This is a genomic window from Kribbella endophytica (assembly GCF_054781295.1).
In genome coordinates, this window is record NZ_BAAGUR010000001.1 from 2,647,302 (window position 1) to 2,871,781 (window position 224,480).

General features: G+C 69.5%; 217 protein-coding genes and 1 riboswitch (2 of these 218 cut by a window edge). Of the genes, 110 read left to right on the forward strand and 107 right to left on the reverse strand.

The features are described from left to right. A protein-coding gene (locus tag ACYVIO_RS12640; RefSeq protein WP_460650896.1) for an AfsR/SARP family transcriptional regulator crosses the window boundary here: on the reverse strand, positions 1-1,590 show its 5' portion. The gene continues 1,203 nt to the left of window position 1, outside the view; 1,590 of the gene's 2,793 nt are visible here — the first part of the coding sequence; the start codon lies at positions 1,588-1,590; its stop codon lies beyond the left edge, outside the window. Positions 1,591-1,693: 103 nt separating this feature from the next. Between ACYVIO_RS12640 and ACYVIO_RS12645 the strand changes: the two genes are divergently transcribed. Then, on the forward strand, positions 1,694-2,488 hold the full coding sequence (locus ACYVIO_RS12645; RefSeq protein ID WP_460650897.1) for a TrmH family RNA methyltransferase: 795 nt from the start codon (positions 1,694-1,696) through the stop codon (positions 2,486-2,488). Between the two features lie 468 nt (positions 2,489-2,956). On the opposite strand, the gene ACYVIO_RS12650 is transcribed toward ACYVIO_RS12645, so the two are convergent. Beyond that, positions 2,957-3,760 carry an alpha/beta fold hydrolase gene (locus ACYVIO_RS12650; protein ID WP_460650898.1) on the reverse strand — a complete coding sequence of 268 codons (804 nt, stop codon included), beginning with the start codon at positions 3,758-3,760 and terminating at the stop codon, positions 2,957-2,959. Positions 3,761-3,867: 107 nt separating this feature from the next. On the opposite strand from ACYVIO_RS12650, the gene ACYVIO_RS12655 reads away from it, so the two are divergent. From ACYVIO_RS12655 to ACYVIO_RS12665, 3 genes are all read left to right on the forward strand, one after another. After that, the gene (locus ACYVIO_RS12655) at positions 3,868-4,806 is read left to right on the forward strand and encodes a LysR family transcriptional regulator (RefSeq protein ID WP_460650899.1); all 939 of its coding nucleotides are present in this window, start codon (positions 3,868-3,870) and stop codon (positions 4,804-4,806) included. After that, positions 4,799-5,374, forward strand: a complete 576-nt coding sequence (locus tag ACYVIO_RS12660) for a molybdenum cofactor biosysynthesis protein (protein ID WP_460650900.1) — start codon at positions 4,799-4,801, stop codon at positions 5,372-5,374. Before ACYVIO_RS12655 ends, ACYVIO_RS12660 begins: the two co-directional genes overlap by 8 nt. Positions 5,375-5,647: 273 nt before the next feature. Next, entirely contained in the window at positions 5,648-6,106 is a 459-nt protein-coding gene (locus ACYVIO_RS12665; RefSeq protein ID WP_460650901.1) for a class E sortase, read from the forward strand. Here ACYVIO_RS12665 and ACYVIO_RS12670 read toward each other — a convergent pair. Together ACYVIO_RS12670 and ACYVIO_RS12675 are read right to left on the reverse strand one after the other, a co-directional pair. Next, entirely contained in the window at positions 6,103-6,525 is a 423-nt protein-coding gene (locus ACYVIO_RS12670; protein WP_460650902.1) for a hypothetical protein, read from the reverse strand. The genes ACYVIO_RS12665 and ACYVIO_RS12670 overlap by 4 nt on opposite strands. Then, on the reverse strand, positions 6,522-7,256 hold the full coding sequence (locus tag ACYVIO_RS12675) for an SAM-dependent methyltransferase (protein WP_460650903.1): 735 nt from the start codon (positions 7,254-7,256) through the stop codon (positions 6,522-6,524). The genes ACYVIO_RS12670 and ACYVIO_RS12675 overlap by 4 nt, the downstream gene beginning before the upstream one ends. A gap of 85 nt (positions 7,257-7,341) precedes the next feature. On the opposite strand from ACYVIO_RS12675, the gene ACYVIO_RS12680 reads away from it, so the two are divergent. Together ACYVIO_RS12680 and ACYVIO_RS12685 are read left to right on the forward strand one after the other, a co-directional pair. Continuing rightward, positions 7,342-7,794 carry a GNAT family N-acetyltransferase gene (locus tag ACYVIO_RS12680; RefSeq protein WP_460650904.1) on the forward strand — a complete coding sequence of 151 codons (453 nt, stop codon included), beginning with the start codon at positions 7,342-7,344 and terminating at the stop codon, positions 7,792-7,794. Positions 7,795-7,821: 27 nt separating this feature from the next. Continuing rightward, positions 7,822-8,634: a class I SAM-dependent methyltransferase gene (locus ACYVIO_RS12685; protein WP_460650905.1), complete on the forward strand. Its 813-nt coding sequence runs from the start codon at positions 7,822-7,824 to the stop codon at positions 8,632-8,634. Here ACYVIO_RS12685 and ACYVIO_RS12690 read toward each other — a convergent pair. Further along, complete coding sequence (locus ACYVIO_RS12690; protein WP_460650906.1) at positions 8,596-9,363, reverse strand: SDR family NAD(P)-dependent oxidoreductase; 768 nt, start codon at positions 9,361-9,363, stop codon at positions 8,596-8,598. The genes ACYVIO_RS12685 and ACYVIO_RS12690 overlap by 39 nt on opposite strands. Positions 9,364-9,989: 626 nt before the next feature. Between ACYVIO_RS12690 and ACYVIO_RS12695 the strand changes: the two genes are divergently transcribed. Together ACYVIO_RS12695 and ACYVIO_RS12700 are read left to right on the forward strand one after the other, a co-directional pair. Beyond that, a complete protein-coding gene (locus ACYVIO_RS12695) occupies positions 9,990-10,949 on the forward strand; it encodes a neutral zinc metallopeptidase (RefSeq protein ID WP_460650907.1) in 960 nt (319 codons plus the stop codon). 330 nt (positions 10,950-11,279) lie between these two features. Further along, on the forward strand, positions 11,280-12,368 hold the full coding sequence (locus ACYVIO_RS12700; RefSeq protein WP_460650908.1) for a neutral zinc metallopeptidase: 1,089 nt from the start codon (positions 11,280-11,282) through the stop codon (positions 12,366-12,368). 115 nt (positions 12,369-12,483) lie between these two features. On the opposite strand, the gene ACYVIO_RS12705 is transcribed toward ACYVIO_RS12700, so the two are convergent. Then, entirely contained in the window at positions 12,484-12,936 is a 453-nt protein-coding gene (locus ACYVIO_RS12705) for a GNAT family N-acetyltransferase (protein ID WP_460650909.1), read from the reverse strand. Between the two features lie 226 nt (positions 12,937-13,162). On the opposite strand from ACYVIO_RS12705, the gene ACYVIO_RS12710 reads away from it, so the two are divergent. Further along, positions 13,163-14,080 carry a membrane protein gene (locus tag ACYVIO_RS12710; RefSeq protein WP_460650910.1) on the forward strand — a complete coding sequence of 306 codons (918 nt, stop codon included), beginning with the start codon at positions 13,163-13,165 and terminating at the stop codon, positions 14,078-14,080. A 164-nt stretch (positions 14,081-14,244) separates the two neighbouring features. Here ACYVIO_RS12710 and ACYVIO_RS12715 read toward each other — a convergent pair whose 3' ends face one another. From ACYVIO_RS12715 to ACYVIO_RS12745, 7 genes are all read right to left on the reverse strand, one after another. After that, entirely contained in the window at positions 14,245-14,769 is a 525-nt protein-coding gene (locus tag ACYVIO_RS12715; RefSeq protein WP_460650911.1) for a hypothetical protein, read from the reverse strand. 105 nt (positions 14,770-14,874) lie between these two features. Continuing rightward, a complete protein-coding gene (locus ACYVIO_RS12720; protein WP_460650912.1) occupies positions 14,875-15,993 on the reverse strand; it encodes an N-acetylglucosamine kinase in 1,119 nt (372 codons plus the stop codon). 2 nt (positions 15,994-15,995) lie between these two features. Next, entirely contained in the window at positions 15,996-17,249 is a 1,254-nt protein-coding gene (locus ACYVIO_RS12725) for a 6-phospho-beta-glucosidase (protein WP_460650913.1), read from the reverse strand. Continuing rightward, positions 17,246-18,136: a carbohydrate ABC transporter permease gene (locus tag ACYVIO_RS12730; protein WP_460650914.1), complete on the reverse strand. Its 891-nt coding sequence runs from the start codon at positions 18,134-18,136 to the stop codon at positions 17,246-17,248. Before ACYVIO_RS12730 ends, ACYVIO_RS12725 begins: the two co-directional genes overlap by 4 nt. 16 nt (positions 18,137-18,152) lie before the next feature. Then, entirely contained in the window at positions 18,153-19,118 is a 966-nt protein-coding gene (locus ACYVIO_RS12735; RefSeq protein WP_460650915.1) for a carbohydrate ABC transporter permease, read from the reverse strand. After that, a complete protein-coding gene (locus ACYVIO_RS12740) occupies positions 19,118-20,458 on the reverse strand; it encodes an ABC transporter substrate-binding protein (RefSeq protein ID WP_460650916.1) in 1,341 nt (446 codons plus the stop codon). The genes ACYVIO_RS12735 and ACYVIO_RS12740 overlap by 1 nt, the downstream gene beginning before the upstream one ends. An 87-nt stretch (positions 20,459-20,545) precedes the next feature. Beyond that, positions 20,546-21,745 (reverse strand): ROK family transcriptional regulator, encoded by a 1,200-nt coding sequence (locus tag ACYVIO_RS12745; protein ID WP_460650917.1) that lies wholly within the window; start codon positions 21,743-21,745, stop codon positions 20,546-20,548. 206 nt (positions 21,746-21,951) lie between these two features. On the opposite strand from ACYVIO_RS12745, the gene ACYVIO_RS12750 reads away from it, so the two are divergent. Together ACYVIO_RS12750 and ACYVIO_RS12755 are read left to right on the forward strand one after the other, a co-directional pair. After that, positions 21,952-23,661: an ABC transporter transmembrane domain-containing protein gene (locus tag ACYVIO_RS12750; RefSeq protein WP_460650918.1), complete on the forward strand. Its 1,710-nt coding sequence runs from the start codon at positions 21,952-21,954 to the stop codon at positions 23,659-23,661. Next, entirely contained in the window at positions 23,658-25,424 is a 1,767-nt protein-coding gene (locus ACYVIO_RS12755) for an ABC transporter ATP-binding protein (protein ID WP_460650919.1), read from the forward strand. The genes ACYVIO_RS12750 and ACYVIO_RS12755 overlap by 4 nt, the downstream gene beginning before the upstream one ends. Here the strand turns inward: ACYVIO_RS12755 and ACYVIO_RS12760 are convergent. Then, on the reverse strand, positions 25,402-26,088 hold the full coding sequence (locus ACYVIO_RS12760; protein WP_460650920.1) for a uracil-DNA glycosylase: 687 nt from the start codon (positions 26,086-26,088) through the stop codon (positions 25,402-25,404). The two genes, ACYVIO_RS12755 and ACYVIO_RS12760, sit on opposite strands and share 23 nt — an antisense overlap. Before the next feature lie 233 nt (positions 26,089-26,321). On the opposite strand from ACYVIO_RS12760, the gene ACYVIO_RS12765 reads away from it, so the two are divergent. Then, positions 26,322-27,047: a hypothetical protein gene (locus ACYVIO_RS12765; RefSeq protein WP_460650921.1), complete on the forward strand. Its 726-nt coding sequence runs from the start codon at positions 26,322-26,324 to the stop codon at positions 27,045-27,047. Positions 27,048-27,202: 155 nt separating this feature from the next. Here ACYVIO_RS12765 and ACYVIO_RS12770 read toward each other — a convergent pair whose 3' ends face one another. The 4 genes from ACYVIO_RS12770 to ACYVIO_RS12785 all read right to left on the reverse strand — a co-directional run bounded on the left by ACYVIO_RS12770 (position 27,203) and on the right by ACYVIO_RS12785 (position 30,146). Beyond that, on the reverse strand, positions 27,203-27,646 hold the full coding sequence (locus ACYVIO_RS12770; RefSeq protein WP_460650922.1) for a GNAT family N-acetyltransferase: 444 nt from the start codon (positions 27,644-27,646) through the stop codon (positions 27,203-27,205). Positions 27,647-27,705: 59 nt separating this feature from the next. Next, a complete protein-coding gene (locus ACYVIO_RS12775) occupies positions 27,706-28,218 on the reverse strand; it encodes a DUF1990 family protein (RefSeq protein WP_460650923.1) in 513 nt (170 codons plus the stop codon). Positions 28,219-28,235: 17 nt separating this feature from the next. Further along, positions 28,236-29,249: an LCP family protein gene (locus ACYVIO_RS12780; protein WP_460650924.1), complete on the reverse strand. Its 1,014-nt coding sequence runs from the start codon at positions 29,247-29,249 to the stop codon at positions 28,236-28,238. Between the two features lie 66 nt (positions 29,250-29,315). Continuing rightward, the gene (locus tag ACYVIO_RS12785) at positions 29,316-30,146 is read right to left on the reverse strand and encodes a helix-turn-helix domain-containing protein (protein ID WP_460650925.1); all 831 of its coding nucleotides are present in this window, start codon (positions 30,144-30,146) and stop codon (positions 29,316-29,318) included. A 129-nt stretch (positions 30,147-30,275) separates the two neighbouring features. On the opposite strand from ACYVIO_RS12785, the gene ACYVIO_RS12790 reads away from it, so the two are divergent. Together ACYVIO_RS12790 and ACYVIO_RS12795 are read left to right on the forward strand one after the other, a co-directional pair. Next, positions 30,276-31,028: a phytanoyl-CoA dioxygenase family protein gene (locus ACYVIO_RS12790; protein WP_460652084.1), complete on the forward strand. Its 753-nt coding sequence runs from the start codon at positions 30,276-30,278 to the stop codon at positions 31,026-31,028. Positions 31,029-31,099: 71 nt separating this feature from the next. Beyond that, on the forward strand, positions 31,100-31,396 hold the full coding sequence (locus tag ACYVIO_RS12795) for an HU family DNA-binding protein (protein ID WP_460650926.1): 297 nt from the start codon (positions 31,100-31,102) through the stop codon (positions 31,394-31,396). Positions 31,397-31,405: 9 nt separating this feature from the next. Here the strand turns inward: ACYVIO_RS12795 and ACYVIO_RS12800 are convergent, their stop codons facing one another. After that, the gene (locus ACYVIO_RS12800; RefSeq protein ID WP_460650927.1) at positions 31,406-32,359 is read right to left on the reverse strand and encodes an SMP-30/gluconolactonase/LRE family protein; all 954 of its coding nucleotides are present in this window, start codon (positions 32,357-32,359) and stop codon (positions 31,406-31,408) included. 190 nt (positions 32,360-32,549) lie between these two features. Here ACYVIO_RS12800 and ACYVIO_RS12805 point away from each other — a divergent pair, with 190 nt between their 5' ends. Further along, the gene (locus ACYVIO_RS12805; RefSeq protein WP_460650928.1) at positions 32,550-34,505 is read left to right on the forward strand and encodes a M13 family metallopeptidase; all 1,956 of its coding nucleotides are present in this window, start codon (positions 32,550-32,552) and stop codon (positions 34,503-34,505) included. Between the two features lie 20 nt (positions 34,506-34,525). On the opposite strand, the gene ACYVIO_RS12810 is transcribed toward ACYVIO_RS12805, so the two are convergent. The 8 genes from ACYVIO_RS12810 to ACYVIO_RS12845 all read right to left on the reverse strand — a co-directional run bounded on the left by ACYVIO_RS12810 (position 34,526) and on the right by ACYVIO_RS12845 (position 43,205). Then, positions 34,526-35,953, reverse strand: a complete 1,428-nt coding sequence (locus tag ACYVIO_RS12810; RefSeq protein WP_460650929.1) for an aminopeptidase P family protein — start codon at positions 35,951-35,953, stop codon at positions 34,526-34,528. A gap of 18 nt (positions 35,954-35,971) precedes the next feature. Then, the gene (gene panD, locus ACYVIO_RS12815; protein WP_460650930.1) at positions 35,972-36,394 is read right to left on the reverse strand and encodes an aspartate 1-decarboxylase; all 423 of its coding nucleotides are present in this window, start codon (positions 36,392-36,394) and stop codon (positions 35,972-35,974) included. Between the two features lie 74 nt (positions 36,395-36,468). Further along, positions 36,469-36,795: a hypothetical protein gene (locus tag ACYVIO_RS12820; protein WP_460650931.1), complete on the reverse strand. Its 327-nt coding sequence runs from the start codon at positions 36,793-36,795 to the stop codon at positions 36,469-36,471. A 43-nt stretch (positions 36,796-36,838) separates the two neighbouring features. Then, positions 36,839-37,732 (reverse strand): phosphotransferase family protein, encoded by an 894-nt coding sequence (locus tag ACYVIO_RS12825; RefSeq protein ID WP_460650932.1) that lies wholly within the window; start codon positions 37,730-37,732, stop codon positions 36,839-36,841. Between the two features lie 226 nt (positions 37,733-37,958). Continuing rightward, positions 37,959-39,392, reverse strand: coding sequence for an FGGY family carbohydrate kinase (locus tag ACYVIO_RS12830; RefSeq protein WP_460650933.1), 1,434 nt, complete (start codon positions 39,390-39,392; stop codon positions 37,959-37,961). After that, positions 39,379-40,776, reverse strand: coding sequence for an alpha,alpha-trehalose-phosphate synthase (UDP-forming) (locus ACYVIO_RS12835; RefSeq protein ID WP_460650934.1), 1,398 nt, complete (start codon positions 40,774-40,776; stop codon positions 39,379-39,381). The genes ACYVIO_RS12830 and ACYVIO_RS12835 overlap by 14 nt, the downstream gene beginning before the upstream one ends. A gap of 6 nt (positions 40,777-40,782) precedes the next feature. After that, positions 40,783-41,781 carry a Gfo/Idh/MocA family protein gene (locus ACYVIO_RS12840; protein WP_460650935.1) on the reverse strand — a complete coding sequence of 333 codons (999 nt, stop codon included), beginning with the start codon at positions 41,779-41,781 and terminating at the stop codon, positions 40,783-40,785. After that, entirely contained in the window at positions 41,772-43,205 is a 1,434-nt protein-coding gene (locus ACYVIO_RS12845; RefSeq protein ID WP_460650936.1) for an amidase, read from the reverse strand. The genes ACYVIO_RS12840 and ACYVIO_RS12845 overlap by 10 nt, the downstream gene beginning before the upstream one ends. A 190-nt stretch (positions 43,206-43,395) precedes the next feature. Between ACYVIO_RS12845 and ACYVIO_RS12850 the strand changes: the two genes are divergently transcribed. From ACYVIO_RS12850 to otsB, 3 genes are read left to right on the forward strand one after another with little or no spacing between them, the layout of a single operon-like run. Continuing rightward, complete coding sequence (locus tag ACYVIO_RS12850; RefSeq protein WP_460650937.1) at positions 43,396-43,707, forward strand: DUF3263 domain-containing protein; 312 nt, start codon at positions 43,396-43,398, stop codon at positions 43,705-43,707. Positions 43,708-43,758: 51 nt separating this feature from the next. Further along, positions 43,759-44,286, forward strand: a complete 528-nt coding sequence (locus tag ACYVIO_RS12855) for a LytR C-terminal domain-containing protein (protein WP_460650938.1) — start codon at positions 43,759-43,761, stop codon at positions 44,284-44,286. Continuing rightward, a complete protein-coding gene (gene otsB, locus ACYVIO_RS12860) occupies positions 44,283-45,119 on the forward strand; it encodes a trehalose-phosphatase (protein ID WP_460650939.1) in 837 nt (278 codons plus the stop codon). Before ACYVIO_RS12855 ends, otsB begins: the two co-directional genes overlap by 4 nt. On the opposite strand, the gene ACYVIO_RS12865 is transcribed toward otsB, so the two are convergent. Beyond that, on the reverse strand, positions 45,116-45,568 hold the full coding sequence (locus ACYVIO_RS12865) for a hypothetical protein (RefSeq protein WP_460650940.1): 453 nt from the start codon (positions 45,566-45,568) through the stop codon (positions 45,116-45,118). The genes otsB and ACYVIO_RS12865 overlap by 4 nt on opposite strands. Positions 45,569-45,617: 49 nt before the next feature. On the opposite strand from ACYVIO_RS12865, the gene ACYVIO_RS12870 reads away from it, so the two are divergent. Further along, a complete protein-coding gene (locus ACYVIO_RS12870; protein ID WP_460650941.1) occupies positions 45,618-46,580 on the forward strand; it encodes a DNA-3-methyladenine glycosylase family protein in 963 nt (320 codons plus the stop codon). A gap of 799 nt (positions 46,581-47,379) precedes the next feature. Next, positions 47,380-48,621 (forward strand): cation:proton antiporter, encoded by a 1,242-nt coding sequence (locus ACYVIO_RS12875; RefSeq protein WP_460650942.1) that lies wholly within the window; start codon positions 47,380-47,382, stop codon positions 48,619-48,621. A gap of 66 nt (positions 48,622-48,687) precedes the next feature. Here ACYVIO_RS12875 and ACYVIO_RS12880 read toward each other — a convergent pair whose 3' ends face one another. Beyond that, complete coding sequence (locus ACYVIO_RS12880) at positions 48,688-48,885, reverse strand: hypothetical protein (protein WP_460650943.1); 198 nt, start codon at positions 48,883-48,885, stop codon at positions 48,688-48,690. A gap of 70 nt (positions 48,886-48,955) precedes the next feature. Here ACYVIO_RS12880 and ACYVIO_RS12885 point away from each other — a divergent pair, with 70 nt between their 5' ends. From ACYVIO_RS12885 to ACYVIO_RS12895, 3 genes are all read left to right on the forward strand, one after another. After that, complete coding sequence (locus ACYVIO_RS12885) at positions 48,956-49,921, forward strand: helix-turn-helix domain-containing protein (RefSeq protein WP_460650944.1); 966 nt, start codon at positions 48,956-48,958, stop codon at positions 49,919-49,921. A gap of 65 nt (positions 49,922-49,986) precedes the next feature. Beyond that, positions 49,987-50,127, forward strand: a riboswitch (SAM riboswitch). 11 nt (positions 50,128-50,138) lie between these two features. Beyond that, on the forward strand, positions 50,139-51,404 hold the full coding sequence (thrC, locus tag ACYVIO_RS12890; protein ID WP_460650945.1) for a threonine synthase: 1,266 nt from the start codon (positions 50,139-50,141) through the stop codon (positions 51,402-51,404). Beyond that, positions 51,401-51,679: a ubiquitin-like small modifier protein 1 gene (locus ACYVIO_RS12895; protein ID WP_460650946.1), complete on the forward strand. Its 279-nt coding sequence runs from the start codon at positions 51,401-51,403 to the stop codon at positions 51,677-51,679. Before thrC ends, ACYVIO_RS12895 begins: the two co-directional genes overlap by 4 nt. A gap of 51 nt (positions 51,680-51,730) precedes the next feature. Here the strand turns inward: ACYVIO_RS12895 and ACYVIO_RS12900 are convergent, their stop codons facing one another. Next, a complete protein-coding gene (locus ACYVIO_RS12900) occupies positions 51,731-52,162 on the reverse strand; it encodes a GNAT family N-acetyltransferase (protein ID WP_460650947.1) in 432 nt (143 codons plus the stop codon). A gap of 55 nt (positions 52,163-52,217) precedes the next feature. On the opposite strand from ACYVIO_RS12900, the gene ACYVIO_RS12905 reads away from it, so the two are divergent. Next, the gene (locus tag ACYVIO_RS12905; protein ID WP_460650948.1) at positions 52,218-53,255 is read left to right on the forward strand and encodes a zinc-binding dehydrogenase; all 1,038 of its coding nucleotides are present in this window, start codon (positions 52,218-52,220) and stop codon (positions 53,253-53,255) included. Here ACYVIO_RS12905 and ACYVIO_RS12910 read toward each other — a convergent pair. The 6 genes from ACYVIO_RS12910 to ACYVIO_RS12935 all read right to left on the reverse strand — a co-directional run bounded on the left by ACYVIO_RS12910 (position 53,238) and on the right by ACYVIO_RS12935 (position 58,629). Next, positions 53,238-54,044: a hypothetical protein gene (locus ACYVIO_RS12910; protein WP_460650949.1), complete on the reverse strand. Its 807-nt coding sequence runs from the start codon at positions 54,042-54,044 to the stop codon at positions 53,238-53,240. The genes ACYVIO_RS12905 and ACYVIO_RS12910 overlap by 18 nt on opposite strands. Then, positions 54,041-55,186 (reverse strand): L-histidine N(alpha)-methyltransferase, encoded by a 1,146-nt coding sequence (locus ACYVIO_RS12915; RefSeq protein ID WP_460650950.1) that lies wholly within the window; start codon positions 55,184-55,186, stop codon positions 54,041-54,043. The genes ACYVIO_RS12910 and ACYVIO_RS12915 overlap by 4 nt, the downstream gene beginning before the upstream one ends. A gap of 127 nt (positions 55,187-55,313) precedes the next feature. Beyond that, entirely contained in the window at positions 55,314-55,514 is a 201-nt protein-coding gene (locus ACYVIO_RS12920) for a cold shock domain-containing protein (protein WP_460650951.1), read from the reverse strand. 175 nt (positions 55,515-55,689) lie between these two features. Continuing rightward, positions 55,690-56,835 carry a Cmx/CmrA family chloramphenicol efflux MFS transporter gene (locus tag ACYVIO_RS12925; protein ID WP_460650952.1) on the reverse strand — a complete coding sequence of 382 codons (1,146 nt, stop codon included), beginning with the start codon at positions 56,833-56,835 and terminating at the stop codon, positions 55,690-55,692. 286 nt (positions 56,836-57,121) lie between these two features. Next, entirely contained in the window at positions 57,122-57,301 is a 180-nt protein-coding gene (locus ACYVIO_RS12930; RefSeq protein WP_460650953.1) for a hypothetical protein, read from the reverse strand. Further along, a complete protein-coding gene (locus tag ACYVIO_RS12935) occupies positions 57,298-58,629 on the reverse strand; it encodes a PspC domain-containing protein (protein ID WP_460650954.1) in 1,332 nt (443 codons plus the stop codon). Before ACYVIO_RS12935 ends, ACYVIO_RS12930 begins: the two co-directional genes overlap by 4 nt. A gap of 205 nt (positions 58,630-58,834) precedes the next feature. Between ACYVIO_RS12935 and ACYVIO_RS12940 the strand changes: the two genes are divergently transcribed. The 3 genes from ACYVIO_RS12940 (at position 58,835) to ACYVIO_RS12950 (ending at position 62,449) form a co-directional block, all read left to right on the forward strand. Continuing rightward, positions 58,835-60,343 (forward strand): ATP-binding protein, encoded by a 1,509-nt coding sequence (locus ACYVIO_RS12940; RefSeq protein ID WP_460650955.1) that lies wholly within the window; start codon positions 58,835-58,837, stop codon positions 60,341-60,343. After that, entirely contained in the window at positions 60,340-60,981 is a 642-nt protein-coding gene (locus tag ACYVIO_RS12945) for a response regulator transcription factor (RefSeq protein ID WP_344175237.1), read from the forward strand. Before ACYVIO_RS12940 ends, ACYVIO_RS12945 begins: the two co-directional genes overlap by 4 nt. A 145-nt stretch (positions 60,982-61,126) precedes the next feature. Then, positions 61,127-62,449, forward strand: a complete 1,323-nt coding sequence (locus ACYVIO_RS12950) for a C1 family peptidase (protein WP_460650956.1) — start codon at positions 61,127-61,129, stop codon at positions 62,447-62,449. Between the two features lie 63 nt (positions 62,450-62,512). Here the strand turns inward: ACYVIO_RS12950 and ACYVIO_RS12955 are convergent, their stop codons facing one another. Together ACYVIO_RS12955 and ACYVIO_RS12960 are read right to left on the reverse strand one after the other, a co-directional pair. Next, entirely contained in the window at positions 62,513-63,274 is a 762-nt protein-coding gene (locus ACYVIO_RS12955) for an alpha/beta fold hydrolase (protein WP_460650957.1), read from the reverse strand. Between the two features lie 145 nt (positions 63,275-63,419). Next, complete coding sequence (locus ACYVIO_RS12960; protein ID WP_460650958.1) at positions 63,420-64,259, reverse strand: SDR family oxidoreductase; 840 nt, start codon at positions 64,257-64,259, stop codon at positions 63,420-63,422. 100 nt (positions 64,260-64,359) lie between these two features. Between ACYVIO_RS12960 and ACYVIO_RS12965 the strand changes: the two genes are divergently transcribed. Further along, a complete protein-coding gene (locus tag ACYVIO_RS12965) occupies positions 64,360-64,929 on the forward strand; it encodes a TetR family transcriptional regulator (RefSeq protein WP_460650959.1) in 570 nt (189 codons plus the stop codon). 18 nt (positions 64,930-64,947) lie between these two features. On the opposite strand, the gene ACYVIO_RS12970 is transcribed toward ACYVIO_RS12965, so the two are convergent. The 3 genes from ACYVIO_RS12970 to ACYVIO_RS12980 all read right to left on the reverse strand — a co-directional run bounded on the left by ACYVIO_RS12970 (position 64,948) and on the right by ACYVIO_RS12980 (position 67,038). Further along, a complete protein-coding gene (locus tag ACYVIO_RS12970; protein ID WP_460650960.1) occupies positions 64,948-65,673 on the reverse strand; it encodes a PIG-L deacetylase family protein in 726 nt (241 codons plus the stop codon). Positions 65,674-65,830: 157 nt separating this feature from the next. Further along, a complete protein-coding gene (locus ACYVIO_RS12975) occupies positions 65,831-66,442 on the reverse strand; it encodes a ClpP family protease (protein WP_460650961.1) in 612 nt (203 codons plus the stop codon). Continuing rightward, positions 66,439-67,038, reverse strand: a complete 600-nt coding sequence (locus ACYVIO_RS12980) for a ClpP family protease (RefSeq protein WP_460650962.1) — start codon at positions 67,036-67,038, stop codon at positions 66,439-66,441. The genes ACYVIO_RS12975 and ACYVIO_RS12980 overlap by 4 nt, the downstream gene beginning before the upstream one ends. A gap of 154 nt (positions 67,039-67,192) precedes the next feature. Here ACYVIO_RS12980 and ACYVIO_RS12985 point away from each other — a divergent pair, with 154 nt between their 5' ends. Together ACYVIO_RS12985 and pcrA are read left to right on the forward strand one after the other, a co-directional pair. Beyond that, the gene (locus tag ACYVIO_RS12985) at positions 67,193-67,612 is read left to right on the forward strand and encodes a DUF4279 domain-containing protein (RefSeq protein ID WP_460650963.1); all 420 of its coding nucleotides are present in this window, start codon (positions 67,193-67,195) and stop codon (positions 67,610-67,612) included. Positions 67,613-67,663: 51 nt separating this feature from the next. Further along, positions 67,664-70,003 (forward strand): DNA helicase PcrA, encoded by a 2,340-nt coding sequence (pcrA, locus tag ACYVIO_RS12990; RefSeq protein WP_460650964.1) that lies wholly within the window; start codon positions 67,664-67,666, stop codon positions 70,001-70,003. Positions 70,004-70,228: 225 nt separating this feature from the next. Here pcrA and ACYVIO_RS12995 read toward each other — a convergent pair whose 3' ends face one another. Next, positions 70,229-70,693: a hypothetical protein gene (locus ACYVIO_RS12995; RefSeq protein WP_460650965.1), complete on the reverse strand. Its 465-nt coding sequence runs from the start codon at positions 70,691-70,693 to the stop codon at positions 70,229-70,231. A gap of 18 nt (positions 70,694-70,711) precedes the next feature. On the opposite strand from ACYVIO_RS12995, the gene ACYVIO_RS13000 reads away from it, so the two are divergent. Continuing rightward, on the forward strand, positions 70,712-70,906 hold the full coding sequence (locus ACYVIO_RS13000; RefSeq protein ID WP_460650966.1) for a hypothetical protein: 195 nt from the start codon (positions 70,712-70,714) through the stop codon (positions 70,904-70,906). On the opposite strand, the gene ACYVIO_RS13005 is transcribed toward ACYVIO_RS13000, so the two are convergent. Continuing rightward, entirely contained in the window at positions 70,903-71,403 is a 501-nt protein-coding gene (locus tag ACYVIO_RS13005; protein ID WP_460650967.1) for a hypothetical protein, read from the reverse strand. The two genes, ACYVIO_RS13000 and ACYVIO_RS13005, sit on opposite strands and share 4 nt — an antisense overlap. A 37-nt stretch (positions 71,404-71,440) precedes the next feature. Continuing rightward, positions 71,441-71,893 carry a hypothetical protein gene (locus tag ACYVIO_RS13010; protein WP_460650968.1) on the reverse strand — a complete coding sequence of 151 codons (453 nt, stop codon included), beginning with the start codon at positions 71,891-71,893 and terminating at the stop codon, positions 71,441-71,443. 133 nt (positions 71,894-72,026) lie between these two features. On the opposite strand from ACYVIO_RS13010, the gene ACYVIO_RS13015 reads away from it, so the two are divergent. Next, positions 72,027-72,590 carry a hypothetical protein gene (locus ACYVIO_RS13015; protein WP_460650969.1) on the forward strand — a complete coding sequence of 188 codons (564 nt, stop codon included), beginning with the start codon at positions 72,027-72,029 and terminating at the stop codon, positions 72,588-72,590. Positions 72,591-72,907: 317 nt separating this feature from the next. Here ACYVIO_RS13015 and ACYVIO_RS13020 read toward each other — a convergent pair whose 3' ends face one another. From ACYVIO_RS13020 to ACYVIO_RS13035, 4 genes are all read right to left on the reverse strand, one after another. Next, the gene (locus ACYVIO_RS13020) at positions 72,908-74,398 is read right to left on the reverse strand and encodes a lanthionine synthetase LanC family protein (RefSeq protein ID WP_460650970.1); all 1,491 of its coding nucleotides are present in this window, start codon (positions 74,396-74,398) and stop codon (positions 72,908-72,910) included. 765 nt (positions 74,399-75,163) lie between these two features. Continuing rightward, entirely contained in the window at positions 75,164-75,703 is a 540-nt protein-coding gene (locus ACYVIO_RS13025) for a DUF6886 family protein (protein ID WP_460650971.1), read from the reverse strand. Positions 75,704-75,837: 134 nt separating this feature from the next. Further along, positions 75,838-76,725, reverse strand: coding sequence for a M23 family metallopeptidase (locus ACYVIO_RS13030; protein WP_460650972.1), 888 nt, complete (start codon positions 76,723-76,725; stop codon positions 75,838-75,840). Positions 76,726-77,028: 303 nt separating this feature from the next. Continuing rightward, positions 77,029-77,910: an esterase/lipase family protein gene (locus tag ACYVIO_RS13035; RefSeq protein ID WP_460650973.1), complete on the reverse strand. Its 882-nt coding sequence runs from the start codon at positions 77,908-77,910 to the stop codon at positions 77,029-77,031. Positions 77,911-78,091: 181 nt separating this feature from the next. Here ACYVIO_RS13035 and ACYVIO_RS13040 point away from each other — a divergent pair, with 181 nt between their 5' ends. The 5 genes from ACYVIO_RS13040 (at position 78,092) to ACYVIO_RS13060 (ending at position 82,313) form a co-directional block, all read left to right on the forward strand. Beyond that, positions 78,092-78,511, forward strand: a complete 420-nt coding sequence (locus tag ACYVIO_RS13040; RefSeq protein WP_344175217.1) for a cobalamin B12-binding domain-containing protein — start codon at positions 78,092-78,094, stop codon at positions 78,509-78,511. Positions 78,512-78,904: 393 nt separating this feature from the next. Further along, positions 78,905-80,179, forward strand: a complete 1,275-nt coding sequence (locus ACYVIO_RS13045) for an ABC transporter substrate-binding protein (RefSeq protein ID WP_460650974.1) — start codon at positions 78,905-78,907, stop codon at positions 80,177-80,179. A 93-nt stretch (positions 80,180-80,272) separates the two neighbouring features. After that, positions 80,273-81,334, forward strand: a complete 1,062-nt coding sequence (locus tag ACYVIO_RS13050; protein WP_460650975.1) for a carbohydrate ABC transporter permease — start codon at positions 80,273-80,275, stop codon at positions 81,332-81,334. Continuing rightward, positions 81,331-82,182: a carbohydrate ABC transporter permease gene (locus tag ACYVIO_RS13055; protein ID WP_460650976.1), complete on the forward strand. Its 852-nt coding sequence runs from the start codon at positions 81,331-81,333 to the stop codon at positions 82,180-82,182. The genes ACYVIO_RS13050 and ACYVIO_RS13055 overlap by 4 nt, the downstream gene beginning before the upstream one ends. After that, complete coding sequence (locus ACYVIO_RS13060; RefSeq protein WP_460650977.1) at positions 82,179-82,313, forward strand: hypothetical protein; 135 nt, start codon at positions 82,179-82,181, stop codon at positions 82,311-82,313. Before ACYVIO_RS13055 ends, ACYVIO_RS13060 begins: the two co-directional genes overlap by 4 nt. Positions 82,314-82,375: 62 nt before the next feature. Here the strand turns inward: ACYVIO_RS13060 and ACYVIO_RS13065 are convergent, their stop codons facing one another. Next, positions 82,376-84,010 carry a glycoside hydrolase family 13 protein gene (locus ACYVIO_RS13065; protein ID WP_460650978.1) on the reverse strand — a complete coding sequence of 545 codons (1,635 nt, stop codon included), beginning with the start codon at positions 84,008-84,010 and terminating at the stop codon, positions 82,376-82,378. 182 nt (positions 84,011-84,192) lie between these two features. Here ACYVIO_RS13065 and sucC point away from each other — a divergent pair, with 182 nt between their 5' ends. Both sucC and sucD read left to right on the forward strand, forming a co-directional pair. Further along, the gene (gene sucC, locus ACYVIO_RS13070) at positions 84,193-85,368 is read left to right on the forward strand and encodes an ADP-forming succinate--CoA ligase subunit beta (RefSeq protein WP_460650979.1); all 1,176 of its coding nucleotides are present in this window, start codon (positions 84,193-84,195) and stop codon (positions 85,366-85,368) included. Positions 85,369-85,381: 13 nt separating this feature from the next. Next, positions 85,382-86,272 (forward strand): succinate--CoA ligase subunit alpha, encoded by an 891-nt coding sequence (gene sucD, locus ACYVIO_RS13075; protein ID WP_460650980.1) that lies wholly within the window; start codon positions 85,382-85,384, stop codon positions 86,270-86,272. Between the two features lie 49 nt (positions 86,273-86,321). Here the strand turns inward: sucD and ACYVIO_RS13080 are convergent, their stop codons facing one another. Beyond that, the gene (locus ACYVIO_RS13080; protein WP_460650981.1) at positions 86,322-87,662 is read right to left on the reverse strand and encodes a hypothetical protein; all 1,341 of its coding nucleotides are present in this window, start codon (positions 87,660-87,662) and stop codon (positions 86,322-86,324) included. 155 nt (positions 87,663-87,817) lie between these two features. On the opposite strand from ACYVIO_RS13080, the gene ACYVIO_RS13085 reads away from it, so the two are divergent. The 9 genes from ACYVIO_RS13085 to ACYVIO_RS13125 all read left to right on the forward strand — a co-directional run bounded on the left by ACYVIO_RS13085 (position 87,818) and on the right by ACYVIO_RS13125 (position 97,028). Beyond that, positions 87,818-89,068 carry a cell division protein PerM gene (locus ACYVIO_RS13085; RefSeq protein ID WP_460650982.1) on the forward strand — a complete coding sequence of 417 codons (1,251 nt, stop codon included), beginning with the start codon at positions 87,818-87,820 and terminating at the stop codon, positions 89,066-89,068. A gap of 46 nt (positions 89,069-89,114) precedes the next feature. Then, the gene (gene purN, locus ACYVIO_RS13090; RefSeq protein ID WP_460650983.1) at positions 89,115-89,747 is read left to right on the forward strand and encodes a phosphoribosylglycinamide formyltransferase; all 633 of its coding nucleotides are present in this window, start codon (positions 89,115-89,117) and stop codon (positions 89,745-89,747) included. Beyond that, a complete protein-coding gene (gene purH / locus ACYVIO_RS13095) occupies positions 89,744-91,303 on the forward strand; it encodes a bifunctional phosphoribosylaminoimidazolecarboxamide formyltransferase/IMP cyclohydrolase (RefSeq protein WP_460650984.1) in 1,560 nt (519 codons plus the stop codon). Before purN ends, purH begins: the two co-directional genes overlap by 4 nt. 67 nt (positions 91,304-91,370) lie before the next feature. Next, positions 91,371-91,904: a class IV adenylate cyclase gene (locus tag ACYVIO_RS13100; protein WP_460650985.1), complete on the forward strand. Its 534-nt coding sequence runs from the start codon at positions 91,371-91,373 to the stop codon at positions 91,902-91,904. Between the two features lie 51 nt (positions 91,905-91,955). Next, positions 91,956-92,942 carry an alcohol dehydrogenase catalytic domain-containing protein gene (locus tag ACYVIO_RS13105; protein WP_460650986.1) on the forward strand — a complete coding sequence of 329 codons (987 nt, stop codon included), beginning with the start codon at positions 91,956-91,958 and terminating at the stop codon, positions 92,940-92,942. Continuing rightward, complete coding sequence (locus ACYVIO_RS13110; protein ID WP_460650987.1) at positions 92,935-93,891, forward strand: Gfo/Idh/MocA family protein; 957 nt, start codon at positions 92,935-92,937, stop codon at positions 93,889-93,891. Before ACYVIO_RS13105 ends, ACYVIO_RS13110 begins: the two co-directional genes overlap by 8 nt. 9 nt (positions 93,892-93,900) lie before the next feature. After that, positions 93,901-94,878 carry a LacI family DNA-binding transcriptional regulator gene (locus ACYVIO_RS13115; protein WP_460650988.1) on the forward strand — a complete coding sequence of 326 codons (978 nt, stop codon included), beginning with the start codon at positions 93,901-93,903 and terminating at the stop codon, positions 94,876-94,878. A 172-nt stretch (positions 94,879-95,050) separates the two neighbouring features. Beyond that, positions 95,051-96,307: a glycoside hydrolase family 18 protein gene (locus tag ACYVIO_RS13120; RefSeq protein ID WP_460650989.1), complete on the forward strand. Its 1,257-nt coding sequence runs from the start codon at positions 95,051-95,053 to the stop codon at positions 96,305-96,307. 94 nt (positions 96,308-96,401) lie between these two features. Then, positions 96,402-97,028 (forward strand): phosphotransferase, encoded by a 627-nt coding sequence (locus ACYVIO_RS13125; RefSeq protein ID WP_460650990.1) that lies wholly within the window; start codon positions 96,402-96,404, stop codon positions 97,026-97,028. On the opposite strand, the gene ACYVIO_RS13130 is transcribed toward ACYVIO_RS13125, so the two are convergent. Beyond that, on the reverse strand, positions 97,025-98,254 hold the full coding sequence (locus tag ACYVIO_RS13130; protein ID WP_460650991.1) for an acyl-CoA thioesterase/BAAT N-terminal domain-containing protein: 1,230 nt from the start codon (positions 98,252-98,254) through the stop codon (positions 97,025-97,027). The genes ACYVIO_RS13125 and ACYVIO_RS13130 overlap by 4 nt on opposite strands. Positions 98,255-98,313: 59 nt before the next feature. After that, a complete protein-coding gene (locus ACYVIO_RS13135) occupies positions 98,314-99,240 on the reverse strand; it encodes a helix-turn-helix domain-containing protein (protein ID WP_460650992.1) in 927 nt (308 codons plus the stop codon). A gap of 71 nt (positions 99,241-99,311) precedes the next feature. Here ACYVIO_RS13135 and ACYVIO_RS13140 point away from each other — a divergent pair, with 71 nt between their 5' ends. Then, positions 99,312-99,626 carry a cupin domain-containing protein gene (locus tag ACYVIO_RS13140; protein WP_460650993.1) on the forward strand — a complete coding sequence of 105 codons (315 nt, stop codon included), beginning with the start codon at positions 99,312-99,314 and terminating at the stop codon, positions 99,624-99,626. Here ACYVIO_RS13140 and ACYVIO_RS13145 read toward each other — a convergent pair. From ACYVIO_RS13145 to ACYVIO_RS13160, 4 genes are all read right to left on the reverse strand, one after another. Beyond that, a complete protein-coding gene (locus ACYVIO_RS13145) occupies positions 99,623-100,609 on the reverse strand; it encodes a pirin family protein (protein ID WP_460650994.1) in 987 nt (328 codons plus the stop codon). The two genes, ACYVIO_RS13140 and ACYVIO_RS13145, sit on opposite strands and share 4 nt — an antisense overlap. Before the next feature lie 78 nt (positions 100,610-100,687). Beyond that, entirely contained in the window at positions 100,688-103,429 is a 2,742-nt protein-coding gene (locus tag ACYVIO_RS13150) for an AAA family ATPase (protein ID WP_460650995.1), read from the reverse strand. Positions 103,430-103,563: 134 nt separating this feature from the next. Beyond that, a complete protein-coding gene (locus ACYVIO_RS13155) occupies positions 103,564-105,753 on the reverse strand; it encodes an MMPL family transporter (RefSeq protein WP_460650996.1) in 2,190 nt (729 codons plus the stop codon). A 187-nt stretch (positions 105,754-105,940) separates the two neighbouring features. Beyond that, positions 105,941-106,504 (reverse strand): TetR/AcrR family transcriptional regulator, encoded by a 564-nt coding sequence (locus ACYVIO_RS13160; protein ID WP_460650997.1) that lies wholly within the window; start codon positions 106,502-106,504, stop codon positions 105,941-105,943. 617 nt (positions 106,505-107,121) lie between these two features. Here ACYVIO_RS13160 and ACYVIO_RS13165 point away from each other — a divergent pair. The 3 genes from ACYVIO_RS13165 to ACYVIO_RS13175 all read left to right on the forward strand — a co-directional run bounded on the left by ACYVIO_RS13165 (position 107,122) and on the right by ACYVIO_RS13175 (position 111,746). Continuing rightward, positions 107,122-107,985 (forward strand): bifunctional methylenetetrahydrofolate dehydrogenase/methenyltetrahydrofolate cyclohydrolase, encoded by an 864-nt coding sequence (locus ACYVIO_RS13165; RefSeq protein ID WP_460650998.1) that lies wholly within the window; start codon positions 107,122-107,124, stop codon positions 107,983-107,985. A 70-nt stretch (positions 107,986-108,055) separates the two neighbouring features. Continuing rightward, positions 108,056-108,331 (forward strand): DUF3017 domain-containing protein, encoded by a 276-nt coding sequence (locus ACYVIO_RS13170; RefSeq protein ID WP_460650999.1) that lies wholly within the window; start codon positions 108,056-108,058, stop codon positions 108,329-108,331. Between the two features lie 217 nt (positions 108,332-108,548). Beyond that, on the forward strand, positions 108,549-111,746 hold the full coding sequence (locus ACYVIO_RS13175) for a S8 family peptidase (RefSeq protein ID WP_460651000.1): 3,198 nt from the start codon (positions 108,549-108,551) through the stop codon (positions 111,744-111,746). A gap of 52 nt (positions 111,747-111,798) precedes the next feature. Here the strand turns inward: ACYVIO_RS13175 and ACYVIO_RS13180 are convergent, their stop codons facing one another. Next, positions 111,799-112,791 (reverse strand): malate dehydrogenase, encoded by a 993-nt coding sequence (locus ACYVIO_RS13180; RefSeq protein WP_460651001.1) that lies wholly within the window; start codon positions 112,789-112,791, stop codon positions 111,799-111,801. 155 nt (positions 112,792-112,946) lie between these two features. Here ACYVIO_RS13180 and ACYVIO_RS13185 point away from each other — a divergent pair, with 155 nt between their 5' ends. From ACYVIO_RS13185 to ACYVIO_RS13195, 3 genes are all read left to right on the forward strand, one after another. Next, positions 112,947-113,750 (forward strand): spermidine synthase, encoded by an 804-nt coding sequence (locus ACYVIO_RS13185; RefSeq protein WP_460651002.1) that lies wholly within the window; start codon positions 112,947-112,949, stop codon positions 113,748-113,750. Positions 113,751-113,811: 61 nt separating this feature from the next. Next, the gene (locus tag ACYVIO_RS13190; RefSeq protein WP_460651003.1) at positions 113,812-114,669 is read left to right on the forward strand and encodes an MOSC domain-containing protein; all 858 of its coding nucleotides are present in this window, start codon (positions 113,812-113,814) and stop codon (positions 114,667-114,669) included. Between the two features lie 13 nt (positions 114,670-114,682). Beyond that, a complete protein-coding gene (locus ACYVIO_RS13195) occupies positions 114,683-116,092 on the forward strand; it encodes a M1 family metallopeptidase (protein WP_460651004.1) in 1,410 nt (469 codons plus the stop codon). Here ACYVIO_RS13195 and ACYVIO_RS13200 read toward each other — a convergent pair. After that, complete coding sequence (locus ACYVIO_RS13200) at positions 116,089-116,691, reverse strand: SMI1/KNR4 family protein (protein WP_460651005.1); 603 nt, start codon at positions 116,689-116,691, stop codon at positions 116,089-116,091. The genes ACYVIO_RS13195 and ACYVIO_RS13200 overlap by 4 nt on opposite strands. Positions 116,692-116,981: 290 nt before the next feature. Between ACYVIO_RS13200 and ACYVIO_RS13205 the strand changes: the two genes are divergently transcribed. After that, entirely contained in the window at positions 116,982-118,205 is a 1,224-nt protein-coding gene (locus tag ACYVIO_RS13205; protein WP_460651006.1) for an NADP-dependent isocitrate dehydrogenase, read from the forward strand. Between the two features lie 66 nt (positions 118,206-118,271). Here ACYVIO_RS13205 and ACYVIO_RS13210 read toward each other — a convergent pair whose 3' ends face one another. The 6 genes from ACYVIO_RS13210 to ACYVIO_RS13235 all read right to left on the reverse strand — a co-directional run bounded on the left by ACYVIO_RS13210 (position 118,272) and on the right by ACYVIO_RS13235 (position 123,715). Continuing rightward, positions 118,272-118,532, reverse strand: coding sequence for a hypothetical protein (locus tag ACYVIO_RS13210; RefSeq protein WP_460651007.1), 261 nt, complete (start codon positions 118,530-118,532; stop codon positions 118,272-118,274). An 80-nt stretch (positions 118,533-118,612) separates the two neighbouring features. Further along, entirely contained in the window at positions 118,613-119,488 is an 876-nt protein-coding gene (locus ACYVIO_RS13215) for a CAP domain-containing protein (protein ID WP_460651008.1), read from the reverse strand. A 233-nt stretch (positions 119,489-119,721) separates the two neighbouring features. After that, positions 119,722-120,690, reverse strand: a complete 969-nt coding sequence (locus tag ACYVIO_RS13220) for a CAP domain-containing protein (RefSeq protein ID WP_460651009.1) — start codon at positions 120,688-120,690, stop codon at positions 119,722-119,724. Positions 120,691-120,862: 172 nt separating this feature from the next. Further along, on the reverse strand, positions 120,863-121,693 hold the full coding sequence (locus ACYVIO_RS13225; protein ID WP_460651010.1) for a CAP domain-containing protein: 831 nt from the start codon (positions 121,691-121,693) through the stop codon (positions 120,863-120,865). A 115-nt stretch (positions 121,694-121,808) separates the two neighbouring features. After that, positions 121,809-122,468, reverse strand: a complete 660-nt coding sequence (locus ACYVIO_RS13230; RefSeq protein WP_184803413.1) for a GNAT family N-acetyltransferase — start codon at positions 122,466-122,468, stop codon at positions 121,809-121,811. Positions 122,469-122,557: 89 nt separating this feature from the next. Continuing rightward, complete coding sequence (locus ACYVIO_RS13235; RefSeq protein WP_460651011.1) at positions 122,558-123,715, reverse strand: GNAT family N-acetyltransferase; 1,158 nt, start codon at positions 123,713-123,715, stop codon at positions 122,558-122,560. 112 nt (positions 123,716-123,827) lie between these two features. Between ACYVIO_RS13235 and ACYVIO_RS13240 the strand changes: the two genes are divergently transcribed. Beyond that, positions 123,828-124,646: a DeoR/GlpR family DNA-binding transcription regulator gene (locus ACYVIO_RS13240; RefSeq protein ID WP_460651012.1), complete on the forward strand. Its 819-nt coding sequence runs from the start codon at positions 123,828-123,830 to the stop codon at positions 124,644-124,646. Positions 124,647-125,022: 376 nt separating this feature from the next. On the opposite strand, the gene galK is transcribed toward ACYVIO_RS13240, so the two are convergent. Further along, the gene (galK, locus tag ACYVIO_RS13245; RefSeq protein ID WP_460651013.1) at positions 125,023-126,153 is read right to left on the reverse strand and encodes a galactokinase; all 1,131 of its coding nucleotides are present in this window, start codon (positions 126,151-126,153) and stop codon (positions 125,023-125,025) included. Then, on the reverse strand, positions 126,150-127,193 hold the full coding sequence (gene galT, locus ACYVIO_RS13250) for a galactose-1-phosphate uridylyltransferase (protein WP_460651014.1): 1,044 nt from the start codon (positions 127,191-127,193) through the stop codon (positions 126,150-126,152). Before galT ends, galK begins: the two co-directional genes overlap by 4 nt. Before the next feature lie 133 nt (positions 127,194-127,326). Between galT and ACYVIO_RS13255 the strand changes: the two genes are divergently transcribed. After that, a complete protein-coding gene (locus tag ACYVIO_RS13255) occupies positions 127,327-128,619 on the forward strand; it encodes a hemolysin family protein (RefSeq protein ID WP_460651015.1) in 1,293 nt (430 codons plus the stop codon). On the opposite strand, the gene ACYVIO_RS13260 is transcribed toward ACYVIO_RS13255, so the two are convergent. From ACYVIO_RS13260 to ACYVIO_RS13275, 4 genes are all read right to left on the reverse strand, one after another. After that, positions 128,612-129,865, reverse strand: coding sequence for an MFS transporter (locus tag ACYVIO_RS13260; protein ID WP_460651016.1), 1,254 nt, complete (start codon positions 129,863-129,865; stop codon positions 128,612-128,614). The genes ACYVIO_RS13255 and ACYVIO_RS13260 overlap by 8 nt on opposite strands. Then, on the reverse strand, positions 129,862-130,467 hold the full coding sequence (locus ACYVIO_RS13265; protein WP_460651017.1) for an ArsR/SmtB family transcription factor: 606 nt from the start codon (positions 130,465-130,467) through the stop codon (positions 129,862-129,864). The genes ACYVIO_RS13260 and ACYVIO_RS13265 overlap by 4 nt, the downstream gene beginning before the upstream one ends. Positions 130,468-130,521: 54 nt before the next feature. After that, positions 130,522-131,745 (reverse strand): serine/threonine-protein kinase, encoded by a 1,224-nt coding sequence (locus tag ACYVIO_RS13270; RefSeq protein ID WP_460651018.1) that lies wholly within the window; start codon positions 131,743-131,745, stop codon positions 130,522-130,524. 62 nt (positions 131,746-131,807) lie between these two features. Then, complete coding sequence (locus ACYVIO_RS13275) at positions 131,808-132,668, reverse strand: alpha/beta fold hydrolase (protein WP_460651019.1); 861 nt, start codon at positions 132,666-132,668, stop codon at positions 131,808-131,810. A gap of 158 nt (positions 132,669-132,826) precedes the next feature. On the opposite strand from ACYVIO_RS13275, the gene ACYVIO_RS13280 reads away from it, so the two are divergent. The 3 genes from ACYVIO_RS13280 (at position 132,827) to ACYVIO_RS13290 (ending at position 135,150) form a co-directional block, all read left to right on the forward strand. Next, complete coding sequence (locus ACYVIO_RS13280; protein ID WP_460651020.1) at positions 132,827-133,210, forward strand: YciI family protein; 384 nt, start codon at positions 132,827-132,829, stop codon at positions 133,208-133,210. Positions 133,211-133,312: 102 nt separating this feature from the next. Beyond that, the gene (locus ACYVIO_RS13285; protein WP_460651021.1) at positions 133,313-134,488 is read left to right on the forward strand and encodes a sensor histidine kinase; all 1,176 of its coding nucleotides are present in this window, start codon (positions 133,313-133,315) and stop codon (positions 134,486-134,488) included. Positions 134,489-134,502: 14 nt separating this feature from the next. Beyond that, a complete protein-coding gene (locus ACYVIO_RS13290) occupies positions 134,503-135,150 on the forward strand; it encodes a response regulator (RefSeq protein WP_460651022.1) in 648 nt (215 codons plus the stop codon). On the opposite strand, the gene ACYVIO_RS13295 is transcribed toward ACYVIO_RS13290, so the two are convergent. Then, positions 135,043-135,579: an RDD family protein gene (locus ACYVIO_RS13295; RefSeq protein WP_460651023.1), complete on the reverse strand. Its 537-nt coding sequence runs from the start codon at positions 135,577-135,579 to the stop codon at positions 135,043-135,045. The two genes, ACYVIO_RS13290 and ACYVIO_RS13295, sit on opposite strands and share 108 nt — an antisense overlap. Positions 135,580-135,593: 14 nt before the next feature. Next, on the reverse strand, positions 135,594-136,595 hold the full coding sequence (locus tag ACYVIO_RS13300) for an N-acetylglucosamine kinase (protein WP_460651024.1): 1,002 nt from the start codon (positions 136,593-136,595) through the stop codon (positions 135,594-135,596). Between the two features lie 254 nt (positions 136,596-136,849). Between ACYVIO_RS13300 and ACYVIO_RS13305 the strand changes: the two genes are divergently transcribed. From ACYVIO_RS13305 to ACYVIO_RS13330, 6 genes are all read left to right on the forward strand, one after another. Next, positions 136,850-137,659, forward strand: coding sequence for a sugar isomerase domain-containing protein (locus tag ACYVIO_RS13305; protein ID WP_460651025.1), 810 nt, complete (start codon positions 136,850-136,852; stop codon positions 137,657-137,659). A gap of 24 nt (positions 137,660-137,683) precedes the next feature. Beyond that, a complete protein-coding gene (ngcE, locus tag ACYVIO_RS13310; protein ID WP_460651026.1) occupies positions 137,684-139,102 on the forward strand; it encodes an N-acetylglucosamine/diacetylchitobiose ABC transporter substrate-binding protein in 1,419 nt (472 codons plus the stop codon). Positions 139,103-139,104: 2 nt separating this feature from the next. Continuing rightward, positions 139,105-140,100 carry a carbohydrate ABC transporter permease gene (locus ACYVIO_RS13315; RefSeq protein ID WP_460651027.1) on the forward strand — a complete coding sequence of 332 codons (996 nt, stop codon included), beginning with the start codon at positions 139,105-139,107 and terminating at the stop codon, positions 140,098-140,100. After that, positions 140,097-140,987: a carbohydrate ABC transporter permease gene (locus ACYVIO_RS13320; protein ID WP_460651028.1), complete on the forward strand. Its 891-nt coding sequence runs from the start codon at positions 140,097-140,099 to the stop codon at positions 140,985-140,987. The genes ACYVIO_RS13315 and ACYVIO_RS13320 overlap by 4 nt, the downstream gene beginning before the upstream one ends. A 10-nt stretch (positions 140,988-140,997) precedes the next feature. Continuing rightward, entirely contained in the window at positions 140,998-142,344 is a 1,347-nt protein-coding gene (gene ngcE / locus ACYVIO_RS13325) for an N-acetylglucosamine/diacetylchitobiose ABC transporter substrate-binding protein (protein ID WP_460651029.1), read from the forward strand. 121 nt (positions 142,345-142,465) lie between these two features. Beyond that, on the forward strand, positions 142,466-143,497 hold the full coding sequence (locus ACYVIO_RS13330) for an iron-siderophore ABC transporter substrate-binding protein (RefSeq protein WP_460651030.1): 1,032 nt from the start codon (positions 142,466-142,468) through the stop codon (positions 143,495-143,497). On the opposite strand, the gene ACYVIO_RS13335 is transcribed toward ACYVIO_RS13330, so the two are convergent. Continuing rightward, a complete protein-coding gene (locus ACYVIO_RS13335; protein ID WP_460651031.1) occupies positions 143,494-144,045 on the reverse strand; it encodes an alpha/beta hydrolase in 552 nt (183 codons plus the stop codon). The genes ACYVIO_RS13330 and ACYVIO_RS13335 overlap by 4 nt on opposite strands. Before the next feature lie 752 nt (positions 144,046-144,797). Here ACYVIO_RS13335 and ACYVIO_RS13340 point away from each other — a divergent pair. Then, the gene (locus ACYVIO_RS13340; protein ID WP_460651032.1) at positions 144,798-145,310 is read left to right on the forward strand and encodes a 2'-5' RNA ligase family protein; all 513 of its coding nucleotides are present in this window, start codon (positions 144,798-144,800) and stop codon (positions 145,308-145,310) included. A 54-nt stretch (positions 145,311-145,364) separates the two neighbouring features. Beyond that, the gene (locus ACYVIO_RS13345) at positions 145,365-146,486 is read left to right on the forward strand and encodes a YihY/virulence factor BrkB family protein (RefSeq protein ID WP_460651033.1); all 1,122 of its coding nucleotides are present in this window, start codon (positions 145,365-145,367) and stop codon (positions 146,484-146,486) included. 115 nt (positions 146,487-146,601) lie between these two features. On the opposite strand, the gene ACYVIO_RS13350 is transcribed toward ACYVIO_RS13345, so the two are convergent. The 3 genes from ACYVIO_RS13350 to ACYVIO_RS13360 form a co-directional block, all read right to left on the reverse strand. Further along, positions 146,602-147,741 carry a D-alanyl-D-alanine carboxypeptidase family protein gene (locus ACYVIO_RS13350; protein WP_460651034.1) on the reverse strand — a complete coding sequence of 380 codons (1,140 nt, stop codon included), beginning with the start codon at positions 147,739-147,741 and terminating at the stop codon, positions 146,602-146,604. Between the two features lie 260 nt (positions 147,742-148,001). Further along, positions 148,002-148,382, reverse strand: a complete 381-nt coding sequence (locus ACYVIO_RS13355; protein ID WP_460651035.1) for a hypothetical protein — start codon at positions 148,380-148,382, stop codon at positions 148,002-148,004. A gap of 147 nt (positions 148,383-148,529) precedes the next feature. Then, positions 148,530-149,471 carry a zinc metalloprotease gene (locus ACYVIO_RS13360; protein WP_460651036.1) on the reverse strand — a complete coding sequence of 314 codons (942 nt, stop codon included), beginning with the start codon at positions 149,469-149,471 and terminating at the stop codon, positions 148,530-148,532. A gap of 393 nt (positions 149,472-149,864) precedes the next feature. Between ACYVIO_RS13360 and ACYVIO_RS13365 the strand changes: the two genes are divergently transcribed. Next, entirely contained in the window at positions 149,865-151,073 is a 1,209-nt protein-coding gene (locus tag ACYVIO_RS13365) for an HNH endonuclease signature motif containing protein (RefSeq protein WP_460651037.1), read from the forward strand. 1,030 nt (positions 151,074-152,103) lie between these two features. Here the strand turns inward: ACYVIO_RS13365 and ACYVIO_RS13370 are convergent. Continuing rightward, the gene (locus ACYVIO_RS13370; RefSeq protein WP_460651038.1) at positions 152,104-152,940 is read right to left on the reverse strand and encodes a hypothetical protein; all 837 of its coding nucleotides are present in this window, start codon (positions 152,938-152,940) and stop codon (positions 152,104-152,106) included. Between the two features lie 438 nt (positions 152,941-153,378). On the opposite strand from ACYVIO_RS13370, the gene ACYVIO_RS13375 reads away from it, so the two are divergent. Further along, a complete protein-coding gene (locus tag ACYVIO_RS13375; RefSeq protein WP_460651039.1) occupies positions 153,379-153,828 on the forward strand; it encodes a hypothetical protein in 450 nt (149 codons plus the stop codon). Positions 153,829-153,902: 74 nt separating this feature from the next. Here the strand turns inward: ACYVIO_RS13375 and eat are convergent, their stop codons facing one another. After that, a complete protein-coding gene (eat, locus tag ACYVIO_RS13380) occupies positions 153,903-155,342 on the reverse strand; it encodes an ethanolamine permease (RefSeq protein WP_460651040.1) in 1,440 nt (479 codons plus the stop codon). A gap of 151 nt (positions 155,343-155,493) precedes the next feature. Here eat and ACYVIO_RS13385 point away from each other — a divergent pair, with 151 nt between their 5' ends. The 9 genes from ACYVIO_RS13385 to ACYVIO_RS13425 all read left to right on the forward strand — a co-directional run bounded on the left by ACYVIO_RS13385 (position 155,494) and on the right by ACYVIO_RS13425 (position 166,025). Next, positions 155,494-156,858 (forward strand): glutamine synthetase family protein, encoded by a 1,365-nt coding sequence (locus tag ACYVIO_RS13385; protein ID WP_460651041.1) that lies wholly within the window; start codon positions 155,494-155,496, stop codon positions 156,856-156,858. 18 nt (positions 156,859-156,876) lie between these two features. Further along, positions 156,877-157,617, forward strand: a complete 741-nt coding sequence (locus ACYVIO_RS13390; protein ID WP_460651042.1) for a gamma-glutamyl-gamma-aminobutyrate hydrolase family protein — start codon at positions 156,877-156,879, stop codon at positions 157,615-157,617. Continuing rightward, positions 157,614-158,972, forward strand: coding sequence for an aldehyde dehydrogenase family protein (locus tag ACYVIO_RS13395; RefSeq protein ID WP_460651043.1), 1,359 nt, complete (start codon positions 157,614-157,616; stop codon positions 158,970-158,972). The genes ACYVIO_RS13390 and ACYVIO_RS13395 overlap by 4 nt, the downstream gene beginning before the upstream one ends. After that, complete coding sequence (locus ACYVIO_RS13400) at positions 158,973-159,752, forward strand: 3-oxoacyl-ACP reductase (protein WP_460651044.1); 780 nt, start codon at positions 158,973-158,975, stop codon at positions 159,750-159,752. It abuts the gene before it with no gap. 114 nt (positions 159,753-159,866) lie between these two features. Further along, entirely contained in the window at positions 159,867-160,592 is a 726-nt protein-coding gene (locus ACYVIO_RS13405; RefSeq protein WP_460651045.1) for a FadR/GntR family transcriptional regulator, read from the forward strand. Between the two features lie 206 nt (positions 160,593-160,798). Then, positions 160,799-163,558, forward strand: a complete 2,760-nt coding sequence (locus tag ACYVIO_RS13410; RefSeq protein ID WP_460651046.1) for a helix-turn-helix transcriptional regulator — start codon at positions 160,799-160,801, stop codon at positions 163,556-163,558. A gap of 34 nt (positions 163,559-163,592) precedes the next feature. After that, positions 163,593-164,492 (forward strand): AraC family transcriptional regulator, encoded by a 900-nt coding sequence (locus tag ACYVIO_RS13415; RefSeq protein ID WP_460651047.1) that lies wholly within the window; start codon positions 163,593-163,595, stop codon positions 164,490-164,492. Positions 164,493-164,603: 111 nt separating this feature from the next. Beyond that, positions 164,604-165,626, forward strand: coding sequence for an aldo/keto reductase (locus tag ACYVIO_RS13420; protein ID WP_460651048.1), 1,023 nt, complete (start codon positions 164,604-164,606; stop codon positions 165,624-165,626). Between the two features lie 159 nt (positions 165,627-165,785). Further along, positions 165,786-166,025, forward strand: coding sequence for an SCO4848 family membrane protein (locus tag ACYVIO_RS13425; RefSeq protein ID WP_460651049.1), 240 nt, complete (start codon positions 165,786-165,788; stop codon positions 166,023-166,025). A gap of 21 nt (positions 166,026-166,046) precedes the next feature. Here ACYVIO_RS13425 and ACYVIO_RS13430 read toward each other — a convergent pair whose 3' ends face one another. After that, the gene (locus tag ACYVIO_RS13430; protein WP_460651050.1) at positions 166,047-166,838 is read right to left on the reverse strand and encodes a helix-turn-helix transcriptional regulator; all 792 of its coding nucleotides are present in this window, start codon (positions 166,836-166,838) and stop codon (positions 166,047-166,049) included. Positions 166,839-166,892: 54 nt separating this feature from the next. Here ACYVIO_RS13430 and ACYVIO_RS13435 point away from each other — a divergent pair, with 54 nt between their 5' ends. Continuing rightward, positions 166,893-167,753 (forward strand): M55 family metallopeptidase, encoded by an 861-nt coding sequence (locus ACYVIO_RS13435; protein WP_460651051.1) that lies wholly within the window; start codon positions 166,893-166,895, stop codon positions 167,751-167,753. A 45-nt stretch (positions 167,754-167,798) separates the two neighbouring features. Then, positions 167,799-168,218, forward strand: a complete 420-nt coding sequence (locus tag ACYVIO_RS13440) for a DUF2000 family protein (RefSeq protein WP_460651052.1) — start codon at positions 167,799-167,801, stop codon at positions 168,216-168,218. 3 nt (positions 168,219-168,221) lie between these two features. Here the strand turns inward: ACYVIO_RS13440 and ACYVIO_RS13445 are convergent, their stop codons facing one another. Both ACYVIO_RS13445 and ACYVIO_RS13450 read right to left on the reverse strand, forming a co-directional pair. Next, positions 168,222-172,571, reverse strand: a complete 4,350-nt coding sequence (locus ACYVIO_RS13445; RefSeq protein WP_460651053.1) for a S8 family serine peptidase — start codon at positions 172,569-172,571, stop codon at positions 168,222-168,224. 237 nt (positions 172,572-172,808) lie between these two features. Next, on the reverse strand, positions 172,809-173,183 hold the full coding sequence (locus ACYVIO_RS13450) for a peptidase inhibitor family I36 protein (protein ID WP_460651054.1): 375 nt from the start codon (positions 173,181-173,183) through the stop codon (positions 172,809-172,811). 236 nt (positions 173,184-173,419) lie between these two features. Between ACYVIO_RS13450 and ACYVIO_RS13455 the strand changes: the two genes are divergently transcribed. Next, positions 173,420-173,872, forward strand: a complete 453-nt coding sequence (locus ACYVIO_RS13455; protein ID WP_460651055.1) for a hypothetical protein — start codon at positions 173,420-173,422, stop codon at positions 173,870-173,872. A 97-nt stretch (positions 173,873-173,969) separates the two neighbouring features. On the opposite strand, the gene ACYVIO_RS13460 is transcribed toward ACYVIO_RS13455, so the two are convergent. From ACYVIO_RS13460 to sdhC, 5 genes are all read right to left on the reverse strand, one after another. Continuing rightward, complete coding sequence (locus tag ACYVIO_RS13460; protein WP_460651056.1) at positions 173,970-174,167, reverse strand: hypothetical protein; 198 nt, start codon at positions 174,165-174,167, stop codon at positions 173,970-173,972. A gap of 445 nt (positions 174,168-174,612) precedes the next feature. Next, positions 174,613-175,317, reverse strand: a complete 705-nt coding sequence (locus ACYVIO_RS13465; protein WP_460651057.1) for a succinate dehydrogenase iron-sulfur subunit — start codon at positions 175,315-175,317, stop codon at positions 174,613-174,615. Next, positions 175,317-177,059: a succinate dehydrogenase flavoprotein subunit gene (sdhA, locus tag ACYVIO_RS13470; RefSeq protein WP_460651058.1), complete on the reverse strand. Its 1,743-nt coding sequence runs from the start codon at positions 177,057-177,059 to the stop codon at positions 175,317-175,319. The genes ACYVIO_RS13465 and sdhA overlap by 1 nt, the downstream gene beginning before the upstream one ends. 12 nt (positions 177,060-177,071) lie before the next feature. Continuing rightward, positions 177,072-177,533: a succinate dehydrogenase hydrophobic membrane anchor subunit gene (locus ACYVIO_RS13475; protein WP_460651059.1), complete on the reverse strand. Its 462-nt coding sequence runs from the start codon at positions 177,531-177,533 to the stop codon at positions 177,072-177,074. Positions 177,534-177,539: 6 nt separating this feature from the next. Beyond that, complete coding sequence (gene sdhC, locus ACYVIO_RS13480; protein ID WP_460651060.1) at positions 177,540-177,917, reverse strand: succinate dehydrogenase, cytochrome b556 subunit; 378 nt, start codon at positions 177,915-177,917, stop codon at positions 177,540-177,542. A 303-nt stretch (positions 177,918-178,220) separates the two neighbouring features. On the opposite strand from sdhC, the gene ACYVIO_RS13485 reads away from it, so the two are divergent. Next, entirely contained in the window at positions 178,221-179,036 is an 816-nt protein-coding gene (locus tag ACYVIO_RS13485) for an MBL fold metallo-hydrolase (protein WP_460651061.1), read from the forward strand. Here ACYVIO_RS13485 and ACYVIO_RS13490 read toward each other — a convergent pair. Further along, a complete protein-coding gene (locus ACYVIO_RS13490; RefSeq protein ID WP_460651062.1) occupies positions 179,033-180,229 on the reverse strand; it encodes a glycosyltransferase in 1,197 nt (398 codons plus the stop codon). The genes ACYVIO_RS13485 and ACYVIO_RS13490 overlap by 4 nt on opposite strands. Next, the gene (locus tag ACYVIO_RS13495; protein ID WP_460651063.1) at positions 180,226-181,425 is read right to left on the reverse strand and encodes a glycosyltransferase family 4 protein; all 1,200 of its coding nucleotides are present in this window, start codon (positions 181,423-181,425) and stop codon (positions 180,226-180,228) included. The genes ACYVIO_RS13490 and ACYVIO_RS13495 overlap by 4 nt, the downstream gene beginning before the upstream one ends. A 225-nt stretch (positions 181,426-181,650) precedes the next feature. Here ACYVIO_RS13495 and ACYVIO_RS13500 point away from each other — a divergent pair, with 225 nt between their 5' ends. From ACYVIO_RS13500 to ACYVIO_RS13515, 4 genes are all read left to right on the forward strand, one after another. Further along, a complete protein-coding gene (locus ACYVIO_RS13500) occupies positions 181,651-182,262 on the forward strand; it encodes a hypothetical protein (RefSeq protein ID WP_460651064.1) in 612 nt (203 codons plus the stop codon). A gap of 122 nt (positions 182,263-182,384) precedes the next feature. Then, a complete protein-coding gene (locus ACYVIO_RS13505; protein WP_460651065.1) occupies positions 182,385-182,690 on the forward strand; it encodes a hypothetical protein in 306 nt (101 codons plus the stop codon). Then, positions 182,690-182,923 (forward strand): hypothetical protein, encoded by a 234-nt coding sequence (locus ACYVIO_RS13510; protein WP_460651066.1) that lies wholly within the window; start codon positions 182,690-182,692, stop codon positions 182,921-182,923. Before ACYVIO_RS13505 ends, ACYVIO_RS13510 begins: the two co-directional genes overlap by 1 nt. Before the next feature lie 141 nt (positions 182,924-183,064). After that, entirely contained in the window at positions 183,065-184,639 is a 1,575-nt protein-coding gene (locus ACYVIO_RS13515; RefSeq protein WP_460651067.1) for an acyl-CoA mutase large subunit family protein, read from the forward strand. Here the strand turns inward: ACYVIO_RS13515 and ACYVIO_RS13520 are convergent. Further along, positions 184,636-185,823, reverse strand: coding sequence for an amidohydrolase (locus ACYVIO_RS13520; protein ID WP_460651068.1), 1,188 nt, complete (start codon positions 185,821-185,823; stop codon positions 184,636-184,638). The two genes, ACYVIO_RS13515 and ACYVIO_RS13520, sit on opposite strands and share 4 nt — an antisense overlap. A 12-nt stretch (positions 185,824-185,835) precedes the next feature. Next, positions 185,836-186,315, reverse strand: a complete 480-nt coding sequence (locus ACYVIO_RS13525) for a hypothetical protein (protein ID WP_460651069.1) — start codon at positions 186,313-186,315, stop codon at positions 185,836-185,838. Between the two features lie 282 nt (positions 186,316-186,597). Here ACYVIO_RS13525 and ACYVIO_RS13530 point away from each other — a divergent pair, with 282 nt between their 5' ends. The 7 genes from ACYVIO_RS13530 to ACYVIO_RS13560 all read left to right on the forward strand — a co-directional run bounded on the left by ACYVIO_RS13530 (position 186,598) and on the right by ACYVIO_RS13560 (position 194,573). Next, positions 186,598-187,674, forward strand: coding sequence for a BMP family lipoprotein (locus ACYVIO_RS13530; RefSeq protein ID WP_460651070.1), 1,077 nt, complete (start codon positions 186,598-186,600; stop codon positions 187,672-187,674). A 94-nt stretch (positions 187,675-187,768) separates the two neighbouring features. After that, positions 187,769-189,319 carry an ABC transporter ATP-binding protein gene (locus ACYVIO_RS13535; protein WP_460651071.1) on the forward strand — a complete coding sequence of 517 codons (1,551 nt, stop codon included), beginning with the start codon at positions 187,769-187,771 and terminating at the stop codon, positions 189,317-189,319. Then, on the forward strand, positions 189,320-190,531 hold the full coding sequence (locus ACYVIO_RS13540) for an ABC transporter permease (RefSeq protein WP_460651072.1): 1,212 nt from the start codon (positions 189,320-189,322) through the stop codon (positions 190,529-190,531). Further along, a complete protein-coding gene (locus ACYVIO_RS13545) occupies positions 190,528-191,814 on the forward strand; it encodes an ABC transporter permease (protein ID WP_460651073.1) in 1,287 nt (428 codons plus the stop codon). The genes ACYVIO_RS13540 and ACYVIO_RS13545 overlap by 4 nt, the downstream gene beginning before the upstream one ends. A gap of 94 nt (positions 191,815-191,908) precedes the next feature. After that, complete coding sequence (locus ACYVIO_RS13550; protein ID WP_460651074.1) at positions 191,909-192,298, forward strand: cytidine deaminase; 390 nt, start codon at positions 191,909-191,911, stop codon at positions 192,296-192,298. After that, a complete protein-coding gene (locus ACYVIO_RS13555; RefSeq protein ID WP_460651075.1) occupies positions 192,298-193,575 on the forward strand; it encodes a thymidine phosphorylase in 1,278 nt (425 codons plus the stop codon). The genes ACYVIO_RS13550 and ACYVIO_RS13555 overlap by 1 nt, the downstream gene beginning before the upstream one ends. A gap of 137 nt (positions 193,576-193,712) precedes the next feature. Continuing rightward, a complete protein-coding gene (locus ACYVIO_RS13560; RefSeq protein WP_460651076.1) occupies positions 193,713-194,573 on the forward strand; it encodes a DNA-3-methyladenine glycosylase family protein in 861 nt (286 codons plus the stop codon). Here the strand turns inward: ACYVIO_RS13560 and ACYVIO_RS13565 are convergent. The 5 genes from ACYVIO_RS13565 to ACYVIO_RS13585 form a co-directional block, all read right to left on the reverse strand. Continuing rightward, positions 194,503-195,177 carry a DUF998 domain-containing protein gene (locus tag ACYVIO_RS13565; RefSeq protein WP_460651077.1) on the reverse strand — a complete coding sequence of 225 codons (675 nt, stop codon included), beginning with the start codon at positions 195,175-195,177 and terminating at the stop codon, positions 194,503-194,505. The two genes, ACYVIO_RS13560 and ACYVIO_RS13565, sit on opposite strands and share 71 nt — an antisense overlap. Before the next feature lie 75 nt (positions 195,178-195,252). Beyond that, positions 195,253-195,921: a hypothetical protein gene (locus ACYVIO_RS13570; protein ID WP_460651078.1), complete on the reverse strand. Its 669-nt coding sequence runs from the start codon at positions 195,919-195,921 to the stop codon at positions 195,253-195,255. Between the two features lie 112 nt (positions 195,922-196,033). Beyond that, entirely contained in the window at positions 196,034-197,077 is a 1,044-nt protein-coding gene (locus ACYVIO_RS13575) for a serine hydrolase domain-containing protein (RefSeq protein WP_460651079.1), read from the reverse strand. Then, positions 197,077-198,204 (reverse strand): mandelate racemase/muconate lactonizing enzyme family protein, encoded by a 1,128-nt coding sequence (locus ACYVIO_RS13580; RefSeq protein WP_460651080.1) that lies wholly within the window; start codon positions 198,202-198,204, stop codon positions 197,077-197,079. Before ACYVIO_RS13580 ends, ACYVIO_RS13575 begins: the two co-directional genes overlap by 1 nt. Next, positions 198,201-199,037: a creatininase family protein gene (locus ACYVIO_RS13585; protein ID WP_460651081.1), complete on the reverse strand. Its 837-nt coding sequence runs from the start codon at positions 199,035-199,037 to the stop codon at positions 198,201-198,203. The genes ACYVIO_RS13580 and ACYVIO_RS13585 overlap by 4 nt, the downstream gene beginning before the upstream one ends. A gap of 74 nt (positions 199,038-199,111) precedes the next feature. On the opposite strand from ACYVIO_RS13585, the gene ACYVIO_RS13590 reads away from it, so the two are divergent. Continuing rightward, a complete protein-coding gene (locus tag ACYVIO_RS13590; RefSeq protein WP_460651082.1) occupies positions 199,112-200,062 on the forward strand; it encodes an ROK family protein in 951 nt (316 codons plus the stop codon). 53 nt (positions 200,063-200,115) lie between these two features. On the opposite strand, the gene ACYVIO_RS13595 is transcribed toward ACYVIO_RS13590, so the two are convergent. Genes ACYVIO_RS13595 through ACYVIO_RS13615 form a run of 5 tightly spaced genes read right to left on the reverse strand, consistent with a single transcriptional unit; the run spans position 200,116 to position 205,108 of the window. Continuing rightward, positions 200,116-200,949 (reverse strand): ATP-binding cassette domain-containing protein, encoded by an 834-nt coding sequence (locus ACYVIO_RS13595; protein WP_460651083.1) that lies wholly within the window; start codon positions 200,947-200,949, stop codon positions 200,116-200,118. Beyond that, a complete protein-coding gene (locus ACYVIO_RS13600) occupies positions 200,946-201,755 on the reverse strand; it encodes an ATP-binding cassette domain-containing protein (protein ID WP_460651084.1) in 810 nt (269 codons plus the stop codon). Before ACYVIO_RS13600 ends, ACYVIO_RS13595 begins: the two co-directional genes overlap by 4 nt. After that, positions 201,752-202,582, reverse strand: a complete 831-nt coding sequence (locus ACYVIO_RS13605) for an ABC transporter permease (RefSeq protein ID WP_460651085.1) — start codon at positions 202,580-202,582, stop codon at positions 201,752-201,754. Before ACYVIO_RS13605 ends, ACYVIO_RS13600 begins: the two co-directional genes overlap by 4 nt. Next, positions 202,579-203,565 (reverse strand): ABC transporter permease, encoded by a 987-nt coding sequence (locus tag ACYVIO_RS13610; protein WP_460651086.1) that lies wholly within the window; start codon positions 203,563-203,565, stop codon positions 202,579-202,581. The genes ACYVIO_RS13605 and ACYVIO_RS13610 overlap by 4 nt, the downstream gene beginning before the upstream one ends. Further along, on the reverse strand, positions 203,558-205,108 hold the full coding sequence (locus tag ACYVIO_RS13615; RefSeq protein ID WP_460651087.1) for an ABC transporter substrate-binding protein: 1,551 nt from the start codon (positions 205,106-205,108) through the stop codon (positions 203,558-203,560). The genes ACYVIO_RS13610 and ACYVIO_RS13615 overlap by 8 nt, the downstream gene beginning before the upstream one ends. 113 nt (positions 205,109-205,221) lie before the next feature. Between ACYVIO_RS13615 and ACYVIO_RS13620 the strand changes: the two genes are divergently transcribed. Further along, positions 205,222-205,911 carry an IclR family transcriptional regulator gene (locus tag ACYVIO_RS13620; protein ID WP_460651088.1) on the forward strand — a complete coding sequence of 230 codons (690 nt, stop codon included), beginning with the start codon at positions 205,222-205,224 and terminating at the stop codon, positions 205,909-205,911. Positions 205,912-205,955: 44 nt separating this feature from the next. Here the strand turns inward: ACYVIO_RS13620 and ACYVIO_RS13625 are convergent, their stop codons facing one another. After that, the gene (locus ACYVIO_RS13625; RefSeq protein WP_460651089.1) at positions 205,956-206,555 is read right to left on the reverse strand and encodes a uridine kinase family protein; all 600 of its coding nucleotides are present in this window, start codon (positions 206,553-206,555) and stop codon (positions 205,956-205,958) included. 134 nt (positions 206,556-206,689) lie between these two features. Between ACYVIO_RS13625 and ACYVIO_RS13630 the strand changes: the two genes are divergently transcribed. The 10 genes from ACYVIO_RS13630 (at position 206,690) to ACYVIO_RS13675 (ending at position 217,426) form a co-directional block, all read left to right on the forward strand. Beyond that, positions 206,690-207,124, forward strand: coding sequence for a hypothetical protein (locus tag ACYVIO_RS13630; RefSeq protein WP_460651090.1), 435 nt, complete (start codon positions 206,690-206,692; stop codon positions 207,122-207,124). A 128-nt stretch (positions 207,125-207,252) separates the two neighbouring features. Further along, positions 207,253-208,653, forward strand: a complete 1,401-nt coding sequence (locus ACYVIO_RS13635; protein ID WP_460651091.1) for an ABC transporter substrate-binding protein — start codon at positions 207,253-207,255, stop codon at positions 208,651-208,653. Positions 208,654-208,663: 10 nt separating this feature from the next. Further along, positions 208,664-209,617: a carbohydrate ABC transporter permease gene (locus tag ACYVIO_RS13640; protein WP_460651092.1), complete on the forward strand. Its 954-nt coding sequence runs from the start codon at positions 208,664-208,666 to the stop codon at positions 209,615-209,617. After that, positions 209,614-210,459, forward strand: coding sequence for a carbohydrate ABC transporter permease (locus tag ACYVIO_RS13645; RefSeq protein WP_460651093.1), 846 nt, complete (start codon positions 209,614-209,616; stop codon positions 210,457-210,459). The genes ACYVIO_RS13640 and ACYVIO_RS13645 overlap by 4 nt, the downstream gene beginning before the upstream one ends. After that, positions 210,456-211,934 (forward strand): mannitol dehydrogenase family protein, encoded by a 1,479-nt coding sequence (locus ACYVIO_RS13650; RefSeq protein ID WP_460651094.1) that lies wholly within the window; start codon positions 210,456-210,458, stop codon positions 211,932-211,934. Before ACYVIO_RS13645 ends, ACYVIO_RS13650 begins: the two co-directional genes overlap by 4 nt. After that, positions 211,931-212,911: a sugar-binding transcriptional regulator gene (locus ACYVIO_RS13655; protein ID WP_460651095.1), complete on the forward strand. Its 981-nt coding sequence runs from the start codon at positions 211,931-211,933 to the stop codon at positions 212,909-212,911. The genes ACYVIO_RS13650 and ACYVIO_RS13655 overlap by 4 nt, the downstream gene beginning before the upstream one ends. Beyond that, positions 212,911-214,332, forward strand: coding sequence for a xylulokinase (gene xylB / locus ACYVIO_RS13660; RefSeq protein WP_460651096.1), 1,422 nt, complete (start codon positions 212,911-212,913; stop codon positions 214,330-214,332). Before ACYVIO_RS13655 ends, xylB begins: the two co-directional genes overlap by 1 nt. A gap of 53 nt (positions 214,333-214,385) precedes the next feature. After that, positions 214,386-214,880 (forward strand): DUF3592 domain-containing protein, encoded by a 495-nt coding sequence (locus ACYVIO_RS13665; RefSeq protein ID WP_460651097.1) that lies wholly within the window; start codon positions 214,386-214,388, stop codon positions 214,878-214,880. Beyond that, entirely contained in the window at positions 214,877-215,263 is a 387-nt protein-coding gene (locus tag ACYVIO_RS13670; protein WP_460651098.1) for a DUF3592 domain-containing protein, read from the forward strand. Before ACYVIO_RS13665 ends, ACYVIO_RS13670 begins: the two co-directional genes overlap by 4 nt. A 192-nt stretch (positions 215,264-215,455) precedes the next feature. After that, positions 215,456-217,426 (forward strand): TolB family protein, encoded by a 1,971-nt coding sequence (locus ACYVIO_RS13675; RefSeq protein WP_460651099.1) that lies wholly within the window; start codon positions 215,456-215,458, stop codon positions 217,424-217,426. Between the two features lie 192 nt (positions 217,427-217,618). Here ACYVIO_RS13675 and ACYVIO_RS13680 read toward each other — a convergent pair whose 3' ends face one another. Next, entirely contained in the window at positions 217,619-218,509 is an 891-nt protein-coding gene (locus tag ACYVIO_RS13680; protein ID WP_460651100.1) for a LysR family transcriptional regulator, read from the reverse strand. A gap of 82 nt (positions 218,510-218,591) precedes the next feature. Between ACYVIO_RS13680 and ACYVIO_RS13685 the strand changes: the two genes are divergently transcribed. Together ACYVIO_RS13685 and ACYVIO_RS13690 are read left to right on the forward strand one after the other, a co-directional pair. Next, entirely contained in the window at positions 218,592-219,104 is a 513-nt protein-coding gene (locus tag ACYVIO_RS13685) for a hypothetical protein (RefSeq protein WP_460651101.1), read from the forward strand. Positions 219,105-219,149: 45 nt separating this feature from the next. Beyond that, the gene (locus tag ACYVIO_RS13690; protein ID WP_460651102.1) at positions 219,150-219,569 is read left to right on the forward strand and encodes a PRC-barrel domain-containing protein; all 420 of its coding nucleotides are present in this window, start codon (positions 219,150-219,152) and stop codon (positions 219,567-219,569) included. A gap of 92 nt (positions 219,570-219,661) precedes the next feature. On the opposite strand, the gene ACYVIO_RS13695 is transcribed toward ACYVIO_RS13690, so the two are convergent. The 5 genes from ACYVIO_RS13695 to ACYVIO_RS13715 are packed head-to-tail and all read right to left on the reverse strand — an operon-like array spanning position 219,662 to position 223,823. Beyond that, positions 219,662-220,606, reverse strand: coding sequence for a S1C family serine protease (locus tag ACYVIO_RS13695; protein WP_460651103.1), 945 nt, complete (start codon positions 220,604-220,606; stop codon positions 219,662-219,664). A gap of 16 nt (positions 220,607-220,622) precedes the next feature. Beyond that, positions 220,623-221,570, reverse strand: coding sequence for a VWA domain-containing protein (locus tag ACYVIO_RS13700; RefSeq protein ID WP_460651104.1), 948 nt, complete (start codon positions 221,568-221,570; stop codon positions 220,623-220,625). Then, positions 221,567-222,505, reverse strand: coding sequence for a DUF58 domain-containing protein (locus tag ACYVIO_RS13705; protein WP_460651105.1), 939 nt, complete (start codon positions 222,503-222,505; stop codon positions 221,567-221,569). The genes ACYVIO_RS13700 and ACYVIO_RS13705 overlap by 4 nt, the downstream gene beginning before the upstream one ends. Beyond that, entirely contained in the window at positions 222,502-223,521 is a 1,020-nt protein-coding gene (locus ACYVIO_RS13710) for an AAA family ATPase (protein WP_460651106.1), read from the reverse strand. The genes ACYVIO_RS13705 and ACYVIO_RS13710 overlap by 4 nt, the downstream gene beginning before the upstream one ends. Continuing rightward, positions 223,518-223,823, reverse strand: a complete 306-nt coding sequence (locus ACYVIO_RS13715) for a hypothetical protein (RefSeq protein WP_460651107.1) — start codon at positions 223,821-223,823, stop codon at positions 223,518-223,520. The genes ACYVIO_RS13710 and ACYVIO_RS13715 overlap by 4 nt, the downstream gene beginning before the upstream one ends. Positions 223,824-223,951: 128 nt before the next feature. Between ACYVIO_RS13715 and ACYVIO_RS13720 the strand changes: the two genes are divergently transcribed. Then, on the forward strand, positions 223,952-224,480 hold the 5' portion of the coding sequence (locus ACYVIO_RS13720) for a response regulator transcription factor (protein ID WP_460651108.1). It continues 164 nt past the right edge of the window; the window shows 529 of its 693 coding nt (coding positions 1-529); its start codon is at positions 223,952-223,954; its stop codon lies beyond the right edge, outside the window.

Genomic DNA, 224,480 nt, shown 5'->3' on the forward strand with positions numbered 1-224,480 from the left:
GTCCGCGCCAGGGAAGGTGGCGACCAGCCGGAGCAGCCCGGCCGCGTCGGGTGTGAGCGCGTGGTACGACCAGGAGAAGACGCTGCGGATGTCGGTGCTCGGGTCGTCGCCGCTGCCGAGGAAGTCGAGCTGGTCGCGTTCGCCGGAGAGTTCGGCGACCAGGTCGTCGAGCCGGGCGTCGGGAGACCTGGTCGCTCGCTCTGCTGCGATCACCAGTGCCAGCGGGAGCCCGTTGCACCGGCGTACGAGGTCGTCGATGGCAGTGGGAGCCAGGCGGGCTCGGTCGCCGATGATGCGGGTCAGGAGCTCGGCTGCCTCGGCGGTCGGCAGCTGGTCGAGTGTGAGGCGGTGGGCACCTTCGCGGACGACCAGGCCGCGCAGCTGGGTCCGGCTGGTGATGAGGACGAGGCTGCCGGAGCCTGGGAGCAGCGGGCGGATCTGGCTGGCGTCTGCTGCGTTGTCGAGCAGCAGGAGCATGCGCTTGCCGGCCAGGACGGTCCGGAGCAGTGCCGAGCGACCGTCGAGGTCCGTGGGGATCTGCTGGTCGGTGATGCCGAGCGAGCGCAGTACGGTCTCGATCGCCATCGACGACTCGAGCGGGCGGCCCGGTCCGTGGCCGCGCAGGTTCAGGTAGAGCTGACCGTCCGGGAACTGGTGCTTGACGCTGTGCGCCCAGTGCACGGCCAGCGCGGTCTTGCCGACGCCGCCCGGACCGTCCAGCGCCACGATGACGACCGGAGGCTCGACGGCGTCCGGGATCAGCCTGTCGAGTACGGCGAGGTCCGCGGTGCGCCCGGTGAAGCGGGTGATGTCGGTGGGGAGCTGACGCGGTCGGTGGTGCTCGCGGCGGCGCTGGACGGTTCTGGGCTCGCCGCTGTTCAGCACTTCGTCGTACAGGGCTCGTAGCTCCGGACCGGGATCGACACCGAGCTCGTCGGCCAGGTAGGTCCGGATGCGGTGGTAGACGTGCAGAGCCTCAGCCTGGTGACCGGACCGGAACTGCGCCTGCATCAGCAGTACGGCGAGACGCTCGCGGGCCGGGTACCGGCGGGCCAGCGAGGTCAGCTGCGGCACGATCTCGGCGTGCTGTGCCAGCTCGAGCTGGTCGGTGGCCAGCAGCTCGATCGCTCGGAGCCGCTCCTCGGTCAGTGCCGGCGCGTTGTCGCGGACCAGCGCTGATGGCGGCAGACCGCTGAGCGGCTCACCACGCCACTGCGTCAGGGCTTTGCGGAACAGTACGACCCGAGCGGTCGGGTCCTGCTCCTCCAGAGCGTCCTCCACGGTCGCCCGGAACTGCAGGAGGTCCAGCTGCGCCGGGTCGATGGTGATCCGGTAGCCGTGCGGCTCGGTGGTGATCTGGTCGCGGCAGGTGGCGAGCGCGGTGCGCAGGCGGGAGACCGTCGTCTGCAGCGCGGCCTCCGGGTTGGCCGGCAGGTCGGACTCCCAGAGGGCGTCGACCAGCTCGTTGCGGGACACCGTGCTGTTCGCGCGCAGCAGGAGCGCGGCCAGCACGAGCCGTCCGCGGCCGGGCGGCACGACGTTGCGCTCCGCCACGACCGCCTCGACCGGCCCGAGCAGGTGAAACCTCATCGCCTCACCATCCCCCAGATCGCTCGTGCTGACGAGGACACAGATGCCGGGCGAGGGGCCGGAGGTTGGCTGCGGCCCCGAGTTCGGCGGATAAGGTGGCTCGGTGAGTCGGCGGACAGATGGTGGAGCACCCAGGCGGGCCTCTGAGGGGCATGACCGGGCGGAGCTGTCGCCGCGGGACAAGTGGATCACGATCTTCGGCCGCAAGCCGGTGCTCGAGGCCCTGAACGACCCCGCGCTGACGGTCGCCAAGGTGGTGATCGCCGACAACGCCGGTGGCGAGTCGCTGGACGAGATCCTGGCCACCGCCCGCAGAGTCGGTACGCCGGTCGAACGGGCCACCGCGACCCGCGTGAAGTGGTTGGCCGGGAACGGCAAGCAGGACCAGGGCGTGGTCGCCGACGTCGACGCGCCCCGGATGACCCCGCTGCAGAACTTCCTGCGCAACCGGGGCCGGAAGCCCACCCAGGTCTTCTTGCTGGACGGCGTGACGAACCCGGGCAACGTCGGGATGATCCTGCGGACCGCCACCGGTGCGGGCTTCGACGGTGTCGTTCTGCCCCGCGCCGGGACGCCGCACGTCGGGCCGCTGGTGATCAAGGCCTCGGCCGGGATCGCGTTCCAGGCGCCGATCGTGAACGCGCCGACCGCCGCTGGTGCGGTGGACGCCTTCCGCGAGGCCGGGTACGAGATCTACGGGCTGTCGGCCCGGTCGCAGCGGTCGCTGTTCCGGACCGAGCTGGCGCCGCGGGCGGTGTTCGTGCTCGGTGGGGAGACGCACGGGATCTCCGTTCGCACCGACACCGACCTGCGGATCCCGCTGCACAACGGCGTCGAGTCGCTGAATGTGGCGGTCGCGGCAGCTGTGGTGGCCTTCGAGGTGGCCAACCGCCGCTGAGCGACGTAGCGTGTGGGTCAGATCACAGGCATGCGGTGCGGACCACGTGGGCACTTCCGTGGAGCACCAGTCACGACGGTGAACTTCAGACGCCGGCGCGAGTGCGGCCAGAGGGGCGGGCCGGGTCTCGTCCGGCGTCTTTCCCGTCCCGGGCGACCTGGTGCAGGTGCGGGCAGCACGCGCCACCGCAGAACCGGTAGTGCTTGGGGCTGCACCACGGCTTGCACTCGGGTTGCTGGTCACCTCTGGTCATCACCCCACTGTTACCCCCTCCGCACCCGTCCGTCCCCCAGGCGCGCCGAGGCAAGCGCTAGCCCGTCCCCACCACCAAGTACCAGCCCCCGAGGCGCTGACCTGCTACGACTCGGCCCCCGCGCCCACCCCAAGTACCAGCCCCCGAGGCGCTGACCTGCCACGACTCGGCCCCCGCGTCCAACCTCAAGTACCAGCCGCCGTGGCCTTCGCGGACTAGCTCTGGAGCTCGCGCAGTACGTCGTGCAGGACCTTCGCGAACGGCTCCGGCTGGTCGGCGAAGCCGGTGTGGTCGCCGGGGAACACCGTCGGTTCGACCCCGAGCTCCGCGCCGAGCCGGTGGCACGTGCGGTCGCACAGCTGCCCACCGGACTCCTCACCGAGCCCAATAAGCACCTTCAGCGAGCGCAGGGCAGCCAGATCAGGCATCCAGTGCGTGCTCGGCCGCAGCTCATGCTCGAACCAGAACCGCTCGTCGGCCACCGACTGCGCGTCGCGCTCGCCGCCGAACATCATCTCCAGCGCTTCGTCCGGCACGTGCAGGTTCGCCTGGTCCATGAACATCCGCCACGCGCCGAGCACGTCCCCGGCCAGGTAGGTCTCGCACATCGCGTCCGTCTCGGCGTGCACGCGCTCGGCGTCGTCCAGCAGCCCGACGATCGGCGGCTCGTGCGCGATCACCGCGGTGAGCTGCTCCGGGTGCGCCTCGGCCAGCGCGAGTACGGACACGGCACCGCCGCTGGAGCCGAAGGCGATCGCCGGTCCGGCGTCGACGTACGCGATCAGCCGGGACAGGTCGTCGGCGCGCTGCTGCGGCGTGGAGTCCTGGTCGCGACCCTCGACCGGGCTGCGGTTGATCGCCCGCGGGTCGGTGGTGAGCACGGTGTAGTCGGTGGCCAGCAGGTCGGCCAGCGGGGCGAAGGACCGGGCGTCCATCGGTGCGCCCGCCAGGACGACGAGCGGGCCGGTGCCGCGCAGTTCGTAGTACAGGCTGGCACCGGGGACGGCGAGAGTGTTCATCGGATTCTCCTTGGTCGTGTGGTGCCTTCGACCTTGCCGGAGGAGGGCGGTGGGACTCCAACACCTGTTCCTGGCCGATTAACACTCCAGGTGTGTTAACTGGTGGCGTGCCCGACGACCTGGAGATCCGACTGCTGCGCTATTTCGTCACGGTCGCCGAGGAGCTGCACTTCAGCCGGGCCGCCGAGAAGCTGTACGTCGCACAGCAGGCACTCAGTCGGGACATCCAGCGGCTGGAGGAGCGGGCCGGCGTACGGCTGCTGGACCGGACCACTCGGCGGGTGACGCTGACGCCCGCTGGGCGGACTCTGCTCGACCGGGCTCGGCAGCTGATCGCTTTGCACGATACGACCGTGCTGGAGCTGCGTGGAGAGGCCCGCTCGCTGACTGTGGATGTCGTCGGGCCTGGGCTGACCCCGTCGCTGGTGCTGGCGGAGGCACGGCGGATCGCTCCGGAGGTGGAGTTCTTCGCTCGCTTCCACACCGGCGGGGAGTCTGCTGCGCCGCACCTGCTGGCTGAGCGGCTCGACGTGACGTTCGGCCGACTCACTGGCTCGTACGGCGAGCTGGAGCGTCGCGACGTACGCCGGGAGCCGCTGACCGTGCTGCTGCCGATCGGGCACCCGCTGGCCGAGCTGGACGCCGTACCTGTGGCTGAGCTGGGACCGGCGGGGGTGTGCTTCCGGGCTGGTGACCACGTGACGGCTGGGTGGGAGCACGCCGTACTGCAGCTGCTGTCGCCGCTGGGGATCGAGGCGGGTGGGGCGCACCCGCATGTGCTGGGGGCTGATGAGGTTGCGCAGCACCTGCGGGACCGGAGTGCGCCGATCCTGGGGCTGACGTCGCAGCCGCGGGTGCCTGGGTCGGTGGTGCGGCCAGTGGTCGAGCCGGTGGCGCTGTACCCGTGGGGGATGTACTGGCGGCGGGAGGCTTCGCACCCCGGGCTGGTGGCGCTGCATGCTGCGGTGGATCGGCTGGCCGCTGCTGAGGGCTGGCTGGACCAGCCGGAGGGGGCGTGGCTGCCACGGCCTGAGTCGGGTGAGTGAGCTGGACGCTCCGGGCGAGTCCGGACCCCGCTTGGCGGAGGTGCGGGTGGAGATCGTCGGTCTGTTGGTGTCGCCGGTGCATGCTTTTGAAGGGCGGCCGCAGGACGGGCCTCGGGTTGATCCGCTCGATGGCGTGGTCGATCGGGTGATCGTGCGTGCGGGACTGGGGCTGGTGGGGGATCGGTACTTCAACCAGGCGGTGCACCGGAAGGCCGCGGTGACGTTCTTCGCGGTCGAGTCCTTGGAGACGCTTGCCGACGAGCTGGGGATTGCAGTGCCTGACCCGCATCTCCTGCGGCGGAACGTCGTGCTGCGGGGATTCCCGGTGGACGAGTTGGCGGCTCAGCGGCGGGCGGACGGGAGCCGGGTGGAGGGGCGGGTGTTCTCGCTCGACTCCGGGTCGGGACCCGTGCGTTTCCAGGCGTATCGGCCGGCGAATCCGTGTGCGTGGATGGATGTCGCGGTCGCGCCGGGCGCGTTCACGGGGTTGCGTGGGCACGGTGGGGTGCGGTGCGAGCCGTTGGACGACGGGGAGCTGGTGCTCGGACCGGCCGTGCTGAGGCTCTGATTTCGGCGGGTTTTCGGTGGGTGGGGCTAACTTGCTGGAATGGTGAGGCGTTGGGTGGGCGCGATGCTGCTGGCCTGCGTGCTGGTCGGCTGCTCGGACGCTCCCGAGGAGCTGGCTGTGTCGCCTGGCCCAACGACTCCTGCTCCGACGAGTCCTGATCCCACGAGCCCGAGTCCGACGAGTCCCAGCCTGACGCCTTCACCGACGCCGACGGTACGGCGTACAGCCCAATCGGTCTTGCGCATGCCGGCGCTAGGAAGCAAGGCGCTCCGCGTGGTCCCGTACACAGGCACCGCAGACGACCGCCCCGGCACCGTCATCCAGAACCGAGGCGTCGCAGCCTCACCGCGCGGCGCGCGCGGCGGAGTCGGACCGGGCGACATCGGGAACTTCATCGTGACCGCGCACCGAACCACGCACGGACGCCCCTTCGGCCGCGTGCCGCAGCTGAAGAACGGCGACCACGTGCTCGTCGCCGCCAACGGCATGATCTACGACTACGTGATCGACCGGACGATGACCATCTCGTTCCGCAAGCCCGCCGAGCTCGCCCAGCAGAACGCCGCCGTTCCGGGCAGCCCGGGCGTGCGGCCCACGCAGGCGAAGATCACCCTGAGCACCTGCGCCACCCCGGAAGACCATGCCCAAGGCAACTACTGGAAAGACGCCCTGGGCAACCCGGAGCACCGCATCAACAAGATCGGCACCCTCGTCGCGACCAGACCTGCTTAAGCGCGGCCGAACTTCCACCACTTGGGCTTGTTGGCCTTGATCTCTTCCTCGGTCAGCGGCGGCGGAACCGGCGGCCGCGACTCCTCGGTGAGGAAGTCGCCGGACTCGGTGTCGTAGGCCGTGACGCCGAGGCGGCGGCTGATCTCCATCACCAGCGGGATCGAGCGGGCGCCGTCGTTCAGGTAGAAGGTGATGTCCCGGACGTCGACCCCCTTGCCGATGGTCAGCTCGACGTCGTGGTCGTCGCCCTGCAGCACCAGCCACGACCGCTTGCTGGCGTCGACGCCGGGCGCGACCGCCCGGACGATCTCGACCACCTCGTCCGCGGTCCCCAGCGACGGTGGCGCGTAGTCCTCCGGCAACTCGTCCAGCCGGCGGACACCACCCGGTCCTCGCAACGCGTAAATAGCCCAGCTCATGCCCCCACAGTACGGGCGGCGAGAAGCGCGAACGTCAGGTACTCACCCTTGTCCTGCTCCAGCATCTCCAGCGCGGCGTCCGGCGCCCCGCGGTGCGCGCTGCAGGCCTGGGCCCAGGCGAGCCAGTCCTGCCAGCCGGACTCCTGCAGCCGGGCCGACGTGACCTCGACCAGCTCGGTGATCTCCCAGTGGAACCGCCACCAGTCCGCGGTGTGCCAGGCGACCGCCTCCCAGCCGACCAGCTTCTTGATGTGCTCCGGGATGTGCCCCAGCTCGCGCACCTCCCGCCGCAACGCCGGCGTGGCGACGCCGAGCTGCCCGCCGGGCTTGAGGAAGCCGGTGAGGTAGGCGAGGTAGCCGTCCGCCGTACCGAAGTACTCGTAGGCGTCGATGCAGACGATCGCGTCGAAGAACCCGCGGGCGAACGGCAGCGCGTGCGCCTCCGCCTTGATCGCGGTGATGTCGAGCCCGGCGAAGTTGGCCGCCGCCTCCGTCGGGTCGATCCACAGGTCCGCGGCCCAGACCTGGACGCCGTACTCCTTGGCCAGGAAGACGCTGGTCGCGCCCTTGCCCGAGCCGAGGTCGAGGACGCGCATCCCCGGCTTCAGGTCGAGATCCCTGGCGAGGTCCTCCAGCAGCCAGAGCGGGTGCGGGCCCATGTCGTTGGTGAGCACCCACTCCGCGTCGTACTTCGAGGACAGCGGGTACTCGGGCCTGTTCAGCAGATCCATGGGGTCAACCCAACCGGGCGTGGCGAGGGGGCCGCAACCAGGTTTCGAGGTTGTGAGCAGCTCCCGGTCCAGGCAGAGTCGTCCTATGCGGATGGAGGCGATGGACGCCGACGGGCTGCGGCAGGTCGAGACCTGGCTGGCGGCCGACCCGGTCGGCGGTGCGATCTTCGGCGGTTTCTACGGTGATGCCGTACGCCGCTGGGCGCCGTTGCTGGAGGCACCCACGCGCTTCGGGCGGCTCGTTCGCGACGACACCGGGCCGGTCGGGTTCGTCGACCTGGAGGTCCTGGACGACGAAGCCGAGATCACGTACTACGTCGTACCGGATCGTCGCGGGCAGGGCCTCGGGCATCAGACCCTGGCACTGCTCGTCGAGTTGGCCCGCGAGCAGGGCGCGACGTCAGTCCATGCCGGCGTCGAGCCGGCGAACGCGGCCAGCCTCGCGACCTTGCGCGCGGCGGGCTTCACGGACCTCGGCGAGGACGAGTACGGCGATGTCGAGCTGACCCTCGACCTCACCGAAAAACAGGTGTCCTGAGGTCGGCGCACTCACCATCATGGGTGGATGGATCCGACCATTGAGCACTTCTACCGCGACCGTTACGTCGAGCACGACCGGCTGTCCCGCAGTGGGCACGGGCAGCTGGAGTTCCTCCGGACGCAGGAGCTGATCCGGCGGCACCTGCCGAAGCCGCCCGCGCGAGTGCTCGATGTCGGTGGGGCGACTGGCGTCCATGCGCGGTGGCTGGCGGCTGATGGGTACGACGTGGAGCTGGTCGATCCGCTGGAGGAGCATGTCGCTCAGGCCTTGCGGAGTGGAGGATTCGCGGCGTCGGTGGGTGATGCTCGCGCTTTGGCTCAGGCTGACGACAGCGTTGACGTCACGTTGCTGCTCGGGCCGCTGTACCACCTGGTCGAGGCGGCTGATCGCCTGCAGGCGTTGCGTGAGGCTCGGCGGGTCACTCGGCCCGGCGGACTGATCGTTGCCGTCGGCATCAGTCGGTACGCCGGGCTGTTGGAGTGGGGGAACAACGGGCGGCTGACCGCCGACAAGCTGCCGGTGTTCGAGGGGCTGTTGTCCACAGGCTTGCATTTCGATGATCCGAACGGCTTCACCACCGCGTACTTTCATGGTGTCGGCGAACTCACCGAGGAGTTCGCCGCCGCAGGGCTGGTGGAGGTCGCGGAGTTCGGTGTGGAAGGGCCGGCCGCGCACACGCTGGAGAACGCCGTCGGCGACGAGATCGACCGGCTGATGCTCGCCGCGGTGACGTTGGCGCGATTCGTGGAGGTGGATCCTGGGATGGTTGCGAGCAGCCTGCACTACTTGGCTGTGGGGCTAGTAGACGGAGTAGCCGCCGTCGATGAGGAGGACTGAGCCGGTCATGAACGAGCTCGCCGGACTGGCGAGGTAGACGACGGAGGGGGCGATCTCATCAGGGGTTGCGTAGCGTTGCTGGGGTGCGTCGAGGATCCAGTTCTGGCGGAACTCGGGCTGGTCGACCGGCGCCATGTCGGTCTTGACGTAGCCCGGCGCGATCGCGTTGACGCGGATGTTGTGCGGGGCCCACTCGGCCGCCAGGCTGCGGGTCAGGTGATGGACGGCTGCCTTCGAGGCGTTGTACGACGCCTGCCACTGCGGGCGGTTGACGATCTGCGCGGACATGCTGCCGACATTGACGATCACGCCACCGCCGGCCGCGATCATGCCGCGGGCGACCGCCGTACTGGTGTTCCACAACGCGGTCAGGTTGAGGTCGATGACCTGCTGCCACTCCTCGTCCGGGACCTCGAGCGCCGGGCGGTGAATGGCGACGCCGGCGTTGTTCACCAGGACGTCGATGCCGCCCAGCTCGGCGGTCACCTGCTCGACCATCGCGGTCACGTCCGCTTTGCGGGTGATATCGGCGGTCACGCCCAGACCCCGGCGCCCGCGCTCACCGATCTCGGCGACCACCCGGTCGTTGCGCTCGGTGTCGCGCCCGGCGATCGCGACGTCCGCGCCCGCCTCGGCCAGCGCGAGCGCGAAGGCCCGGCCGAGACCACGGTTCCCACCGGTCACCAGAACCCGGCGACCGTCCAGCCCGAAAGTGTCCAGCACGCTCATCCGGTACTCCGTAACGTTGGTGGCGGGTGACTCAGCGTAGGACACGGCGCCGAGAGGTCGCGGATCGATGTCAATAGCTGCAACCCGGTACGCCGTCCGGCGTGTCCCGCAGTAACATCATCCGGCGGTTCGGGCCAGGGGGTGGTCACCGGTCGCCGTTGGACTTTGAGCGGGCCGGCTGACGGCCGCGAACTGGGGAGACGCAACACCGTATGGCGAATGATGGAGCACCCAAGCCTGGGCACTTCCTGCCCGGCGGCGACGGCGACCAGCCCGCCACGCCCACACCGGCCGCAGCACCGCAGTCCTCGGTCGCGCGGTTCGCGCCACCCGCCGCGCAACCAGAACCTGCGGGTGCGCCGACCGTCGCGGGGACGACGCCGGATGTCGCCCAGGGCGAGCAGGCATCGGCCACTGCGCCCAGCGCCGAAGGCGCGGGGGCTTCGGGCGGCCAGGCCCCCTTCCCCTCCTCATCTCCCACTGCCACAGGCGGTGCGGGGTGGACGCCTGGTGCGGGGCTGACGCCGTTGGTGGCGCCTACGCCTCGGTTGGGGGCTGATGCTCCGGCTGGGCCGCCGCAGTTGCAGGGGTCTCGGATTGGGGCGCCTCCGCCTGGGGATGCTGCGGTGGCTGCGTTCAATGCTCGGTATCGGCCGGAGCCGTTGCCGTTCGTGCCGAAGAAGCGGTCGAAGTTGTTGGTGGCCGGGGGGATTCTCGGCGTGATCGTGCTGCTCGGTGGGGTCGCGTTCGGTGGGACGAAGCTGCTGTCGTCGTACGACGACTACGTCGCGAACCCGGTGGGTAGGCCGTCGGTGGTTGGTACCGATGAGCCGGCCAACGCGAAGCCGTCGGGTGAGGCGACGCCGGATGCCGTACTGACTGGGCAGAGCAAGCTCTATACGGTTGGGAAGCTCAAGGCGGTCGGGTGCAAGGAACCGGCGTACCGGCCGACGACCAAGGACAACGTTCGGGCGTACCACGAGGCGCTGCTCGCCTGCCTGAACAAGGCGTGGGAGCCGGTGGTGCGTGCGGCCGGTGCCGAGTTCAACCCGCCAAAGCTGGTGATCTTCGACAACGGCCAGGAGACCGCGTGCGGCGTGCACGACAAGGCGCTCAACACGTACTGCGCGGCCGACGGCGGCGTGATGGCGATGGAGTGGGAGGACTGGCCGGAGGAGTACGCGAAGAGCCGGCCGCTGGCGCGGGTCGACATCGCGTACGACCTGGCGTACATGTACGCGCTGCACGTCCAGCACCTGACCGGGATCTTCGAGGCCTCCGGTTCGATGCAGGACACCGCTCCGAACGAGAAGGCCCGGCTGGAGCTGGATCGCCGGCAGGCGTTGCAGGCGGCCTGTCTATCGGCGGTGTTCCTGACGACGGAGAAGGCGACGTTCCCGCTGCGTGGGGAGCTGCTGAAGCAGTACCAGTGGCGGAGCAAGAACAGCGGCGACGAGCTCACCGAGGACAAGGTGCGCGACCACGGGTCCCGCAAGAGCGTCGAGCAGTGGATGGCCAGGGGCTTCGGCAGCGGCGATCCGGGCGCCTGCAACACTTTCACGGCGACCCCCGCCAAGGTCAGCTGACGCGAGAAGACTGGGACCCCGATGACCGAGCTCGACCCGCCCACCCCGTCTCCCGACACCCCTGACGCTGTTACGCCTGCTCTGGAGGCTTCCAGCCCGGAGGGTGCGGGCTCGTCCGCGCCGGAGGTTGGCAGTGCGCCTGCACCGGGGGTTGGCGGTGCCACAGCTTCCGGCGCTCCTGCGCCTGGGCACTTTTTGCCTGGTGGGGGCGGGGAGCGGGGGGCTGCTGCGGAGGCTGTGAGTCGGCCGGTTCGGCGGGGGCAGCCGGTGGGGTTGGGGAAGGCCGAGCCGGTGTCGGCCGGCGAGCCTACTCAGCGGAAGGGGGCTCCGTTGCCGACTGAGCCCGGGCAGGCTGGGTACGGCGCTCCGCCGCCGGCTCCGTTGGCGGGGGCTCCGTCGACGCCGTTGACGGGGACTCGGCAGCGTGGTGGGGCCCGGCCGGTTGGGTGGAGTACGCCGTCGGCTCGGCAGGCGCCGCAGTTCACTGACCCGCCGCTGGCTCCGAAGCGGGAGCTGCCGAAGGCGCTGCTGATCAGCGGCGCCGTGGCCGGAGTTGTTGCGCTGGTCGGAGCGGCCGTCTTCGGGTACCGCGCGATGAACACCTTCGACACCGTCGCGAACCCGCTGTCCAACCCGTCGGTGAAGCAGACCGAGGTCCCGATGGCGCCGCCGCAGCCGACCGTCACGGTGACCGCGACGCCGGTGCCGGACGCCGTACGGGTGAAACAGAACGGCCTCTACAAGGCCGGCAAGGTCGCCGCGGTCAACTGCACCGAGTCCAAGGTCAGGCCGAACTCCGAGGCCAACGCCCTGCGCTACTACCAGGCGATGCTGCCCTGTCTCAACCGGGCGTGGGCACCGCTGGTCCGCAAGGCAGGGTACGAGTTCCGGCCACCGAAGCTCGTTCTCTGGGCCAAGAACCAGTCGGCCTGCACCAGCGAGGGCGATCTGTCGTTCTACTGCGGTGGCGACGAGACGATCAACGTGCGCGTCGGTGACGACGTGAAACTGTTCGGCCGCAACGCCGAAGCCGGTCGCTCGCACCTGCAGAACACGATGGCGCACGAGTACGCCCATCACGTACAGATGCTGACCAACATCCTGATCTCGTCCAGCTCTCGTGAGGGCTGGGCCAAGGGCGAAGCCGCCAAGCTGGAGGAGAGCCGCCGGATGGAGCTGCAGGCCCAGTGCCTGGCCGCGGCCTTCCTCGGCGCCAACAAGTCCGCGCTCCGGCTGACCGGCGAACGCCTGGAGCAGTGGGAGTGGCAGACGCAGCACTCCGGCGACGAGTACAACCCGGACAAGAAGCGCGACCACGGCTCCCGTAAGAGCCAGTGGGCGTGGTCCGCTCCCGCCTTCAAGTCCGCGAACCCGGCGTCCTGCAACACCTTCGTGGTCCCCGCCGCGAAGGTGAGCTGACGCCGCACCGGCAAGCGCGGGCTGGGCGCCGCGCTGACGGAGTGCGAGTCGACGCCGTGTCGCCGGGCGTCAGTTAGATGTCGCGCCTGCAAGCGCGGGCTGATCGGCGTACGGGTCAGAGGGCGAGTTTGAAGCCCTCGTGGCTCATGGTGAAGCCGAGGGTGGTGTAGAAGCGGTGGGCTTCGGTGCGGGTTTTGTCCGACGTGAGTTGGACCAGGGTGCAGCCGCGGTTGCGGGACGCTTCGATGGCCCACTTCATCAGGGTGGTGCCGAGGCCGGTGCCTCGGGTGGAGGGGGCGACGCGGACGGCTTCGATCTGGGCTCGGGTGGAGCCTCGGCGGGACAGGCCGGGGATGAACGTGAGCTGGAAGGTGCCGACCACCTCGCCGTTGCGGTCGGCAACGATGAGGAGCTGGTTCGGGTCGGCGTCGAGGGCGGCGAAGGCTTCGGCGTACGGCGTGAGGTCGCCGAGCGACTCCCGGGTGCTGCCGAGCTGGTCGTCGGCGATCAGCGTGACGATGGCGGGGACGTCGGCGAGCGTGGCGCGGCGGATCTCGACAGCGGTCATGGACAGAGTTTCTCAGGCGGCTGAACCGGTTAGTTGAGCGGGTCAGTACCTTTCGTTCGTCACAGTCATTGCCTTATGCAATCACATTGCGTTAGCCAGAAGGCGTTTGCGGGTCACCCGTGCGGGCACGAGTGGGTCAGACACCACTGCACCGCCCGTGGCCGGGGTCGCGTGGAGGCGGTGCGCGTGGCGGCGGTGCGGGCTCAGTCCGGAAGGAAGATGTCCGATGAGCGCACCACTGGCAATCGACTTCACCCAACCCTTCGAAGATGCCTTCGGCAAGCTTCTCGGGTTCATCCCCAACCTGCTCGGCGGCCTGGTCATCCTGGCGGTCGGGTACTTCGTGGCGAAACTGCTCGGCAACCTGGTCGGCAAGCTGCTCGGCAAGGTCGGTTTCGACCAGTGGATGGAACGGGCCGGCGTGTCCGGCGTCCTGCAGCGGTCCGGCACGGGGCTGACCGCTTCGGCGATGCTCGGCAAGGTCGTGTTCTGGTTCGTGTTCCTGATCAGCTTCACGATGTTCGCCTCCGCGCTCGGCGTACCGGAGATCTCGAACTTCATGAGTTCGATGCTCGGCTACATCCCGCGGATCTTCGCCGCGATCGTGATCGTCTGCCTGGCCGCGCTGTTCGCGAACTTCCTGGCCGCGATCATCCGCGGGGCCACCGGCAACGAGACGCTGGCCAAGGTCGGCAAGTACGCGATCCTCGTGTACGCCGCGTTCGCCGCGCTGACGCAGCTGGGCATCGCCGTTCAGCTGACCGGCAACACGCTGCTGATCGTGCTCGGTGGTGCGGCGCTCGCGCTGGGTCTGGCTTTCGGTCTCGGTGGCCGCGAGATGGCCGGCGAGGCGCTGCGCACGCTGTTCGACCGGGGTCAGGCGATGGCCGCGAACCGGCCGGCCGGCGGGGCTGACGCGTCGTACCAGAACGGCACCGACGCGTCGTACCAGAACGGGAACGGTCAGGGCAACGGTTACCAGACTGATCAGTCCGGTTACCCGAGTGAGCAGCAGTACCCGACCGAGCAGTACCCGGCGACCCACGGTGCGCCGCAGACCGGCGGGTACTCGAACGGTACGACGGGTGCCAACGGCAACTGGACCGGCGAGAACACCACCAACTGGTCGGACGGCCAGCGCTAGACCCTCTTGCCGGTGGGGTCACCACCGGTGGGAGTTACCCGGGTGGGTGCGATCGGATCGGATCGCACCCACCCGGTTTGCTCGTGGGACTTGAACAGGTTGGCGGGACTTCGGACACGCTATGTGTTGTCCGAGGTCCCGCTTTCCTGTTCAAGGTCCCGGGTTCAGTCCTGGGTGGCGTCCGGGCCGGCGCGGCGGACGTCCTCGACCTTGGTCATCGCGTCGCGCAGATCCTTCAGCCAGGTCTCGCTGTGCTGGGCGACCAGCTTCACGCACCAGCCGAGGGCGTCGCTGCGGGAGCGGGCCACGCCGGCGTCGACGAGGGTGTCGAGGACCTGGCGCTCGGGCTGACGCAGGCGGGTCATCACGGGGGCGGACAGGGAGGTGAAGACCGTCCGGGTCTCGCCGCAGCGGACGCCCCACGCCACCTTGCGGCGGGTCGAGTGCTCGAGCTCCTGGGCGATCTCGATCCGGCGCTCACGGGTGTTCTCACGGAACTGCTTGATCCGGCCCTCTTCGGCGGCGGACCGTGCGGCCGGGCTGACGTCCCCGGCCTGCTCGGGCGCGGCGATGGTGCCGACGATCAGGATCTCGTCCCGATCGAGGCTCACCTCCGGGGCGCCTTCGAACCACTCCTGCGGGAGGCGGCCTGTCAGCCAGCCGCTCACCCGGTCATCGTCTGTACTCATGCTTACATGATTACACCGCAATCAAAATCTTGTCAGTAGGTGGGGTGGAAACAGCAGCGGCCCGGTCCGGGACGGGGGCCGGACCGGACCGCTGGGTTCTGGGGATCAGGCGGTCGGCTGCTTGAGCGTGTACGCCGTACGGATTGTTGTGTGGGCCTCGGGGGCGGCTTCGGTGTGGTCGAGGCCCAAGAGGATGGCGCCTACTACGGGTGGGACCTCGACGATCTGGGGGATCGCTTTGGGGGCCGCTGCTGCTAGTTGGGTGGTGATTTCTTCTAAGAGGAGGGGGTGGTTGGCGGTGAGGACTCCGCCGCCGAGGATTACTGGGGTGGGTTCGTCGAGGAGGTTGAGGCGGCGTAGGGCTACTACGGCCATGGTGACGATTTCTTCGGCTTGGCGGTGGACTACTGCGGTGGCTACCTGATCTCCGGTGGCGGCTACCTGGAAGAGGATCGGGCCTGCTTCCAGGCGGCGTGCGAGTGGGATGTCGCCCAGGTGCATCGCTTCGATGAGTTCGGGCATGGAGTGGACGCCGAAGTGTTGGGGGAGGACGGTCATCAGGGCGGTGGCGGGGCCGCGGCCGTCGTCGGCTCTCGCGGCTGCCCAGATCGCCTCTTCGGCGAGCTGCTGGCCGCCGCCCCAGTCGCCGGAGATGCGGCCGACGGCTGGGAAGCGGGCGGTGCGGCCGTCCGGCAGCAGGCCGCAGCAGTTGATGCCGGCGCCGCAGACGACGGCTACTCCGCGGGGTTCGTCGAGGCCGGCGCGGAGGAGGGCGAAGGTGTCGTTGGCGACGTGCACCCGCGACGCCCAGCCGTAGGAGCGGAAGGCGTCGGCCAAACGCTCCTCCTCGATGGGGAGGTCCGCGTTCGCCAGGCACGCGGAGATCTGTTCCACCAAAGGGGGGAGGGAGGGGGAGCCTGCCGCCCCGAAACGCCTGTCGCCTTCGGTGACGGCGCCGGTGGCGAGGCCCGGCTGCAAAGCGAGGCCGTCTCCGGCGAAGGGCAGCCCGGCAGCGCGCGCGGCTTCCGCCACCAGCGGCAGCAGGCCGTCGACGGCGGTCTGGGCGCCGACGAGGTGGGGTTCGAAGCCGCCGCCTCTTGCGGTGCCGAGGATGGTGCCGTTGGCGGAGACCAGGGCTACGTCCGTTTTGCTGTTGCCGGCGTCGAAGGCGAGGACTCCTCCAGGGACCAACGGTGCCTGGAGGGCCTCGGCTTCGTTCGCCACGGTCACGCCCACGGGAGGTACTCGCGGTTGTGCGCGAGCAGCTTGTCGGTGAGCGCCTGGGCGTACTCGATCTGCCCGACGAGCGGGTGCGCCAGCAACGCCGTGAACACGCGGTCCGCACCACCCTTCAGAGCTGCTTCGAGAGCCAGATTCTCGTACGCCGTGACGTTCGCGACCAGCCCGGCGTACAACGGTTCGAGGGGTGAGATCGGCAGCGGCTTCGTCCCGGAGGCGTCGACCGTCGCCGGGACCTCGATCACCGCGTCATCGGGGAGGAACGGCAGCGCGCCGTTGTTCAGCGTGTTCACGACCTGAACGTCGCCGGTGTCGTTCAGCAACGACGACGCCAGCGCGACAGCGGCCTCCGAGTAGTAGGCCCCACCACGCTGCTCCAGCAGCGCTGGCTTCTCGTCCAGCGCAGGATCGGCGTACAGATCAAGCAACTGCTTCTCGATCGCCGCGACCTCGGCGGCCCGCGACGGCTTCTCCAGGAGCTCGCGGACGACCTCGTCGTGCGCGTAGAAGTAGCGCAGGTAGTACGACGGTACGACGCCCAGCTGCAGCAGCAGCGAAGCCGGCAGGTGCAGATCATCCGCCAGTTCACCCACGTGCGAGGCCAACAACGAGGGCAGCCGATCAACCCCGTCAACCCGTACGGCGCGCTCCCACGTCAGGTGGTTCAGCCCCACGTGATCCAGCGCCACCTCCTCCGGCGTCACCCCGAGCAACCGCGCGAACCGCCGCTGGAACCCGATCGCCACGTTGCACAGCCCGACAGCCTTGTGCCCCTCGGACAGCAGCGCCCGCGTCACGATGCCGACCGGGTTGGTGAAGTCGACGATCCACGCGTCCGGGTTCGACCGCCGTACGCGCTCCGCGATGTCCAGTACGACGGGAACCGTCCGCAGCGCCTTCGCGAGCCCGCCCGCGCCGGTCGTCTCCTGACCGACGCAGCCGCACTCGAGCGGCCACGTCTCGTCCTGGTTCCGCGCCGCCTGACCGCCGACGCGCAGCTGCAGCAGGACGGCGTCCGCGCCGTCGATGCCCGCGTCCAGGTCGCTGGTCGTGGTGACCTTGCCGGGATGTCCTTGTTTGGCGAAGATCCGCTGGGCCAGACCACCGACCAGCTCGAGCCGGTCCGCGGCCGGGTCGACCAGGACCAGTTCGTCCACCGGCAGCGAGTCACGCAGCCGGGCGAACCCGTCGACGAGCTCGGGAGTGTAGGTGGATCCGCCGCCTACGACTGTGAGTTTCAACCTTTGACCCCTGTGAGTGTGACGCCTTCGATGAAGGCCTTTTGGGCGAAGAAGAACAGGATGATCACCGGCGCCATCACCAGCAGGGTCGCTGCCATGGTGAGGTTCCAGTTGGTGTGGTGGGCGCCCTTGAAGGACTCCAGGCCGTAGCTCAGGGTCCAGGCCGCCGGGTTCTCGGACGCGTAGATCTGCGGGCCGAAGTAGTCGTTCCAGCAGTAGAAGAACTGGAACAGCGCGACGGCGGCGATGGCCGGGCGGGCCATCGGCAGCACGATCCGGACCAGCGCCTTGAACTCGCCGCAGCCGTCCACCTTGGCGGCGTCGACGTAGTCCTTCGGGATGGTCAGCAGGAACTGCCGGAGCAGGAAGATCGAGAACGCGTCGGTGAACGCCATCGGGATGATCAGCGGCCACAGCGTTCCGGACAGGTGCAGCTGCTTGGCCCAGAACAGGTACATCGGCACGATCACCACCTGCGGCGGCAGCATCATCGTCGCGATCACCAGCATCAGCGCCAGGTTCCGGCCGCGGAACTTGAAGCGGGCCAGGGCGTAGGCGACCGGGATGCTGGACAGCAGCGTCAGCGCGGTGCCCAACCCGGCGTACAGGAGAGTGTTCTTCCACCAGGTCAGGAAGCCCGGGGTCTCCCACACCGTGCGCAGGTTCTCCCAGTGCCAGGCGTCCGGCCACAGGTCGCGGGTCAGTGCCTGCTGGTCGCTCATCAGCGCGGTCAGCGCGACGAACACGAACGGCAGCAGGAAGAACAACGCGGCCGCGATCGCCAACGAGTGCACGGCGATCCAGTGCAGGAACCTCGTACGCCGTGCTGTGCGTCCCGCCGCGGTCATCGCGACCGGGGCGGCGGTCAGGGAAGTCGTCATCGTCATGTTTCGGCCAGGCCCCTCAGTCGTCCGTGCCCAGGAAGCCGCTGCGGCGGCGCATCAGTACGGCGGTGAACACCATCGCGAGCGCGAACAGCACCAGCGCGACCACACTCGCGCCACCGGTGTCGAACCGCTGGAACCCGAGGTTGTAGACCAGCTGCGGCAGCGTGAGCGTCGAGTTCTCCGGGTACCCGGGCTGGAACTGTTGCCCTGAGCCACCAATGACACCGCTCGCGACCTTCCCGGCCACGAGTGGCTGGGTGTAGTACTGCATGGTCTGGATGATCCCGGTGACGACCGCGAACAGCACGATCGGCGAGATGTTCGGCAGCGTGACGAACCGGAACTTCTGCCACGCTCCGGCGCCGTCCAGCGACGCCGCCTCGTACTGGTCCTGCGGTACGTCGAGCAGCGACGCCATGAAGATCACCATCAGGTCGCCGATTCCCCACAGTGCGAGGAGCGTCAGCGCCGGCTTCGACCAGGACGGGTCGTTGAACCAGCCCGGCTGGGGCAGGCCGAGGCTGCCGAGGATGTTGTTCACCGGACCGGTGCCAGGGTTGAGCAGGAACGCGAACGCCATCGTCGCGGCCACCGGCGGCGCCAGGTACGGCAGGTAGAAGGCGGTCCGGAAGAACCCGGCGCCGGTCTTCACCTTGGTGATCAGCATGCCGATGCCGAGCCCGAACAGAACTCGCAGGGTGACCATCACGATCACCAGCCACAGGGTGTTGCGCAGGGCCGGCCAGAAGAACGGGTAGTCGTTGAAGACGTAGGACCAGTTCTTCAGCCCGGTCCAGGTCGGCGGCGTGAACCCGTCGTACTTCATGAAGCTGAAGTAGACGGTGGACAGGAGCGGGTAGAGGAAGAAGACGCTGACGCCGATCAGCCAGGGGGACAGGAAGGCGAGGATGCGGAGCCGGTCCCGGCGCTGCTTGCTACGCAGCCCGGGCGCCGGCTTCACCAGAGTTGAGGCGGTCGTCATCACTTGGCCTGCGCGAGGTCCTTGTCGATCTGCTGGTCGGTCTTCGCCAGGCCGCCGGCCAGATCGGCCTGCTTGCCGGCCTCGAAGGCGAAGCCGAAGTCCTGCAGGGTGAGCTGGTACGCGCCACCGTTCGGGCTGGCCGGGGTGGTGCTGCTCTTCGGGTGCTGGGCGATCTCCAGGAAGACCTTGAAGTTCTCGTCGGCCTGCAGCTTGGGCGACTTCAGCGCGTCCAGCGTGGACGGCACGTTGTGGATCGCGTTGGCGAAGTTGACCACGGCGTCGGTGTCGGTGGTCATGTACTTGACCAGCTCCCAGGCCGCGTTCTGCTTCTCGCTGGTGCTGGCGATCCCGATGATCGTGCCGGACAGGTAGCCCTTGCCGTAGCTGTCGACCTGGTCGTCCGGCACCGGGAACGGCGCGACGCCGATCTCGAACTTGGCGCCGGCTTCCTTGGCCATCCCGAGCCGCCACTCGCCGTCGATCGCCATCGCGACCTGGCCGGTGTGGAACGGGTTCTTGGCACCGAACTCGTCACCGAAGGTGGCCCGGTACTTCTCCAGCTTGGCGAAGCCGCCGAGCTCGGCGACCAGGTTCTTCTGCCAGGTGAGCATCTTGCCGAAGGCCGGGTCGGCGGCGAGGTTCGACTTGCCGTCGGCGGTGAAGTACGTCGGGTTCCACTGCGCCGCGAAGTGCGTGGTGGTCGACTCGTAGCCGTGGAAGTTCGGCATGAAGCCGAGCTGGCTGAAGCTGTCGCCCTTGGCCTTGGTCAGCTTCTTGGCGGCGGCGTCGAACTCCGACAGCGTCTTCGGCGGGGCGGTGATGCCGGCGGCCTTGAACGCGTCCTTGTTGTAGTACAGGCCGTACGCGTCGTTCAGCAGCGGCAGCGTGCAGCGCGTGCCCTCGAACTGGGTGTAGTCCTGCAGCGCCTTCGGGAAGGTCTTGTCCAGGTCGACGTTCGACTTCTCCAGGAACGGCTTCAGGTCCGCGAAGACCTTCGACTGGCAGAACGTGCCGACGTTGTCGGTGGTGAACGACGAGACCACGTCCGGTGAGTTCGGGCCGCCGGCCCGCAGCGCCTGCTTGATCTTGTCGTCGTTGATGTTGCCGACGACCTTGACCTTGATGTTGGGGTGCGCGGCCTCGAAGGCCTTCACGTTGGCGTCGATCGCGGCCGCCTCGCTGGGCGCGGACCAGCCGTGCCAGAAGGTGATCGTGGTTTCCTTCGTGGCGTCGTCGCTGGCCGGCGGCGCGCTCGACGTACCGGTGCAGGCGGTGGCGAGCAGCGCGACCGCGGCGGCGGCGAGCGCGACCCTGTGAGTTGCCCTGTGGACACGGGACATGACGTTTCTCCCTGATCTGGCGCGTACGGATCCACCGGAGCAGGCGGCTCGCCTGTCCGTTGGAGGTTCTCGAGGTGGTGCGGGTGGTTAGTCGGTGCCGCCCCCGCTCGTCGGGCCGGCTGTGTCGAAGACTTCGTCGCGGGTGATGGTCAGGGCGGACTGCAGGGCCCCGGACAGCACAGGGTCGTTGGGTACGGCGGTCATCAGCAGCCGCGGGCGGGGGACGGCCAGCTCGGCCAGCTCCTCCTGGATCAGGCCGCGGAGGCGTTCGCCGCCGGCGGTGATCACGTCGCCGGCCAGGACGATCAGTTCGGGGTCGACCACGGCGACGACGGCGGCCAGACCGACGGCAAGCCGGTGGGCGAACTCGGCCAGTACGGCGTCGCCCGCGCCTGGGGTGTCCAGGGCGGCGGCGATCGCGGCTTCCGCCGTACGGGCTTTGAGGCCGTGGGACCGGGCCAGGGCCAGGACGGGTTCGCCACCGGCCAGTTCCTGGAAGCCGCCCGCGTTGTTGCGGCCGACGTTGCGGACCAGCGGCGTACCGGGCAGGGGCAGGAAGGCGACCTCACCCGCGCCACCGGTCGCGCCGCGGACGAGGCGGCCGTTGATGACGACCGCGGCGCCGATGCCCTCCTCGCCCCAGAGCAGGACGAAGTTGTCGCTGTCGGCGGCGTGGCCGACGCGCTGCTCGGCGACGGCGGCGAGGTTCACGTCGTTCTCGACCTCGAGCGGTACGGCGATCGCGGCGGCGAGCTCCTCGAGCAGATGCGGCGCGTGCCAGCCCGGGAGGTGCATCGCGTAGCGCAGTCGGCCGGTCGTCGGGTCGAAGCCGCCGGGAGTACCGATCGAGACGCGGTGCAGCCGGTCCTTGGTCAGGGCGGCTTCACCGAGAGCGCCTTCGATCGCCTTGACCACGCGCTCGACGGTGCCCTTGGCGCTGCGGCCGGGCGTCGGCAGTTCGTACCGGCCGACGACCTTGCCGGTCAGGTCGGCGACGGCCGAGCGGATCCGGGTCGGCGTGACGTCCAGGCCGGCGACGTACGCGATGCCGCCGTTGATCTCGTAGAGCTGGGCGTTCGGGCCGGGACGGCCGGCGCTGGTGCCGCTCGGGCGGACCAGGCCGACGTTCTCCAGGCGGGACAGCAGCTGGGAGGCGGTCGGCTTGGACAGGCCGGTCAGGTTGCCGAGCGTCGTCCGGGACAGTGGTCCCTGGGCGAGCAGCAGGTCGAGAGCGGCGCGGTCGTTCATCGCGCGGAGCAGGCGGGGAGTGCCGGGTGTACTGGCCATGCGCTAACCCTGCCCTCCTTCGGCCGTCTGATGCGGGTGCCGTGCCGATTCCCGCCAACTGTTAGGAAAGTTTCCTATTATCGCGAGACCGTACGGTGCGCGCCGGGCGGTGTCAATCAGTTGGGCGGACCGGTGACCGAACCGTGCTGGCCGGGCCGAAGGTTAGGGTGGGCTTACCTGGTCCGATCTGTGGGGAGTGCTTGTTCGTGGCGTACCAAGTGGGGGAGACGATCACCGGCGGCCAGGTGCTGCGCCGCGCGGTCGGCCGGCACCGCAAGCGGCTGGCGCTCGGGGTGTTCTGGCTGTCGCTGCACCAGGCGACCGAGGCCGCCGTACCGGTGACGATCGGCATCTTCGTCGACCGCGCGGTGTCGACCGGCCGGCTGGAGCCGCTGCTGTGGTGCGTGCTGATGATGGCCGGGCTGTTCGCCGTACTGTCGACGGCCTGGAAGACCGGTGCGCGGCAGGGGGTGCGCTCGGCCGAGTACGAGATGCACCAGCTGCGGCTGGAGGTCGCGCAGCGCGTGCTGGATCCGCGCGGTCACCGGACCGGGATGCGGGCGGGTGAGCTGCTGTCGATCGCTACGTCGGACGCGGAGAAGGCTGCGCTGATCATGCGGGCGTTGGCAATCGGTACGGCGGCGACCACGGCGCTGGTGGTGTCGTCGGTGGTGCTGCTGCTGATCGACGTGCCGCTGGGGCTGGGTGTGCTGGTCGGCGTACCGCTGCTGGTGGTGGGGATCCAGGCGCTGTCGCCGCTGCTGACTCGGCGGACCTCTACGCAGCAGGAGTCAGTAGCCAGTACGACGGCGCTGGCGACTGATCTGGTGAGCGGGCTGCGGGCGCTGCGAGGGATCGGCGCGCAGCACAACGCGGCGGAGCGGTACCGGCGGTCTTCGCAGGCGACGCTGCGGGCCACGTTGAAGGCTGCTTCGACCAATGGGTTGCAGGACGGGCTCACCACGGCGGCCAGCGGGTTGCTGCTGGCGGCGGTGGCCGGTGTGGCTGGGTGGTTCGCGTTGAACGGGCGGATCAGTATCGGTGAGCTGATCACGGTGGTGGGGCTCGCGCAGTTCGTGGCTGAGCCGGTGGGGACGCTGGGGTACGTCAGCCAGGTGCTGGCGATGTCGCGCGCTTCTGCTGCTCGGTTGGCGTCGGTGCTGAGCTCGCCGCCGTTGATGGTGACCGGGACTGTTGCCTCGGTGGATCCTGAGCGGCCGCTGCTGGAGCTTCGCGGGGTGGGGCACAAGACGTTGGCTGGAGTGGATCTGACGGTTGGGCGGGGTGAGCTGGTGGGGGTGCTCTGCTACGACCCTCGTGACGCGGATGCCTTGCTGGCGGTCGTTTCCGGGCGGGCTCCGGAGCACTCGGGGTCTGTCGCCGTTGGTGGGCAGGTGATGGAGGAGTTGGATATCGACCTGCTGCGGCGGTCGGTACTTGTGGAGCAGCACGACACGGATCTGTTCGAGGGGACGTTGCGGAGCAACCTGCTGGCTGGGTCTTCGGCTGATGAGGGCCGGCTGCGTGGAGTGGTGACTGCTGCGGCGGCTGTGGATGTTGTGGATGCGCACGCTGATGGGCTGGATCATCCGCTGTCGGATCGGGGACGGACGTTGTCGGGTGGGCAGCGGCAGCGCCTTGGTCTGGCGCGGGCGTTGCTGGCTGAGCCGCCGGTGTTGGTGCTGCACGACCCGAGTACTGCGGTGGACGCGGTGACGGAGGAGGTCCTGGCCGAAGGGTTGGCCGAGGTCCGTGGGGTGGCGACGTTGGGGACGTTGGTGCTGACGAGTAGTCCGGCTTTGTTGGGGAAGATGCATCGAGTCGTGGTGCTGGCCGACGGTGGAGTTGTTGCCGAAGGCACGCATGCTGAGCTGGCTGCGGGCAACACTGCTTATGCCGAGGCGGTGCTCCGATGAGTGAGCCTGAGCTGCTACCTATCGCTGGTCCCCGAACTACCTGGTCGGTGCTCTGGCGGGAGATTCGGCAGTTGCCGGGGACGTCTCTCGTTGCTGCTCTGGTGATCACCGTGGCGAGTGCTGCTGGGCTGGTGGCTCCCTGGGCGCTGGGCATGTTGGTGGACGACATCGCCTCAGGGGCCGACCGGTCGGCCGTCGTGCGGGTGGTGCTGCTGATCGGGATAGGCGCTCTGGTGTCCGGTGCGTTGACCACGATCGGCGTGACGCTGGTGGCGCGGGTCGGCGAGACCGTGCTCGCGCGGTTGCGGGAGAAGGTGCTCGATCGGGTGCTGCAGCTTCCGGCGCCCGTGCTGGACAAGGTGCGGACCGGCGACCTGCTGTCGCGCGTTGGCGACGACGTCTCGTCCGTGGCGGCGGCGTTGACCGAGATCGGGCCGGTGCTGCTGTCGGCGACGTTGACGATCATCCTGACGGCCGCCGGGCTGTTCGCGCTCGACTGGCGGCTCGGTGTGGCCGGCCTGCTGTCGATGCCGATGTACCTGTGGGCCCTGCGCTGGTACTTGCCGCGCTCCGCTCCCTTCTATGCCCGCGAACGCGCGGCACTCGGCGAACGCTCGGAGGCGATCATCACCTCGCTGCGCGGCAGCGCGACCGTTCGTGCGTACCGGCTCGAGGACACCCAGCTCGAACGGATCCGCGACCGCTCGGCGGTCGCCCGGGATCTCTCGCTGAACGTCTTCCGGCTGTTCAGCTTCTTCTCGTCGCGGATCAACCACGCCGAGTTCGTCGGCCTGACCGCGATCCTGACCGCCGGGTTCTTCCTGGTCCGCGGCGATCTGGTGACGGTCGGCGCGGTGACCGCGGCCGCGCTGTACTTCCACCGGCTGTTCAACCCGATCGGCGCGCTGCTGATGGAGTTCGACGCCGTGCAGACCGCGGCGGCTGGGTTGGCGCGGCTGGCCGGCGTAGTGGAGATCCCGACTGAGCCAGAGCCGCCCGCCGGCCCGGAGCCCGCCGATGCGACGCTGGAGTTGGTCGACGTCCAGCACTCGTACGACGGCCCGCTGGTGGTCGACGGTGCATCGCTCAAGCTGCTGCCGGGCGAGCGGGTCGCGCTGGTCGGAGCAAGTGGAGCCGGGAAGACCACGCTGGCCGCTGTGGCTGCCGGGGTGCTCGTGCCGACCGGTGGGGTCGTCCGGATCGGCGGAGTGGACATCCGGGAGCTCGGCGAGGCTCGGACGCGTTCGTACGTCGCCCTGCTGAGTCAGGAGGTCCACGTGTTCTCCGGGCCGCTCGTGGACGACGTACGGCTGGCCAAGGCCGACGCCACGGTCGACGAGGTCGAGGCGGCGCTGGAGCGAGTCGGAGCGCTGGCGTGGGTCCGAGCGTTGCCGGACGGGCTGGACACCCAGGTGGGCGAGAACGGCGAGCAGCTGACCGGTGCACAATCGCAGCAGGTCGCGCTGGCTCGGCTGGTCCTCGCAGACCCGGCGGTCGCCGTACTGGATGAAGCGACGGCCGAAGCGGGATCAGCTGGTGCGCGTGAGCTCGAGCGGGCGAGTGCTGCAGCCACAGAGGGCCGTACGACGCTGGTGGTGGCTCACCGGCTCACGCAGGCCGAGCAGGCTGACCGGATCGTCGTGATGGACCAGGGCAAGCTGGTGGAGTCCGGGACGCACGCGGAGCTGCTCGCGTCCCGGGGTCGTTACGCCCAGCTCTGGCACAGCTGGACCGGCACGGCTACTGAAGGCGCCAGTCGATAGGTGAACCGCCCTGCTCGACCAGCAGGGCGTTCACCCGGCTGAACGGCTTGGAGCCGAAGAAGCCGCGGTCGGCCGACATCGGGCTCGGGTGCGCGCTCTCGACGTACGGCGTATCGCCGAGCATCGGCTTGAGCGTCTGCGCGTCGCGTCCCCACAGGATCGCGACGAGCGGACCGCCGCGCTTCACCAGCGCGTGGATCGCCTGCTCGGTGACGGCCTCCCACCCCTTGCCGCGGTGTGACGCGGGCTTGCCCGGCTGCACGGTGAGCACTCTGTTGAGCATCAGTACGCCCTGGTCGGCCCACGGCGTCAGGTCGCCGTTGGTGGGCTTGTCGACGCCGACGTCGGTGATCAGCTCGCGGTAGATGTTCGCCAGGCTGCGCGGCACCGGCCGCACGTCCGGCGCGACCGAGAAGCTCAGCCCGACCGGGTGGCCCGGCGTCGGGTAGGGATCCTGGCCGACGACCAGCACCTTCACGTCCGCGAGCGGCCGCTGGAACGCGCGCAGCACGTTCTCCCCGGCCGGCAGGTACGGCCGCCCGGCGGCGATCTCCGCCCGCAGGAACTCACCCATCCGCGCCACGTTGTCACTCACCGGCTGCAGGGCCTCGGCCCAGTCCGCCGCGATCAGGTCACCCAACTTGGAACTCACCCGCCACAGCATCCCAGTCCTCGGGTCGTCGTGCACCCCGGGGTAGAGGAAGAGAGGAAGAGAGGAAGAGAGGAAGAGAGGAAGAGAGGAAGAGAGGAAGAGAGGAAGAGAGGAAGAGAGGAAGAGAGGAAGAGGATACTGCGGAGGATTTCGCGGGCTGACGTACATCCGTGTCAGGCCGGACCAGATGCTGACGGATGAAATACTGACAACTCAGCAGCGCTGGCTGGTGACAGAATGTAGCCGTGGAGCAGGTGAAGTGGGATGAATGCCGCCGACGGTACAACAGGCGATGGCCGAGGTTCAGTACTGATTTCGAAGGACTGATCGACGGCTTGCGGCGGCTCGAAGACGCGACGTCGGCCACGGTGCTGAGCGTGCAACTGCGGGACGGATATCTCGGCCGGCGCACCTGGCTCGGACAGGTTTCGGCTACTGAGCTCACTGCCATGCTCGCCGAAGCACGGGGATACACGATCGAAGTCACCTATGAAGATGGCTCTGTCGCGCACGTGTCGAATGCCAGGCATCCCAACTACCGGCAGATCTGGCACACAGCCGGCATGGCGCAAGATGCGGTGCACGAATGTTTCCGGGTGCAGCAGCGAATTGGATTACTCCGGCATGGATATGTAGCCCTGCCCGGCCTTGTCGCTTCGATAGGTGCGATCGTAGCGATGGCATTCGCCGTTGAGTTCGTTCCCGATCGCGGTATCTCGGCTCTGATCGGATTCCTCTCGGCCGCATTCTTGGCGCTCTCCGCCGTTTTGTGGCATCAGGGCGATGGAGGCGCGATTGGTGCGAGAAGGCGCGGCCGCGATCTTCGGCGACGTGGTCACTCCGGTGCACGCCGGCCCTCCGCGTTGGCCGGGAAGGTTGTTTTTCCCACCATTGACGGCTCCGACGTTGTCATGGGCTTCCTGGTCGCGCTGAGTGTTGTCCTTGTGGAGCACTGGATCTTCGGGAACTGATCAGGCCAACGGGTGACGTCAGAGCGTCGTGCACGTTGGCAGGGGGAGCAGGTGGCGGACGTCACGCAGTGTTTGCGTGTCGGTTGGTTGGAGGGGTGGTTCGAGCGGGTAGAAATGTCGGCGGCCCCGCAGGGTATGAGCTTGCGGGGCCTTTGCTATGCCAGGGGCCAGCTGAAGGTGGTGGACAGGGCGCCTGGGGTGTGACGGTTGTAGAAGCGGTGGGCGTCGGTGCGGGTGTTGGCGGAGTCCAGTTCGAGGTGGGTGGCGCCCTGGTCGGCGGCCCACTGGTGGGCGGTCTTCAGGAGCGTGGTGCCTACGCCGGTGGAGCGTTGGGTGGGGGAGACGGCGAGGTCCTCCAGCCAGCAGCGTTGGCCGAAGCGGACGGACTCGATGTCCAGGTACAAGGTGCAGAAGGCGATGACCTGGTCGTCGTCGGTGGCTACCAGTACGGCGGTGCGCGGGCCGGGGATGACGTGGGTGAGGCGGTCGGCGGCTGCGGCGGGGTCCCACTGGGTGGGCTTGGTGCCGGGTGGGGCGAAGAGCCAGTCGTAGGCGGCGACCAGCTGGGGGATGTCGGCGGTGGTGGCTTCGCGGATCATGGTCCGGAGCCTAGGGAGCCGTAGGGGATGCCGTACCGGTCCACTTCGGTGGAGGTTCTTCAGGCCACTAGATGCTGCAGGGCCTTGGTGTAGCGGCGGGCGTAGAAGTTCTGGGTGGTGCGGCCGAGGGGGCCGGCGAGCTTGGTGTACCAGGCGCCGGGGCGGCTGTAGGCGCGGAGGGTGAAGAAGACGCCGTCGGCCTCGTTGGTGACGAGGAAGGACTCCTCGCCGGACTCGGGATGGCCGGGGAGGGTGCCGTAGGCGAAGCCGATCTGGCCGTCGTCGTCGGCGGTCCAGACGACTCGGCAGGGGATCGTGAGCGGACCCAGGCGGCCCAGGCAGTTGGCGCCGATGGTGGCAGGGGTGTCGGTGGCGAAGATCCGGACGCCTGCCGCTCGGTGCATCTGCCAGGTGGTGACGACCTCGCCGGCCCGGCGGAAGAGTTTGTCGCCCTCGCCGAGCCGGGTGCGGAGGTCCATCCGGTGATAGCCCTCAGGGGTGCTGTCGAAACGGGTCGACCCGACCGCGTCGTACGAGAAGCGCAACGCGGCCAGGTCGTCCAAGGTCGTCATGGTGGTCAGGTGCCCGGTCAGCTCGACTTCAAGCCGGCGGTCTTGCCCTCCTTGAGGGCCTTGACCAGCGCCTTGACCTTCGCCTCGTCGAGCAGGACGACGCTCTGGCCGTTGCGGCGGGCGTTGGCGTTCTTGACCGGCATCGTCAGCGAGACCCCGTCGCCTCCACTGGCGACCTTGCGCATCGCGAGCGCGAACTTGGCCAGGTCGAACGGGCCCATGTCCTCGTCGACAGTCAGGGCGTCGGCGCTGGAGGTGCCGATCTTGTAGTACCGGTACGGGTTGACGAAGGTCTTCCAGGACACCGCCTTGTCGGCGACCAGACCGATCACCTCGCGCTGCCGGTTGGCCCGGCCGAGGTCACCGAGCTTGTCGACGTAGCGGGAGCGGACGTAACCGAGCGCCTTCGGGCCGTCCAGGTCCTGGCAGCCGGCCGGCAGGTTGATGTGCGCCTTCTGGTCCTTCATCGCCTTGTCCAGGCAGACGTTGACCCCGCCGACGCTGTCGATGATCGAGGCGAAACCACCGAAGCCGATCTCGACGTAGTGGTCGATCCGCAGGCCGGTGTAGTTCTCCAGGGTCTGGACCAGCAACTTGGGGTTCCCGTTGCCGAAGGCCGCGTTGATCTTCTCGTCGCCCTTGCCGGGGACCTCGACCCAGCTGTCCCGCGGGACGCTGATCAGGGCGGGCGGGCCGGAGTCGGGCACGTGCAGCAGGATGATCGTGTCGGTCCTGCTGCCGCCGACGGTGCCGGTGCCGAGCTTCTTCTTCTCCTCGGCGCTCAGCCCCTCGCGGCTGTCCGAGCCGACCATCAGGTACGTCGTACCGGATCCCTCCGCCGGACGCTTGCCGGCGGGGAACGCGTCGACCTTGTCGATGCGGCTCCACGCGTACAGCGGGACGCAGATCAGGGTCAGCACGAACAGCAGGATGACCAGGCCGATCAGGCGGCCGACCAGGCTGCGCCGCTTCTTGGGGCGGACCGGCTGACGGCCGACCAGGCGGGGGTCGATGGGCTGCGGTTGACTCATGGCACGACCGTATCGGGCCCGGCGGCCCTCCCGCCTCACCCCAGCGAACGGTTTGGCCCCAGACTTTCAGACCGTGCCGGGTGCGGGCCTCCGCCGAAAGGAGGAATTCGCCGCCTGGATCGAACCAATCGCCCGGAACGTGCGCGGCGGCTGCCCGGTCCGGGCCGCGAACAGCCTGCTGAAGTACGCCGGGTCGTCGTACCCGACCTCCCGGGCGATCGTCGCCACCGGCAGATCGGTCTCGGCGAGCAGCGCCTTCGCGGCGTTGAGACGGGTGGTCAGGATCACTTCCTGTGGCGTGGATCCGGTCGATAGCCGGACAGCCTCGCGTAGTTCCGGCACGGTGAGGCCGAGCTCAGCGGCGTAGTCCGGAATCGACAGCGGGCGGGTCGCGAGGGCTCGGAGGCGGTCGGCCAAGGTTCCGGTGCTGGGATCGCTGAGGCCGGCGAGTTCGTACAGGGCGGCGAGCAGGTGGACGTCGGGGCCGCCGGATCTCGCGGTGCGGAGGAGTTTGGTGAAGGTGCGTTCGGCGGGGCGCGGGTCGGCGTACCGGCGTACGGGCTGATCCGGGTCGAGATGGCCGAGGTCGGCGAGGGCGTCAGCGGCGGGACCGCCGAAGAGGACCCAGGACTGCTGCCAGGTCGTGGTCGGGCGGTAGGCGTGCAGGACGCCGGGGAAGAGCCAGAGGATCGACGGGCCGGTGATCTCGTGGAGTTGGCGGTCTCCGCCGTGGAGGAGCTGGCCTCGGCCGCGACGAACCAGTACGGCGGCGTGGCAGCCGAGCGCGCGCTCGGGGGACGGCCGGGCGGGGTTGGTCTGCTCGCCGGCGCCGAGGCAGAAGAGTCCAAGTCGGCGCTGGGCCTCGTTGGGGGTCAGGTAGATCGACCAGTCGTCCACAGAGACAAGAGTCCAAGAAGCTGGGCGGCTGTGTCCATTCACCTGACGGGCTTGGGCAGGTGAACTGGATGGGTGCTGACTTCTAACGGGTATCGCCTGGATGAGCGACGGTTGGGACGACTGGTGGAGGTGCCGGCGAACGAGCGGGGTGATCGGGAAGCTCTCAGGGGGCGGCTGTGGCGGGATGGGTATCTGTTTTTGCGGGGACTACTTGAGCCTTCCGTGAGTACGGCGTTTCGGGAGTACTACTTCGAGCGGACCGGCGTGGCCGACCTCGACGGGCGGCCGCGACAGGTCGATCGCGCGGCGCTGCGGGAGGTGCTGTTCGGTGAGGTCGTGCCCGGTCCGGAGTACGACGCCTTCTGCCGGCAGGCCGCGATCAAGGACTGGTTCGGCTGGTTCTTCGGCGCGGAGACGTTCCTGCACCGGCGCAAGATCATCCGGCACACGGCCCCGGGCGAGAACGGCATCGGTACGGCGACGCAGGCGCACTACGACCTCGTCTACCTGCGCGGAGGCACCGACCAGGTGCTGTCCGCGTGGATCCCGCTCGGCGACTGCCCGGTCGAGCGTGGCGGCCTGACGTACCTGGAAGGCAGCCACCATCGCGTACTGCGCGACGAGGCCGAGGGGCGGCTGAAGCGTCCGGCGGCGTCGATCACGGCGGATCTGCCCGCACTGGCCGAGGAGTACGACGCCCGCTGGCTGGTCGCCGACTACGCGGCAGGCGACGTCGTGATCCACACCGCGCACACCGTCCACGCGGCGCTGGACAACGTGGACGACCGCGTCCGTCTGTCGACCGACATCCGCTACCAGCCGGCCGAGCTCGCGGTCGACGGGCGGTGGCAGTCGCACTGGCACGACCGCGACGGACTCTGAATCCACCCCTCGACTCCACCCCTCGATCAGGCCTCTTGCTAACGACAATCATTTTAGTTAGTGTCTCGACCGTGAATCGAAACGAGTTGGTGGCAGGGGTGGCAGAGAAGGCGGGGATCCCGCGCAACCAGGCCGAGCGGGTCCTCGATGCGCTGGGTGACGTGGTCACCGAGGCCGTGCACAAGGGCGACAAGGTCTCGCTGACCGGACTGCTCAGCATCGAGCGGGTGATGCGCGCGCCGCGGACCGGCCGCAACCCGCAGACCGGCGAACCGCTCTCGATCCCGGCCGGTTACTCGGTCCGGCTGTCGTGCGGCAGCCGGCTGAAGGCTGCCGCACGCGGCGACCTGCGCACGATCACCGGCTGACCGGCACGATCAGCGACTGACCGCCGTCACCCAGTACGGCGTCTCAGGCGTCGGCGGGGTGCTGAACCGGGCGTTCGGCAGGTAGATCCGGTTCCCGAAGAACGCGGCCGTGGTCGGTACGTCGAAGTCGGTGCTGGTGATCTCGCGGACCAGCCGGCCCCGGGTGCCCGCGCCGTTGAGGTCGAGCACGGCGATCTTGTTCAGCCGGTTCTGCACGACGTACAGGGTGTCCTTGGACCGCAGCAGCCCGTCGCCGTTGGTCATCACCGCGGCGCCGAGGTCGATCTTCCGGGTGACCCCGGTCCGCGGGTCGACCTTGAACAGGAACCCGGTCGCGGACTGCACGATGATCAGCGACCGTCCGTCCGGCGTCAGCTCGATGCCGTTGGCGTTGTTGTTCACCGCGTCGTGCACGTACTCGCCGCTCAGCGGGATGGTCGTGGCCGGCCCGAGCTTGCCGTGCCGCCCGAACGGGACCTTGTAGAGCACCGGCTGCCGCGAGTCGGTGAAGTACGCCGCGTCACGACCGAGGATCACGTCGTTCACGAACGTCGGGGTCGCGGTGGTGAACGTGTAGCCGGCGAGCACCTTGCCGGTCCGGGTGTCGATCACCCGGCCGTTGCCGCCGCCGGCCCCGGCCACGAACAGGCGGCCGCGGTCGTCGACCTTCATCCCCAGCGACGCGGTCCCGGGGCCCTGGCTGATCACCCGGCCCTTGCCGGTGCGCAGGTCGGCCGCGTAGATGTCGCCGTCGACGCGCGAGCCGAAGTACGCCGTACCGCGGTCGATCGCGATGCCCTCGGGCTGGAAGCCGTCCGGCAGGGCGAAGTGCTTCGGGTACGCCGTACGGGGGGAGTGCGTCGTGCCGGTGGGTGCCGCGGTGGCGGTCCCGGCGGTGGTGAGCAGCAGAGCGGAGACGGGGACCGCGGCGACGAAGGCGCGGCGGGACAGCGGGCCGGACATGAGCTGGATGACCTCCTGGTCGGTGACGACGCGCCGACTTCATCGCCCCCGAAGTCGACGATGTGCTCTTGACCGTAGACAACGGTTCACAGGGCGCAAGGGTTCACCGCGATTGGGTAATGTCGCAGGCACAGAACATGTTCCAGGTCATCGGGCAGGGATCCGCGGGCCGCGCACGCAGGGGAGTTCGATGACCTCAGGGATCGACATTTCGGGGCTGTCCGGAACCGTCCGGCCGCAGGACGACCTGTACCTGTACGCCAACGGCCCGTGGCTGGACGCGCACGAGATCCCCGCCGACAAGGCGATCTACGGCGCCTTCCACGCGCTGGCCGACGACGCCGAGCAGAGCGTCCGCGGACTGGTCGAGCAGACGCTCACCGCCGGGCACCCCGAGGGCAGCGAGGCGCGCAAGATCGCCGACCTGTACGGCAGCTTCCTGGACGAGGAGACCGTCGAACGGCTCGGAGCTGACCCGATCGCGGACCAGCTCGCCCTGGCCGCCGGGATCAAGGACCGCGCCGACCTGGTCGCGGCGCTCGGCACGCTGGAGCTGCAGGGCGTCGGCGGCGTCTTCCGGTACGGCGTGGACATCGACGCCAAGCAGTCCGACCAGTACGTCGTGTACGTGCTCCAGGGCGGGATCAGCCTGCCGGACGAGTCCTACTACCGCGAGGACTCGTTCGCCGAGCAGCGCACGGCGTACGTCGCACACGTGGCCCGCATGCTCGAGCTGGCCGGGATCCCCGACGCCGAGGGCGCGGCCGAGCGGGTGCTCGCGCTGGAGACCCGGCTCGCGGCCGGCCACTGGGACCGGGTGAAGACCCGCGACGTCACCGCGACGTACAACAAGGTCAGCCGGTCGGAGCTGGAGGCGCTGACGCCGGGCTTCGACTGGTCGGCGTGGATGGCGACGGCCGGCGTACCGGACAGCGCTTTCGACACGCTCGTCGTGCAGCAGCCGGACTACCTGACCGTCGCCGCGGAGGCGTTGCAGGAGATCGAGCTCGACCACTGGAAGGAGTGGCTCAGCTGGCGGATCGTGCACGCCGCGGCGCCGCTGCTCAGCTCGGCGTTCGTCAAGGAGAACTTCGAGTTCTACGGCCGGACGCTGACCGGTGCGCCCGAGCTGCGCGAGCGGTGGAAGCGCGGGCTCGGTGTGGTCGAGTCGGCGCTCGGTGAGGCCGTCGCTCAGCTGTACGTCGCGGAGTTCTTCCCGCCGGCCGCCAAGGCGCGGATGGTCGACCTGGTCGGCAACCTGGTCGAGGCCTACCGGCAGCGGATCGAGGCGCTGGACTGGATGGGTCAGGAGACCCGTGAGCGGGCGTTGGAGAAGCTCGGCCAGTTCACGCCCAAGATCGGGTACCCGGACAAGTGGCGCGACTACAGCGCGCTGGAGATCGTCGCGGGCGACCTGGCCGGCAACGTCCGGCGCTCGATCGCCGTCGAGACCGCCCGGGACCTGGCCAAGCTGGGCACGCCGGTCGACCCCGACGAGTGGCAGATGACGCCGCAGACGGTGAACGCGTACTACAACCCGCGCGCCAACGAGATCGTCTTCCCGGCCGCGATCCTGCGCCCGCCGTTCTTCGGGCTGGACTCCGACGACGCGCTGAACTACGGCGCGATCGGGGCCGTGATCGGGCACGAGATCGGCCACGGGTTCGACGACCAGGGCTCCAAGTACGACGGCGACGGCAACATCAGCGACTGGTGGACCGACGCCGACCGGGCCGCGTTCGAGGTCCGGGCCAACGCCCTGGTCGCGCAGTACGACGAGCTGGAGCCGACCGGCGGCGACGGGCAGAAGGTGAACGGCAAGCTCACGCTGGGCGAGAACATCGGCGACCTGGGCGGGCTGTCGATCGCCTACACGGCGTACGAGATCTCGCTGGACGGCGCGGAGCCGCCGGTGGTCGACGGGCTGACCGGGGCCGAGCGGTTCTTCGTGGCCTGGGGCAAGGCGTGGTCGACCAAGACGCGGCCGGCCGAGGTGGTCCGGCGGCTGGCGATCGACCCGCACTCGCCGCCGGAGTTCCGCTGCAACGCGGTGGTGCGGAACATCGACGCGTTCCACACCACCTTCGGCACTTCCTCCGGCGACACGATGTGGCTGCCGGAGGAAGACAGAGTAAAAATTTGGTAGTTAAAAGAACTGAAAAATAATTAGCTTTCCATCCAGTTCTGGAGGGCATCGATCTCTCTCGGCATCGCTGCCGACAGGTTTTCGGTGCCCTCTTCGGTGATCAGGATGTCGTCCTCGATCCGGATCCCGATCCCGCGCAGGTCCTCCGGCACGGTCAGGTCCTCGGCCTGGAAGTACAGGCCGGGCTCGACCGTCAGCACGTAGCCGGTCTTCAGGTCGCCGCGGTACTGCTCGTTGCGGGCCGCGGCGCAGTCGTGCACGTCGAGGCCGAGCATGTGGCTGACACCGTGCAGCGTGTAGCGCTGGTAGATGCCGCTCTCCGGGTCGAGCGCCTCGTCGGCCGAGACCGGCAGCAGCTCCATCGCGTCGAGGCCGCGGACTAGCACCTCGATCGCTGCCTTGTGCCCGGAACCGAACGCGACGCCCGGCCGCAGCGCCGCGATGCCGGCGTTCTGCGCGTCCAGGACGAGCTGGTAGAGCTCGCGCTGACGCGGGGTGAACTCGCCGTTCACCGGCAGCGTGCGGGTGATGTCGGCGGTGTAGAGGCTGCGGTTCTCCACGCCCATGTCGAGCAGCATCAGGGTGCCGTCGTTCACCGGGCCGTCGTTCTCGATCCAGTGCAGGGTGGTCGCGTGCGAGCCGGCCGCGGCGATCGACGTGTAGCCGACGTCGTTGCCCTCCGCGCGGGCCCGGCGCCAGAAGGTGCCCTCGATCCAGCGTTCGCCGTACTTGCGGACCTGCTCCATCTCGGCCAGCACGTCGGAGAAGCCGCGGTGCGTGATCGCGACGGCGTCGCGCAGCTGCTCGATCTCGAACGGGTCCTTGACCAGCCGCAGCTCGGACAGCGTCGCGGCCAGCTCCTGGTCGCGGTCCGCGTCGACCTTCGCGCCGCTCAGCAGGGAGGCCAGCGAGCTGTCCTCGCCCCGGCGTACGCGGGTCGGTACGTCGCTCTTCAGCGCCGCGGCGAGGTCGTCGACGTGCCGAGTCTCCAGGCCGAACTCCTTGGCCGTCTCGGTCAGCGACGGACGGCGACCGGCCCACAGCTCGCCGTACATCCGGTCGCGCCAGAACTCCTCGCCCTGGCTGCGCTCGGAACGGGGACGGAAGTACAGCACCGAGTCGTGGCCGCTGCCGTTCGGCTCGAGCACCAGGACGGCGTCCGACGTCTGGTCGCCGGCCAGCCAGACGTAGTCGGTGTGCGGGCGGAAGACGAAGTCGGTGTCGTTCGAGCGGACCTTGTAGGTGCCGGCGGGGATCACCAGACGCTCGCCGGGGAAGGCCTGCGACAACGCCGCGCGGCGCTTCTCGGTCCAGGCCGCGACGTCGCGCAGGCTGGCGTCGGTGCGCTCGATCTCACCCCAGCCGGAGTTCATGAAGGAGCGCAGCTTGTCCTTCGGCTCGTTGTCGTGGCTGGCCGTCTTCGGGGCCTTCTCGGTCGTCTCGGTCATCGTCGACCAGTCCTCGTCTCAGTGCTGGGTGTGCAGGTGGTCACCGCGGAGCGTGCTGCTGTCAGGCAGCGCCTCGGCGGGGTCGGAACCGATGCGGGTGATCGCGTTCCGCCCGTCCACGAAGACTACGCTCGGCGTGAACGCCTTCGCCTCCGCGTTCTCGAACTGGCCGTACGCGATCAGGATGACCAGGTCACCGGGATGGATCAGGTGCGCTGCCGCACCGTTGATCCCCACCACGCCGGAGTCGCGCGGGCCCTCGATCAGGTACGTCGACAGGCGGTTACCGTTGGTGATGTCGACGATGTCGACCTTCTCCCCGGGCAGCAGGTCCGCCGCGTCCATCAGCGTCGCGTCCAGCGTGCAGGACCCGACGTAGTCCAGGTCCGCCTGGGTGACGGTGGCCCGGTGCACCTTCGACTTCATCATCTCGCGCAGCATGCGGGCCATCATCCAGGGCGGACCTGCCCCTGTCAGTGGCCGTGGTCACGGGCCCGCGAAGGCGATCCGCGTCATCAGGCGAGGAACTCGCGCAGGGCGGTGAGCGGATCGGGTGCCGCCTGAAGGGCGACGCCGCGGGGCAGCAGCATCAGTTGTCCGCTGTGGAGCCGGCCGGCGACACCGGCTCGCTCCCACAGCAGGATCGTCTGGAGCGCGACCGCGTCGTACACAGGTCCGCTCGGGTCGGTCCAGCGAGGATTGCCGAACTGGCGGCGCAGATGCTTGGCGACCTTGCCCGAGGCGGTCTCGCCGGCGAGCCCTACGCCGGTGAAGGTCGGCGCGAAGGCTTCGGCGGCGACGGTGACGAGGTCGGCGTCGAGCATCGCCTGGGTGCTGGTCATGCGTTGAGCTCCTGGAGGTGGGCGAGTGTCGGCTGGCGGCTGGTCATGCGGCGAGATCCCGGAGGTAGGCGTCGAGGCGTTGCCCGGCGGTCTGGACCGTCAGGTCGAGTCTGCCTGCTGCCCGCCAGGCCTGGGTGACCGCGTCGAGGTCTTCGGAGAAGGCGAGGGCGTCGCGGACGAGCCAGTACTGGCGGTCGGCCGAGAGGGTGCCGCCGGCGGTTTCGTAGGCGGTGACGAACTCGAGGCCGTAGGCAGGGCCGTGGAGTACGGCGAGGTTGGTGGCGCAGTGGGCGACGTCGAGATCGGCGGGTCCCCAGCAGGGGCCGGCCCAGTCGACCACGCCGGTGAGGTTCTGGCCGTCGAAGAGCACGTTGCCGCTCTGGAAATCGCGGTGCAGATAGCGGCCGTCGTACGACGGCACCGGCCCGCGGAGGACGTCGATCGCGGCGGACCAGGTCTGCGCGTCGGCGCCCGGGGGGACGACGACGGTGTCGGCGGTCGTCAGGGTCGTGTAGGTGGGAGGCGGCTCGACGGGCTGGAGGGCGTGGATCTTGACGAGCTCACGGGCCAGCAGCGGGATCCGGGTCTCCACTCCCGCGTCGTCGAGGACTGCCCGGCCGCGCAGATGCGTCATCAGCAGCGACGGGTACTCGCACTCCTGTGCGAGTGCATCGACGCCGACCAGTTCGGGAGCCGTCACAGTGGTTGCCGTGAGCATCGTCAGCGCGGCGGCCTCCCTCGTCAGCGCGTCCTCGGCGTGCGCCACATCGACGTACGAACGCAGCACCAACGCGCGGGTCTCGCCGTACGGGCCGGTGATGGTCAGCCGCCGCATCTCGGCGGTGATCCCGCCGACCAGGATCTCGACGCTGGCGATCCGCTCACCGTCGGCGAGCTGATCGGCCACCCAGGCCAGGGTTCTCGGTCGCACAGTCACGCAGCCACCTCATCATTCCGGCGCCCTGCCACGGAAACCCTTTTCGGTACGCCGGCAAGAGGTTGATGCCGGACGGCGTGCGCCGCCAGCTGACGAGTACTACTTCCCCGAGCTGTAGCAAGCTGCCGCCGACCGCCGGCCTCAGCCACAGCGAACCTACTTCAAATCTTTCTTTCTCTTATTTCTTCTTCTTTGATCTTCTGTTTCTGTTGTTTTTCTTCTTGTACTACTTTGTGAGCTCTTGTGATGCCTGGACGGCGAGGTCTCGGAGGACCGTGTAACGCGGGCGGAGGAGTTCGATGCGCTCGACCTCCGGGGGTGAGGGCTTGAGGTGTTCGCCGCCGGGGGTTGGGGACAGGCCGAGGGCTACGGCGGCGGCGCCTCGGGCGCCCACTTCGGCTTCGGCGCAGACGTCGGTGGGGCGGGCGAAGGTGGCGGTGAGGCAGCGGCGCCACCAGGCCGACGCGTCGATGCCGCCGCCGCCGAGGACTACCTCGAGCTCGCGGCCGAAGAGGGTGTCGAGCATGCGGAGGCCGCGGTCGATCTCCAGTGAAGCGCCTTGCAGGGACGCCGCGAGCAGGTCGGCGGCGTCGTCGTCGAAGGAGAGGCCGAAGTAGACGCCGGATCCGCCGGGCACAGTCTCGGGCGGGCGGGTGCCGGCCTGGAAGGGGATCGCGATGACGCGCGACGAGCCGATCTCGACGTCCGTGGGCTCCTGGTGCGCCTCGTCGAGTTGCAGCACGTTGGTGAGCCAGGCGTGCAGGTTCCCGGCGGCGGAGAAGGCCATGCCGGTCACCGCGCGCTTGTCGTCGACGCGGTAGCGCCAGAGCTCCCACGGGAGTTCGGGGGCCTGGTCGATCGGATGCACGACCCGTACGGCGGCCGACGTACCGACCGTGACGGCCGCGGTCGACTCGTCGTACCCGCCGGTGCCCACGTTCGAGGCCGCGCCGTCGCCGGTCGGCGGATGGATCGGTACGCCGACCAGCCCCGGCCAGCGGCGCGCGAACGTCTCAGCCAGTACGCCGGTCCAGCCGCTCGGCACGATCGTGGGCAGGCGGTCGGGCGTGACGCCGGCGATGGAGAGCGCCTCCGCGTCGTACTCGCCGGTGGCCAGGTCGAGCGAACCGGTGCCGGAGGCGATCGAGACCGAGGTGACGCGGTCGCCGGTGAGGCGTTCGAGCACGAGATCGGGGAGGCCCGCGAACGACGCGGCCTTCACCTCGGACAGGAGCCACGGGATGCGGCGCGGCCAGTACAGGCGGTGCAGCCACGCGCCGGTCCGGGCGTGGAAGGCGTGCTCGTCGAAAGCCGGGTCGAGCTGCGGTTCGACCGAGCGGGTGTCGGCCCAGGTGATCAGCGGGGTCAGCGCGCCGCCATCGTTGTCGAGGGCAACGATCGAGTGCCACTGCGAGGAGAGCACGATCGCGGTGATGCCGTCGAGATGGCCGTTCTGCTGCAGCTCGTCGAGGCAGCCGAGCAGGCCCTCGACGTACTCGTGCAGGTCGATCGTCGCCGAACCGCCGGTCGCGTACGTCGGGGAGATCTTGTGCCGCGCCAGCGCGCCGGGGATCGGCGACGCGTCGGCCGCCGACAGCACGAGCGCGCGGGCCGAGGACGTTCCCAGATCCAGTGCGAGTACGCGGTCACTCGGCGGCATGCAGCGCCTCGAGGAAGGACGCGGCCCAGACGTTCACGTCGTGCGCGGCCAGGTGCTTGCGCATCGCCTTCATCCGGCGGCCGAGCTGGCGGTCGTCGGTGTTCATCGCGTCGACGATGGTGTCCTTCATACCGTTGATGTCGTGCGGGTTGACCAGGAACGCCTGCCGGAACTCGTCGGCCGCACCGGCGAACTCGCTCAGCACCAGCGCGCCGGTGTCGTCGTACCGGCAGGCGACGTACTCCTTGGCGACCAGGTTCATCCCGTCCCGCAGCGGCGTCACCACGGCGACGTCGGCGGCCCGGAAGAGCGCCGCCATCTCGGTCCGCGAGTACGACGTGTGCAGGTAGTTGATCGCGGGCGTCCCGATCCGGCCGTGCTCGCCGTTGATCCGGCCGACCAGCAGCTCGATCTCGTCACGCAGCACCCGGTACTGCTCGACGCGCTCGCGCGACGGCGTCGCGACCTGGATGAAGACGGCGTCGTCGACCGAGACGCGCTTCTCGTCCAGCAGCTCGCCGAACGCGCGCAGCCGCTGCCGGATGCCCTTGGTGTAGTCGAGCCGGTCGACGCCGAGCAGGATGTGCTGCGGGTTGCCGACCTCCTTGCGCATCTCCGCCGCGCGCGCCTCGGTCTCCGGCTGCCGCGCGATCTGCTCCAGCTCGCCGACGTCGATCGAGATCGGGAACGCCTTGGCGCGCACGATCCGGTCGTCGGGCAGGTGGATGCGGTCGCCGCGGGTCCGCAGGCCCATCCGGTTGCGGGCCAGGCGGGCGAAGTTCGAGGCGGCGCCCGGTCGCTGGAAACCGACCAGGTCGGCGCCCATCAGGCCGTCCAGGATCTGCCGGCGCCACGGCATCTGCGCGAACAGCTCGGTCGGCGGGAACGGGATGTGCAGGAAGAACCCGATCCGGACGTCGGGACGCAGCCGGCGCAGCATCGCCGGGACCAGCTGCAGCTGGTAGTCGTGCACCCAGACCACCGCGTTGTCGTCGGCGGCGTCCGCGGCCGCCTCGGCGAACCGCCGGTTCACCGCGACGTAGGCCTCCCACCACTCCCGGTGGAACTCCGGCGGCACGATCACGTCGTGGTACAGCGGCCAGAGCGTCGCGTTCGAGAAGCCCTCGTAGTACAGCTCGACGTCCTCGGCCGACAGCGTCACCGGGACCAGGTGCATCCCGTCGGTGTCGAACGGGTCGACCTTCTCGTCCTTGCCGCCGGTCCAGCCGACCCAGGCGCCGTGGTGGCGCTGCATCACCGGTGCCAGGGCGGTGACCAGTCCTCCTGGGCTGCGCCGCCACGCCGTACTTCCGTCGGGCATCTCGACCCGGTCGACCGGCAACCGGTTGGCCACCACCACGAAGGAACTGCGTCCGCTCGGCATCTGCTGTTATCCACCCAGGTATTCGTCGTCGCCGGGGTACACGACCCCGATCTGTCTACGAGTTTCGTCGAGCAGTTCGAGGATCTCGATCGTCGCGGCATGCGGCAGGGCCGGACACTCGATCTGTCCGGCACGCAGGGCGCGCATCACCTCGGCTGCTTCGTAGTGGTACCCACGGCCATGCGTCTCGACGTCGATCCGCTCCTGGCCGGACGCCGTACTGCGCACGTAGTAGTCGGGGTGGTGGAACCGGTTCGGCAGCAGCAAGCTGCCTTCCGGGCCACTCACCGAGGCGGTCCACGGGTTCTGCGAGCGCAGGCCGCAGGTCAGTCCCGCGACCGCGCCCGAGTCGTACCGCCAAGCCATCGCCACGTTCAGGTCGATGCCGTCCTCGTTCAGCGAGCCGACGGCCTTGATCTCGTCGGGACGGCCGAGCGCCATGTGCACGAAGGTCATCGGGTAGATGCCGCCGTCCATCAGGGCGCCGCCGCCGAGCGCGGGATCGAGCAGGCGTGCGGGCAGCTGCGGCTTGTGGAAACCGAAGTCGGCCAGGGCTTCCATCGGCTCGCCGATCACGCCCTTCGCCAGATCCGCGAACATCGCCTGTACGACGGGGTTGGTGCGCATCCACATCGCTTCGGCGAACAAGGTGTTGTGCTCGCGCGCGACGGCGACCAGGTCCTTGGCCTGCCGGGCGGTCAGCGTGACCGGCTTCTCGCACAGGACGGCGATGCCGGCCTGCAGCGCGGTGCGGGCGATCGCGTAGTGCTGCGGGTGCGGCGTACCGATGTAGAGGACGTCGACGGTGCCGGACTCGATCAGTTGCCGGTAGTCGTCGTACCGGTGCTCTATGTCGTGCTCGTCCGCGAAGGCGTTGGCGCTGTCGAGGGACCGGGACGCGACGGCGGTCGCGACCGCGTCGTCGAGCTCGGCGAGATCTGCGGTGAACTGCGTCGAGATGTTGCCAGTAGCAACTACACCCCAACGGACCTGGTCTATACCCACTGTCTGAACTCCGGGGTCGGGAACGGGCCGTCGGTCTCGATTCTCGCGGTCTCGAAGGCGTGGGCCAAGCGAATGAGGGTGGCGTCACTCCCGGCGGTGCCGCCGAGAACGATGCCGACCGGCAGTCCGGCCACCGTCCCGGACGGCACCGAGAGCAACGGGTAGCCGGCCAGCGCGGCGTGCTGGGAGGAACTGCCGAGCACGTGGTCGCCGTTGACCAGGTCGATCGTCCAGGCCGGCGAGTACGCGGGGCTGACCAGGGCGTCGAGCTGATTGTCCCGCAGCAACGTGTCGATCCCGTCACGACCGGTCCGCAGTGCGGACAGCCGGGCGGCCACGTAGATCGGCGAGTCCAGCCCGCCGGTCTCCTCGGCCCGCTCGAACAGCTCCTGGCCGAACCAGGGCAGCTCCTCGTCCGGGTGCTTGCTGTTGAACGCGATCAGCTCGGCGAGCGACCGGGGAGCGCCCTCCTTGCGGGTCGCCAGGTACTTGGCCAGGCCGACTTTCAGCTCGTGCAGCGGGACCTGCAGCTGGTCGTCGTCGCCGAGCGCCCGCAGCGACAGGTGGTCGACCAGGGTCGCGCCACAGCGGCTGAACGTCTCCAGCGCCTTCTCGGTGACCTGGTCGAGCCCGGTCGAGTAGCCCCACAGCGATCCACGCAGTACGCCGATCCGTACGTCGCTGAGGTCCGTGCCGCGACAGGCCTCCAGGTAATCGGTGCCGCCGCCGGTCAGCACGGTCAGCAGGGCCGCGGACTGGGAGACCGTGCGGGTCATCGGGCCGGCCGTGTCCTGCGAGTGGGAGATCGGGATGATGCCCTGCTGCGGCACCAGGCCGACGGTCGGCTTCAGCCCGACGATGCCGTTCAGCGCGGCCGGGCAGACGATCGAGCCGTTCGTCTCGGTGCCGATCGCGAAATCGGTCAGGCCCGCCGCGACCGCTGCGCCCGAGCCGCTGGAGGAGCCGCCGGCGGACCGGTTCAGGGCGTACGGGTTGCGCGTCAGACCGCCGTACGCGCTCCAGCCGGACGACGAGCCGTAGCCGCGGAAGTTGGCCCACTCGCTGAGGTTGGTCTTGCCGAGGATCACGCAGCCGGCCTCGCGGAGCCGTCGTACGAGCACGGCGTCGTCCGGCGGAGGCGGCTGGTCGGCCAGCGCCAGGGACCCGGCCGTGGTGGCCAGGTCGGCGGTGTCGATGTTGTCCTTCACCAGGACCGGTACGCCGTGCAGTGGACCGCGCGTGCGCCCGTCGTCACGCTCCGTGTCCAGCCGTGCCGCGTCGGAGGCTGCAGCGGGGTTCGGCGTACAGACCGCACGGACGAGAGGATCGACCTCTTCCATCCTGGCCTGCAGCTCTTCGACCGATGCGAGGGCGGGTCGAGGGTCCGGTGACACGCCACCGGAGCCCTGTCGAGTTGAGCTCACCTCCAAGATCCTGCCAGAGTTGAGCCTGCCGGGACGGGGCTCGCCGGGAGCACGTGATGGGCGGGGAGTTCCTGGAAAGGGCCGGAAACGACACGGCCGGATCGCTGCCGGGTGAATGACATGGCTGTTGTTCAACCCGTAGAGTGGAGCGCGGACGGACGATCACCGACCGCACGGGAGTCACCAGCAGATGGACAGCGCGAACGCGAGCTCCACCGGCCCGGACGCCGGCACGGCGCAGCCGGCCGTTGCCGGGCTCTCGGAGCGGGACGGCGCCATCCTCGGCTTCGAACGGCACTGGTGGAAGTACGCCGGGGCCAAGGAGCAGGCGATCCGCGACCAGTTCCAGATGTCGGCCACCCGGTACTACCAGGTCCTCAACGCGCTGATCGACAAGCCGGAGGCCCTCGCCCACGACCCGCTGCTGGTCAAGCGTCTGCGTCGGCTGCGTGCCGCCCGCCAGCGCGCCCGCTCGGCCCGTCGACTGGGTATCGAGGTCTAGGTTTTGACCCGCAAGGACGAACGGGGACAGGTTCTCTCCTCCCTCGTGGCGGTGCTGGCCGTCGTAGCGATCGTCGGAGGGCTGCTGGTGCTGTTCGGCACTCGCGGCAACGACAGCGTCGCGGACGACGGGAAGCCGGCTCCTTCAACGACTGGTGTGACTGGTACGACGCCTGCTGTGACGCCTGCTCAGCCGACGGTCGAGCCGAGCTCCGAGCTGACCACCGCGCCGCCGATCGCACCGACATCCGCTCCGACCTCGGCGCCGACGACCGTGCCGACGCCGACTGTCGCCGTACCGCCATCGGAGCGGCCCGCGGTGGAGATCTACAACAACACCGGGCGCAAGGGGCTGGCCCAGTCGGTCGGCAGTCGTGCCCACCAGGCGGGCTGGACCGTCACCGGCGCCGACAACTGGCACGGCAAGATCGTCACCAGCACCGTGTACTACCCGGCCGGCATGCAGGCCGAGGCCGCGCAGCTCGCGCAGGACCTCGGCGTCCCGCGGATCAAGGACGCGCTGGACAACATGAAGAAGGACCGGCTCACCGTCATCCTCACCTCGGAATACTCCGGATGAGCACTCCCGTGCTGGCGACCACAGCCGGGCGGGAGGGCTGGGAAGCGATCGTCGCCGATCCCGCCGGAGCGGTGATCGCGTCGGACTTCGACGGGACGCTGTCGCCGCTGGTCGAGGACCCCTCGCGGTCGCGGGCTGCGGACGGTGCGCTGGACGCGTTGGCTCGGCTGGCTCGCTCGGTCGGGCAGATCGCCATCGTCACCGGGCGTCCGGCGCTCGTTGCCACGGAGCTGTCCGGGGTGACTGGGCATGCTGGGCTTGGTGAGCTGGTGGTGCTCGGGCACTACGGCTTGGAGCGTTGGGAGGCGGCTACCGGCGCTGTGACGAGCGACCCGGTGCCTGCTGGGGTTGCTGTCGCGCGGGAGCAGTTGCCGTCGGTTCTGGCGGCTGCCGGGTTGCCGGACGCGTTCGTGGAGGACAAGGAGAGTTCGCTCGCTGTCCACACGCGGCGGCTGGCCGATCCTGCTGGTGCGCTGGAGGTACTGCGGCAGCCGTTGACGACGCTGGCCGAGTCGGTCGAGCTGCGGCTGGAGCCGGGGAACCTGGTGCTCGAGCTGAGGCCGCCCGGGATCGACAAGGGTGTGGCTATTCGGCGGCTGATCGAGTCCACGGGGGCTCGCTCTTTCCTGTACGCCGGGGACGACCTGGGCGACCTGGCGGCGTTCCGGGCTCTCGGGGAACTGCGGGCGGACGGGCTGTTCGCCGTACTGGTTGCGGCTCGGTCGTCCGGTGCCGCTGAGCTCGTCGATGCCGCGGACATCGTGGTGGACGACCCGGCCGGAGTGGTCACCGTGCTCACCGCGCTGTCGGACGCGATCGCCGCCCGGGGCTAACGCCTTCTGGTGAAGGTCTGTTGCAGCGTCTGGCCGAAGGGCTGGGGCGGGTGCTCGGTGTAGTTGCCGTCCTTGAGGCCTGCCAGGCGTTCGAACGGGTTGCGGGAGGCGGGGCAGCCGGTGCGAGCCCAGGACCAGGCGACGGCGAGGACGTACAGCGGGAGCATCGGCAGGCCGATCAGGCAGAAGTACTGCCAGGAGTGGCGTTCCTCGTGCTTGACCAGGATCGGGTGGGCGTCGAGGTAGGCGCGGTCGTTCTTGGTGAGTACGACGTTGCCGACGGTGAACGCGTTCGCGATCGGGAAGCCGAGCTTGTAGCCGTTGGCGTAGTACAGGCCTCGCGGGCCGCGGCTGAGTTTCGCGCGGCCGATCAGGGCGATCAGGAAGCCGGCGAGGGTGGAGAGGTTGACGAAGTTCACCACCAGCTTGAGCTTCTGCGCGGCGGTCATGAGCCAGTATTGCCCTTCGGACGGGGGTTTGTCGGCGGGATGCGTCAGGATGGTGGGCGTGAGTTCGGTGGTACGACGCTGGCGGCCCGGGCGTCCGGTGGATCCGCACCAGGTGATCGGTGGGTTGCGGAAGGGGCCGGGGGATCCGGCGTACGTGGTCGACCCTGGACGGCGGACCGTCCGGCGGGCGACGCGGACTCCGGATGGGCCGGTGCTGCTGCGGTTGACGCCGTACACGGCGCTTGCCGAGGTGGAGGCTGAGGCTTGGGGGCCTGGTTCCGCGTGGGCGCTGGACGGGGTGCCGGAGCTGCTGGGCGAGGCGGACTCGTGGGACGGGTTTTCGCCGTTGGCCGAGCATCGGGCGCTGGTGGATGCGGCGCGGCGGTTCCCGCACTTCCGGGTGCCGCGGACGCGCGCTGTCTTCGAGGCGATGGCCGCCGCGGGGATCGAGCAGGTCGTCACCGGGAAGGAAGCTTTCCGGGGCTGGAGGTTGCTGCTGCGCGAGTACGGCGAACCAGCGCCCGGGCCGGTCGCTCCTGACGGGCGCGTGCTGATGGTCCCGCCGTCACCTGAGGAATGGCGTCTCATCCCGTCCTGGCAATGGCTCCGAGCCGGAGTAGAAGGCCGGCGTTCCCGCGTGGTCATCACCGCCGCCACCCGTGCTCGCGCTCTGGAACGCACGTTGGAGTTGTCGGACTCGGCGGAGATCGAACGCCGCCTCAGGTCCCTCCCCGGTGTAGGCGTCTGGACCGCCGCCGAAGTCCGCCAACGAGCCCACGGCGACGCCGACGCCTTCTCGTTCGCCGACTACCACGTCTCCCGCAACGTCTCCTACGCCCTCACCGGCGAAGAGTTGGACGACGAAGGCACCGCCGAACTCATCGAGCCCTACCGAGGCCACCGCTACCGAGTCCAAGCCCTCCTCGGCCTGGCCGGCATCGCCCACCCCCGCTACGGCCCCCGCAAGTCCCTCCCCACCCACACCCCCGGAGCCACCCACCGCCTCCGGTGAACCGGGGGGAGTAGGGCAGGCGCCGGCACCTGCGGGAGTGCTCGCCCAGCGCGGTGCCCGCGGGAGGGCTCGCTCAGCGCGGTGCCCGCGGGAGGGCTCGCTCAGCGCGGTGCCCGCGGGAGGGCTTGCTCAGGGCCAGCACCCGCGGGAGGGCTCGCTCAGGGCCAGCACCCGCGGGAGGGCTCGCCCAGGGCCAGCACCCGCGGGAGGATCCTGCCCCACCCGTGCACACCTGCTGCCTGGACATCCCACCCAAGCTCTTTCCGGCCGCAGCAGCCTCAGCCACAGGCCGCGTCCTCGGCCGCATCCCAGCCGGCCTCAGCCGCAGGCCACTGGCCCCGCGCGGCTTCCACACCGGTCAGCCGCGTGCCTCGCAGCCACCTGCACCAGACGACAAGCACCCCACCGGCTGAGCACGGCGGTCATGCGGCCGAGGACGCGGCCTGTGGCTGAGGCCGCGTCGGCCGGTAGGAGTTGGGTGTGCTGGCTAGGCAACAGGTGCACGCGAGTGACGCCGGGTGGGCGCGGAGCCGGGTGCGGTGGTCGGCGAGGTGGGGTGGTCGCCGGGTGGTGGTGCTGCGTGGGGTGGTCGCCGGGTGGGGGTGGACCGCGCGCGGGAGGCCAGCCGGTGGGGTTGTGACTGGAAGGGGGGTCTGCGTGGGGATGGGGGAAGCCCGCGGCGCCCGCCCAGAGTGTCGTGGGCCACCCGGTGTGGGGCGGATCGGGCGGCGGGCAGGTGTCGCGGGTCACCCGGAGTGGGGCGGGTCGGGGGGCTGTGGGTGGGCACTAGGTTCCCATCATGCGGATTGACGGGGACGGGCTTTATCTGGTGGCGGGGTTGGCGCTGCTGGTGGGGGCTGTGTTGCCTCGGTTGTTGCGGCGGTACGCCGTGTCGGCGCCGATCGCGTTTCTCGGGGCGGGGTTGTTGCTGGGGTTTGTGGTGGATCGGGGGAAGTTGAGCCCGATCGCCGAGCCTGGGTTGACCGAGCATCTGGCGGAACTGACGATCCTGGTCGCGCTGATGGGGGTCGGGCTGGCGATTGATCGGCCGATCGGGTGGCGGCGGTGGAAGGTCACCTGGCGGCTGCTGTTCGTGGCGATGCCGGCTTGTGTTGCCGCGGTCGCGGGGTTGGGGTGGTTGCTGGGGTTGGCGCCGGCGGTTGCGCTGCTGGTGGGGGCTGTGTTGGCGCCGACCGATCCGGTGCTGGCGTCCGACGTACAGGTGCAAGGCCCTACGACGGGTGAAGGGGCCGAGCCGGAGGAGGACGACGAGGTTCGGTTTGCGCTGACCTCCGAGGCCGGGTTGAACGACGGGCTGGCGTTTCCCCTGGTCTACTTGGCGATCTTCGCCGCGACCAAAGGCGCGCTCGGCGACTGGGCGCTGGAGTGGGTGGCCTGGGATCTCATCGGCAAGACGGTGATCGGCGTCGCGATCGGTGTCGGTGCGGGCTGGTTGCTGGGGCGGATGGCGTTCTCAGCGCCGTCGCCGAGCTTCCGGCTGGCGGACTCCCGCGAACCCGTGCTCGCCCTGGCGATGACGCTCGGCGTCTACGGCCTCGCGGAAGTGCTGCACGGCTATGGGTTTCTCGCCGTCTTCGTCGCCGCGCTGACCCTGCGTGCGGAGGAACGCGGGCACGACTTCCACGAGGACCTGCACGGGTTCCTCGAGCAGCTCGAACACATCCTGACCTGGGGAATCCTGATGCTGCTCGGCGTCGCCGTGACGGGCGGGCTGCTGAAGCCTCTCGACCTGACCGGCATCGCGCTCGGCGGTCTGCTGATTCTCGTCATCCGCCCGCTGACCGCCTGGCTCAGCCTCCACAAGACCCCGATGCGCCGCTCCGAGCGCTGGGTCGCCGCGTCGTTCGGCGTCCGCGGCGTGGGCTCGATCTTCTACCTCGCGTACGCCGGGTCGGACTTTGCCGACGACCTGCCCTGGCTGTGGGCGACAGTCGGGTTCACCGTCGTGCTCAGCGTGGTTGTACACGGCATCGCGGCGACCCCGCTGATGCGAATGCTCGAACGCCGCCGCGAGGCCTGAGCCCGACGTGCAGCACCGGCCAACCTCCGGGCCGACGGCGGCGACACGCGTGGCCGGCGAAGTTGGTCAGTGGTGCACGTCGGGGACGACGAGTCTGCACCGCGACGCTTGGCCGCGGTCCCGCGGCACTCGCCCGCGCACCCGCGGAGCCGGCCCGTACGCCGGTGCCGGGCGGTTGCGCGTCCGAGCAGGCGGTTCAACCCCGTGCCGGACGGCCGACGCGGCGTTGATCCCAGCAACGAAATCCTTCAGCTTCTCGAACATGACTCCATCCTCCGAGCCTCGGCGCCGCCGCAGAAGTGGCGTAGAAGACGCCGACCGCTAAGATTTAGACATGCCGCAACGAACCGTCTCCGTGCTCGCGTACGACGAGATGACCGCGTTCGAGACCAGCATCGTGATCGAGGTGTTCGGCCTGACGTGGCCCGACATCGACGAGCCCTGGTACGACCTGAAGATCTGCACCGAGACCCCCGACCCGGTCCGCGTGATCGGTGGCGCGACGCTCTCCACGCCGTACGGGCTGGACGAGTTCGCCGCCGCCGACACCGTCGTCGTGCCGAGCGTCAAAGACCCGACCGAGGTCATCTCCCCCCAGCTCATCGAGGCTCTGCAACGCGCACACCAGAGCGGTGCCCGGATCGTCTCGATCTGCTCCGGCGCCTTCGCCCTGGCCGCCGCCGGACTTCTCGACGGCCGCCGCGCGACCACGCACTGGCGGTACGCCGGCCAACTGCGCGAGCGCTACCCGGCGATCCTCGTCGACCCCGAGCCGCTCTACACCGACGAAGGCGACGTCCTCACCAGCGCCGGCTGTGCCGCCGGTCTCGACCTCGCGCTGCATCTCGTCCGCAAGGACCTCGGCGCCGCCGTCGCGAACGCGGTCGCTCGCCGCCTGGTGATCCAGCCCTACCGATCAGGCGGGCAGGCGCAGTACATCGAGTCCCCGATGCCACCCGACCCCGTCGACGCGCCGGTCGCGCGCAGCCTCGGCTGGGCGCTCGAGCACCTGGCTGAGCCGATCGGCGTACCAGATCTCGCGCGCGAGGCCGGGCTGTCGCCGCGGACCTACCTGCGGCACTTCACCCGCGAGACCGGTACGACGCCGGCCAAGTGGCTGATCGCCCAGCGGATCCAGGCCGCGCTCGCGATGCTGGAGACCGGGGACGCGCCGGTCGAGGAGATCGCGCTGGCGGCCGGGTTCGCGACGCCGGTGACGTTCCGGCACCACTTCGCCAGGAGTGTGAAGACGTCGCCCTCGGCGTACCGGAAGACCTTCCGCGAGCGTCGTACGAACTGAGATCCGACGTCTCGAATAGTGGGATCACAGGACACAATATGGACCCGATTGGGTAACCTCGAACCTGCTCATCCAGAGGGACTGAGGGAAACGGCCCGTTGAAGTCCCGGCAACCCTCCCCGTGGAGGCCCCGTCCTGGGGTGCTCGCGGCGGACCGGTGCCAAATCCGTCCCACGCCGAGATCCGGCGCCCGGGGAAGATGAGGAGGAACCTCTCCATGAGCCAGACCGCCACCACCCCGCACACGATCCGTGAAGGGGCCTTCGGCAACGGTACGCACCTCAGCTGCCGTGCCTGCGGCGCGAAGTCCGAGCTCGGCCCGTTCTACGCGTGTATGGAGTGCTTCGGTCCGCTGGAGGTCGGGTACGAGTTCCCGACGATCACCCGCGAACAGATCGAGGCCGGCCCCAAGAACATCTGGCGCTACCAGCCGCTGCTGCCCGTCCCCGTCGACGTGGCCAGCTACCCGAACACCGAGCCGGGCTACACCCGGCTGATCGACGCAGGGAACCTGGCCCGCGAGCTGGGACTGCGCAAGCTCTGGGTGAAGGACGACTCGGGCAACCCCACGCACTCCTTCAAGGACCGTGTGGTCGCGAGTGCCCTGAGCGCCACCCGTGAGCTGGGCATGAAGGTCTTCGCCTGCCCCTCCACCGGCAACCTGGCCAACGCCGTCGCCGCGGCCGCCGCTCGCGCCGGCATCCGCTCGGTCGTCTTCATCCCGAAGGACCTCGAGCGCCCCAAGATCATCACCACCGCCGTGTACGGCGGGACTCTGGTCGCCGTCGAGGGCAACTACGACGACGTGAACAAGCTCGCCTCCGAGATCGCCGGTGAGGAGGAGGGCTGGGCCTTCGTCAACGTCAACGTCCGGCCGTACTACTCCGAGGGCTCCAAGACGCTGGCGTTCGAGATCGCCGAGCAGCTCGGCTGGCGGATCCCGCAGCAGGTCGTGATCCCGGTCGCGTCCGGTTCGCAGCTCACCAAGATCGACAAGGGCTTCACCGAGCTCGGCAAGCTGGGCCTGGTCGACGCGACCGACTACAAGATCTACGGCGCGCAGGCGACCGGCTGCTCGCCGGTGGCGCAGGCGTTCCGCGACGGCCACGACGTGGTCAAGCCGGTCAAGCCGGACACCATCGCGAAGTCGCTGGCGATCGGCAACCCGGCCGACGGGCCGTACGTGCTCGACGTCGCCCGGCGTACCGGTGGTGTGATCGAGGACGTCAGCGACGAAGAGGTCGTCGAGGGCATCCAGTTGCTGGCCCGGACCGAGGGCATCTTCACCGAGACGGCGGGCGGGGTGACCGTCGCGACGCTGAAGAAGCTGATCGAGACCGGGCAGCTCGACCCCGAGGCCGAGACCGTGATCATCAACTCCGGCGACGGGCTGAAGACGCTCGACGCGGTGGCCGACCGGGTCGGCCCGAAGGTGACCATTCCCGCGTCGTACGACGCCTTCGTGAAGGCAGGTCTGCAGTGAGCGTCAGTGTCCGCGTCCCGACCATCCTGCGGCCCTACACCCAGGGCGCGTCCGAGGTCTCCGTCGAAGGCTCGACCCTGAGCGAGGTGCTGGAGTCGCTCGACTCGTCGTACCCGGGCATCAAGAGCCGGGTGCTGGACGACGCGGGCGAGCTGCGCCGCTTCGTCAACGTGTACGTCGACAACGACGACGTGCGCTTCTCCGAGGGTCTGCAGACGGCGATCAAGGACGGCGGGCAGGTCTCGATCATCCCAGCCGTTGCCGGCGGCTGCTGAACACTTCTTTCCGCTGAAGCACCCCTCGATCGGAGGGGTGCTTCGGTGTTTCTAGGCCGGTGGTCGGGCCTGGAACGCCTGCTTCACGTCGTCGCGGAACCCGCACGCGCGGTAGAACGCGTGCGTGGACTCACGCTTCGAGCCGGTCATCAGCATCACCTTGTAGCACCCGGCGTCCCAGGCGGCCTGCAGCGTGCCGGCCATGACCTGCTTGCCCAGCCCGGTCCCGCGCCGGCTCTTGTCGACGACCACGTTCTCGACCACGGCGTACGGCCTGCTGCCGCGCGTGAGGTTCGGGACAAGATTCAGGTACGTCGTCGCGACCACGTCGCCGTCCACCTCGAGCACCCACAACCGGAACGACTCCGAGGCGATGATCCGGTCGAACCCCGAACGGTCCGTCAAAAGCGGCTCGTCCGGATGCAGCTGCTGGTAGAGCCCGGCAATCGCCTCGAAGTCACCGGGACCGGCTGTTCGGAACATGAGGTGATCCTAGGGCCGGGTGGCGGTCAGGGGCGTTGTCGCTGAGGATGGCGGGATGCGAGCGATTGTGGTTGAGCGGTACGGCGTACTGCCTACGGTGCAAGAGGTTGCGGAGCCTGAGGTTGCTGCGGGTGGGGTGGTGCTGAAGGTCGAGTCGACCGGGTTGTGCCGCAGTGACTGGCACGGGTGGCAGGGGCACGACTCGGACATCGTGCTGCCGCATGTGCCGGGGCACGAGGTGGCGGGGACGATTGCCGCGGTGGGCGACGGGGTGCAGGGGTGGGCCGTCGGGGATCGGGTGACGACACCGTTCATCTGCGCGTGTGGGGAGTGTGAGCAGTGCTTGGAGGGGAACCACCAGGTCTGCCCCAACCAGCTGCAGCCCGGGTTCAACTACTGGGGATCGTTCGCGGAGTACGTCGCTCTGCCGTTCGCCGCGGTGAACCTGGTGCGGTTGCCGGACGGGATGTCGTTCGACACGGCGGCGGGGTTGGGGTGCCGGTTCGCGACCTCGTTCCGGGCGGTGCATCAGGTGGGGAAGGTGCAGGCGGGCGAGGACGTCGTGGTGTTCGGGTGCGGGGGTGTGGGCCTGTCGGCGGTGATGATCGCGGCGGCGCTCGGGGCCCGGGTGGTTGCCGTGGACACCAATCCTGGGGCGTTGGAGCTGGCGCGGAAGTACGGCGCTGCGGAGACCGTGGTCGCGGGGCCGAAGGCTGAGGAGGAGATCCGGGAGCTGACCGGCGGCGGCGCGAGGGTGACGATGGATGCGCTCGGGTCCAACGAGATCGTGCAGCAGGCGTTGCGGGTACTGCGGCCGCGGGGACGGCATCTGCAGGTCGGGCTGCTGCCGGACGGCGTACAGCTGGATGTGTCGCGGGTGATCGGGCAGGAGCTGCAGTGGCTGGGCAGCCACGGGATGGCGGCGCACACCTACCCGGAGATGCTGGAGCTGGTGGCGTCCGGCGTACTGAAGCCTGCTGATCTGGTGACGCGGACGATCACACTGGACGACGTACCGGCTGCTCTCGACGAGTTGTCGGCCGGTACGCCGGCGGGTGTGACGGTGATCCGGCCGTCAGGCGTCCTTGGGTAGACGGGCGAGCAGCGTCTCGAGCATCTGGCGTGTGGTCGCGAAGTAGCTGTTCTCGTGGTTGAGCGCACGATGGAACGCGGCGAGCTCGGCGCTGGTGATCGTGCTCGAGAACGTGCTGATCTCGGTGAGGTCGAGGCGGCGGTTGAACAGGTGCACGGTGTCGCGCCAGCGGTGCAGCAGGCCGACGAGCTCGGCGTCGCGGTGCAGGCCGAGGGCACCGGAGACGAGCGCGAGGTCGACCGCCGAGACGACGAGGCGGGGGTAGACCTGGCGGTGGCTCGGTGGGGTGGGTGAGAAGCGTTCGTCGGCGAGGAGGTTGGTGTTCTCCTGCAGTTCCTCGGCGACGGCGCGGAGGACCTCGCTGCGGCGTTCGGCGGCGGCGGTGAGGCGTTCGACGAAGATGCCGGTCAGGCCGGCGATCAGGGTGAGTGAGTTGACCGCCGGTTCCCAGCGGCTGTTGTCGGGCTTGAAGAACCAGATCACGCCGAGCACGAACGCGACGGCCAGGAGGCCGTAGCTGACGACCGAGACGACGGTACGGCGGTACGCCGCCCAGGTGGTCCGGTTGGTTGCCTCGGGCAACGCTTTGGTGAGTTTGCGCAGGCGCCCGAGGACGCGCAGGCGCGCGGTGGCGATGCGACGCTCGGGGGCGCTGATCCGCTTGTCACCCGCCGGTGCGTCAGGTGCGGTGCTCTTGTCGGTGGCCGGTACTTGAGGGCGGGAGGCTCCGCGCCCGCCCTCGCTTCGCTCGGCGCCGGGGCTTCCCGGCGTACCGGATGGGGTGCTCATCGCCAGATGTCGTCGGCCAGGGAGCTGGTGGTGGGGGCGGTGCCGGGGGCGAGCAGGATCAGGTCGAGGCCGAAGGGGCTCGGGCGGCGGGTGCGGCGGAAGCGGGAGCGGGCGTGCTCGACCGGGGTGAGCTCGCAGGCCGACGTGAGCTTCTTCAGGCGATCGGTGGAGAACTTGCGGGTGGTGTAGAGCAAGATCGTGTCGCCCTTGTCGAGCGGGACGGCCGTGTGGTCGGGCAGACCCATCACGATCTGGTCGGGGGTGTTGTTCTGCCAGACGATCTTCACCAGCAGCGCGTCGTCGTCCTCGACCTCGCCGCGGAAGTCGAGGTTGTCCAGCTCGATCCGCAGGTCGGTGTTGTACCGCAGCGCGCTGGTGACGAACTCCGCGAAGGCCCGCGTCTGGTGGTACTCCTCGGCGGCCTCCTTCGCCGTCTCCGCGTTCAGCACGTTCGTACTGGCGACCTCGAGCAGCAGCCGGTCCTGCGGACGCAGCACCTTGGTGAGCGTCTGCAGCAGTTCCAGGTCGCTCTCGAAGTTGGCCAGCGTGTTGCCGGTCAGCCCGTACAGCAACGGCTCGTCGCCGACGAGCTTGGCCAGCATCTGCCCGAGCTGCTCGACGTTGTCCGCGATCGAGAAGTCCAGCTGGACCGGCAGCACCTGCGCCATCGGGAAGCCCGCGCCGCGGACCGGTTCGAGCGTGCCCAGCCGGAGCATCTCCGAGCTCATGTCGACCGGGATGTAGAACATGTCCGGGTTGTACCGGTGCAGGTCGGCCACGATCGTGCGGTCCTTGACGCCGGTCCCGACACCGAGACTGACGAAGTGGAACCCGCCGTGGTCGACGTGCGGCCGGACCTGACGCCAGTGCCGCTGGAACGACTCGGCGCCGGCCTTCATCACCAGGTAGAACGGGTCGTTGGTCGCGTTCGCCCAGGCGATCGTCGGGCCGATACCCCAGTACGAGAAGCCGGACGTGATCTGCTTGCCATCCCCGGTGGTCGAGTACGGGCCGCGCAGGTCGCCGGTCAGCGTGGCCAGCTTGTCGGTCTGGTCCTCACCGACCAGCAGCAACGACCAGGAGAAGTCGTCGTCGACCAGCGCTTTCTCGAGCTTCCTGATCACGTGCACCGGCTCGCTCACCGCGGCAACCCCTCCCAAAGGCGTGGGCGCTCAGGTTATCGGTTGCCGCCGACCCCCGCAGTCCGGAAACCCGCTCCCGCGTCGCGGGAGCGGGCCGGTGTGCTCAGCTGCTCGGGATGATGCCCGGTCAGACCGGGGTGACCGTGTCGGCCTCGCGGCCCTTGGGGCCGTCGACGACCTCGAACTCGACCTGCTGGCCGTCCTCGAGGGTCTTGTACCCGTCGGAGACGATCCGGCTCCAGTGGACGAACACGTCGTCCTGTCCTTCGGCCGCCAGGAACCCGTAGCCCTTGTCGGCGTTGAACCACTTCACGGTGCCGCGCACCATTGGAAACTCCCGTGACCCTCAACGGGACCCGCTGCACTCGGGCCCCTCCGGTGCCCGTCAGCCGGAGTCCGGCCGTGCCGAGCGGTCCACCAGACTAGCCGAACCCCGTCCCGTACGCCGGACCGGTCTCGTGCCTCGCGCCCGCTCAGCCGCCGGACCGGTCCACCGTGAACCGTCAGCGCATCGCAGCAGCACCTTCTTCTGTGCGCGCGAGAATCCGCGCGGCAGCAGCGACGGCGAGCGCACCGGCGACCAGCAACGCGCTGCACCACAGAGGTGCTCGGTCGCCGGTCAGGGTGATGCCGATGCCGCCTGCAACCGGGCCCAGTACGGCGCCCACGTTGAGCGCCGCGGTGGCCAGGCCGCCGGCCAGTACGGGCGACTCCGCCCCGGCGTACAGGGCGAGGGAGATCAGCGACGATCCGACCGCGAACGACAGCAGGCCTTGCACGAAGACGAGCGCGACAGCGGCGGCGGTCAGGTGGGCTGACCAGGCGAACAGACACCAGCCCAGCAGGAGTGCTGCACCGGCAGCGGCCAGTACGCCGTGCGCCCGGCGGTCGGCGTACCGGCCGGCGAGCGTGACGCCCGCGAAGGAGCCCAGGCCGAACAGCATCAGCAGCGCGGGGATCCACGAGCGGTCGAGGCCGGTGACGTCGGTGAGGATCGGGGCGAGGTAGGTGAAGGTGCAGAACGTTGCTCCGTTCACCAATGCGCCGAGCGCGAGGAGCACGACAAGTCGTGTGGACGGTCGGAGCCGCGTGACCGGCGGTTGCGTGGCGTCGGCGCGCGGGATCGACCGGAAGATCGCGACCAGCGCGGGCAGGCAGATCAGCGCGACGGCCCAGAACGCGGAGCGCCAGCCGAGGTGCTGGCCGAGCCAGGCTCCGGCCGGTACGCCGGCGATGCAGGCGAGCGTCGTACCGGCCAGCAGTACGGCGGTCGCCCGGCCCTTGGCCTCCACCAGCGTGGACGCGGTCGCCAGCGCGACGGCGAGGAAGCCGGCGTTGGCCAGCGCCGCGACCAGGCGGGTGATCAGCAGGACGGTGAAGTCGTCGGCCAAAGCACCGACGATGTGGGCGAGCAGGAAGACGGTCAGCGTCGACAGCAGCGTGAGGCGCCGCGGCCAGCGCCGGCCGAGGACGGCGATCGCCGGTGCGCCGACGACCATGCCGAGCGCGAACGCCGACGTGAGCCAGCCGGCGGTGGGAATCGAGACGGAGAGATCGGCGGCGATCTCCGGGGTGAGCCCGGAGAGCATGAACTCGGAGGTCGCCTGGGCGAACACGGCGAGGGCGAGCAGGTACAGCAGAAAAGGCATCGAGGACTCCACGACCACGAGAGCGATGGACGCGGCGAGAGCTGCCGCGCGAGAGAACACATCGCCGACGGCCCGGGACAGGCTGAAGACCCGCACCTGGTGCGGGGAGGCGGATCAGCCACCGAACAGTCGGTGGCTAGCCTCTGTCGGCCTCGGGGGTGGACACGGCTCGAAGCCTAGAAGCGCGGATCCCGCCGCGGCAAAGGATTAACCGCGGCGGGGGCGACTACTTGAAGCAACGGCGCCGGTCAACTGCGGCGGGAGGCGGCGAGGCCTACTGCGCCGGTCAGCTGCGGCGGGAGGCGGCGAGGCCTACTGCTCCGGCGATCACCAGGAGGAGGGCGGCGGTCAGGCCGAGGTCGTCGGTCTGGACCAGGCCTTCCTCGTTGAGCAGGTAGATGGCCGCGGCGCCGGTCAGGACGGTGCCGGTGATGACGCCGGGGACGTCCGCCTTCGTCTTCCTCATCCGCGCTCCACTGTGATGCTGCCGAGTTTGAGCTGTGCGTCGATCACGACCTTCGACGGGCCGGCCTTGCCGTCGGCGCCGAGGTCGTTGAGCGTGACCTTCGCGTCGTGGCCGCCTTCGCGCTGCCCGCCCAGACCGATCACCTCACCGGCCTGCGCACTCAAGGTACCGGTGACGTCCACGTTGGCGGGCACCTTCAGCACGACCTCGCCGACGCCGCCGGTGATCGTCACGTGCGCGCCCGGGGCGAACGTCGTCTTGGTCATGTCGACGTGCACCGACCCGGCGTCGAACGTGTAGTTGTTGCTGGTCGCGGTGATCGGCTGGTCCGGCGTCGAGACCACGTTCACGTCCTTGAAGTCGCGCGGCACGCTCGGGAAGATCGTGCTCGCCGCCACGCCGACCGCGAGCAGGATGCCGAGCGGGAGCAGCGCCATGGTCCGGCCGATGAACCCACCGATCAGCATCCCGGCGCCGAGCGTGGCCACACCGATCGCCAGCATCGTCGGGGTGGACGAGCCCGCGATCCAGGCGATCGCGATCGCCAGACCGGTCAGCGCGACGACGGCGGGCTTCACACCGCGGACGCCCTTGACCGGCGGTTCGGCGGGACGAGTCGGGGACGGGGCATAGCTGGCAGGCGGTTCGTCGACGTACAGGCCCAGGGGGTCGTCCTCGGTCCACACCGGCTGGACCGATTCGACGGTGCGGTCCTGTGGTCGCCGGGTGGCCGAGGACGACGTGCCCGCCGGGGGAGGTGGCGGGCCGTTCTGGGGTGCCTGCTGGCCGACGTACTGGGTGGTCTGCTGGTTCTGGGCGTACGGCGTGGTGCCGGGCTGCGGGAGCGTGGGGTCCTGCGGGCGGTTCTGCATCGACATGCCCTGGTGGGACCAGTGCGAGCGCCCGTTCTTCGGCTTGCGGCGGAAGACGAACAGGTAGAGCAGACCGAGCACCACGATCGGGCCGGGGATCAGCTTGCCGAAGTTGAACGACGACATCACCGCGATCGCGAGGAACACGCAGACGCCGAGCACGACCGGCCACAGCCACGGATGGTCGGGACGGACGCGGTTGCCGAGCAGGCCCTCGACCGGCGCCTTGTTCGAGCCCTCGTCCGGCATCAGGATCCAGCCGGCGATGTAGAACAGGATGCCGGGACCGATGATCACCAGCGTGGCCATCACGACGCGCACCAGCACCGGGTCGACGTTCAGCGCGCGGGCCATCCCGCCGCAGACGCCGGCCACCATCCGGTCGCTTCTGCTCCGTCGCCAGCTCTGCACGTCGCGCAGCTGGGTGCGATCGAAGCCGCTCTGGTTCTGCTCCATGACACCGATAGTGTCCCGCGCCGGGCCCCGGCAACATCGGGGATCCCCCTCTGCCGACCCCTGGAACTTGCCGGACCGGCTGGTTTTCAGGCGGGGACTCCGGGTTGTCCCCGAGCCGACCCTGACCGGCGGGCGCCCACGCTGAGGTGGCGCCCGGGGACAAGCCTGCTGGTGTCGGCCCTGTCCGCGTGTGACGATCGTGGTGATGAGCCAACCAGCCGCAGCCGCGCCCCCAGGCGGACCCTCCAGTGCAGGAGGCCCCGCCGGGCCGCCGCACGGGCAGAACCAGTCCGCCGGGGCCGGCCCGCAGGCCGATCAGTACCGGCACTGGCACGGTGGGCCGGCGAGCAGCGCGGCGTACGGAGTGCCCGGTGCTGGGCGGCCGGGTCAGCCTGGCGGTACGGCGTACGGGCAGCCTCCGTACGGGCCGCCTGGGCCGGCTGCTGAGCCGCCGCCGGTACGGCGGGCCTACCGGCGCTTCGACGGGCGGGTCGTCAGTGGAGTCGCGGGCGGGATCGCCGATCACCTGAACGTGCCGGACATCGCCGTCAGGCTGGTCTTCATCGCCGCGACTGTGTTCGGCGGGTTCGGCGTACTGATCTACGCGGCGCTGTGGTTCCTGATGCCGCTGGCGGCTCCGACGGTCCCGGCCGCGCCGGGGCTGGCGGCGCACACCCGGCAGAACATGCGGTCCGACCTTCCTCCGCCGCCGGTCAGCGAGGCCCGGACGAGACGCCGCGAGAAGAACCGCGGCCAGCTGATCGCGATCGTGGTCGTCGCGGCCGGCGTACTGCTGCTCCTGCAAGCGGCCGGACTCGGCATCGCGGGCAAGATGTTCTGGCCGCTCGTCTTCGCCGGGACCGGTCTCGCGCTGATCTGGCGGCAGGCCGACGAGACGCAGAAGGCCGCCTGGACGAACAAGGCGCCGACGCTCGGCAACCTGCTCGGCAAGGGCGGCGGGATGAAGTCGATCGTCCGCGTCGTCGTGGGCGTGATCCTGCTCGGTACGGCGGTCGCCGTGTTCCTGGTGCAGAACGGCCGGCTCTCGCAGGTCGGCGACGTACTGGTCGCGCTGCTGCTCGCGGTCGTCGGACTCGGCGTCATCGCCGGCCCGTGGGTGCACCGGCTGAGCCGCGACCTGAACGCCGAGCGCGGCGAGCGGATCCGGTCCCAGGAACGCGCCGACATGGCCGCGCACCTGCACGACTCGGTGCTGCAGACACTCGCGTTGATCCAGAAGCAGGCGGCGGATCCCAAGGCCGTGACGCGGCTGGCGCGCTCGCAGGAGCGCGAACTGCGGGCGTGGCTGTACGACGAGGACGACCAGACCGACAAGACCCTGGCCGGTGCCGCCAAGCGCGCCGCTGCCGAGGTCGAGGACTCGCACGGCGTACCGGTCGAGGTGGTCACGGTCGGCGACTGCGACCTGACCGAGGGACTGTCGGCGATGGTGCGCGCGGCGCGGGAGTCGATGGTCAACGCGGCCAAGCACTCCGGCGCCGACAAGATCGACGTGTTCGTCGAGGTCGACGGGGACCGGGCCGAGATGTTCGTCCGGGACCGCGGCAAGGGCTTCGACACCGACGGTGTGCCCGAGGACCGGCTCGGTCTGCGGCACAGCGTGATGGGGAGAATGGAACGGCACGGCGGCCGCGCGACGGTGCGGTCGAGCCCGGAAACAGGCACCGAAGTGCGACTGGAGATGGACAGATGAGTCAACGACGGGTGGTCGTCATCGACGACCACGACATGTTCCGGGCCGGAGTCCGCAGCGAGATCGGTACGGCGGTGGAGATCGTCGGCGAGGGCGCCGACGTGGACAGCGCGGTCAAGGCGATCGTGGCGACCGAGCCGGACGTGGTCCTGCTCGACGTCCACCTGCCCGGCGGCGGTGGCACCGAGGTGATGAAGCAGGTGCACCAGCGGCACCCGGAGATCAAGTTCCTGGCGCTGTCGGTCTCGGACGCGGCCGAGGACGTGATCGGCGTGATCCGCGCCGGCGCGCGCGGGTACGTCACCAAGAACATCAGCGGCACCGAGCTGGTCGACGCGATCGGCCGGGTCGCCGACGGCGACGCGGTGTTCTCGCCCCGGCTGGCCGGCTTCGTGCTGGACGCGTTCTCCGGCGCGATCGACATCGCGTCGGTCGACGAGGACCTCGACCGCCTCTCGCAGCGCGAGCGCGAGGTCCTGCGGCTGATCGCCCGCGGCTACGCGTACAAGGAAGTGGCCCGCGAGCTGTTCATCTCGGTGAAGACCGTCGAGACCCACGTCTCCTCGGTCCTCCGCAAACTCCAGCTCTCCAACCGCCACGAGCTCACCCGCTGGGCCACGGACCGCCGCCTGGTCTGACCTGCTCGGCAGTACGGCGTACCGACTGTTCCGCAGGACGCCGTACCGCCACATGGGACAGCGCTGGCGGATTCCGGACAGGGCACACATGCGCCACCCCGGGAGGAGCGCGAGGGACTTCGGGGCTGAGATACCGTCGATGGTTATGGAGCGGAATCTCACTGCCGAACAGCTGGCGCTCTTCGAGAAGGAGTTCGCGTCGAACCCGCAGTACCGGGTGATGCAGAACGCCGTCACGGAAACGCCGGTCGCCAAGATCGCCCTGGATCGCCAGGTCGTCACCTCGATCGACCACTCGGTGTCGAACCTGCTGGACGACTGGAAGGTGACCAACCAGAAGAAGAGCGGCCGCTGCTGGCTGTTCGCGGGCCTGAACCTGCTCCGGGCCGGCGCCGCCGAGAAGCTCGGTGTGAAGGACTTCGAGTTCTCCCAGAACTACCTGCTGTTCTGGGACAAGTTCGAGCGCGCCAACTTCTTCCTCGAAGCGGTCATCGAGACCACCGACCGGCACGTCGACGACCGCACGGTCGCGCACCTGCTGTCGGACCCGATCGGCGACGGCGGCCAGTGGAACATGTTCGTCGCCCTCGTCCGCAAGCACGGCCTCGTCCCGAAGACCGCGATGCCGGAGACCGAGAGTTCGTCGGCGACCGCCCAGCTCAACGACACGCTCCGCAAGCTGCTCCGCCAGGGCGCGCGCGACCTGCGCAAGCTCGAGGACGCCGAGGCCCAGCGGGCGCACAAGCGTGAGCTGCTGACCACGATCCACCGCGTGCTGAGCATCCACCTCGGGACGCCGCCGCAGAAGTTCCTGTGGCAGTGGAAGGACAGTGACAAGGCCTTCCACCGCGACGGCTGGACCACCCCGGCCGAGTTCGCCGCGTCGTACGTAACGCTCCCCGTCGACGACTACGTGTGCATCGTGCACGACCCGCGCGAGTCCAGCCCGACCGGCAAGACCTTCACCGTCGACTATCTCGGCAACGTGATCGACGCGCCGCCGGTGGTCTACCTGAACGTCGAGATGGACCTGATGAAGCAGCTCGCCCAGGACGCGATCGTCGGCGGCGAGCCGGTCTGGTTCGGCTGCGACGTCGGCAAGCAGATGTCGGCCGACCTCGGCTTCTGGGACGCGGCCCTGTACGACTACGAGGCGGTGTACGACACGTCGTTCACGCTCGACAAGGCCGAGCGGCTGCTGCACCACGAGACGCTGATGACGCACGCGATGCTGTTCACCGGCGTCGACGTCGTCGACGGTGCGCCGCGGCGCTGGCGGGTCGAGAACAGCTGGGGCGACGAGAAGGCCGACAGCGGCTTCTGGACGATGAACGACTCCTGGTTCGGCGAGCACGTCTTCGAGATCGCCGTACGGCGCTCGGCGCTGCCGGCTGAGTTGCAGGCTGCCTTTGACGAGAAGCCGATCGTGCTGCCCGCGTGGGACCCGATGGGTGCGCTCGCGGACTGACCTTCTGTACGGCGTACTGCCTCGCTTTTGGCCCCGGACCCTTGTGGTCCGGGGCCTTTGCCGCTACTTGGTGAGCGCGTCGCGCACGAGAGCGACGCCGTCTTCCCGGCGCTCCAGCGTCGGCAGGTGGCCGGCCCAGTCGAGCTCGACGTACTCGACGTCCGGCAGCTGGGTCGCCAGGTGCGCGGCGCCCGTTCTGAAGAACTCGAGATCGTGCGCCCCGACGAACAGCCGCACCGGCATCGTCAGCTTCTCCGGCGAGACCTCGTACTCCTCGTTCTCCACGTCCCCGGCCGCCAGTTGCAGCTCGAACGCCCGCTTCTGCATCGCGAACAGCAGCTCACGAGCATCGTCGTCAGCCTCCGGTCCCAGCCAGACCCGCACGTTGAGCGCCGTCGCTGCGTCGACGTCCCCCTTCTCGAGCAGCGCCTCCTCCTCACCCCAGAACGCCTGAAGGTCAGCAGTCGGCTCCACCCCGTCCACCGGCGGCGCCAGCAACACCACCCGACTGAACCGCTCCGGCGCCCGACTCACTGCCTGCAGCACCACGTTCCCGCCGTACGACGCCCCGACGACGGCCACCTGCTCGCCGATCACGCCTTCCTGCTGCAGCGAGTCGAGCAGCTCCAGCAGATCCCCTGCATCGGAGTACTCCGCCCCGACCGCGAGCGGAGTCTCGCCGTACCCGCGCAGATCCACGGTGATCACCCGATGATCCCGCCCCAGATCCTCGACCTGCGGCCCCCACATCCGCGAATCCGCAACCCCCGCATGCACCAGCAACACCGTGGGCCCGTCGCCCACCACCTCATGATGATTCGTCATGCGAGGAGCCTCACCGGTACAGCAGCCCACGGCAAACGCTTTACCTCCGCCGACCCACCTTGTGCGCACCTCCGGCCGCAGCGACCTCAGCCACTGCCGAGCGAGTCCGGCCGCATCGCCGCCGGCCTACCCGGGTCGGCCTGTTTCAGTCGAGGTCGGTGGAGTGCGCCAAGTCCTTCGCCGACTCCAGCTCCTGCAACCGCGCGGTGAGCCCGGCATGGATCCACTCGTACGCGTCGCTCCCCAGCGTGACCCGCCGAGGTGCCGGCTCGGCAGCGACCGACGCGATGATCGCGTCGGCGATCTTGTCCGGATCCCCAGGCCCGTTCGCGGTCACTCCCTCGGGCGCCTCCATCGCCGGGCGTGCCTGCCCGATCGGCGTACCGGCGTACGCCTCCATCGCCGGCGCGATGTCGAGCGACGTACCGAACCCCGTCCGCGAGATGCCCGGCTCGACCAGCGTCACCCCGATGCCGAACGGCGCGACCTCGCCGATCAGCGCCTCGAAGAACCCTTCGACGCCCCACTTCGTCGCGTGGTAAAGATTCCCGCCCGGGAACGTCACCTGCCCACCCGCACTCGACAGCTGCACGATCCGACCGTTGCCCTGGGCCCGTAAATGCGGCAATACGGCGCGCGTCAGCTGGATCGGCGCGACCAGGTTGGTCGCGAGCTGCGCCTCGATCTGCGCGTCGGTGAACTCCTCGGCCGCCCCGAACGTCCCGTACCCGGCGTTCGACACGACCACGTCGATCCGCCCGAGCTCGGCGAACGCGCGATCGACGACGGCACGCAGTTGCGGTACGTCGGTGACGTCGAGCTCCGCGGTCCACAGCTGTTCGCCGTACTGGTTCGCGAGGTCGGCGAGGCGCTCGGGCTTGCGCGCGGTGGCGGCGACGCGCTCGCCGGCCGCGAGCAGCCGTTCGGTCAGCGCGCGGCCGATGCCGGACGTCGCGCCGGTGATCAGCCAGGTCCTGGTGGTCATGTGGTCCCTTTCGAAGCGTCTAATCCAACTGGATGGTTTAAACCATAGACCGCTGCTGCCGGAGATTTCAACCATTCAGTTGGATTGCTATCCTGGCGGCATGCCGTACGACTCCGCCGCCACGCGCTCCCGCCTGCTCGACGCGGCGTACGACGAGTTCTCCGCCCGCGGTTTGGCCGGGGCGCGCGTGGACCGGATCGCCGCTGAGGCGCGCGCGAACAAGCAGGCGATCTACGCCTACTTCGGCTCCAAGGACGGCCTCTTCGACGCGATGCTCGCGGTCCGGATGAGCAGCCTCGCCGACGCCGCGCCGTTCACGCCCGACGACCTCCCGTCGTACGCCGGCGCGCTGTTCGACGCCCTCCAGGACAACCCCGACATCCTCCGCCTGACCCAGTGGGCCTGGCTGGAACGCGCCGACGTCACCCCCGCCGAGATCGAGTCCCACGAGGCCAAGGCCAAAGCGATCGCCGCCGCCTCGGCCGCAACCCTTTCGGAGACGAGGGCGATGGACATCTTCATCCTCGTCGTCGGGCTGTGTACGGCGTGGACCACCACAGCCCCCGCCCTCCGCGCGGCAGGGACCGCCAACCCGGCCGCCCGCCAGGCAGCCCACCGAGCCGCAGTCGTAGCAGCCACTGCAGCCGTGGTCGACACGTTGTCCGCCTGACTTCTGGCGGGTCCCGCGCTAGAGGCGGATGACGGTGAAGAGCTCGGCGTAGTGGTTCTCCGGGAGGCCGGACCTGGTGGCGTTCTGGGCCAGGAGTTGGCGGACCCGGGCGAACAGGTGGGTGGGGTCGCGGTGCTGGCTGTGATGGGACTCGAGGGCGGCGAACTTCTGGTCCATCACGTCGGTGATGTCGACGTGGTGGTTGGTCTCGGGGTGCTCCATCATCCACAGTTCGTCGACGTTCCAGGCCGGCTCGTCGAGCTCGGGGAACGCGTACGGGTTGCCGATCGCGGGGAAGAATGCGCGGACGGTCGCCTCGCCGGTCGCCAGGTGGTCGGGGTGTGAGACCGGGAGCTTGGACCAGTTGCGTTCCGGCGACGAACTGACCAGGCGCTGCGGGCGGACCTGCCGGGTGATGCGGACGATGTCGCGGACCAGTGCGAGGGTCGGCTCGACCTCGCCGTCGGCGTACCCGAGGAAGTGCAGCTGGTCGACCCCGACGTGCGCGGCCGCGGCGGTCTGCTCGGCCCGGCGTACGGCGGGCATCTCGGCGCGGTCGCGATCGGGTTCGAAACCGCCGGCCTGGCCGTCGGTCACGAGGCAGTAGTGCACCTCGATCCCGGCCTTCGTCCAGGTCGCGACGGCGCCGGCCGCGGCGAAGTCGATGTCGTCCGGGTGCGCGGCGATCACCAGCACCCGCTCGATCTCGTGGTCCGGACGGGGGTTTGCCACAGGTACGCTCACCGGGCCAGCTTAGTAGAACCTTCAAGCAAACGGGAGCTTGCTGTACGGCGGGGCCGGTACTCGGCCGTGCGGGCTAGGCCCGCGACCACGGCCAACCCAGTACGCCGGCCGCGGTCGACCGGCGTACTGGGACTGCGGCTTCCCGCCGTACGGCCTGCTAGCTCGCGAACGTCGCCAGCGCGCGGCGGTGCTGGATGACCGTGTCGACGATGCCGTAGTCGCGCGCCGCCTCGGCCCGAAGCACGTGGTCGCGGTCCGTGTCGTGCCGGAGCTGCTCGATCGACTGGCCCGTGTGCGTGGACAGGATCGCCTCGACCTCCGCGCGCACCCGCACGACCTCGTCGGCCTGCAGGATCAGGTCGGGAATCGTGCCCTGACCGCGCGCGGCCGGCTGGTGCAGTACGACGCGCGCGTGCGGCACGACCGCGCGCTGACCCTTCTCGCCCGCCGCGAGCAGCACGGCGCCCGCGGCGATCGCCTGCCCGATGCAGAACGTCGAGACCGGCGAACTGATGTACTGCATCGTGTCGTAGATCGCGAGCATCGCGGTCATGTCGCCGCCCTCGCAGTTGATGTACAGGTTGATCGGCTGCTCGGGCCGGTCCGCCTCGAGGTGCAGCAGCTGCGCGATCATCGCGTTGGCGACGCCGGCGTCGATACCGGTGCCGAGGTAGATGATGCGCTCTGACAGCAGGTGCGAGTAGACGTCCATGATCCGCTCGCCGCGCGCGCTCTGCGTGATCACGTTGGGAATCGTGTAGGAGCTCATTTCGCTGCCTCCGTCCGCAGGGGCATGACCTGGTCGAACGACTCCACCAGGTGGTCGATGAAGCCGAACTCCATCGCTTCGCGCGCCGTGTACCAGTGGTCGTGCAGCGAGTCCTCGTACACGGTCTCCACCGGCTGCCCGGTGTCGTCCGCGATCAGCCCGAGCACGGTGTCGCGGATGTGCCGAAGGTCGTTGGCCTGGATCTCGATCTCCACCGCCGACCCGCCGATCCCCGACGACCCCTGGTGCATCAGGATGCGCGCATGCGGGAGGGCGTACCGCTTCCCCTTGGTCCCCGCGGACAGCAGGAACTGCCCCGCACTGCACGCGAGCCCGAGGGCCACCGTCGCGACATCACACGGCACCAGCCGCATCACGTCCCGAATCGCCAGCATCGACGGCACCGATCCACCCAGCGAGTGGATCCACAACGCGATGTCGGTCTCCGGATCCTCCGCCGCCAACGTCAGCAACTGCGTCGCGATCAAGGTCCCGTTGTCGTCGTTGAGTTGCCCGTCCAGTACGACGACCCGCCGCCGCAACAGTTGCAACCGAGCCTGCTCCCCGAACAAGGGCGCTTTGTTGTCATCAGCCATGCACCCACCATGACCGCGCCGGTACGCCGTACCCCACCTTTTCTGCTCCCAGCAACTCTGCTCTCAGCCAACACCCGCTGTGGCAGGCGTGAGCCTCGCGCGGCGGAGGCTGGCAGACTTCAGGTGTGACAGGTGAGCGGTCCCCGGAGACCTCGTGAAGGCCTTCGAGCTGTACTTGCGAATTGCGAGTACGACGTTGCTGCCGGAGGAGATCTCCGAGCGGCTGGGAGTGCCCGCCGATGAGGCGATTCCGATCGGGACGCTGCGGCGGCCGCATGCGCCGGCGTATCGGCATTCGGTCTGGAAGCGGCGCGCGGTGGGGACCGGGGACGGGCGGCCTGAGGACTTCGAGGCGTCGGTTCTTGGGTGGGGGCTGGAGTTCGCGGCGAAGGTGGGGAGCCTGGTGGCGGCGGGGGAGGCGGAGGTGTTGCTGACGATCGTTCAGCGGGTCGACGACCTCGACGACCCGTTGCAGAAGGGGATTTTTCTGTCGCCTGAGTTGGTTCAGTGGATGGCGACTGCGAGGGCATCGCTCGACGTCGATCAGTACTTCTTCCGCGACTTTGAGGGGTAGGGCGGGCCGCCGTACGAGGACTGTCGGAAGGAGCGCCTACCCTGGTGGGCGATGACTACGCTGTTTTCTCCTGATGAGCTTCCGGTGCCGCTCGAGCAGCCCAGGAAGGGTAAGGCCGACCCTGAGGCGTTGCTGGAGGGGTTGAATCCTCAGCAGCGGGCCGCGGTGGTGCATGCGGGGAAGCCGCTGCTCGTGGTGGCCGGTGCGGGGTCGGGCAAGACGCGCGTGCTGACGCGCCGGATCGCGTACCTGCTGGGCGCGCGGGACGCGCACCCGGGCGCGATCCTGGCGATCACGTTCACCAACAAGGCGGCCGCGGAGATGCGGGAGCGCGTGGTCGACCTGGTCGGGCCGCGGGCGAAGCTGATGTGGGTGTCGACGTTCCACTCGTCCTGCGTGCGCATCCTGCGCAGGGACATCAAGCGGTTCGGGATCAGCTCGACGTTCTCGATCTACGACGCCACCGACTCGCGCCGGCTGATGACGCTGGTCTGCCGTGAGCTCGACCTGGACGTCAAGCAGTACAACCCGCGCGCCGTCCTGAACTGGATCTCGACCCAGAAGAACGAACTCGTCGACCACGAGTCGGCCGCCTCCAAGGCCGAGAACCACCTGGAGGAGAAGTACGCCGAGTGCTACCGCATCTACCAGGAGCGGCTCGCGCAGGCCAACGCGCTCGACTTCGACGACCTGCTGATGACCACGGTCAACCTGCTGCAGGCCTTCCCCGAGGTCCGCGAGTACTACCGCCGCCGGTTCCGTCACGTGCTCGTCGACGAGTACCAGGACACCAACCACGCGCAGTACACGCTGATCCGCGAGCTCTGCGGCGAGGACGAGCCGGGCCGCAACGGCCCGAGCGCGCCGCCGGCCGAGCTGATGGTGGTCGGTGACTCCGACCAGTCGATCTACGCGTTCCGCGGTGCCACGATCCGCAACATCCTCGCGTTCGAGGAGGACTTCACCGGCGCCGAGACGATCCTGCTGGAGCAGAACTACCGTTCCACCCAGACCATCCTGACCGCGGCGAACTCGGTGATCAGCCGCAACGAGGGCCGGATGGCGAAGAACCTGTGGTCCGACCAGGGCCAGGGCGAGCAGATCGCCGTGTACGTCGCCGACAACGAGCACGACGAGGCGCAGTTCGTCGCCGACGAGATCGACCGGCTGGCCGACGCCGACAAGGTGAAGCCGTCCGACGTCGCGGTGTTCTACCGGACCAACGCGCAGTCGCGGGTGTTCGAGGAAGTGTTCATCCGCACCGGCCATCCGTACAAGGTGGTCGGCGGCGTCCGGTTCTACGAGCGCAAGGAGGTCCGCGACGCGCTCGCGTACCTGCGCGTGCTGGTCAACCCCGAGGACACCGTCTCGCTGCGACGGATCATGAACGTGCCCAAGCGCGGCATCGGCGACCGCGCCGAGGCGGCGATCGAGGCATTGGCGTCGCGGGACCGGATCTCGTTCGCGCAGGCGATGCGCCGGGCGCAGGACGCGCCGGCGATGGCGTCGCGGTCGGTCAACGCCGTCCAGGCGTTCGTGGACATCCTCGACGAGCTGACCGCGATGGTCGACTCGGGGGCGCCGCCGGACGACATCCTGGACGTCGCGCTGCATCGCAGCGGGTACTACGAGGAGCTGCAGAAGTCGCCGGACCCGCAGGACGAGACCCGGGTGGAGAACCTGGACGAGTTCATCTCGGTCGCGCGGGAGTTCGTCGAGGAGAAGACCGCGGCGGCCGAGCCGTCGGATCTGCAGGCGTTCCTCGAACGGGTCGCGCTGGTCGCGGACGCCGACCAGATCCCGGATGCCGACGACGACGGTGGCGTGGTCACGCTGATGACGCTGCACACGGCGAAGGGGCTGGAGTTCCCGGTCGTGTTCTTGACCGGCATGGAGGACGGCGTCTTCCCGCACTCGCGGTCGCTGAACGATCTGAAGGAGCTCGAGGAGGAACGACGGCTCGCGTACGTCGGCATCACGCGCGCGCGCCAGCGGCTGTCGATCTCGCGCGCCGCGGTGCGATCCGCGTTCGGCGCTCCGCAGCACAACCCGCCGTCGCGGTTCCTGGAGGAGATCCCGCCGGACCTCCTCGACTGGCGCCGCGACGAGTCCGCGATCACGCGCTGGTCGGGGACCGGGACTCGCACGGGCGGTGGTGGCGGCGGTGGTGGTGGGATTCCGAGCCGGTACGAGCCTTCGCGTCGTACGTCGGCGTCGGACAAGCCGGTCATCAACCTGAACCCGGGCGACCGGGTCGTCCACGACAGCTTCGGCATGGGCACGGTCGTCGTCGTCCGCGGCGAGGGACAGCAGGCCCAGGCGGACATCGACTTCGGCTCCGAGGGCGTGAAGCGGTTGCTGTTGCGGTACGCGCCGGTGGAGAAGATCTAGTACGCCGGAGCAATGGCCCGGCGCGCATGCGGCCGGGCGGGTTGCTGATGGGTTCGGTCGCGGCGGCCGGAAGAGAGCTTGAGCGGCCGGCAGGCCTTGCGCGCCGGGCGACTCGGCGCAGTCCGCGCCGTCGGCCGTCGCTTGAGCGGCGGGGCGTTCTAGCCCGTTCGCGTCGTGAGCTGCGCCGTCAACCACTGGGCGAACGCCGGTAGGTCGCGGAGCGTTCTAGCCCGTTCGGGTCGTGAGCTGCGCCGTCAGCCACTGGGCGAACGCCGGTAGGTCGCGGAGCGTTTCTTTGCCGATCGTGAGTTCCTGCGCGCCCGTGACCGGACGCAGCACGACCTGATCGTCCGCGAAGTTCACGCTGCTGATCTCCGACCACGCGAGCTTTCGGCTGCCGAGAGCGACGCCGGCGGCGTCGACCACCACGACCCAGCGGCGGGTGCGGAGGTTGTTCAGGACTCCCAGGACGACGGCGGCGGCGAGGATGGTGAAGGCCACGCGGAAGTACTCGAAGAATCCCCACGGAACACCGTCCGACAGCTGACCGATGATGCGATAGCCGTTGAGCAGAAGGAGTCCAGCGGGGAGGGCGAGGGTGATGAGCAGTCTGTTGCGCTCGGGCCCGGTGGTCAGGCGGCCGTTCTCCCGCAGCGCGTTCGTCCACTCGGCGGGACTGTCCTGCGGCATCGGCGGCCTTCCTCGGAGGTGAGCCGCGATCGTCCCACGGCAGGAGGTCTGCGGGCGGTCTCCTCGTACGGCGGCAGGACCGCGGTGGCGTCGTACGGTGATGGCTCGTCGTACCGGCAGCAGGTCTGCGGCGCTTCGTCGTACCGGCAGCAGGTCTGCGGCGCTTCGTCGTACTGGCAGCGGGTCCGCGGTGGTTCGTCGTACTGGGGCTAGCGGTGGGATTCCAGTTCGCTGGTTAGCCAACGGGCGAAGGCTCTTGGGTCTTTGAGGGTGTTGCCGGTGATGCGGAGGTTGGGGGCGTCGGTGCGGGAGGTGATGGTGACTGCCTGCTCGGTGGAGGTGATCTCGGTGATGTCGGGCCAGGGGAGGTGACGGCGGCCGATGGTTACGCCTTGGGTGTTGATGGTCAGGGTCCATGCGCCGGTGAGCAGGTGGAACAGGTAGCCCGCGACTACGGCCAGGGCTACCACGGCGAAGGTGGCGCGGAAGTAGGCGAGGGGACCCCAGGGTTCGGCGCCGGTGAGGCGAGCGATGGTGCTGATGCCGTTGGTCAGCAGGAGGCCGGACCACACGACGAGCATCAGGATGGGGAACCGGCGGGCGCGGGTGACGAGGCGTCCGGTGTCTCGGAGCGTGTTCGTCCATTCGGTGGGGCCGTCGGGCGGCATCGACGTGACCTCCTCGGGGGTGGAGAACCGCGATCGTCCCACGGGAGCAGGTCCGCGGCGGGAGTCGTCGTACCGGGAACTAGTGGTGGGTTTCGAGTTCCGTGGTCAGCCAGAGGGCGAAGGCGGACGGGTCGCGCACGGTGCTGTTGGTGATGCGGAGGTCTTCGGTGCCGTGCACGGTGACCTGTTCCTTGGCGGACGTGACGGTGGTGATCTCGGACCATGCGAGGTGCTGGGGGCCGAGGGTGACGCCGGTGTCGTCGACCACGACGGTCCAGCGGCGGGTGCGGAGGTTGTTGAGGATCATCAGGAGCGCGATCGCGGCGCCGGCCGCCAGGATCGTGCGGACGTAGGCGAAGAAGTCCCAGGGCGCGCCGCTGGAGAGGTGGCCGACGGTACGGGTGCCGTTGACCAGGAGGATTCCGCCGGAGACGACGAGGCTGAGGGTGAGCCGGGTGCGCTCGGGGCCGACGGCCAGGCGGCCTTGCTCACGGAGCGTGGTCGTCCACTGGGTGGGACCGTCTGATGCCATGATGGCCTTCCTCGGGGCGGGGAGACCGCGATCTTCCCACGAAGCCGGTAAGGAATCGGGCGTTCGCGTTGCGCGGTGAGCCTGCCGTGGGTCACTCTGGGTCTTCGGCCCCTCCCGGACGACAGGTCCTCCCATGCCCAAGGCAGCTGACAGCTCCAACCGCCGGATCATCCTGGCGGGAGCCAACCCTGGGCTGCGGCTGTTCGACGAGCACGGCAAGGTCACGGCGTACGCGTCGATCTGGATGGTCGACTGGTCGGTGCGCGGATCCGGTACGGCGGTTGTGCTGTGGTTCGACGGGATCGTTCGCGTGGTGTCCGAGGACGTGGATCTCGCGGCCTGGCTGGAGCGGTACTTCGTCCGCTCGTTCCTCGAGGTCCAGGGCCTGCCGTGGCACGAACCGGCGGTCGAACGCGACCTCGTCCAGGTCTCGATGAACCTCGCCGACGGCCTCAGCGCCAAGGCGGCCGACATCCAGATCGAAATGGGCGGCGTCCTCGACCGCCGGCTGTTCGCGACAGACACCTTCCAGCTCGCCGAGGGCATGCACAGCCTGAGCCTGGTGATCGCGCCCGTCCGCTCCGCCACGGTCTCGATCGGCGGCGCTTCGGTTCCGGGCTTCGTTCAGGTCGACGGGTCGCAGGATCGACCGGGGTCGTCCGCGTTCCTCACCACGGCCGAGGTCTGGCGGCGTTAGTCCGTACGCCGAGTGCCCGCTGGTACGCCCGAGCAGCCGCTCCTACGCCGAGCAGCCGCTCGCACGCCGATCAGCCGCTGGTACAACGTTCCCGCGCTTGCCCGGCGCAGCTAGTACGTGAACCCCGCGGCGCCGTGCTCGAGCACGGCGCCCGTCAACTCCTCCACCCACGTCGCGCAGCCGCTCGTACGATGTCCTGGCGCGTGCTTCTCTTGCCGCACCCACCGCTCCGCCGACGTGCACCACTGATCAACGTCGCCGGCGACCGATGCGTCAGGCGTGAGCGGGCCGGAAGAGGCGGGTGATGAGGTGGTTGGTCAGTGGTGGGTGTCGGCGCTGGTCGCCCACCAGGTGTCCATGCGGGGCTGAGGCTCGGCCGCCGCGCCCTGCTCGACGACGCGGGCCATGTGCAGCAGGTACGCCGCGATGCCCGCGGCGCCCTGCATCCAGCCGACGGCTGGTGGGAGGAGCGGGTCCTCGTTGCGGTGCTCGGTGAAGCGCCAGTAGGTGCCGCCGTCGTGGACGGCGTGCTCGACGAGGGTGTCGGCCAGAAGCGTCGCGAAGGCCAGGTCGTCGCTGGAGCCTGTGCGGTGCCAGGAGTCGAGGAGGATGTCGCCGACGCCGGCGGTACCGCAGCAGCGGCCGTCGTTGTCCCAGAAGCCGGGGTGGAGTCGCGCGGGCAGGCCCGACGTACGGACGCTGTACAGGCAGCGCTCCCGCCAGTCCGCCGGCGCCGTACCGGCGACCGACTTGATCCCCGCGGCGTCCAATGCGGCGAAGGCCAGCGACGTCCCCGAAGCGCCGTGGCACCAGGTGTAGGTGAACTCGTCCTCGTCGTTGGTCTCCGTCGGGATGTACCGCTGTACGACGAACCCGCGCCCGTCCGTCACCCCCAGCGGGACCAGCTGCTCGGACACCTTCGCAGCGGCGGCAACCAGCTCGGGCCGCCCCAGCGACAGCCCGGCGGAGGCGAGCGCGGCCGAGACACCGGCAAGACCGTGGGACAGGTTAGGCATCACAGCACCCGGCTCGCTCCGAAACCGCCGCGGCACAAACGGCCAGCCCACGTCAGGTGCCCCGGCTCCGCCGGCTCCGGCCGAGGCCTCAGCTCCAGCCGCGGCCTCGGCCTCGGCTCCGACTCCAGCTCCAGCCGCGACCTCGGCTCCCGCCCCGGCCGCAGTTCCAGCCCGGGCCTCGGCTTCCGCCTCGGTCCCGGCTCCCGCCCCGGCCTCGGCATGAGCGATCTCGGCGAGGAGGATCTCGGCTGCGCGGTCGGCCAGTTCGCGGCCGCCGTCGACGCCGTGCCGGGCCGCCCACACTCCGCCGAGCAGCACTCCCGCCGTACCGAGTGTCATGTCGTGGATCCGCGTATCCGGCGAGAACCGTGGCGGAAGCATCATCGTCTGCGGCCATCCGTCGTCAGCCGCCAGCTCGTGCAGGCGTTCGACAGCAGCCCGTACGCCGTCCGGCCGGTCGAGCGTGACCAGGGCGCCGATCGTACTGACCAGCCCGTCGAAGAAGGTGACGTCGGAGCAGCCCGGGATCTCGCGAATCAACCGCTCGGCGATCGCATCACCCAGCTCAACCTCGGCGGCAGTCCACGGCCGACTCAGCCGAATCTCCGCCAACGTGTGCACCAGCCCCGCGATCCCACTGTGCATCCCGTCGCGATCGTCCGGGACGACTGGCTCGTCCCCGGTCACGTTGGTAGGAATCCACAGCCCGTCGTCCGCCCACCGCACCTGCCCGAGCACCCACCGCCAGGCCGCCTCAGCCGTCTCCCGGTACACCGCCCCACCAGTACTCACCGGCTCATGGTGCCACCACGCTTCGCCACTCAACACGGCCGCCCGCCCAACCGCTGCCTCGCGGTAGTCCACGCGGGGCCCGCGGTGCTTGTACGACGTCCGCCCATCCCAACGTCTCCTGGTGGTCCACGTGGTGCAGGCGGCGCTCGTACGACGTGCGCCCGCTCCAGCGCCTGCTGGCGGTTCATGCGGTGCAGGCGGTGCCGCGACGAGCGGCCTGCAACCCGGGCGGCCCCAGGCGCACGTCGTACGGCGTCTGCCTGTGCGTCCCACACCGTGCGCGGGGTGGTCCACGACGAGCGGCGTACGCCTTGCAAGCCCGCTCCCACATGCGCCCGCAGTCCGCGCAAGCGCAGCAGCATTCCGTACGGCGCTTGCCCACGCTGCCGTCCCTCGCACGCGTGCAGGTTCTTCGGACGTCGCGGAGCCGCGTGGCGGGCGTGGGCGGTGATGCGGCCGGGAAGGTCGCATGGGGTGAGGTCGCGGCGGCCGGAGAACTACAAGAGGGAGCTGGCCAGCTGTAGTCGATCTGCGGCCGGCCGGGTGGGGTCACTTCGTCGGAGGGCACGCCTAGATCGGCGGGCGGCTGGGAGCCATCGAGCTTGGGACCGGTTGCGGGTGCCGGGTTGAGCGGGGCGGTGATGCGGCCGGGGAGGTTGCGTGGCGTGGGGGCGCGGCGGCCGGAAGAGGTGTGAAAGCAGGAGCTGACTGGAGGGGGCCCTGCGGATGAGGCCGGGGCAGGAGCTCGGGGCGGTGTGTTCTCGGCTAGGTCTGGGTGGCTGCTGGGCGGGGGAGGGCGTTGCGGAGGCGGATGGCGCTGTATTCGAGGGTGGTGGTGATGACTTCGTCCCAGAAGGCGTGGAGGTTGGGGAGCACTCGGAGTTGGATGCCGGCTTCGGCGTGGAGGGTGAAGAGGTTGCCTACTCGTTCGGGTGGGGCTAGGGGGACGACCTCGGTGGTGGCGACTACTGCGGCGTCGTATTCGGTGAAGGGGGCTGCGGGGAGTCGGTAGGCGTAGAGCTCTACGGTGCGGATCGCCTCCAGCCAGGCGTACTCGACCGCGTGGACGCGGGGGAAGGAGCCGGGCCCAATGATGCGGGCGAGGTCTTCGGGGGTGGTTCCGGGGCCTGCCCACGTCATCGCGCGGGGGCACTGCCGGGGGAACCAGTAGTCGGGGGCACGGTCGTGCCCTACGGCCCAGACGTACGGCGACTTCTGCTGGGCGGTGGCGGCGACGTGCGGGCGGAAGACCTCGATCGTCGGGTCCTCGGAGAAGTGCAGGACCTCACCAGGCGCCGGACGCATGCCGTGCAGCTTAGGAGGTACGGCGGCCCGTCGGCGAACCGATTCCGGGCCGGGCACGCTGGTCGGTCAGAAGCACCAGCGGCGGGGGCGAGCAGGCTCGGAGCAAACCCGGGGTCAAGCAACCAGCAGGTGGATCAGGGGTTGAGGCCGCAGACCTCGCGGAGCCAGGGCATCGGGTTGATGGCGGAGCCGCCGTTGGGGTGGACCTCGAAGTGGAGGTGGGGGCCGGTGGTGTTGCCGGTGACGCCGACCGCGCCGACCTGGTCGCCGGCGTACACGGTCTCGCCGACCTCGACGCTGAACTTCGACATGTGGTTGTACCAGGTGACGGTGCCGTCCTCGTGCTCGACCTGGACCTGGCGGCCGTAGGCGCCGGCCCAGTCGGCGTGGATGACCTTGCCCTTCATCACCGAGCGGATCGGCGTACCGATCGGGGCGGCGAAGTCGGTGCCGGTGTGGTTCGCGGCCCAGCGGCTGCCGCCCTGACCGAAGGTGGCGGTGATGTGGTAGCCGGAGATCATCATCTCGCAGCGGGTGGCGGACTCGCGGGCCTTCTCGGCGGCGGCAGCAGCGGCGGCCTTGGCGGCGGCCAGCGACGACGCGCGCTTGGCGGTCAGTGCGCGGGTGGCGTCGAGCTTGGCGGCGCGGGCCTTGGAGAGGCGGTCCGCGGCGGCCTGCTTCTTGGTGGCGTCGGTGCTGGTGAGCTCGACCCGGGAGGAGTCACGGGTGGCCAGCTGACGGCGCTCGATCCGGGCCGTGGTGACCTCGGAGAGGCTGTTGCCGCCCGACAGTGCGGCGATGTTGACCGCGGAGTTCGCCTGCGTCGGCGACGCCAGGGAGCTGTGGCTGAAGCCGACAGCGCCTGCCGCCGCAGCGAGCGCTGCGGTCAGACCAACGATTTGGGTACTGCTGGGGGTGTTACGCCGGGCAACACGATGTTTGGCGTGACGTGATGCGCCGGTCTTGCGCGCAGCACTGTTGCCTGGCGTGACGCGGTTTCCCGCGGCACGGTGCTGGGACACAACGTGGCCTTTCGGTCACAGGGGAGGGGCACTGTCCGCTCGCCCGGAGGATTTATTCCCCCTGGCGGGCTCAAGCACCATAACGGACGGGTCACGAGGCGACAAACCCCGGCACCCCCTTTCGGGGCCGTCCTTCACGAAACTTTTGCATGAGCCGCTGCACGTGCATCCGCTCGCCCGCCTGACAACCTGCTAGGTCAACCAGTTTCGGGCCGAGATCCTGACAAAGATCCGGCAAGTTCGGTTTCTGTGATCAGGCGTGTCCGGGCAGTGAACAGCTGCGAACCCCGTACGACGAACAGCTCAGGCGACCTGCTCGTCGTCAAGGTGAGCCAGAACACCAGAGATCTGGTGCACCACGTCGCCGTGGAACGGCAGCGACAGGTGCCCGACCCCGCGGATCCGCACGTTCCGCGCGATCAGGTCCGGATGCGCGATCCGCGCCCGCCGCTGCGGCACGATCAGCTGGTCGACGTCGCTGTAGAACGCGACGAACCGCGTCCGGCAGTCCGGAGCCGGCTCGGCGAGCTCGTCCATCAGGTCGCTCTCCGGCCGGAGCTGCTTCACCAGCGGCCATGGCAGCAGGCGGGCCGCGACCGTGCCCTGGTGCGGCGTGCCGAGCGTGACGCAGGTGTGCACCCGCTCGTCCCCGCCGAGGCGCTGGACGTAGTACCGCGCGATCAGCCCGCCCAGGCTGTGGCCGACGATGTGGATCTGGTCGGACCCGTACTCCTCGCACAGCGCCTCGACCTCGGCGGCCATCCGCTCGGCGGTCGAGCGCACGTCCAGCGTCAGGGGTGAGTAGGAGAAGGTGTGGATGCGCGTGAACCCCCGGCGCAGCAACTGCCGGCGCATCAGTGCGAAGACGGTGTGGTTGTCGACGATCCCGTGCGCGAGAAGGATCGGCGTACCGGCCGCGCGGACGTCACCGACGAGCAGGCTGCGCTGAGCCGGGGTGAGACCGTCCAGGCTGAGTCGGTCCGTACGGCTGCCCGCACCGCCGACCAGGCCGAGCGGGTACATGGCCAGATGGGTGGTCAGCCACCCGATCTCGACCGCGGCGCCCTGGAGCACCCGAGGGGACAGCGCCGAGCGTGCGCCGTACCGGAGTCCGTCCAGTGCCTCGCGCAGCCCGCTGCGCACAGCATCAGTCGAAGAGCCCTCGCCAACCGCCTCTGCACTCATCGGCGACTCCTCACCTCGAATCAGACCCCCCGCGTCACTGGTCTGACTTCTCTTTCACGGTAACCGGTTCCCCGATCGCGTGTCGGGGAACACACGCCTTCGTGTCTTATCCGTGAGGTGCCGCTCGGATAACCTGCGAAACTGGACGCAACGCGGCGCTCCAGTACTGAAAGGCCGATCCATGCCTGCCACCAGCACCCTGCGCATCGTCGTCGCCAAGCCGGGCCTGGACGGGCACGACCGGGGCGCGAAGATCGTCGCCCGGGCGCTGCGCGACGCCGGGATGGAGGTCATCTACACCGGCCTGCACCAGACCCCGGAGCAGATCGTCGAGACCGCGATCGCCGAGGACGCGGACGCGATCGGCCTGTCGGTGCTGTCCGGCGCGCACATGACCCTGTTCAAGAAGGTCCGCGAGCTGCTGGCCGCCCGGGACGCCGACGACATCGTCGTGTTCGGCGGCGGGATCATCCCCGAGGCCGACCTGGCCCCGCTGGCCGAGCTCGGCGTCCGCCGGATCTTCACCCCCGGCGCCCCGACCCACGAGATCGTCGACTGGGTCCGTACCAACGTCGGCGACGCCTCCGCCACCACTGCCTGACGCCGCAGCCACCCTCCCGGTCCCTGCCGCGGAAGTGGAGCATCGGATCCGCTCCGGAGTGTGACGACAACAGTGCGGAGTCGTTCTGAAGCCGATCGGTCGTTTCAGGTTAGTTACTAATCGGTAATACCGAATCGTTAAGAAACACCTGGTTGTGCGGGCTGTCGAATCGCGGTCGCATACAGCCATGCGTTTGTCCGTACAGACGATCGGTCAGGTGTGTGGCTCAGGACACATCGCCCCCGATCTCGGTTACTGTCCGGACAGGGCGGATCGCAGCGTGGTGGGGGACTGTGGACGACCTGCGCAGGACCAAGTGAGATCCCATCGGGAAAGGGCAGGTACACGATGAGGTTTGAACGATCACACGCACGCCGGGCGGTCGCTCTGGCCATGACCGGCAGCCTTGTGCTGCTGGCCTCCGCGTGCGGCGGTGACGACGGGGACAGCGGCGACAGCGGATCGGCCGGGGGAGCGCTCGAAGGGCGCGGCCCGATCACGTTTGCCACCGGCAAGGACACCTCCGGAAACCTGGTGAACCAGGTCAACGCCTGGAACTCCCAGCACCCGGAGGAGAAGGTCGAGATCAAGGAACTGCCGGAGTCGGCCGACACGCAGCGCCAGCAGATGGTGCAGAACGCGCAGGCCAAGTCCGACGCGTTCAGCGTGCTGAACCTGGACGTGGTCTGGACCGCCGAGTTCGCGGCCAACCGCTGGATCACCGCGCTGCCCGAGGACCAGTTCCCGGACCTCGGCAAGCTGCTGCCGTCGACCGTTGACACCGGCAAGTACCGCGACAAGCTGTACGCCGTACCGGTGACGTCCGACGGTGGACTGCTGTACTACCGCAACGACTGGCTGCAGAAGGCCGGCGTCACGGCGCCGCCGAAGACGTGGGACGAGATGAAGGCCGCCTGCACCAAGGTGCTCGCGCTGCCGGACGCCAAGGGCGCCAGCTGCTACGCCGGTCAGTTCGAGAAGTACGAAGGCCTGACGGTGAACTTCTCCGAGGCGGTCAACTCCGCGGGCGGCGTGGTCGTCGGCGAGGACGGCAAGCCGAACGTCGACACCCCGGAGGCCCTGGCCGGTCTCGAGCAGCTCGTGAACGGCTTCAAGGACAAGGAGTTCCCGGCCGCCGCGATCACCTACAAGGAAGAGGAGGGCCGCCGCGCCTTCCAGGAGGGCAAGCTCGTCTTCCACCGCAACTGGCCGTACGTGTACGCGCTGGCCGGTAAGACCGACGGCTCGTCCAAGGTGGCCGGCAAGTTCGCGGTCGCGCCGCTGCCGGGCAAGGCCGGACCGGGCGTCTCGACGCTGGGTGGCCACAACTACGGCATCTCCGAGTTCACCAAGAACAAGGCGACCGCGGCCGACTTCATCAAGTTCATGTCCAGCGAGGAGCGCCAGAAGGCCAACGTCGAGAAGACGTCGCAGGCCCCGACCTGGGCCTCGCTGTACGAGGACCCGGCGCTGAACAAGCAGTTCCCGTACCTGGCGCCGCTGAAGGCGTCGATCGAGTCCGCGAAGTCGCGGCCGAAGGTCATCAAGTACGGCGACGTGACGACCGCGATCCAGGAAGCGGCGTACGGCGCGATGACGAACAAGACTCCGCCCAAGGATGCGCTCACCGAGCTGCAGACCAAGTTGAGCTCGCTCATCACTCAATGATCGAACTGGCGGGGCCGGTGTGTGGCGGGACTGCCACGCACCGGCCCCGGCCTGTCCCTGCCTGCACTTCCAGGCAGACAGAAGGAGGCTGAGATGAGTGCATCCGCCCTGCCCGCCGAGCCGAAAGGCAAGGTCAAGCGGCAGACAACATTCGACGAGGGCACCGGCAAGCTGGCCGCGCTGCTGCTGTCCCCGACCCTGCTCGTGCTCGCCCTGGTGGTCGTCTACCCGATCATCTCGGCCCTGCGGGAGTCGCTGTACACCAGCGGCCAGAAGGTCGACGCCGACGGCTTCGTCATCGAGGGCTCGTCGTTCGTCGGGCTGGACAACTACACCGCGATCTTCTCCGGCGAGACCGGGGAGCGGTTCTGGAACGCTTTCTACAACACCACGTTCTTCACCATCACCTGCGTCACGCTCGAGACAGTGCTCGGCGTGGCGATGGCCTTGGTGATGCACAAGGCGTTCAAGGGCCGGGCCATCGTCCGGGCCAGCATCCTGGTGCCGTGGGCGATCCCGACCGTGGTGTCGGCGCTGCTGTGGAAGTGGATCTTCCAGGCCGACGGTGCCGCGAACGCCCTGCTGGGCCAGCAGATCCTGTGGTCCACCGAGGGCTGGCAGTCGGTGCTGTCGGTGATCGTGGCCGACACCTGGAAGACCGCGCCGTTCATCGGGCTGCTGGTGCTCGCGGGCCTGCAGACCATTCCCGAAGAGGTGTACGAGGCGGCCAAGGTCGACGGTGCCAGTCCGTGGCAGTCGTTCCTGCGGATCACGCTGCCGCTGGTGAAGCCGGCGCTGCTGGTCGCCGTCCTGTTCCGCATCCTCGACACGCTGCGGATCTTCGACCTGCCGTTCGTGCTGGTCGGTGCGAACAAGAACTCGGTCGAGACGCTGTCGATGCTGGCGTACGACGAAGCGTCCAACACCAGATACGGGCCGGCGTCGGCGTACGCGACGATTCTGTTCCTGTACGTCGCGGTGGTGGCCTACGCGTTCGTGAAGCTGCTCGGGGCCGACGTGCTCGGTGACCGGGTGCAGAAGAAGAGCAAGAACGGCAAGAACGGCAAGAAGAAGGACAAGGACCAGGCGCCGGAGGGCGCGACCATCACTGCCATGGCCGGTATGCACAGCGGCGGAACGGGGTACGGAGGATGAGCATCGACGTCAAGGCGGCCGAGGCCAGCCCGATCCGCAAGTACCTGCCGTTGCTCGGTGTCGCGATCATCGTGCTGTACTGCCTGGCACCGTTCTACTGGATGGTCGTGTCGGCGTTCCGCCGGCCGCTGGACCAGTTCGACAACTCGTTGATCCCGGCACCGTTCTCGCTGGACAACCTGCAGGCCGTCTTCGGTGAGGGTGTCGGCTTCGGCCGGGCCCTGCTGAACAGCCTGATCGTGGCCGGGGTGACGACGGTCCTGACCCTGATCGTCGGCCTGGTCGCGGCCTACACGCTGGCCCGGCTGGAGTTCCGGTTCAAGAACGTGGTGCTGGCGATCATCATCACCACGTCGATGTTCCCGGGCATCTCGCTGGTCATCCCGCTGCTGAAGCTGTTCATCGACATCAAGTGGATCAACACCTACCAGGCGATGATCGTGCCCAGCCTGTCGTTCGCACTGCCGCTGGCGGTGTGGACGCTGACCACGTTCTTCCGGCAGATGCCGCGAGAACTGGAGCAGGCGGCGATGGTCGACGGCTGTACGCCGGCGCAGGCGTTCTACAAGGTGATCCTGCCGCTGGCGGCACCTGGTGTGTTCACCACGGCGATCATCACGTTCATCGCGGCCTGGAACGAGTTCCTGATCGCGCTGAGCATGGTGAACAAGTCGTCGATCCAGACGGCGAACGTGGCGATCTCGAAGTTCCAGGGCAGTTCGGGCTTCGACCAGCCGTTCGGCACCCAGATGGCCGCCGGGGTCGTGGTCACGATCCCGCTGGTGATCGCGGTGCTGATTTTCCAGCGGCGTATCGTCGCTGGTCTGACAGCTGGAGGTGTGAAGTGAGCTACGGCGACGAGCAGAAGCGGCGCGATCGGGAAGACCGTGACCGCCGGGACCGCGAAGAGGCCGACCGCCGCGATCGTGAGGACCGGGAACGGCGCGATCGGGAAGACCGCGACCGCGACCGGCGCTGACCGCAAGGAACACCGAACACAGGAACGGCGCCCCGGGATCCCCGGGGCGCCGTTCCTCTGTCTCAGACCTTCAGCCAGACCGTCGCGTCGACGGGGAGCTCGCCGGCGAGCAGCGGCTCCGAGGCGAGCAGGATCTCGCCGGTGGGCAGGTCGATCGGGGAGCTGCCGAGGTTGACCACGCAGCGGAAGCCCGGGTCGCGGGTGAACGACAGGACTCCGGCGGGAGCGTCGTCGTCCCAGGCGAGGCGGCCTTCGCCGAGGGCCTCTTCGGCGCGCCGGATCTTCAGCGCGGCCCGGTAGAGGTTCAGGTGGCTGTCCGGGTCGCTCTCCTGGGCCTCTGCCGTCAGCGGCGCCCAGTCGGCAGGCTGCGGCAGCCAGGGCTGGCTCGTACCCTCGCCGAACCCGTACGGCGGCTCGCCGCCGCCCCACGGCATCGGCACCCGGCAGCCGTCGCGGCCCCGGACGGTGTGGCCGGAGCGCTCCCACGTGGGGTCGTCCAAGGACGATTCGGGCAGGTCCTCCACCTCGGGCAGGCCCAGCTCGTCGCCCTGGTAGATGTACGCGCCGCCTGGCAGCGCCAGCTCCAGCAGCGCCGCGGCCCGGGCCCGGCGCAGCCCGAGCGCCAGGTCGGTCGGGACCTCACCCGCACCGGCCAGCGCGTCCTGCAGCGCCCGGCCGTACCGCGTGCGGTGCCGGATGGTGTCGTGGTTGCTCAGCACCCAGGTCGCCGGCGCACCGACAGCCCACAGGCTCTCGGTGGTGTAGTCGATGACCTGCCGCAGCTCCTTCGCGTCCCACGCGCACCGCAGTACGTCGAAGTTGAACGCGGAGTGCAGCTCGTTCGAGCGCACGTACTGGGCCAGCCGCTCAGCCGGTGACAGCCAGGCCTCGGCGACGAAGACCCGCGGGCCCTGCGGCGTACCGGCGTACTCGTCGGCGATCGCGCGCCAGCGCTGGTGGATCGTGTGCACGCCCGGCTGGTCGTAGAACGGGTTGCCGACGTACTTGTCGCGGGTCGGCTGACCGTCCTTCAGCGGTACGTCGGGCAGCGAGGCGTCCTTGGCCATCGAGTCCGCGACGTCGATCCGGAACCCGTCGATGCCCCGGTCGAACCAGAACCGCAGGATCGCGTCGAACTCCTCGATCACCTTCGGGTGGTCCCAGTTCCAGTCCGGCTGGGAGATGTCGAACATGTGCAGGTACCACTGGCCGTCCTCGATCTGTTGCCAGGCCCCGCCTCCGAACGCGGCCGGCCAGTTCGTCGGCGGCTGCCCGTCGACGCCGTCGCGGAACCAGAACAGGTCGCGCTCGGGAGATCCCTTGCCCGCGGCCAGAGCCGCCTTGAACGCGGGGTGCTCCCAGGAGCAGTGGTTCGGCACCAGGTCGATCAGGATCCGGATCCCGAGTGCGTGCGCCTCCGCGATCAGCGCGTCGGCGTCCGCCAGCGTGCCGAACTCGGGGTTGATGTCGCGGTAGTCGGACACGTCGTACCCGCCGTCGAGCAGCGGGGACGGGTACCACGGGCTGATCCAGATCGCGTCGATGCCGAGCTGGGCCAGGTAGGGCAGCCGGGCCCGGATCCCGTTCACGTCCCCGGTGCCGTCGCCGTCGGCGTCGGCGAACGACCGGGGGTACACCTGGTAGACGACGGCACTGCGCCACCAGTCGTCAGCTGGTCTGGTTGATCCTTCAGTCATGCCGACCAGCCTGTCACGAGTCGGCAAGAGTGCTGTGACAGTGGTCTCAGCGTGTACCCCGGCTGTTGCCACGAGCGTCGGGGTGGCTAGTCTCAGGCCGACGGAACGCGCCGGCGACCGTGCCTCTCCGCACCGCAGCCTGCCGCGGCCTAACTCGAAAAGGCGAGAGAGGGACCACAGTCGTGGACTTGATGGAGTACCAGGCGAAGACTGTCTTCGCCAAGCACGGTGTACGGACGACGGTGGGTGAAGTCGTCCACACGCCGGAGGAAGCCCGCGCGGCGGCCGAGAAGCTCGGTGGCGGCACGGTGGTCGTGAAGGCCCAGGTGCTGACCGGCGGCCGCGGCAAGGCCGGCGGCGTCAAGATCGCAACCTCGCCCGACGAGGCGGAGGCCCGAGCCCGCGAGATCCTCGGTCTCGACATCAAGGGCCACATCGTCAAGACGCTGAACATCGTTCCGGCGGCCGCGATCGCGGAGGAGTACTACTTCTCCTTCCTGATCGACCGGGCCAACCGCAACTACCTGTGCATCGCGTCGGCCGCGGGCGGCATGGAGATCGAGGAGGTCGCGCACACCAACCCGGACGCGGTCGCCAAGATCTCGATCGACCCGGCCACCGGTGTGGACGAGGCCAAGGCCCGCGAGATCGCGACGTCGGCGGGCTACCCGGCCGACATCATCGACGCGGTCGCGCCGGAGATCGTCAAGCTGTACCAGGTCTTCCTCGCCGAGGACGCGACGCTGGTCGAGGTCAACCCGCTGGTCAAGCTCAAGGACGGCAACGTCGAGGCGCTGGACGGCAAGGTCTCGCTCGACGAGAACGCCGAGTTCCGGCACCCGGAGTTCGCGGAGTTCGCCGACTCGTCGGCGGCCGACCCGCTGGAGGCCAAGGCGAAGGCCAAGGGCCTGAACTACGTGAAGCTCGACGGTTCCGTCGGCATCATCGGCAACGGCGCCGGGCTGGTCATGTCGACCCTCGACGTCGTCGCGTACGCCGGTGAGGAGTTCGGCGGCCAGAAGCCGGCCAACTTCCTCGACATCGGTGGCGGCGCTTCCGCCGAGGTGATGGCGAACGGTCTGGAGATCATCATCTCCGACCCGCAGGTGAAGAGCGTGTTCGTCAACGTCTTCGGTGGCATCACCGCGTGCGACGCGGTCGCCAACGGCATCGTCCAGGCCTTCGCGCTGCTCGACGGCCGCGGCGAAGCGGTCAGCAAGCCGCTGGTCGTCCGCCTGGACGGGAACAACGCCGACGAGGGTCGCCGGATCCTCGACGAGGCCGGCCTGGCCGGTCTGGAGCGGGTCGACACGATGGACGGCGCCGCCAAGCGGGCCGCCGAGCTGGCTGCGAAGTAAGGGATCGCTGAACATGTCTATCTTCCTGACCAAGGACAGCAAGGTCATCGTCCAGGGCATGACCGGCTCCGAGGGCACCAAGCACACCACCCGGATGCTTGCCTCCGGCACCAACATCGTCGGCGGCGTGAACCCGCGCAAGGCCGGCGAGAGCGTCGACTTCGACGGCAAGGCCGTTGCGGTCTTCGGTGGTGTCGCGGACGCGATCAAGGAGACCGGCGCGAACGTGTCGGTCGTCTTCGTGCCGCCGAAGTTCACCAAGGACGCGGTGATCGAGGCGATCGAGGCCGAGATCCCGCTGGTCGTGGTGATCACCGAGGGCGTTCCGGTGCACGACACCGCCGCGTTCTTCGCCGCCGCGCAGGCGTCCGGCAAGACCCGGATCATCGGGCCGAACTGCCCGGGCATCATCACGCCGGGTGAGTCCAACGCGGGCATCATCCCGGCGACCATCGCCGGCGCCGGCCGGATCGGTCTGGTGTCGAAGTCGGGCACGCTGACCTACCAGATGATGTACGAGCTGAGCGACTTCGGCTTCTCCACCGCGATCGGCATCGGCGGTGACCCGATCGTCGGCACGACGCACATCGACGCGCTGCAGGCGTTCCAGGACGACCCCGACACCGACGCGATCGTGATGATCGGCGAGATCGGCGGCGACGCCGAGGAGCGGGCGGCGGCGTTCATCAAGGAGAACGTCACCAAGCCGGTCGTCGGCTACGTCGCGGGCTTCACCGCGCCGGAGGGCAAGACGATGGGCCACGCGGGCGCGATCGTGTCCGGCTCGTCCGGTACGGCGGCCGCCAAGCAGGAAGCGCTCGAGGCGGTCGGCGTGAAGGTCGGCAAGACGCCGACCGAGACGGCCAACCTGATGCGCGAGATCATGCAGGGCCTGAGCAAGTAGTAGTACTTCGAGAGTAGGCCGCAACCCCTCGGGGTTGCGGCCTACTTCTTTATTTGAAGGTGGCTGACCGGTCTGCGGCGCGACTGAGGACGTCGGTGAAGACGCTGTCGGTGATGTCCAGGTTCTTCAGCACCGGATACAGCAGGTAGACCGCGCGGTCCCCGGAGCCGGCGATGCCGATCCGGAAGGTGAAGATCTTGCCGCCGCCGGTGTCGTAGCTGGCCTTCCACGCCTCGCCCTTGAGCGCGCCGACGCTGATCGAGCCGGTCGACTTCACCGTCGCGGTCGAGGTGGACTTGGCGCAGCCGTCGACGTTCTTGCGGATCTGGGCGACGAACGCCGACGCCGCGGCCGGCGTACCGAACTTGGCGACGGTGGCGTCCATCCCGAACTCGGTCGGCACCTGGGCGTCCGGTACGACGTACGTCTGCGTCTTGTACTTGGTCGCCTTGGCCTTCTTCAGGTCGATCTTCTCGCACAGCGTGCCGGAGCGGACCTCGCCGTCGACGCTGACCCACGGCTTCTCGACGCTGGACAGCACCGGCAGGTCGATCGGCGCCATGAAGCCCGAGGTCTCCTGGGTCGGCAGCAGCCCGGCCTTCGCGGCCAGTGTCCCGGTGCCGCAGTCGGCGCCGGTCTCGGCGCAGATCCGCTTCAGCCCGGCGCTGGCGGTGGCCAGGACTCCGTCGGGCTTGGGCGTCGTACTGCCGCTGGTGTCGTGCTCGACCACCATCGTCGCCTGGCCGGCCGTGGTCACGCTGACGGTCTTGTACTTGCTCGACTTGCTGCCGGTCGGCTGGCCGAAGACCGCGATCACGCCGCGCTCGCCGAGACCCTCGGTGACGTAGCTGGCGACCAGGCGGACCTGCGGGGTGTTGCACTGGCTGAGCCAGCCGGTGATCGTCGTGTACGACTTGCCGGCCGCGGCGGTGTCGTTGGAGACCTCGACGTACTGGACCGCGGTGTCCTTGGTGGTCGCGTTCTTGAACGTCCGCACCCATGTCCGGATACCGGCCGGGTCGGCGAAGCGCTGGGCCTGGCAGATGAATGACTTGTCCGGTGCGCTGCTGCCGTCCGCAGTCGCGGCGATCGCCCAGCTGCCGGTCGCGGTCAGCGGCTTGGCCGCCGGGCCGTCGATCAGGACCTTGGCGTCGGCCAGCGCGTTCTCGTCGCCACCGCCGCTCTTGTCGGCGTCGGGACTGGACTTGGAGTCGCCCGGGGAGTCGCCGCCGCCGAAGGCGTTCACCGCGGCGATTCCGCCGCCGCCGAGCAGGACCACGACCGCCGCTCCGGCGCCGAGGACCTGGTTCCGGCGGCGGGACTGCGCACGCCTCGCCTCACGGGCCGCGGCGCGACCTCCGCCGCGGGGCGCACGGTGGGAACCGGACAATGACTCCAGACCTCCTGACTCAACCCCTGGTCCACGCCGAATGTACCCGGTAGCAACCAAGAACAAGAAGCCACGCCGGTGTAGCTCGGGGAAGTCTTCCACATCCGGCGTGTCAGAACGAGCTGTGTCCCAACGAGGGGGACGATGGAGGCTAGATGACCGACATGCTGAGCCGTCCGGGCGCCCGTGACGGCGGATCTCACCAGGTGCCCGGGCCCGCCCAGCCCGCGCCGACTGTCCCACCCAGGCCGGTGGTGATCGCTGCTGTCGTCGGAGCGGGTGCCTGTCTGCTGGCGGGGCTGCTGGCCTGTGCCGCCGTCGCGGTGATCGGCTGGCTGGCCGCGACGTTCGGTGGAGCCTCCGGCGCGGTCCGGGCCGGTGCCTCCGTGTGGCTGCTCGCCCACAAGGCCGGAGTCAACCTGGACGGCGCCACGATCTCGGTCGCGCCGCTCGGCCTGACCGCCTTCATCGGCTGGTGCCTGTACCGCGGTGGCCGGTTCACCGCGCGGATCAGCGCCGCCGACCGGGGCAAGGACCTGCTGACCGCCGCGGGTGTGTTCGCTGCGACGTACGGGCTCGGTGCGCTGATCATCGCGCTGCTGACCTCCGAGGGAGCGCTGAAGATCTCGCCGCTGTCGGCGTTCCTCGGTGCCGCCTCGCTGGCGATCGTCGCGGGTTCGGCCGGGATTCTGGTCGAGTCCGGTGCCGCTGCCGACCTCGCCGACGCCACCCCGCCGGGTCTGCGCGACGCCGTACCGGCTGCCGCGGCCGCCGTACTGACCGTGATCGGCTTCGCCTCACTCCTGTACGGCGTACTGCTGGCGATCCGCTTCTCCCGAGTGACCGCGATGCTGGACCTCCTGGACACCGGCATCGTCGGGTCGGTCGTGCTGTTCGCGATCTGCCTCGGCCTGCTGCCGAACCTGGTCGTCTACTTCGTGTCGTTCCTGGCCGGGCCGGGGTTCCAGCTCGGCGTCGGGACGTCGATCGCGCCGACCGGCGTGGACGTCGGGAACCTGCCCGCCCTGCCGCTGCTGGCCGCCGTACCGAGTGACGGCGGGACGCCGACGTACTTCCTGGTGCTGACCGCGATCGTGCCGTTGCTCGCCGGAGTCGCCGCCGGGCTCGTGGTGGCTCGGCGAGGGCTTGCCGAGCCGGAGTCGGACGCGCTGGGCTGGGACGCCTTCGCGCTGCGCGGCGCGATGTCGGCGTTGCTGGCGAGTGTGGGGCTGCTGATCCTGATGCTGCTGGCCGGTGGTTCGGCCGGTCCGGGGCGGATGGCCGACTTCGGCGTTTCGAGCGCGCTCCCGGCCGCGGGGCTGCTCGGCGCCGGGATGGCGATCGGCGGGGCGGTCGCGGCCGGCGTGCTGGCGGCTCGCCGGAAGGCCCCCGACCACATCGTCTGAACGGGCGGCGATCAGCGCGCTGAACCCGGGCGATAAGGTTTGGCGCGTGACAGACCCGGTGGCGCCCACGCCTCCCCCCGCGCGGCTGGTCGTGCTCGTCTCCGGCTCCGGCTCGAACCTGCAGGCCCTGCTCGACGCCTGCCAGGACCCCGCGTACGGCGCCCAGGTGGTCGCCGTCGGCGCCGACCGGGACAGCATCGCCGGCCTCGACAAGGCCGCGGCGGCCGGTGTCCCGACGTTCGTGCACAAGGTCAAGGAGTACGCCGAGCGGGCCGAGTGGGACCGCGCGCTGACCGCGTCGGTCGCGCAGTACCAGCCTGACCTGGTCGTCTCGGCCGGGTTCCTGAAGCTGGTCGGCGACGACTTCCTGGCCGCCTTCGGGGACCGCTACATCAACACCCACAACGCGCTGCTGCCGGCCTTCCCCGGCATCCACGGCCCCCGCGACGCGCTCGAGTACGGCGTGAAGGTGGCCGGCGCGACGCTGTTCTTCGTCGACGGCGGCGTCGACACCGGGCCGATCATCGGCCAGGTCGTCGTGACCGTCGAGGACGACGACACCGAAGAAACCCTGACCGAACGGATCAAGGAGGTCGAGCGCCGCCAACTGGTGGACTGGGTCGGCCGGCTGGTTCGTCACGGCTGGACCATCACCGGACGAAAGGTTCGACTGAAGTGAGCACCGACCGCAGGCCGATCCGCCGGGCGCTGATCAGCGTCTACGACAAGACCGGTCTGGAGGAGCTCGCGAAGGCGCTGTCCGATGCCGGCGTCCAGATCGTGTCCACCGGTTCGACGGCGGGGCGGATCGCCGCGGCCGGCGTCGCGGTGACCAAGGTGGAGGAGCTGACCGGCTTCCCCGAGTGCCTGGACGGGCGGGTCAAGACCCTGCACCCGAAGGTGCACGCCGGGCTGCTGGCCGACGTCCGCAAGCCCGACCACGTCGAGCAGCTGGCCGAGATGCGGGTCGAGCCGTTCGACCTGCTGGTCAGCAACCTGTACCCGTTCACCGAGACGGTCGCCTCCGGCGCCTCCACCGAGGAGTGCATCGAGCAGATCGACATCGGCGGTCCGTCGATGGTCCGTGGTGCCGCGAAGAACCACGCGAACGTCGCCGTGGTGACCTCGCCCTCGCAGTACGACGCCATCTACACCGTGCTGGACGAGGGTGGTTTCTCGCTGGCCGAGCGGCAGAAGCTGGCCGCCGCAGCCTTCGTGCACACCGCCGAGTACGACGTCGCCGTCGCTTCCTGGATGGGCAGCGTGCTCACCGACACCGGCGAGGGTTCGGTCTTCCCGGCCTGGGTCGGATCGGCGTGGGACAAGAAGGCCGTCCTGCGGTACGGCGAGAACCCGCACCAGCCGGCCGCGCTGTACCTGAACGGCCGCGGCGGTCTGGCCGGCGCCGAGCAGCTGCACGGCAAGGAGATGTCCTACAACAACTACGTCGACGCGGACGCCGCGCGGCGGACGGCGTACGACTTCGCCGAGCCGGCGGTCGCGATCATCAAGCACGCCAACCCGTGCGGCATCGCGGTCGGCGCCGACATCGCCGAGGCGCACCGGCGCGCGCACGAGTGCGACCCGGTCTCGGCGTACGGCGGTGTGATCGCGACCAACGCGCCGGTCTCGGTCGAGATGGCCAAGCAGGTCGCGGAGATCTTCACCGAGGTGCTCGTCGCCCCGGCGTACGAGGACGGCGCGGTCGAGATCCTGCAGGGCAAGAAGAACATCCGCCTGCTCGTCGCGCCGCCGCGGTCGGAGGCCGAGCTGGTCGAGATGCGCGCGATCAGCGGCGGGCTGCTGCTCCAGCACAGCGACCGCTTCCAGGCCGAGGGCGACGACCCGAACGCGTGGACCCTCGCCGCCGGTGAGGCCGCCTCGCCCGAGGTGCTCGCCGACCTCGCCTTCGCGTGGAAGGCCTGCCGCGCGGTCAAGTCCAACGCCATTCTGCTCGCCTCGCAGGGCGCTTCGGTCGGCGTCGGCATGGGCCAGGTCAACCGAGTCGACTCCTGCCGCCTGGCCGTCACCCGCGCGGGCGAACGCGCCGCAGGTTCCGTGGCCGCCTCTGATGCCTTCTTCCCGTTCCCGGACGGCCTGGAGGTCCTGCTCGAAGCCGGCGTCACCGCGGTGGTCCAGCCCGGCGGCTCGATCCGCGACGAGGCCGCCATCGAGGCCGCGCAAAAGGCCGGCGTCACCATGTACTTCACGGGGACCCGGCACTTCTTCCACTGAGTTTCTCCACCCCGAGAAGGCGATCGCACTCCTGCGGTCGCCTTCTCGCCGTTCTGGAAGGATCACCATGCCCATCGAGTACGAGGCGAAGGTGCTGGAGATCGACGTCGACGAAACCCGGCGTCGGATCGCGAGTGCTGGTGGGCATCGGGTTGGGGAGGTGCTGCTCCGACGCTTCGTGTACGACGTGGAGGCTGGTGACGCGTCTCGCTGGATCCGTCTCCGCGACGACGGCACCCAGGCCACCCTGACCGTCAAGGAGATCACGCACGACGGGATCGACGGAACGACGGAGACCGAGGTGACGGTCGGCGACTTCACCACCGCGCACGAGCTCCTCCAGCGCATCGGTTTCAGCGCGAAGTCGTACCAGGAGAACCGGCGAGAGAGCTTCGAGCTGGCGGGAGCGCGGCTGGAGATCGACAGCTGGCCGCTGATTCCGGCGTACCTGGAGATCGAAGGGGACTCGCGAGAGCACGTGCTGGAGGTGGCGGAACTGCTCGGAGTGCGGGCGGAGCAGCTCACCGGGGAGAACACGGTGAAGGTCTACGCGCGGTACGGGATCGACCTGGCGGAGATCGCCGAGCTGCGATTCGAATGACGCCGGAGCGCGCGGTGTTTGCCACGTGGCAAAGCGTGGGAGACAAGGGGTATGGCGAAAACCGCGGCGGTGCTGGTCGGTGGTGGGCGGGTTGGCTTCCGGGAGGTGGAGCGGCCTGAGCCGGGGCCGGGGGAGTTGGTGCTGCGGTGCCGGGCGAATGCGATCTGTGGGAGCGATCGGGGAGCTTTCGCGGGTGGGGTCGAGGTGGTGCAGGGGCATGAGGCCGCGGGGGAGGTGATCGCGGCCGGGCCGGGGACGTCGACGGCGGTGGGGACGCGCGGGGTGGTCTACCTGATGGTGTTCTGCGGGGAGTGCCGCAGTTGCCGGGCCGGGGCGACCAATGTGTGTCTCGACAAGCAGGGGGACATGGGGTTCAACCGGGCGGGTGGGTTGGGGCCGTACGAGGTGGTGGACGAGCGGGTGTTCTTCCCGGTCGACGAGCGGGTGCCGTTCGCCACCGCTACGGCCTCGCTGGATGTGATGGGGACGAGCGGGCACGCGCTGGATCGCGCGCTGATGCTGCGGCCGGAGATCGAGGATCTATACGTCGCAGGGGTCGGGCCGGTCGGGCTCGGGATCCTGGTGATGGCGAAGCTGCGGTTCGGGGCGGATTTCCCTGTGTACGTGAGCGATGTGTCGCCGTGGCGGTTGGACTTCGCGGCTGGGCTGGGTGGGTTGCCGGTTCGAGCGGAGGACCTGCCGTTGGTGGACGCGGCAGTGGACGCGAGTGGGCGGACGGACGCGCGGCAGGCCGCCGTACGGCGGTTGGGACGGCGTGGAGTGCTCGTCTGCGTGGGCCATGGGCAAGGCCTCGAGCTCGATGTGTCGCCGGACCTGGTGTCGAACGAGGCCGGCGTGATCGGGAGCGAGTACTTCCCGTACGGCGACTTCGCGGCGAACCACACGCTGCTGCTGGAGAACCTCGACCAGGTGAGCAAGCTGATCACTCACACCTTCGACCTGTCCGAGACCCAGTTGGCGTTCGAGACGTTCCTGTCCGGCGAGAGCGGCAAAGTCGTGGTGACGCAGGATGCCTGAGCCGATGCGGGTCGCGGTGGTCGGTGCGGGCGGCTGGGGTCGCCAGCACGCGCGGGCTTTCGCGCAGCACCCCGAGGCCGAGCTCGCGGGGATCTGGTCGCGCGATCTCGGCCGCGCGCAGGCTCGGGCTGCCGAGTGGCACACGACCGGGTACGACGACGTCGACCGCATGCTCGACGCCGTACAGCCCGATCTCATCTCGGTCTGCCTGCCGAACACCGAGCACTTCGCCCTGACCCGTCGTCTGCTCACGCGCGGAATCCCTGTGCTGGTGGAGAAACCGCTCGTCTTCGACGTCGACGAAGGACGCACGCTGATCCAGGAAGCCGGTGACCTCTTCTTCGCGATCAACTTCAACCACCGGTACGCCGTACCGGTGCAGCGCGCGTACGACGACGTGACGGCCGGGCGGCTGGGTGAGCTGGAGTTCCTGACCTGGCGGTTCGCCGGCGAGGGCAGCTCGGCGCATCATCCGTACGCGAACCTGATCGAGACGCAGTGCCACGGCATCGACATGCTCGAACACCTCGGCGGCCCGATCGAAGCGGTGTCCGCGGAAATGAAGGGCGGCACGATCGCCGCGGCGCTGCGCTTCGCGAGTGGGGCGGTGGGTTCGCTGGTCGGCAGCTACGACTCGTCGTACGCGTATCCAGGAACGCATCTGCTGGAGGTCAACGGTCGCGCCGGGCGGGTGCTGGTCGAGGACACGGTGAAGCGGTACACGTTCTCCGCGGCCGGCGACCCGACTCGCGAGGTCTGGGAGGCCGGCTACTTCGATGACCGGAGCCGGTCGTTCGAGCAGACCTTCGACCGGCATCTCGACGTACTGCTCGAGGCTCTGCGTCGTGGCGAGCGGCCGCCGGTGCCCGCGACGGCGGGGCTGCGGGCGCTGGAGGTCGGTGCTGCGATCATCGAAGCCTTCGAGAGTGGTCGGCGGACGCGGGTGTGAGGAGCGCGGGTGGTAGTGCGGCAGAGCGACGTGGCCCGGTACGCCGGGGTGTCGCCGCGGACCGTGTCGAACGTGGTCAACGGGTACGTGCACGTGTCGCCCGAGGTGCGGGCGAAGGTCCAGGCGGCGATCGACGAGCTCGGGTACCAGCGGAGTGCGGCGGCGCGCGGGCTGCGGCTGGGGCGGACCGGGCTGATCGCGCTCGGCGTACCGAGCCTGCGGGAGCGGTACTTCGCGGACCTGGCCGAGGCGGTCGTGCACGAGGCCGAGCGCCACGAGCTGACCGTGATGGTCGAGGTGACGGGCGGCCGGCGCGAGCGTGAGCGGCTGGTGCTCGGCGGTGGGCGGAGCAGTCTGACCGACGGGGCATTGCTGAGTGCGATCGAGCTGACGAAGGCGGACGCGCGGGTGGCGGCTGGTTCGGCGTACCCGCTGGTGCTGATCGGGGACCGGCAGCTCGACGGGCCGTTCGATCACGTTGCGATCCCCAACGTCGCGGGGGCCGAAGCGGCCGTTGGGCATTTGGTTGCTGTGGGCAAGCGCCGGATCGTGCTGCTGGGCGATGCGAAGGCGAACAAGTCGGGCCGGCTGCGGCTTCGGGGCTTCCTGGCGGCGCTGGCCAAGGCAGGGCTGGAACCTGCGGCGGAGCTGGCGGTGCCGTGGACGCGCGAGGCCGGTCGGGCTGCGGCGCACGAGCTGGGTCAGGCCGACGGGGTGTTCGCGTTGAACGACTCGCTGGCACTGGGCGCACTGGTGGGCTGCGCCGAGCTCGGGATCGACGTACCGGGTGAGCTGGCGGTGGTCGGGTTCGACGATGTGGAGGAGGCGCAGTACAGCAATCCGCCGTTGACCAGCGTCGCGCCTTCGGTCGGGGAGATCGCGCGGCGTGGAGTCGAGCTGCTGGTCCGGCGCCTGGCCGAGCCGGAGCGCGCGGCGGAGCACGTGACGACCGACTTTCGGCTCGTCGTCCGGCGGTCCAGCGACTAACCCAAGGGTGTGGGGAAAGAAAGCGCTCTCTCAGCTGGCGAGGTTGTGCCAAAGTGACTTCGGTAGAGACATTGCCGAACTCCCCGGTGGCACCTAGGGTGAGCCGCACCTGTCCCAATGTGACCGCCCGGTGGGGAGATCGATGTCAGTGAAACGTCGTCGGAGTTTAGTGGTGCTCACGGCCTTGGCCGTGGTGGCGCCGGTGGGGTTGACCGCGGTGCCGGCGGAGGCGCACGGCAGCGGCAAGCGCGTGGTCGGGTACTACACGCAGTGGAGCGGCTACGACCGGAACTTCCTGGTCAGCGATCTGGTGAAGAACGGGACGGCCGCGAAGCTGACCCACCTGAACTACGCGTTCGGGTTCCTGGACGAGCAGGGCAAGTGCATCAGCAGCGACCCGTGGGCCGACTACCAGCGGCCGTTCACCGCTGAGCAGAGCGTCAACGGCAAGGCCGACGTCGCCGGTCAGGCACTGTCCGGCAACCTGAACCAGCTCAAGCAGCTGAAGCAGAAGTACCCGCGGCTGCGGATCAGCATCTCGCTCGGCGGTTGGACGGGCTCGAAGTACTTCTCCGACGCCGCGCTCACGCCGGCCAGCCGGGCCGCGAGCGTGAAGTCCTGCCTGGACATGTGGATCAAGGGCAACCTGCCGGGCGCTCCGGCCGGTGCCGCGAAGGGCGTCTTCGACGGCATCGACCTGGACTGGGAGTGGCCGGGCAGCGAAGGTGCGCCGGGCAACGTGGTCCGGCCCGAGGACAAGCAGAACTTCACCGCGCTGGTGCACGAGTACCGCAAGCAGCTCGACCGGTCGTCGTGGCCGTTCAAGGGCCGCCACACGCTGTCCGCGTTCCTGCCGGCCGCACCGGCCCAGGTGGACAACGGGTTCGAGGTCAAGAAGATCTTCAAGGACCTGACGTTCGGTACGACGCAGGGCTACGACTACCACGGCACCTGGGACCTGCAGACCAACCAGCAGTCCGCGATCGACGGGCCTGCCGGTGATCCTGCGCCCGCCGAGTTCAGCTCGCAGGTGACGATCGACGCGTACCTGACCCGCGGCGCGCCGCGCAGCAAGCTGGTGATGGGCGTCCCGTTCTACAGCCGCGGCTGGACCGGCGTGACGAACCAGAACAACGGCCTCTTCCAGGCCGCCACCGGCGCCGCGCCTGCGACGTACGAGGCAGGCTACGAGGACTACAAGCTGCTCAAGGCGCAGCTGGGCAACTTCACCGTCCACCGCGACGAGAAGGCCGGCTTCGCCTGGCTGTTCGACGGTACGACGTTCTGGACCTGGGACGACCCGGTCGAGATGAAGCGCAAGGCCCGTTACATCAACAACCGCGGCCTCGGCGGCGCGATGATCTGGTCCCTGGACGGAGACACCTCCAACGGGGAGCTCATCACCTCCCTTCACCGCACACTGCGCTGACCACCCCTCGCCCCCGCCGGAGCCCAGCTCTCCGGCGGGGCTTGGTGGTTTATCGGGTGGTGGGTGCCGGCCGGCCGCGGCTAGGGTGACGCGGGTGGATCTCCAGGCCCTGACCGATCGCTTCGGCGCGCGGAACGCCGAGCCGGTGGACGTCGGGTGCTCCGGTGCGACCGTCGTACGGCTGGAGCGTGCCGGGGAAACCCTGTACTACAAGGCGGGTCCGGATGTCTCCGACGAAGCCGATCGCGTCGCCTGGCTGAGCGCGACCGGCTTCGGCAGTCCGCAACTGCTTGATCGAGGCAACGACTGGATGCTGACCTCCGCGTTGCCCGGACGGGACACCTCGCAACCGTGGCCCGCCGCCGAGCGCCCCGCCGTACTGCGGGCTGTTGCCGAGTGCCTTCGCGAGTTGCACGCGCTGACCGACTGCCCGTTCGTCTCGCCGTTCCCCGGCGACGGGACGGTGGTCACGCACGGCGACTACTGCATGCCGAACGTCCTGGTCGACCCGGACACGCTGCGGTTCACCGGCGTACTGGATCTGAGCCGACTCGGCCTCGGCGACCCGTACGTCGACGTCGCGCTGATGACGATGAGCCTGTCCGGCGACCTGAACCCCCAGTACGGCGGCCCGCCGGCCGCGCGTTCCTTCGCGCTGGACTACGGCGCCGATCCGGACGATGAACGCATCCCCTTGTACATAGGGATCGACCAGCTCTAGAGGCCTTGCAGCAGCGTGAGGACCTGCGGCCAGGCGTTGGCCTGGGCTGCGGCGTTGGTCGGGCGGTCGCCGCCGAGGAGGGCGGTGTGGTCGGCTAGAGGCTCGTAGAACTGGGTGCCCTGAGGGAGGTACGGAAACGTGCCGACGTTGTGGCCGGCGCCGGGATAGACCAAGGCCTTGTGGGGATAGCGGTTGTGGGCGGCGGTGAGTTCGGTGTCGATCAGCTGGGCGGCCGGAGCCGACTGCCAGATGCCGTCCGCCGTACCTGCGACGGCGAGGACCGGGCCGCTGACGTGGTCGACCGGGATGAGCTCGTCGGTGGTCAGCGGCTTGTGGTCGAGAGTCCAGGATTTCTCGAGGTAGTTGGGGAAGCCGGGCGCGACCTTCGAGGTCGGGGCGAACAGGACCGCGCCGTGGAACAGCGTCGGGAAGTTCTGCGCGAGCAGCAACGAGGCCTCGGCGCCGCGCGACGGGCCGAACGCGATCACGTGCGCGGGATCGACCGCCGGCTGGGCGGCGAGGAGCTTCGCCGCGGTCACGAAGTACTCGAGCGGTATGCCCTGCAGGGTCTTCGGCAGTCCCGGCGCACCGAAGTACGCGACGGTCATCGCCGGGAACCCGTGGGAGGCAAGGAGCGCGGCCGTCGCCGCCTGGCTCATCCCGCCCTCGGATCCACCGAGCAGGAACACCGCCGGATGCCGCTTCCCGTCAGGCTTCGGCAGGAACATCCGCCCGACCACCTTGTCCTTCGCCGGCGTGAGCACCCGGTCGGTCACTCCGTCGCTCACCCACCGCCGCGTCTGCGTCCCCGTGGCGAGCGTCTTGTCGCCGTCCCGCACGCTGATCCGCACCACCTCTTGAGGCCCGCCGCCCTTCACCTCCGGCAGATACAGCTGCTGCTGCGGATCCCCGTCCGGCGGGTCCATCGCCCAGAACAGGCCCATCCCGTCCACCCCGGCGTAACTCCCACTCACCGGCGCGGCCTGGTCGAGATCCACGACCCCGTGATCATCAGCCTTGTACGACGCCGAAGCCCGCCAGTCCTTCCCGGCTTGATCGGTGGCCTCCGCCACCACCTCAACCCGGTCGCCGCTGCCGAGCCCGCTCACCTTCACGTGAGTCACCGCATCAGCAAGCGCCACCTCGGGCCCCAGGTCGACCCGCACCTCACCAGGCCCAGAACACCCCGCCACCACCAGCACCAAGACCAAAAGCACTCGCCGCATCGCGCATCACCCCACCAACCGGTCTACACCTGCCGTGGGTCACCCGGCGTACGGCAGCCTCAGTTCTTGAACGCCCGGCGGTAGGCGCTCGGTGTGGTGTGGAGGGCGGACTGGAAGCGGCGGCGGAGGTTGACCGCGGTGGAGAGGCCGACCTGGTGGGCGATGGTTTCGACGGGGAGGTTGGTGGTTTCGAGGAGCTGGCGGGTGCGGGCGATGCGCTGGGCGAGCAGCCATTGGCCGGGAGTGATGCCGAGTTGTTCGGTGAATCGGCGGGTGAGGGTCCGGGGCGAGAGGGCACACTGGCCGGCGAGATCTTCGACGGTCAGGGGCTCGGACAGGCGGTCGGAGGCCCAGTCGAGCAAGGGTGCGAGGGAATCGACCGCGGGGTTGGGGGTTTCGACGCGGTACTGGACCTGCCCGCCCTCGCGCTGCGGCGGCATCACCATCCGCCGCGCGACGCGGGCGGCGTACGCGGCGCCGTGGTCGGTGCGGACCAGGTGCAGGCACAGGTCGAGCCCGGTGCCCGAGCCGGCGCTCGTGGCGACGTCGCCGTGGTCGATGTAGAGCACATCAGGATCAACCCGTACGGCGGGGAAGCGGCGCTGCAGCTCCTCGCCGTACGCCCAATGCGTGGTCGCGGTTCGCCCGTCCAACAGACCCGTCGCGGCCAAAGCGAACGCGCCGGAGCAGATGCTCACCAGCCGCGCCCCACGCCGATGCGCCCGCTGCAGCGCACGAAGGACGGCCGGCGACGGCGCCTCGTCGATCGGCAACCAGCCAGGCACGATCACCGTGTCGGCGCGATCGAGCGCCCGCAGTCCCAACGGCACGAGCATCTCGAAGCCGTTCAGCGTCTCCACAGCGCCCGGCGTCTCGGTGCACACGCTGAAGCTGTAGTCGTCGCCGCGAAAGACCCCCGCCGCACACCCCAGCTCGAAAGTGCTCTGCGGCGCTTTGACCAGCGCGACTACCCGATGACCCACCATGGCAGAAAAGTACCCGATAAGGACTTTCCTGACACTGTCCCAGACAGTAGGCCAACGGCAGGCTAGAGCCCATGGACTTCGAGTGGACCACCCCAGCCGACGACCGACCCACCCGCGAACTCTTCCCCGGCATCCGCCTGCGCTCACTGTGGAAGAGCCCGGCCGGCGCCTCAGCCCACGTACTGCAAATGGAACCCGGCTCAACCTGGCAAGGCATCGATGTGCACGAGCCAGGCCCCGAGGAGGTGTACGTCGTCGACGGCGTCTTCAACGACGGCCTCCGCGACTACCCGGCCGGCAGCTTCATCCACTGCCCGGCCGGCAGTCAGCACATCCCTCAAACCACCAAGGGCTGCACGATCTTCGTCTTCTACCCCGAGGGTTAGTTCGACTCGCGCAGCTCGGTCGGCGCACCGTGCACGGCGGGGATCGTCCCGAGCTTCCCCGCCTGGAAGTCCTCGAAGGCCTGGACGACCTCGTCGCGCGTGTTCATCACGAACGGCCCGGCCATCGCCACAGGCTGACGAATCGGCCGACCACCGAGCACCAGTACGTCGAGGTTCGGCTCCGCCAGCGGCTGCGAGGTCGACGCGGCCGTCCGGATCGTGTCACCAGGACCGAAGAGCGCGAGCTGTCCCTTCCGGAACGGCCGCCGTTCGGCACCAACCGTGCCCTGACCGGCCAGCACGTAGACGAGCGCGTTGTAGTCCGCCTGCCACGGCAGCACCATCTCCGCACCCGGGCTCACCGAGGCGTGCACCAGCGTGATCGGCGTGTGCGTCGACCCAGGACCGTCGTGCCCGTCGACCGAACCCGCGATGATGCGAATCAGCGCACCGCCGTCCGGCGTCGACAGCAGCGCCGAGTCGCCACCACGGATGTCCTGGTACCGCGGCGCCGCCCACTTCTGCGCGGCCGGCAGGTTCACCCACAGCTGGATCCCGTGGAACAGCCCACCGCTCACGACGAGGTGCTCCGGCGGCGTCTCGATGTGCAGCAGGCCGGACCCGGCGGTCATCCACTGCGTGTCACCGTTGGTGATCACGCCGCCGTTGCCTTGCGAGTCCTGGTGCTCCATGATCCCGTCGAGCATGTAGGTGACGGTCTCGAACCCGCGGTGCGGGTGCCACGGCGTGCCCTTCGGCTCGCCCGGCGCGTACTCGACCTCGCCCATCTGGTCCATGTGGATGAACGGGTCGAGGTCCCGCAGGTCGACGCCCGCGAAGGCCCGCCGTACCGGGAACCCCTCGCCCTCGTACCCGCTCGGGGCCGACGTCACCGACCGGACCGCGCGCTCACGGGACACGGCCGGGTCGGGCTGGTGGACGCGGGGCAGCACGGTGATGTCGCTGACGGTGACGGCGGGCATGAGAGGTCTCCTCGCTGAGCAGGTAGTTCAAGAATAAACTAACCGTCCCAACAGCGGCAAGGCCGCAGAAGATTCCCTTTACAGGTACTGCCCGACCAGCCGCGTGCTCTGCTCCTGCCAGTACGACGGAACGTCGGCCGGCAGCAGCTCGGCCAGCTGCGCGTGGTCCGGCTCCGCGATCCCGGCGATCCGCTCGGCCTGCCGGGCGACCGTCGCCTCGAACACGCTGCGCGCCTCCCGCCCGTTGCCGAACCCGTACTGACCTCGCAGCGGTCCGAGCAGCCGCCCGACGCGTTCCGCTACGCCGTCCCCGAGCGTGAACCCGGCGTCCTCGGCGAGCCCGCGGAAGATCCCCACCAACTCGTCGGCCGAGTAGTCGCCGAACCGCAGTGTGACCGGGAACCGTGAGCGCAGCCCGCTGTTGGCGTCCAGCAGCGTCTTCATCTCCCGCGAGTAGCCCGCGAGCACCACCACCAGGTCGGTCCGGTGCAGCTCGATCTGCTGAACCAGCGTCGCGATCGCCTCCGCGCTGAACGCGGTGCTGTCGGCCAGCGCGTACGCCTCGTCGATGAACAGCACGCCGCCGATCGCGCTCTCGACCACCTTGCGGACCTTCGGCGCGGTCTGTCCGACGTACTGCGCGATCAGGTCGCCGCGGCTGACCTCGACCAGCTGCCCGCTGCCGAGCAGGCCCAGGTCCCGGTAGATCTCCGCGACCAGTCGCGCGACCGTCGTCTTGCCGGTGCCGGGGTTGCCGACGAAGACCATGTGCCGGGACTGCTCGACCGGCTTCATCCCGGCCTTCGCCCGCAGCACCTCGGCCTCCGCCTCGGCGGTCAGCCGGTGGACGGCGTCCTTGACCTCGCGCAGGCCGACCAGTCGGTCGAGCTGCTCCAAGGCGGAGTGGTTCGTCGCCTGCACCCCGACGCCCTCGCTCGCGAGCAGGGGTAGGTCCTCGGCGAGCAGCTCGCGAACCTGTTCCGGCGCGGGGTCGGCCAGCGCCGCGATGCGGACCGCTTGCCGGACCGAGATCTGCTCCAGCAGCGAGCGTGCCGCCCGGGCGTTCCCGAAACCGATTGCCCTAGGCAACCGCTTCAGCGGCAACGGGATCCGGTCGGCGGCGTCGTCGGCGAGCACGTAGCCCGCCGTACCGGCCAAGGTCCGGAAGAGCGTGAGCAGCTCGGCGTCGGTGTAGTCGGGGAAGTTCAGCACCCGCTGCACCCGCGACCGCAGCGCGGGGTGACTGTCCAGCAACTCGGTGATCGCGTCCGGGTAGCTCGCCAGTACGACGACCAGGTCGTCGCGCTGCTCGTCCATCGCCTGGACCAGCGACGACAGCGCCTCCGGCTGCTTGGCCAGCCGGTGCACCTCGTCGACGTACAGCAGGCCGCCGACCGCGCGGGCGACGGCGCTCCGGATGTTGGCCGCCGCCTGACCGATGCCGCCGGCAAGGATCTCCGCGCGACCGATGGCCACGACGTGCCCGGAGGTGAGCCGACCGTGGTGCCGGTACGCCGTCGCGAGGTGACGCGCGACGGTCGACTTGCCCGTCCCCGGACGGCCGACGAACAGCAACGGCCGGGTCCGCCGGGTGATCGTCATCCCCGCCTCGGCCCGGAGGCCGGCGACCTTCGCCTCGGCGACCAGTTCGCCGATCTGCTCCTTCACCGCCGTCAACCCGACCATCCCGGCCAGCTCGCCCATCGGATCCGGGCCGGCGGCCGTGATCGTGTGGTGCCGGGCCGCGGCCCGCAGGTCGTACAGGGTGCGCAGGTTGCGCAGGAACCGCGTCGGCAGACGCAGCTGGTCTGAAGGACTCGGCCACTTCGGCAGTCCCTTCAGACATCCGCCCACGAGGTAGGCCGCAGCCACCCAGCGCCGGACCGGATGCGCTGCACCAGCCTCGCAGGCCCGCGCCATCCAGCCTTCCCGGCGGCGGATCCACGCCGCCCGGTCGTGCCGCTTGGTCAGCTCGTCGAAGTGCTCCTGGACCTCCGCCGTGCTCACCCCGGCGAACAGCAGCCCGGCCGGTACGTCGGTCCGCTCGACCTGGTGCAGCAGCTCGGCCAGGTGCAGCTCGAACGACTGCTCCCGCTCGGGAGTGATCGCGGAAATCTCGGCGTACGCCGCGCGCAGCCGGGTGATGCCCCAGATCAGCAGCTCCAGCGGGTTCGCCGACTGCTCCGGCAGCACCTCGAACGCCTCGTCGCCGGCGCACAGTTCGCTGCGCCACAGCTCCTTCAGCTCGGCGTACGGCAGCTCGCGGTGCGCGCGGAGCAGATCGGAATCCTCGGCGACGCGGTCGAAGAGCGTGGCCAGCAGCGTCCGCCGAGGCTCCAGCGGCTCGACGCCGCGGAACAGTTCGAGCACCTGGCGGGAGAACCCGACCAGCCGCTCCCGCAGTTCGGGGGTGTCGCTCAGGTCCCGGAACCAGAGGCCCGGCAGCTCGAACCGGGTCCGGTACAGCCAGTCGTCGTACTGGTACGGCTTGAACGGCGTGGTCCGGAACTCCTCCATCAGGTACGCCGTGAGGTTCGCACCCGGTCCGCTGGCGACGCTCATCGGTGGGTACATCCGCGCGGTCACGTCCTGGAAGAACGAGGCCAGGATCGGCGCGTCCTCGCGCAGGTGCGCCAGCTTGAACTCACCGGTCAGGGTCAACCGTTCGAACGCCGGGTCCCGGACCAGTTCGACGGCCCGTGCCCTGGTCTCCTCGAGCCAGCCGTCCGGGAACGGCCAGGGCGCGCTGGGCCCGAACACGTGCAGGTACGGGCGGTCGTCGCTGAGCAGGATCCGCAGGTCTTCGGGCAGGTCGGCCATGCGCCCGAGACTAGGGCGCGGCCGTGTCAGCCGAGGGGTGCGACGGGGTCTGCCCGAGGGGTGCGACGGGGTCTGCCCGAGGGGTGCGACGGGGTCTGCCCGAGGGCGCGGCCGGGTGGCCGCGCCCTGGGTCGTCAGGCGCCGACGAGGTCCTTCTCGGCCGGCTTCTCGACCTCGTCCACGCGCAGGGACTCGCCCTCGATGTCGACCTTCGGGGTGATCTTGTCGAGCCACTTCGGGAACCACCAGGCGCGGTCGCCGAGCAGCGAGAGCACCGCCGGGACGATCGTCATCCGGACCACGAAGGCGTCGATCAGGACGCCGACGGTCAGGCCGAAGCCGATCGTCTTGATGATCGGATCGTGCACCAGGATGAAGCCCGCGAACACCGCCGCCATGATCAGCGCGGCCGCGGTCACCACGCGGGCGCCGTGCCCGACACCGGCGATGGTCGCCTCGGTGGCGTGCTTGCCGTGCACGAACTCCTCGCGGACCCGGGACACGATGAACACCTCGTAGTCCATCGCCAGGCCGAACAGGATGCCCATCATGATGATCGGCAGGAAGCTGACCAGCGGCCCGGGCGAGTCCACCCCGAACAGCGCCGCACCCCAGCCGAGCTGGAAGACGCCGACGGTGATGCCGAACGTCGCGCCGATCGTCAGCAGGAAGCCCAGCGTCGCCTTCAGCGGGACGAGGATCGACCGGAACGCCAGCAGGAGCAGCAGGAACGACAGCCCGATCACGACCAGCAGGTACGTCGGGAGCGCGTCGGTCAGCTTCTGCGAGACGTCGACCCCGATCGCCGTGTTGCCGGTGATCGAGATGTCGGCGCCGTTGGTCGACAGCGGCTTGAGCGTGTCCCGCAGGTCACCGACCAGGTCGGCGGTCTGCTCGCTCGCCGGGCCGCTGGCCGGGATCACGCTGATCAGCCGGGTCGCGCCGTCCTCGCTCGCCGGGCCCGGCTGCGCCGCGACGATGTCCTTGAGGCCCTTCGTTGCCCCGAGCACCTGACCGACGAGCGCCTCGGACTGCTGGGCGTTCGGCGTCTTCACGACGACCACGAGCGGGCCGTTCGAGCCCGGACCGAACGCGGCCGCGGACAGGTCGTACGCAATGCGCTGGTTCGAGCTCTCCGGCGCGGTCGCGCCGTCCGGCATCGCCAGCCGCATGTCCTGGACCGGCAGCGCCATCGCGCCGAGCCCGAGGATGCCCAGGGCAACGATCGGGACGCGGAAGCGGGTCACCAGGCGGGCCCAGCGGAAGCCGAAGCCTTCCTTGGCCGCAACCGGTTCGGCCGCGTGGGCGCCGTGGTTGCGCAGCTTGCGTGGCAGGACGCGGTTGCCGACGAAGCCGAGCATCGCCGGAAGCAGCGTCAGGGCCACCAGTACGGCGGTCAGTACGGTCGCGGCCGCGGCGAGACCCATCGCGGTGAGGAACGGAACCCCGACCAGGCTCAGCCCGGCCAGTGCGATCACGACGGTCGCGCCGGCGAACAGTACGGCGGAACCGGCGGTCGCCGTCGCGCGGGCGACCGATTCCTCCGGGTCCATGCCCTCGGCAAGCTGCGAGCGGTGCCGGGAGCTGATGAACAACGCGTAGTCGATGCCGACGGCCAGGCCGAGCATGAGCGCGAGGATCGGAGCGGTCGAGGAGACCTCGGTGAACGCGGTGACCAGGAAGAGCCCGGCCATTCCGGCCAGTACGCCGATGAGTGCCGTCAGCAACGTCATGCCCGCGGCGACCAGTGAGCCGAAGGTGATCACCAGGATGACGGCCGCGATCGCGACACCGATGATCTCGGTGCTGCCGATCTCCGGCGGCCCACCGACCACGGCGCCACCCGGGACGACCTGCAGGTCACCGGAGCTGAGTGCGTTCAACCCGTCGTACGCCGTGGTGCTCTCCTTGGAGAGCTGGTCGGCGGACTTGGTGAACGAGACCTGGATGAGGCCGGTGGAACCGTCCTGGCTGATCGCCTTCGCCGTGTACGGGTCGACGGCGCCCGCGACCTCGGGGACCTTGGCCACCTTCGCGACGGTGACGCCGACCGCGGCCTTGACCTGCGGATCCATCAACGTCTTGCCGGCCGGAGCCTTGACCACGACACTGGCCGACGCCCCACTCGCGGCCGGCATGTCCTTGGCCAGCGCGTCGAGCGCGCGCTGCGACTCGGTGCCCGGGATCGAGAACGTGTTCGCGGTCTGGCCGCCCAGGGTCAGCGCGCCGACCCCGAGCAGGACCAGCACGAAGGTCCAGATCGCGGCCACGAGCCGCCGGCGTTGGTAGGAGAACCGGCCGAGCCGGTACAGGAGATTGGCCATCAGTCGCTACATCCGTTTCGGTTCGGCAGGGGAGTCAGGCGGGGCGGCCGGGGGATCGAGGCGGGGCGGCCATGGGATTCAGGTGGACGGTCAAGGGATTCAGGCGGGGCGGCCGGGGGATCGAGGCGGGCGTTCGAGGGATTCAGGCGGGGCGGCCGTGGGTTCTCACGCGGGTGGTTCGGCGGTCTCAGGTGGGGCGGGTCGGTGGTCTCAGCAGGCGGCGGAGCGCGGTGTTGCAGAGCTCGAGCAGCTCGGTGTCGGAGCGCTCGCCGGGGTGCCGGCACTCGCCGAGCAGACCGTTGATGGCGAACTTGGCGACGTCGAGCTCCAGCTGGTCGTGGCTCTGGCCGGCCATGATCTCGGTCAGCCGGATGCCCTCGCTGATCAGCTCGGCGAACTCGGGCATCTCGTCGATCGTCGGGAGGATGTCCGACAGCACGGCGATCAGCCCGCGCGCGCCGACCGCCAGCTCGCTGAACCGCACGATCGCGAGCTCCTGCGCCTCGTCGGCGGGGAGCTGCTCGGCCTCGGCGATGACCTCTTTGAGGGCGTGCTTGGACGGTTCGAGCGCGGCGGCGAGGACGGCGGCCTTGCCGTTGAAGTGGTAAAGCACGGTCGCCTTCGAACAGCCGGCCGCGGTCGCGATGTCCTGCAGCGAGGTCGCGCTGTACCCCTTGCGCGCGAACAGCGCGACAGCCTGCTGCTCGATCTCCCGCCGGGTGCGCTCGCGGGCGGGGGTGCTCTCTGCCATGTCAACCAGCTTGCCTGACCGATCGGCCAGTTTTCAACCGATCGGTCAGGCTGTGTGGTTCAACTCACGTGATGTGCGCCTGTTGTTGGCGGGCGGAGGCGCGCGGGGCTGGGGTTGTTGGTCGGGTGCGGGAGGTGCGGGGCTGAGGGCGAGGCAAGCTCGCAGACGTGCGCTGGGGTGAGGATTCGCGAGCCTCTGGGCAGGTGGGCCTGAGAACAGCTGTGCGGGGGACGGGGGTCGGTACTTGCTGTGGCAGATGTGTTCGGAGGTGGTGCTTGTGGCGGGAGGCGTGGGGCGGAGGTGGTGGACGTGGGCAGGAGGCGTGCGGCGGGGGCGATGGGCGGATGCAGACCTGCCATGCCTTTCAAGTAGTTGCCACCGACGTGGTGCTGGGTAGCGCGTGGGCGGGGAGCGTGGGGCGGAGGTGGTGGATGTGGACCTGCCGTGCCTTTCAAGTAGTTGCCACCGACTTGGTGCTGGATAGAGCGCGGGTGTGGGCGGGAGGCGTCGGGCGGAGGTGGCGGATGTGGACCTGCCGTGCCTTTCAAGTAGTTGCCACCGATGGGGTGCTGGGTAGCGCGTAGGTGTGGGTGGGGGGCGTGGCAGACTCCTGTGTTGTGACGGCTCAGGTTTTGGATGGCAAGGCGACGGCGGCGGCGATCAAGGACGAGCTGAAGGTGCGGGTGGCCAAGCTTGCGGAGCAGGGCGTCGTGCCGGGGCTCGGGACGATCCTGGTGGGCGACGACCCGGGGAGCCGGGCGTACGTCGCGGGCAAGCACCGGGACTGTGCTGCGGTGGGGATCTCCTCGATCGAGATCGAGCTGCCGGCCGACACCACGCAGGACGAGATCGCCGCGAAGGTCCGCGAGCTGAACGAGAACCCGGCCTGTACCGGCTTCATCGTGCAACTGCCGCTGCCCAAGCACGTCGACACCAACGAGATCCTCGGCCTGATCGACCCGCTGAAGGACGCCGACGGCCTGCACCCGTTCAGCCTCGGCAAGCTGGTCCTCGGCCAGGAAGGCCCACTGCCCTGTACGCCGAAGGGCTGCGTCGAGATCCTCCGCCGGTACGACGTACCGATCGCCGGCGCGCACGTGGTCGTCGTCGGCCGTGGCGTCACCGCCGGGCGCCCGATGGGGCTGCTGTTCACCCGCAAGTCCGAGAACGCGACCGTCACCCAGTGCCACACCGGCACCAAGGACCTCGCCTCGGTGGTCCGCACCGGCGACATCGTGATCGCCGCTGCCGGCTCGGCCGGCCTGATCACCGCCGACATGGTGAAGCCGGGCGCCGTACTCCTCGACGTCGGCACCAGCCGCAGCGCCGAAGGCAAGATCGTCGGCGACATCGCCCCCGCAGCCCGCGAGGCCGCCGCCTGGATCGCCCCCATGCCCGGCGGCATCGGCCCCATGACCCGAGCCATGCTCCTCACCAACGTCGTAGAAGCCGCCGAAGCAACCACCGGCTCCGCCGCATGACCACCCCCACCCCGGGCACCCCCGCTTTCACCCCGGGCATCCCCACCCCTCACGCCGGCGCGGCGAGCTGATGGCGGCCGCGACCGAGCAGCGGCGGAGCGAGTGGCCGCTGGCTATCTGCGTCCTCGCCGGCCTCGCCGGGTTGATCATTTTGACGTTCTACAACTGGCGGAACGGCATTCTCACCTTCTCCGGCAGCGTTCTGCTCGCCGGGCTGCTGCGGCTCGTGCTCAACGACGACCAGGCCGGTCTGCTGCATGTCCGCAGCCGGATGTTCGACACCGCGCTCCTGCTCGGCGCGGGCGCAGCCATCCTCGTGCTCGGCCTGATCGTCCCGAACGGCTGACCGAACGGGCACCCTCCAAAACCTGCGGCATCTTTTCTCTCCACTCACGCGTCGTACCCGTGTGGTCACCGTCCGGTGACGGAGGGGAGAGCGGGAGATGGAGCGCAGGAAGAGATGGTTGACAGCGGCAACCGGCGTACTGGCCGGAGCGCTCGCTATCACTGCGGTGCAAGGGCCAGGAGCGCAAGCTCAGCGGCAGGAGCCTGACCCAGGAGCGTTGCCGTCGGCTACGAGTCAGCCGGCGAAGAAGCAGGTCGTCACGCTGGTCACCGGCGACCGAGTCGTGGTGAACGGCAAGCACGTCTCGGTCGACCCCGGTCCAGGCCGGGACAAGGTGGTCTTCAAGCTGCAGCGGTCGCACGGCCGGCTGTCGGTGCTTCCGCTCGACGTCAGCTCGGCGGTGACGTCGGGCAAGCTCGACCGGCGGTTGTTCGACGTGTCCGGCCTGCTGGAGATGGGGTACGACGACCAGGGGTCCACGACAATCCCGCTGATCGTCTCCACCAAGGGTCGTTCAGCCACCAACCCCTTGCCGGGAGCAACGAAAACCAAGGACCTGCCGGCGATCGGCGCCACCGCCCTAACGGTCGACAAGAAGACCACCGGGCAGTTCCTCCGCCAGGTCACCGGCCAGACCCGCGACGCCGCCGGCATCGACCACGTCTGGCTGGACGCCAAGCGCAAAGTGCTGCTGGACAAGTCCGTCCCGCAGATCGGCGCACCGAAGGCCTGGCAGGCCGGCTTCACCGGCAAGGGCGTCAAGGTCGCGATCCTCGACACCGGCATCGACCCGAACCACCCCGATTTCAAGGGCCGGATCGGCGCCACCAAGAACTTCACCGCCGACCCCGCGGGCGACCAGTTCGGCCACGGCACGCACGTCGCGTCGACGGTCGCGGGTTCCGGGGCGGCGTCGGGCGGCAAGTACAAGGGCGTCGCGCCGGACGCGACGCTGCTCGACGGCAAGGTCTGCGACGGCGGTGGTAGCTGCTCGGACTCGGCGATGCTCGCCGGCCTGCAGTGGGCCGCGGTCGAGCAGAAGGCCAAGGTCGTCAACTTCAGCATCGGCGGCCCGGACACCCCGGAGCTCGACCCGATCGAGGCCGCGATCAACAAGCTCACCGCGCGGACCGGAACCCTCTTCGTCGTTGCTGCTGGCAACGAAGGTCCGGGCGACGGCACGATCGCGTCCCCGGGCAGCGCGGACGCCGCGCTGACCGTCGGCGCGGTCGACAAGTCCGACCAGCTCGCGGAGTTCTCCAGTCGCGGCCCGCGGGTCGGCGACGGCGGACTGAAGCCCGACGTCACCGGTCCCGGCGTGGACATCGTCGCCGCCCGGGCCAAGGACGCTGACATCGGCGACCCGGTCGGTACGTCGTACATGATGCTGTCCGGTACGTCGATGGCGACGCCGCACGTCGCAGGCACGGCCGCGCTACTGGCGCAGCAGCACCCGACCTGGAAGGCCAACGAGCTCAAGCCAATGGTGATGGGATCGGCGAAGGTCATCGCCGGCCAGACTGTCTACCAGCAAGGCGCCGGCCGGGTCGACGCGGGCAAGGCGATCACCCAGTTGCTGACGGCAACGCCGGGCAGCATCTCGTTCGGCAAGGCGCTCTGGCCGCACACCGACGATAAGCCGGTCGCCAAGCCGGTTACCTTCCGCAACCTCGGCAAGGCGGCCGTCACGCTTCAGCTGCAGCTCACCGCGACCGGCCCGGACGGCAAGCCGGCGCCGGCGACCGCGTTCAAGCTGGCCGCGCAGAGCGTCACCGTCCCCGCGGGCGGCACGGCGTCGGTCACGGTCACCTCAGACACTCGGCACCAGGGCGCGGACGGCCAGTACGTCGGCCGCCTGGTCGCCACCGGTGGGGGCACCAGCCTGGGTGTCCCGTTGGCCGTCGAGAAGGAGGTCGAGAGCTACGACGTCACTGTCAAGCACCTCGGCCCGGACGGCAAGGGCACCGACGTGAACTACACGACGTTGCTCGGCATCACCGGCGACCAGTTCGTCGAGGTCCGGACCGATGCCCAGGGCACGGCGAAGCTGCGGCTGCCGAAGGGCGAGTACTTCGTCGACGGCAACCTGATGGACGCCAAGGAGCGCGTGTACCAGCTGATCTGGCCGAAGCTCGTGGTCGACCGGGCGACGACGGTCGCGGTCGACGCCCGCAAGGCCGGGCCGGTCCGGATGACGCTGCCGAGATCGGACGCACGACTGGCGCGGGTCGAGATCGGCTTCGAGCGCCTGATCGGCGAGTGGGTGCAGGCCAACTCCACCTTCGCGGCCGCGCTCGACCAGGTCTTCGTCGGTTCGATGGGCCCGTCGGTGTCCGCCGACGAGATGAGGTCGTTCGTCGCTTCGCGCTGGGGTGTGCCCGGTAAGAGCGGCGACTTCCGCAACACGCCGTACACGTACAACCTGCTGCAGGGCCGGACCGGGAGCTACTACACCGGTTACCAACGGACCGTGCGGGACTACGAGCTCGCGAAGGTGTCGACGCTCTACACCGCGGACCACCCGGGCCAGCAGGTCTTCGACGAGCGGTTCGGGATCCTGCCGGGGATGCACATGAGCGCCTCCGGCTGGCCCATCCCGTACAGCGTGCCGAGCCGGGTCACCCACCTGCTCGACGCCAAGGGCGTCACCTGGGCGGCTCAGGTCAACACGTTCGTCGAGGACGGCGACTACTACACCTTCCCGGTGTCGTACTCGTTCACCGACAAGACGTTCCGCTCCGGTGCCTCGTACGGCGAACGCTGGGGCGCCGCGGCCGCGACGATGGACGTCGCCGGCGGCGGGGTCTACCGCGAGGGCAACGTGATGGACCTGTTCCTGTTCCCGAACGGCGACGGGGACGGCCACGACGGGATGTCGGACGAGTTCGTGGCGAGCGGCACCAAGCTGTTCCGCGACGGCAAGCTGTACGACGAGTCGCCGGTGCCGGGGCAGCTCTACCTGGAGGATCTGCCGGCCGGCAAGGCGTCGTACCGGCTGGAGATCGTGCAGAACCGGCCGATGCTGCAGCTGGCGAACCGGATGCAAGGCGTCTGGACGTTCAGCGCGCAGGACACCGGTGAGGCCAAGGTCCTGCTGCCGTTGAAGGCGGTGCGGTTCACGCCACGGGTGGACGAGCGGAACGCGGTGAAGCGGCTGCCGATCAGCGTGCTGGACCTCGCGGTCACGACTGCGCCGGGGGCGAAGGCGTCGCCGACCAAGTCGGTCGTCGTACAGGTCTCGGGTGACGCGGGGAAGACCTGGCAGCGGGCGAGTGTGCTGCCGGCCGGGAAGGGCAAGTACAAGGCGGTCTTCACGACGCCGGCCGGTCAGCTGGTCTCGCTGAAGTCCGTCGTCGTCGATCAGGACGGCAGCACGGCGACTCAGACCGTGGTCAACGCGTACCGGTTGCGGTAAACGAACAAAGGCCCCCGGGGAGAAACTCCCCGGGGGCCTTTCACGTTCTGGATCAGCCGATCAGGCCGAGCGCCTTGACCGCGTCGCGCTCCTCGCCGAGCTCGGCGGTGCTGGCGTCGATCCGGCCGCGGGAGAAGTCGTTGACGTCCAGGCCCTGGACGATCTCCCAGTTGCCGTCCTTGGTGGTCACCGGGAACGACGAGATCAGGCCCTCCGGTACGCCGTACGAACCGTCGGACACGACCGCCATCGACAGCCAGTCGCCGTCGGCCGAACCGCGCAGCCAGTCGCGGGTGTGGTCGATCGTCGCGGCCGCGGCCGAGGCCGCCGACGAGGCGCCGCGGGCCTCGATGATCGCCGCGCCGCGCTTCTGCACGGTCGGGATGAAGTCGTTCTCCAGCCAGGCCTGGTCGTTGACGACCTCGGCCGCGTTCTTGCCGCCGACCTCGGCGTGGAAGATGTCCGGGTACTGCGTGGCGCTGTGGTTGCCCCAGATCGTCAGCTTCTTCAGGTCCGTCACGTGCGTGCCGGTCTTCTGGGCCAGCTGCGCCAGCGCGCGGTTGTGGTCCAGACGGGTCAGCGCGGAGAAGCGCTCGGCCGGGATGTCCGGCGCGTTCGACTTCGCGATCAGCGCGTTGGTGTTGGCCGGGTTGCCGGTGACGGTGATCCGGATGTCGTCGGCGGCGTGGTCGTTCAGCGCCTTGCCCTGGCCGGTGAAGATCGCACCGTTGGCCTCGAGCAGGTCGCCGCGCTCCATGCCCTTGGTCCGCGGGCGGGCGCCGACCAGCAGGGCGACGTTCGCGCCGTCGAAGATGACGTTCGGGTCGTCGCCGATCTCGACGCCGGCCAGCGTCGGGAACGCGCTGTCGTCGAGCTCCATCACGACCCCCTCCAGCGCCTTCAGCGCCGGGGTGATCTCCAGCAGCCGCAGCTCGACCGGGGTGTCCGGGCCCAGCAGTGCACCGCTCGCGATCCGGAACAGCAGGCTGTAACCGATCTGACCGGCGGCGCCGGTGACGGCCACCTTCACGGGGGTAGTGCTCACGACACGCTCCTTGGGAACTCGACTGGCTGTACTTCGGACGCTAGCAACCCGCACGCCCGCTGGCGACGGTGGGGCCGGTGATTCCTGCCACCTCCGGTACGCGATCGTTCACCGGGGCGGCCGGACTCCCCACCTCCCGATGGGAGGATGGCCCGATGGAGCGCACAGTCGGGTCCGGGACGGCGACCGTCGAGGCCGTGGCCGACGGGACGTACGTCGTACGGGTGGACGGCTCCCTGCAGTCGCAGGTGGATCTGGCCGACCCCACTCATCTCTCCTTCGAGTACGTGCGCCGGATCGGCGACGTCGTGGACGCGGTAGCCGCCCGCAAGCAGCCGATCTCCGTGCTGCACGTCGGCGGCGCCGGGCTCTCGCTCGCGCGGTACGTCGCGGTGACACGCCCGCGCTCGCGGCAGATCGTGCTCGAGCCGGACGAGGACCTGACCGAGTTCGTCCGCGAAGCGCTGCCGTTGCCGAAGCGCTCCGGGATCAAGGTCCGCCCGGAGACCGGCCGGGCGGGGATCAGCGGCGTGTACGAGGACTCCGTCGACCTGCTGATCGTCGACGCGTTCGTCCGCGAGGCCGTCCCGGAGAACCTCGTCACCCGCGAGTTCGCCGCCGAGTGCGCACGCGTTCTGCGCCCGGGCGGCGTTCTGGTCCACAACCTCATCGACGGCTCCGCAGGCCTGGCCTTCGTACGGCGAGTAGCCGCGACCGCCCGCGAAGCCTTCGGCGGCGGCGTCGTACTCGCCGAGCGGAAGGTCCTCCGCGGCAAGTCCTTCGGCAACGTCGTCCTGGTCGCATCGCGGCAGCCGGTCCCCGACCTGACGGCCGCGGGACGTCGCGCGCAACCGCCGTACGAGGTGATGCCGCTGGCCGAGCTCGCCGGAAAGGCCGACCCGCTCACCGACGGCGAAACCTTCGTCTCGCCGGCCGCGCCCTCGGGGACCTTCGGCTAACTGAACAATTCGGCGTCAGCTTTGAAGTCCCAGGGCCCCGGCGCCGATTAGGGTGTGGCGCGTGGCCGACGTCCGAGTTTCCGCGCTGACCTACTACCCCGTGAAGGGTCTGGCGGGTGTCTCCGCCGACCGCGCCGAGATCGGCGCCACCGGGCTGAAGCACGATCGCAGCTTCATGCTGGTCGGCCCGGACGGGTCCTTCTACAGCCAGCGCAGCCTGCCCGCGATGGCGCCGCTGCGGGTCGAGGTGCTCGACGGCGACGGGCTGCGACTGTCCGACGGATCGACCACCTTGGACATCGAGGTCGCGTACGACGGGAAGCGGCGCGACGTCAGCCTGTTCGCCAAGTGGTTCGGCGCCGGCGTGGTGCAGGACCCGGCGGCCGACGCCTGGTTCACCGAACGCCTCGGCAAGCCGGCCTCGCTGGTCCGCGTGACGCCCGAGCACGAGCGGCCGGGATGGGGTGTGCACGGCGGGCAGACCGGCTTCGGTGACGCGCACGCGCTGCTGATCACGTCGCTGGCCTCGCTCGATGAGCTGAACGCGCGGATCGTGGAGTCCGGCGGTGACCCGATCCCGATGAACCGCTTCCGCCCGAACCTCGTTGTCTCCGGCTGGTCCGAGCCGCACACCGAGGATCGGGTGATGCGGGCAACCGCCGGCTCGCTGGAGCTCGGGTACGCCGCCCGCGCGATCCGCTGCGCGGTGCCGACGGTGGACCAGGCGACCGGTCGCAAGAGCGGCCCGGAACCGACGCGGACGCTGGCCAAGTACCGGCGCGAACCGTCGTACGGCGGTGGGGTCAGCTTCGGGATGAAGGCCGCGGTGCTGACGCCCGGGGTGGTCGCGGTCGGCGACTCTTTCGCCGTGGCGGAATGGCTGCCCGAAGGTCCCGATCCCGCACCTCTGACTCGGTAGTCTCGTCGCACCGATGACCTGGGAGGTCACTGTGCGACGGATCGTCTGCGTGCTCGGACTCGCGCTCGCCACCGCGGCGGGAGCGCTCGCCTCGCCTGCTGTTGCTTCGGGCAACGCTCTGTCTGTTGCGCAGAGCAACGAACCGGTCGTTGCCTCGGGCGGCAAAGCTGCCGGGCGTGACCTGAGTGCCGGGCGGACGCCCGGGCAGGCGGCGTACGACGTACGGCTTGCTGCTGATGCGAGCGGGGTGACGTGGACCGGGCGGGAGAAGATCTCGTTCACCAATACGGGTGACACGCCGCTGCGCGAGGTGTATCTCCGGCTCTGGGGCAACGCGTGGGACGGCTGCAAATCGCCGGTCAAGGTCAGCCGCTTCGACGGCGGGACCGCGGCGACGCCGACGGTGAACTGCACCGCCGTGAAGGTCGCTCTGAAGAAGCCGCTGCGACCCGGCCAGCGTGGCTCGGTCGCCTTCGATATCACGATGACGGCGCCGGCGCGGGGCGAGCAGTTCGGCCGCTCGGGCACGTACAGCTTCTTCGGCAACGCCCTTCCGGTGCTGGCGGTCCGCGACCAAGCCGGCTGGCACCTCGAGCCCGATGTCGGCATCGGCGAGAGCTACTACACGCTCGCCGCCGACTTCACCGTCCGGCTCGACCACCCGGCTGGGCTGGTGGTCCCCGCTACCGGCACGGTCACTACGTCACGTCGTACGACGACCATCTCGAAAGCCAAGCAGGTAAGGGACTTCGCCTGGGCTGTCGGCCCCTTCAAGCAGGCGGTCATCAAGTCGCCCGGCGGCGTCACCATCCGCACCTCGTGGACGAACGTCGTCACGCCTTTCGCGATCAAGGACGCGCAGACCCGCGCCGCCGCCGCGCTCGAGGACTTCGGCCGCCGCTTCGGCAAGTACCCGTACGGCGAGGTCGACCTGGTGCTGAACGACAACTGGGAGTCCTTCTACGGCATGGAGTACCCCGGCTTCGTCCTGCTGATCGCCCCACCGAACGAGGAGGGCCCGGTCGTCCACGAGCTCGCCCACCAGTGGTTCTACGGCATCGTCGGCAACAACGAGTACGCCGACCCGTGGCTGGACGAGTCGTTCGCCGTCTACGCGTCGTACATCCACACCGGTGACAACCAGCCCGACTGCTGGCCCGGCCAGCTGGACCACCTGATCACCAACAACATGGGCTACTGGCAACAAACGCCCGGTTGGTCGGCGTACGTCTACTCGTACGGCGGCTGCATGCTCCACGACCTGGAACGCACGCTGGGCACGAAGCCGATGGCCAAGATGCTGAAGTCGTACACGGCGGCCCACTGGTACGGCGTAGCCACGCCCCAGGCTTTCAAAGCCGCCGCCCAAGCCGCGACCACCAAGGACCTCACCCAGTTCTGGAAAGACCACGCGATCGGCTAGTCCCAGCTGAGCCGGCCGTTCTCGAGCTGCGGCCGGTACTCGGTGGAGTCGCCCGACTGGTACGTCCACTGCACCGGCCGCCCGAGCACGAACGCATCCGCGACCTGCGACAACATCACCGCTGTGCTCGGCCAGATCGGTCCGCTGCTGCCGTCGGTCGCGTCGAGCGCGTCGACACAACCGTGCAATTCGCCGTCGCGGAGGTCCACGAAGAGGTCGACGTCGGTGCCCGACGCGGCCAGCGGCAGGAACGTGTCGAGCCACACGAACGAGTACGAGCCGGCCGGTTGGTCGTCGCTCTCGTGCGGCATGTCCCTGTAGACGCTGCGCATCATCCGGTGGCGAGTGAGCATGGCCTCGCAGGTCAGCGGGGTGAAGAAGTATGGCAGCAGGTTGCCGAAATCCGTCACGACCCGCATGCCGTTGCTGAGGTTCAGCCAGACCAGCACATCGGGCGGCAGCGGGCGACCGACAGCTTTGCTGATCGCATCCAGAGCTGCCGGTGAAGCGGGCGGCTGGAGTGCTTCGTAGGCGGCAGGCAGGTGCTGCTCGAGCCAGCCGGTGATGAGATTCCAGGACTCTTCGACGGTGCGTTCCACTGCCGCATTCTGCGGGCTTGGAGGGTCTGCGGCCCCGCAATCCGCGGTCTGGGGTCAGGGGCCGACGCCCACCACTGATCAACCTCGGCCGCTTGCGGTTCTTCGCGCTTGAAGCTGGCTCGATCGGGCCTGGATCTGGTGGTTGATCAGTGGTGGGCGTCGGCGTTCAGCGGTGTCGGGGGAAGGCGCTTGACGGCCGGGTTGTGCAGGCCCGGAGTGGCGAGTGCGCCTTTGACAGGTTATCTTGACGTCAAGAGAGATGTCTTGACGTCAAGATAGTGGAGGATCGCGTGCGGCGGATCAAGGTGGAGCGGCCGGTGGTCGAGCTCGACGGGGACGAGATGACGCGGATCATCTGGCGGTTCGTGAAGGAGCGGTTGATTCATCCGTACCTGGACGTGGAGCTCGAGTACTACGACCTCGGGATCGAGCACCGGGATGCGACGGGCGACCAGGTGACGGTGGATGCGGCGGAGGCGATCAAGCGGCACGGGGCGGGGGTGAAGTGCGCGACGATCACGCCGGACGAGGCGCGGGTCGAGGAGTTCGGACTGCAGCAGATGTGGGCCTCGCCGAACGGGACGATTCGCAACATCCTCGGGGGAGTGGTGTTCCGCGAGCCGATCATCCTCCGGAACGTGCCGCGGCTGGTGCCCGGGTGGACCAAGCCGATCGTGATCGGGCGGCACGCGCACGGGGACCAGTACAAGGCGACCAACTTCACCGTCCCCGGTGCCGGCGAGCTGACCATCACGTTCACGCCGGAGGACGGGTCCGAGCCGATCCAGCACGTCGTCGCGAACTACGGGCCGGACGGCGGGGTCGCGCTGGGCATGTACAACTTCACCAAGTCGATCGAGGACTTCGCGCGGGCGTCGTTCGCGTACGGGCTGAAGCGGGACTACCCGGTCTACCTGTCGACGAAGAACACGGTGCTGAAGGCGTACGACGGGCTGTTCAAGGACGTCTTCCAGGCGGTCTACGAGGCCGAGTTCCAGGACGAGTTCGTACGGCGTGGGCTGTCGTACGAGCACCGCCTGATCGACGACATGGTCGCGTCGGCGCTGAAGTGGGACGGCGGATACGTCTGGGCCTGCAAGAACTACGACGGCGACGTGCAGTCGGACACGGTCGCGCAGGGGTTCGGGTCGCTCGGGCTGATGACGTCGGTGCTGATGACGCCCGACGGTCGGACGGTCGAGGCCGAGGCGGCGCACGGAACGGTCACCCGCCACTACCGCCGCCACCAGCGCGGCGAGCCCACCTCCACGAACCCGATCGCGTCGATCTTCGCGTGGACGGGCGGCCTCAAGCACCGTGGTGTGTTGGACGGTACGCCGGAGGTCATCACCTTCGCCGAAACCCTCGAACAGGTCTGCGTCCAGACGGTCGAACAGGGCCAGATGACCAAGGATCTCGCCCGCCTGATCGGCCCGCACCAGGACTGGCTGACCACCGAACAGTTCCTCGCCGCATTGGACGAAAATCTCCAGAAGCAGGTCAGCCAGCAGTAGCCCACCCAGCCTGGGGATCCGGGAGGGGGGAGGGGGCGCGCCGCCCCGGGCCTTCGCTTCGCTCGGCTAGAGCAGGGCGATCAAGGTGTACAGCGCGGGGGCGCTGAACATGATGAGGAGCAGCCAGGCCACCATGCGGTGGCCTGGTTTGGCTCGGTCCAGCGACGAGGCGAAGGCCAGGACGGCGCCTTCCTCGGTGTGGCGGCTGAGGCCCATGCGTTTGGCTTCGCCGGGGCGGTTGTCCGGGCGTTCGTCGGCCAGCGCGTCGGGTGGGATCCCGAACAACGCAGGCCGGGCCGGATCGAGATCGTCGCGCTCCCCGGACATCCGGCCTCCCACGGATCGGTGGAGGCTCAAGCTAACCCCGAGAACGTTGTCGGCTCAAGCACCTTCCACCATGTTCTCACCTAGTCGAAGTCGACGACCCAGGCATAGCGGGTTTTCTCGCTGCAGATCAGCGGGCACAGGCCGATCTTGCGGGTGGAGTCGCCCTGACCAACCCCGAGCTCGGTGTGTCCGCAGTTGAAGAGGGTTCCTGAGCTCTCGGTCTTCAGTTTGTCGAAGGCGTCCTTCGCGTTCATCCCATCGCCGCCGACGGCAGCAGATGACGAGCCGGTGCCGCTGACGTCACCGCTGGAGGCTCGACTCTCGGCGTCGCTTTCGGCGCCGTTGTCGAGGTTGGTGTCCTTCTGCAGCGGTGCACAGCCACGTTCCTGGCGAGCGCTGTCGATGTAGCTGAACAGTTCCCGCTCAGCGTCGTCCTGGTTGCCATAGTCCTTCGGCGGCTCCGGCGTGGTCGGGTCAGCAGTCGGCGTCCGGGTCGGGGTCTTCGTCGGCCGCGGGTTCTGGGTCTCGCTACTGGGCGGCGGCGTGGTCGTCGTACCGGACGTCGGCGTGTCGGTCGGGCGACCGGTCGGCCCGTCCGTCGGCGTGACCGTGGGATCCGGCGTACCAGACGTCTTGCCCGGCGTCGGCGTCACGCCCGGCGTCGTCGGGGTCTGACCCGGCGTCGGCGGCGTGGACGGTACGGCGGTGGGCGGCGCGTCCGTGGTCTCGACCACGGGATCGGTCGACGCCGTGATGTACGTGTCGTCGTCGCGGGTGACGTACGGGACGGACGCGTCGGCCTGGTCGCTCTGCGGCTGGTGCAGGAGGATCCAGGAGATCGGGGTGATCACCAGGATCACGGTTGCGATGGCGATCAGCGGACGGCGGACCCGCGACGGTTGCGGGGCGGCCCTTCTGCTGCGCCGGCGCCGAGCGGTGGCTCCGGGCTCTGACATTTACCTGCGTGTTCCCTTCACGGTCGCCCCCAGACGTGCCTCATTCGTCTCACCACGACGCCGTGAGGGGCGCCGAGCGAAGTGCAAGGACGGATCTACCCGCTGCGTTCACCGGCCAAGCGGCCGGCGGCTGTTGCTGTTCGACAAACTGCACCGGCCGCACAGTGGGACGGCGACAAAATATTGTCCTGACAAACTAGCGACAGCGTGTCGCGCTCGACAAGAACGCGAGCTCAGCTGCTGACCCGGCCGAAGTCCTGGACCCAGCTGCCCGGGCCCCACTCCGACTTGACCTGGCCGTCGTCGTACCCGATGCCGATCCGGTTGAACTTGCAGTTCAGGATGTTGGCCCGGTGCCCGTCGCTGTTCATCCAGGCGGAGAACACGCGCTGCGCGGTGCTGTAGCCGGCGGCGATGTTCTCGCCCCAGCCGTTGCCGTGGAACCCGGCCGCCGAGATCCGGTCACCCGGGTCCTGACCGTCGGGGTTGGTGTGGTCCATGTAGTGCCGGCGGACCATGTCCGACGCGTGCCGGCCGGCCGCCTCGACCAGGCTGTCGTCCAGCTGGAGCGGGCGGCAGCCCTGGTTGCGCCGGGCCTGGTTCGTCAGGTCCAGTACGTCCCGCTCGATCGAGCTGGTGCCGCCACCACCCGACGGAGGCGGCGGCGGGTCGTCCGGCGTCGTCTCGGTCGTCGTCGGCGGCCGCGGGGTCTTGGTGGTCGTCTTCGTGGTCGACGGCTTCGGCTTCACGGTCTGGCTGTCGAGCGTCGGCTTGCCGCTCGGCCCGACCGTCACGGTGACGACGCCGCCCGGCGCGGAGGTGACCACGGTGCTCGGCGCGTTGGTGGCCGTCGACGTGGTGGTCGACTCGGCCGAACCCAGCGCCGGCGTACCGGTCGGAGCGATCGTGGTGGTGACGCCGTTCGGCAGTGTCTTGGTGACGGTGACCAGCGGCTTGCCGGGCTTGCCCGGTGCGGAGGTGTCGTCGACGGCGGCGGGGCCGGCGTTGTCCTCGGAGACGTTCAGGACCTTGGTCTGCCCGTCGGCGACGTCCGAGCCGTCGCGGTGCGACATCAGGTAGACCACGGGTCCGATGGCCAGCAACACCGACAGTGCGCTCACGACCGGGCCGATCAGGCCTCGGCTGCGTTTGCGCGCTGCTCTTCTGCTCCGGTGTCGCCCAGGGGTTGGCGAGTCCGTCATGGGTGGGCGAATCCTCTTCGTTTTCGTTCGTACCGAGTCGTCCGTCGATCCCCGCGCGTAGCTCCAGGCCCCCCTGGTTACCGAACAGAGACCTTAACCGATCAGCAAGGCCACTGTTACAAGCGTTCGATCGGTCTTAACGCTCCCCGAAGATTCGGTCCCGACGCATGACTCAGCCGCCGAAATCCTGGACCCAGCTGCCGTTGCCCCAGTCGGACTTGACCTGGCCGCTGTCGTACCCGACGCCCATCATCGTGTAGCTGCAGTTGAGCATGTTCTTGCGGTGGCCCTCGCTGTTCATCCAGCCCTTCACCACGGCCGCCGCGGAGCTGTAGCCGACGGCGATGTTCTCGGCCATCGACCCGCCCTTGAACCCGGCCGTCTTCATCCGGTCGAACGGGCTGCGCCCGTCCTGGCTGTTGTGGTCGAAGTAGTGGTTGTCGACCATGTCGGCGGCGTGGTCCTCGGCCGCCCGGGCCAGCGCGCTGTTCGTGCGCAGCGGTCCGCAGCCGGCCTTCTGGCGCTCGTTGTTCGTGAGCTGCAGGACCTGGGTCTCCATCGTGCCGCCGGTCGGGGCCGGCTTGGTGGTGGTCGGCTTCGGCGTACTGGTGTGGCTCGGCGACGTCCTGGTCGGCTTGGGCGACGGCTTCGGCGTCCGCGTGGTGCCGCGGCTCGGTGCCGTGGTCGACCGGGTCGGCGTGGGCGTCGCGCTCGGCGTCTTCGACGGCGTCTTGCTGGGCGTCGGGGTCGGCGTCGCGCTCGGTGTCGGAGTTGGGGTCGGGGTCGCGTCGTCGACGGGCGGGGTGTCGGAGGTGACGACGGTCAACGGCTCGTCCTGGCTGGTGGGTGCGGCGTCCTTGCCGTCCCGGGTGAAGTACCACCCGCCACCCGCGACCAGCCCGAGGACGACGAGAGCCGCCAGCACAGGTCCGGCGACGCCACGTCGTTTCGCGCGCCGAGGACCTTGGTGGCCAGGGAATTCGTCGTACTGAGTGTTGGACACCCGAGGCAACGTAGCGGAGATCGCCAGCCCCGACGAGCCCTTGTGACGAAGGACGTTCAGGCTCTTACAGACCTTTGACGTACCGGCGTTCAGCCCTAGTCCACAATCTGAGGAACTAGCAGCGGGCGATCACGATGTCTGCGACGACCTTCCAGCCCAGGCTCCGGTAGAGCCGCAGGCCGTCGATCGACGCGATCAGGATGCCGCGTTTGGCGCCGTGCGCCGCGGCGGTCTCGACGAGCGACGCCATCACGGCGCTGCCGAGGCCGCGCCGCCGGTGCTGGGGATCCGTCTCGATCCGGTCCGCCACGGCGTCCTCGCCGACCACCGCCATCCGGCCGCTCGACACGACGCCGCCGTGCACGGTGGCACGGCACACGATCAGGTCGGACTCCAGCTCGGTGTGCAGGGCGTACCGGTCGTTCAGCTGCAGCGCCGGTTGCTCGGACAGCTGGATGGTCATCAGCCAGTCCTGCTCGCGCTGCACCTCCAGCCCGAGCTCCTCGAACTGGTCGACCCGGGCCTCACGGTCGTCGGTGGCCAGCGTGATCCAGCCGGCGCCCCGGCCACCACCGGCAGCCATCGCCAGCTCGGCCGCACGCTCGACCCGTTCCGGTTTGTCGTCCGCGTCGAGCACGACGTACTCCATGGCGCGGTTGTCCTCGCCCGCGCGCACGGTCAAGATCCCGTCGTTGTCGTCCTCGACCTTGGTCCAGCCCCTCGACACCGACCACCCCGCCTGCCAGCGGCGGACGAGCTCCTCACGATCTCTCACCTGTCGATTCAAGCAGTCCTGGCGCCGGACGGCGAGGGGAACTGGTGTCGCCAGTCGAACAAATCCCACTCACACTGTGGACGACTCGCTCAATCCGGCACGTTTTCCAAGAGTTTCCGGTAGTCAGGGTGCTCGGTCGCGAGCAGGTCGAAGCAGATCAGGTCCTCGTACCGTCCGTCGCGGCGCGGGCTCGCGGCCCGGGCCAGACCGGTACGGGTGAAACCGTTGACCTCGGCCACGTGTGCGGACGCGGCGTTCGGCGCGGCGGCGTACAGGACGAGCCGGCGCCGGCCGAGTCCGCCGTCGTCGAGCGGGGTGAACGCGTGCTTGATCGCGAGCCCGACCGCGGCCGACATCACGCCGCGGCCGCGCGCGTCCGGGTGACCCCAGTAGCCGATCTCGGCGATCGTCGGGTCGATCCGGTTGCGCAGGTCGAAGGCGCTGACGTTGCCGAGCAGGTCGTCGGTCTCCGGATCCGCGATCGCCCAGGAGACGCCGTCGCCGTTGGCGGCCAGTTCGGTCCGGCCTTCGATGAATCCGTGCGCGTCCTCCAGCCCGTACGGCGAGGGCAGGCCGGCCAGCCAGAGCTTCGTGCGCTCGTCGTTGCACGCGGCCATCACTCGCTCGGCGTCCTTCGCCTCGAGCGGGCGCAGGCGGACACCGTTGCCCTCGACCACCGGAATGGTCCACCAGTTGCCCTGCGGCTCGAGCTCGTCGTCGCGGGTGACCGACGCGACCCACTCGTTCCGTCGTACGCCGCGCTGCAGGCCCTCGTCCGGCATCGTCACCAGCGACCGGAAGCCGGCCTTCCACGCCACGCGCCGCGATCCCCAGTTGCCGACGTACGCGCGCCAGACCACCCGGTGCCAGCCGGACTGCTCGAACGCGTACCGGACCGCGAGCTTCACCGCGCGCGTCATCACGCCGTTGCCGCGGGCCCACGGTGAGACCGCGAACCCGATCTCGCCGACGCCGCCCTGGCGGTCGCGCAGGTCGACGGTCCCCGCGTAGCGGCCGTCGTACTCGATCGCCCAGGCGTACGTCGTGCCCTCGCGCCAGCCGGCCGGCACCAGCTCGGTCAGGAAGGAGACCGCGTGCTCCTGCAGGTACGGCACCGGGATCGTCGTCCAGCGCTGCATCTCCGGGTCCTGGCACGCGTCGTACGCCGGGCCGATGTCGGCCGTGGTGTGGGCGCGCAGGGTGACGGGGCCGTCGGTGAGCACGGGGACGTCGTCGGGGAATCGCATACCCGAAGCGTGACGCTCAGGACCGTTGATGGGCAACGGCATTTAGGGCAGGCCGCACGGAAATCAACAGTTTCCCACTGCGCCCGGGCGTCGCAGACCGTAGTCTGTGCGTGTGAACGCTGCCGGAAACGCCGAACCGACCCGCGGCCGGGGCGGTCAGCTGGCTGCCCAGCGGCAGGCCACGATCGTTGCCGAGGTCAACAGCCGGGGCGCGGTCACGGTCGCCGAGCTGGTCGATCGCTTCGGGGTCTCGGACATGACCATCCGCCGCGACCTGGACGCGCTGGACTCCAGCGGCCTGCTGCACAAGGTGCACGGCGGCGCGACGTCGGTCGGGTTGCGCAGCGCGCACGAGCCCGGGTTCGACGCGAAGCTGACGCAGGAGTCGGGCGCCAAGCAGGCGATCGCGGCCGAGGCCGCTCGTCGCGTTCGGCCGGACAGTGCGATCGGTATCGGAGCCGGTACGACGACGTACGCGCTCGCTCGTCAGCTGCTGCGCGTGGAGAACCTGACCGTCGTGACGAACTCGGCCCGCATCGCCGACGTCTTCCACGGCAACGGCCGCTCGGACCGGACCGTCGTACTGATCGGCGGCATCCGTACGCCGTCGGACGCGCTGGTGGGCCCGATCGCGACGGCTGCGCTGCAGTCGCTGCACCTCGACATGCTGTTCCTCGGCGCCCACGGCGTGGACGCCGAGCACGGCCTCAGCACCCCGAACCTGATGGAAGCCGAGACGAACCGGTCCTTCATCGCCGCCAGCCGCGAGGTCGTACTCGTAGCCGACCACACCAAGTGGGGCACAGTCGGCCTGAGTACCTTCGCCACCTGGAACGACCTAGACGTCGTAGTCACCGACACCGGCCTCACCCCCGCAGCCCGCAAATCCATGCGAGACACCGGCTGCGAACTGGTCCTGGCTGCCGGCTAGAGCTTGGCGGCGGTCACCTGAGTCGGGGCGCCTGGGCTGAGGTCCACTGCAATGCGGCCGGAGAGGCCGCACGGGCTGGGACCGCTGCGGCCGGAGAAAAGCAAGATGTGCCAGGGAGCGGAGCGGCGAAGCCCGCGATCGGTCCGCGCTGCGGCGAAGCAAGCGCGCCGCTGCGAAGCCCGCGACCGGTCCGCGCTGCGGCGAAGCAAGCGCGCCGCCGCGAAGCCAACCGCCGGCCCGCGCCGCAGCGAAGCAAGCTCAGCCCGCCCGCGCCGCGGCGAGGCCGCCGCGTCGCGCCACCCCGCGCCGCGGCGGAGCCGCAGGCGCTCCGGGCGAGCGTGCCCACCCCCCACCCCCAGCACCAGCGGGGGGCGAGCTAGTGCAGCTTCGATGCTCCGGGGGATGGGGTTGCCGCGAGCGAGCTGGGTGCGCGGAAACCGTGCTCCTGGAAGGCCTTCTCGATGGCGGTGAAGGTTTCGTCGGCCTTCGCCGTTTCGACCAGGGCGATGATGCAGCCGCCGAAGCCGCCGCCGGTCATTCGGGCGCCGAGGGCGCCTGCGGCGAGGGCGGTGTCGACGGCTACGTCGAGTTCGGGGACGGTGATCTCGAAGTCGTCGCGGAGTGAGGCGTGGGACGCGGTGAACAGGGGGCCGACATCGCGCAGGCGGCCGGCGTGCATGAGTGCGACCGCGTCTTCGACCCGTCGGATCTCGGTCACCACGTGTCGCACCCGGCGCCGGTCGACGTCCTCGGGGAGCTTCGCCAGTGCGGCGTCCAGTTCCTCGAAGGCGATCGAGCGCAGTGCCGGTACGCCGAGAAGCTCGGCGGCCTTCTCGCAGCTCTTGCGACGCGCGGCGTACTCGCCGTCGACGTGCCGGTGCGGCGCCTTCACGTCGATCACCAGCAGCGTGAGCCCGTCGGCCTCGGGGTCGAACGGGATCTGCGTCGTCGACATCGCGCGGATGTCGAAGTACAGCGCGTGCCCGGCCGTGCAGCACATCGACGCCATCTGGTCCATCAGCCCGACCGGCGCCCCGACGTACTGGTTCTCGGCCTTCTGCGCCAGCCGCGCGACCTCGGCCGGGTCGACCTCGATACCGCGCAGGCCGAGCAGCGCGACGCCGGTCGCGCAGAGCAGCGCCGCCGACGACGAGAGGCCGGCGCCGGTCGGCAGGTCGGAGTCGACGAAGAGGTTCGCCCCGCCGATCGCGTAGCCGGACTCGCGCAGGATCCACGCCATGCCCGCCGGGTACGTCGCCCAGTCGGTGACCGATCCCGGCGCGAGCGAGTCGAGGGCGAACTCGATGATCGCGTCCTGACCGTTCGACGAGACCGCGACGATGCCGTCCTCACGCGCCGACGCGGTGACCGAGATCTGGTTCGGCAGCGCGATCGGCAGTACCAGACCGTCGTTGTAGTCAGTGTGCTCGCCGATCAGGTTGACCCGACCGGGAGCCCGCCAAGCGCCGTCCGGCGTCGTACCGAAGATCTCCTCGAAGGTGCTCATGCGCCGACCTTACGAAGCATCTCGGCGACGTCCTCGGGGCGGGTGTCCGAGATGAAGGCACCCATGCCCGACTCCGAGCCGGCCAGGTACTTGATCTTGTCCGCGGCCCGCCGGATCGACAGCAGCTCGAGGTGCAGGTACCCCAGTTCGCGGTCGACGCGGACCGGAGCGGCGTGCCAGGCGGCGATGTAGGGCAGGCGGTCGTCGTACAGGCCGTCGAAGCGACGCAGTACGTCGAGGTACAGCTGCACGAAGTCGTCGCGCTCGGTCTCGGTCAGCTCGCTGATGTCGGCGACCTGCCGGTGCGGGTAGAGGTGGACCTCGACCGGCCAGCGGGCGGCCTCCGGGACGAAGGCCGTCCACGTCTCGTTCTCCGCGACGATGCGCGTGCCGTCCTTGCGCTCGGCGGCCAGGATGTCGGCGAACAGATTCCCGCCGGTCGCCTCGAAGTGCTCGCGGGCGCGCGCCATCAGCGTGCGGATCCGCGGTGGGAGGAACGGGTAGGCGTAGATCTGGCCGTGCGGGTGGCTCAGCGTGACGCCGATCTCGCGACCGCGGTTCTCGAACGGGAAGACGTACTCGACGTCCGGCCGGGCGCTCAGCTCGGCGACCCGGTCGGCCCACGCCTCGACGACGAGGCGGGCCTGGCCCTGGGATAGGTCGGTGAACGACTTGGTGTGGTCGCTGGTGAAGCAGACGACCTCGGTCCGGCCGGGACCGGCGAACGAGGGGAACCGGTTCGCGAAGACGGCCACGTTGTAGTCGTGGTCGGGGATCTCGGTCGGGTTGTCCGGCGTACTGGCGTCCAGCGGGCACTGGTCGGCCGGCGGCAGGTACGTCCGCGTGTTGCGGTGGGTCGCGAAGGTGATCACGTCGCCGGTGAGCGGATCGGTGCGCAGGTCGACCTGCGGCTTCGGTGCGGCCAGGCCGCGGGTGTCGGCCAGCGGGACCCGCACGGGAGCGTCCGCCGGGTCGTAGTAGATGAGGTCCCGGCCGTCGGACAGCTTGGTGTCTGTCCGTCGCGCGCCACGCGTCGTCATACGAATGATCATAAACCAACAGAATTGAACATGCATCGTGAGACCCGGCGCCGCTACTCTTGATCGATGGACGTCGCCCTACTTCCGCGTCCTCTCCCGCTGGCCCGGAGAGGACGCTAGGAACACCCAGCCCATGAACGAGACCCTGCTCAACATCGTTTTGATCTTCGTCTTCGTGCTGATCGGTGGTGTGTTCGCCGCCGCCGAGATGGCCCTGGTCTCCCTTCGGGAGAGCCAGATCAAGTCGATCGCCACCCGAGGCCGGCGCGGCGAGACCGTCGCCCGGGTCGCCGCGAACCCGAACCGCTTCCTGTCCGCCGTGCAGATCGGCGTCACCCTGATGGGCTTCCTGTCCGCCGCGTTCGGTGGCGCGACACTGGCCGACGGGCTGGCTCCGCACCTGCAGGACCTCGGCCTGCCCGAGTCCGTCGCCGGCACCATCGCTCTGGTGCTGATCACGGTGGCCATCTCCTACGTGTCGATCGTGATCGGCGAGCTGGCGGCCAAGCGGCTCGCGCTGCAGCGCGCCGAGACGTTCGCCCTCGGCCTGGCGCCGCTCGTCGACCGGATCGCGTCGGCCGTCCGGCCGGTGATCTGGCTGCTGTCCCGGTCCACCGACCTGGTGGTCCGCGCGCTCGGCGGCGACCCGAACGCCAACCGTGAGGTGATGAGCGACGAGGAGCTGCGCGACCTGGTGTCCGGGCACGAGTCGCTCGGCGAGGAGGAGCGCCGGATCGTCGACGACGTCTTCGAGGCCGGCGGCCGGCAGCTGCGCGAGCTGATGCTGCCGCGGACCGAGGTGGACTTCGTCGACGCCGAGATGCCGGCGTACAAGGCGGTGAAGTTCGCCGCCGAGCGGCCGCACTCGCGCTACCCGGTGATGAACGGCTCGGCCGACGACATCGTCGGGTTCGTGCACGTGCGCGACCTGTTCGACCCGGCGGTCGCGTCGCGGTCGGTCCGGGTCGGCGACCTCGCGCGCGACGTACTGATGCTGCCGGACACCGCGAAGCTGCTGCCGACGCTGACCGAGATGCGCCGGCGCTCGACGCACCTGGCGATCGTGCTCGACGAGTACGGCGGCACCGCCGGCATCGTCACGCTCGAGGACCTGGTCGAGGAGCTGATCGGCGACATCAAGGACGAGTACGACGAGGAGGCGGGCGAGACCACCCGCCTGCGCAGCGGCGACGTCGAGGTCGACGGGCTGCTCAACCTCGACGACTTCGCCGACGAGACCGGCGTCGAGCTGCCCGACGGGCCGTACGAGACGGTCGCCGGATTCCTCGCCGCCCAGCTCGGCCGCGTCCCGGCGGTCGGCGACGAAGGCTCCGTCGACGGCTACAACATCACCGTCACCGAGATGGACGGCCGCCGGGTGGCCCGCGTCCGGGTCCACCGCGTCGCTGCCGAAGAGGTCAGCTAACCGGTACGAGGGCTGGTGCCTTCTCCTCGAGCAGACTGCTCCTGGCGAGGACCACCAGCCCTCCGACGGTGAAGCCGAGGCCCTGGAAGATCAGCACCGGGATGATGCCGACGACCTCGCCGAGCAGGCCGGACGCGGTGATGCCGACCAGGACGGCGAGACCTTCGGCGGCGAACAGCGCGCCGAAGACGCGACCTCGTGAAGCGTCGTCGGTGAGCCGCTGCACCACCGTCATCGAGGCGGCGACGACGAAGGCTCCCGGCAGGCCCACCGCGATCATCAGCACGTACGCCGGTGTCAGACCGTCGTAGAACAAGGGGTAGCAGAACAGCGCCAGGTCGATCAGGCCGAACAACACGGCTCCGACGCCCCAGAGCTTCGCCGCCGCGAACCGCGCGCCGACCGCCGCCGCGACCAGCCCGCCGACGATCCCGCCGACCGCCTGCGCCGAAACGATCAGCCCGTACGCCGTACCGTCGCCGCCCAGCTCGGTGCTGACGAACGGCGCGAACAGCGTGCTCATCGCGCCCTCGCCGACACCGGTCACCAACCCGAAGACGAACACGATCCGCATCGCCTTGCTGCTGAGGCAGATCCGCAACCCGTCCGTCCACTCGGTCTTCAACCGCTGCACGGCGCCGGAGGTCCGCTCCCGCACCACGGCCACTGCCCGGTGCTTCACGCCGCACAGCAAGCCCATCGCCAGGAGATAGGTCGCGGCATCGACTGCTGCCAGCAGCGGAAGCCCGCCCGCGGCCGCCAGCAGTCCACCGAGCGCGGCACCGGTCAGCCGGGCGATGTCGTTGCTCTGGCTGTTCAACGCGTTCGCCGTCACGAGCTGCTGCGGATCGACCAGGTGCGGCACCAGCGACTGCTCGGCCGGCCGGAAGAACTGCTGCAGGCAACTCTGCGCGAGCACGATCACGTAGATCACCCACAGCCCGCTCTCGTCCCGTACGGCGAGCAGCGGCAGCAGCACGAGCGCGTGCAGCAGGTTGACCACGATCATCGTCCGCCGCCGGTCCCACCGGTCGACGAACACCCCGGCCAGCGAGCCCAGCACCACCAGCGGCACGAACGACGCCAGCAGCAGTCCCCCGGATGCCAGGGTCGAGCCTGTCAGCGTGTAGACGTGGAAGGCGAGCCCGGTCCGCAGGACCCAGTCGCCGGTCAGCGAGATCAGTCCGGCGCTCAGCACCAGCCGGTAGTCGCGGCGCCGTACTAGCACTGCCCACAGGTCTTTCATGGGGTCTCCTCCTCGGGGAGCACGCTCACGATCCGGGTGATGTCGACCAACCGGCTCCCCGGGGGACGGGTGGACTTGTCGTCGATCGGCCGCTCGTCGACGTACCGCTGGAGCAAGGCGTTGATCTGCTCCTCGAGCTCGGCCAACTCCTCGCTGGTCAGGTAGATCCCGGTGTGGCTGATGCCGGAGTTCTCGACCAGTACGTCGGGCTCGGTCCGGCGCCGCTGCTGCCAGTCGGTCAGGGTGTTCAGCGCGCGCTCGGCGATCAGCTGCTCGAGGATGTCCGCGGCCGCCGCGCCTTCGGTGGTCAGCCGCGCGCTGCGCCAGGTTTGCGAGGTAGAGACGAGTCGCCACGGACGCTCGCGGTTGTCCTTGCCGGGCGCCGGTTCGACGAAGTCGTACTTCGCCAGCTGCCGCAGGTGGTGTGAGGCGAGCGCCTGGCTGATCCCCAGCCGGCGCGCTGCGTCCGCTGCGGTCAGGGGGCCTTCCTTGCCTAGCAACGCCTGCAGGTCTAGGCGCACCGGGTGGGCCATCGCCCGGATCGCGAGCGGGTCGTCCAGCAAGCGGCGCCGGCGGGGATCCTCGTCTGATTCCAAAGACATGCTTGGAATATGCGGCAGGGCTGAGCGGATGTCAAGCTGTTGCTTGGAATAGGGCTAGGGCTTGTTCGGGTTCTTGGCCTTCGACTTGCTCTGGCCGGGGTTGTCGGGCTTGCCCGGCTGATCGGGTTTACCGGGCTTGCTCGACTTGCCGTGGCCGGGCGGGGTGCTCGCCGCGGGCGGTTCGGCCGCGGGCTTGCGCGTCGTGGCGACCTGGTTCGACGTCGTACGGGTTGCGGTGGGCTTGACCGAAGCGGGCGGTGCGACCGGCGTGGTTCGTGGGGTCGAGGATGGGGTCAGCTCGGCGGTCTCGGGCAGGCGGCGGTCGCGGTGGTCCAGTACGACGCCAGTGCCTGCCGTGGCGAGGATCGCCAACGCGGCTCCGCCGCCGATCAGTCGCCGTCGCGACCACCAGGCGCCGGGGAAACGCCCGGGCCTACCGGGGTCCGTCGTGCCGCGACCGAGCGGCGGCAGGACCGCCGTACCGCTGGCGATCTGTGCGGCGGTCGGTCGATCCGCCGGGTCCTTGGCGAGCATGCTCATCAGGAGCGCCTCGAACTCGCCGGCCAGCTGTGGGCGCAGATCGCTCGGGGGAGTCGGCGTCGTGCTCACGTGCTGGTACATCACGCTGGCCGGCAGGTCGCCCTGGAACGGCGGGTGCCCGGTGACCAGTTGATACAGCACGCATCCCAGCGCGTACACGTCCGACGCCTTGCCCGCGGGCAGCCCCTGCGCGCGTTCGGGCGCCAGGAAGTGGCTCGTTCCGAGCACCTGGCCGGTCGCGGTCATCGTGGTCGTCGTGTCGGTGAGGAACCGTGCAATGCCGAAGTCGGTGACCTTGACCGTGCCGTCGGCGGTGATCAGCAGGTTCTGCGGCTTCACGTCGCGGTGCACGATGTCGTTGCGGTGCGCCGCGGCCAGTCCGGCCGCGCTCTGCCGGATCACGTCCAGCGCGCGGTCGGGACCGAACGGGCCGGACAGCCGCAGTTCGACCGCGATGGTCCGGCCTTCGACGAGCTCCATCGCGATGAAGAAGCCGTCCTCGTACGGGCCGAAGTCGTACGCCGCGACGACGTTCGGGTCGGAGAGCGAGGCAGCTGCCCGAGCCTCGCGGTGGAAGCGTTCGGCCATCTCCGGCTCGCGCCGCGCGGGCAGCAGCAGCTTGAGCGCGACCTCGCGACCGAGCAGTTCGTCGGTCGCCCGGAACACCTCGCCCATGCCACCGCGCCCGAGCGGATCACCCACCCGGTACCGCTCCGCCACCAGTACGTCGCGCCTCATCCGCCCCAGGTACCCGCCCTACACCCGAACGAACCGGGCGGCCGCCGTACCCAGCCCGCCTTTCAGTCCAGCGGGTACGCCGTGGCGCCGTCGGCGTGGTCGCGGAGCCAGTCGAGGGTGGACTCGGCGTGGGCGAGGATCGAGATGTGGCTGTCGGCGTCGTACCGGTTGAGCTCGGCGCACGGGATGTGCTCGGCCAGCCAGTCGGCGTGCGCGGGCGGGATGATGCGGTCGATGCCGCCGTGGGCGAGCAGGACGGGCGCGGTGATCTCGGCCGGATCGCAGCCCCACGGGAGCAGGTAGGAGACGTCGTCGTCGATCGGTCCGTACGGACCTGCCTTGAGCGCGACCGGCCCGGCGACCTGCCCAAGCCAACCCCATGGGCCCTCGAAGAGCGCCAAGTCGACCGGCGCGAATTCAGGGTCGTAGTCCGCGTCCGACAACCCCGCCCGCGCCTCCCGACCGGCCCGCGCCGCCTGCAGCGCGGTCACGCCCGACGGAATCATGCCGCCGAACCAATCCAGCCCCAGTACGCCGTACGGCGCGATGCCCGCCAGGCTGACGACCGCCTGCACCCGGTCGCCGAGCGTCGCCGCGCAGCCGAGCGCGTACGAGCCGCCGCCGGAGAAGCCCATCACGGCGAACCGGCCGAGCCCGAGCGTGTCCGCGACGTGCTCGACGTCCCGCGCGACCGACCGCATCGTCCGGCCGGGCGCGACCGTCGACCCGCCGTACCCAGGCCGGTCGAACGCGACCCAGCGCAGCCCGAGCCAGTCGGACGCCTCGCGCAGCGGCTCGGGCGGCGTACCGAGGTTGGGCGTGCCGTGGTGCCAGACGACCGGGACGCGGCAGTCGTCGCCCGGGTGCGTGTCGTACACGTGCAGCGTGCGGCCGTCGGGCAGGCGCAGATCGGTCTCGTCCATCACAGTCCTTCGGGTTGGCGCTGGTTCGGACGGTACGTCGCCGCGGGCCTCGACGGCTCGACATTTCGCCGGTTCCGGCCGCAACGGGCGAAATGTCGACGGACGCGCGCCGCCTCCGACCTCTGCTGCGAAGATCCGTTCCGACGAAAGGACGTCTCGTGAAGTACCTGCTGCTGATCCACAGCAACCCGAAGACCTGGGGCCACCCGTCGTTCCTGCACACCGAGGAGGGCATCGCGCTGCCGAGGGCCGCGCGCAACGCGCTCACCAAGCAGCTCGACGACCTGCTCGCCGAACTGTCCGCCAACGGCGAGCTCGTCTCGGCCGACCCGCTCGAGGCGCCGTCGCGTGCGAAGGTCGTTCGCGTCCGCGAAGGCGTCCGCGCCACCACCGACGGCCCGTACACGGAGGCGAAGGAGCAACTCGCCGGCGTCTTCATCGTCGACGTCGCCACCGAGGAACGCGCCGAGGAGATCGCCGCCCGCATCCCGGAGGCAGCGTTCACCGCCGTCGAGCTCCGCCCGATCGCGGTGCTCGATTGACCGAACGGCTGGACAAGTAGTACTGCCTCGTCCTTTCGGCCAAGGGACAGTCCAGCCGTCGAGCTGACGTGCTGGGGTGGGCCGAGAAGGCATGCTGGGAGCATGACGAGCCCGGGGATCTCCTCTCATCGGCGGCGTGCGCCGCTGGTGGTGGAGGTCGCCGCGCTCGTCGTACTCGCGGCGGCCGATCTGGCGATCACGCTGTTGCATCCTGCACCGACCAACGGCGGCCTCCTGGCTGCGGCGTTCATCGCGATCACCCCGGCGATCGGCATCGGTGCGGCAGCGGTCGCCGTACTGCGCCAGCGCCTCGGACGGATCGCGCTGCTGACCGTCGTGGTCGCATCGGCCTCTCTGCTGGTCAGCGTCGCGAGCGGACTGGCGACCTGGGCCGACGCGCCCGTGCAAGCACAGTCGCCCCTGACCGAAGCCCTCGCTCTGGCCCTCCTGTGTGGCGCGGCCTGCCACCAGCTTCCGTCGCGCTCGATCGCGCCTCTAGTAGTACTGGTCGGCATCGCCGCGACCATCGCCGCGCCGCTCCGGTTCGGCCTGGACTCGTCCTGGGCGCTGCTCGCCGTACCGACCGCTCTGATGTGGGGCGGCAGCGTCGCGACCGGCCTCGTCCTCCGCGACGCCGACAGCCGGTACGACGCGGAGCTGGCCAAGGCCCGCGAGTCCGAGCGTCTCGCGCTCGCCCGCGAGCTGCACGACTTCGTCGCCCATCACGTGACCGGCATCGTCGTCCTCGCCCAGGGCGCGCAGGTCGCCGCCACCCGGCGCGACGAGAAGCCCGGCGCCTACCCCGAGATCGAGCAGGCAGGCAGCGAGGCCCTGAGTGCGATGCGTCGCCTGGTCGGCATGCTTCGCACCGAAGAGCCGAGCCCTCCCCAGTCGAACCTCATCACCGAACTGAAAGAAGCCTGCGGCAACGACCCCCGGGTCGAGCTGACCACCGACCTCGACCAGCTGTCGTTGCCGCCAGCAATCATCACGGCCGCCCACCGCATCGTCCTGGAAGCCGTCACCAACGCCCGCCGCTACGCAACCCCCAGTTCCCCGATCACAGTCTCCGCAGCCATCCGCCGTAAAGGACTCACCGCCGCCCTCCACCTCGACATCGCCAACGCCGTACCGCCGCACACCGAGCGCGGCCACGGCTACGGCCTCCTGGGCATGGCCGAACGAGCCCAGGCCGTCGGCGGTACGTTGTCGTCCGACCAAGCACCCGACGGACGCTGGCGCGTGCACGCCACCCTCCCGGTCGAACCAACGCGGTGAAGGAGACGATCGCGATGCCCGTACGCGTCCTGCTGGCCGACGACCGGGCCATGGTCCGGACCGGCTTCCGCCTGATCCTCGAGTCCGAGCCCGACTTCGAGGTCGTCGCCGAGGCGGCCGACGGCGAAGAGGCCGTACGCCGAGCCCGCGAGCTGCGCCCGGACGTCGTACTGATGGACATTCGCATGCCGCTCATCGACGGCATCCAGGCGACCAAGCTCCTGGCCGGCCCCGGCATCGCCGACCCGCTGCGCGTGGTCGTGGTGACGACCTACGACGTCGACGAGAACGTGTACGCCGCGCTGCGCGCCGGAGCGTGCGGCTTCCTGGTCAAGGACGCCGGGCCGCGGCTGCTCCTCGAGGCCGTCCGCGCGGCCGCCGACGGCGAGTCGATCGTCTCCCCGTCGGTCACCGCCCGCCTGCTCGAACGCTTCACCGAAGCGGCCGCACCGACGACGCCCGTGGCGCACCCGCTGACCGAGCGCGAGGCGGACGTGGTCCGCGCGGTCGCGCGCGGGCGGATGAACAGCGAGATCACCGACGAACTGACGCTGTCACTCTCGACCGTCAAGTCGCACCTGGCCAGCGCCCAGCGGAAGCTCGGGCTGCGCAACCGCACCGAGCTGGCCGTCTGGGCCTGGGAGAACCGCCTGGTCGGCTGACACCACGACGGTCCCGGCCGCGAGGTCGCCGACGCGCTGCCGGTACGGCGTACGCGCCATCACGACGAGCCCGACGAGACCCCACAACAGCCCGTCCACCACCCAGAGCAGGTGCCGGACGAAGTAGTGCTTCAGCCCGGGCGCGGTCCCGTCGAGCAGCATCACCCGCAGCCGCAGGGCCTTCATCCCCAGCGAGGCGCCGCCGTTGCGCCAGGGCAGCAGGACCTCGTTCAGCAGCGAGCCGACCACCAGGACACCGACGAACGTGCCCGCGGCCGCGTGCGCGACCGGATCCTCCGCCGCACCGAGTCCCTGTAGTACAGCCACCACCAGCACGGCCAGCCCAACGGCCAGGACGACAACCAGCAACCGGTCGATCACTCCCTGAGCCACTCGGCGCCGGACGACCTGGGTCTCATCAGCAGTCACCGACTCAGGATCCCTCAGGTGGGCGGCGCGACCAATCGGGTGTGGTTGTCGCGGGTCGCCAGTGCCGGGTCGAGGGCGCCGAGCGCGAGCCAGGTGGCCCCGCCGACTCCGTCGTGGGCGGTGAGGACCTCGCCGTGGAAGTGGTCGCGAATGCTCTGCCGCAGCAGTCGGCCGACCGGAGACGATTCGCCCGCGACACTGCCCGCGAGCACCAAGGGGCCGTTGTCCGACGTTGTCCTCAGCCGGCTGACCGTTTCTGTGAGCAGTTCGGCTGCGCGTTTCACCAGCGCGTGGGCGGTCTTGTCGTTCTGGTCGAACGCCGCCACCACCGTCCGGGCCAGTTCGGCCAGCAGGACCGGCGGACGCGAGTTCACGGTCCTGATCAGGTCGTCACGCAGCAGATCGTAGCCTTCACGCTCCGCCACAGCGCCCGGATCCCAGCCCGGCAGGACGGCCTGGACCACGGCCTCGCCGAGCAGCCCGATCGGCTCGCCCAGGTCGAGCGCGCGCAGCAGACTGCGCATCGCCTCGCGGCCGAGCCAGAAGCCCGAGCCGTCGTCGCCGAGCAGCCAGCCGTGGCCGTCCGCCGTACGGACCAGACGGTGGTCGCGGACCAGGCCGGCGGCGCTGCCCGTGCCCGCGATCAGCACGGCGCCGTCCGCCTCCGGCGTACCGGAGGCGAAGGCGACCTCCAGGTCGCCGATGTAGCCGGGGGTGCAGACCAGTCCGGCGCCCGACCAGGCGGCGTCGAACTGCGCGGCGACCTCTGGTTTGGACAGCGCCGAACCGCCCGCCGCGCCGATCACGGCCGACTTCACCAGCGTCGGATCGAGGCCCGTGAGCGCCTGCCGGACGGCCTGACCGAAGTTCGCCGCCGCGCTGGCGGGGTGGCTGGTCGGATTTCCGCCCGCGGCCGCCCCGCGACCGACTACGTTGCCCTCATGATCAGCGATCACGATCCGAGTGGACGTGCCGCCGAGGTCGCCGCCCAGGACCAGTGTGGTGGCAGGTCGCATGACCACTGTGTCCTGTGGTTCCGGAAGAGCGTGGTCGACGGACATAGGCGGTGCTCCAAACTGCTCAATCAGAGCCGTTAATGGACAACAACGTGCAAGGTCACGCAACGGTCCCGATCTGGAGGGAAGAGTGAGATGAGCCTTGACTTTAGCTGTCAGGTGAGAAAAGTTCTGTCCAGCAAACCGCAAACTTGCGCACTTGTCGGCACCAGGTGTGTCGCGGCGAACACATTAGTCGAGGGGTGGGGCCTCTGATGGCCAGTACGACGGACGGCAGCACGGGCGCGCACGCGGGATCGGGAACAGACACCGGTGGCGTCAGTGCGCAGTCGTATGTTCACACCCTGACACCGATCCTGGCCGCCGTCACCGAGCAGATCGACGGCCCGATCCAGGCCGCCGCGGACCTGTTCGTCACCTCGCTGCGCAACGACGGCGTGATCCAGGCCTTCGGGTCGGGACACTCCGAAGCGCTCGCGATGGAGATCGCCGGCCGCGCCGGTGGCCTGATCGCCACCAACCGGCTCGCGCTGCGCGACCTGGTCCTGCTCGGCGGTGAGCCGATCGAGCTGCTGCGCGGCGGCGAGCTCGAGCGCGACCCGTCGATCTCGCGCCGGCTGTACGAGCTGAGCGCCGCGCAGAAGAACGACCTGTTCGTGATCGCCTCCAACTCCGGCGTCAACGGCTCGATCGTCGAGCTGGCGAGCGTCGTCAAGGAGAACGGTCACCCCCTGATCGCGATCACGTCGCTGCAGCACACCGCCGGCGTCGACTCGCGGCACCCGTCGGGCAAGAAGCTGATCGACTTCGCCGACGTGGTGCTCGACAACCACGCGCCGTACGGCGACTCCGTGCTCGAACTGCCGGGATTCGGCAAGGTTTGCGCCGTGTCGTCCATCACTGCCGCGCTGATCGCGCAGATGCTGGTAGCTGAGGTCCTGCGGCGGCTCGCCGAGGCAGGGGAAACCCCACCGGTCTACCTGTCGGCGAACATTCCCGGCGGCGACGACCACAACCACGCCCTGGAAGCAAAGTACGCCGGCCGGATCCGTCGTACTGCCTGAAACACACCTTGGAAGGCGGGACCAATGACCACTCCCAACAATCTGTCGCGGCGCCTGTTCCTGCAGCGCGCGGCGGTCGGCACCCTGCTGGCCGCCGGCGGCAGTACGCTCCTGTCGGCCTGCGCCGGCAGCGGCAGCGACGACAGCGGTTCCACCGGTGGCGGTGCCGACAAGACGGCGGACAACCCGTTCGGCATGGCGGACAAGGCGACCATCGAAGCGGTGATCTTCAACGGTGGGTACGGCTACGACTACGTGTCGTTCGCGGCCAACCTCGTGCAGCAGAAGTTCGCGGGCTCGACGGTCAAGGTCGCTCCGTCCACCGAGATCGCCCAGCAGTTGCAGCCGCGCTTCGTCGGCGGCAACCCGCCGGACCTGATCGACAACTCCGGCAAGGCCCAGATCGGCTTCGGCACGATCCTGGACCAGCTGGAGACGCTGGACGACGTCTTCGAGGCCAACAACTACGAGGGCACGAAGATCGCCGACACCCTGTACCCGGGCGCCAAGAACCCGGGCACCTTCGACGGCAAGTTCGTCGCGATGAACTACGTGCTGACGCTGTACGGCCTGTGGTACTCCGACAGCCTGTTCAAGGAGAACGGCTGGGAGCCGCCGAAGACCTACGACGGGCTGCTCGAGCTCGGCGCCAAGGCCAAGGCCAAGGGCAAGTACCTGTTCGTCTGGGGCAAGGAAGCCGCCACCTACTACCACACGATGGCCGTCGACGGCGCCATCAAGGAGGGTGGCGACGAGGTCCGGCTGGCGCTGGAGAACCTCAAGGAGAACTGCTGGTCGATGCCGCAGTTCCAGGGCATCTTCAAGGCCCTGGAGACCATGATCAAGAACGGGTACTTCGTGCCCGGCGGCGCCGGCACCCAGTTCACCGCCGCCCAGGCGAAGTGGAGCAACGACCAGCAGGCCATCCTCTACCCCTCGGGCTCGTGGATCGAGAACGAGATGAAGAAGGCCACCAAGTCGGGCTTCAACATGAAGGGCGTCCCGGAGCCGACCCTGACCGAGAGCCCGAAGCTGCCCTACGCGGCACTGCGCAGCGCGGCCGGTGAGCCGTTCATCGTCCCGGCCAAGGGCAAGAACGTTGCCGGCGGCAAGGAGCTGCTGCGGGCCATGCTCTCCAAGGAGGCGGCGACCAACTTCGCCAAGACCCGGCTCGCGCCGACCATCGTCAAGGGCCTGGTCCCGGCCGACGGCTTCGGCTCGACCGCGCTGCAGTCGCAGACCGCCATGCTGGACGCCGCCGGCACGAACGTCTTCGACTACCAGGTCTTCGGCCTGTACGGCATGAACACCGACCAGCTGGTGGTCTGGAACTCGTTCCTGTCCGGTCAGCTCGACGCGGCCGGCCTGACCAAGGGCCTGCAGCAGATCACCGACAAGGTACGGAACGACAGCTCCGTCAAGAAGATCCCGGTCACCAAGTGACCATGACGCCAGATGTCGTGCCGGACGGTGGACCCACGCGGTCCGCCGTCCGGCGGCGCCGCCGGCCGCTGACCTTCGACCGGGCCAGCTTCATGGTCGTGTTCCTCGGCCTGCCGCTGGCGGTCTTCGTGATCTTCGTGGTGTCGCCGTTCGTACAGGCGCTGTGGTACTCGCTGACCGACTGGTCCGGGTTCAGCTCGGGGATGAACTTCGTCGGCTTCGACAACTACGTGAAGCTGTTCCACGACGACATCTTTCTCAAGGCCGTGCGCAACAACGTCCTGCTCGTGATCGTCGTGCCGATCGTGACGATCGTGCTGGCGCTGACGCTGGCCACGCTGGTGACGATCGGCGGCTCGGGCACCGGGACCGTCCGGGGACTGCGCAACGCCGGCTTCTACCGGATCGTCTCGTTCTTCCCGTACGTGATCCCGGCGATCGTGATCGGCCTGATCTGGGCCCAGGTGTTCACCCCTGGCTCGGGCGTGCTGGACGCGCTGCTGTCGAAGATCGGTCTGTCCGGATTCGAGAACTACGCCTGGCTCGGTGACGCGCGGACCGCGATGCCGGCCTCGATGTTCGTGATGATCTGGGGCTTCGTCGGCTTCTACATGGTGCTGTTCATCGCCGCCATCCGGGGCATCGAGCCCGAGGTGTTCGAGGCGGCCCGGATCGACGGCGCCGGCCGGTTCCGCAGCGCGGTGTCCATCACGGTGCCGCTGATCCGCGACAACGTGCAGACGGCGTACATCTATCTCGGGATCGCCGCCCTCGACGGGTTCGTCTACATGCAGGCGCTGAACCCCGGCGGTGGGCCCCAGAACTCGACCCTGGTCATGCCCCAGCAGCTGTTCACCACTGCCTTCACCAAGGGGCAGTTCGGTTACTCGACGGCCATGGGCGTGATCCTGGCCGCGGTGACGATGCTGTTCGCGCTCCTGGTCTTCACAGTGAACGCCCTGACCGGCGGACGCGAGCGGAAGGTGAAACGCCGATGACGACAACCACTGCCGACCGGGCCGTCGCGGCCGATTCCCCTGCGCCCGAGCGGCGTGCCCCGGAGGGCCGGGGCGTGGCGACGACCGCCCACATCGCGCTGATCCTGTGGTCGCTGCTGGTCATCCTGCCGCTGGTGTGGACGGTGCTGTCCTCGTTCAAGTCGACGCAGGAGGTGCTGGGCAACCCGCTGGCGCTGCCGGGCAAGCTGCGCTTCGAGAACTACGTCAACGCCTGGACGACGGCCGGCATCGGTCGCTACTTCGCCAACACGGTGATCGTCGTGGGCACCGCGCTGGTGCTGGTGATGATCCTCGGCGCCATGTGTGCGTACGTGCTGGCCAGGTTCTCGTTCCCCGGCAACCGGCTGATCTACTACAGCATGCTGGCCGGACTGACGTTCCCGGTCTTCCTGGCGATCGTGCCGCTGTTCTTCGTGCTGAAGAACTTCTCGCTGCTGAACACCCTGCCAGGGTTGATCATCACCTACGTCGCGTTCGCGCTGCCGTTCACCGTGTTCTTCCTGCACAGCTTCTTCAAGGCGCTGCCGCACGAGATCTACGAGGCGGCGCAGATCGACGGCGCGGGGGAGTGGCGCACCTTCTTCTCGGTGATGCTGCCGATGGCACGGCCGGGAATGGCGTCGGTCGCCATCTTCAACTTCCTCGGGTTGTGGAACCAGTTCCTGCTCCCCGTCGCCCTGAACACCGACTCGAACAACTACGTGCTCTCGCAGGGCATGGCGTCGTTCGCGTCGCAGGCCGGCTACGCGGTCGACTTCGGTGCGCTGTTCGCGGCCGTGGTGATCACGGTGGCACCGGTGCTGGTCGTCTACATCATCTTCCAGCGCCAGCTGCAGGTCTCCGTCACCGCCGGAGGCGTGAAGTAGCCTTCGGGACGTGCTGAAGCGGCGTACGGTACTGCAGGGCGCTCTCGCGAGCGCCCTGCTTGCTGGTTGTTCGACCGAGAAGCCGAGCGGACCGGCACGGACGAAGGCCAATCCGTTCGGAGTGGTTGCCGACCGGCCGCTCGAGGTGGTCGTCTCCGAGGAGTACGGCGGCTTCGGTGCGCCGCAGTACCGGGCCAAGTACGAGCAGGCGGTCGTCACCGTCACGCCGACCAAGCAGCTGCGGGACCTGCTGCAGTCGCGCTTCGCCGCGGGCAGCCCGCCGGACGTCGTACTGAACACCGGAGCCAAGGCGCTGAGTGTGAGCCGCCTGGTCGCCGACGGGCACCTGACCGACCTCGGGCCGCTGCTGACCGCCCCCTCCTGGGAGAACAAGGACGAGGCCGTCAAGGACGTCGTACTGCCCGGTCTGCTCGAGTCCGGCCGGTACGACGGGACGCTGCGGTCGCTGAACTACCTGGTCGACGTCTACGGGCTCTGGTACTCCGCCCGGCTCTTCCAGCAGCGCGGCTGGGACGTGCCGCGCACCTGGCCCGAGCTGCTCGCGCTGGGCGCCGAGATGAGGGCCGCCGGGCTCGGGGCGTTCACGTACGCCGGAGTGCACCCGTACTACGTGTTCGAGGCGGTGATGACGCTCGCGGTGAAGACCGGCGGGCACGACGTCGCCAAGCGGATCGACAACCTCGAGGACGGCGCCTGGAAGGACCCGAGCGTCACCCGGGCGATCACCGCGTTCGGTGAGCTGACCAAGCGCGGGCTGATCGCGACCGGGAGCGCCGAGCTCGACCACACCGGCTCGCAGACCCGGCTGATGCAGTCGAAGGCCGGCCTGCTGCCGTGCGGGAACTGGCTCGAGAACGAGATGAAGCCGGTCATCCCGGCGGGCTTCGGGCTGACGATGTTCGCCCTGCCGCCGCTGGACGGGTCGCCGGCGCTGCCGCGCGGGGTGCACGTCGCGCCCGGGTCGCCGCTGCTGGTGCCGGCCAAGGGCCCGAACGAGCCGGGCGGGGTCGAGTACCTGCGGGCGATGCTGTCGCGTGAGGTCGCCGGGCAGGTCACCAAGGAGACCAACCGGCTGACCGTCGTACGGGGTGCTGCTGACGGTCAGGAGGTCAGTACGGCGCTGCGCTCGGCGCGCGACCTGCTGACGGCCGCGGGGGATCAGGCGATCAGCTGGTACTTCGCCGACTGGTACCCGAAGCTCGGCGCGGCCGCCGGGCAGCTCACGGGCCAGTTCCTCGCAGGGGCCTTCCGGGTGGACGAGTGGACCGCCCGGATCCAAGCCGTCGCCGACCAGGTCAAACAAGACAAGTCGATCACCAAGTACCACCGCGACTGACAGAGCCCCACCAATTGAGGGAGCAAGTAGTCCCCCAGGTAAGGTTAGGGCAACCTAATGCGCCGACCCGCCCAGTCGGTCCTTTCCTTCCCTTGCTCTCTGTCCTTCCTGTGAGGTCTCCATGCGCTCCCTCCTGCGGCCGCTCGCGCTGCTGGTCGTCGTTCCGTTGTTCGCTCTGACCGCCTGTGGCTCCGGCTCCGACGAGCCCGCCGCGGAGGGCGGGGCGACGGCAGCCTCCGAGGCCGGGGCGTTCCCGGCGTCGATCCAGCACAAGTTCGGCACCACCGAGGTCAAGGCGGCGCCCCAGCGGGTCGTCTCGGTCGGCCTCGTCGACCAGGACGCGCTGCTCGCGCTCGACGTCGCGCCGGTCGGCACCACCGAGTGGTTCGGCGAGAAGCCCGGCGCGCTGTTCCCGTGGGCCAAGGAGAAGCTCGGCGACCGGCCGCTGCCGACCGTGCTCAGCGACAAGGACGGCATCCAGTTCGAGAAGATCGCCGCGCTCCGGCCGGACCTGATCATCGGGCTGTACTCCGGCGTCACCGCCGACGACTACAAGAAGCTCAGCGCGATCGCCCCGACGGTGGCGCAGCCGCCCGGCGTACCGGACTACGGCGTCGCCTGGCAGACCGTCGCCCGTACCGTCGGCCAGGCGGTCGGCAAGCCGAAGCAGGCCGACGAGCTGGTCAAGGGCATCGAGGCGCGCTTCGCGACGGTCCGCTCCGAACACCCCGAGTTCCAGGGCAAGCCGGCGCTGATGGCGACGCCGTACGAGGGGTACTTCATCTACGGCAGCCAGGACCCGCGCTCGCGCCTGCTGACCGACCTCGGCTTCACGCTGCCGAGCGGGCTGGACGGGCTGATCGGCGACAAGTTCGGCGCCAACATCAGCAAGGAGCGGATCGGTCTGCTCGACCAGCAGGCGCTCGTCTGGTTCCCGACCAAGGGCGGCACGGCGAAGCTGCAGGCCGACCCGCTGTACAAGAACCTCAAGGTCCGCACGCAGGGGCGTGACGTGTTCGTCGAGGAGAACTACGACGACGAGCTGTACGGCGCCAGCAGCTTCGTCTCGGTGCTCAGCCTGCCGATCGTGCTCGACCAGCTCGTCCCCAAGCTGAAGGCCGCCGTCGACGGCGATCCCGCCACCACGGCCTAGACCCAGACGACCTCGTCGAGGAAGTCCTCGACCTTGGTCACCACCTGACCCAAGATGTCGGCGGACGCCGCGAGCCGACCCGGGACGTACATCCCGTGGTCGGCCTCCGGGATCTCCAGCACGTACGGCGTCAGCTGCCGCGCCACGTCCCCGTCCCACAGCGGATCGGCGGTCCCACCCACCAACAGGAACGGCGCCCTCGACCGCTCCAGAGCCTCCACCACCTGCCGATGCTTCAGCAACGGCGTCAGCCACACCGCCGGGTGCCCTCGCTCAGCCGCCAGCGCCGCCGCATGCGTCCCCAACGACTTCCCGATCAGCAACAACCCGGACCCAGCAACCCCGATCGGAAGATGCGGCGAAACCTGCCCGATCACCCAAGCCAGCAACTGCTCCTCGGTCAGCGTCGTCGCCGCCTCCCGGTTCTGCCAGTTCACCGGATGAACCGACGCCCCCCGCCGCTCAGCAGCCTCCCCCGCAAACATCAGCAACGGCCCCTGAGGCCCGTACTCCCCACCAGGAACCACCACAGCCAACCGAGAACCCATCCCCCGACCCTACGACCCCCCAGGCCCACCCCCGCCACCACGCGGGTATACACCCCACCTCCACCACCACGCGGGCACACCCCCACCTCCACCACCACGCGGGCCCACCCCGCCTCCGCCACCACGCGGGCCCACCCCATCCCCACCACCACGCGGGCCCATCTACCTCCACCACCACGCGCGCCCACAGGCCCTCGCCACCACGCGGGGCCACCCGCCCTCGCCACCACGCGGGGCCACCGGGCCCGGTCACCACGCGGGGCCACCGGGCCCGGTCACCACGCGGCCTACCCCACCTGAGTGCCCCCGGGCCCACCCGCGCCGACGGCGTCGCCTGCCCAGCCCAGCCCAGCCCAGCCCGCCTACGCCCCACCCCACACCCACCCCTCCCAGGGCTCCTCCTCACATCTCTCTTTCCGGCCGCCGCGACCTCAGCCACACGCCACCTGCCCGGCCGCATCCCCGCCGGCCTGTAGCCAAGCGACCCACGCCCCGACCCCTCACCCACTCCCAGGCCCCCAACCACTCCTCTCACGGGCCGAGGCGACCCCAGCCACCCACCACCACGCCCCCGGCCGCACAACCGCCGAACGTGTAGCACCTCATAACGCAATTACTATGAGCAACCCGACACAGTCCCGGCTACGGATCCGACCCGAGGCGGTGTCAGAATCGAGGTATGCCAGCAGCCGTCCTCGAGCCCGCGCACCGCACCAGCACCCCCGCCGCCCCGGCTGCGGGGCGGTAGGCGGATGGCGACGATCGGTGTAGCGATTCCGATCGCCGAACCCTTCGGCTCGGAGCTGCAGAAGTACCGGGCCGACTTCGGCGACCCGATGGCCAGCTCGATCCCGACCCACGTGACCCTGCTCCCGCCGACAGAGGTCCCCGACGAGGACCTCCCACGCATCGACGAGCACCTGCTGGAGCTGGCGGCCAGATTCCCCAGCTTCCGCATCCGCCTGCGCGGGACCGCCACGTTCCGCCCGATCTCCCCGGTGGTCTTCGTCACACTCGCGGAAGGCATCTCGTCCTGCGAGGTCCTGCAGTCGCAGGTCCGCTCCGGCCCGCTCGCGGTCGATCTGCGGTTCCCGTACCACCCGCACGTGACCGTCGCCCACGACCTCGACAAGGAGTCGCTGGACCGCGCGTACGACACGCTCGCGGACTACGACTGCGCCTTCGACGTCGCCGCGTTCAGCCGGTACGAGCACGGTGCCGACGGCGTCTGGCGCCCGCAGCGCGCCTTCCCGCTGAAGGGCTGAACCACCTGCCACGCTGTACGGCGTACAGGCCGGCAGGACGGGTACAGGAGAGCAATGGGCGTCAAGGAACGGGGCAAGGCGGTCTGGGCGCGGTTCAGCCGCACGCAGCTGTGGCGGGCCTGGAAGCGGTACGGCGACCGGCGCGGCAACCGGTTGGCCGGGGCAACGAGCTTCTTCGGCTTCCTGTCGATGTTCCCGCTGATCGTGCTGGCCGCGGCCGTGGTCGGCGCGCTGCTGCCCAAGAGCGCGATCGACGTGATGAAGACGGCCCTGGCGAAGAACCTGCCGGGCATCGGCGACCAGATCGACATCGACGCGCTGATCGCCAACGCGGGCACGATCGGGCTGATCTCCGGCGTCTCGCTGCTGCTCACCGGCCTCGGCTGGATCGACTCGTTGCGCGCCTCGATCCGGTCGATGCACGAGCTGGACGACCAGCCGGGTAACGCGATCAAGCTGAAGGTGACCGATCTCGGCGCGCTGGTCGGCCTCGGCCTGATCGGCATCCTCGCCACGCTCGCCTCGTCGGTCCTGTCCGGGCTGTCGAAGAAGATCGTCGAGTGGGTCAACCTCGACGGCACCTGGCTGGCGAACTGGGGCCTCGGCGCGATCAGCGTGGTGGTCGGCATCGCGGCCGGCGCGATCCTGTTCCTGTACCTGCAGACCGCGATGCCGCGGATCATCCTGCCCCGCAAGGTCGCGCTGATCGCGGCGGTTGCCGGCGGCATCGTGTTCTTCGCCGCCCAGAAGCTCGGCAACGCCTACGTCAAGAACGTGATCGGCAACAACGCGGCGTACGGCGCTCTGGCGCTGCCGCTCGCGCTGCTGGTGTGGATCTACCTGATGACGCGCGTCATCATGCTGATCGCCGCGTGGACCAAGGAAGCCACCCTCGACCACCGCTGGCACACCGGCGAGGCCGAGGAAGCCGCCCGCGCCGCCATGCCGTTCGAAACCGAGCAGGTGCTCCCACGCCGCCGTACGAACGGCTCCACCAACCCCGAGCCGGACGAGAACGGCCTCCTCCCCGGCCCGCCCGGCAAGAAGTTCAAGGTCGTCCCCATCCCCGCCCGCAAGGCCGACACCGTCGCCGTAGCCGCCGGAGCCCTCCTCGGCGCCACCGCCACAGCCCTCACAGTCCACCTGGCAAGAGCAGCCCGCTCCCTCAAGCGCTGACAAACGAGTTGCAGTAGGCGCCAGCCCGCCGCGACGGCACCGCGGGCCCCCGCGCCGAAGGCAGCGGTCGGGGCGGCCAGGCTCCCTCCCCCTCCCCACTTCCCAAGGGGAGAGGTCAGTGGCGCCTGGTTTTGCTCTTCTTGTTGTGGAGTTTCAGCGCCCTCGGTCTGCGCAGGAAGATGGCCAGCAGCAGGAACAGTGGGGCGGCGTACGCCCAGGACGGGATCCTCAGCGCCAGCGACTGCACGGCGAGCGCCGGCATCAGGACGGTGTGGGTGCGCTTCGGCAACGGCGTACCGGCTGCGGACTTCTTCGACACGTTCGGACCGGTCTTGGCAGCGCTCGCAGGTTTGACCAGCGTGCCGACCGGGCTCAGCGCCTCGTAGTGGCTGAAGGACCAGTCGAGCAGCTTCGTTGCGTCCTCGGTGATGCCGTGCGGCGAGTTCATCAGCGTGACGACCAGCGTGTGCCCGTCCCGCCGGGCGGCGCCGATGAACGTGTTGCGGGCCAGCGTCGTGTAGCCCGTCTTGACCCCGAGCGCCCCGTCGTAGTTGAACAGCAGCTTGTTCTGGTTCGCGACCTGGTACGTGCCGGCCTTGGCCAGCGGGAAGTTCGTGTACTTCGTCGACGCGTACTTCGCGAAGTCCGGCCGCCCCAGCCCCGCCTGCGCAAACAACGCCAGGTCGTACGCCGAAGAGACCTGCCCGTCCGCATCCAGCCCTGTCGGATCCGTCACATGCGTGTCGAGCGCACCGATCTCCGTGGCCTTCGTGTTCATCCGGTCGATGGTTGCCGCGGTCCCGCCCTGGTCGTGCTCGGCGAGCGCGTGCACGGCGTCGTTGCCGGACGCCAGGAACATCCCCTGGAACAGCAGGTCCACCGAGTACCGCAGCCCCGGGTACACCCCGACCTTGCTGCCCTCGATCCCCGCGTCGCCGTCCGACCCGACCACCACATCAGCCTTGTTGAGCCGCGGCAGCAGCACCAGCGCCGTCAGCGTCTTCAACGTGCTGGCCGGCCGCAACTTGGCGTGCGGCGCCTTCGCAGCCAGCACCGTCCCGGTATCGAGATCCGCGACCACGAACGACCCAGCCTGCACCGCCGGCGGCGTCGCCCCGGCGGCGACAACCCGCGACTCCGAGGTCAGCTGGACGCCACCGACCGGGCTCCGCGAGCCCTGGGCGGCGGCGGTCGCTGTGAGCGGGCCGGCCACCAGCAACACGGTGGTCGCGCACGCCGTCAGGAGCACACGCATCGGCGGCACTCTAGACAACCTCCAGCCCAAAAACCACGCGGACTCCCTGCCGAGGCCGCACCCTGCCACCCTCCAGGCCGCCACAACGACCAGCCCGCAGGCAGCTCCAGACCGTCCCGCGGACCAGCCCACCGCCGTACGGCGACCAGCCCGCCGCCAACTCCAGCAGCCCTCTCACGGCTCTCTTTCCGGCCGGCGCGGCCTCAATCACAGACGACCCCGCCGGCCGCATCGCAGGCCTCAGAAGCCCCGCCAACTGTCTAGTACTTGAGCGTCCCACCAACCCGGTAGCCCCCAGCCCCCGCGTGCGGCTGGAAGAGCACCAGGAAGCACGTGCCCTTCGCCACACCGGTCGCCAGCACGTGGCTGGACGCGTTCTTGGTGAAGACCTGCACCTCACCCAGGTCCCCGCCCTCGTCGCACTCCTCGACCAGGACGTCGGTCGCCTTGGGCAGCGTCTTCAGCGTCAGTTCGATCTTCCCGCTCTTGGCGACGTACGCCCCACCCGTGCTCCACGTCGTACCACTGACGAGATGCCCGTACGGCTGCGTGACCCCCGCCGGAGCCGCCTGCGCTCCAACCGGTACGGCGGCAACAGCCGCGGCGGCCACGACGGACACGATGACTGCGGACTTCCTCAAGGCACTTCTCCTTCGCTCGATGGTCTGTTGCCCGTCCTGACGCGACGGCACCGGCAAAGGGTTGTACGCCGTGGAGCCCGTGGCCGGTCCCCGCCAAGGTTGAGGGACCGGCCACGGAGCACTAGAGCGGCGTACGGCGTACGAGCGTCAGGCCCGGTACGCCGTCCACATGTTGCTGATCCGGGTGCTCTGCCCCGGCGTGAACTGGTTGTAGCAGGAGTCGTAGGAGTAGTCCATGTAGTTGTGGATCGGGTCGACGCCGGGCAGCGAGCACGAGTTCCGGCCGGTCGGGCAGCCGCTGCTCGCACTGCCCTGGGCGGGCGTGTCGCTCACGGAGTCGTTCGTCGACGTACAGCCGCCCTGGAACGTGTGGTAGAGCCCGAACCAGTGACCGGCCTCGTGCGTCGCGGTCTTGCCGAGGTTGAAGTTCGTCGACGAGCCGCCGGGCAGCGAGCTGTACTGCACCCGGATGCCGTCGATCGACGGGTTGCTCGCGTAGTCCCACGGGAAGGTCGCGATGCCGAGGTAGCTGAAGTTGACCAGCCAGATGTTGAGCGCGTTCTTGCCGCCCTTGCGGGTCTGCGCCCGGTACGTCGTGCTCTGGCCGTCGCGGTGCCAGGTGTTGTTGTTGTACCGGTAGGTCCCGGCCAGCGAGAACGTGAACCCGGTGTTCGCCGCCGCGCTGGACTCGCCGCCGGCGAAGTTCTGGTTCAGCTCCGCGATCTGCTGGGTGATCTGACTCGCGGTGACGTCACCCGCGCCGGTGCTGCTGCGCATGACGTGGATGTACACCGGCACGTTCGCCGCGGCCAGCTTGCCGGGCGCCGGAGCGAGCCCACGAGCCCGCTTGGCCGCAACCAGCTCGGCGGTCCGGGCCTCGATGGACTTCTGCTCGGCAGCACTCAGCTCCCGGTGGTCAGCCTCCTGACCACCCCGAGCCGACGTGGCCTCGGCCGGGCTGTAGCACGGGTTCCCGCTGACGTCGGCCGGCAACTTCGCCTCGGCCTGACCACCGAGCGGACTGAACGCGAGCGCCGTACCAGCCAGCAGTACGGCGAACGCGCGGGGACGGTTGACGAAAGATCGCATGAAGCGCTCCTCCAGATCGGGCCACTTGGGCGGTGCGGCCGAATCACCCGATTTTCAGCACCATCCCCCCAACCGCCAAGACGTCAACAGGCGCACCAGTGCCACGGCAGTACTGCGCCGCGACCAAGGGAAAGCCCAGCACAGACGCAGAAGAGGAGGGACAGGAACAAGAACCAACAACCAAAGACAACAACAAAGAGAGAGTTCGGAACGCAGTCACTGGCTGAGGTCCGCGCCGACCTACCGCAAGCGTGGGGCTGAGGAGCGGTGTCAGTCCACTTGGTCATGCGGGACTCTCGACGAGTCTGACCGGATCCGGACAACTTGTCATAACCCCTTAAAAACAAGGCTTTCCATCGAAAACTGTCGGCGGCGGGGTTCATGCTCTTCTGCATGACGTACTGCGACGAGCGGCCCCCGTGGTCCATGACCGGCAGCGAAATGCTGTCGGCGCTCGACGCTGCCCAAGCCGAGATCGCCCGCGTGCAGGCCTACCGCCTGCGGTTGTTGTCGGCCCTGGAAATCAACGGCCATGCCGCCGAGATCGGTGCTCGGGACACGGTGCAGCTAATCGCGGTCCGGCACCGCTTGGATCCGGCGGAGGTCCGGCGGGACCTCCGCCTGGCCACGGCGCTGCCGAAGTACGGCGACGTTCAAGCAGCCCTCCACGGCACCGGCGAGCCCCCAGCCGCAGGCCCCGCCGTGGGCGAGCCGGTGCTGCATGTGGGACAAGCCGAGGCCATCGTCACCACCCTCGAACGCATCCCCGCCACCGCAATGGTCTCCGTCGAGACCCTCCAAGTCGCCGAACACGAACTCGTCAAAGCCGCCCAGACCCTCTGCCCAGGAGACTTGCGCAAACTCGGCAAACACATCCGCAACACCCTCGACACCGACGGCCCCGAACCCGAAGCCCAAGCCCTGGCCGCCGAAACCCTCTGGTTGAAGCGCGGCGAACTAGGCACTGAGTTCGGCGGCTACCTAGCCGGCGACAACGCCGAACTTCTCCACACCCTGATCTTCGCCGGCGCCAAACCCCACCAGACCCCCGACGGCGCCCGCGACCCCCGCAGCCGCGGCAAACGCCAAGCCGACGCCCTCACCGCCATCCTCACCACTGCCGCATCCACCGGCACAGCAGCCCCCGCCCACGGCGACATCAAACCCCACATCACCGTCACTGTTGATCTCAACGACCTGACAGCGGGTATCGGCGCAGGCACCCTCGCCTCCGGCGCCACCTTGTCCACCAGCGCCGTACGCCGCCTAGCCTGCGACGCCGGCATCATCCCGCTGGTCCTCGGCTCCAACTCAGAGCCCCTGGACGTAGGTACCGAACACCGCTTCGTCACCCGAGCCATCCGCCAAACCCTCAACGCCCGCGACAAAGGCTGCGTCATCTGCCAGGCCCCACCCGCAATGTGCGAAGCCCACCACCTGGTCCACTGGGCCGACGGCGGCCCCACCACCATCACCAACCTCGCCCTGCTCTGCAAAGCCCACCACATCGACGTCCACCACAACCACTGGACCATCACCATGAACCAAGGCCACCCCCAGGCCAACCGCCCCACCTGGGCCGACAAAACCAAACCCCCGTGAGCCCGCAGCCGCGCCAAGAACGACAAGCCCCGAATCCGGCCGCCCCCAATCCGACAGCACCGTCGCTGAGCCGACGGCCAACCAGGGCGCGCCCTCTTCGGATCACTCACACGTCCGTTCGACAGCGGACGGTCCGCCGCCCGGTACGTGGGGTCGGCCAGCTCCGGACCATCCTCTAGCCGCGCGCGGCGCAGCCCACTGGCCTGCCGGCTGCTCCAACCTGACGTAGAACGGCGCGCCCAAGCCGGCCAACGCACCCACGCGTGTATCCGGCCGCTGGCGGAGAGCAGCCGCTGGGGTGCCGGACCGCTGGCGGAGAGCAGACGCTGGGTGTCGGAGCGCTGGCGGTCGCGTGCTTCGTGATCCCCGTGCTGGAGCCCGGCGGTGCGCCACCGCAGCCCAACCAGCGGGGCTGCAGGGCAAGGAGCAGGTCGTCGTGCTCGGGCCGGGGCCTGGATCGGGGTTGCGAGCGGCTGACTACGGGTTCGAAGCACGGTTCAGTAGGTCGACCCGGTCCTCGTGCTCGTAGTGGTCTGCCGGCACGAGTCGCCGCTCCGCCGGCTTTTAGACTTCCTCGGCCAGCCGAGAGCGACGAGCGCGCCCGGTACGTTCCCGACAGGTCAGCTGGCCTGGCCGACTGGCGGTCCTGCCTGACCAGCGAACTGGCCGTCCCTGCCTGACCGGCGGTCCGGCAGGGACCGGCGGTCAGGCGAACCGGCGGTCCGGCGAACCGGCGGTCCGGCGAACCGGCGGTCCGGCGAACCGGCGGTCCGGCGGTATCGGTCTACCGGCGTCTGCGTTCTGGGAATCGGCTGGTGGTCCTCGTGTGCTGGTGGGTAGGTGATGTTGTCGCGCAGGGGAGACCGGTGGCCTGCTGCTGCGGCCGATGAGCAGCCCTGTTGGTTCGACGGTGGCAGGGCCGACGTACTGATGTCTACGTGTGCGTCGGCGAGTACGGCGACGACGTCGGGGTCCTTGCTGTTTCGGCGGTTCTCGTATGTCGGTGCCGGCTGGTGGGGGCGGAATGCGCTCAGGTGGGTGGGGTCGGGAAGTGCGCGTCGACAGGGGGTGGGGCGAAGAGGTGTTTGGCGGTTTGGACGGTGGCGGTGAGGTAGAGCAGGGCAGTGGCGGCGCCGGTGAGGACTGTGACGGTTGAGGGTGCTCCGGCGGCGCTGGCGATGAGGGCTCCGAGGGTGCCGGCGACCATCGTGTTGACGATGGTCACGAACATCGTCGTACTGGCCAGGTGGTGGGTCGCGACCGGACGGGTTCCCATCGTGTACGTCGTCAGCACCCCGGCCGGGTCGTCGTGCCAGGACGTGACGAAGTAGTTCGCCAGCGTCGGGTCCATCTCGAGGTACGCGGCGCGCAGCCGGTTCATCCCAGTGACGAGCGCTACGTCGTCCGCGGTCGCGTTGTGTACGCGGAGGGCGGTGAGCGTGCCGAGGACCAGCACGACCGAGCTCAGGCCGATCGAGAGCACTTTGAACGCGTGGCCGAACCCGGAGGCCTGCGTCACCAGCGCGATCACCACCAGCGATGCCGACGCGACGGTGAGGTGGATGGAGATCCTGCTCATCACCTCCGACCAGATCGTGCCGCGCGTCCCGAGCAGACTCCAGTGCTCGGTGGCGAGCAACGTCGCCCGGACCGCGTCCGGTACACCCGCCGGTGCACCGACCTGTGCCGCCGGCGCACCGACCTGTGCCGCCGGCGCCCCGGCCGGTGCCACTGGCGCAGCTGCCGCTTCCGCCTGCGCTGACGACGTACCTACCGTTGCTGCCTGCGCTGCCTGCGCCGCGGGCGGGCCGCCGGCAGCTCCTGAGGCAGCTGGTACGGCGGGAGGTTCGCTGCGGGATGACGGCATGGTCTCTCCTCGGGGACGCGGACGGTCGCACCCCGTCGGCCATCCAGTTGGCGTCGACCGATGCGGCGCCCCGCCATTGTCAACCCGCTGCGACCTCAACCGCTGCAGCCTCAACCCGGTGCAGCGCCAGGTTCGACCTACGACTGCACCGAGTCGCCCTACGACAGCGCCGAATTGGCCAATGGCAGCACCGAGTTGGCCAATGGCAGCGCCGAATCGCTCCACGACCGCTCCGACTTGGCGTGTTGGACAGCGGCGAACTCCTCCTCGGGACAAGGTGGTGGCGGCTGTGGAACAGAAGTAGGCGCTGGCAGCGGCGAAGACGGAAGCCGTGAGGCCGGCGGTGATGTCACTACCTGCAACTACCTGGTGTTGCCGTCGGCTTCGGGAGAAAACTGGGACCGATCGAACCCCTTACGCCTGAGAGCGAGCCCTCCGATGACCTTCTTCCGTACCGTCGCCGCGGCGAGTTTCGCCGCTGTCGCCGTCGTGACCGCCACCCAGGCGCCCGCCTCGGCGAGTGTTCAGTACGCGCGGGACCACATCCCGAAGCTGTGTGTCTTCGGCTCGGTCATCGACCCGGACTGCAACGAGTTCGCCGAGGGGTACATCACCTGGGGCAACCGGACGGCGACCATCACCGTCACGGTCGGGGACAAGTCGACCGGTGGCACCACGCGGGTCTTCTTCGACGCCTTCGCGGGCTCCACCAAGGTCGACAGCGATGTCCGTTCGGCCGGCAACGTCACGGTCACCTTCACCCCCTTCGCCATCGGCAATCCGGGCCTGCCCGGCGGCATCAACCGGATCCGGACCCAGGTCTGCTACTTCAAGCCCGACGGCCAGCGCATCGCCTGCAGCGGTCAGTGGAACGACATCCGCGACTGACCCGTGCCGTCCCAAGAGCCGGATCCCTCGCTGTGCAAGGGATCCGGCTCTTGCTACGACAGCTCCGACTCGCTCTACGACAGCTCCGACTCCGCTTGCTGGATGGCGGCGAACTCTTCTTCCGGGGCTGAGGCGACCAGGTGGTGGCGGCTGTAGAACCAGAAGTAGGCGAGGGCTACGACGAAGAGGGCGGCGGTGATGCCTGCGGCGAGTTTGTCGACGAAGAAGGTGGCGACGACCGCGATGACGGCGAGGACGAGGGCGATGCCGGTGGTGATGGTGCCGCCGGGGGTGCGGTACGGGCGGGCCAGGTCGGGTTCGCGGACGCGGAGGACGATGTGGGACAGCGTCATCAGGACGTACGAGACCGTGGCGCCGAAGACCGCGATGTTGATCAGGAGGGCGCCGTCCTGGGTGATGGCGGCGAGCAGGAAGCCGATGGCGCCGGGGACGAGCAGGGCCAGGTACGGCGTCTTGCGCTTGCCGGTGACGGACAGGAAGCGCGGGAGGTAGCCGGCGCGAGACAAGGCGAAGAGCTGACGGGAGTAGGCGTAGACGATGGAGAAGAAGCTCGCGACCAGGCCTGCCAGGCCTACGTAGTTGACGAAATCGGCGACCCAGGGGTCTCCGCCTAGTGCGGTACGAAGGGCCAGGGGCAGAGGATTGTCCGAGTCGGCGACAACAGATGAACCAGCTCCGCCGGCGGTGAAGACGAGCATCAGCGCGGCGAAGACGAGCAGGATGCCCATCGCGGTGATGATCCCGCGCGGCATGTCGCGAACGGGGTCGCGCGCTTCCTCGGCGGCCAGCGGCACGCCCTCGACGGCCAGGAAGAACCAGATCCCGTAGACCAGCGCGGCCAGCACCCCGGCGTACCCGAACGGGATGAACTCGCTCGCCCCCGCGGCGTCGTTCGGCACGATGTCGAACAGCTTGTCGGCGTCGAACTGCGGCACCATCGCGACCACGAACACCACCAGCGCGACCACCGCGACCACGGTGATGCCGAGTGTCAGCCGCAGCGCCTCGCCCACGCCGTACAGGTGGATGCCGATGAAGATCACGTAGCAGCCCAGGTAGACCGGCCAGCTCGACGTGAGCCCGAAGAGCCCGAGCGCCTCGATGTAGCCGCCGATGAACGTCGCGATCGCGGCCGGCGCGATCGCGTACTCGATCAGGATCGCCGTACCGGTAGCAAATCCACCCAGCGGTCCCAGCGCCCGCCGCGCGAAGCCGTACCCGGCGCCCGCGACCGGGATCGCCGACGCGAGCTCGGCCAGCCCGAACACCATGCAGGTGTACATCGTGGCCATCAGCACGGTCGCGATCAGCAGCCCGCCCCAGCCGCCCTCGGCCAGGCCAAAGTTCCAGCCGGCGAAGTCGCCGGAGATGACGTAGGCGACACCGAGTCCGGCCAGCAGCACCCAGCCGGCCGCGCCCCGGCGCAGCTGGCGTTGCTCCAGGTACTCCTTGCCCACCTGCTGGTAGTCGACGCGCGAGGTCTTCCGGCTCATCGTGGCTCCAATGGTCTACGGGCATACCACTAGGAATGGCCACGAGGTTCCTCGCGCCGGACCCCTGTGTCAAGGGAACGGACACATTGACATCGCGCCGGAGCCTTGCGTCAATGGACTGTCTGCAGACCAATGAAACCCGGGAGAGACCGTGGCATCGAGCACCGGCAAGCTGACCGTGCAGCAACTGCGGGACCTGGTGGGCAAGGGGGAGATCGACACCGTCCTGGTCGCGATCACCGACATGCAGGGCCGGCTGCAGGGCAAACGCTGCGGTGCGCGCTACTTCCTCGAGGAGGTGGTGCAGCACGGGACCGAGGGCTGCAACTACCTGCTCGCCGTCGACGTCGACATGAACACCGTCGACGGCTACGAGATGTCCTCGTGGGAGTCCGGGTACGGCGACCTCCTGATGGCTCCCGACCTCGCCACGCTGAGAGTCCTGCCCTGGCTCGAAGGCACCGCCCTGGTGATCTGCGACGTCCAGTGGCTCGACGGCAAGCCGATGCCGGCCAGCCCGCGGCAGATCCTCAAGGCGCAGCTCGACCGGCTCGCCGAGCGCGGCCTCACGGCGTTCGTCGGCACCGAGCTCGAGTTCATCGTGTTCAACGACACCTTCGAGCAGGCCTGGTCCAAGACGTACAAGGATCTCGACCCGGCGAACCAGTACAACGTCGACTACTCGCTGCTCGGCACCGCGCGGATCGAGCCGCTGTTGCGCGATATCCGCAACTCGATGGAGGGCGCCGGCCTGTACGTCGAGTCCGCCAAGGGCGAGTGCAACCTCGGCCAGCAGGAGATCGCCTTCCGGTACGACGAAGCGCTGAAGACCTGCGACAACCACTCGATCTACAAGACCGGCGCGAAGGAGATCGCGGTCAAGCACGGTAAGTGCCTCACCTTCATGGCCAAGTACGACGAGCGCGAGGGCAACTCCTGCCACATCCACCTGAGCTTCCGCGGCGCCGACGGGGACCCGGTCCTGGCCGGCGATCGCGAGCACGGGTTCAGCGTGCTGATGGAGCAGTTCATCGCCGGCCAGCTCGCCTGCCTGCCCGAGCTCACGTACCTGCTCGCTCCGAACATCAACTCGTACAAGCGTTTCCAGCCCGGCAGCTTCGCGCCGACTGCAGTCGCTTGGGGCCTCGACAACCGCACCTGCGCGCTGCGCGTCGTCGGCCACGGCCAGTCGTTGCGCGTCGAGAATCGCTTACCTGGCGGCGATGTGAACCCGTACCTCGCCGTCGCCGCGCTGATCGCGTCCGGCCTGCACGGCATCGAGAACGAGCTTGAGCTCGAGCCGCTGCTGGCCGGGAACGCCTACACCAGCGACAAGCCGCACGTCCCGACCACGCTGCGTGAGGCGTCGGCGCTGTTCGGCGGGTCGAAGCTGGCCCGCGAGGCGTTCGGCGACGAGATGGTCGACCACTACCTCAACGCGGCCAGGGTGGAGCTGGACGCGTACGACGCAGCCGTCACCGACTGGGAGCGCGTCCGTGGCTTCGAGAGGTTGTAAATTTTGAAAAGCGTTGAAGTGCCTTCCGCCGACCCTTCGGGCACGGAGGGTCGGAGTCGGCCCCGGATCGGCATCACCACGTACCTCGAGCCGACCATCTGGGGTGTCTGGGAACGTGACGCGGCGTTGTTGCCCAGGGTCTATCTCGATTCGGTCGTCGCGGCCGGCGGTACGCCGATCCTGCTTCCGCCCGTCGGCACCGACCCGTCGATCCTGGACATCCTCGACGGGCTCGTGATCGCCGGCGGGTGCGATGTCGATCCCACCTCGTACGGCGCTGTGCCGCACTCCGAGACGGTCGACACCAGACCGGGCCGTGACGACCACGAGAAGGTCCTCATCGAGGCCGCCCTCGACAGAGACCTCCCGCTGCTCGCGATCTGTCGCGGCCTGCAGATGCTCAACGTCACGCTCGGCGGCACCCTGCAGCAGCACCTGCCCGAGGCGGTCGGCCACGACGAGCACCGCCCGTCGCCCGCGATCTTCGGCCGGACCGACGTGAAGATCGACCCGGACACCCTCACCAGTCGGCTGTTCGGCGACCGCACCACCGTGCACTGCTACCACCACCAGGCCATCGACGTCGTCGCCGACGACCTGCACGTGACCGCCCGCGCGGGCGACGGCACGGTCGAAGCGGCGGAGGTCAACGGCCACGCCTTCGCGCTCGGCGTGCAGTGGCACCCCGAGGAGAACCCCGACGACCTGCGGCTGTTCGCCGCCCTGGTCGCCGAAGCAACGAGGAGAAGAACCCCGTGACGTACGACGTGATCAACCCGGCCACCGAGAAGGTGGTCCGCACGGTCGAGCTCGCAACCGAGGAGCAGACCGACGCGGCCATCCGACGCGCTGCCGAGGCGTTCACCACCTGGCGCGCGGTCGCCCCGGCGGACCGCGGCCGCCTGCTGCGCCGGTTCGCCGACGCGGTCGACGCCGACCTGGAGAACCTGGCCGCGCTCGAGGTCGAGAATGCCGGCCACACGATCGGCAACGCCCGCTGGGAAGCGGGCAACGTCCGCGACGTCCTGCACTACTACTCGGCCGCGCCCGAGCGGCTGTTCGGCCGGCAGATTCCCGTTGCCGGAGGCATCGATCTGACCGTGGCCGAGCCGCTCGGTGTGGTCGGCGTGATCGTGCCGTGGAACTTCCCGATGCCGATCGCCGGCTGGGGCTTCGCACCGGCGCTGGCGGCCGGCAACACCGTCGTACTGAAGCCCGCCGAGCTCACCCCGCTGACCGCGATCCGCCTCGGCGAGCTGGCGCTGGAGGCGGGGATCCCGCCGGGCGTGCTGGAGATCGTTCCGGGCGCGGGCAAGGTCGTCGGGCAGCGGTTCGTGACCCACCCGGCCGTGCGCAAGGTGGTGTTCACCGGCTCGACCGGCGTCGGCAAGCAGGTGATGGCGGGCTGCGCGGACCAGGTGAAGCGGGTGACGCTGGAGCTCGGTGGCAAGTCCGCGAACGTCGTCTTCGCCGACGCGGACCTGGAGAAGGCCGCCGCGCAGGCGCCGTACGGCGTGTTCGACAACGCCGGGCAGGACTGCTGCGCGCGGTCGCGGATCCTGGTCGAGCGGTCGGTGCACGACCGGTTCCTGGAGCTGCTCGAGCCCGCGGTCAAGGGCGTTCGCGTGGGCGATCCGAGCAGCGAGCAGACCGAGATGGGGCCGCTGATCTCGGCGCAGCAGCTCGAGCGGGTGGCGTCGTACGTCGACGACAGCGCGGTCGCGTTCCGCGGTACGGCGCCGGACGGGCCGGGGTTCTGGTTCCCGCCGACTGTCCTGACCGGGCTCGCGGAGGATGCACCGGCGCTGACCGAGGAGATCTTCGGCCCGGTCGTCGTGGTGGTCCCGTTCGACGACGAGGCCGACGCGATCCGGCGCGCCAACGACTCGGCGTACGGGCTGTCCGGTTCGATCTGGACCCGGGACGTCGGGCGCGCGCTGCGGGTCAGCCGCGGGATCGAGGCCGGCAACCTGTCGGTCAACTCGCACTCGTCGGTGCGCTACTCCACGCCGTTCGGCGGCTTCAAGCAGTCCGGGCTCGGCCGCGAGCTCGGTCCGGACGCGCTGGCCGCGTTCACCGAGACCAAGAACATCTTCATCTCCACGGAGGACTGAATGACTGACGTGAAGGCGCACCGCCTCGAAGGCCGCGTCGCCGTCGTGACCGGCGGCGCGAGTGGCATCGGCCTGGCGAGCGTACGGCGGCTCGCGGCCGAGGGCGCGAAGGTCGTGATCGGCGACCTCGACCCGGTGGCCGGCAAGACCGCGGCCGACGAGGTCGGCGGGCTGTTCGTGCCGACCGACGTGACCGACGGCACGGGCGTGGACAACCTGTTCCAGCAGGCCTTCGACACCTACGGGTCGGTCGACGTCGCGTTCAACAACGCGGGCATCTCGCCGCCCGAGGACGCCTCGATCCTGGACACCGGGCTGGAGGCGTGGCGCAAGGTGCAGGAGGTCAACCTGACGTCGGTCTACCTGTGCTGCAAGGCGGCGATCCCGTACATGCAGCGCCAAGGCAAGGGATCGATCATCAACACCGCGTCGTTCGTCGCGGTGATGGGCGCGGCGACGTCGCAGATCTCGTACTCCGCGTCGAAGGGCGGCGTACTGGCGATGAGCCGCGAGCTGGGCGTCGAGTTCGCCCGCCAGGGGATTCGTGTGAACGCGCTCTGCCCGGGGCCGGTGAACACGCCGCTGCTGCAGGAGCTGTTCGCGGCCGATCCCGAGCGCGCCGAGCGCCGTCTGGTGCACGTCCCGATGGGCCGCTTCGGCGAACCCGAGGAGATCGCCGCGGCGGTCGCGTTCCTCGCGTCGGACGACTCGTCGTTCATCACCGCCAACACGTTCCTCGTCGACGGCGGCATCTCCGGCTCGTACGTCACACCCCTCTAGCGCGACTTTGAGCACCGGCCAGTCACGCGAGGTCCGTGGAGACGGCTGGTCGGTGCTCAAAGTCGAGGGGGCGGGGGAATTAGGGTGAGGGGACTGACGGGGAGAGGTGGCGGTGTGGTCGAGGAGGCGCGAGCTGGGGAGGCGCTGTTCCGGCCGGTGCGGGCGGGCAACCCGTTCGAGGAGACCGTCGAGCGGCTGCTGCAGTCGATCAAGCTCGGCGTGGTCGGCCCGGGCGAACGCCTGCCGTCCGAGCGCGACCTCGCGGCGCGGCTCAACGTCTCCCGCGTCACCTTGCGGGAGGCGATCCGCGCGCTCACCGAGGCCGGGTACGTCGAGTCCCGCCGCGGCCGGTACGGCGGAACGTTCGTCAACGCCCGCCTGCCGAGGCCGAAGCGTGTCGGTGCGAAGAAGCTGGTCAGAGAGCTCGGTGACGGACTCGAGGACGCTCTGGTCTTTCGCGGCGCACTGGAGGTCGGTGCGGCCGAGGCCGCGGCCTCTCGCGCACTCGGCGTCGAGGAGCACGACCATCTCACCCGCTGCTTGGCCGACACCGCGACCGCCAAGCTGACCGACTACCGGCGGATGGACTCGCGGCTGCACCTTGCGATCGCCGAGGTGAGCGGTTCGCCGTCGCTGACCACCGCGGTGGCCGACGTACGGATGCGGCTGAACGCCCTGCTCGACGCGATCCCGCTGCTCGAACGCAACATCGTGCACTCCGACGAGCAGCACCGGCAGATCGTCGACGCGATCCTGGCCGGCGACGCGCCCGCGGCGCGCACGGCGATGCAGGAACACCTCGCGGGGACGGCCGCGCTGCTTCGGGCTTTCCTCAGTTGATCCGACAATGTGGGAGGTTCAGACGGGAAATTCGGCGTCTTGACGGGCGACACGCCGGACGTTTGTGCATCGCCGAACCGGGGCCGCCGTGAACAGATGGGTAACGAGGGGGTGGCGTCCGGATATCCGTGTGTGACACTCGCCGTGTCCAGTGGCACTCGACTGTGATGTCCGCGAATGTAATCCTTCGGGGAGAATGTTGATCGATGACTGACGACGAGCTGGTCGGGCGCGCCGGACTGGTCGAGCGCGCGCGGACGCAGCTCGAGACCAGTGGCTCCGTGCTGCTCTACGGCCCGACCGGAATCGGCAAGTCCGCCCTCGGCCGCGCGCTCGTCGCCGACCGCGCCCGTTCCGGCTGGCGCGTGCTGAGCGCTGCGCCGTCCCAGAGCGAGGCCGGCCTGCCGTACGTCACGCTGCTGGACCTCCTGTCCAACCAGCTCGAGCTGGCCTGGCAGGTGCTGCCCGACCACCTGCGGCAGCCGCTGGAGGTCGCGCTGCTCAAGGCCAGCGCGCCGGACACGGTCCGGGACGAGCTGGCCGTGCGCCTCGCCGTACTGCACGTACTGCGGCGCCTGGCGGCGTCCGGGCCGGTGCTGCTCGTCGTGGACGACATCCAGTGGGTCGACCCGTCCAGTCTCGAAGTGCTGACCTTCTGCGCCCGCCGGCTGACCGAGGGCGTGCACATGCTGGCCACCGAGCAGGTGGCCGACGGCGACCTCCCGACGATGGCTGAGGCGTGCCCGGAGCCGGTGCTGCAGCTGGAGGTGCCGCCGCTGGCTGAGCCCGACGTACTGGCTCTGCTGCGCAACCGGCTGTCCAGTCCGCTCCCGGTACGGACCGCCCGCCGCATCTACACCGCCAGCGACGGCAACCCGTTCATGGCGCTCGAGCTGGGCCGTGCGGTGCTGCGGCACCCGCAGGGCGTCTCGCCGAACGACCCGCTCCCGGTGTCGAGCCGGCTGAAGACGCTGCTCGGCGACCGCCTGGCAGACCTCAGTACGGCGACGCACGAGCTGCTCCTGCACGCCTCCGCCTCGCCGCGTCCGACCACCTCCCAGCTGGCTGCCGCGCTGGGCCGCTCGGTCGACGCCGAGCTGGCCGAGGCGGAGGGGCTCGGGCTGATCGACGTCTCGTCGGAGCGGCTGCGGTTCAACCACCCGCTGCTGCGCGAGTTCGTGTACGCCGAAGCGACGTCGGCCGCGCGACGGCAGGCACACGCCCGGCTGGCCGCGGTGGTCGAGGAGCCGGTCGAGAACGCCACTCACCGGGCCCTGGCGACCCAGGAGGCCGATGCGGACCTCGCTGCCGCGCTGGAGGAGGCCGGGACGACCGCAGGCGCCCGTGGCGCGCTGGGCGCCGCCGCGACGCTCTGGCGCCTGGCGGCCGACAGGACCCCGGCCGACTCACCGGACGACCGGGCCAGGCGACTGACCCGAGCCGCTGACGACGCTGCGGCCGCTGGGCACTTGGTGGAGTCGGCGGAGATGGCTCGGCTCGCCGTACAGTCCGCGACCGTTGCCGAGGTCAAGGTGCCGGCCCTGCTGCTGCTCGTCGACGCGGCCTGGCCGGAGCGCGACCAGCGGATCGAGCTGCTCGCCGAGGCGTTCGAAGCCGCCGAGGGCAACGACCGGCTCGAGGCGCAGGTCCGGATCATGCGCAGTCACAGCGCGTACTTCGACCGCCGGCTCGACGACGCCCGCGAGGACGCGCGCATCGCCGAGGAGCTGGCCCGTCGCTGCGGCGACACCGAAGCGCTGGTCGACGCGTTGAGCGCGGCGCACCCGGTCGAGGTCGCGGTCGGTGGCGGCCAGACGTCGGACCGGCTGCTCGGTCTGGCCGGTGAGCTCGCGATCGGGCTGCCGCTGACCAAGAGCGTCGTGCACGCGCGGCAGATGGCCGCGATGCGTGAGCTGTTCCGCGGCAACAACGCGGCCGCGATCGAGGGCATCAGCACGCTCGTCGAGGAGGTCCGGGTCGGCGGCGCGGTGCGCTGGCTGGCCGGGATCCTGATCTCGGCGACCGCGATCTACGAGCGCAGCGGCCGTGGCGCCGACGCGCTGGCCTCCGGGCACGAGTGTCTCCAGCTGATGCAGGACCTGGGCGACGAGCCCGAGGTCGGCATGGTGATCGCCGCCCGCGCCGAGTGGGCCGGCGGTACGGCGACGATGGCGCGCGAGATGGCCGAAGCGTCGCTCGAAGCGGTGCGCGTGATCGGCAACGACGAGTGGACCGGTCCGGCGCTGTCCGCGGTCGGGCTGGTCGGCGTACTGGTCGGTGATCCGCAGCGCGCGGTCGAGGCTTTCGACGCGATCGCGGAGTCGGGGGAGGCGGCGATGCCGTACGACCCGGCCGTGATCCCGTGGCACGCGGACTACGCCGAGGCGCTGGTCGCCTCCGGCCGGCTGGACGACGCGGCCGCACTGATCGCGGAGATTCGCGAGCGGGCCGACACGCTCGACCGCGAGGTGGTCCGGGTCGGGCTGGCGCGGTCCGAGGCGCTGCTGATCGCCAAGCAGGGCGACCCGGCGGCGGCGCTCGACCTCCTGGAGAAGACGATCGCGACCGCGGGTGACCACGTGTACCCGCTCGACCTCGCGCGCTGCGAGCTCACCCGCGGACGGGTCGCGCGGCAGGCGCGACGGCGGTCGGTGGCCCGTACGGCGTTCCTGGACGCGATCGAGCAGTTCGAGCAGTACGGCGCGCCCGCCTGGCGGGAGGTCGCCGAGACGGAGCTCGCGCGGCTCGACGTACCGAGTCGTAGTCGGCAGCCGTCCGAGCTGACCGACAACGAGCTGCAGATCGTGGCGATGGTCCGAGACGGGTCCACCAACCGCGAGATCGCCGCCGCGCTGTACCTGAGCGTGAAGGCCGTCGAGTCGCAGCTCACCCGGCTGTACCGCCGCTTCGGCGTCGCCAACCGCACCCAACTGCTGCGCACGGTCGACCGGGGCCCGAACTCGTGAATCGCTGCCTTTGAGCGCGTGCTGAAATGGTCTTGTGAAGGAGTTTCGGGACCTTGTGGAGCGGCACGCGCGACCTGACCTGACGACGGCCATCGACGGGGTCCGGGTGTGCAGGGCCGACCGGGAGGTGGCGCCGGAGTCCGGCACGACCGGTACGGTCCTGGCGATCGTTGCCCAGGGCACCAAGCGGCTGGCGCTCGGGGAAGACCTCTTCGAGTACGGCCCCGGCCAGTACCTGGTTGCGTCGGTGGACCTCCCGGTGACCGGGCACTTCGTCGAGGCAACGCCGGCCGGCCCCGCGCTGGCGTTCGGGATGACGCTCGAGCCCGCCATGATCGCGGAAATGCTGCTGCAGGCCGGACCGGCGGACCTGCCCGAGACCTCGGGAGTCGCCCGGCCGGGGCTCGCGGTCAGTGACGCACCGGCGGAGTTGCTCGACGCCGTCGTACGGCTGCTGCGTCTGCTCGACCGGCCGCGGGACCGCAGGACGCTGGTCCCGCTGGTCAAACGTGAGATCCTGTGGCTGCTGATGACCGGCGAGCACGGTGACGCCGTCCGCCAGCTCGGTCTCGCGGACAGCAGTCTGAGTCACGTCGCGCAGGCGGTGCGCTGGATCCGGGACAACTACACCGAGCCCTTCCGGGTCGAGGAGGTGGCGGGCCGGTCCGGGATGAGCGCCTCCGCCTTCCACCGGAACTTCCAGGTGGTGACGGGAATGAGCCCGATCCGTTTCCAGAAGCAGATCCGCCTGCAGGCCGCGCGGCTGCTCCTGGTGAACCGCCCGAACGACGTCACCGGCGTCGGCCACGAGGTCGGCTACGACAGCGCGTCCCAGTTCAGCCGCGAGTACCGCCGCGAGTTCGGCGCCCCACCCAGCATCGACGCGGCCCGGCTGCGCGGCCGCACCGACCTGGCGGCCGCCGCGCTGCCGTGACGGACGTGCTCGGGAGGATTGTGCAAGCAGGCGAGAGGATCTTGCTGGTTCGGTGATCGCGCCGAAGGTTTCCTGGAAGTAGGCCGAACTGGCACCTTCCGAAGGAGAACGATGAAGTACCGCACGCTGGGACGCACCGGCATCGAGGTCAGCGCCTACTGCCTGGGCGCGATGAATTTCGGGGCCATGGGCAACGCCGACCACGACGACTCGGTGCGGATCGTGCACCGAGCGCTCGAGGGCGGGATCAACTTCGTCGACACCGCCGACGTCTACTCGGCCGGCGAGTCCGAGGTGATCCTCGGCAAGGCGCTCCAGGGTCGGCGCGACGACGTCGTACTGGCGAGCAAGCTGCACTACCCGATGGGCGACGGCCCGAACCGTGGCGGCAACTCGCGGCGCTGGATCGTCAAGGCGGTCGAGGACTCCCTGCGCCGGCTGCAGACCGACCACCTCGACCTGTACCAGGTGCACCGCCCCGACCCGTCGGTCGATCCGGAGGAGACCCTGTCGGCGCTGTCCGACCTGATCCACAGCGGCAAGGTCCGCGCGATCGGGACGTCGAGCTTCCCGGCCTCGGACATCGTCGAGGCCCAGTGGATCGCGGAACGGCGTGGGCTGGAGCGCTACCGCACCGAGCAGCCGCCGTACTCGATCATCAACCGCGGCATCGAGCGCGAGATCCTGCCCGTCGTCCAGCGCTACGGGATGGGCGCGCTGGTCTGGAGCCCGCTCGGCCAGGGCCTGCTCACGGGCCGGATCCGGAAGGGACAGCCGGCCGGGACGCAGCGGGCCGGTGCCATGCCGCAGCACTTCACCGACCAGCGCAAGCTCGACGTGGTCGAGCAGCTCGTTCCGCTCGCTTCGGAGGCGGGACTGTCCATGACGCATCTCGCGATGGCGTTCGCGATCGCCCATCCGGGCGTCACGTCGGCGATCATCGGGCCGCGCACCGGGGAACAGCTCGACGACCTGCTCGCGGGAGCCGACGTCACCCTGGACGACGAGATCCTGGACCGGATCGACGAGATCGCCCCACCGGGGACCGACGCCGGCCCGAACGACGTCGCCTACACCCCGAGCTTGAGCCTGGCGGAGCGGCGGCGGCCCCGCGGTGAGCGTGCGGCCGCCTGAGGGCTGGGCACAGGTTAACCCTTGATGTGACCCGCCAGTAGCTTCTTTCGCTTGCGAGTCGGCGCGGCCGTCGAGCAGGGTCGATCTCACGTAGAGAGCTCGCCCCTCTGTGGGGCGGCCGAGTGAGGCGCGGCCGCCCCCTACGTGCACACTGGCAGGGTGAAACTCGAACGCAAGCATGCCCTGGTGCTGATCGCGATCGCGGTCTGGAACGTTGTCACGTACGTGACGTTCATCAAGAACCTGGCCGCCACGGAAGACCGCCCGACCGGGTACTACGTCGCGCACACCGTGCTGATCGTGGTCAACCTGGGGATCGCGGGGCTGCTCGGTACGTGGGGCTTCAAGGCGTACAAGGCGGCAAAGGCCTCGAAGGTGGAGAAGGTCGACGCGCTGTAGCTCGCGTACGCCGTACGGCTGTCAGGGCCTGGCGAAGCTGCTCGGCGTCACTCCGAGCATGCGGCGGAAATGCCTGGTCAGGTGGGACTGGTCGTAGAAGCCGGCCAGCGCCGCGACCTCGGCGGCCGGGCAGCCCTCCAGGAGGTAGCGGCGGGCCAGGTCGACGCGGCGGCCAGTCAGGTACCGGTGCGGTGGCATGCCGAACTCCCGGCTGAAGGCGCGCACCAGATGCGCCGGGTGCGCGTGCACCAGCGCTGACGCCTCGTCCAGCGTGATCCCGCCGGGCAGGTGCGCGTCCAGCACCTCCCGTAGCCGGCTGGCGACTCCTGCGTCCCGGCGGTCGGGCGGTGCGATGACCTGGCGCTTCAGGTGCTGCCGGAGGCGCTCCTCGATCAGCGTGAGGCGGCTCTCCGCCTCCAGCGTCTCCTGGCCGAGAGCCAGTACGCCGTGTAGCTGCTCGATGCGCTGCCGGAGCAGGGGGTCGAGCAACTCGGGCTGGTCGACCGCAGCCCCGGTCAGGTCGGTGCCGAGCCGGTCGGGCTCCAGGTAGAGCACCCGCTTGCGGAAACCCTCCGGGCGGATCGAGCGGCCGTCGTGCGGCACGTTGGGCGGCAGGATCGACACCTGCGCGCGGCTCAGGTCGTGCTCCCGCTGGTCCAGGTCGTACCGGACGACGCCCTCGTCGACGAGCAGGATGGTCCAGGCGTCGTGGGTGTGGCTCGGGTACGCGTGCGACGGGAAGTAGGCGTGCAGTACCTCGACGACACCGTTCAGTTCCGGTCGCCAGGCCCGTACCTGCGCACTCGCGCTCACCCTTCAGAACACTACGCTTGCCAATTGACAGTGGCGAAGAGGCGGGGGACTCGGGTGAAGGTGTACATCAGCGCGGACATGGAAGGCATCACCGGCCTGGTCGACGCCGAGGACGTCCAGCCGCCCGGCCGCGACTACGAACGCGGCCGCGGCCTGATGACCGAGGACGTGAACGCCGCCGTCCGCGGCGCGTACGCCGCCGGCGCGAAGTACGTCCTCGTCAACGACGCCCACGGGCCGATGCGCAACCTGCTGCCCGACCTGCTCGACCCCCGAGCCCTCCTGATCAAGGGCCGCCCCAAACCGATGGGCATGATCGAGGGCCTGACCCCCGACTTCGACGCCGTCGTCTGCGTCGGCTTCCACTCCAGAGCCGGCACCCTCGGCGTCTTGAGTCACAGCTTCATGGGCCACGAAATCGAAGACATCTGGCTCGACGACAAGCCGACTGGCGAAATAGGCCTCCTCCACGCGGCCGCGTCGGCGTACGGCGTCCCCGTAGCCGCCCTGACCGGCGACAACACCGCCTGCACCGAGGCCACCACCTGGGACCCCCAGATCCACGCCTACCCGGTCAAGCAAGCCAAAGACCGCTTCGCCGCCCAGCTCGTCCCGGTCGCCGAGTCCCGAGCAGGTATCGAACAAACAGTCCAAAGAGCCCTCACCACCCTCCCCACCAGGCCCGAGCCCACCGCCCCCGCGGCGAATCCGCCGGCCCCCTCCAAAACCATCCACCAGTTGACCGTCCGCTGGCAGTCCGCCTCAGTCGCCTCCCACCTCTTGGCCATCCCCGGCCTCGAGAAAACCGACGACCGCACCATCACCACCCAAGGCGACATGCTCCACCTCTACCGCCTCTTCAACCTCTACCTCCGCGTCGCCACCGCGGTCACCAACAATTCGCCCTATTGCTAAGAACGTACAAGCCACAGGCCCTGGGGAGCGGGCAGATTGGGGCCTGTGGATGAGATCAAGTTCGACACGAAGATCGCGGTTCTGCTGCGGGACGACCTGGCGACCTGGCAGCGATTGAACGTCACGGCCTTCCTGGTGTCCGGGTTGGCGACGGCTCAGCCGGAGTTGCTCGGATTGCCGTACGAGGATGCCGACGGCACGCAGTACCTGCCGATGTTCCGCCAGCCGGTGCTCGTGTTCGAGGGGTCCAAGGAGCAGATGGCGGTCTCGCACGGGCGAGTGCTCGGGCGGAGCATCCCGCACTCCGTGTTCACCGCGGATTTGTTTGCTACAGGCAATGACCGGGACAACCGGGCGGCCGTGAAGGCGGTCCGGCAGGGCGAGCTCGAGTTGGTCGGGATCGCCCTGCACGGACCGAAGAACGCGGTGGACAAGGTGCTCAAGGGGGCACGGATGCACCCGTGAGGGTTACCTCGGCGTCTGGATCACCACCTGGCCTGATCTGGTCAGGGTCTTGCCGGTGACCGTCACCGGCGTGGTGTTGCCGTGGAGCAACGGGATCTGGACGAAGGTGTGCATCCAGCCGGCGGCTGAAGCTCGGCCGTGGGCTACCGGGAACACACCCAGCCAGACGGTCCACGGCTCGTTCGGCGACAGACCGGCGGCGGTGACGGACACCGTGGTGCCCGTGTGGGCCGGTGAAGGTGCTGCGTCGACCGCGAAGGTCGAGCTGCCACGCACCGGCGCGAGGTCGGACTGGGTGAGCGGCGTCGCGAGCATCGTCCGTACGGCGAGGTACTGGATGTCCGGCCGGACCACCTCGTAGAACGCGGTCGCCCACAAGGCCCGCCCGGCAGGCACGTTCAGCGTCCGCGAGACCGGCGCCTTTTCCTCGGGGCTGTACACGACGGGGATGTCCTCGGCGTACAGCTCCTTAGGCCCGGTGTAGATGTCCGTGCCCTGCCCCACCAGCAGCGAGAACAGCCCGCTGTACCCGGCGGGCCGGTTCGTGAGCGTCAGCTGCAACTGCTGGCCGGTGCCGCGATGGAACGTCGCCCAGAACGGCTCAGCCAACGCAGGCGGCCCGTTGAGCCGGCTCTTGTCCAGGTTCCGGTACGTCGCAACAGCGGCGCCGTCGAGCACCAGGTCGAGCCGGTCGACACCAGTCACGTCGTACGTGCGCGCGAGAGTCTGGTCCGGGTCGACCTGCAGTGTCGCGAAGACGACGTCACCACTGGTCAGCTTGTAGCGCAGCGTCGGGAACACCACGCGCTCACTGTGGTTCACGTACGTCACCCGAGCCTGCCGACCAGAGCCCACGATCGAAGCAGTACTGGCCGCACCAGCCGCAGGGGTCCAGCTGACCGTCTTGCTCTGCCCAGCCTTGCCACGGTCGAGCTGCACGGTCAGAGTCGCGGTGAGCTTCTCCGCCCGCGTCTCCACCCGAGCAGACGCCCAGTCGATCGCCTGCAGCGTCCCGCTGTCCACCGGCATCGTCTGGTCGAGGTACACACTCGTGCGCCCCTTGATCGTCACCCGCACCGACCCCTTGCCGCTCACCGCACCCACCAGCGCGACAAACGGGTTCCCGTCGAACGCCTGCCGGTCGTCACCCGACAGCCCGCGCAGCACCACCGGAGTGATCGTGAAAGCGTCAGCCACCGTCTTCCCGGCGTACCGCAGCTCAACAGTCTGCTGACCAGGCTTGAGCCCAGCAGGCAGCGTGACCAGCAGCCCCACCCGTCCGTCGTCGCTGACGAGCCCACTCGCGAGCACCTGGCTGGCGCCCTTCAACCGGACCTGGTAGCCAACAGCCGGCACCAGTCCGCTCCCGACAACAGCCACCGTCCGCCCAGCCAGCGCATAGTCAGGCTTGACCGACACCTGCGGCCGAGCACCCGGGTCACCAACAGGCGGCCCAGTCCGGGGGTCGCTGGTGATCACCACGTACGACGTACGCCCGGTGTCGCCGTAGCTCACCCGGCCCAGGTACTGCCCGCCCGGCCGCAGCCCCTGCCAGGACAGCTCGACCGGCGTCCTGCTGCCGATGCTCAGCGAGACCGTCGTCGGCGAAGCCGCAAAGGCCCCCTCTGAAGCACTCAGCACATAGCTGGTCAGGCTGTACCCGAGCGCCCCAGCACCCGCGTAGAAGCTCACCTCAACCTGGTACAGCCCAGCCTGCGGGTCGTCCAGGTCGATCTGCTCACCAGCAGACGGCGTAGCCGCCCGTGCGACCAGCAACCGGTCCCCGTAGTCGTTGACCCGGTAGACCGACAGGTCCAGGTCCGCACCAGCAGTCCCAGCACTCAGCACGAACCGGGCGTGCGGCGTACCGGCCGGCACCTCCACCACCTGGCTCTGCGTCGCCCCACCCGCAGTACCGGAGCCGTCGAGCCGCTGCCCGCGGCTGAGCCCCGTCACAGCGAGCGGTACGTCCAGCGCGTCGCCACCTGCCACAGTCAGCGTCGTACGGCCGGTGCTGCCGTTGGCCGACACCTCAGCCGGAGTCACCAGCGCAACAGGCCGTACGGCGACAGCGCTGCGCACTGTCTGCTCGCCACTGCGCCAGACCAGCTGCCCGGTCGCGTACGCGTCGAGCGGAGCCGTGGTCCGCGTGAAGGTCACCTGGAAGCTCTTGGTCTGCCCTGCGGCCGTGAAGCTCAGTGTCGACGGCTCGACCACAGTCTGTACGCCGGGAACCGCGACCGGGTCAGCCGTGAACGTCCCGGCGCCGGTGGAGGTCACAGAGCGGGTCACGGTCTGCCGCCCGGCCAGCGATCCGACGCCGATCGACGCCAGGTTCAGGTCCGACGGATCAGGCGCCGACGCATCACCATGAATCGCCGCGATGTACCCGGCCCAGTCGTCAGGCCCGTTCAGATAAAGCAGTCCCGGGCTCAGATACCGCGTCGGATCGACCTGCCCGTTGCCCTCGGCAAACACATCACCGGCGGACTCGCCGGCCGTCGGCCGGGTCGTCGTCATCAGCGCCGACTTGATCTCGGCCGGCGTCGCCGCAGGGTGCAGCCCGAGGTAGAGCGCCGCCAGCCCGGCGACGTGTGGCGACGCCATCGACGTACCGGAGAGGAACGCGTACGCCGGCCGCGCACCGGCCGCATTGGCTGCAGCAGCAAGGATCCCGACGCCCGGCGCGGCCAGGTCCGGCTTGATCAGGTCGCCACCATCGGCGGTCACCGGGCCGCGCGAGGAGAACCCCGCGATCTGCGGCGCCGCGGGCTCGGGGAGGTTCGAGGGGTTCCCGTCGACCAGCGTCGCGGAAGCTCCATCGCGAGCGGCGTACGCCGTCAGTACGTCGTACCGGTCGGCGTCGATGGCGACGGTCGGCAGGGTGTGCGCGTCCAGATCGAGCGAGTCCGGCGCCGGGTTGACCAGGATCACGCCGATCCCGCCGGCGCGCTTGACCTCGGCCGACTTGGCCAGCCGATTGACGATGCCGCGCTCGCAGAGCACGATCTTCCCGGTGACCTTCGCGGGATCGAGGACGCCCGGCCCACACAACGAAGGCTGGGAAGCAGTCGCGGTACCAGTGGCCGATGCGGCGACCAGCGGCCCACTGACAGGGGCACTCGGCACCGAGACCGAAGCCCCGAGCAGCTCGGTCCCGTCGCCGAGCCGCACCGTCGCGCTCCGGTTCGGGATCGTGCTCGCCGCGGTCGTCGTGATCCACGGCGACGCGTTGTCGATCGTCGAGCTCCCCGGACCCGCGTTGCCGCCCGCAGCGGCGACGAAGATGCCGGCCGAAGCGGCGTTGCGGAACGCCTCGTCCACGATCGAGTCCGTGCTCTCGGCGCCCGAGGCCATCCCGATCGAGTAGTTGATCACGTCGACGTTGTCGGCCACCGCCGCGTCGATCGCGGCGAGCAGGTCGCCGGTCGCGCAGCCGTCGTCCTCGGGACCGGCCGCGGGGCCGCTCCAGCAGGCCTTGTACGCCGCGACCTTCGCGGCCGGGGAAACGCCGGAGATCTTGCCCACCGGTACGCCGGCCAGATCGGCCTCGACGTCGTGCGCGCCGACGGCGGTGCTGCTGGTGTGCGAGCCGTGCTCGTTGCCGTCGCGCGGGGACAGGTACTCGCCGGTCTCCGGGGTGCCGATATGGTCGGCGCCGAAGTTGTCGACGAAGTACCGGGCCGAGATCAGCTTGGTCGTGCAGGCGGCGGCGGTGAACTGGGCGCCCGTCGTACAGGCTCCGGTGAAGGTGCCGCCGTCGGCCTTGCGGTACTTGATGGCGCCGCCGTCGAGGTACGGCTCCGCGCCTGCGGTCGTGCCGAGTTGGGCTCCGGCGAACGCGGGGTTCTCCGGCGCGATCCCGGTGTCGACGACGCCGACCACGACGCCCTGGCCGGCCTTGCCGACGCCGCCGTTGGTTGCCCAGACGCCGTTGTCGCCGCTCAGCCCGAGGTAGTCGGTGGAGGAGACGGCGAGCGGCTTGCGCAGGACGTCCTCGACGACCGACAGCACCGACGGATCGGTGCGGAGCTGCTCGGCCTGTACGGCGGACAGCTTGGTGGTGAAGCCGTTCAGAGCGGCCGAGTACGACGAGATGACGCGGCTGCCGACGGTCGCGGCGGTGGTGTTCTGCTGTGCGCGCAGGTACTCGCGGTAGGCCTTGACCGGGGCCGAGTCGGCGCGCAGGCCTTCGCCCTGGCGAGGCGCGGTCCGTGCCTTGCCGGTGACGCCGCCGACGTACGAGGCTGCAGCAGGGTCTCGCAGGGTGACGATGTACCGGCTGGGAGCAGGCGGTGCAGCAGCCGGGGAAGGGATCGGAGGGGGAGCGGCGGAGGCCTGAGGGACTGACACCAGAGCGGTACCAAGGACCGCAAGTGTCAGCAGGAGTGAAACTCGTCTGCGAGATCGGGCAGGAGGCACTGGGCGGTCCTTAGGCAGGGAGCTCACGCGGAGTCGGTGAGCGGTCACATAGGTTTCTAGCGCCCTGTGTCTGCCGCCTCAACAATATTCGTGACCAATCTGGCCATGGCGCCGACCGGCCAAACGCCCCGGGAACCAGTCGGTCCCCGGGGCGTCGCCATGATCAGGTCAGCAGACGAACTGGAAGCTCTCCGCGTCGTTGTCGAAGCCGACCTGCTCCAGGTTGGAGTAGTTCGTGTTCGCGGCCAGGTCGACCGAGCGGCCGCCGAAGTTGTCGTCGGCGTACAGCCGGATCTTGCAGGCGGTCTCGTTGCGCACCGAGGAGATCTCGTTGTCGCCGTCCCAGCCGTCGATGTCGCAGCCGTCCGGGCAGTTGTCCGGGGTCGCGGTGACGTACTGGCTGCCGGTGTAGTCCGGGTCCTCCCACATCCGGACGTTGCCGGCGGTCGGTGCGTTCTCGGTCGCGTTCGCCGGGCTGATCACGCCGAACCCCGCGACGGCGAGTCCACCGGCCAGGATGACTGCTACACGCTTGCGGTACATGTCGCTCCTTCTGTCAACGGATCACTGAACGCCTTCCAGCCAAGGCGTCCCCGGTGTCAGCCCGCTGTCAGCTGACTGTCGACACGAGCCCGTGCACAGCCCGAGATCCGTACGCCGACCGATCGTTGCCTGGCCGACATGTTCTTTCCGGTACGACGGGGTACGCGCGCGCGAGCGATGTCACTTCCTGCAACCGAGTAGGCGCCCGGTCCGTCCAGCGGGCAGACTAGGGGCCCATGGCAACAAACTCGGAGCAGGGGAGAGTCGCAGTGGTGGGATCGGTACGGCGTGGTGTGGCAGTACTCGCGGCGGCGGCCGCGGTGGCGGTGACCGGACAGACGGCGGCAACGGCCGCGACGGAGAGCACGCAGTACGCCAACGACAGGTTCGCGGTCTGTCTGTCCAACTGCTACCAGCGCGCCTACGGCGGCGTCGCCTGGACCAGCCGCAACGCGACGATCAGCGGCACTGTGTACGACTTCGACTCGGCCGGCTATGCGACGGTCTCCTTCGAGGCCTTCCGCGGCAGCAAGAAGATCGGCACCCAGTACCGGACCTCGGAGCACCTCAGCAGGTCCTACCGGTTCGTGATGTCCGGCAGCCCCGACCGGGTCCGCGTCCAGATCTGCTACACCGGCATCGGCAACGCGAAGGACTGCAGCGAGCAGCAGAACGCCGTCCGCAACTGACGGACCCACGACACAACAAACCCCCGGACCACGGGGTCGCCCCACTGCTTGGTCTGCAGCCGGCGCCGGCGGTCCGGGGGTTTCGTCGTACGACGGATCAGAAGTGCCCAGCGAGCGTGAACGCGGCGATGGCCAGCGTCAGCGCCACAACGCCGACGACGGCTTCGGCCACCCAGCGGCGATCGAGCCGAAGCCAGCGGTGGCGAGGACGGTCCACAAGGGCGTACAGGGCGGCGTGCGGAGCGGCCTGCTGATCGGAGACCACGGTCCGCGGAGCTTCGAGTGTGGTGAGCACGGGAAGTACCTTCCCCATCAAGGTTCTACTACGGGCGACATGTCTGTACCCAACGGGACATAGTCACCAGCGAACGTCCTCGGCAAACCTCACAAATCGGCAACGGAGCATCCCCGCAGTCGCATCCCGGGCGCGTGCATGCCGGTGATCGGCCCGTCGACGACCGACGCGCGGTCATTCCGCGCCTCTCCCCGACGCCCCGCACCCGGTCGAGGCCACTCAAGCCCCAACGCCAGGGCGCACCGCCGGTCATCGAGCACCCCACCACTCGACCAGCCCCACCACTCGACCAGCCGGCCGCCCGACGCCGTCCAACCAGCCCCCCGCCAGACGCGTCCAACCAGCCCCACCGCCAGACGCCACCCGACCCGCCCCGCCGTCGGATGGAACGGCGGGCGCGGAGGTTGGTGTGCGGCTGGGAGCGGAAGCTCCTTTCGGCCTGAGCTCAGACGCGGCGGAAGATCAGGGCTCGTTTGACTTCCTGGATCGCCTTGGTGACCTCGATGCCGCGGGGGCAGGCGTCGGTGCAGTTGAAGGTGGTCCGGCAGCGCCAGACGCCTTCCTTGTCGTTCAGGATCTCCAGGCGCTGCTCGGTGCCCTCGTCGCGGCTGTCGAAGATGAACCGGTGCGCGCCGACGATCGCCTGCGGGCCGAAGTACTGGCCGTCGGACCAGAACACCGGGCAGGACGTCGTACAGGCCGCGCAGAGGATGCACTTGGTGGTGTCGTCGAAGCGCTCCCGGTCGGACTGCGACTGGATCCGCTCGCGGCTCGGCTCGTGCCCGTCGGTGACCAGGAACGGCATCACCGCGCGGTAGGCGTCGAAGAACGGCTCCATGTCGACGACCAGGTCTTTGAGCACCGGCAGGCCCTTGATGGGCTCGACGGTGATCTCCTTGTCCGGGTTCAGGTCCTTGATCAGCGTCTTGCAGGCCAGCCGGTTGCGGCCGTTGATCCGCATCGCGTCCGAGCCGCAGACCCCGTGCGCGCAGGAACGGCGGAAAGTGAGTGTGCCGTCCTGCTCCCACTTGATCTTGTGCAGCGCGTCGAGCACCCGGTCGCCCGGCTGGAGGGTGACGGAGTAGGTGATCCACTCGGAGTCCTCGGTGACCTCCGGGTTGTAGCGGAGGATCTTGACCTTGACGTCCATCAGTACTTGCGCTCCATCGGCTTGTAGCGAGTCTGGACGACCGGCTTGTAGTCCAGCCTGATGTTGATGTTGCCTTCGGCATCGACCTCGCGGTACGCCATCGTGTGCCGCATGAAGTTCACGTCGTCGCGCTTGTCGTAGTCCTCGCGGAAGTGCCCGCCGCGGGACTCCTTGCGCTCCAGCGCCGAGAACACCAGTACCTCGGCCAGGTCCAGCAGGAAGCCCAGCTCGACAGCTTCGAGCAGATCGGTGTTGAACCGCTTGCCCTTGTCCTGTACGGCGACGTTCGCGAACCGGGTCTTCAGGCCCTCGATGTCGAGCAGCGCCTGCTTCAGCGAGCCCTCGGTCCGGTACACCTGCGCGTTGATGTCCATCGTGGCCTGCAGGTCGGTCCGGATCGCGGCCACCCGCTCGGTACCGGTGGCGTTGCGCAGCCCCTCGACCAGGTCGACGACGAAGTCCTCGGGCTGCTCCGGCAGCTCCTCGAACTCGGCGGTCTCGGCGTACTCCGCGGCCGCGATGCCGGCCCGGCGGCCGAACACGTTGATGTCGAGCAGCGAGTTCGTGCCCAGCCGGTTCGCGCCGTGCACGGACACGCAGGCGACCTCGCCCGCGGCGTACAGGCCGGGGATCACGTCGTCGTTGTTGGCCAGCGCCTCGCCGCGGATGTTGGTCGGGATGCCGCCCATCGCGTAGTGCGCGGTCGGGAAGACCGGGATCTGCTCGGTGTACGGCTCGACGCCGAGGTAGGTCCGGGCGAACTCGGTGATGTCCGGCAGCTTCGCGTCGATGTGCGCGGGCTCGAGGTGGGTCAGGTCGAGCATCACGTACGCACCGTCCGGGCCGCAGCCGCGGCCTTCGCGGACCTCGTTGGCCATCGCCCGGGCGACCATGTCGCGCGGCGCCAGGTCCTTCACGGTCGGCGCGTACCGCTCCATGAAGCGCTCGTTGTCCTTGTTGCGCAGGATTCCGCCCTCACCACGAGCGGCCTCCGACAGCAGGACGCCGAGGCCGGCCAGGCCGGTCGGGTGGAACTGGAAGAACTCCATGTCCTCCAGCGGCAGGCCCTTGCGCCACACGATGCCCATGCCGTCGCCGGTCAGGGTGTGCGCGTTGGACGTCGTACGGAAGACCTTGCCGAAGCCGCCCGAGGCGAACACGATCGACTTGGCGCTGAAGATGTGCAGCTCGCCGGTGGCCAGCTCGTAGGCAACGACGCCGGTCGCACGACCGGCGACCATCAGCAGGTCGAGCACGTAGAACTCGTTGAAGAACTCGACGTTCTGCTTGATGCACTGCTGGTACAGCGTCTGCAGGATCATGTGGCCGGTGCGGTCCGCCGCGAAGCACGACCGCCGTACGACGGCCTCGCCGTGGTTGCGGGTGTGGCCACCGAAGAAGCGCTGGTCGATCTTGCCCTCGGCCGTCCGGTTGAACGGCAGGCCCATCTTCTCCAGGTCCAGGACCGCGTCGACGGCCTCGCGGCACATCACCTCGGCGGCGTCCTGGTCGACCAGGAAGTCACCGCCCTTGACGGTGTCGAAGGTGTGCCACTCCCAGTTGTCCTCCTCGACGTTGGCCAGCGCGGCACACATGCCGCCCTGGGCCGCGCCGGTGTGCGACCGGGTCGGGTAGAGCTTGGTGAGCACGGCGGTCCGGGTCCGCTTGCTGGACTCCAGGGCGGCGCGCATCCCCGCACCGCCCGCACCGACGATCACTACGTCGTACTGGTGCCGCTGCATTAGAAGCTGTCCTTACTTGCAGACCGTCAGCGTGGAGCTGGGGTCGAGGCAGGGGTCGAAGGTGAAGATGACCAGGGTGCCGAGCACGACGATCACGATCGAGGCGGTGATCAGCAGGGCCTTCAGCCAGAACCTGGTCTGGTCCTTCTCGGCGTAGTCGTTGATGATCGTGCGCATCCCGTTGGTGCCGTGCAGCATCGCCAGCCACAGCATCAGCAGGTCCCAGACCTGCCACAGCGGGTTGGCCCACTTGCCGGCCACGAAACCGAAGTCGAGCGCGGTGATGCCGCCGCCGAGCATCAGGTTGACGAACAGGTGGCCGAGCACCAGTACGACGAGCGCCAGGCCGGACAGCCGCATGAACAGCCAGCCGTACAGCTCGAAGTTGGTCTGGCCGGAACGGTTGCGGCCGCCGCCCTTGAGCGAGCGGGACCGGGTGGAGGACCGCGGCTGGGCGATCTCAGGAGTGGTCATCGGCGATCAGCCTCCGAAGACGTGCATCAGGTGCCGGATCACGAACGGCACGAACAGCACGACCCAGACGACGCCGACCCCGATCATCAGCTGGCGCTGGTAGCGCGGGCCCTTGGCCCAGAAGTCCACCAGGATCAGCCGGATGCCGTTGAAGGCGTGGAACAGGATCGCGGCGACCAGACCGACCTCCATCAGGCCGACGATCGGGTTCTTGTAGGTGCCGATCACCTCGTTGTACGCCTCCGGGGAGACCCGGACCAGCGCGGTGTCGAGCACGTGCACCAGCAGGAAGAAGAAGATCCCGACGCCGGTGATCCGGTGCGCCACCCACGACCACATGCCCTCGCGGCCGCGGTACAGGGTGCCGGCTGGTTTGCTGGGCAAACCGATCCTCCGATCGGACGACAGACCGAGAGCCGGGGGACGCGACTCCAGGGGGCGGGGACTCAGCACTTGGCCGCGATCGGCTCGGTCCGGAAGGGAACCAGACCGTTTCTGATGCTATCGCTGTGCCGAACCCTTTCCTGACGGTCCTCATGTGACATCGATCTCCCAGGTGTCGCGGGCAGTGACCGGGCTCACTGGACCGCGTGATTCCGGGGTGATTGGCCCGCCCTGTCAGCCCTTTTCGGGCCTACTGTCGGCAGGACTGGTGGTGGCCGGGAGGCCACGGAGAGGGGACGAACGGTGAACTTCTGGATCTGTGCGACCTGCGCGGTCGAGCACAGCGAGCAGGTCGAGGTCTGCGCGATCTGCGCCGACGAGCGGCAGTGGGTGCCGGCCGACGGCCAGCACTGGACCACCTTGGAGGAGCTGGCCGCGGCCGGCTACCGGGTGAACTTGAAGGAGGTCGAGCCCGGCCTGCACGGGATCACCTCCGAGCCGGGTGCTGGTATCGGCCAGCAGTCCATGCTGGTCCGTACCAGTGCGGGCAACCTGCTCTGGGACCCGATCGGCTTCCTGGACGACGCGGCCGTCGAGGCGGTGCGCGCGATCGGCGAGGTGAAGGCGATCATCGCGAGCCATCCGCACATGTACGGCGTACAGGTGGAGTGGAGCAAGCGGCTCGGCGACGTACCGGTGTACGTGTCGGAGGCCGATGCCGAGTGGGTCGCCCGACAGGACCCGGCGATCCGGACGTGGTCGGGTCAGCTCGATCTGCTGCCGGGGGTGACGCTGATCCAGCCGGGTGGGCATTTCCCGGGCAGCGCGGTGGTGCACTGGGCGGAAGGGGCCGACGGCAAGGGCGTGATCCTTGCCGGGGACACCCTTTTCGCGAACCCGGACCGGACGTCGGTGAGCTTCATGCGCTCGTACCCGAACCGGATCCCGCTGTCCGGTGCGGTGGTCGACCGGGTCGCCAAGGCGTTGGATGTCTTTGCCTATGACCGCCTGTACGGGAACTTCGGGGCGTCGATCCCGGTCGACGCCAAGCAGGTCGTGCGGTTCTCCGCGGACCGGCACGCTGCTTGGGCCCGCGGGGATTACGACCACCTGACTTAAGCGGCCAGGCGGTTCTGGGTGAGTTGGGTGTGCAGCCTGAGCATGTGCTGCACGCAGGTGTCCCAGTCGTAGAGCTCGGCCCGCTTCCGGGCCGCGGCTCTGCGGCCGGGCACGGTGATCAGCTCCTGTACGGCGTCCGCGAGCGCTCGCGGGTTGGCCGGGGCCCAGCGGCCGCAGGTGGCGTCGACCAACTCGCGGGCGCCGCCGGTGTTCGCGGTGACTACCGGCGTACCGGCTGCGAGTGCTTCGAGGACGGCCAGGCCGAAGGTCTCGCCTGGGCAGACGGACAGGGCGATGTCGGCTTCTGCGAGGTGCCGGGCGAGCGTCGTCCGGCCGTCGACGTACCCGTGGAAATGGATGGGTGCGTTGCCCGCGATCGCGATCAGCTCGTCGAGGTGCGGGCCTGATCCGTAGACGTCCATCCGCAGCGGTACGCCGCGGCGGTGCAGCTCGGCGGCGGTCGCGACGGCGAGGTGCGGGCTCTTCTCGCGGGACAGACGGCCGGCGTGTACGAGCTTCAGCAGGCCGTCGTCGATCGGTTCGGCGCGGGAGGGGTGGAAGGTCTCCAGGTCGACGCCGAGCGGGATCCGGATGAGTGGAGTGGTGACCTCGTCGAACTCGGCGGCCGCGTAACGCGAGGTGACCACCACCGCGTCGTACGTGCGGCTGAGCAGTTTGTAGAGCGCGCCGACACCGGCAGCAACGCCGAGCTGGCGGTACTGGCCCGGCTCGCCGCCCCACCATCCTGGCCGGAGAACCTCCCCGCTGCGGCGGGTGGGGCGAGCGGTGCGCAGCGACAACATGGCGTCCAGGCGTTCGTGGCTGAACAGCACCGAGCCGATGTCGTTCTTCTTGGCCCAGCGGGCGACCGGGAGCAGGGTGGACTTGTCCGAGATCTCGACCGTGGTTGGCTCGAAGCGTTCGAGGGTTTCGATCACCCGCCACGGGTCGGTGATCAGGCGGTAGCCGCCGCCCACCTTCGGCGCCTTCATCCGGACGATCGTGCCGTGCTCGGTCCGGGTGACGCTGTCGCGCTCGCCTGGTGTGATGAGGATCCGTTCGGCGCCGGCTTCGACGTAGCCCTGACCGAGGTGCTCGATCGCGGTCCGCATACCGCCGGACGTGGGCCCAACGAAGTTCGCCAGCTGGGCGATGCGCAGGCCCGCGGTGTGCTGTTCGCCGTACGGCGTCATGCGGCCCGCCGGACCTTCGCGGTACGGCGACCGGCCGCGGTTGTGCTCGCGGTGCTGCCGGCAGTCCCGCCTGCGAGCGCGGCGCTGGTGTGTTGCTTCGCCGCGAGCACTTCCGCGTAGTGCCGGTCGACCAGGTCGTCGACCACCGCGGGCCAGGTCCTCGTCTGCACGCGGCGCAACCCGTGCGCCGCCATGGAGGCTCGCGCGTCGGGGTTGTCGAGCAGGAACGACACGGCGTCCTTGAGCGAACCGGGCTTGCCAGGCTCGAACAGCAGCCCGTTCTCACCCGGGTGGATCAGGTCGAGCGGACCGCCCGCGGCCGGGCCGACCGTCGCGACGCCGGACGCCTGCGCCTCCTGGATGGTCTGGCAGAACGTCTCGTGCTCACCGGTGTGCACGAACACGTCCAGCCCGGCGAAGATGGACGCCAGCTCGGCGCCGCGCCGCATTCCCAGGAAAGTTGCCTCAGGCAAATTGTGCTCCAGTGAGGTGCGGTCCGGACCGTCGCCGACGATCACCACGCGGCAGCCGAGATCCGTCAGCTCGGCGAGCCGGCGGACCTTCTTCTCGGCGGCCAGGCGGCCGACGTACCCGACAATCGGTTTGCCGTCAGGGGAGATCTCCCGACGCCACTCTTCTGAACGATGCGAGGGATCGAAGAGATCGAGGTTCACGCCACGACCCCAGTGCTGCACCCGCGGTACGCCGGCCTCGACCAGCTGCTGCATCGCCGCGGACGAGGGAGCGAGCGTCCGGTCGACCCGCGAATGCGTTCTTCTGAGCCAGGCCCACACAGCCCGATCCGTCTTCGCGAACCACGGATACTGCCGAGCAAATCCGGCGATGTCAGTCTGAAAGATGGCCACCGTAGGCAACCCGAGCCGCCGCGCGGCGCGCAGCCCGTACGCCCCCAAGATGAACGGCGAAGCGAGGTGTACGAGATCCGGCTTGAAGTCGGCCATCGCCCGCTCGATCCCCGGATCCGGCAGCCCCACCGGAAACTCCTTGTACCCAGGGATCCCGAAGCTCCGGGCGCGAATCACCCGCACCCCGTGGTAACTGTCCGGCCCCGGGCCGGCGGCAATGATCAGCAGCTCGTGGTCCCGCGCGAGCAACCGGTCGGCGACATGACGAACCGTGTTCGCCACGCCATTGATCTGCGGCAGGAAGGACTCAGCGACCATCACGATGCGCACGCCTCGAAGGTTCCCCACCCCCGATGAACCCTCGGCGACGCCTCCATGACCGAATGCCGATCCGTGGACGACACTGTCCGGGCCACCGAGTGACGCGCTGGTAACCACCAGACGATCGCCGATGGCGCCCAGCCGAACACCCGGCGTCACCACTCGGCACGACCGCCGTCGCTTGCCGGCCGCACCCTCTACGCTCGGGTCCTCCAGCGACCCCAAGGACTTCGAGTGCCCGGTGCCCTGCCGTCAAGCATTGCCGGACCGACAACCCAAGAGGCCGGCTACTTCGCCGCGCCCCACACCCGGGTCGCCGACTGGTTTCATGCCGACGACGGGAAGTGGTCCGTAGGATCGCCGCGATGGACGTCGCTCCAGGATGCCGCCGCCGCACTGACACCGACGGCCCCCATCACCCGCTACGCGTTCGTCGACCTGGCCGGCTGGACCCTGATGCTGAACAACGGGCCGAACGGCACCGACGTCGGCCTCATGCCGAGTCTGGCCGCCCGCGAACTCCGGTGCCGCGCGATCCGCGCCGTGTGCGTCCCCGACGAGGGGCCTGGGTACCCCGCACGGATCCTCGAGGTCTACGGCCCGGACACGGAGTCACCCTTGGCACTGGAACGGTCCGTGGTCGCTGCCGATGACGGCGGACGGTGGGTCTTCGAGGCCAGCGGCCGCCCGTACGAATTCGAGGATGGCGACAGCCGTCACCGCCGGCACAAGCGGGATCGCTTCACCTGCGAGATGCTCCACCGCTACCTGCGAGCCCTCGGCGTCCCGGCCACCGCCGAGCCTGACTGGGCTACCGCCGTACTGATCGAATTGCTCCCTACGTGAACCCGACACCGCTGCTCCCACAGCCGCTGGGCGTTTTCGGGTTGGTCGGAGCGCGGCCCTTCGAGCTGCTCGCGCACGCGCTGGAGCCTCTGAAGGGAGCAGTGCCTCCCCAGCTTCGGCCGATGGTCGCGCACTATCTGCGCGAAGGCTCTGTCGTCCTGCCGGTCATGGAGTACGCGGAGGACGTTGTGGGCGGCACCTTCGGAGTCTCCGGCGGCTCAGGCGTGCTGTCGGACGGTAGGTACTACTGGCGAAGAGACGCGGCCGAGTACGTCGCGCACTACGGAACAGATGTCGGCGCGGCCGCAGTCGAGCACATGCGCGCCCAGGCCTGGACCCCTCCCGAGCTCAACGCCGATGAGCTGGCATCGCTCGACAATCAGATCTACCAATCCCTGCGATCGAGGAACAGAGGTGCAGCAGGCTGATGGCGAATGAACGAGTTCAGATCGAACTGACCGGAGATGAAGCACTCGTCCTGTTCGAGTGGGTCAGCCGGTTCAACAAGCGCGAAGACGTCGAGTACGAGGATCAGGCCGAGCAGCGTGTGCTCTGGGACGTGGAGGCCACGCTCGAGGCGGCGCTGGTGGAGCCTTTCAGCAGCGAGTACGTCCAGCTGCTCACAGCGGCACGGGCGCGCGTGAGGGATCGCCTCGAGTGATCGAGTACGCCGTACCGGCAGGGCAAACCCGATGCGATGGTGCTGTGCACCGTCGGCAGGTGAGACCTCGCTCACGGTGCGTGCTCGATCTCACCAGGGTGGGCGTACCAGTACGAGCACTGGGCGGCTTACCGTGGGGGGATGAGCCATCAGACCGAGTCCGGATCGGACTTTCAGCCCGTGTACGGGCCGCTGGACGGGTTTGATCCGGCGGAGAAGCTGGGGGAGCCGGGGCAGTACCCGTTCACGCGGGGGGTCTACCCGACGATGTACACGCAGCGGCCGTGGACGATGCGGCAGTACGCCGGGTTCGGGACGGCGAAGGAGTCGAATCAGCGGTATCACCAGCTGATCGACGCCGGGACGATGGGGCTGTCGGTGGCTTTCGACCTGCCGACGCAGATGGGGTACGACTCCGACGCGGAGCTGGCGCACGGCGAGGTGGGCAAGGTCGGCGTCGCGATCGACTCGATCGACGACATGCGGATCCTGTTCGACAAGATTCCGCTGGATCAGGTGTCGACCTCGATGACGATCAACGCGCCGGGCTCGGTGCTGTTGCTGCTGTACCAACTCGTCGCGGAGGAGCAGGGGGTCAGCGGCGACAAGCTGACCGGGACGATCCAGAACGACGTGCTCAAGGAGTACATCGCCCGCGGCACCTACATCTACCCGCCGAAGGAGTCGCTGCGGCTGATCAGCGACATCTTCGGGTACTGCCAGGCCGAGCTGCCGCGGTGGAACACGATCTCGATCTCCGGCTACCACATGGCCGAGGCGGGGGCGACGCCCGCGCAGGAGATCGCGTTCACGCTGGCCGACGGGATCGAGTACGTCCGCGCGGCCGTCGCCGCCGGGCTCGACGTCGACAAGTTCGCGCCGCGGTTGTCGTTCTTCTTCGTCGCCCGGACCACGCTGCTGGAGGAGGTCGCGAAGTTCCGCGCCGCCCGGCGGATCTGGGCGCAGGTGATGCGGGACGAGTTCGGCGCCAAGAACCCGAAGTCGCTGATGCTCCGCTTCCACACCCAGACAGCCGGCGTGCAGCTCACCGCGCAGCAGCCCGAGGTCAACCTGGTCCGCGTCGCCGTGCAGGGCCTGGCCGCCGTACTGGGTGGCACGCAGTCACTGCACACCAACTCGTACGACGAGGCGATCGCCCTGCCGACCGAGAAGGCGGCCCGGCTCGCGCTGCGGACGCAGCAGGTGCTGGCCTACGAGACCGACGTAACCGCGACGGTCGACCCGTTCGCCGGCTCGTACGTCGTCGAGGCGCTGACCGACGAGGTCGAGGTCGCGGCGCGCGAGCTGATGGACCAGGTCGAGGAGTTCGGCGGCGCGGTGGCCGCGATCGAGAAGGGCTTCCAGAAGCAGGAGATCGAGCGTTCGGCGTACAAGATCGCGCTGGAGATCGACAGCGGCGAACGGGTCGTTGTCGGGCTCAACAAGTTCAAGGCCGCCGAGGAGGAGCCGTACGAGCCGCTCCGCGTCGACCCGGCGATCGAGGCCCAGCAGGTCGCCCGGCTGGAGAAGCTGCGCGCCGAACGCGACCAGGCCGCCGTCGACAAGGCGCTGACCGACCTGCAGAACGCTGCCCGAGGCAACGACAACTGCCTCTACCCGATGAAGGAAGCCCTGCACGCCCGCGCGACCGTCGGCGAGGTCTGCAACGCCCTGCGCGAGGTCTGGGGCGTCTACGTCCCCACCGATGCGTTCTAGTCGAGCAGCGCCGAGGACACCAGCACCTTCGTCCCGAGGGTGATGGCGTCCTCGGACGGGTCGAAGCCCGGCGTGTGCAGGTCAGCCGCGCTCTCCTGACCAACAGGCCGTACGCCGAGCCGAGCCATCGCACCCGGCACATGCTCGAGGTACCAGGCGAAATCTTCTCCGCCGAGGCTCTGATCCGTCTGCGCGAGCGCGTCCTCTCCCAGCGTCTGCGACACCGCGGTCCGGAACACCTCGATCGCGGCCGGGTCGTTCATCACCGGCGGCACGCCATGCGTGACCTCGGTATCAACCTGTACGCCGTACGGCGCAACCAACTGCTCGGCGAGCCCCGGGATCAGCTCGGCGGCCAGCCGCCAGGCGCTCACGTCGAGGCAGCGCAGCGTGCCCTCGGCCTCGCCGCGCGCCGGGATCGCGTTCGCGGCCGAGCCGGACGTGATCCGACCCCACACCAGCGACATGCCCGCCCGCGGGTCGACCCGGCGGGACAGCGCGGCAGGAAGCTCGGTGACCAGCGTCGCCAGCGCGTAGACGAGGTCGCCGGTCAGGTGCGGCCGCGACGTGTGCCCGCCCGGACCGGTCAGCCGGACGAGGATCCGGTCGGCCGCAGCGGTCAGCGCGCCGACCCGCAGGCCGACCTGGCCGACCTGCAGCCGGGGATCGCAGTGCAGCCCGAAGATCCGCCGTACGCCGTCCAGACCGCCGGCCGCGATCACGCCCAGCGCGCCGCCGGGCATCACCTCTTCGGCGGGCTGGAAGATCAGCCGCACCCGCCGGTCGAGCAGCCCGTCGCGGGCCATCCCCGCCAGCACCAGCCCCGCTCCGACGAGCGCGGACGTGTGGATGTCGTGGCCGCAGGCGTGCGCGACGCCGTCGATCGTCGAACGCCACGGGTTGTCGATCGCGTCCGGCACCGGCAGCGCGTCGATGTCGGCGCGCAGCGCGACGCAGGAGTCGCCCGACCCGATGTCGCAGATCAGCCCGGTCCCGGTCGGCAGCACCTGCGGCGAGAGCCCGGCGTCGACGAGTTGTTGCCTGATCACCTCGGTCGTGCGCACCTCGTGCCATCCGAGCTCCGGGTGCGCGTGCAGGTCACGCCGTACGGCGATCGACTGCTCCCGCACCTCCTCGACGCGGGCCGCGACGTCGGACAGCAACAGGTGGCGCGAGTTTCCCATCGGCCGATCATCTCATCCGGTGCTGATGGACTTCGGGGAGGCAACGACCACCGTCCAGGTGGCAGCGGCCGGCGCGCTGATCGTGAGCGTCTCCTCGGCGGCGTCGGTGATGACCTGGTGCCGCGACCGAACCTGGTCGCAGGGCGTGGAGATCATGGTGCCGGTGCCGATCGAGTGGACCTGCAGGGCGCCGCCGCCGGCGCAGCGGATGTAGAGCGTGTACTTCGGTGCCGCCTTGATCTTGAACGAGTTCGGGTCCGGGCCCTTGCCGGACCTGGTCGCCACGGCGACGTCGGTCCGATCGAGCTGGACCGAGACGTCCGGGCCGGTCGGCGGCGGCGTGCCGAGGGAGGACGTCGGAGCCGCCGTCGCGCCGGGGGTCGTGGAGGCGGGACTGGGCGCGGCGGGCGGTGCGGCCGAGGTCTCGCCGTCGCAGGCTGTGAGCAGGGCGAGCAGGAGCACGAGCGCCCCCGTCGTACGGGCTGCTGACATGCAGTGATCCTTCGAACGGAGCGGGCGGCTCGGCGGTCACCGAGGGTGATCGCACTTTAACCCGCGACAAGGCGAAGGAAGGCGCTGCGTGATCCGGGAGGCGCGGACCGTGACCGATCCGGAGAAGTTGCGGAGTTGTGACGAAAGCGCCGGTCACTTTCCGGTATCGAGGCCGTCTTGACGTTCAAAGAAGGCCACACCGGCCCCTATAGTCTGCGGATGCGGCACGCTGGGGAAGGTGTGCCGCGTACAAAGCAATCGGTTCGACGAAGGAGACGTCCGGTGAAGAAGTACGTGCGGGGACTGGCGATCGTGGGCGCGGTGACGCTCGCCGTCGCCGCGTGTGGCAGCAAGCCGACCGAGGACTCGGCCGGCGGCAGCGCCAACAAGGACTTCAAGGCCTGCATGGTCTCCGACTCGGGTGGGTTCGACGACAAGTCGTTCAACCAGACGTCGTACGCCGGTCTCCAGGCGGCCGTCAAGGACAAGGGCCTGACCGAGGTCAAGGCCGAGTCGAAGTCGGACAACGACTACCCGACCAACATGACCGCGATGGTCCAGGCCGGCTGCAAGGTCATCGTGGCGGTCGGCTTCAAGCTCGAGGACGCCACCGACAAGGCGGCCACGGCCAACCCCGACATCAAGTTCGCGATCGTCGACTCGGCCCCGGCCAAGCCGATCGCCAACGTCAAGCCGCTCGGCTTCAACACCGCGCAGTCCAGCTTCCAGGCCGGCTACCTGGCCGCCGCGATGTCCACCTCGGGCAAGGTCGGCACCTTCGGCGGCATCAAGATCCCGCCGGTGACCATCTTCATGGACGGCTTCGCCGAGGGCGTGCGCTACTACAACCAGGCCAAGGGCAAGAACGTCCAGGTGCTCGGCTGGGACGACGCGAAGCAGTCCGGTCTGTTCACCGGTGACTTCGAGGACAAGGCCAAGGGCCAGAACACCGCGCAGAACCTGATCACCCAGGGCGCCGACATCATCTTCCCGGTGGCCGGCCCGTCCGGTCTGGGCGGTCTGCAGGCGGCCAAGGCCAGCAACGGCAAGGTCAACGCGATCTGGGTCGACACCGACGGTTGCGAGAGCGCCGCGGAGTACTGCTCGGTGCTGATCACCAGCGTCAAGAAGGGCATGGACGTCGCCGTTCAGGACGCCGTCGTCTCCGTCGTCGACAACAAGTTCGACAACAGCCAGTTCATCGGCACGCTCGACAACGGCGGTACGTCGCTGGCGCCGTTCCACGAGTTCGACAGCAAGGTTCCGGCCGAGCTGAAGGCCGAGCTGGAGCAGCTGAAGACCGACATCGTCAGTGGCAAGGTCCCGGTCGCGTCGAAGGCGCAGCCGAAGGCTTCCTGACCCTGGAGACATCTCCGTAGTACGGTGCGAGCCAGGAAGGCAGAACCCCCACCGGGGTCGCCTTCCTGGCTCGCCGTCTGAAGAGAGGCCGCAGATGCATCTAGAGCTCTCGGGGCTGACCAAGAGCTTCGGCTCGCTGGTCGCCAACGACCACATCGACCTGGTGATCGAACCGGGCGAGATCCACTGCCTGCTCGGTGAGAACGGAGCCGGCAAGTCGACCCTGATGAACATGCTCTACGGGCTGCTGCAGCCCGACTCCGGCGAGATCGTGATCGACGGCGAGAAGGTCGCGATCACCTCGCCCAGCGACGCGATCGGTCACGGCATCGGCATGGTGCACCAGCACTTCATGCTGGTCCCGGTCTTCACCGTCGCCGAGAACATCATGCTCGGCCGGGAGAACACCCACGCCGGCGGTGTGCTGGACCGCAAGAAGGCGCACGCGCTGGTCACCGAGCTGTCCGACCGGTACGGGTTCGAGGTCGATCCCGAGGCGCTGGTCGAGGACATCCCGGTCGGCGTGCAGCAGCGGGTCGAGATCATCAAGGCGCTCACCAACGACGCCCGGGTGCTGATCCTGGACGAGCCGACCGCGGTGCTCACCCCGGCCGAGATCGACGAGCTGATCACGGTGATGCGGCAGCTCAAGGAGAACGGCACCTCGATCGTCTTCATCACCCACAAGCTCAAGGAGGTCAAGGCGATCGCGGACAAGATCACCGTGATCCGCCGGGGCAAGGTGGTCGGGCAGGCCGAGCCGTCGGCGTCCGAGGAAGAGCTGGCCGAGCTGATGGTCGGCCGCGCGGTCGACCTGGTGGTGGACAAGGAACCGGCCCAGCCGGGTGCCGCGGTGCTCACGATCGAGGGCCTGACGGTCATCGACGAGCGTGGCTTCACCGCCGTCGACGCGGTCGACCTGGAGGTCCGGGCCGGCGAGATCCTCGCCGTGGCCGGTGTCCAGGGCAACGGTCAGACCGAGCTCGCCGAGGCGCTGCTCGGGCTCACCCCGATCGCGGCCGGCAAGATCTCGCTGGACGGCGCCGACCTGACCGGCCGGAGTACACGGGACCGGCTCGACGCGGGGATCGGGTACGTGCCGGAGGATCGCGGCCACGACGGCAACGTCGGCTCCTTCACCGTCGCCGAGAACCTGGTGCTGGACCTGTTCCGCAACGAGCCGTTCGGCCGCGGGCTGTCGCTGCGCACCGACGAGATCGAGAAGAACGCGTACGCCCGGATCGAGGAGTTCGACATCCGCACGCAGGGCGCGGACCTGCCGGTCTCGTCGCTGTCCGGCGGCAACCAGCAGAAGGTCGTGCTGGCCCGGGAGCTGTCCAGGCCGCTGAAGCTGCTGGTCGCGTCGCAGCCGACCCGCGGTGTGGACGTCGGCTCGATCGAGTTCCTGCACACCCGGATCGTGAAGGAACGCGACCAGGGCACCGCGGTGCTGATCGTGTCCACCGAGCTGGACGAGATCGCCGCGCTGGCCGACCGGGTCGCGGTGATGTACCGCGGCAAGGTCGTCGGCGTCGTACCGTCCGACACCCCTCGCGACGAGCTCGGCCTGATGATGGCCGGGGCGTCCAAGCGCGAGGCCGAGGTCGTGGCGACCGAGAACCCGACCACGTTGGGAACCATCTAGATGAGCAACGACACGGCCACCGAGCCGGAGCAGACGCCGGCGCCCGCGAGCCCGGTCAAGGAGCCGGCCGCGAGCGGGCTGCCGTCCTGGGCGGTGCAGGGCCTGGTCTCGCTGAGCGCGATCGTGCTGGCGCTGGTCGTCGGCGCCATCCTGATCATCGTCGGTGACGACGAGGTGAAGGCCGCCGTCTCGTACTTCGGCGCCGCGCCGCTGGACACCCTGTCCGCCGCGCTGACCGCGGTCGGTGAGGCGTACAAGGCCCTCGCCGTCGGCGCGCTCGGCGGGATGAACCCGATCGCGGAGTCGCTGACCCAGGCGACGCCGCTGATCTGCGGCGGCCTCGCGGTCTCGCTGGCGTTCCGGACCGGGCTGTTCAACATCGGTGCCCAGGGCCAGCTGATCATCGGCGCGATCCTGGCGGCGTACGTCGGGTTCGCGTGGCACCTGCCGCCGGTCCTGCACCTGGTGCTGGCGATCGTGGCCGGTCTGATCGGCGGTGCGATCTGGGGCGGTGTGGTCGGCCTGCTGAAGGCGCGGACCGGGGCGCACGAGGTGATCGTCACGATCATGCTCAACTACGTCGCGATCTACCTGCTGCAGTGGTTGCTGACGACAACGGCGTTCAAGCGGCCCGGCCGCGAGGACCCGATCAGCCCGATCGTCGACGCGAACGCGCAGTACCCGCAGATGGGCGACACCCGGCTGCACGTCGGGTTCCTGCTCGCGCTGCTGGCCGCGGTCTTCGTCTGGTGGTTGCTGAACCGCTCGACGATCGGCTTCGAGCTGCGCGCGGTCGGCGCCAACGCCGACGCGTCCCGTACGGCGGGCATGTCGGTCGGCCGGGCCTACCTGATCGCGATGGTCGTGGCCGGCGCGCTCGCCGGTCTGGCCGGAACGCAGCAGGTGCTCGGCACCGATCTGCCGCTGACCGACGGCGTCGCCGCCTCGATCGGGTTCGACGCGATCACCGTCGCGCTGCTCGGTCGCGGGACGCCGCTGGGCACGGTCCTGGCCGGGCTGCTGTTCGGCGCGCTGAACGCGGGCGGTCTGCAGATGCAGTTGCAGACGCAGACCCCGCTGACCCTGACCACCGTCCTGCAGGCCGTGATCGTGCTGTTCGTCGCGGCCCCGGCGCTGGTGCGCTCGGTCTTCCGCTTCCTGCCCAAGGAACGCGGGATCGGCGCCGTCCTCGCGAAAGGCTGGAACGGATGAGCGACACCAAGGTTCAGGACGCGGTCCGCGAGCCCGCGCCGGCGGCGATCGAGGCTCCGGCCGACCGGACGCGGCGGTTGCGCGTCGGTGGGCTGATGCTGGTGTTCGCGCTGATCGGGTTCGGGCTGGCGATCTTCACCAACGGCGGCAAGGCGACCTTCCAGCTGGTCTCCGGCGACCTGCAGAACAACCTGCTCGGCGTACCGGCCCAGCCGGTGGCGATCTTCCTCGGCGTGCTCGGACTGGTTGCCGCAGGCGCCTACGTCGTACGGCGGGTGCCGCAGAAGTACTCGGGCTGGCTGGCCGTCGTACTGGGGATCTGCTTCATCGGTGCGTTCCTGTGCTGGGCGGCGGCGGGCAAGACGTTCCCGCTGGCGAACCAGTTCCAGGGCACGCTGAACTTCGCGACCCCGCTGATCCTCGGCGCGCTCGCCGGCGTGCTGTGCGAGCGGGCCGGCGTCATCAACATCGCGATCGAGGGGCAGTTCCTGGTCGGCGCGTTCACGGCGGCCGTCGTGTCCAGTACGACGGGCAGCGCGACGGCGGCGCTGATCGCCGCCGCGGTGAGCGGCGTGCTGATGGCGTGGCTGTTGGCGATCTTCTCGATCAAGTACCTGGTGAACCAGGTCGTGCTCGGGGTTGTGCTCGTGGTGTTCGCCTCGGGGATCACCGGGTACCTGTTCGACCAGTTCCTGCAGGAGGACGCGGAGAGCCTGAACACGCCGAGCGTGCTGTCGGCGGTGAAGATCCCGGGGCTGGGTGACATCCCGTTCGTCGGGCCGATCCTGTTCAACCAGACGGTCCTGGTCTACCTGACCTACCTCGCGGTCGCCGTCGTCACGTTCGTGCTCTTCCAGACCCGCTGGGGCCTGCGGGTCCGCGCGGTCGGGGAGCACCCGAAGGCGGCCGACACGGTCGGCATTCGCGTGAAGCGGGTGCGGTACTCCGCCGTCCTGTGGGCGGGTGTGCTGGCCGGTCTCGGCGGCGCGTTCTTCACCGTCGGGTACGCCGGGTCGTTCTCGAAGGAGATGACCGCGGGCAACGGGTTCATCGCGCTCGCGGCGCTGATCATGGGCCGCTGGCACCCGATCGGCGCGATGGTCGCGGCGCTGTTCTTCGGCTTCGCGACGCAGCTGCAGTCCCAGCTCCAGATCATCCAGACGCCGATCCCGGGCGAGTTGTTGCTGATGGCGCCGTACCTGGCGACGGTGATCGCCGTGGCGGGGCTGGTCGGCCGAGTGAGAGCTCCGAAGGCCGATGGTGAGCCCTACGTCACCGAGTAGCTCGGCCTCCGGCCAGGCTCCGGCCTCGGCCTCCTCCTCTTCCCGTCCGTCCCCGCCCGCAGGGCGGGGGCGGGCGGTGGGGGATGCTGGTGGGGTGGATGTCGACTGGGAAGCTCTGCGGGCTGCTGCTGTGGCTGCGATGCGTCGCGCGTACGCGCCGTACTCCGGGTACGCCGTGGGGGCGGCCGCCCTGGTGGACGACGGCCGGGTGGTTGCCGGGTGCAACGTCGAGAACGCGTCGTACGGGCTGACCTTGTGTGCCGAGTGCGGAGTGGTCTCCGCGCTGCACGCGACCGGCGGCGGACGGCTGGTGGCGTTCACCTGCGTGGATCACAACGAAGAGCTGCTGACGCCGTGCGGGCGGTGCCGGCAGCTGCTGCACGAGCACGGCGGGCCGAACCTGCTGCTCGAATCGAAGACCGGCAGCCGACCGCTGCGCGAGTTGCTGCCGGAGGCCTTCGGGCCGGAGAACCTGGAGGACTAGTGAGCTTCGACGCGGTGGACGTCATTCGGACCAAGCGTGATCGAGGTGAGCTGAGCGACGGGCAGATCGACTGGGTGATCGACGCCTACACCCGCGGCGCGGTCGCCGACGAGCAGATGTCGTCGCTGGCGATGGCGATCCTGCTGAACGGGATGACCCGGCGCGAGATCGCCCGCTGGACCGCGGCGATGATCGCGTCCGGCGAGCGGATGGACTTCGCGAAGCTGTCCCGGCCGACCGCGGACAAGCACTCGACCGGCGGGGTCGGGGACAAGATCACGTTGCCGCTGGCCCCGTTGGTCGCGGCGTGCGGCGTCGCCGTACCGCAGCTGTCCGGGCGGGGACTCGGGCACACCGGCGGGACGCTCGACAAGCTGGAGTCGATCCCCGGCTGGCGCGCCGCGCTGTCGAACACCGAGATGATGAACCAGCTCGAGGACGTCGGCGCGGTGATCTGCGCGGCCGGCGACGGGCTCGCGCCGGCCGACAAGAAGCTGTACGCGCTGCGCGATGTCACCGGTACGGTCGAGGCGATCCCGCTGATCGCCAGCTCGATCATGAGCAAGAAGATCGCCGAGGGGACCGGCGCGCTGGTGCTGGACGTGAAGGTCGGCACGGGTGCGTTCATGAAGGACCTCGCCGACGCGCGCGAGCTGGCCGAGACGATGGTTGCTTTGGGCACCGATGCCGGCGTACGGACTGTTGCTCTGCTGACCGATATGTCGACACCGCTCGGGCTGACCGCGGGGAACGCGCTCGAGGTGCGCGAGTCGCTGGAGGTCCTCGCGGGAGGTGGTCCGGCGGATGTCGTCGAGCTGACTGTTGCTTTGGCGGCGGAGATGTTGGCGGCTGCTGGGGTGACTGATGTCGACCCGGCGGAGAAGCTGCGGGATGGTTCGGCGATGGATGTGTGGCGTCGGATGATCGCGGCGCAGGACGGCGACCCGGACGCGGAACTGCCGATCGCGCCGGAGCAGCATGTGGTCAAGGCGGAGTCGTCGGGCGTTTTGAGTCGCCTGGACGCGCTGTCGATCGGTGTCGCCGCTTGGCGTCTGGGTGCTGGTCGGGCGCGCAAGGAGGACCCGGTCTCGCCGGTCGCGGGCATCGAGCTCCACGCCAAGCCAGGCGACGAGGTCACCGCCGGTCAGCCGCTGCTCACCCTCCACGCCGACGACGCGAGCCGCTTCGAGCGCGCGCTGGAGTCTCTGGCCGACGCAGTAGAAATCGGTACGCCGTACGAGGCCCAGGCGCTGATCATCGATCGCATCACCGCCTGACCCGCTTGTGGTTGGTCGCCGCTGTCTCGCCGGATCACGTGGCTGGAACGTCCCGCCGCGGCCGGCGGGAAGAGCGTGAGATAGAGAGCCGAGTTTCTCCCCGTGGATTGTCGGTGGGGTGGGGCAGGGTGGGGTCTGTGACCTCTTCCGAGCACCAGCTGACCGCGGCGGCGCCGTTTGACTTTGGGTTGTCGTTGCGGTTTGTGGGTGGGTTCTCGCCTACTGCTGGGGAGCAGCAGGTTGGGGGTGGGCGGCTGGTGAAGGCGTTGCGGGTGGGTGGGGAGACCGTGCTGGCCGAGGTGTCGGCGCAGGGGACCGCGGTGGAGGTCCGGCTGACCGGCGCGCGGGGGGACACGGCTACAGAGGCTGCGTTGGATCGGGTTCGGTTCTTTCTGAGTTTGGATGATGAGCTGGGGGAGTTCTACGCGCTGGCGGACGACGCGTTCCGGCCGGTGGTGGAGCGGTTGTACGGGTATCACCAGGTGAAGTTCAGTTCGCCGTGGGAGAACGTTGCCTGGGCGATCCTGTCGCAGCGGACGCCGAGAGCTGTTGCGGTGCAGGCGAAAGCGGCGTTGATCGAGCGGACCGGCAACCTGTTGGAGGCCGACGGCATCGTTCACCCGGCGTTCCCCGACGCCGAGCAGGTGGCGGCGCTCGACGATCTGGCCGAGGTGGTCGGCAACGTGCGCAAGGCCGGCTACCTGCAGGGCGCGGCCCGGCGCTGGCTCGACCTGTCCGAACAAGAGCTGCGCGATGCGCCGTACGACGAAGCCAAGGAGCAATTGCTGTCGCTGCCAGGGATCGGCCCGTGGTCGGCGATGTTCGTGATGATCCGAGGCCTGGGCCGGACCGACGAGCTGCCGACGGAGAAGGAGTTCCTGCGGGCCGCCGCCCGCGTCTACGGCCGGGCGCTCGACGAGGAGGCGCTCATCCAGTTGTCCGAACGCTACGGCCCTTGGCGCGGCTACTGGGCGCACTACCTGCGCGCTGACGGATGAGTGAGATACCGGTGATGAGCAGCCAGAGTGGTACGCCGTAGGCCGTCACGCGCTCCATCCCGCCGACGCCGATCCCCAGTCCGTGGCCGCCGAAGTGCAGCACCATCGCGACGACCCCGAGCAGGCCGAAGCCCACGGCGTACCAGCGGGTGCGCGTGATCGAGCCGGACGGCAGCAGACCCACGAGCAGCAGAGCCAGGTTGCCGAAGAGGAAGATCACCACCGCGCCGCCGAGGACGTGCAGGTCCTCGTTCACGTCGGCCGGCGACAGCCCGGCGACGATCCATCCACCACCGGTTGCTGCGAGCAACAATCGCACGAACCAGGACACCACCCCGCGCGGCCAGGCGCGAGCGGTCAGTAGCACGCCGCCGATGACCAGCACCCCGCCGAGCACGAACGAGACGTTCATCAGGTCGTGCAGCGGAGAGCACACCCAGCGCCCGCCGAACTCGCCGCAGTGAACGTTGCCCAGGTCACTGATGTTGTTGTCCGCCCAGCTGTACGGCGTCTCCCAGCCGAGCTGCACCACCACCATCAGTACGAAGAACTGCAGTACGCCGACCGCCCACGCGATCGCCCCAACCCTCGTCGATCTGTCCATACGCCGACGCTAGGGACCGGAGCGCCCGTCTCCCAGCGCGGCGAAGCCCGAGTACAGGTAGCGCCTGCGCGACCCTCAGCCGGCAGGCTTGCTGGTGAGGCGCTTGTACTCCTGCTGGGCCAAGGCGGTCACCAGCGTGGTGTCCGGCTGGAGGTCGCCGGTGATCGGGCCGGTCTGGCGGACGGTGATCTGGGCGACCAGGCTGCCGGTGACGAAGGTGGCCTGGGCGACGGCCTCGAACTCGTCGGGGACGCCGCTGGGTCCGATCCGGCGGCCGGCGCGGATCTCGGGAACGCCCGGGACCGAGAACTTGCCGTTGAAGGTCTCCTGGCTCCAGAAGCCGGCGCGCAGATCCTGGGCTTTACGTTTCGAGCCGGTCCGGAACAGCCGGATCGTGTACTGCTTCTCGCGGTCCGGGCTGATCCGCACCGCCTGGTAGCCGTCCTTGAAGCTCGCGTTCAGCAGCAGCGCGCGGTCCTCGGCCGGTACGCCGGAGATCGTGCCGAGGAACGACTGCAGCGTGAAGGGCCCGCTCATCTCGCGCTCGTCCGGGCCGTACCCGTCCGGTACGACGATCAGCGCGGCCAACGCACTCTTCGGCGTCGCGGGCCCGGGAGCGGCCGGCGCGGCGGCGTTGTTCGCCGTACCGGTGGTGACCGCGCCCGCGTCACCTCCCGCGCAGCCCGGCAACGCCAGCAGGGCGCACACGACCAGTACGGTCACGCCCGGCGCAGTCCGCCTCACAACTCCTCCGCCAGTTCAGGGAACTCCTCAGCCGGACCCCATCAGACGAAGGTGAACGTCAGGCAACCACCGAACGACAAAACCCGGCGTGAGCAACCGGCGACGCATCCGGTCAGCGGCCGGCGAGCGCGAACCCGGCGTTGTTCACCGTACGGCGGACGCGGCCGATCGCGGGGTTCTGCCGGGTCGGATGGACCCGGTTGGTCAGCAGCACCACGTAGTTGCCGCGCTCCGGATCCACCCACAACGACGTCCCGGTGAACCCCAGGTGCCCGTAGCCGCGGGGCCCGATCAGGTCGCCCGCCACGGAGTCGACAGGGTCCACGCCCTGCCAGCCCAGTGTCCGCCGCAACGTCAGATGATCGGTCCGCGGCGCGATCATCGCGTCGTACCCGGCCTCCGTCAGCACCCGTCCGTCAGCGCCGCACCCCCGTGCGCACAGCGTTCGGCCGAGAGCCTCCAGATCGGCCAGCGTGCCGAACAGCCCGGCATGCCCGGCCGGTGCACCGAGCACCACCGCGTTCTCGTCGTGAACCTCACCCTGGACGAGCCGTCCACGCCAAGGATCGTCCTCGGTCGCCACGGCGAGCTCACGATCCGGTACGCCGAACCCGGCGTTCGTCATCCCGGCCGGACGCGTGACCCGCTCGGCCACCAGTACGTCGAGCGTCGCCTCGGCGGCTGCCTCGGCGATCAGCCCGAGCAGGATGAAGCCCTGCGAGCTGTACGCGACCTGACCGCCGGGCGGTCCCAGCAGCGGCAGCGCGCGGACCGCGGCCAGCAGCTCGTCACGGGTCCGGGCCCAGCGGTAGAGCGGTTGCTGCCCGGGGATGCCGGACGTGTGGGTGAGCAGTTCACGGATCCGGATCCCGGCCTTGTCGGTTCCCGCGTACGGCGGCAGGTGGTCGGCGATCGTGTCGTCCAAGGTGAGGACCCCGTCCTCGACCAGCGACAGCACCGCCATCGCCACCACGGGTTTGGTGACGGAGGCGAGGTCCCACCGGCTGTCCTCGGTCACGGGAACCTCGGCGCTCCAGGCCGTCGTACCGAGCAGTCCGCGGCTGTGCGTCTGGTCGGCGGTGCCCACCGACCAGGCCGCCGCCGAGAACACCCGGCGTCGGCGTGCCTCGGTCAGCATTTCCTCGATCACCGGCATCACTTGACCAGGTCGCCTTCGCGGGCGTTGAGCGCGGCGTAGTGGGCCAGCTTGTCCTCGTCCACCCGTACGCCGAGGCCGGGGCCGTCTGGGACCGTGAGCCGGCCGCCGTGCAGCGGGATCGGGTCGATGATGTCGTCGTCGTGCAGGTAGTACATGCTGTCGATCGCCCGGTTCAGCACCGGCGTAGAAGCGACCACGGCCAGGTGCGCCGCGGTCGCGATGCCGAGCTCACCGCCGCTGTGCAGGTTCATCCCGAGCCCGAAGGTCTCGCAGTGCGCGGCCAGGTCCTTGGTGGCCTTGATCCCGCCCCACTTGTAGACGTCGCCGTGGATCACGTCGACCGCGCCGAGCCGCATCGCCGGGGCGAAGTCCTCGAACGCGACCACGCACATGTTCGTGCACAGCGGGATCCGGATCTTCTCCCGTACCTGGGCCATCCCGTCGATGCCCCAGCAGGGGTCCTCCAGGTACTCCAGGTCGAGCTCCTCGAGCCGGAGTCCGGCCCGGATCGACTCCGGCACGCTCCACGCGGCGTTCGGGTCGACGCGCAGTTCGGCCTCGGGCAGCCGGTCGCGCAGCGCCCGCATGATCCGTACGTCGCCGTCGACGTCCTTGGTGCCCTTCAGCTTGACCGCGGTGAACCCGCCCTCGGCGACCACCTTCGCGGCGTGGTCGGCGAGCGCGGCCGGAAGGTCCGCGTCGTTCGCGTCCGCGGCGTCCGCGCGGGTGATCAGCGCGGTGATCGGGACGGTGTCGCGGACCCGGCCGCCGATCAGGTCGGTCAGCGGGCGGCCGGTGATCTTGCCCATCAGGTCCCAGCAGGCGACGTCGAGGCCGGCCAGCGCGGCGTACCCGACGTACCCGTAGAAGAACGGGACCATCGTGTGGGTGGCGTGGAACTCCTCCAGCGCGAACGGGCTCTTGCCGATCAGCGACGCGGCCAGCTGCTCGGTCAGCCGGGCCACCGGAGCACCCCACATCGTCTCGCCCCAGCCGACCTGACCGTCGTCGGTGCGGATCCGGACGACGGTCCGGGTCTCGCCGGTCTTGGTCTCGAACGAGCTGCGGAACGGACTGGTCAGCGGCAGGTTGACGACCTGGACGTCGATGCCGGTGATGATCATGCCTGAGGACCTCTTTCGCGGTCGGTGGATGGGAATCGGTGGCCGGGGACCGCGTCGAGCGCAGGTGCGGTCGCCCGGTCGAGCCCGCGCAGGGCGGCGACCAGGCCCGCGACGCGGCGGCCGAGCAGCAGCCGTCCGATCGCGGCGGTCGCCTCGGCGGGGTCGTCGGTGAGGCCGCCGACGCGCGGCCACTCGCCGTACCGCTCGACCGTGAGGCCGGGCGCGGGGCTGCGGTCGAAGAGCGGGGGCGGATCAGCGGGCACGAATGGTCGGTCGTCGGCGACCAGCTCCGGGTGCGCGGCCAGCATCAAGGAGGTCTCGAACCAGCCGGCGTGGCCGGGCGTGCGCTCCGGGCGCTCGGCCGCCGCCGCCTCGGCGGTCGTCTCCGCGCTGAGCGTCCAGTACGAGCAGGCAGCCGCGGTTCCTTCCGCCTGCAAGGCGTGCGCTTTCACCGCCAGCCGGACGAGCTCGTCGTTACCGCCGTGCCCGTTGACGATCACGATCCGCCGGAAACCGGTCTGGCTCAACGAGGAGAGCACATCGGCCAGCACGTCGGACAGCGTCGACGGCCGCAGACTCACCGCGGCCGCGAACAGGTGGTGCGGGCTGTGCCCGAACGTCATGGTCGGCAGCCGGACCCAGGTGGTGTCGTCGTCGGCCAGCTGCTCCAGCGCGCGGTCGAGGACCGCTTCGACCAGCAGGAAGTCCGTCCCGAGCGGCAGGTGGTCGCCGTGCTGCTCGACCGCACCGATCGGTACGACGGCGACCGCACCCTCCGTCGCGAGAGTCCTGGCGACTCCCCGGGGCAGCGTGCTGAGGTGTCGTACAGTCATCGCGACGAGCTCCGATCGAACAGGCCGGAGCGCGTACGCCGTACCAGGCACGAGCTCGCAGGCAGGATGGGACGATGGCCGACACCCCGCACCGGCATCTGCAGGCGGTCGGGTCCGAGACCCTGATCGGCAGCGTCGAGCTGCTCGCCGGATCGGTCCGGGTCGCCCTGGTGAGTCCGGCGGGCCGGATCGTCCAGCGCGCCGAGCAGGAGTTCCCGGCGACCGACGACCCCGGCGTACTGCGTGCCGCGCTGGAGGACACGGTGGAAGGCTGCCTGGCGGGCAGCAACCCGTGCGGCGTCGGAGTGGCCAGCGCCGGTCTGGTCGACCACACGACCGGCGTACTGCGCCGGATCGACGACCGGCCGGGCTTCACCGGGTACCCGATCGCGGCCTCGCTGACCAAGCTGCTCGGCTGCCCGGTCTTCGTCGACCACCGGGCCCGGCTGCAGGTGCTCGGCGACCGCTGGTTCGGTCAGGGCGCCGGCCGCGCCTCGTTCGCCTCGGTCGCGACCGGTGACACGCTCGGCGTCGGCCTGCTGTACGAGGGGCAGGTGATCGCGCCGCTCGGCGGTCGCAGCGGAGCGCACATCACGGTCGCGGTGGGCGGCCGGCGTTGCTCGTGCGGGAACCTCGGCTGCTGGAAGACGATCGCGACGTCGACCTGGCTGCGGCAGGAGGCGACGGTTCGCGGCCTCGGTGAGATCACCGGCGTGGGTGACCTGATCGCTGCCGCCCGGGAGAACACCGGGGCGCGCCGACTGATGGCCGAGTACGCCGACAACCTCGCCGTCGGGCTCTCGTCCGTCCAGCACCTGCTCGCCCCCGGGCTCTACATCGTGCACGGAGACGCTGCCGTCGGTGGCGGCGAGTTCCTCGGCCGGATCGAGGAACGGCTGCGCGCGGTCAGTGACTGGGCCGACTTCGCCGAGCGGCCACGCGTCGTCGCGGCGGACACGGCTGCCGACGACGTCGCGCTGCTCGGCGGCGCGGGCCTCGTACTGTCCCGCCTGTCCGGGCAGTGAGCCGCCGCCTCGCCGTCGCCGCGCGAGCTGCGCCGCCCGTTGGTCGCCGGGCCTCACGCCACGTCCAGCGTCCGCCGGCGCCGGGCCCGGCGGGGATCCGGTTCCAGTACGGCGTCCAGCAGCGCCTGCGTGTACGGGTCGGACGGGCTGTCGAACACCGTCGCGACCGGCCCGGTCTCGACCACGGCTCCGGCCCGCATCACGGCCACCCGGTCGGCGAGCTTCCGCACCACGGCCAGGTTGTGGGACACGAACACGTAGCTCAGGTGGAACTCGCGCTGCAGCGACGACAGCAGGTCGAGCACCTGCGCCTGGACCGAGACGTCGAGCGCGCTGGTCGGTTCGTCCAGGACGATCACCTCGGGCCGCAGCGCCAACGCCCGCGCGATCGAGATTCGTTGCCGTTGGCCACCGGAGAACTCGTGCGGGTACCGGGAGGCGACGTTCGCCTCCAGCCCGACGGCGGTGAGCAGCTCGGCGACCTGTGCTTCGCGCTCGCCCCGGCCGCGCCGGCCTCGCAGATGCGGCTCGTGGGTGACGAGCGGTTCGGCGACGATGTCGACCACGCGAAGCCGCGGATTCATGCTGGAGAAGGGATCCTGGAGGACCACCTGCAGATCGCGACGCAGCGCGCGGAGTTCACCAGCCGGCAAGCGGAACACGTCTCGCCCGCCGACCTCGACGCGGCCCGAGGTCGGCGGCAGCAGGCCGAGCATCATCCGGGCCAGCGTGGTCTTGCCCGATCCGGACTCGCCGACCACCGCGAGCGTCTCGCCGGCCCGGAGCTCGAGCGAAACGTTGTCTACAGCAACCACTGGCGCCCGGCCGCGGACGTCGTACTCCTTGCACAGCTGGGAAGTGCTGAGCAGCACCCGTTGGTCGGTCATGCCGGGGTCTCCTCGCGCAGTCGGGGTGTCGCGGCCAGCAGTTGCTGGGTGTACGGGTGTTGCGGATCGGTCAGGATCGACAGCACGTCGCCGCTCTCGACGACCTCGCCGGCCCGCATCACCAGGACGTCGTCGGCCATGTTCGCCACCACGCCGAGGTCGTGCGTGATCAGCAGCAAGGCCATCTGACGTTCCTGCTGCAGGTCGGCCAGTACGTCGAGGATCTGCGCCTGGACGGTGACGTCCAGCGCCGTGGTCGGCTCGTCGGCGATCAGCAGTCGCGGCCCGGCGACCAGGGCCATCGCGATCATCGCGCGCTGCCGCAGCCCGCCGGACAGTTGATGCGGGTACTGCGCCGCGCGGCGTTCGGGATCGTCGATGCCCGCGGACACGAGCGCGGCCAGGACCTCGTCGCGGTAGCGTGCCGCGCGCCCGCCGCGGTGCCGGCACAGCACCTCCGCGACCTGCGCGCCGATCCGGCGTACGGGGTTGAGGCTGGACATCGGGTCCTGGAAGACCATCGCGATCTGGTCGCCGCGGATCTTGCGCAGCTCGGGTTCGGCCAGCTGGAGCAGGTCGTGGCCGTCGTACAGGATCTTGCCGGTCGGGTAGCTCGCGGGCGGCTCGGGATTGAGGCGCAGTACGCCGCACGCGGTGGCCGACTTGCCGCTGCCGGACTCGCCGACGATCGCCAGCGTCCGGCCTGCCCGCAGCTCGAAGGAGATGCCACGGACGGCGTGCACGGTCTGGCCGGGCAACGTGAAGTCGACGCGCAGGTCGTCGACGGTCAGGATCGGTGCGCTCATCGGCGGTACGCCCTCGGGTCGACGGCGTCGCGGATCGCGTCGCCGGTGATGTTGATGGACAGTGCGGTCAGCATCAGCGCCAGGCCGGGGAACACCGCGATCCACCAGGAGGTCCCCAGGTACAGCTGCCCGTCGGCCAGCATCGATCCCCAGGTCGGGATCTCGGCCGGTACGCCGAGGCCGAGGAAGCTCAGCGCCGACTCCACCACGATCGCCGAGGCGACGTTCAGCGCGGCGATCGTGATCAGCGGCGCGAACACGTTGGGCAGCAGGTGACGACGCATGATGGTGGCCGGCCCGACGCCGATCGCGCGGGCCTCCAGGACGAAGTCGCGTTCGCGCAGCGACAGCACGCTCGACCGGGTCACCCGGGCGTAGGACACCCAGTTGGTCACCCCGAGCACGATGATCACGACCCACAGGCCGTTGCCCAGGAACGCGACCACGGCCAGCGCGAGCAGGATCGACGGGAACGCGAGCTGGACGTCGGCCAGCCGCATCAGCACCCGGTCGGCCCAGCCGCCGCGGTAGCCGGCCACGATCCCGATCACCGCGCCGATCGTGCCGGAGATCAGCGCGACGGCCAGTCCGACGAACAGCGAGATGCGGGCGCCGTAGATCAGTCGGCTGAGCACGTCGCGCCCAAGGTTGTCGGTGCCGAGCAGGTGGCCGCCGGTCCAGCCAGGCGGGCTCAGTCTGGTCAGCAGGTCCTGGGCGTTGGGATCGTCGGGCGCGACCACCGGCGCCAGGATCGCGCACAGCACGACCAGGGCCAGCAGGATCAACGCGGGCAGGGCCATCCGGGCCCGGAGAACACGAACGATCATCGGCCGAGCCTCACTCTCGGGTCGAGCAGCGTGTACGACAGGTCGACGAGCAGGTTGACCACGACGAAGACCAGCGCGAAGAACAGCACCGCGCCCTGGACCAGCGGGAAGTCCCGGTTGGCGATCGCCTCGACCGTGAGCCGGCCGATCCCCGGCCAGGAGAAGACCTGCTCGGTCAGGATCGCGCCGCCCAGCAGGGATCCGAGCTCCAGCCCGACCACGGTGACGACGGGAAGCGAGGCGTTGCGCAGCCCGTGGCCGAGCACGACCTGGCCGCGGGTCAGCCCCTTCGCGGTCGCCGTACGGATGTAGTCGGCCGACAGTTCCTCGGCCAGCGAGGTCCGCAGGACGCGGGCCACCACCGCGATCGAGTAGATCGACAGCGTCACCGTCGGGAGGACGAGATGCGCCACGCTCCCGTACCCGGCAGCAGGCAAGGCGTGCAGCCGTACGGCGAACAGCAGGATGAACACGATGCCCACCCAGAACGCCGGGGTGGACTGCCCGATCAGGACGATCCCGCTGATGATCGTGTCGGTGATCCGGCCGCGGTGGATGCTCGCCAGGATGCCGGCGGGCAACGAGATCAGCAGCGACAGCACGAGCGCGGAGACCGCGAGCAGGGCAGTGGCCGGCAGGCGTTCGCCGATCAGCGACACCACGGGCTGGTCGAAGAAGATCGACCGCCCGAGGTCGCCCTGGACCAGGCCGCCGAGGTAGTCCAGGTACTGCGCGAACAGCGACTGGTTCAGGCCGAGCTCGGCGGCGAGCTGGTCGGCCTGCTCCTTGGTGGCGTCCGGTGGCAGCAGCAGCGCCAGCGGGTCGCCGGAGATCCGAACCAGCAGGAACGCCACGGTCGCGACGACGAGCAGCACGATCAGCGACGAGACGACCTTGCCGAGGATCGTTCGCCCGAGACTCAACGCCCGGGCCTGTCCGGTACGCCGTACGGCGGTGGCCGGTGACGCGGTCAGGTCAGTCATCGCGCACCGCGCTCTGCAGGGCGAGGTGGCCGATCACGTTCGGCGTCCAGCGCACCCGGTCGTTGGAGATCACGATGGTGTCGGCTTGGTAGAGGAACACGAAAGGGGCCTCCTGGGAGAGCAGGCGCTGCAGGGAGCCGAAGGCCTTCTGCCGGTCGGCGGGGCGGATCGAGTTCTCCTCCCGGTCGATCAGCTGGTCGGCCAACGGGTTCGTCCAGCGGCTCTGCCGGCGGCCGGTCCGGACGTTGGACTGCACTGGGCTGGAGCCGTCGAGGGTCCAGCCGGTCGTGGATGCCAGGTACATCGGGCCGAGCGCCTTGCGGTTGTCGCTGGTCAGCCGTTGCGAGTACGTCGAGGGGTCCAGCAGCGAGACCTTCGCCTGGACGCCGACCTTGGTGAGCAGGCCCGAGATCGCCTGCGCCGTGGTCGCGTCCGTGCTGGACGCGGTGAGCGTGGTGGACAGGCCGCCCGAGTGCCCGGCCTGAGCCAGCAACCGCCGGGCCTGGTCGAGATCACGGGCGTACGGCGCGACCGCCGGGTCGAAACCGAACGACTCCCGCGGGATCATCGTCGGCACCTCGCGGCCGTGACCGTTCAGCGTCGCCTTCACCAGCAGCGGTACGTCCATCGCGTGGTTCAGGGCCCGGCGGACCCGTACGTCGGAGAACGCCGGCTCGGTGGTGTCCAGCGACAGGTACGACATCCGCAGCCCGGGGAACGAGCTGACCCGGACACCCTTGTAGCCCTCGAGTTGCAGCGCCGCGTCCGGGACCAGCCCGGTGACGAGATCGACCTCGTCGCTCTGCAACGCGGCCAGTGCCGAGGCCGGGTTCTGGATCGTCTGGATCTCCAGCTCGTCGTACCCGGGTCTGCTCTCCCAGTGCTGCTCGTAGGCGCGCATCCGGATGCCGACGCCGCGTTTCCAGCTTTCGAACCGGAACGGGCCGGTGCCGACCGGCGCGGCGGCGAACTTCTCGTCGCCGACGTCGGCCAGGTACTTCGGCGGCACCATCACGCCGCCGAACAGCGACAGCTTGGCGGGGAGCACCGGATCGGGCTGGTCGAGCACGAAGTCGACGGTGTACGGATCGACGACCCGGACGCCGGTGACGTACCGCAGCTCGACGATCGGCGACTGCGTCTTGGGGTCGAGCAGCCGCTCGATGCTGAACTTCACGGTCTGGGCGTCGAACCGCTCACCGTTGTGGAAGGTCACCCCGCGCCGCAGCACGAACCGCCAGTGGTGGTCGTCGATCGCCTTCCAGCTGGTGGCCAGCCGGGGGACCAGTTCGTTGTGCACGTCCCGCGCGGTGAGAGTGTCGAACAGGTTGATCAGGACGTTCATCGTCGTCATCCCGCCCTGCTTCTGCGGGTCGAGCGTGGTCGGGTCGACCGACTGCGACACCCGGATCCGGCGTCCGGTGCCGGCCTGCGGGTCACTCCCGCAGCCGGTCAGCAGCGCCGGCATGCCGAGCAGCGGGACACCGACGGCCGCCGTGGTGAGCAGTCGCCGGCGGGAGAGCGATGGCTGGAGGTTCCTCAACGCGCAGTCCTCCTCGGGGTTCGACGAGCAGGGGGCTCGCCGCCCATAGCGGCTAGAAATGAAACTCCGGTTTCATCTGACGAAACGCTGGTTGCTTACAATAACCTGTGATCATGACGAGCGACAGTGGTTCGGAAAACTCGCCGCGGGCGTCGGCGGTCAAGGTGCTGGACGTGCTCGTGGCGCTGTCCGAGCGCGGCGGGAGCCATCGGATCGTGGACCTCGCGGCCCGGACCGAGCTTCCCAAGGCCACGGTGTACCGGCTGCTCCAGCACCTGGTGGCGCAGGGATTCGTCGTGGCCGAGCCGGACAGCACGTACCGGATCGGACCGCGCTTCCTCGGGATCGCCGCGGCCGCGTTGTCGGACGCGCCGTGGCGGAAGGTCGTGCGGGCGGCGCTGGAGTCGCTGCGGACCTCGACCGGGCTCAGTGCGCATTTCGCTCAGCCGTACGGCGGTCATCTGGTGGTGGTGGACGCCGCCGAGTCGCTGGATCCGTTCGGGATCCCGGTGCGGCCGGGGGTGACGAGCGCGATCGAGCAGACTGCCTTCGGTCAGGTGATCTTCTCAGGTGCGCCAGATGCGGTGGTGCGGCTGGATGACGTCACCCACCTGCGGTCGGTCGCGGCCCCGGTCTTCCACCGCAACGGCGAGGTGCTTGGGGCGATTGGTGTTCTGGGGACGGAGTTCACCCTTGCGGATCAGGCTTCCGAGCGGATTCGCACGTTGGTTCAGTCGGCCGCCGGTGATGCGTCGGCAGTCCTCACGACCCCGTCCTTCGGCCACCGCACGGGTACTGCCTGATCACCGCAGCCTTCAGCGGCGGCGCGCGGCCTGACGAGGTTCGTTCAGTGCGTCGCGGCGGCGGCGAGGAGGTCGGCGATGCGGCGGCGGGCGGCCTTGGGGTTCAGAGGTTCGCAGCCGGCGTCGAGGCAGCGGCGGACCACTCGCGGATCGTCCTTCAGGAGCAGCAATCCACGCCGTAGCAGGGTGAACGGTGGCTTGCGGTGCTCGCGCAGGTCGCGCTGGAACCGCCGCAGGAACGTGACGATCCGGTGGTGCCGTACGCAGATCGCGGCCGCCAGGAGCCCGCGGCTCTTCAGCTCGCCGACGATCTGGTCGGCGAAGATGCCCTCGGCAATCACCAGCGGCTGCCCGGCCGTACTCACCCGGTGGTGCCCGACGGTCGCGTTCGCCCTGATGTCGTACGTCGGAAGCTCGCCCGACCCGGTCGCGCACAAGGCCTCCAGCGCGTCGACCGCACGCTCGGCGTCCCACGACGCGGGGTCGTCCCAGTCGACGATCCCGAGCGGCGACCGCGGCATCGCGGCGTCGTCACCGTCACGGTAGAAGTCGTCGAGGCGGACCACCGGCAACCCGACCAGTTCGGCCAGATGGGACTTCCCGGTCCCGGACGGCCCGGCCAGCAGCACAACACGCGCACTCACCGGGCTATTCTCCGTCATCCTGGGTCTTGCTGAACGCCCGGGTAACACCAGGCGCCCGAACGCCGATGTCACCGGAGACCCACCCCCACGAGCGGAGCCCGCACGCCCGCCCCCTACGAGCGGAGCTCACCCCAATGCCGAACCGGCTGACCCGCCCCGGCGCGCTCGCCTACGCCTTCATCGCGGTGACCCTCGGCGCCCAGGCGGTCCATCTGCTCCGGCTCGACGGTGTCTGGGGCACCGACCAGACCTGGGTGGCGGTGACGCTGCTCGCGATCAGCCTGGTGTCCGGCGTGCTCTTCGCCGCCTCGGCCCTCACCCGGACCCCGCTGGTGGAGAGCGCCGCACCCGACGCCGGCGACGCCCACCTGCTCAGCCGCTTCGGGGCGTGGGCGGTGATCGGCCTGACAGTCGTCGGCGTGCTGGTCGTGACGGTGGGTGACCTGGACGCCTTCGGCCTCTGGCCGAACCTCCCAGCGGTGTTCACGCCGTTCTGGGTCCGGCGGCTCGAGACGTCGTACTTCGAAGGTGTCGAGGAGACCCGTCGGGCGGCTGCCGCGGACCTCTAACCCTCCAAAATCACGAACTCACAACCCCCGCCGCTCACCTGAGCGCGGGGGTGCTCTCATGTACGCCGAACTCTTGACACCACCCCCGCGCAAACGCTTCACTCTACTTTGAGCAACGCCCTGCTCAGATGAGCGAGTCCGACGGAACGAAGGAGCAGCTCGTGCTGGAACAGCGGAAGCGGGTGGGGGCGGCGGTACTCGCCCTCGCCTTGGTGACAACGGCCGGCGGGTGCGCCGGCTGGGGTGGTGGGGCCGGTGGTGGGGGCGCCGACAGCATCAACGTGCTGATGGTGAACAACCCGCAGATGATCGACCTGCAGAAGCTCACGGCCGACAACTTCACCAAGCAGACCGGGATCAAGGTCAACTACACCGTCCTGCCGGAGAACGACGTCCGGGACAAGATCAGCCAGGAGTTCTCCAGCCAGGCCGGCCAGTACGACGTCGCCTCGCTGAGCAACTTCGAGATCCCGATCTACGCCACCAGCAAGTGGATCGCGCCGCTGTCGGACTACATCGCCAAGGATCCCAACTTCAACCAGGACGACGTCCTGAAGCCGATGACGGAGTCGCTCAGCGGCGCCGACGGCAAGGTGTACGGCGAACCGTTCTACGGCGAGTCGAGCTTCCTGATGTACCGCAAGGACGTCCTGGAGTCCAAGGGCGTCACGATGCCCGCGAAGCCGACCTGGCAGCAGGTCGCCGACATCGCGGCCAAGGTCGACAACGCCCAGCCCGGCATGCGCGGCATCTGCCTGCGCGGCCAGCCCGGCTGGGGCCAGCTGTTCGCGCCGCTCACCACCGTCGTGAACACCTTCGGCGGCACCTGGTTCACCGACGACTGGCAGGCGAAGGTCAACGCGCCGGAGTTCACCGAGGCGACCAAGTTCTACGTCGACCTGGTCCGCAGCCACGGCGAGCTCGGCGCACCGCAGGCCGGCTTCACTGAGTGCCTGAACAACCTCGTCCAGGGCAACGTCGCGATGTGGTACGACGCGACGTCGGCCGCCGGTTCGCTGGAAGCGCCGAACTCACCGGTCAAGGGAAAGATGGGGTACGCCCCGGCGCCGGTCGTGAAGACCGACAGCTCCGGCTGGCTGTACGCGTGGTCCTGGAGCATCCAGGAGGCCAGCAAGAAGAAGGACAACGCCTGGAAGTTCATCTCCTGGGCGTCCAGCAAGGAGTACGAGGAGCTGGTCGGCAAGGAGCTCGGCTGGTCCCGCGTCCCGGCCGGCAAGCGCGCTTCGACGTACACGAACCCGGAGTACGTGAAGGAGGCGAGTGCGTTCGCCGAACCGACCCGGCAGGCGATCGAGGCCGCCGACCCGCGCAACCCCGGCGTCCAGCCGCGGCCGGCGATCGGGATCCAGTTCGTCGACGTACCGGAGTTCCCCGACCTCGGGACGCAGGTCAGCCAGGACGTCAGCTCGGCGATCGCGGGCCGGATGAGCGTCGACGAAGCCCTGAAACGTGGGCAGGTGCTCGCCGACGACGTCGCCGAGCGCTATCGCTCCCGAGAAGCGAAGTGAGGAAGCCGTCATGAGTGTCGACACCGAGGCACGCCCCAGCGGGCGGCACGCGGCCGGACCGCCCGGATCGCAGTCCACGATGCTGCGCAAGACCGGTGACTGGGCCCGCCGGGCACCGTTGCTGCCGGCCCTGATCTTCATGATCGTCGTGACCCAGCTGCCGTTCGTGGTCACGATCATCACCTCGTTCATGGACTGGAACGCCTACTACCCCGACGAGCGCGGCTTCGCGGGCATCGACAACTTCCGCCGGGTGCTGACGGACGCGAACACGCGGCAGGCGATCCTGGTGACGATCCTGCTGACCGCTGCCGTCGTCCTGATCAGCCTCCTGCTCGGACTCGGCATCGCGCTGCTGCTGGACCGCCGGTTCCGCGGTCGTGGCGTGGTCCGGACGATGATGATCACGCCGTTCCTCGTCGTACCGGTCGCGGCCGCGCTGCTGTGGAAGCACGCGCTCTACAACCCGGAGTACGGGCTCTTCAACGGCTTGCTGACGTGGATCTTCGGGGACAACGCGCCCCAGCCGGACTGGATCAGCAACCAGCCGTTGTGGTCGGTGATCTTCGCGCTGGTCTGGCAGTGGACGCCGTTCATGATGCTGATCCTGCTGGCCGGGCTGCAGAGCCGGCCGCTGGACGTGATCGAGGCCGCGGGCATCGACGGCGCCAGCCAGTGGGACATCTTCCGCTACATGACGCTGCCGCACCTGCGTCAGTACCTCGAGCTCAGCGCGCTGCTCGGCTCGATCTACGTCGTGCAGAACTTCGACGCCGTCTTCACCATCACGTCCGGTGGACTCGGTACGGCGAACCTGCCGTACACGATCTACCAGACCTTCTACACCGCGCACGACTACGGCCGGGCCTCGGCCGCGGGCGTGATCGTGGTGATCGGAACGATCATCATCGCGACGTTCGCCCTGCGGTCGGTCTCGTCGCTGTTCAAGGAGGAGAGCCGATGAGCAACACGGTGACGATCGTGACGGGCAGGAAGAAGCGCGGCGGTGGCATCGCGCTGAGCGGGCTGGCGTGGATCGTCGGCACGTTGTTCGTGCTGCCGGTGCTGTGGATGGCGCTGACCTCGTTCCACGCCGAGGAGGACGCGGCGAAGAACCCGCCGGCCATCGCGGCGCCGCTGACGCTGGACGGCTACCGGTCGTTCTTCGACAGCGGTCCGTGGCCGTCGATCGCGAACTCGCTGACCGCGAGCATCCTGTCCACGGCCCTGGTCATCCTGCTGGCGTTCCCGGCGGCGTACGCGCTGTCGATCAAGCCGGTCCGGAAGTGGACCGACGTGATGTTCTTCTTCCTGTCCACCAAGATGCTGCCGGTGGTCGCCGGGCTGCTGCCGATCTACCTGTTCGCCCAGTTCACCGGGCTGCTGGACAACATCTGGCTGCTGATCGTGCTCTACACCTCGATGAACCTGCCGATCGCGGTCTGGATGCTGCGCAGCTTCCTCGCCGAGGTACCGGTGGAGATCCTGGAGGCGGCCTCGGTGGACGGCGCCGGGCTGGTCCGGACGTTGCGCTCCGTGGTCGCTCCGGTGGTCACACCGGGCATCGCGTCGGCGGCGCTGATCTGCTTCATCTTCAGCTGGAACGAGCTGCTCTTCGCCCGGGTGCTGACAGGTACGGTGGCCCAGACCGCACCGGTGTTCCTGACCGGCTTCGTCACCAGTCAGGGGCTGTTCCTGGCCAAGGTCTGCGCGGCCTCGCTGGTGGTGTCGCTGCCCGTCCTGATCGCCGGCTTCGCCGCCCAGGACAAGCTGGTCCAGGGCCTGTCGCTGGGAGCCGTCAAGTGACCTTGCAGAAGCTCAGTTCCGCCACGCTGTCCTCGCTCGACCCTCAGGTGGGCGTTCCGGCCTACGACCGTACGGCGGTCAGCCCGGGCATCGTCCACTTCGGGGTCGGCGGGTTCCACCGGGCCCACCAGGCGATGTACCTGGACCGCCTGATGGCCGATGGCAAGGCACTGGACTGGGGGATCTGCGGCGTCGGCGTGCTGCCGCAGGACCGGCGGATGGCCGACGTGATGGCGGCGCAGGACTGCCTCTACACGCTGGTCGTGAAGTACCCGGACGGCACGCTCGAGCCGCGGGTGATCGGGTCGATCGTCGACTACCTGTTCGCCCCGGACGACCCGGAGGCGGTGCTGGCCCGGATGACCGATCCGGCGACGCGGATCGTGTCGCTGACGATCACCGAGGGCGGGTACCACGTCAACCAGGTGACCGGGGAGCTGGACGCCAACGACCCCGGTCTGGCCGCCGATCTGGAGCCGGGGGCTGTCCCCGGTACGGCGTTCGGGCTGGTCGTCGAGGCGCTGGCCCGGCACCGTGCGGCGGGGACCAAGCCGTTCACGGTGATGTCCTGCGACAACATCCCGGGCAACGGGCACGTCGCGAAGAAGATGCTGACCGCGTTCGCCCGGCTGAAGGATGCCGAGCTGGCGGACTGGATCGAGGCCGAGGTGCGGTTCCCGAACTGCATGGTCGACCGGATCACGCCGGTCACCGCCGACGCGGACCGCGAGGCGCTGGCCGAGCGGTTCGAGGTGGAGGACGGCTGGCCGGTGGTGTGCGAGCCGTTCACGCAGTGGGTGCTGGAGGACGACTTCGGGGGCGTGCGGCCGTCGTACGAGGACGTCGGTGTGCAGGTGGTGGAGGACGTCGAGCCGTACGAGCTGATGAAGCTGCGGCTGCTCAACGCGAGCCACCAGGCGCTGTGCTACCTCGGGTACCTGGCCGGCTACCGGTACGCGCACGAGGTGTGCCAGGACAAGCTGTTCGTCGACTTCCTGCTCGGCTACATGACCGAGGAGGGCCAGCCGACGCTGCCCGACGTACCAGGGGTGGACCTGGAGCAGTACAAGCACCAGCTGATCGAGCGGTTCGCCAATCCGGAGGTGCGGGACACGCTGGCCCGGCTGTGCGCGGAGAGCTCGGACCGGATCCCGAAGTGGCTGGTGCCGGTCATCCGCGAGCAGCTGGCCGCTGACCGTGGGGTGGAGCGGTCTGCCCTGGTAGTGGCCTCCTGGGCCCGGTACGCCGAGGGCGTGGACGAGCAGGGCGAGCCGATCGAGGTGGTCGACCGGCTGCGCGACAAGCTGGTCGAGCGCGCCCAGCACAACCGGGAGGACCCGCTGGTGTTCATCTCCGACCGGGACCTGTTCGGTGACCTGGTGGACGACGAGCGGTTCGTGACGGCGTACAAGGCCTCGCTGGCGTCGCTGCACGAGCGTGGTGCTCGGGCGACGCTGGAGGACCTGGCCAGATGAGCGGGGAGGGGGTCGAGAGCTGGCGGGGGGAGGACGACGAGCTGCTTGCGGACGTCGCCCGGCGGTACTACCTGGACAACACCTCCAAGGTGGACATCGCCAAACAGCTCGGCCTCAGCCGTTTCAAGATCGCCCGGCTGCTGGAAGGCGCCCGGGAGCGGGGGATCGTCCAGATCCAGATCAAGAGCCCTTCGCCGGTCGACCGAGGCCTGTCCGAGGAGCTGGCCGGCGTGCTCGGCATCCCGCGCTGTGTGGCGACCACGGCGACCGGGTCGGCCGAGCAGGTCCGTGCGCAGGTCGCCGAGGCTGCTGCCCGGACGGTGATGCCGCTGGTTCGTGCGGGTGACCTGCTGGGCCTGACGTGGAGCCGGGCGGTCGACGCGATGGTCGACCACTTCGACGCGCTGCCCTCCTGCACGGTGATCCAAATGGCGGGCTCGCTGCACTCACCAGCAGGTGGCGGTACGACGGTCGACCTGGCCCGACGCGCGGCCGAGCTGGCCGGCGGTACGGCGTACGCGGTGCACGCGCCGCTGGTCGTGGACGACATCGCCGCGGTGACCGCGCTGCGGCGGCAGCCGGGGATCGCCGACACCCTGGCGATGGCGGACGGGCTGGACATCTCCGTGGTGGCGATCGGCGCCTGGCGGGCCGGCTGTTCCACGGTGTGGGACGCGGTGTCGGAGGCGGTCCGCGACGAAGGGGTCGCGGGAGGCGCCGTGGCCGAGGTGAGTGGGCATCTGCTGGACGTGGACGGCAAACTGGTCGAGTCACCGCTGGAGCAGATGATCATCGCGGTGTCGATGGACCAGCTGCGCCGCCCGCGGGAGCGGGTCGCACTGGCCGCCGGCGCGCACCGGGCTCCCGCGGTGATCGCAGCGGTCCGGTCGGGGCTGGTCAGCACCCTGGTGACGACCACAGACTTGGCCCGCGAAGTCCTGCGCCTACTTGCCGCCTCCGAGAGGAACTCCGTCTGATGACTCAGCCGAAACTGGTCGCCGGTGTCGACTGCTCCACCCAGGCCACCAAGGTCGTGGTCTGCGACGCCGAGACCGGGGAGGTGCTGCGCGAGGGACGTGCGCCGCACCCCGACGCCACCCAGGTCGACCCCGCCGAGTGGCTCAAGGCCTGGCAGATCGCCTCGGAGGGACTGCTGGACGACGTACAGGCGCTGTCCGTCGGTGGGCAGCAGCACGGGATGGTGCTGCTCGACGGCGACGGTGGCGTGGTCCACCCGGCTGTGCTGTGGAACGACACCAGCTCGGCCGACGCCACTGTGGAGCTGGTCGCCGAGCTCGGCGGTGCTGAGGCGTGGGCCGAGGCGATCGGGTCGCTGCCGGTGCCGAGCTTCACGGTGACCAAGCTGCGCTGGGTGCAGTCGGCCGCGCCGGAGGCTGCGGCCCGTGCCGAGGCTGTGGCGTTGCCGCACGACTGGCTGACCCACCAGCTCGCTGCTGGGCGCAGTGGGATCGGCGACCTGACCACTGACCGCGGCGACGCGTCCGGGACCGGCTGGTGGTCGCCGGCGACCAACTCGTACCGGCCCGACCTGGTCGAGCGGGCCTTCGGCCGATCGCTGGCGCTGCCGCGGGTCGCTGGGCCTCGGGAGATCGTCGGCGAGACCGCTGGTGGTGCGGTGATCGCTGCCGGGACCGGTGACAACATGGCGGCTGCTCTTGGGCTTGACCTGCAGCCGGGCGATGTCGCTGTGTCGCTGGGGACTTCTGGCACGGCCTTTGCGACCAGTACGACGCCGACTGCTGACCCGAGCGGGTTTGTCGCCGGGTTCGCGGATGCGACCGGGGGCTACCTGCCGCTGGTCTGCACGCTGAACGCTGCGCGGGTCATGTCGGCAACGGCCACGTTGCTGGGCATGGAGCTGGCCGAGCTCGACGAGGCCGCGCTGAACTCGTCCGGGAGCAACGGACTGGTCCTACTTCCCTACCTGGACGGTGAGCGGACGCCGGACCTCCCGCACTCGACCGGCCTGGTCTACGGGCTGACCCGCGCGACCATGCAGCCCGCGACGATGGCCCGCGCGGCTGTCGAGGGCATGCTGTGCGGTCTGGCCGATGCTGTCGACGCACTGCGCGCGCAGGGCCTCCCGGTCGAGCGGGTGCTGCTGCTGGGTGGCGCTGCCCGCTCCCGCGCCGTACAGGCTCTTGCTCCTGCGTTGCTGGGGGCACCGGTCGTGCTGCCCGAGCCTGGTGAGTACGTGGCGCTCGGCGCGGCCCGTCAGGCTGCGTGGGCGCTGTCGGGTGCCGACACCCCGCCGACCTGGTCTGTTGCCGTCGGCAAGCCTGAGTCGTCGATCCTCAGCGATACAGAGGCTGCCGAGGTCCGTGCCCGCTACGCTGCCGTCCTCAAGGGAACCCGCCCGCTCCTCACCCAGCCCTAGGGAACGTCCGCACCGGTCGGGACGTCCCACTCCCGACCAACCGGTGAGGACCGATGACGAGCAACAAGACGCAAGCGACCCGCCGGGCCAAAGCCGCCCGGCGGGCCAAGCGCGTCGCATCGAGACACCGACGCAAGGAACAGGGCCGCCGGCGGTGGCACTGGGACGTGGACGGGCTGATCACCCTCGTGTTCGCCGTCGCCGTCCTGACGTTCGGAGTCTGGGTAGGTCGCGACACCTACTTCCTGCAGCAGCGCGGCGAGGTCGTCCCGGCCACGGTGCTCGACGTCGGCTCCGGCAAGCACCCCAAGATCGAGGTCCGCTACACGACCAAAGGCGGCCAGACCGTCCAGGACGGCACGACGAACTACGACCAGGCGACGGCCGGCGGCACGATCGACGTGGTCTACGACCCTAGGAAACCGACCAGGATGCAGGCCGCCGACTACGGCTTCGACTACGTCCTTCCTGGGCTGGCCGGTGCACTCGGGGTGGGCCTGCTCGCCTATGCCGGCACGCAGTTCTACCGCCGAGGCAAGCATTCGTGAGCAAGTGGAGGCGCCGGTACGAGGGCGCCGCGATGCTCTTGCTCACGGTCGTGTTCGGAGCGCTCGCCTGGGCCGAGGCCGACGACCTGCGGTGGTTGAGGGAGCGGGGTGCGGTGGTACCGGCCGTCGTCCTGGCCAAGGAGGGCTGGAAAACCGAGCGGATCACCGTCCGGTACGAGACCTTGGCCGGGCAGACGATCGTCGAGAGGACCAGCAACTTCCTCGAGGCCGACCAGGGGCAGACCATCGACGTGGTCTACGACCGCGAGGATCCGCACCGGATGCAGAGTGCGGACTACGGAACGGATTACTCAGGGCCCATCATTTTCGGGGTTTTCGCCGTACTGACGCTGGTGATCGGCATCGTGCTGCTCAAGCGCTGACTGCAGCTTCCTGCCACGGCGTAACGAAAGGGCCTTGGGCAACGATAGGCCGGTGAGGCGCGCGTGTGCGGGCCCGTAGCTGCTGGGGGAAGTGTGCGGTCGTACGTGCGGTCGGTAACGGCGTTGGCGGTGGGCGTTGTGGCCCTGGGAGCGGGGATTCCTGCTCAGGCGGTGACGGAGGCGGTGCCTTCGGTGCCGTTGGACGTGAAGGCAGTGGGGACCTTCACCGGTGTAGAGCTCAGCTGGCAGGCGCCGGCCGAGTGGGAAGGGCTCACCGGCTACGTGATCAAGCGGACCGTCGGCGGGACCGTGACCACCTACCCGTGGGTGGAGACCTCGAGCGTGTCCACCGAGCGCGCGTGGGTGCAGTCCGAGCGGATCGCCGGTGCGACGTACTCGGTCGCCGCGACCAGCGACGAGGGCGAAGGCCCGGCCAGTACGCCGATCACGCCCGCGGCGACCACCGAGACGATCGGCCTGACCAACACCGTCCCGGTCGAGGGCGGCAACTACCGCACGTACGCCGCGCAGGTGGCCGTCAGCGGCGGCACCTCGGTCGTCCCGCTCGCCGCGGACGGCCAGACGCACGTGGTGGGCGACTCGATCGCGACCTCGCCCGACGGCAAGGAGATCGTCTTCGCCAAGGGCCAGCAGAGCTTGTGGCGCGTCCGTACCGACGTACCGGGGGCGACGCCGGTCCAGTTGGTCAGCGGCTCGACCGGCATCATCCGGATGGCCTGGTCGCAGGACGGCACCAAGATCGCGTACGAGCGCCTGCAGCCGAGCGGAGACTCCTGCCTCGACCTGGTCGCCGCCACTGGCGGTACGCCGGTCCGGATCGGCTGCAACCTGGCGATGCCGACCTGGCTGCCGGACAACCAGACCCTGGTAGCGAAGGACCAGAACGGATCGCTGCTGGTCCGCGTCCAGGCGCGCGCCAACGGCGCCGTCCTGGGCAGCCTCGCCGGGACCGTGCAGAGCACCTTCCCGACGGTCTCGCCGGACGGACGCTGGATCGGCTACGTCAGCGGCAAGGCCCCGGCGGTCATCCCCGTCGGCGGCGGTACGCCGAAGCTCGGCGCGAGCGGCGAGCAGGGACTGGCCTCGATCGCGTGGTCGCCGGACGGGACGAAGCTGCTGATCAACCGCAACATCGCACTCGGCGGCAACGTGCTCCAGGTTCTCCCGGTCGACGCGGCCGGCCAGCCGGGCACCGCGGTCAACGTGTTCCAGCGCCCGTGGAACGAGCGCCTCGGCTCCGCCGTCTGGCAGGGCCCGCGGGTCGCGATCAAGCCGACCGCGACCGTGAACGGCCCGAACCTGAGCATCCCGTTCGACACCGCCGGCATGGCGACGCCGCTGACCGTCACCTGCCAGCTCGACGGCGCGCCGGCCACGGCCTGCACTTCGCCGTACACGAAGGCCGGGGTGGGCAGCGGGACGCACGTCTTCCAGGTCAAGGCGGTCGAGCCGGGTGGTCGGACGACGGTTGCCGTTCGCTACCTCAACGTCGACGCGGTCGCGCCGACGGTCGCGTTCACCTCGGGTGCTTTCGAGCTCACCAAGGCCGCGTCGGTCAGCTTGTCGTACGGCGCGACGGACTCCAGCGGGGTCGGCTCGTACGACGTGCGCTACCGGACCGCGACGTATTTGGCCAACTTCGGTGCGTACGTCAGCGCCGCCTCGGCGACGAAGGCGACCTCGATCACGCTTAATGTTGCTGCGGGCAACGAGTATTGCGTGTCGGTGCGAGCTCGCGATGTGTTCGGCACGGTGTCGGGGTGGACTGCTGAGCGGTGCTTCTCGCGGCCGATGGACGACCGGGCCTTGACGGCCTCGGCCGGTTGGTCGCGGGGTGCGAACGGCGTGTACTACCTGGGCACGGTCACCAGCGGCACGGTGAAGGGCATCTCGCTGACCCGCACGGTGCAGGCGAAGCGGCTGTTCCTGATCGCCACTCGCTGCCAGACCTGCGGGAGCCTGCAGGTCTACTACGGCGGGAAGTCGGTCGGGACGGTCAACCTGAACAACGCGACTACGCAGTACCAGGCGGTGATTGCACTGCCGACGCCGACGGCCTTCCTGTCCGGCACGGTGCAGCTGACGGTGCGGGACGGGTCGATGACCCACCAGATCGATGGGCTGGCCGTACGACGTACGTGAAGGTAGCGGGGGCCGGTACTTGGGGGAGAGGGGCCGGGAGCGGGTGTTGCGCGCCGCGCCCGCGGCACGCTGCCGGGCTATCGGGTGCTGCGACGGTCAAGGCGGCGGTGATGGCAGCAGCGGCGCTCGCCGGCGTACCGGGCTTTGCCGGGTTCTTCTCGAAGGACGCCCCGGCGCAGTCGCCGGTGCTGGTCAGCTGGCTGACGTCGCTCGGATGTGGTTGGCCAAGGCGTCTGTTGCTCGGCGGGAGGCTGGGCGGCGGGTGCCGTGGGCCAGGAGGTGGCGGCGTAGGGACCAGGGGTCTGTCAGTGGGCAGATGTCCAGGTCGGGGCTCGCCGTGACCGCCCGGCGTGGGGTGATGGCGAGGCCTGCGCCGGAGGTCGCCAGGGCGATCAGTGTGTGGAGGTCGGGGACGAGTGTGCGGTAGCGGGGGACGGGTGCGTTGGCCGGGAGGTGGCGGTCGATCCACTGGCGCAGGGACGAGTCGAGGGAGAGGCCGACCATCGGGTGTTCGGCGGCCTCGCGGTACGTCATGCCGGTCCGGCCGGTGAGTACGCCGCCTGCTTGGCCGATCACCACCAGGTGGTCCTCGCTGAGCGGTTCGAGTCGGAGGTCGGCGTCCTCGGCCTCGTCGTGCAGGACGATGCCCAGGTCGGCCTCGCCCTCCGCGAGCATGCGGAGGCTCTCCGGGGTCCGTTGCTCGGAGACGGAGACGTCGTACTCGGGATAAGCCCGCAGGAACGTCGTCAGCGCGAGCGGGACGATCCGGTGCATCCCGGAAGCACCAGCGACGAGTACGACGGGCCTGCGCGGCGCCGCTGTGTAGCTCGCGAGAGCGCTGTCGAGGCGGATGGTCTCGGCGAGCACCGCCTCCGCGTGCCGGGCCAGCGTGCTGCCGGCCGGAGTCGGGCGGATTCCCCTGCGTTCGCGGATCAACAGAGGCAGACCGGCCTGCGCCTCGAGCGCGCGAACCCGGGCGCTGGCCGACGGGAGGCTCAAGTGCATCCGCCGGGCGCCTGCCGTGATGGACCCTTCGGTCACGACGTGGACGAAGAGCCGGAGGTCCTCGAGGTCGTAGCGCATGAGCTCAGCCTATGCCCTGGACAGAGGCTGACTGCGGGAATCCCGCATTGTGCCGGTCGCCCCGGGCCTTGATGCTCGAGACATGGAAGAGGCCGTGGCACGCGTCGCACTGTCGTACGAGGCCTGCCAGCTCGCGGAAACCGCCGGAGCTGCTGTTCCCGCGGCAGCCGAGGAACTCGGCGCCGCCCGCGCGGTCCTGCAGGCGACCGATCGGTACGTCGAGTCGGTGATCGCGCTCGCCAGGCTCCGGGGGAGCAGCTGGCAAGAGATCGCCGCTGCCCTCGGCCGATCCGAGCAGTCCGTCCGCGCCCAGCACGCGCCCGCGCTCCGCGCGGGGCGCGGGGACCCGGAGCGCGGGGACCCGGAGCGCGGGGACCCGGAGCGCGGGGACCCGGAGCGCGGGGACCCGGAGCGCGGGGACCCGGAGCGCGGGGATCCGGCGGGTGGCGGTGCCGGGGACTGGTGGCGGGAGCACCTGCTGTGCGATCCGGCGGAGGCGGCCTTCGACCTGGACGACTGGGTGCGGCGGCATCTCGATGCCGATTCGGGGCCGGCGCCGGTGTCCGGCGTACTGCGGAGACAAGCGACCGTTTGACCAGGGGTTCTTTCGGCTACCAGGTCGGTGGAAGGGAGAACGACGATGACTGAGCAGTCGCAGGTATCGCTGGTGAAGCTGGGGTCCACCGATCTGGTGCTGGCCGACCCGGGCGACGACATCCGGGGTCGGACCGTGGTGGACGCCGCCGGCGAGAAGGTCGGCAAGGTGGACGGTCTGTTCCTCGACCACGACGAGGCGAAGATCCGGCTGCTCGAGGTCGTTGACGGTGGCTTCCTCGGGCTGGGCAAGGAGTCCCGGCTCGTGCCGGTCGAGCTGGTGCGTTCGGTCGACGACGACCAGGTCGTGATCGACCGTGACCAGGCGACGGTTGTCGGTGCCCCGGCGTACGACCCGGAGCTGACCGACGCCCCGGACTACTTCAGCGGGCTGTACGAGTACTACGAGATCGGCCCGTTCTGGGCGCCGGGCGCGATCTACCGCCGGCCGCCCTTCCACCCTTAAGCACCGTCACCTCTGGACAAAAAGCCTCGGCCCGCCGCGTGGCATGGAATCCGCGGCGGGCCGAGGCGTCTGTCGTCCAGTGAAGCAGACGATCAGTCGATCAGCCCGCGAACGATCGTCGTCATCCGGTCGACCGGGATCGCGAAGCCGATGCCGATGTTGCCCGACCGGCTGGAGCTGCCGAGGGTCGCGATCGCGGTGTTCACGCCGACCACCTGACCGGCGGCGTTGACCAGCGGGCCGCCCGAGTTCCCCGGGTTGATCGCCGCGTCGGTCTGGATCGCCGTCTGCCGCGCGCCGCTGTCCCCGAACCGCGCCTGCCGGTTGACCGCGCTGACGATGCCCGCCGTCACGGTCCCTTCGAGCCCGAGCGGTGACCCGACGGCGAGCACCGGGTCGCCGACCTTCAGCTCCGCGGACCGGCCGAGCGGGAGCGACCGCAGTCCCGAGCTCGACGCGTTCCCGGAGACCTGCAGGACCGCGAGGTCGTTGTCCGCGTCGACGCCGATGATCTCGGTGTCCAGCGTCCGCCCGTTCGACAGCACGATCGACACATCGCTGGCTCCTTCCACCACGTGCGCGTTCGTCACCACGTGGCCTTCGGAATCGATCGCGAAGCCCGAACCGGTCGCCCGCCCGGCCCGGACCGACACCACGCCGGGCAGCACGCTCTCGGCCGCCGACGCGATCGACGGACCGCCGCCGCCGCCCGCGGAAGGAGCCGATGCCTGCGGCAACTGTGCGGTCGCGGCCGGTGGAGTGTCGTCGCCCCACCCGCCGGTCACCGCACCGGCCAGCCCGCCGGCCAGGATCGACAGCGCGATCCCGGCGGCGAGCGTGCGGCCGGTACGGCGTACCGGCTTGTCCGTCACCCCGGCCTGAGGTGCCGCAGCCGGAGAGGGGGGAGCCGGCGGGGCGGAGGCCGGGGTGACGGGGAACGGGAAGGCCGCCTGCTGCTCCGAAGGTGGCGGGGCGGCCGGTGGGGGACCGGACTGGTAGTGCGGCCCGCGGAAGGGGTGACCCAGATGAGGACTCACAAGTGCTCCTTGGTGCTCACGGGAGCCGCGAGAACCACAGCAGCGACGCCAGCCCGGCCAGCAGCGCCGCGGCCAGGGCGATTCCCGCCACCAGGTTGGTGATCTCGCGTGGCTCGGTGGTCCAGCCGATGGACGACTGGAGGTCGGAGTACACGTCGCGCAGTTCCTCGTCGCTCTCGGCGGCGTAGAAGGAACCGCTGGTGGCCTCGGCCAGTCCCTGCAGGGACTCGGCGTCGGCGGGGACCGGGATGGACCGGCCTTCGAGGTCGATCGTGCCTTCGGGCGTGCCGTACGCGATCGTCGAGACCGGTACGCCGGCCTGCGTCGCCTCCTGGGCGGCTTCGTCGATCGGCCGTCCGGCGGTGTTGCCGCCGTCGGACAGCAGCACGATCCGGGCCGGCGGCAGGTCCTCGGCCGCCTGGCTGTCCAGCGAGCGAACCGCTTGCAGGCTGGTCAGGACGGCCTCGCCGATCGCCGTGCTGTCGGACAGCGTGAGCTGCTCGATCGCGTCGACGGTGGCCTGGTGGTTGGTGCTCGGCGGCGCGACCACGGTCGCGGTCCGGGCGAACGAGACCAGGCCGACGTTGAACTGCTCGGGCAGGTCGCGGACGAACTGGGTCGCGGCCTCCTTGGCGACGCTGAACCGGTCCGGCGAGACGTCGGTCGCGGCCATCGAGTTGCTGATGTCCATCGCGACCACGACCGTCGCGCGTTCGCGGGGCACCCGGACGTCGGTGACCGGGCGGGCGATCGCGATGGTCAGCACGACGATCGCGGCCAGGAACGCGAACGCCGGCGCGTGCCGGCGCCAGCCGGGCCGCTTGGGGGCGACCTTGTCCAGCATCGGCAGGGTGGCGAAGCGGACGGCGTACTGGCTGCGGCGGCGCTGGGCGATCACGTACGCGACGACCAGGGCGGCCGCGACCAGCAGCAGCCACAGCCACAGGGGTTGCTCGAATCTCATCGGATACCGGTCCTCCCTCGAGGGGTTCGGCGGGCGGCGGCCCGCTTGCGGGCGGAGGCGAACGCGGCGACGTCCCGCACCCAGTCGGTGTCGGTCCGCAGCACGAGGTGCGCCGCTCCCGAGGCACGGATCGCCTGCGCGGTGCGCTCCCGGTGCGCCTCCATCGCGTCGGCGTACCGCCGCCGCAGTTTCTTGCTGGACGTCTGCACTTCCCGCCGCCGGCCCGTCTCGGGATCCACCACGGTCAGCAGTCCCACTTCGGGAAGCTTGAGCTCCCGAGGATCAAGCACCTCAACAGCAATCACCTCGTGCCGAGCGCTCAATCTCCTGAGTGCGTCTCCCCAATCAATACTGTGAAAATCGGAGACAACTACTCGGAGACCTGGTCTGGGGTGCTCCCGGTTGAGTCTTGTGATGGCTGTGGCGAGATCCGTCTCCGGGTGCTCGCCTGGTGTTGCTCTGGGCAACGACAAGAGCGTGCGGAACGTGCGACGCAGAGCCGCCGATCCACCGACGGCCGGGATCCTCCGGACTTGGTTGCCCAGGGCTACCCGGACCCCGAGCGTGTTGCCGGGGCGGTCGGCCAGCAGACCGACCGCGCCGACAACAGCGATCGCGAGGTCGCGCTTCTCGCTCAGCGCCGTACCGAAGTCCATGCTGGCCGACGCGTCGATCAGCGCCCAGGTCTCCAGCTCGCGCTCGGCGAGCGGCGCCCGGACGTGCGGTTCGAGCGAGCGGGCGGTCACGTTCCAGTCCATCCGCCGGACGTCGTCCTGCCCGGCCTGGTACGGCCGCGCCTCGTTCGGCTCACTGCCCGGACCGCTGAGCAAACCCGTGATCTCGCCGTGCAGAAAGCCTTCCAGCTTCCGCTTCACGGAGAGCTCGAGCGTGCGCAGCGCCCGCTCGCGCCCGGCCAACAGATCGGGACCTGTCATGCCGCGGTTCCACCACTGGCGTCGAAGCCCTGCACCGCGTTGATCCCCGGCCCGTCATCAGCCGGTACGACGTGCGGCTGCTCGACCGCGTGCAGCACCCGCGAGACGACCGCCCGGGGATCGACTCCGTCGGCGAGCGCGTCGAAGGTCAGCACGAGCCGGTGCGCCATCACGTCGTGCGCGACGTCGTACACGTCGGCCGGCAGCACGTAGTCCCGCCCGCGCAGCAACGCGAGCGCCCGACCGGCGGCGACCAGTCCGAGCGTCGCCCGCGGGCTCACCCCGAACTCCAGCACCCCACCGAGATCGTTGATCCCGTACTGCTGCGGCTCCCGCGTCGCGTGCACCAGCCGTACGACGTACTCGGCGACCGCGTTGTGCACGAAGACGTCTTCCGTTGCCTCCTGCAACTCACGGACCATGTCCGGCGTCAGCACGGCGTTCGCGTGCGGCCGGTGCGAGCTCATCCGCTGCAGGATCGTGAGCTCCTCCATCGGGGTCGGGTAGTCGACGGTGATCTTCAGCAGGAACCGGTCCCGCTGCGCCTCGGGCAACGCGTAGACGCCCTCGGACTCGATCGGGTTCTGCGTCGCCAGCACCAGGAACGGCTCCGGCAACGGGTAGCTGACCCCGCCGATGCTGACCTGCTGCTCGGCCATCGCCTCCAGCAACGCCGACTGCACCTTGGCCGGGGCCCGGTTGATCTCGTCGGCGAGCACCAGGTGGGCGAAGATCGGGCCGAGCTCGGTGTCGAACCCTTCCGCCGACGGCCGCCAGATCCGGGTCCCGACGATGTCGCCGGGGACCAGGTCGGGGGTGAACTGCAGCCGGGCGAACCGGCCGCCGATCACCTCCGCCAGGGTCCGGACGGCGAGCGTCTTGGCGACGCCCGGGACGCCTTCGAGCAGGCAGTGCCCGCGGGCCAGCAGGCCCACCAGCATCCGCTCGACCAGCTGGTCCTGGCCGACCACGACCCGCTTCACCTCGAAGAGGGCGCGCTCCAGTACTGCGGTCATGCGTTGCCCTGGGGGTCGGTCTGCTCCGGCTGGGTCTGCTCGGGCTGGGAGGGCTGGCCCTGGCTCTGCTCCGGCTGGGCCTGGCCCTGCCCGGACTTCTCGGGGCAGTCGCGGCCGTCGCGGGTCTGACCCTCGGTGCCCTGGCCGGTGCCCGGCGACGGGGTGGTCGCGCCGTCCTCGACGGTCACGTACCCCTGGGACGGCACCGGGTCGTTGCCGGCGGCGTACGCGAAACCACCGACGCCGAGGGCCGCGACGGCGACCGCGCTGCCGAGCAGGACACGCTTTCCGGGGAAGTTCATCTGTGACTCCTTCTGATCGGATCGTGCGACCAATTCATCACCCGCCTGCGAAAACGACCGGAAAGCCGAACGAAAGGCGACCGAAAGCGCATCCCGGAGCACGCCGCGATCGCCGTTACCTTTGGCTTGTGCGACTACTGGTGGTGGAGGACGAGGAAGGCCTGGTCAGCGCTCTGCGCTCGGGACTCGGCCGGGCCGGCTACGCCGTGGACACGGCGATGACCGGTGCCGAGGCAGTCGAGAAGCTGGCGACCACGGCGTACGACCTGGCGATCCTGGACATCACGCTGCCCGACACCAACGGCCTCGACCTGTGCCGTGCGGTACGGCGGGGCGAGATCGAGGTGGCGTCGGGGCGCGAGCTGCGGGTGCTGATGCTGACCGCGCGGGCGTCGCTGGCCGATCGGGTGCGCGGGCTGGACGAGGGCGCCGACGACTACCTGACGAAGCCGTTCGCGCTGGTCGAGCTGCTCGCGCGGATCCGCGCGCTGCTGCGGCGCGACGTGACGAACGGGTCGACGCAGTTGCACGTCGGCGACCTCGTACTGGACTCGGCGCGGCACCTGGCGACGCGAGCCGGCCGGGAGCTGCCGTTGACGCTGAAGGAGTTCGGCGTACTGCGGTACCTGATGTCGCGGCCTGGGCATGTCGTGTCGG

Bases quoted from the DNA above. Each gene is read 5' to 3' on its own strand.
- ACYVIO_RS13150 (WP_460650995.1), bottom strand. From the start codon at position 103,429: ATGGCCGACCTGCCCGAAGACCTGCGGATCCTGCTCAGCGACGACCGC.
- ACYVIO_RS13630 (WP_460651090.1), top strand. From the start codon at position 206,690: ATGCCGAACCGGCTGACCCGCCCCGGCGCGCTCGCCTACGCCTTCATC.
- ACYVIO_RS12980 (WP_460650962.1), bottom strand. From the start codon at position 67,038: ATGGCTGATGACAACAAAGCGCCCTTGTTCGGGGAGCAGGCTCGGTTG.
- ACYVIO_RS13315 (WP_460651027.1), top strand. From the start codon at position 139,105: ATGACGCCAGATGTCGTGCCGGACGGTGGACCCACGCGGTCCGCCGTC.
- ACYVIO_RS13525 (WP_460651069.1), bottom strand. From the start codon at position 186,315: ATGTCAGCAGCCCGTACGACGGGGGCGCTCGTGCTCCTGCTCGCCCTG.
- ACYVIO_RS13640 (WP_460651092.1), top strand. From the start codon at position 208,664: ATGAGTGTCGACACCGAGGCACGCCCCAGCGGGCGGCACGCGGCCGGA.
- sucD (WP_460650980.1), top strand. From the start codon at position 85,382: ATGTCTATCTTCCTGACCAAGGACAGCAAGGTCATCGTCCAGGGCATG.
- ACYVIO_RS13595 (WP_460651083.1), bottom strand. From the start codon at position 200,949: ATGACCGACCAACGGGTGCTGCTCAGCACTTCCCAGCTGTGCAAGGAG.
- ACYVIO_RS13160 (WP_460650997.1), bottom strand. From the start codon at position 106,504: ATGGCAGAGAGCACCCCCGCCCGCGAGCGCACCCGGCGGGAGATCGAG.
- ACYVIO_RS12690 (WP_460650906.1), bottom strand. From the start codon at position 9,363: ATGAGCGTGCTGGACACTTTCGGGCTGGACGGTCGCCGGGTTCTGGTG.
- otsB (WP_460650939.1), top strand. From the start codon at position 44,283: ATGAGCACTCCCGTGCTGGCGACCACAGCCGGGCGGGAGGGCTGGGAA.
- ACYVIO_RS13515 (WP_460651067.1), top strand. From the start codon at position 183,065: ATGAGCCATCAGACCGAGTCCGGATCGGACTTTCAGCCCGTGTACGGG.
- ACYVIO_RS13220 (WP_460651009.1), bottom strand. From the start codon at position 120,690: ATGACGGACTCGCCAACCCCTGGGCGACACCGGAGCAGAAGAGCAGCG.
- ACYVIO_RS12680 (WP_460650904.1), top strand. From the start codon at position 7,342: ATGCGGATGGAGGCGATGGACGCCGACGGGCTGCGGCAGGTCGAGACC.
- ACYVIO_RS13105 (WP_460650986.1), top strand. From the start codon at position 91,956: ATGGCGAAAACCGCGGCGGTGCTGGTCGGTGGTGGGCGGGTTGGCTTC.
- ACYVIO_RS13490 (WP_460651062.1), bottom strand. From the start codon at position 180,229: ATGACGCCGTACGGCGAACAGCACACCGCGGGCCTGCGCATCGCCCAG.
- ACYVIO_RS12925 (WP_460650952.1), bottom strand. From the start codon at position 56,835: ATGCCTTTTCTGCTGTACCTGCTCGCCCTCGCCGTGTTCGCCCAGGCG.
- ACYVIO_RS13700 (WP_460651104.1), bottom strand. From the start codon at position 221,570: ATGAGATTCGAGCAACCCCTGTGGCTGTGGCTGCTGCTGGTCGCGGCC.
- ACYVIO_RS13050 (WP_460650975.1), top strand. From the start codon at position 80,273: ATGAGTGCATCCGCCCTGCCCGCCGAGCCGAAAGGCAAGGTCAAGCGG.
- ACYVIO_RS13255 (WP_460651015.1), top strand. From the start codon at position 127,327: ATGAACGAGACCCTGCTCAACATCGTTTTGATCTTCGTCTTCGTGCTG.
- ACYVIO_RS12950 (WP_460650956.1), top strand. From the start codon at position 61,127: ATGGAGCGGAATCTCACTGCCGAACAGCTGGCGCTCTTCGAGAAGGAG.
- ACYVIO_RS12715 (WP_460650911.1), bottom strand. From the start codon at position 14,769: ATGAGTACAGACGATGACCGGGTGAGCGGCTGGCTGACAGGCCGCCTC.
- ACYVIO_RS13170 (WP_460650999.1), top strand. From the start codon at position 108,056: ATGGCGGCCGCGACCGAGCAGCGGCGGAGCGAGTGGCCGCTGGCTATC.
- ACYVIO_RS13585 (WP_460651081.1), bottom strand. From the start codon at position 199,037: ATGACTGTACGACACCTCAGCACGCTGCCCCGGGGAGTCGCCAGGACT.
- ACYVIO_RS12755 (WP_460650919.1), top strand. From the start codon at position 23,658: ATGAGTGAGCCTGAGCTGCTACCTATCGCTGGTCCCCGAACTACCTGG.
- ACYVIO_RS12820 (WP_460650931.1), bottom strand. From the start codon at position 36,795: ATGACCAGCACCCAGGCGATGCTCGACGCCGACCTCGTCACCGTCGCC.
- ACYVIO_RS13300 (WP_460651024.1), bottom strand. From the start codon at position 136,595: ATGCGACCTGCCACCACACTGGTCCTGGGCGGCGACCTCGGCGGCACG.
- ngcE (WP_460651026.1), top strand. From the start codon at position 137,684: ATGACCACTCCCAACAATCTGTCGCGGCGCCTGTTCCTGCAGCGCGCG.
- ACYVIO_RS12710 (WP_460650910.1), top strand. From the start codon at position 13,163: ATGAGCGCACCACTGGCAATCGACTTCACCCAACCCTTCGAAGATGCC.
- ACYVIO_RS13600 (WP_460651084.1), bottom strand. From the start codon at position 201,755: ATGAGCGCACCGATCCTGACCGTCGACGACCTGCGCGTCGACTTCACG.
- ACYVIO_RS13065 (WP_460650978.1), bottom strand. From the start codon at position 84,010: ATGACTGAAGGATCAACCAGACCAGCTGACGACTGGTGGCGCAGTGCC.
- ACYVIO_RS13520 (WP_460651068.1), bottom strand. From the start codon at position 185,823: ATGGGAAACTCGCGCCACCTGTTGCTGTCCGACGTCGCGGCCCGCGTC.
- galT (WP_460651014.1), bottom strand. From the start codon at position 127,193: ATGACGACGCGTGGCGCGCGACGGACAGACACCAAGCTGTCCGACGGC.
- ACYVIO_RS13320 (WP_460651028.1), top strand. From the start codon at position 140,097: ATGACGACAACCACTGCCGACCGGGCCGTCGCGGCCGATTCCCCTGCG.
- ACYVIO_RS13510 (WP_460651066.1), top strand. From the start codon at position 182,690: ATGGCGAATGAACGAGTTCAGATCGAACTGACCGGAGATGAAGCACTC.
- ACYVIO_RS13265 (WP_460651017.1), bottom strand. From the start codon at position 130,467: ATGTCTTTGGAATCAGACGAGGATCCCCGCCGGCGCCGCTTGCTGGAC.
- ACYVIO_RS12810 (WP_460650929.1), bottom strand. From the start codon at position 35,953: ATGACCGAGACGACCGAGAAGGCCCCGAAGACGGCCAGCCACGACAAC.
- ACYVIO_RS12965 (WP_460650959.1), top strand. From the start codon at position 64,360: ATGCCGTACGACTCCGCCGCCACGCGCTCCCGCCTGCTCGACGCGGCG.
- ACYVIO_RS12920 (WP_460650951.1), bottom strand. From the start codon at position 55,514: ATGGTGCGCGGCACCGTGAAGTGGTTCAACGCCGACAAGGGCTACGGG.
- ACYVIO_RS13195 (WP_460651004.1), top strand. From the start codon at position 114,683: ATGACCTGGGAGGTCACTGTGCGACGGATCGTCTGCGTGCTCGGACTC.
- ACYVIO_RS12730 (WP_460650914.1), bottom strand. From the start codon at position 18,136: ATGACGATGACGACTTCCCTGACCGCCGCCCCGGTCGCGATGACCGCG.
- ACYVIO_RS12670 (WP_460650902.1), bottom strand. From the start codon at position 6,525: ATGAGCTGGGCTATTTACGCGTTGCGAGGACCGGGTGGTGTCCGCCGG.
- sdhA (WP_460651058.1), bottom strand. From the start codon at position 177,059: ATGCAGCGGCACCAGTACGACGTAGTGATCGTCGGTGCGGGCGGTGCG.
- ACYVIO_RS13645 (WP_460651093.1), top strand. From the start codon at position 209,614: ATGAGCAACACGGTGACGATCGTGACGGGCAGGAAGAAGCGCGGCGGT.
- ACYVIO_RS13665 (WP_460651097.1), top strand. From the start codon at position 214,386: ATGACGAGCAACAAGACGCAAGCGACCCGCCGGGCCAAAGCCGCCCGG.
- ACYVIO_RS13135 (WP_460650992.1), bottom strand. From the start codon at position 99,240: ATGGTGGGTCATCGGGTAGTCGCGCTGGTCAAAGCGCCGCAGAGCACT.
- ACYVIO_RS13565 (WP_460651077.1), bottom strand. From the start codon at position 195,177: ATGGACAGATCGACGAGGGTTGGGGCGATCGCGTGGGCGGTCGGCGTA.
- ACYVIO_RS13475 (WP_460651059.1), bottom strand. From the start codon at position 177,533: ATGACCACTCCTGAGATCGCCCAGCCGCGGTCCTCCACCCGGTCCCGC.
- ACYVIO_RS13285 (WP_460651021.1), top strand. From the start codon at position 133,313: ATGACGAGCCCGGGGATCTCCTCTCATCGGCGGCGTGCGCCGCTGGTG.
- ACYVIO_RS13330 (WP_460651030.1), top strand. From the start codon at position 142,466: ATGCGCTCCCTCCTGCGGCCGCTCGCGCTGCTGGTCGTCGTTCCGTTG.
- ACYVIO_RS13215 (WP_460651008.1), bottom strand. From the start codon at position 119,488: ATGTCAGAGCCCGGAGCCACCGCTCGGCGCCGGCGCAGCAGAAGGGCC.
- ACYVIO_RS13710 (WP_460651106.1), bottom strand. From the start codon at position 223,521: ATGACCGCAGTACTGGAGCGCGCCCTCTTCGAGGTGAAGCGGGTCGTG.
- ACYVIO_RS12740 (WP_460650916.1), bottom strand. From the start codon at position 20,458: ATGTCCCGTGTCCACAGGGCAACTCACAGGGTCGCGCTCGCCGCCGCC.
- ACYVIO_RS12850 (WP_460650937.1), top strand. From the start codon at position 43,396: ATGGACAGCGCGAACGCGAGCTCCACCGGCCCGGACGCCGGCACGGCG.
- ACYVIO_RS12650 (WP_460650898.1), bottom strand. From the start codon at position 3,760: ATGAACACTCTCGCCGTCCCCGGTGCCAGCCTGTACTACGAACTGCGC.
- ACYVIO_RS13335 (WP_460651031.1), bottom strand. From the start codon at position 144,045: ATGGGTTCTCGGTTGGCTGTGGTGGTTCCTGGTGGGGAGTACGGGCCT.
- ACYVIO_RS12875 (WP_460650942.1), top strand. From the start codon at position 47,380: ATGCGGATTGACGGGGACGGGCTTTATCTGGTGGCGGGGTTGGCGCTG.
- ACYVIO_RS12870 (WP_460650941.1), top strand. From the start codon at position 45,618: ATGGTGGGCGTGAGTTCGGTGGTACGACGCTGGCGGCCCGGGCGTCCG.
- eat (WP_460651040.1), bottom strand. From the start codon at position 155,342: ATGAGCCGGAAGACCTCGCGCGTCGACTACCAGCAGGTGGGCAAGGAG.
- ACYVIO_RS13375 (WP_460651039.1), top strand. From the start codon at position 153,379: ATGACCTTCTTCCGTACCGTCGCCGCGGCGAGTTTCGCCGCTGTCGCC.
- ACYVIO_RS13455 (WP_460651055.1), top strand. From the start codon at position 173,420: ATGGCAACAAACTCGGAGCAGGGGAGAGTCGCAGTGGTGGGATCGGTA.
- ACYVIO_RS12955 (WP_460650957.1), bottom strand. From the start codon at position 63,274: ATGACGAATCATCATGAGGTGGTGGGCGACGGGCCCACGGTGTTGCTG.
- ACYVIO_RS12800 (WP_460650927.1), bottom strand. From the start codon at position 32,359: ATGTCCGGCCCGCTGTCCCGCCGCGCCTTCGTCGCCGCGGTCCCCGTC.
- ACYVIO_RS12775 (WP_460650923.1), bottom strand. From the start codon at position 28,218: ATGACGACCTTGGACGACCTGGCCGCGTTGCGCTTCTCGTACGACGCG.
- ACYVIO_RS13350 (WP_460651034.1), bottom strand. From the start codon at position 147,741: ATGCGTGTGCTCCTGACGGCGTGCGCGACCACCGTGTTGCTGGTGGCC.
- ACYVIO_RS12675 (WP_460650903.1), bottom strand. From the start codon at position 7,256: ATGGATCTGCTGAACAGGCCCGAGTACCCGCTGTCCTCGAAGTACGAC.
- ACYVIO_RS12940 (WP_460650955.1), top strand. From the start codon at position 58,835: ATGAGCCAACCAGCCGCAGCCGCGCCCCCAGGCGGACCCTCCAGTGCA.
- ACYVIO_RS13545 (WP_460651073.1), top strand. From the start codon at position 190,528: ATGAGCGACACCAAGGTTCAGGACGCGGTCCGCGAGCCCGCGCCGGCG.
- ACYVIO_RS13340 (WP_460651032.1), top strand. From the start codon at position 144,798: ATGGCGACGATCGGTGTAGCGATTCCGATCGCCGAACCCTTCGGCTCG.
- ACYVIO_RS13185 (WP_460651002.1), top strand. From the start codon at position 112,947: ATGGAGCGCACAGTCGGGTCCGGGACGGCGACCGTCGAGGCCGTGGCC.
- ACYVIO_RS13450 (WP_460651054.1), bottom strand. From the start codon at position 173,183: ATGTACCGCAAGCGTGTAGCAGTCATCCTGGCCGGTGGACTCGCCGTC.
- ACYVIO_RS13145 (WP_460650994.1), bottom strand. From the start codon at position 100,609: ATGCCCGCCGTCACCGTCAGCGACATCACCGTGCTGCCCCGCGTCCAC.
- galK (WP_460651013.1), bottom strand. From the start codon at position 126,153: ATGAGCACCTTCGAGGAGATCTTCGGTACGACGCCGGACGGCGCTTGG.
- ACYVIO_RS12705 (WP_460650909.1), bottom strand. From the start codon at position 12,936: ATGACCGCTGTCGAGATCCGCCGCGCCACGCTCGCCGACGTCCCCGCC.
- ACYVIO_RS13540 (WP_460651072.1), top strand. From the start codon at position 189,320: ATGAGCAACGACACGGCCACCGAGCCGGAGCAGACGCCGGCGCCCGCG.
- ACYVIO_RS12900 (WP_460650947.1), bottom strand. From the start codon at position 52,162: ATGTTCCGAACAGCCGGTCCCGGTGACTTCGAGGCGATTGCCGGGCTC.
- ACYVIO_RS13100 (WP_460650985.1), top strand. From the start codon at position 91,371: ATGCCCATCGAGTACGAGGCGAAGGTGCTGGAGATCGACGTCGACGAA.
- ACYVIO_RS12905 (WP_460650948.1), top strand. From the start codon at position 52,218: ATGCGAGCGATTGTGGTTGAGCGGTACGGCGTACTGCCTACGGTGCAA.
- ACYVIO_RS13270 (WP_460651018.1), bottom strand. From the start codon at position 131,745: ATGAGGCGCGACGTACTGGTGGCGGAGCGGTACCGGGTGGGTGATCCG.
- ACYVIO_RS13140 (WP_460650993.1), top strand. From the start codon at position 99,312: ATGGACTTCGAGTGGACCACCCCAGCCGACGACCGACCCACCCGCGAA.
- ACYVIO_RS13210 (WP_460651007.1), bottom strand. From the start codon at position 118,532: ATGTCCGGGGAGCGCGACGATCTCGATCCGGCCCGGCCTGCGTTGTTC.
- pcrA (WP_460650964.1), top strand. From the start codon at position 67,664: ATGACTACGCTGTTTTCTCCTGATGAGCTTCCGGTGCCGCTCGAGCAG.
- thrC (WP_460650945.1), top strand. From the start codon at position 50,139: ATGAGCCAGACCGCCACCACCCCGCACACGATCCGTGAAGGGGCCTTC.
- ACYVIO_RS13370 (WP_460651038.1), bottom strand. From the start codon at position 152,940: ATGCCGTCATCCCGCAGCGAACCTCCCGCCGTACCAGCTGCCTCAGGA.
- ACYVIO_RS13690 (WP_460651102.1), top strand. From the start codon at position 219,150: ATGACTGAGCAGTCGCAGGTATCGCTGGTGAAGCTGGGGTCCACCGAT.
- ACYVIO_RS13400 (WP_460651044.1), top strand. From the start codon at position 158,973: ATGACTGACGTGAAGGCGCACCGCCTCGAAGGCCGCGTCGCCGTCGTG.
- ACYVIO_RS12865 (WP_460650940.1), bottom strand. From the start codon at position 45,568: ATGACCGCCGCGCAGAAGCTCAAGCTGGTGGTGAACTTCGTCAACCTC.
- ACYVIO_RS12880 (WP_460650943.1), bottom strand. From the start codon at position 48,885: ATGTTCGAGAAGCTGAAGGATTTCGTTGCTGGGATCAACGCCGCGTCG.
- ACYVIO_RS12910 (WP_460650949.1), bottom strand. From the start codon at position 54,044: ATGAGCACCCCATCCGGTACGCCGGGAAGCCCCGGCGCCGAGCGAAGC.
- ACYVIO_RS13015 (WP_460650969.1), top strand. From the start codon at position 72,027: ATGCCCAAGGCAGCTGACAGCTCCAACCGCCGGATCATCCTGGCGGGA.
- ACYVIO_RS13260 (WP_460651016.1), bottom strand. From the start codon at position 129,865: ATGAAAGACCTGTGGGCAGTGCTAGTACGGCGCCGCGACTACCGGCTG.
- ACYVIO_RS13580 (WP_460651080.1), bottom strand. From the start codon at position 198,204: ATGATCATCACCGGCATCGACGTCCAGGTCGTCAACCTGCCGCTGACC.
- ACYVIO_RS13055 (WP_460650976.1), top strand. From the start codon at position 81,331: ATGAGCATCGACGTCAAGGCGGCCGAGGCCAGCCCGATCCGCAAGTAC.
- ACYVIO_RS13655 (WP_460651095.1), top strand. From the start codon at position 211,931: ATGAGCGGGGAGGGGGTCGAGAGCTGGCGGGGGGAGGACGACGAGCTG.
- ACYVIO_RS12885 (WP_460650944.1), top strand. From the start codon at position 48,956: ATGCCGCAACGAACCGTCTCCGTGCTCGCGTACGACGAGATGACCGCG.
- ACYVIO_RS13620 (WP_460651088.1), top strand. From the start codon at position 205,222: ATGACGAGCGACAGTGGTTCGGAAAACTCGCCGCGGGCGTCGGCGGTC.
- ACYVIO_RS13275 (WP_460651019.1), bottom strand. From the start codon at position 132,668: ATGGACGAGACCGATCTGCGCCTGCCCGACGGCCGCACGCTGCACGTG.
- ACYVIO_RS12760 (WP_460650920.1), bottom strand. From the start codon at position 26,088: ATGCTGTGGCGGGTGAGTTCCAAGTTGGGTGACCTGATCGCGGCGGAC.
- ACYVIO_RS13610 (WP_460651086.1), bottom strand. From the start codon at position 203,565: ATGACTGACCTGACCGCGTCACCGGCCACCGCCGTACGGCGTACCGGA.
- ACYVIO_RS13590 (WP_460651082.1), top strand. From the start codon at position 199,112: ATGGCCGACACCCCGCACCGGCATCTGCAGGCGGTCGGGTCCGAGACC.
- ACYVIO_RS13155 (WP_460650996.1), bottom strand. From the start codon at position 105,753: ATGGCCAATCTCCTGTACCGGCTCGGCCGGTTCTCCTACCAACGCCGG.
- ACYVIO_RS13535 (WP_460651071.1), top strand. From the start codon at position 187,769: ATGCATCTAGAGCTCTCGGGGCTGACCAAGAGCTTCGGCTCGCTGGTC.
- ACYVIO_RS13035 (WP_460650973.1), bottom strand. From the start codon at position 77,910: ATGAGTGCAGAGGCGGTTGGCGAGGGCTCTTCGACTGATGCTGTGCGC.
- ACYVIO_RS13715 (WP_460651107.1), bottom strand. From the start codon at position 223,823: ATGAACTTCCCCGGAAAGCGTGTCCTGCTCGGCAGCGCGGTCGCCGTC.
- ACYVIO_RS12935 (WP_460650954.1), bottom strand. From the start codon at position 58,629: ATGGAGCAGAACCAGAGCGGCTTCGATCGCACCCAGCTGCGCGACGTG.
- ACYVIO_RS13605 (WP_460651085.1), bottom strand. From the start codon at position 202,582: ATGATCGTTCGTGTTCTCCGGGCCCGGATGGCCCTGCCCGCGTTGATC.
- ACYVIO_RS12995 (WP_460650965.1), bottom strand. From the start codon at position 70,693: ATGCCGCAGGACAGTCCCGCCGAGTGGACGAACGCGCTGCGGGAGAAC.
- ACYVIO_RS12975 (WP_460650961.1), bottom strand. From the start codon at position 66,442: ATGAGCTCCTACACGATTCCCAACGTGATCACGCAGAGCGCGCGCGGC.
- ACYVIO_RS13305 (WP_460651025.1), top strand. From the start codon at position 136,850: ATGGCCAGTACGACGGACGGCAGCACGGGCGCGCACGCGGGATCGGGA.
- ACYVIO_RS13685 (WP_460651101.1), top strand. From the start codon at position 218,592: ATGGAAGAGGCCGTGGCACGCGTCGCACTGTCGTACGAGGCCTGCCAG.
- ACYVIO_RS13130 (WP_460650991.1), bottom strand. From the start codon at position 98,254: ATGCGGCGAGTGCTTTTGGTCTTGGTGCTGGTGGTGGCGGGGTGTTCT.
- ACYVIO_RS13045 (WP_460650974.1), top strand. From the start codon at position 78,905: ATGACCGGCAGCCTTGTGCTGCTGGCCTCCGCGTGCGGCGGTGACGAC.
- ACYVIO_RS13290 (WP_460651022.1), top strand. From the start codon at position 134,503: ATGCCCGTACGCGTCCTGCTGGCCGACGACCGGGCCATGGTCCGGACC.
- ACYVIO_RS12780 (WP_460650924.1), bottom strand. From the start codon at position 29,249: ATGAGTCAACCGCAGCCCATCGACCCCCGCCTGGTCGGCCGTCAGCCG.
- ACYVIO_RS12805 (WP_460650928.1), top strand. From the start codon at position 32,550: ATGACCTCAGGGATCGACATTTCGGGGCTGTCCGGAACCGTCCGGCCG.
- ACYVIO_RS12960 (WP_460650958.1), bottom strand. From the start codon at position 64,259: ATGACCACCAGGACCTGGCTGATCACCGGCGCGACGTCCGGCATCGGC.
- ACYVIO_RS13365 (WP_460651037.1), top strand. From the start codon at position 149,865: ATGACGTACTGCGACGAGCGGCCCCCGTGGTCCATGACCGGCAGCGAA.
- ACYVIO_RS12930 (WP_460650953.1), bottom strand. From the start codon at position 57,301: ATGAGGAAGACGAAGGCGGACGTCCCCGGCGTCATCACCGGCACCGTC.
- ACYVIO_RS13110 (WP_460650987.1), top strand. From the start codon at position 92,935: ATGCCTGAGCCGATGCGGGTCGCGGTGGTCGGTGCGGGCGGCTGGGGT.
- ACYVIO_RS13465 (WP_460651057.1), bottom strand. From the start codon at position 175,317: ATGGACGTCAAGGTCAAGATCCTCCGCTACAACCCGGAGGTCACCGAG.
- ACYVIO_RS13360 (WP_460651036.1), bottom strand. From the start codon at position 149,471: ATGCGATCTTTCGTCAACCGTCCCCGCGCGTTCGCCGTACTGCTGGCT.
- ACYVIO_RS13025 (WP_460650971.1), bottom strand. From the start codon at position 75,703: ATGCGTCCGGCGCCTGGTGAGGTCCTGCACTTCTCCGAGGACCCGACG.
- ACYVIO_RS12770 (WP_460650922.1), bottom strand. From the start codon at position 27,646: ATGATCCGCGAAGCCACCACCGCCGACATCCCCCAGCTGGTCGCCGCC.
- ACYVIO_RS13420 (WP_460651048.1), top strand. From the start codon at position 164,604: ATGAAGTACCGCACGCTGGGACGCACCGGCATCGAGGTCAGCGCCTAC.
- panD (WP_460650930.1), bottom strand. From the start codon at position 36,394: ATGCTGCGCGAGATGATGAAGTCGAAGGTGCACCGGGCCACCGTCACC.
- ACYVIO_RS13680 (WP_460651100.1), bottom strand. From the start codon at position 218,509: ATGCGCTACGACCTCGAGGACCTCCGGCTCTTCGTCCACGTCGTGACC.
- ACYVIO_RS13235 (WP_460651011.1), bottom strand. From the start codon at position 123,715: ATGCGATTCCCCGACGACGTCCCCGTGCTCACCGACGGCCCCGTCACC.
- ACYVIO_RS13575 (WP_460651079.1), bottom strand. From the start codon at position 197,077: ATGCCGGTGATCGAGGAAATGCTGACCGAGGCACGCCGACGCCGGGTG.
- ACYVIO_RS12685 (WP_460650905.1), top strand. From the start codon at position 7,822: ATGGATCCGACCATTGAGCACTTCTACCGCGACCGTTACGTCGAGCAC.
- ACYVIO_RS13085 (WP_460650982.1), top strand. From the start codon at position 87,818: ATGACCGACATGCTGAGCCGTCCGGGCGCCCGTGACGGCGGATCTCAC.
- ACYVIO_RS12945 (WP_344175237.1), top strand. From the start codon at position 60,340: ATGAGTCAACGACGGGTGGTCGTCATCGACGACCACGACATGTTCCGG.
- ACYVIO_RS13505 (WP_460651065.1), top strand. From the start codon at position 182,385: ATGGTCGCGCACTATCTGCGCGAAGGCTCTGTCGTCCTGCCGGTCATG.
- ACYVIO_RS12745 (WP_460650917.1), bottom strand. From the start codon at position 21,745: ATGGCCAGTACACCCGGCACTCCCCGCCTGCTCCGCGCGATGAACGAC.
- ACYVIO_RS13635 (WP_460651091.1), top strand. From the start codon at position 207,253: ATGAGCGAGTCCGACGGAACGAAGGAGCAGCTCGTGCTGGAACAGCGG.
- ACYVIO_RS13010 (WP_460650968.1), bottom strand. From the start codon at position 71,893: ATGGCATCAGACGGTCCCACCCAGTGGACGACCACGCTCCGTGAGCAA.
- ACYVIO_RS13345 (WP_460651033.1), top strand. From the start codon at position 145,365: ATGGGCGTCAAGGAACGGGGCAAGGCGGTCTGGGCGCGGTTCAGCCGC.
- ACYVIO_RS13705 (WP_460651105.1), bottom strand. From the start codon at position 222,505: ATGACAGGTCCCGATCTGTTGGCCGGGCGCGAGCGGGCGCTGCGCACG.
- ACYVIO_RS12830 (WP_460650933.1), bottom strand. From the start codon at position 39,392: ATGCCGCCGAGTGACCGCGTACTCGCACTGGATCTGGGAACGTCCTCG.
- ACYVIO_RS13410 (WP_460651046.1), top strand. From the start codon at position 160,799: ATGACTGACGACGAGCTGGTCGGGCGCGCCGGACTGGTCGAGCGCGCG.
- ACYVIO_RS12735 (WP_460650915.1), bottom strand. From the start codon at position 19,118: ATGACGACCGCCTCAACTCTGGTGAAGCCGGCGCCCGGGCTGCGTAGC.
- xylB (WP_460651096.1), top strand. From the start codon at position 212,911: ATGACTCAGCCGAAACTGGTCGCCGGTGTCGACTGCTCCACCCAGGCC.
- ACYVIO_RS13040 (WP_344175217.1), top strand. From the start codon at position 78,092: ATGCCTGCCACCAGCACCCTGCGCATCGTCGTCGCCAAGCCGGGCCTG.
- ACYVIO_RS12835 (WP_460650934.1), bottom strand. From the start codon at position 40,776: ATGCCGAGCGGACGCAGTTCCTTCGTGGTGGTGGCCAACCGGTTGCCG.